Origin of the sequence: Streptomyces sp. NPDC005195, from assembly GCF_040608315.1 — a bacterium.
Taxonomy (GTDB): domain Bacteria; phylum Actinomycetota; class Actinomycetes; order Streptomycetales; family Streptomycetaceae; genus Streptomyces; species Streptomyces kaempferi.
In genome coordinates this window covers 170,528-384,884 of the sequence record NZ_JBEXHZ010000003.1, presented here as the reverse complement: position 1 = coordinate 384,884, position 214,357 = coordinate 170,528, and the positions used below count along the sequence as shown (strand labels likewise).

Here is a 214,357-nt window from a genome sequence, read left to right as displayed (position 1 = left end):
GGTTGATAGGCCGGATCTGGAAGGCGGGTAACCGCTGGAGGTGACCGGTACTAATAGGCCGAGGGCTTGTCCTCAGTTGCTCGCGTCCACTGTGTTGGTTCTGAAACCACGAACAACCGTCGTAGCTATGCCACGGCTCCGGTTGACAGTTTCATAGTGTTTCGGTGGTCATAGCGTGAGGGAAACGCCCGGTTACATTCCGAACCCGGAAGCTAAGCCTTACAGCGCCGATGGTACTGCAGGGGGGACCCTGTGGGAGAGTAGGACGCCGCCGAACAAATTTTATGGAGAACCCCCGTACCGGGAAATCGGTACGGGGGTTTTCTGCGTTTACGGACCCCGTCGCTTCAACGGTGCCGCCGGCACCTCGTCACCCGCACAGACAATCAGCCCTCACCCCCCGATGCCGGGGGGTGAGGGCTGAACGCGTTGTCAGGACTGTCCTGGGCGCCGTTACTTCAGGCGGGACGAAGCCACGATCGAGACGACGTGCGCGGGGACGAGCAGCCACACGATGGCCGTCACACCCACCGTCGCGACACGAGTCGCCGTCAGATCGCCGAGAGCGACGTCGACGACCGCGGTCACGAGCAGCAGCAGGGTGCACTCGATGCCGTTGACGAGGCGGTGAAGGCCGACCGCGGAGGCGAGACCGCGTATCCGGGCGAGGCCGCTGGAGCGCGGGACGACGGACTGGTCGGTCGCCTTCTCCATGCCGCTGTCGGAACGGGCCACATGGACGAGGTCCGAGGACGACTTCAGGAGCAGGACGCCGATCGCCGCCGCGAGGCCGGCCACCAGGTAGGGGTCCAGGCCGAGTTCGGAGGCCCGGATGCCCATGCCGGCCATCACGGCGGCATCGGCAAGATAGGCACCGAGCCGGTCCAGGTAGACACCGAGCGGGCTGTACTGCCGTCGCCAGCGCGCGACTTCACCGTCCACGCAGTCCAGGAGAAGGTACAGCTGCATGAAGACGACGGCGAGCACGGCGCCGCCCAGACCCGGCAGGACCAGCGAGACCCCGGAGAGCACGCCCGCGACCACCATCACGACGGTGATCTGGTTGGGCGAGAAGCGGGTGTTGAGAGCCAGCCGCGTCACCCGGAGGGACACCGAACGCATGTAGAGGCGGCCGGCCCAGTGCTCCGCCCTGCTCTCCAGCTTGCCCGGAGGATGGATGACATGACGGAGTTCTTCGAGTGGGACGTTGGGCATGCGTCGTTCTCCCTGGCAAACCGGCGACAGTAGGCGTCAATTCCGTGGCGTGGCAACGTCGTACACAGACGTCGTACGGCACGTCGTACAGGGAAGAGCATGACGGGGGGCTGGACTGCGGGTGTCGGCAGGGTGGATCTTCCGGACGGAGAAATGCGGGTGAGCCGCCGTGTACCCGGGGCCTAGTGTGGCCCCATGAATCACGAGATCCGTTCCATACGGGCCGACGAGTGGCGTTCGGTGAAGGAGCTGCGGCTCGCCGCGCTGCGGGACCCCGTCGCGCATCTCGCCTTCGTGGAGACGTACGAGGACTCCGTGGCCCGGCCCGACTCGTTCTGGCAGGAGCGGGCGGCGGGGGCGGCCGAAGGCGTCCTGGAGCGGCGGCAGTTCGTGGCCGTCGGACCGGACGGGGTGTGGCGTGGCTCCGTGGTCGTGCTGGTCGAGAGGGCCGGGGAACTGGACATCCTCGGGAACATGAGCGAGCGGGACCAGGGACATCTGGTGGGTGTCTTCGTACGGCCCGAGCACCGGGGAAGCGGTGTGACGGACGCGCTGTTCGAGGCCGCGCTCGCCTGGGCCCGGGGGATCGGCCTGGAGCGCGTGCGGCTGTTCGTGCACGAGAAGAACGGGCGTGCCGAGGCGTTCTACCGCCGGGTCGGGTTCCTGCCGACCGGCGGGAGCGCGGCGTCCGTGGGGGACAAGGGAGCACGGGATCTGGAGTTCGTGATCACACGGGCCTAGCGTGCCGTCCGGCCGGTCTCGTTCGTCAGAGCGGGAGTTCGTACTGCGGCCAGCGGGCCCTGCCCTGTTCCCGGGAGCGGAGCAGGGCCAGTGTCGGGAGGCCCTGGCCCGCTCCGGCGGTCAGCAGGTCCGGGAGCTGGGGGAGCGGGGCGACGGCGGCCACGTCGTCCAGGACGAGCGTAAGTGGTGGGTCGAGGCGACCGGAGGATGACCGTTCGGCCATGCGCCGGCCACGCTCGACCACGCTTGAGGCGAGGGCCGTCAGGAGCGGCATGGCGCCGGGGTTCGTCCTGGGGTCCTCGATGGGTTCACCGACCACATAAAGCGTGCCCCCTTCGTTCACGAAGGAATCCAGCGTGAGGGCGTCACTTCGGTTCGGCGTGCAGGACTCGCGGATGTTGACCGTGAACAGGGAGGACAGAGCGCGGGCCGTCAGCTCCTGCGCTATGTCGCGGCGTTCGGGGTGTGAGGTGAGCGCGGCCTCGAGCTCGCCCGCCGCGCCGGAGGCGGCCTTGGGATGCGTACGCAGGGCCCGTACCGCGTCCTGGACCTGGGAGCCCTGGGCCCAGCGATGGACGTGACGGAAGGCCTTGCCCTCCACGGCGGCGGCGTGCAGATAGCTCCGCAGGAGCGTTTCCGCGACGTCGGCCATGGCGTGGTCGACCTTGGCGGTGGGGCGTACGGGGGCCAGCAGCGCGGCGGCCCTGGCGGCCGCCGTGGCCTTGTCCTCGCAGCCGGCGGCGGGGGACCAGTGGAGACGGGCCGGGGTGTCGCAGCGGTGGGTGGGGTCGTAGAGGAGAACCGGGCCGAGCTTGGCACGGGCGTCCTTGGTCTCCGACCAGGTTCTCGGGTCCGAGGTGACGACCAGGACGGGGCCCTCCGCGTCCCGTACGGCCTGGGCGGCGGTGGGGTGGCGGGCCTCGGCGTGACCGAGGACGACCGCGCCCGCGGCCGGTGTCCCCTCCCAGCCGCCCGCGCGTGCGCCGCCGGCCGCCAGGGGAGCCGGTGCCGACCGCGGCGCCTCCGTGGGGAGTCCGGCCGGTTCGGGTGCGGGCCGGGGGACCGGGACCTCGTGCCGCACGGGCCCCTCGGCGGACTTCGCGACCTCGCCGTACGGCTGGACCGGTTCCTGCGCGGGTTCGGGTACACGAGCCCCGGCCAAAGGCGCGTACGCGCCCGCCTTCCGCCGCGCCCGCACCGCCCGCCACCGCGCCACCGTGCCCATCACGAACACCGTCAGCACGATCAGCACCATCAACTGCCCGATGAACAGACCCCAGAAGAGCCCGTACCCCGACAGCTGGCCGGCGGGGGTGTCCGGCCAGGCGCCCACGACGTCCCGCGGCTGCCCGATCAGATGGCGCAGGGCCAGGGGCGTACGGGCGACGGTGACGGCCGTCGGCCAGGCTCCCCGGGCCAGCCATCCGGCGAGCCCGGTGGCGGACCACACCAGCAGGGTCAGGCCGAGGAGGAAGGCCAGTACGCCCACCAGCAGACCGTCGGGGATGCCCCCCGTACCCTCCCGCTCCCGTTCCCGCTCGTCGCGTCTCATCTCATGCCACCGTGGACTCGGACGTGCCGTCGAGATCGCTGAGGTGCTGCTCCACGAAGGCCGCCGCCCGTTCCTCGGCCTCCAGTTCCGCGGCGCGCAGCGCGTCGTCGGCGAGGTGGTCGGCGGAGGACTCGGTCATGGCGCGGTCGGTGAAGACGAGGGGCCGTTCGGTCTCCGTGATCAGGTGTTTGACGACCTGTACGTTGCCGTTGACGTCCCAGACCGCGATGCCCGGGGTCAGGGTCGGGATGATCTCCACGGCCCACCTGGGCAGGCCGATCACCCGTCCCGTAGCCCGTGCCTCGTCGGCCTTCTGGGCGTAGATCGTGCGGGTGGAGGCCATCTTGAGGATCGCGGCCGCCTCCTTGGCCGCGGCTCCGTCGACCACGTCGCTCAGGTGGTGGACCACCGCCACGAAGGACAGGCCGAGGCGTCGGCCGAACTTCAGCAGGCGCTGGAAGAGCTGGGCGACGAAGGGGCTGTTGATGATGTGCCACGCCTCCTCCACCAGGAAGATGCGCTTCTTGCGGTCGGGCCGGATCCAGGTGTGCTCCAGCCACACACCGACGATCGCCATCAGGATGGGCATGGCGATGGAGTTGCGGTCGATGTGGGAGAGGTCGAAGACGATGAGCGGGGCGTCCAGGTCGATGCCGACCGTCGTGGGGCCGTCGAACATGCCCCTGAGGTCACCGTCGACCAGCCGGTCGAGCACCAGGGCCACGTCCAGACCCCAGGCCCGTACGTCGTCTATGGCGACGTTCATCGCCTCGGCCGACTCCGGTTCGGGATGGCGCAGTTGCTCGACGATGTCCATCAGCACCGGCTGGCGCTCGACGATCGTCTCGTTCACGTAGGCGTGCGCGACCTTCAGCGCGAAGCCGGACCGTTCGTCGAGGCCGTGGCCCATGGCGACCTCGATGATGGTCCGCAGCAGGGCCAGCTGACCGGTGGTGGTGATCGCCGGATCGAGCGGGTTGAGCCGGATCCCCATGTCGAGGGCGGCCGTGGGGTCGAGGCGGATGGGAGTTATTCCCAGCTCCTCGGCGATGAGGTTCCATTCGCCGACCCCGTCCTCGCCCTGTGCGTCGAGCACGACGACCTGCCGGTCGCGGAAGCGCAGCTGGCGCAGGACGTAGGTCTTCTCCAGCGCCGACTTGCCGTTGCCGGACTCGCCGAGGACCAGCCAGTGCGGGGCCGGGAGCTGCTGCCCGTACAGCTGGAAGGGGTCGTAGATGTATCCCTTCCCGGAGTACACCTCGCGTCCGATGATGACGCCGGAGTCGCCGAGGCCGGGCGCGGCGGTGGGCAGGTAGACGGCCTGCGCCTGGCCCGTGGAGGTGCGTACCGGCAGCCGGGTGGTCTCGACCTTGCCGAAGAGGAAGGACGTGAAGGAGTCCGTGGCGGCGGACAGCGGATCCCGCATCAGGGCCTTACCTCCGAATACCGGTGGCGAAGGGGAGCGTGTTGACGAAGGCCCGGTGGTGCTCGCGGTCGCACCACTCCAGCTTCAGATACGACTTGCCGGCCGAGGCGCGGATGGTGCGTTTGTCGCGGGCGAGGGCCTCGGGGGAGCGGGAGGAGACGGTGATGTAGCCGACGAGGTTCACTCCGGCGGCGCCGCTCGCGAGGTCCTCGCCGCGCTGGTCGAGGCGGTTGTGGGAGGCGATGTCGCGGGGGTCGACGGTGCGGTTCATCTTGGCCTGGCGGCTGGCCTCGGCCTCGTCGTTGGTCTTCTCGGTCAGCATGCGCTCGATGGCGATCTCGGTGGGTTCGAGGTCCATGGTGACGGCGACCGTGCGGATGACGTCCGGGGTGTGGACGAGCAGCGGGGCGAGGAAGTTGACGCCGACCGGGGTCATCGGCCACTCCTTCACCCAGGCCGTGGCGTGGCACCAGGGCGCACGGGTGGAGGACTCCCGGGTCTTCGCCTGGAGGTAGGTGGGCTCCATGGCGTCGAGCTCGGCGGGCCAGGCGTTGCGCTTCGTCATGGCCTGGATGTGGTCGATGGCGTGGTCGGGGTCGTACATGGAGTGCACGAGGGAGGCGAGCCGGCCCTGGCCGAGGGGCTGGCGTACGCGGATGTCGGCTTCCTGGAGCCGCGAGCAGATGTCGGTCAGCTCGCGCGCCATGACGACGGCGAGGCCCGCGTCCCGGTCCAGCTTCTTGCCGCCCTGCGGCCGGGCCGCCCGCGCCATGGCCTGGGACTCGGCGGCGAGTTCGCGGGTCCAGTGCATGCAGGCGACGAGATAGGCGCGATGCTGCTCGCTGCTGGTGGACACCATGGACTGGAGCTGGTCGTACGACTGCTGGAGCCAGCCGGGGGACTTCTCGTCCCCGCGTACGGTGACGTCCTTGGCGTGGGCGTCCGGGTCGGCGGGCAGGGTGCGGGCGAGCATCTGGAGACGGGTGACGAAGCCGTCGCCGTTCGCGACGTGCTTGAGGAGGGTGCCGAAGCGGTCGACGAGGGCTTCCTGGTCCTCGCTGTCGCGCAGGCCGACGCCGGGCCCCTCGATCTCGATCGCGGCCGTGACGGTGCGGCGGTCGGCGTGCAGGAGCACGGCGATCTCGTCGGGCCCGAAGGGAGCCGCGAGCCAGGAGATCCGGCCGATGCCGGGCGGCGGTCCGATCTCGATCTCCCGGCCGTCGAGGTGTGTGCCGGCCTCCATGACGTTGCTGCGGTACGCCGTGCCGCGGCGCAGGCTGCGCTTGTAACTGCGGTTGATCTCGAACCACTTGTAGAACGTACGGCGCTTGTACGGGACGTACACCGCGGCGAGGGCGACCAGCGGGAAGCCCATCAGCAGCACGATCCGCAGGGACAGTACGGGGACGAGCAGACCGCACATCATGCCGAGGAACGCGCCCGCGATGATGAGCACGATCTCGCCGGACTCGCGATTGCGGCCGACCATCGCGTTCGGCCGGGCGCGGCCGATCAGATAGGTACGGCGGGGCGTGACCGGATGGGACACGTGGGACTCGGTCGTCAACGCCCTTCACCTCCCGTGCGGTTGGAACTGCTGTTGCGGGTGTTTCCGGTGGGACTCGTGCGTGGCGGAGGCGCGGCGGCCGGGACGGATCCGCCGCCTCCGTTCGGTGTACGGGTGCTGTGCGCCGCCACGCCGCCGGAGGCGGGGTTGGCGGGGCGGGGCGGCTGGTTGCCGCTGTTGCCTCCGCCACCGCCGCCGTTGTTGTCGGCGCGGGTGCTGTGGGTCTTGATGCCCTGGGCGACGAGGGTGGCGGGGGAGCTGATCACGGCCGCGGCCTTGCCTTCGGCGCCCTGCATGATGCGGTTGTTACGGGAGTTCGCGATCTCGTCGCCGAAGCCGGGGACGAAGCGGTAGATCATGGCGCTGGCGAAGATGGCGAGCAGGATGATGGCGAGGCCGGAGACGACGGCGGAGAAGGAGTCCGGACCGTTGTCGGTCGACAGGGCGCCCGCCAGGCCCAGCACTATCACGATGACCGGTTTCACCAGGATGACGGCGATCATGACACCGGCCCAGCGGCGGACGTGGCCCCACAGGTTCTTGTCGACGAGGCCCGCGTACACGACGGTGCCGAGGAGGGCGCCGACGTAGAGGAGCGCGGCGCGGATGACGAGCTCCAGCCACAGGACGCCGGCGGCGAGGATCGAGACCAGGGACACGACGATCAGCATGATCGGGCCGCCGCCGATGTTCTCGCCCTTGGCGAGTGCGCCGGAGAAGGTGCCGAAGAAGGTGTCGGTCTGGTTGCCGGTGGTCTTGGCGAGGACGTCGGTGACGCCGTCGGAGGCCGAGACGACGGTGTAGAGGATCAGCGGGGTGAACGCGGACGCCAGCACCGTGAGCCAGAGGAAGCCGATCGCCTCGGAGAGCGCGGTGCCGAGGGGGACGCCTCGTACCGCCCTCTTCGCCACGGCGAGCAGCCACAGGAGGAGGGTGAGGATCGTCGACGCCGCGAAGACGACGGCGTACTGCTGGAGGAACTTGGGGTTCGTGAAGTCGACGTTCGCCGTGTCGTTGACCGCGGACGAGAGCTTGTCGATGGTCCAGGACGCGGCGTCGGCGCAGCCCTTGGCGAGGGAGGAGAGGGGGTCGAGGGGGGAGGTGAGGCTGGGGGGCGAGTTGCGTGCGCCGCCGGAGCCGTTGCCGTCGCAGTACTTCCTGGCCGGCCCCGCGATCAGCGAGCAGGAATTGTCGGTGGGCTTCGGGGTGGGTGCCGCGTAGGCGTGTGAGGCCAGCAGCACGGCTGTGGTCTGCACGACTGCTACGACGCCGGTGAGCTTGATCGCGCGGTGCGGGCTACCGGGCATACGTGAACCCTCCGAACTCCTCGACCGCTTTGCCGATCTCGTCGGCGCCGGAGACGGCGTTGTCTCCGTTGACGGGGGTCGGGCCGGTCTTCTGGCTGGTTTGCAGGACCTTCCAGTCGCCGTTCCAGGTCAGCTTCATGGTGACGGTGAACCAGCCGCTGGTCACAGGGTTGGTGGAGCTCTCGCCAGTGAGTCCGAAGAGGCTGTTGCACCACACCTCGACCGTGGCCGCGGTGTCGCTGGAGGAGGTGACCTTGGTGCCCACCGGCAGGGTGCGATTGACGAACGTGCTTCCGGTGGGCGCGCTGCCGTCGGTGTCGAGACCGATCTTCTTCAGGAAGTTCGCCGAGTAGTCCGCGTCGAAGCCGGACTGGAGTCGGTCCAGCGTGCTGGGATCGGCGACCGCCTGCACGATGGCATGACGCCTGTCCGTGTTGAACATGCCGTCGGAGCCCAGGGCGACCGCGTAGTTCGCCCCCGCGCTCTGAGCGCCCTGCACGTTGTGGCTGTACCCCGCCGGAATCCCGTTCGTCTTCGAATCGACCGGCCGCTCCCCGGAAGCCGCCGTGGGGGAGGTTCCGGACTTGGCGCCGCCGCTCCCGCCTCTGGTGCCCGAAGAGGGGGAATCGTCTCCTCCGCGGTTCGCGAAGGCGATCGCGGCGATCAGGAGGACCACGACGCCGACCACCGTGACCAGGCTGCGTGAGGACGAGCGTCCGCGGCGGGCTCCGCCGTAGACGTCACCGGGGCGGTCGGGGAGCCGGGTCCGGGTCTGGCCCGTGCCCCCGTATCTCCCGTCGTCGCCGCGGGAGCCGTCCCCGTATCCGGGTTCGTCACCGAGACTCATGCCGCGTACGCCCCCTCAACCTCTGCTGAATCGCGTAGTACGACGGTAGCCGTGCTGGTTTCCGCGCGGACGCGGTGTGGTGACTGGACATCAGGGAAACGCAACCTCAGCCGGTGGGCGCGACGGACAGGTGGATCGGACAGACGCAGGGGAGTGGAGCCGGGCGCCCCGGCCGGGGCTAGACGGCCATGCCGTACACGATGGTGAACAGCGTGCCGAGGGACCCGATGATGAAGACCCCGGTGAGGCCCGCGATGATCAGGCCCTTGCCCTGTTCCGCGCTGAAGGTGTCCCGCAGCGCCGTCGCACCGATGCGCTGCTTGGCCGCTCCCCAGATCGCGATCCCGAGGCAGAGCAGGATGGCGACCGCCATCACGACCTGGATCATCGTCTTGGCTTCGTTGCCCAGGCTGCCGAAGGGACCCCAGTCCGGGGCGATCCCGCCGATGATTGTGGTGATGTCGCCCTTGTCGGCTGCGAAAAGCATGTAAGTCACCGCCCCTAGTGGGTAGTTCTGCACCCCCTGCCACTGCGCGCAGAGGTCGGGCCCATTCTCGCCGACAATGGCGCTGTCGCATGTCGACTTGGCGTCATTGGTTGGCGGGTTTCGTACGAATCCCTTGCCACCGGCGCACGCGGGCCCCATTCGGGAGGCGTGCGCCGGTATGCGAAGAGTCGTATGGTCACTCTGTGTATCACGGCAGGTCACGCCGGGCAATGAAGCCGATGCGGAACCTGTCGTGTGGTTCCGTCGTTAACCCCTTCTACGACGCGTGCGGGACAGTCGCCCTGCTCGCCTCGTAGGTGCACCACGGACGCGTCCCGATTCTGACGGGTGGTCGAGCCGATGTTCTCCGGGTCGCGCGTCTGCCGGATGTGGACGCGCGATCGCTGTCACGCAGGCTATCCCCCGTCACGGTGGGGCGCGGAAACGGGCCGTGGCCGGTCCCCAATCGCCTGTTCCTTCGCGCGGCCGGTCCGACTTGCCTCGCAGGGACGGCCGTTGGGGGTGGTGGGGGTCGTGAGGCTCTGGTGCGAGCGGGACTTGGCGGCAGTCCGTCCGGGGGCCGGGGCGCGGGTCGCCGCGACCGTCACGCGGCGTCCGCTCGGCCGGGCTCACGGGAAACGCGTGGAGTTGCGCGTGTTCGGACGTCGCCGGTGGTGAGATGGCCGCCCAGCGAGCGGATCCCGGGAGCACCCCATGATCGATGTCGGCCGTCAGATCGACGCCGTACGGCGGCAGGTCGGTACCCGTGCCGGCAGGTCCGGCGAGGCCAGGGTGGTGACGGTGCGCCAGATGTACGAGGTGACGCGCGAGGAGGTCTGGGACGCCTGCACCAACGCGCAGCGCATCCCGCGCTGGTTCCTGCCGGTCTCCGGGGAGCTGAGGCTCGGCGGCACCTACCAGTTGGAAGGCAACGCGGGCGGCACGGTCGAGCGCTGTGACCCGCCCCGGGGCTTCGCCGCCACCTGGGAGTTCGGCGGCGAGGTCAGCTGGATCGAGGTCCGGCTGACGGCGGTGGCGAAAGCCGTGACGCGCTTCGAACTGGCGCACATCGCGCAGGTCGACGAGGAACGCTGGGCGAAGTACGGACCCGGCGCGGTCGGTGTCGGCTGGGACCTCGGCCTGATGGGGCTCGCCGCCCATCTGTCGTCCGGGCGGTCCGTGGACCCGAAGGAGAGCGTGGCCTGGCTCGCCTCCGAGGAGGGGCGCCGGTTCGTGACGCTGAGCAGCGAGGGCTGGTACCGCGCGAGCCTCGCCGCCGGAGAACCCGAGACCGCCGCCAGGGGGGCCGCGGGCCGCACGGCCGCGGCGTACGGCGGGGGTGCCGGGGACGAAGGGCCCCGGGCCGGAGATCCTCCGGCGGAGTCCTGACGGGGTTCGGGGGTATCCGAGCCCTGGAGGTCCCCCTCTCGCGGGTGCCCCGGAGCGTCCGGCGTCCGGACGGCGTGGAGCGCGGGAGTGGGTGTCCACAGGCTGTGGATATCCGGCTGCCGCGCGCGGGGGACGTGACTGGAGTAACGTAGCGTGACGTCAATTGATCGGAGTGCGAGAGAGGACGGTCGGCGCGGGTGGGCCGGACGGCGGATTCCGCCGGCGACTCATGGCAACTTCTCAAGGTGGTTTCAGGATTTCTCTCAGATCCGTGAGCCAGAGTATGAACCGATGAAGCGCATCACTCGTCCCCCTGGTGCCAGGCGGAACGCCCTGTTCGTCGCGGTCGCTGTACTGGCCGCGACATCGGCCTCCGTCGCGGCCGCCGATGACGGCCGCGGGCCTCTCGGCGTGACCGCGCGGGCCTCCGGCACCGTGGCGGCCTCGCGCGTCGGCGCGCTGTTCGGGGACAGCGGCGCTCTGGAGGGCGGCCACTTCTGTACGGCGTCCGTCGTGCACAGCAAGGGACGGAACCTGCTCGTGACCGCCGCGCACTGCCTGGACGACGGAAACCTCCGCTTCGTGCCCGGATACCGCGACGGGAAGGCGCCGTACGGCATCTGGGAGATCCGCAGGACGTACGTCGGTGACACCTGGACCGGTGTCCAGGACGAGGACAGCGACGTCGCCTTCGCCACCGTCGCCGACCAGGGCGGCAAGGGCGTCGAGGACGTCGTCGGCGGCAACACGTTCGTCACGGGGCGGGAGACCGGGGCGACCGCCGTGACGGTCACGGGCTACCCCAGCACCCTCGACGCGCCGATCACCTGCACGAACAGGCCCACCGTCCACAGCCGCACCCAGCAGCGCATCGCCTGCCCCGCCTTCGCCGGCGGCACGAGCGGCAGCCCCTGGGTGAACGGGTACGGGGAGGTCGTCGGGGTCATCGGCGGCCACGAGGCGGGCGGGGACACCGACGACGTCTCGTACAGCGTGGTCCTCGGGGACGAGGCCCGGGCCCTGTACCGGTCGACACAGGAGCAGTAGCGGGGGAGTGCCGCGCCTCGCACGCGGCTTCCGGCCATGCCGGAGTGTCCTCTTTGGCGTGATACCGCCTTGCAGGGCAAGGGAGTTGCCCAGAGGGCGCTGTGACCGCCCCGGCACGGCCGCCACATGCGGTTTCTCCCTGTGTGTGATCGTCCCGCGGCGCGGAGGGCGCCTCTACACTGGCGGCGGCGGACTCCTGGGCGGCGAGGGGCGGTTGACGGTGCGTAAGGCATGGGTCGTGGCGGCCGCTGTCGCCGGGGCGGGACTCTCCTTCGTGATGCTGCTCGTCGTCGGGGTCTACGTCGTCGCGGGCAACCTCGCGAACGGGGTCGGGGGAGGCTCGGTCGGGCTCGCCAAGGGCGCGGTACCGGCCGCCTACCAGACACTCGTGCAGAAGTGGGGAAACCTGTGCGGCGCGATCAACCCCGCGCTGCTGGCCGCGCAGCTGTACCAGGAGAGCGGATTCAATCCGAACGCCAGGAGCCCGGCGAAGGCCGAAGGGATAGCGCAGTTCATCCCGGGGACGTGGGCCACGCACGGAGTCGACGGCGACGGGGACGGTGACCGCGACGTATGGGATCCGAATGACGCGATTCCGTCGGCCGCCTCGTACGACTGCCAGCTCGCCGCGGACGTGAAGAACGAACCGGGGAACATCACGGAGAACATGCTCGCCGCCTACAACGCGGGGGCGTACGCCGTCATCAAGTACGGAGGCGTGCCGCCGTATCGGGAGACCCGGAACTATGTGAAGACGATCACGACCCTGGAGAAGAGCTTCGCCCGGCCCGTGAACCGGGTCGATCCGTCACGGCAGGCCGCGGCGGCGATCTACTACGCGCAGAAGAAGCTCGGCACGCCCTACCTGTGGGGCGGCAACGGCACCGCCGACCAGGGCGGACGCTTCGACTGCTCGGGTCTGACCAAGGCCGCGTACGAAAGTGTCGGGGTCGCCCTGCCGCGGGTCGCCAACGACCAGTACAACGCCGGGCCGCACCCCGCGCGCGAGGAACTGCTGCCGGGGGACCTGGTGTTCTTCTCCGACGACCTCACCAACTCGCGGACCATCCGGCACGTGGGCATCTACGTGGGCGGCGGCTACATGATCGACGCGCCGCGGACGGGTGCCGTCATCCGCTTCGACCCGATCGACACCTCCGACTACTTCGGAGCCACGCGCGTGACCGAGGATGGCGCGAAAGCACTGCCGACCACGATCTGAACCCACCCCCTGAGCTGCGGCGATGTATCTCTCTTCGATAACGTCTGCGTGATCGTTCGGTGGAGTGTGGAACGTACTGGAGGGCACTGTGCGTTCCTGATGACGTAGAGCGGACCCAGGACTTCCGGGTCGCGGTTCTCCACATCACGGGGTGGATCGAGCGGCGCGCGAAAGGGTGCGGCCGCGGGAGAGACGACGAAGGGGCCGCAGCACCATGGCTGGACTCGCCGAATCCGGTTCGAACCCCGACGTCGACCTGCTGTACGACATCAACGGCCTCGCCAAGGACGTACCGCACTGGGTCGACCGGGGCATGGGGTTCATGGGCGAGTACGGACTGCTGCTCGCCATGGTCGTGCTGGTGCTGTGGTGCTGGTGGACCGTGCGGCGCGGCGGCGACGAGGGCGCGGCGTCGTCCGTGGCCGGGCTGGTGTGGGCGCCGCTGGCCGCCGGGATCGCGGTGCTGGTGAACGTGCCGATAAGGGGTTTCGTGGAGCGGCCCCGGCCGTTCGTCGACCACCAGGGGCTCGATGTCCTGGTGGCGGGCAAGACCGGCTTCTCCTTCGTCAGCGACCACGCGACGCTCACGATGGCGATGGGCGTCGGCCTGTTCGTCGTGCACCGGAGGTTCGGCCTGGCCGGGATCGGGCTCGCGCTCGTCGAGGGGTTCTGCCGGGTCTACATGGGCGTGCACTACCCGACGGACGTCATCGGCGGATTCGCCCTCGGTACGGCCGTCGCGCTGCTGCTGTCTCCGCTCGCCACGGCCCTGCTGACGCCGGTCATGAAGGCCGTCGAGCGGTCACCGCGGGCCGGCCGGCTCGTCCGGGCGCGGCGCGCGGGTCTCACGGGACAGCAGGCGCGGATTCCCCAGGCCCGGTCGGAGCGGCCGGAAGAGCCCGATCTGGCGGCGTAGCCGCCGCCTCCACTCCCGGCCCGGTTCCATCGCCTCACGCGGGGGACGGCTTCCGCGGCGGACCGCTTCCGCGCGGCTGACGGCCTCTACAGCGCCTGGGGGAACGAGAAGAAGCGGTCCGGGTCGTACTGCTTCTTCAGAGCGGTCAGCCGGGGCGCCGCGTCACCGTAGTACGCCTTGCGCCAGTCGGTGAGGGTCGGGTCCGTGTAGTTCTGGTAGGCGGCGCCGGAGGCGTGGCGGGCCATCGCCGTGTGGGCCGAGGTCAGCCAGGACTGGGCCGTGGCGCCGGAGGTGCCTGCCTGCCAGGAGACGATGTACTGCGCGAGCATCCGGGAGCGGCGGTGCACGAAGGCCGTCGCGGTCGGTGAGACGCGGTTGACCGCGCCGCCCAGCGCGGTGAGCGCGATACTGCCCGCGCCGCCGCGGACCGCCGAGATCTGGTTCAGGAGCGTCTGGATGCCGGCCGCGGATATCGAGCGGTCGAAGAAGTCCGAACGGGCCGCGTAGGTCTCGCGGCCGAGGGCGCCCTGCGGGGATCGGCCCGGCGTCGAACCCGGCAGATGGCACTGGGGGTCGGTGGGGAAGGACGAGCAGCCCGCGTACACCTCCATCGACTCCTCGTACGAGCGCTTCTTGAGCGAGACGCTGCGGGCGGGGGCGCCGACCCGGTCGGCCAGGCGGTCCAGGGCGTTCTGGAGTTCGCCGTAGGTGCCCAGGGAGAAGGCGGCGACGGAGACGGTGGGGGTGTGCCCGGGGGTGCTCTCGAGATGCAGCGACGACCAGATCTCGTCCGGCTGGTCCGGGCCCCACTCCTGCCAGGCCTTCACCACGGCGGCGGCCTTGGCCCACGGCCAGGACAGGTACGCGGAGACGGTCTGCGGGGCGGGGTGGGTCTTGTACCGGAGCTCGGTGACGACACCGAAGTTGCCGTTGCCGGCGCCGCGCAGCGCCCAGAAGAGGTCCTTGTTCTCACTCGCGTTCGCGACGAGCTGCTTGCCGTCCGCGGTGATCAGCGTGGCCTGGGTGAGGCTGTCGCAGGTCAGGCCGTACGCCCGGGAGACGACGCCGTGGCCGCCGCCGAGGGTCAGACCGGAGACGCCGACGGTCGGGCAGGAGCCCGCGGGGATGGTGACGCCCTTCGCGGCGAGGGCGCGGTAGACGTCGATCAGCTTGGAACCGGCACCGACGACGGCCTCGTTCGCGGACGCCCGGATCTTGTTCAGCTTGGAGACGTCGAGGATCAGCCGGCCGTTGCCGGAGGACCAGCCCGCGTAGGAGTGGCCGCCGTTGCGGATCGACAGCGGTATGTGGTGGGCGCGGGCGTAGGCCATGGCCGTACGGATGTCGTCCGCGTGGGCGGCGTACGCGACGGCGGTGGGCTTCAGCGTGTCGAAGCGGGTGTTGTACAGCTGGTGCGCGGTGGGCCAGCTGCGGTCGCCGGGCCGGACCAGGGGTCCGTCCAGGTCCTTGGCGAGCGCGGCCCAGTTCGCGGCGGCGCGGATGCCGGTCGCGGTGCCGGTGTTCGCGGTCGTGCGGATCGGGGCGCTGGTCGTCTCCGCAGCCCCTGACGACGCCTTGGTGGCCGCGCCGCTCTTCCCGTTGCACGCGGTGGTGACCGCCGCCGCGAGAGCGGCCGCGCCGCCTATGAATATTCGCCGTTGCATGTGAGCCTCCCGATCGGTTCCCGTGGGACGAGACGGGTGACCGTTTCCGAGGGTTCCACAACGAACGGGCGCGGAACGCAACCGCTACAGGACCGTGATCCCTTTATGACCGATATCACGGGTGTCCCACCGGAATGCGGCCTCCTGCCAGGGGCGTCGCGTCCCCCCTGCATCCGGCCCTTCCCGGACCCCCGCCCCGGACCCGGACCGCGGCTCCCGGGCTCTCGCTCGCGCGAGGCCGTGCGGGCCGGAGCGGGGTCAGGCGAGCGGGGGCGTCGTATGGGACTCCGCGTCCGTGCGGGCGAGGCTGCGGGCCCGGCGCGCCGGGCCCCTCCAGCCGCAGGAGCAGAGGGCCACGCAGAAGCGGCCCTGCTCGACCGTGAGGGTCCGGTGTTCTCCGGTCAATGGGATGTCGTCCTGCTGCGCCACGCTCGTAACGTTACCCAAGGCAAGCAAACGGAATCGGACCCGCGTGACGAGCGTCCCCACTCGTCGTTAACCGGTACGACAGGAGGCCCGGGACGGACCGGCTGGGGGTCGGCGGACGATGGTGGCGCAGCAGGGCAGGCGGACGGACGCTCGCGTTCTCGCGATCGCGGTGGCGGGGCTCATGTGCGGCGTCGCCGGATGTTCGGCCGGCCGCGCGGGTGCCGAGGACGCGCGCCCCGCCGCCGTGAGCACCCGCTCGGGCGCCGTCTCCGCCGAGGCGCTGCACCGCGCCGCCGCCACCCTGGAGCGCGCCGGCAGCGCGCGGACCCGTACGTCGATGGAGATGGCAACCGGCGGGACCCGCGTCACCATCCGGGGTGAGGGCGTCTACGACTTCAGGAAGCAGTCGGGGCAGCTCACGGTGGAGCTGCCGCAGGACCCGGCCGGCGCCGAGGAGCACCGGCCGATCACGGAGCTCCTCGCGCCGGGAGCCCTGTTCATGAAGAACCGCGGCGCGGGTGTCCCGGCCGACAAGTGGGTGCGCGTCGACACGGCCACGCTCTCCGACGGCAATCTGGTGACCGGCGGTGCCACCGACCCGTTCGCCGCGGCCGAGCTGCTGCGCGGGGCGCGGACGGCGACGTACGTGGGCAGGACGGAGGTGGCGGGGGTCCCGGTGGCGCACTATCGCGGGACCGCCGACCTGGTCCTGGCCGCACGGAGCGCGTCGAAGGGGAACCGGGAGGCGCTGCGGGCGGCGGCGAAAGGGTTCGCCACCGCCGAGGTCCCGTTCGACGTCTATCTCGACGACGAGGGACGGATCCGTGAGCTGCGCAACCGGTTCAGCTTCGTCAACGGCCAGCGCAGGGGTACGGTCGCCGTCGTCTCGACGACCCTGCTGGACGACTTCGGGGTCCCGGCGCCCGTACGGCTTCCCGAGTCCGGGGACATCTTCGCGGGGAAGATCGCGGAGCCGTAGAGGTGCGGCGACCGCGGGGTGAAGGATGTGCGGCATACCGTGCATGCCGGCGGAGTCCGGGTAGGGGGCCGAGCCGGGAGGCGGCGCAGGGGCGCGGAGCGCCTGGGCGGACTCCGGGTGGGAGGCGGGGTTGGGGGCTGGAAATGGCCCTTCCGTGCCATGCGCGGTGTGTAGGCCGCTCCCTACTCTAGGAAGTCGGTGACGGCAGAAAGAGGTGACGCGCGTGGCTCCGGTCGGCGGTACGGCAGTTCAGGACCACGTGGCCCTCGCCGAGATCGAGCTGTGCGGCGACCTGATCATCGCGGCGTCGGCGGCCCATGAGGACCGGCTCAGCCTGGAGAGCATCGACGAGGTGCTGAAAGTGGCCGAAGAGCGTGCGCGGGAGAGCGGCACGGGGGAGTAGGTCCGCCGCCTCGCCCCCGGCTGGTGGGGTCGGGGCGTGCCGCACATCGCGCGTCGGCCGCCGCGGTACCGGGGCGGGCCGGGCGTCGCGAGGCGGACGGGACGTTCGCAGCACGCGCCAGCCGGCTGGCTGAGTGCGCAGCAGTCGGCAGCCAGGTACGCAGCAGGCGACAGCTAGGTACGCAGCAGGCGGCCGATGGCCTTCGTCGCTTCCTCGACCTTCGCGTCGATCTCGTCGCCGCCCTTGAGAGCCGCGTCCGCGACGCAGTGGCGCAGGTGCTCTTCCAGGAGCTGGAGGGCGAAGGACTGCAGGGCCTTGGTGGAGGCGGAGACCTGCGTGAGTATGTCGATGCAGTAGACGTCCTCGTCGACCATCCGCTGGAGACCGCGGATCTGGCCCTCGATCCGGCGCAGGCGCTTGAGGTGCTCGTCCTTCTGCTGGTGATAGCCGTGGACACCGCGGTCGTGGTCGGTCACGACCTCCTGCGCGGTCTCCCGCGTGTCACCGGAGGGCACCGGCGCGCCGGCCTCGGTGGTCGTCATCGCGTCCTCCTGCTGATCCCGCCGGAAAGGTCGGTTACATATACCCCTGGTAGGTATATGGTATCGAACTTCGTTGGGTATAGGGCCCTTGCCCGATGCCGGGACCGGACCCTGTGCTGATCACTGTGCCTCATGGGCGACACTGGGGGACGGCCGGTTAGCCGTGGCCGGATGATGCGCCTAGCATCAGCCTGACCGAAACAAAAGGACCCCGAGGACCTCACGTGCGATTTCGTCTGACCCCCAGGGAGACGAGCTTCTACGACATGTTCTCCGCATCCGCGGACAACATCGTCACGGGCTCGAAACTCCTGATGGAACTGCTCGGGGCCGACGCCTCGGCCCGGGCCGAGATCGCAGAGCGTATGCGGGCAGCGGAGCACGCCGGTGACGATGCGACGCACGCGATCTTCCACCAGTTGAACTCCTCCTTCATCACGCCCTTCGACCGCGAGGACATCTACAACCTGGCCTCGTCCCTCGACGACATCATGGACTTCATGGAGGAGGCCGTCGACCTGGTCGTGCTGTACCAGGTCGAGGAGCTCCCCAAGGGCGTGGAGCAGCAGATCGAGGTGCTGGCGCGGGCGGCCGAGCTGACCGCAGAGGCGATGCCGAACCTGCGGACCATGGACAACCTCACCGAGTACTGGATCGAGGTCAACCGCCTCGAGAACCAGGCCGACCAGATCCACCGCAAGCTGCTCGCCCAGCTCTTCAACGGCAAGTACGACGCCATCGAGGTGCTCAAGCTCAAGCAGATCGTGGATGTGCTGGAGGAAGCGGCCGACGCGTTCGAACACGTGGCGAACACGGTGGAGACCATCGCCGTCAAGGAGTCCTGAGGCTTCGTGGACACCTTTGCGCTGATCGTGACCATCGTGGTCGCGCTCGGATTCACGTACACGAACGGCTTTCACGATTCGGCGAACGCCATCGCCACGTCGGTGTCCACCCGCGCGCTGACCCCCCGGGCCGCGCTCGCCATGGCCGCGGTGATGAACCTCGCGGGCGCGTTCCTCGGCAGCGGGGTCGCGCACACCGTGAGCAGTGGTCTGATCGCGACGCCCCAGGGCTCCAAGGGGATGGGCATCCTCTTCGCCGCGCTCATCGGGGCCATCGTCTGGAACCTGGTCACCTGGTACTTCGGTCTTCCGTCGTCCTCGTCGCACGCGTTGTTCGGCGGTCTGGTGGGGGCGGCGCTCGCGGGCGGTACGACCGTTCTGTGGTCCGGCGTCCTCGACAAGGTCATCATCCCGATGTTCCTGTCGCCGGTCGTCGGCCTGATCGGCGGCTATCTGATGATGTGCGCGATCATGTGGCTGTTCCGCCGGTCCAACCCGCACAAGGCCAAGAGGGGTTTCCGGATAGCCCAGACGGTTTCGGCGGCCGGTATGGCGCTCGGACATGGTCTGCAGGACGCGCAGAAGACGATGGGTATCGTCGTGATGGCGCTCGTCATCGGTGACGTCCAGGGTGCCGATGATCCGATTCCGGTGTGGGTGAAGATCTCCTGCGCCGTGATGCTGTCCCTCGGTACGTACGCGGGTGGGTGGCGGATCATGCGGACGCTGGGGCGGAAGATCATTGAGCTGGATCCGCCGCAGGGGTTCGCCGCGGAGACGACCGGGGCGTCGATCATGTTCGCTACGGCGTTTCTGTTCAAGGCGCCCGTCTCCACGACGCATGTCATCACGTCGGCGATCATGGGAGTAGGGGCGACCAAGCGGGTGAACGCCGTGCGGTGGGGTGTCGCCAAGAACATCGTGCTGGGGTGGTTCATCACCATGCCGGCGGCGGCGTTGGTGGCTGCGGCCAGTTTCTGGGTCGTGGACCTGGCGTTCCTGTAGGGACTCGGGGAGTCCCTCCGGGGGCCTGCGAAGGATTTCTCTCGCCCCCGCCGCCCCTACCCGACGCTTCCCATAACCGGGGCTCCGCCCCAGACCCCGCCATGGGCTACGCTCCCTGGCCCCCCATCGCCCGAAGGGCTCGTCCTCGAACGCCGGACGGGCTGGAGGGCATCGCCTCGGCCGGAGGCCTCAGCGCACGCCCGAGATGATCCGGCCCACATCTCATCTTCCGCGCGAGTCCGCAGCGCAGGTCCCGGCGTTCGCGTGAGTGCGCGGTGCCGGTCCCGTCTCTCAGGTGCGTGATCGTATGCGCAGGCCGTGTCGCGGTCGGGGACGAGCCGTTCAGGCGATCGCCGGGCCCGGAGACGGGAGCGGGCCCGCCCCCGGGAGCCGGGGGCGGGCCCTTCTCGTCCTCACGGTGGCACCGCCATGCAGCACCGCGAGGGGTCTTGTGGGGGTCGGCTCAGCCGAAGCGGCCCGAGATGTAGTCCTCGGTGGCCTGGACCGACGGGTTGGAGAAGATCCGCTCCGTGTCGTCGATCTCGATGAGGCGCCCGGGCTGACCCACCGCGGACAGGTTGAAGAATGCGGTGCGGTCGGAGACCCGCGCGGCCTGCTGCATGTTGTGCGTCACGATGACGATCGTGAAGCGCTCCTTCAGCTCACCGATCAGGTCCTCGATGGCGAGGGTGGAGATCGGGTCCAGGGCCGAGCACGGCTCGTCCATGAGCAGGACCTGCGGCTCCACCGCGATCGCCCGCGCGATGCACAGTCGCTGCTGCTGGCCGCCGGACAGGCCCGAACCGGGCTTGTTCAGGCGGTCCTTGACCTCGTTCCAGAGGTTCGCGCCCTTGAGGGACTTCTCGACGATGTCGCTGAGCTCGGACTTCCGGTAGGAGCCGTTGAGCTTGAGGCCCGCCGCCACGTTGTCGAAGATCGACATGGTGGGGAAGGGGTTCGGGCGCTGGAAGACCATGCCGATCGTGCGGCGCACGGCGACGGGGTCGACACCCTGGCCGTACAGGTCCTCGTCGTCCAGGAGGACCTTGCCGTCGACACGGCCGCCGGGGGTGACCTCGTGCATCCGGTTGAGGGTGCGCAGGAAGGTCGACTTGCCGCAGCCGGAGGGGCCGATGAAGGCCGTCACGGAGCGCGGCTCGACCGTCATCGAGATGTCTTCGATCGCCTTGTGGGCGCTGTAGTAAGCGGTCAGACCGCTTACGTCGATTCGCTTGGCCATGTCAGTCACTGCTTCTTTCGAGAGGTTCGGGTCGCTGATTGGCCGCGTCAGCGGCCCGTCTTCGGGGCCTTCCAGCGGGCGATGCCGCGGGCCGCCAGGTTCAGGATCATGACGAAGGCGATGAGCGCGAGTGCCGCCGCCCAGGCCCTGTCGTAGGCCGCGCCGGAGCCGGCGCTGTTCGCGTACTGCTGGTAGATGTACAGCGGCAGCGAGGCCTGCGGGTCCGAGAACGGGTTGGTGTTGATGAAGTTCGTGCCCCAGACCAGGAGCAGCACCGGGGCGGTCTCGCCCGTGATGCGGGCGACCGCGAGCATCACACCCGTGGTGATACCGCCGATGGACGTCGGCAGGACCACCTTGGTGATGGTGCGCCACTTCGGGACGCCCAGCGCGAGGGACGCCTCGCGCAGCTCGTTCGGTACGAGCTTGAGCATCTCCTCCGTGGAGCGGACCACGACGGGCATCATCAGGATGGACAGGGCGAGCGAGCCGGCGAAGCCGGAGTAGCCCATGTCCAGGATCAGGATCCAGAAGCTGAGGATGAAGAGGCCGGCGACGATCGACGGGATGCCCGTCATGACGTCGACGAAGAAGGTGACGGCCTTGGCGAGCTTGCCGCGCCCGTACTCCACCAGGTAGACGGCGGTGAGTACGCCGATCGGCACGGCGATCAGGGTGGCGATGCCGACCTGCTCCAGGGTGCCGATGATCGCGTGGTAGATACCGCCACCGGTCTCGGTGTCGGCGACCACACCCATGGAGTGGGTCAGGAAGTAGATGTCGAAGACCTTCACGCCACGCTTGGCGGTCTCCCAGATCAGGGAGGCCAGCGGGACGATCGCGACGAGGAAGCAGACCCAGACGAGGCTGGTCGCGACCCGGTCCTTGGCCTGGCGGCGGCCCTCGACGCGGGCCGAGATGCCGTAGGTGCCGAGGAGGAAGAGGATCGCGGCGATCAGGCCCCACTGGACCTTGCTGTCGAGGCCGCCCACCAGTCCGATGACCACGGCGAGGGCGAGCGCGCCCACGGCGATCCCCCACGGGGACCACGAGGGGAGGCTGGCGCCGCGCAGGCCGCTGGGACGCCTGTCGCTGACGGATGCGTGGCTCATGCGTTGGCCCCCGAGTACTCCTTGCGGCGGTTGATGATCATCCGCGCGCCGCCGTTGACCAGCAGGGTGATGACGAACAGGACGAGACCGGAGGCGATCAGCGCGTCCTGGCCGAGCGGGGTGGCCTCGCTGAACTTGCTCGCGATGTTCTGCGCGAAGGTGCCGCCGCCCGGGTCGAGCAGGCTGGCGTTGATCTCGAAGGTCGGCGAGAGGACCGTGGCGACGGCCATCGTCTCGCCGAGCGCGCGGCCGAGGCCCAGCATCGAGGCCGAGATCACACCGGAGCGGCCGAAGGGCAGCACCGACATGCGGATGACCTCCCACCGCGTGGCGCCGAGCGCGAGCGCGGCCTCCTGGATCATCGGCGGAGCCTGGCGGAAGACCTCGCGGCTCACGTTGGTGATGATCGGCAGGATCATGATCGCGAGCAGGACGCCGACGGTGAGCATCGAGCGGGGGGCGCCGCCCTGCCAGTCGAAGATGCCGGTCCAGCCGAAGTAGTGGTCGAGCCAGCCGAACAGGCCGCCCATGTGCGGGACCAGGACGAGGGCGCCCCAGAGGCCGTACACGATGGACGGGACGGCGGCGAGCAGGTCGATCACGAACCCGATGGGGCCGCCGAGCTTGCGCGGCGCGTAGTGCGTGATGAACAGCGCGATGCCGACGGCGACGGGGACCGCGAGGGCCATGGCGATGATCGAGGAGACCACCGTGCCGAAGGCCAGCACCGCGATGCCGAAGCTCGGCGGCAGCAGGTTGGTGTTCCACTCGAACGTCGTGAGGAAGTTCCCGTGGTCCTCGCCGATCGCGTTGGCCGCGCGATACGTGAGGAAGGCCGCGATGGCGGCCATGATCACCAGAAGGAAGATGCCGGACCCACGGGAGAGACCGATGAAGATGCGGTCTCCGAGGGGCGAGGCGCCGCGGTCGGCGATCTTCGTGCCGCGCGCGGAAGTCTGTGGGGTGGGAGGTGGTGCTTCAGTGTTCTGTGTCGTTATGTCCATCAGGATTCTCCGGTCTGCGGAACCGTAAGGGGTGGCGGCTCCAGGCGGCGGTGCACCGGACGGTGCGGCCCGCCTCGGTGAGGCGGGCCGCACACTCAGGTCAGCTCAGGCTCGAGACGGCGGCGCGAACCTTGGTGATGATCTTGGCGGGGATGGGCGCGTACTTGGCGTCGGTCAGAAGCTTCTGACCGTCCTCGCTTGCGATGTAGTTGAGGAAGGCCTTCGTGGCGGGCAGGGTGTCCGCCTTGTTGCCCTTCTCGCAGACGATCTCGTAGGTGACCAGGGTGAGCGGGTAGGCGCCCTCCGTGGTCGGCTTGTAGTTCAGGCCGAGGGCCAGGTCGTTGCCGCTGCCCTTGACCTCGGCGCTGTCGATCGCCTTGGTGGCGTTCTCGACGCTGGCCTTCACCGGGGTGGCGGCGTCCGTCTTGAGGTCGATGGTGCTGATGCCGTCAGCGGCGTAGGAGAGCTCGAAGTAGGAGATCGCGCCGGCGGTCTGCTTGACCTGCTGGGCGAGACCGGCGGAGCCCTGCGCGGACTGGCCGCCCTTGGCCTGCCACGCCTTGCCGCCGGAGTAGTTCCAGTCGGACGGGGCGACGGCCTTCAGGTACTTGGTGAAGTTGTCCGTGGTGCCGGACTCGTCCGAGCGGTGGAACGCCTGGATGTTGGTGCTGGGCAGCTTCGCGGAGGGGTTGAGCTTCGCGATCGCGGTGTCGTTCCACTTCGTGATCTTGCCGTCGAAGATCTTGGCGATGGTGGAAGCGTCGAGGACGAGGCCGTCCACGCCCGGCAGGTTGTAACCGATCGCGATCGGGCCGCCGACCATCGGGAGGTCGATGGCAGGGTTGCCGCCACAGGCCTTCGTGGCCCCGGCGACCTCTTCGGGCTTCAGCGGGGAGTCCGAACCGGCGAACGCGGTCTGGCCCTGCGTGAACGCCGTCACACCGGCACCCGAACCCGTCGGGTTGTAGTTGATCTGGACGCCGGAGCAGGCCTGGGTGAACTGCTTGACCCAGGCGTCGATGGCGTTCTTCTGCGCGGAGGAGCCGGAGGCCTGCAGCTGGCCCTTGGCGTCGTCGCACTTGATGGAGCTGCTGTTGCTGGTGGCAGCCGAGGTCGACTTGTCGCCACTGCCGCTCTTGCTGCCAGTGTCGTCCGAGCCGCACGCCGTGAGGGCCAGGGCGCCGGAGACGGCGACGGCACCGAGCGAGAGGGCGCGAAGCCGGTTCTTGCGCTGAAGCTTCACTGTTCGGGAGTTCCTTCCAGGAGCCGCCGTCGAGTGGCGGCGTGCGATGTCGGTGGTAGGCGGAATCCGTGACCCGGGACTTGCCTGGGACGCGGTCCGCACCGCGTAAGGCCGAAATTAGGCAGAACAGGTGAAGGCGCCAAAGGCCATAAGTGAACGGAGGGTGAACCCCTGCGGTCGGTGCGGTGAGGTCACGGAACGCTTACGTCGAGGACACAGGGTGGTTTCCGACAACTCGGATCTCCCTGGTAACTCTAGGCAACCAGACGCGATCGTTCAGGTTACGGCGCGAGAGGAGTGACGGGGCCGGGTGCGGTGCGGCGCACGCATACGGCGCAGGCATACGGCGCACGGCCGCATCGCCCGCCCAGGCGTGGCGTCCGGGCCGGGTGCGACGGCGTGCGCCGGCCTCACTTTCCGTACTTCTGTCCGTACTTCATGGCCCGGACCCGAGGACCCGGACCCCCGGACCTCTGACCTCACGGCCCGCACCGGCCTACGCCAGATGCAGCGAGTGCAGCAGCGCGTCGACGAGGTCGCGGTCCCTGGGCTGGGTCAGGCGGTGCCGGGCCGCGGGCGGCGGGAGCCACAGGACCCGGTCGACCTCGCTGTTCGGGCGGAAGCAGCCGTCCGCCGCCTCGGCCGCCCAGTAACGGACCTCCTTGGTGCGTCCGCCGACGAGGTATCCGAGCGTGGGCAGGGTGGCGCCCGGCATCGCGGCGTACCCCGTCTCCTCCTCGACCTCCCGCAGTGCTCCGGCCAGGGCGTCCTCGGCGCGCTTGAGCTTGCCCTTCGGATGCGACCAGTCGTCGTACTTCGGACGGTGGACCAGACAGACCTCCAGCTCGCCGTCGACGGGCGAGCGGCGCCACAGGACGCAGCCCGCCGCCCGGATGATGTCGGTGCCGTCGGTCATGGAGCCTCCCTCAGGGGGTGCGTGCGGCTTCCTTCTGCCAGCTCTGCTGGAAGGCGAAGCGTGCCGCCTCCACCTCGTGCCGCTGGTCCGCGTGGAGCACGCCGAGCGCGTACGCGGTCGCCGGCGCGATGCGCGGGGTGCGGGCCGCCGACGCCGCGGCCGCGGCCGCCTCGGCGGCGTCCCGGTGCCGGTCGAGGGCCTGACCCGCGCCGAGCAGCCGTACGTCGGAGGGGACGCCCTCCTGGTAGAGGCACTCGCGCGCGTAGCGGTGCAGCCGCAGCAGCAGCCGGACCTGGTGCCAGGGCGCGTCCTGGGGGTGGGGAGCGGCGTCCGCGGAGAGGCCGTGCACCAGGGCCTCCGCGTTGTACGGATGGCCCGCGGTGAGCAGCGGCAGCGCGGCGACCGCGTCGATGAGCCGGTCGTGTGCGGCGGCCGCCAGCGGGCGCAGGTCGGCCGCGGTGGCCGCCGTGGTGAGCGGTACCTCGCTCGCGAGGACGGCGACGCTGTCCGCGACCGCGTGGAAGCGGGAGGAACCCAGTGCCTGGAGTGCCGCCGAGTGCGCCCGGGTGCGGGCGAGGGTCAGCTGCCGGTCGAGCAGCGCGCCCGCCTTCGCCGCCCCGATGGTCAGGTGGCCCTTGGGGGGAACGGCGGCGCCCCCCGTGGTCTGCGTGGGGAAGCCGGTCGGGCCCGACAGCCGGTTCAGCGCGCCGAGCAGCCGCTCCAGTCGGGCCGCGTAGGCGTGCTCGCGCGCCAGGGTGCCCGACAGCCAGGCGAGTTCGGGGCGCATGCCCTCCGACCAGTCCGTGTCGAGGAGAGGCCGGAAGGTGTGCAGGGTGCCGCTGATACGGCGGGCCGAGCGGCGCAGGGCACGCGCCGCGTCGACCGAGTCCACGGAGCCGCCCGCCGCGGCGCCGGTCTCCCGGTGCTGCCGCAGCGAACGGAGGAACTCCGTGGCCTGGTCCCGCAGATAGTCCGCGAGGACCTCGCCGACGGGCGTACCGCCCGGCACGCGAGGGTCCCGCCGGTCGGGCGGGACCGCCAGCCGGGGTGAGGACCCGGCCGTGGGGTCGGTGGGGTCAAGGTGTTGCTGTGCCACGCCGGCGCCTCCGGGCGTCTATGAGCATCTCCTGGACGTTCCGCAGCGGTTGGCCATCCTGGTCGGTCGCATGCCGGGTCCATTCGCCGTCCGGGCCCAGGTGCCAGGAAGCGGTGGTGTCCGACATCCCGGTCTCGAACAGCCGGCTGAGGGCTGCCCGGTGGGCCGGGTCGGTGATCCTGACCAGGGCCTCGATCCGCCGGTCGAGGTTGCGGTGCATCATGTCGGCGCTGCCGATCCACACCTCGGGCTCGCCGCCGTTGCCGAACGAGAAGACCCGTGAGTGTTCCAGGAAGCGGCCGAGCACGGACCGGACCCGTATGTTTTCGGACAGGCCCGTGACGCCGGGCCGGACCGCGCAGATGCCGCGCACCCACACGTCGACGGGGACTCCGGCCTGGGACGCGCGGTACAGCGCGTCGATGATCGCCTCGTCCACCATCGAGTTGCACTTGATGCGGACGTAGGCGGGGCGTCCCGCGTTGTGGTGCTGGACTTCCTTGTTGATCCGCGCGATCAGGCCGTCGCGCAGCGACTTGGGGGCGACCAGGAGCCGGCGGTAGGTCTCGCGGCGCGAGTAGCCGGACAGCCGGTTGAAGAGGTCGGAGAGGTCCGCGCCGACCTGCGGGTCGGCGGTGAGCAGCCCGAGGTCTTCGTACAGCCGGGCGGTCTTGGGGTGGTAGTTGCCCGTGCCGACGTGGCTGTAGCGGCGCAGGATGTCGCCCTCCTGCCGTACCACCAGCGACAGCTTGCAGTGGGTCTTCAGCCCGACGAGCCCGTACACGACGTGGCAGCCGGACTCCTCCAGCTTCCTGGCCCACTTGATGTTGGCCTGTTCGTCGAAGCGTGCCTTGATCTCGACGAGGACGAGGACCTGCTTGCCGGACTCCGCCGCGTCTATCAGGGCGTCGACGATGGGGGAGTCACCCGACGTCCGGTACAGCGTCTGCTTGATCGCCAGGACGTCCGGGTCGCTCGCCGCCTGCTCCAGGAAGGCCTGTACGGAGGTGGAGAAGGAGTCGTACGGGTGGTGCAGCAGGACGTCGCGCTCGCGCAGGGCGGCGAAGATGTCGGGCGCGGACGCCGACTCGACCTCCGCGAGGTCGCGGTGGGTGCCCGCGATGAACTTCGGGTACTTCAGCTCGGGCCGGTCGAGGGCGCCTATGCCGAACAGGCCGGTGAGGTCCAGCGGGCCCGGCAGCGGGTACACCTCGGCCTCGGAGATCTTCAGTTCCCGTACCAGCAGGTCGAGGACGTACCGGTCGATGGACTCCTCGACCTCCAGGCGCACCGGCGGCCCGAAGCGGCGCCGCATGAGCTCCTTCTCCAGTGCCTGGAGCAGGTTCTCGGTGTCGTCCTCCTCGACCTCGAGGTCCTCGTTGCGCGTGAGGCGGAAGGTGTGGTGCTCCAGCACCTCCATGCCCGGGAAGAGTTCCTCCAGGTGGGCCGCGATCACGTCCTCGATGGGGACGTAGCGGTCGGGGGAGGCCTCCAGGAAGCGGGAGAGCAGCGGCGGGACCTTGACGCGCGCGAAGTGCCGGTGGCCGCTGACCGGGTTCCGCACGACCACGGCCAGGTTCAGGGACAGGCCGGAGATGTACGGGAAGGGGTGCGCGGGGTCGACCGCCAGCGGGGTCAGGACCGGGAATATCTGGTGCCGGAAGAGCGTGAAGAGGCGGGCCTGCTCCTTCTCGGTGAGCTCGCTCCAGCGGACCAGGTGGATGCCGTCCTCCGCGAGCGCGGGGGCGACGTCCTCCTGGTAGCAGGCCGCGTGCCGGGCCATGAGCTCGCGCGAGCGGGCCCAGATCATCTCCAGGACCTCGCGCGGCTGCAGGCCGGAGGCCGACTTGGTGGCGACGCCGGTCGCGATGCGGCGCTTGAGGCCGGCCACCCGGACCATGAAGAACTCGTCCAGGTTGCTGGCGAAGATCGCCAGGAACTTCGCCCGTTCGAGGAGCGGTGTGCTCGGGTCCTCGGCGAGCTCCAGGACGCGTTCGTTGAACGCCAGCCAGCTGCGTTCCCGGTCCAGGAACCGCCCCTGCGGGAGCTGGACGCCGTCCTGCACCGTGTCCTCGTACGCGTCGAGGTCGGCGTCGAGGTCGGGCTCCAGATCGGAGACGTTGGCCGCGACGGTGTGCGGCCGGTGCGCGGCGATGGAACCGACGGACGGCTGCGGGTGCTGGACCTGTGCCTGGGCGCTGGGCTGGTTCATGGACCCATTCTTCCGCGCCGGACGCGAGACCGGCGCGTCGGAGCGGGCGGGGGGCAGCGCGGCGAGACGGATGACGGCTTTCCGGCTCGCGGCTTCGTCCGGCCGGGAGTGCCCCGGGCGGGGCACGGACACGGGTTCGTCCGCCGTCGACGGCTGGGGCTCGTTCTCCGGTGGAGGCGAAGGCTCTGGCACGGCGGGCTTCATTGGCTGAGCGTCGCAAGCTCGTCTGAATCGATGGTTACGGTGACATGACGTGCGGGATATCGGGGAGCGGCCCCCGGACGTCCAGATGTCCGGGAGCCGCGTACGTCCCCACCCCCGTGGAGGGCGTACGGACAGGGCGTACGGGCTGTTTCCGCCCCTGCCCGGCGGGCGGGGGACGGGGTCTACGCGGTGCGGCGGCGCAGCAGGCGGAAGGCGGTGGCCGTGGCCGTGGCGGCGACGGCGAGGACGATGCCGGTTTCCACCAGATGGAGGGGCCAGAAGTGGGAGACCGGATGGTAGACCGCGTAGCGGCCGGTGATCCCGTGCGTGGCGTCGCAGCGGCTGATCCGCTCGGCTGTTCCGGCGCAGTACCCGTAGTCGGGGTTCGCGACCCGGTGGCCGTGGACGAGCACCCCGCTCTCCAGCTGCCAGGCCCGGTGGGGGAGGCCGCCCGCGGTGACGCCCGTCCGGGTGACCTTGGGCCACAGGTCGGCGCGGAAGGTTCCCAGGATCTGGTTGAGCAGCAGCATCACGGCGAGGGTGACGCCGAGGGCGGGCAGCGCGCGTCCCAGCAGCAGGCCGGCGAGCGCGCCGACGGCCAGCGCGCACAGGGCGTACGCGACCGTCGCGGGGCCCAGGGCGACGAAGGTGCTGAAGCCGCTCCAGCCGTCGTCCAGCCGGTCCGGGTTGTTCGACCAGCTCCAGCGGAACAGCGGTACGAGCACCGCGCCGCCGAGTGCGAGGGCCAGCGCGGGCACGGCGAGTTTGGCGGTCAGCCAGCGCACCGGTGTCACCGACTGGGTCCAGGCGAGCTGAGCGGTGCCGGACTCCAGTTCCCGGGCGATCAGGGAGGCGCCCGCCCAGGCGGCCACGGCGCAGAAGGAGAAGCACAGTGCGAGGCCGGTCCAGCGCATGGTGTCGCCGTAGGAGAGGACGGCGGTGAAGTGGCAGTCGCCGTGGTGCGCGCAGCGGGCGAGCTCGGCCCGGTTCCGGCCGGCCTCGATCGCGGCGGCTCGCACCAGGAGCCCGGCGACGACGGCCACGAACGCGCCCCACAGGACCAGGGCCGGGCGGTGCACACGCAGGACGGTCCGCGGGAGTCCGCCGACGGTGTTCACCGGCGGGCCTCCTTCGGGGCGGCGCCGACCTGCCGGGTCAGCAGCAGGAAGGCGGCGAGGACGGCGAGCGCGGTGAGGGCGAGGACGATTCCGGCCGCCACCCACTGGAGGGGCCAGTAGTGGGAGTACGGGTGGGAGTCGCTGTAGAAGCCCACCACGTGCAGGCGCGCGTACAGGTCGCGGCACCGGGCGCTGAGGTCGCTGCCGCAGTACGGGTTGGCGAGGTGCCCCCCGGTGGAGGTGAGGAGGCCCTCGTGGACGGTGAGGCCCAGGCTCGTGGGGCCGTTGTGGTGGAGGTCGGTGACGGTCCTCACCGACGGCCACAGGTGCGGCAGTGCCAGACCGGCGCCGAGGCCGACGGCGGCCGTGCACAGCACCGACAGGGCGAGCGCGGCCAGCGAGCGGCGCAGTGCGAGGCCGGTCAGGGCGCCCGCGGCCAGGCCGAACAGGGCGAGCGCGACGGTGGTCGGACCGTTGGCGTGCAAGGTGAGGACGTCGGTCCAGTTTTTGGCGGTGTCGATCCGGCTCTGGCTCCTGCGCCAGGTCCGCTGGTGCAGCAGGACCAGCACGCTCGTCCCGGCGGTGACGAGTGCGGCCGGGAGGGCCAGCTTGACCGCGAGCCAGCGGGCCGGGGAGACCGACTGGGTCCAGGAGAGCCGCGCGGTGCCGGTCTCCAGTTCACGGCCGAACAGCGACGCGCCCGCCCAGGCGGCGACGAGGAACGGTATGAGGGTCACCGCGATGGTGGCGTACTGGGAGAAGGACTTGTAGGCGAGGAGCGAGTCCTGGTCGTAGGCACAGGCGGACTCCCGGCAGTGGTCGTACTGCCGCCAGGCGGTGGCCGCCGCGTCCATCGCCGGGCCGTACAGCCACAGCAGCAGGCCGGTGAGGACGGCGAACAGGCCGGCCCCGGCGTACAGGGCCGGGCGGTGCAGCCGCAGTACCGTCCGGGCCAGGCCGAGCGAGGCCGACGGGCGGCGGACGGGTGCCGCCGGGGTGCCGGTGGTGGCGTGCGCGGTCATACGGCGGGCTCCTGGGCGCGGGCGGGGGTGAGGATCAGCGCGGGGGCCGCGGGGTTGCGCAGGTGTGCGAGGACCAGCTCCTCCAGCGAGGGCGTGGTGGCTCCGGCGTCGGCGGGGTACGGGCCCTGCGGGCGGATCAGGGCGGTCTGCTGGCGGCCCGTGGTGCGGGACTCGACCACGGTGTGCGGGGCGAGGTCGCGGACCGGGCCGGTGGTCAGGGTGTGCGCGGCCAGCAGGTCGTCCAGGTCGCCCGCCAGCCGTACCCGGCCGTCGCCTATCAGCAGCAGGTAGTCGCAGGAGCCGTCCAGTTCGGCGACGACGTGCGAGGACATCACGACCGTCGTCCCGTACTCGGCGGCCTCGGCCATCAGGGTGCCCATCAGTTCGTGCCGGGCGAGCGGGTCGAGGTCGGCCATCGGCTCGTCCAGGAGCAGGAGTTCGGGCCGTTTGCCGAGGGCGAGGGCGAGGGCCACCCGGGTGCGCTGGCCGCCGGAGAGCGCGCGGATCCTCTTCTTCGGGTCCAGGCCGCCGACCTCGTACGCGATCCGCCCGGCGATCCGGTCGTCCCAGCGGGCGGGGTTGAGCTCCTGGCCCAGGCGGAGCGTCTGGGCCACGGTGAGCTGCGGGTACAGCGGCTTGTCCTGGGCGACGTACGCGACGCGCTCGCGGGCGGCGGCCGGGTGGGTGCCGAGCACGGTGAGGGCGCCCTCGGTGGGGGCGAGCAGGCCGGCCGTGTGGGACAGCAGGGTCGACTTGCCCGCGCCGTTGGGACCGACGACGGCACAGACGCGTCCCGCGGGGAGGCGGAAGGAGCACGCGCGCAGTGCCCAGCTCCCGCGTCGTCCGAAGCGCTTGCCGAGCCCGGCCGCCTCGATGGCGGTGTTGCTCATTCCTGGTCTCCTTTGGCGTGTTCCTGAGTGAAGCGGTCGTCGAGTGCGGAGGCGAAGAGCGCCGCCATGTCGTCCCGGCCGAGCCCCGCCTCGCGAGCCCGTGTCACCCACGCGTCCAGTGCGGCGCGCAGGGGCGAGTCGGCCGGGGTGGTGGTGCCGAGCGAGCGGCGTACGAAGGTGCCGAGTCCGCGCCGGGCCTCCACCAGGCCTTCGCGCTCCAGCTCGCGGTAGGCCTTGAGGACGGTGTTCGGATTGATCGCGGTGGCTTCCACGACCTCGCGGGCGGTGGGGAGCTTGTCGCCGGGTTCGAGCAACCCGAGGCGCAGGGCGTGTTTGGTCTGCTGGACGATCTGGACGTACGTGGCGACACCGCTGCGCCGGTCGATGCGGTACTCCACCACTCGCAACCACCCTTTCACTAATTGAGTAGTGAAAGGGTGGTGCAAGAGGGTGCCGTGAGTCAAGTGCGAAATCCGTCGGCGAGAACGTGAACCGATCGCCGGGGCTCGTCCGATGAGGTGACGTGAGGGAAACGAGAAGCGACGGGGAGCTGCTGCGGGCCATCGCGGCGGACGGGGACCGTCGCGCCTTCGAGGAGCTGTACCGGCGCTACGCGCCATGGCTGACCGCGCGCCTGCGTGGCCGGTGCGCGGACGCCGGGGTGGTCGACGACGTCGTACAGGAGACGTTCCTCGCCGTCTGGCGCGGCACCGCGCGCTACCGGGAGGAGGGCGACGCGGCCGGCTGGCTCTGGCGCGTCGGGTCCCGGCGGCTGATCGACACCCTGCGCGGCGACGGCGCACGCGGCCGGATGCGGCAGGCCCTGGCCCGCCTGCGCCACCGGGACGAGGCGTCCGCCGAGGAACGCGTGCTCGCGGGGGTGGAGCACGGAGACCTCGCGGGCGCCCTGGTCCGGCTCTCGCCCGAACTGCGGGCGGTGCTCCAGGCCACGGTGATCGACGGCCTCACCACCAGGGAGGCGGCCGTCCTGCTCGGCATTCCGCCCGGCACGGTCAAGACGCGGGCCCTGCGGGCGCGCAAGCAGCTGCGGGAGGCGCTGGCATGAGCGGCATCGACAAGGAAACCGGCACCGCCTGGCACGTGCCGGAGGAGGACATCCGGGCCTACGCGCGAGGCGAACTCGCCCCGCCCCGGCTCTGGTCCGCGGACACCCACCTGGCCGCGTGCGCGCGCTGCCGCGAGACGCTCGCCGCGGCGGCCGACCCGGTCGCGCTGGACGCCGGGTGGGAGCGGCTCGACGCCGAACTGGACGCACCCCGGCCGCGCCTGTTCGAGTCGCTGCTGCTGCGCGTCGGCGTCGCCGACCACACCGCGCGCCTGCTGGCGGCCGCACCCGTACTGCGCCGCTCCTGGCTGGGAGCGGTCGCCGCCGTCCTGGTCATGACCGTGGCGGCGGCCAACTCGGCGCAGTCCGCCGCCGCGCCGAACCTGTTCCTGGCCCTCGCGCCGCTGCTCCCGCTCGCCGGGGTCGCGCTGTCGTACGGGCCCGTGCTCGACCCGACGTACGAGATGGCGGTCGTCTCACCGATCCACGGATTCCGGCTGCTGATGATCCGCACGCTCGCGGTGCTGACCGTCGTCCTCGGCCTGAACGGTCTCGCCACCCTCGCCCTGCCCTCGTACGGGCTGCGCGCGCTGGCCTGGCTGCTGCCCGCGCTGGCCCTCACCGGGACCGGGCTCGCGCTGACGCCCCGGCTGGGTCCGGTGCTCGCGCCCGGCCTGGTCGGCACGGGGTGGGTGACGGTGCTCGCGCTGACCGCGTCGGCGGCCGGGCGCCACCACGGGACGCTCGCGCCGTTCACGGCGGCCGGGCAGGGCGTCGCCGCCGTGGTGGCCGTGCTGGCCGCCGGGCTGCTGTACCTGGCGCGCGACGGGTTCGACGCGTCGTCCCCCCGGAAGCCGTTCCGGGGTTTCACCCAAGGAGGCATGGAATGACGGACCGCACACCACCCGCTCAGGCCGAGACGGTCGCACCGGTCGCACCGGTCGCAGGGATCACACCGGTCGCGGCGGTCACCCGGCGGGAGCGGCGGCTGCGCCTCCTGAAGGCCGTGCTGCTGATGGCCCTCTCCCTCGCGACGTTCGTGGCCGAGCTGCTCTACCTGGTCCTGTGCGCCCCGGGCCGCCGCCGCCGGCGGTCCTTCGGAGCGGACATCGGCTGGGACTCCGGAAGCGGCGCCGGCGGGGGCGACGGATGAGGACGCCCGCGGCCGCCTCCCCCGCCCGCCCCTTCCCGGTCCTCTTCGCCCTCTCCGCCTTCGCCTTCATCTCCTTCTGTTCCTTCGTCCTCTTCTTCGACCACTCCCGCAGGAGCGCCGTATGACCCCCACCGTCTCCGCCTCCGGGCTGAGCCTCCGCTACGGCAGGACCCCCGCCCTCGATGACGTGTCGGTGCGGCTCCAGGAAGGGGTCACCGGGCTCATCGGTCCCAACGGTGCCGGAAAGACCACCCTGTTGCGGGTGCTCGCCACCGCCGCGCCCGCCGACGGGGGCGCCTTCACGGTGCTCGGACACGACCCGGCGACGGCGGCCGGACGCCAGAACGTCCGGCGCAGGCTCGGTTATCTGCCGCAGGCTCCGGGATTCCACCCGGACTTCACGGCCTTCGAGTTCGTCGACTACGTGGCGATCCTGAAGGAGCTGTCGGACCGTACGGCCCGGCACGGCGAGGTGCGCCGGGTCCTGGAGGCCGTCGACCTGACCGAGGTACGCGGCAAGCGGATCAAGAAGCTGTCCGGCGGTATGCGCCAGCGGGTCGCGCTGGCCGCGGCCCTCGTCGGCGACCCCGGCTTCCTCGTCCTCGACGAGCCCACCGTCGGCCTCGACCCCGAACAGCGCATTCGCTTCCGGGAGTTGATCGCCCGGGCGGGAGAGGAACGCACCGTTCTCCTCTCCACCCACCAGACCGAGGACGTCGCGATGCTGTGCCAGCGCGTCATCGTGATGGCCCGCGGACGCGTCCTCTTCGAGGGCACCCCCGCCGAACTGGCCGCACGCGCCGCCGGCCATGTGTGGAGCAGCGCCGAGCGCGACCCGGCCGCACGCGCCGGATGGCGTACGGGCACCGGCTCCTTCCGCAACGTCGGTGACCCGCCGCCGGGCGCCGCACTCCTCGAACCGACCCTGGAGGACGGATACCTGCTCACCCTCGACGGCGTGCCCGCGGAGGTGGCTGCGGGATGAGCACCGTACTGGAGACCCCCGCCAAGGCCGTCGAACCGGCCCGGGAGCCGCACCCCTGGGCGGCCGTGGCCGCTCTCGCCCGCTTCGAGGCGCGTGAGCTGCGCCTCCATCTGTCCTTCCTCGGTGTCGCGCTGCTGTACGTCGGCATGATCGTGTGGCAGTGCGCGAGCCGGACGGGCGACTACCCCGTGCTGCAGGACGTCGACCGGACCACCCAGGGCATGCCGGTACTGGTCGGAATCTCGGTCATGCTGTGCGTCAACCGCGCCGTCCTGCGCTCCCACCGCAACGACACGGACCGCCACTTCGCGGTGCAGGTCGTCGAGCCGTGGCGGCGTACCGTCGCCCACGCGCTGTCCGTCGTCCCGGCGGCCCTGTTCGTCGCGGTGTGCGTCACCGTCCAGTTCGCCTGGGAGGCGCTCAAGCCCGGTGCCGTCGGGCACGGTTCACCCGCCGAACTGGCCGTGGGCCCGCTGACGGTCCTGCTGTTCGGCGCGCTCGGTGTCCTCCTCGGCCGCCTGGTCCGTTCCGCCGTCGCCGCGCCGGTCCTCCTCGTCTTCCTGCTCCTCACCCAGGCCCTCGGAGGGGGCACCTCCGGCGGGACCGGCTGGACGGCCTGGCTGTCCCCGGTCGTCACCGAGAGCGGCGACAGGCCGTTCCCCTCCGACCTGCTGGGCCGCCCCGCCGCCTGGCACGCGCTGTACCTCCTCGGGCTCGCCCTGTTCGTGGCCGTTCTCGCCGTGCTGGCCGGCGGCGGACGTACGAGGGCCGTCCAGGGGGCCCTCGCGGCGGCGCTCGCCCTGACGCTGGTGGGGGCGGTCGCGCAGTCCGGCGGCACCCCGGCCGCGACGGTCGCGGCCCGCGAACGGGCCTCGCTCACCCCCGAGAAGGTCCAGACGTGCCTGGAGCACGGCACCTCGACGTACTGCGCCTTCCCCGAGTGGCAGGGCCGCACGGCCGACTGGGCCGCGGTCGTCGACCGGGTCCGGAGCCTCGCGGGCGGCGCCGCGTGGGGAGAGCGGCTGACCGTGCGCCAGCGCATCGACGCCCGTTCCGGGTTGGCGGACAACCCCGCCCTCGCCCCGTCCACCGTGCCCGGCCAGGTGACCGTGGGCACCGCCTGGGGCGGCAACCGGGTCACGGAGTTCGCGGTCGCCGTCGCGTCCGTCCTGGTCGCGGGGGACGAGAAGGCGGGCAGTGCGGTGTGCGACGCCCGCATGGTGACCATCATGTGGCTGGCGCTGGGCGCGGAGTCCGACCCGATGACCCACTTCCGCAACGTCCGCCTCGACGACAGCGTCACGGGCTCCGCCATCGTCCTGGCCCCCGCGGAGCCGCTCTCCATGACCACCGAACAGACGCGGATCGTGCGGGAGTTGCTGAAGATGCCGCGCTACGGCGTCACCGCCAAGGTGAAGGCCCACTGGGCGCAGCTGATCTCCCCGAAGACCTCCACGGCCCGGGTGGCGGAGCTGCTGGGGGTGCCGGCCAGGACGGGGGCGGCGGACACGGACCCGGACGGTGACCTGTGCGGGGCGTGAGCGGACGAACAGTGAGCGGACGAACAGTGAGCCGACGAACGAGGAGTACGTCATGATCCGCGCCCTTCTGCGGCCCGTCTGGCGCACCCTGCCCCTGAGGGCCCTCGCGGCCTGCGGCGGTCTCGGGCTCCTGCTGGCCGGGATCCCGCGACTGCTGTCCGGTCAGCCGGATCCGTGGCTGTGTCTCAACCTGCTGCGGGGAGCCGCGCTCGTCCTCGGTGTGGGCCTGGCGTTCCTGCTGGACGACCCGGCGCGGCACACCACCGCGCCGGTACCGGCCCCCAGGCCGCTGCGCAGCGGCGTGCGGATGGCACTCGTGGCCCCGGCCGCCGCGCTCTGGTGGACGGTCGCGCTGCTCCTCGTACCGGGGCAGGCGCGGCCGCCGGCCGGCGCCCTCACGCTGGAGGCGGCCGCGATCGCCGCGACCGCCCTGGCCGCCGCGTCCGCCGCCGTGCGGTTCACGGACCGGGCAGAGCCGGGGCCGGGCGTCGCGACGGGGCTGCTGGTCGTCGCCATGACGGTGCCGACCCTGCTGCTGCCCGATCGGTGGGCGCTGATCGTGTCCGTGGACGACCCGCACTGGGGCGCCGCCCACGAGCGGTGGGCGGCGATCCTGGCCGTGACGGCCCTGCTCTGCGCGGTGTGCTGCACCGAACCGACACGGACGTGGCGCCCGACAGCACTCGCCCCGCGCTGACGGTCCCCGGCGCGGGTGGGTACGGCCGCTCCCGCCCCGGGTACGCGGGTGCCGTCCAGGTCCGTCAGGACTCGCTGCGGTACATCAGATCCGTCTCGTGGGTGACGAAACCGAGCCGCTCGTACACGGCCACGGCCGCGCTGTTGTCGGCGTCGACGTAGAGCATGGCGGTCGGCAGGGCCTGCGCCGCGAGATGGCGGAGCCCGATCGTGGTGAGGGCCTTGCCCAGCCCGCCGCCCTGGGCGGCGGGGCCGACCCCGAGGACGTAGACCTCGCCGAGGCCCTCCGTGGCGTGGACCTTCGTCCAGTGGAAGCCGACGAGTTCGTCGCCGCGCAGGGCGAGGAAGAACCCGGACGGGTCGAACCACGGCTCGGCCATGCGGTCGTCCAGGTCACGCTGGGTGAGGGCGCCCTGCTCGGGATGGTGGGCGAAGGCCTCGGCGTTCAGGGCGAGCCAGGCGGCGTCGTCCCGGCCCGGCACGAAGGCACGGACGCGCACCCCGTCCGGGAGCTTCGGCTCGGGCAGGTCGAGGTCGGTCAACGGCCGCCGCAGCTGGCGCAGTTCACGGAAGAGGGTGAGCCCGAGGACCTGGGCGAGATGCCGGGCCGCGGAGTGCCCGCCGTGCGCCCACACCCGCAGCCGCTTGCCGGACTCGGCGAGCAGCGCCGAACCCAGCGCCCGTCCGTGGCCGTGTCCGCGGTGCGCCGGGTGCACGACCAGCTCGGCGGCCGGGGCCTCCACCGGATCGGTGTCCTCCAACTGGGCGTATCCGACCAGCACGTCGCCGAGGTTCAGCAGCAGGTGCCGTACGCCCTCGCGCGCGCCGCCCTTCAGCTGGAGCCGCCCCTGCTCGGAGACCGCCTGCTGTCCGTCGGCCAGGGCGGCCTCCGAGAGGAGCCGGAGCACGTCCTCGGCCTGCGCCGGGGAGAGCGCGGTGGAGGTCTCGATGGAGCGGGAGAGCGCGGGGGGTGCGGTGTCGTCGCTGGTCATGGATACGAGGGTACGGCGCGGTCATTTCCGGACAAGGAGTTGGGCGGGGTGGATGTGGATCGTGGCGGGACGGACGGCCTCGCGGGGCGGCACACCCCCGCACGGCGACTCCCCGCGCCGCCCCTCGCGGGCCCCGTGCGGGCGTCTGCCGGTGCGGCGATGGCAACCAGTCCGTAACCCCGAACCCCCTGGTGTGCTACGCGCGTTGATTCTAAAGTGCGTGGCCACAGCCGTCGCACAGTGATCGTGACACTCGTAGCTCTCACCGTTCTCCAGGGGGGAACCCATGCCGCCGACGTTCCGGAACAGACGTACCCATCGCCTCCTCGCGGGCGCCGCGGGCCTGGCCACCGTCGCCGCCCTGGCCGCCGCGATGCCGGCGAGCGCGGGTCAGGACAGGACGAGCGCCCGGCACCACCACGGCAGCGGCCGCTACCAGGACGTACAACTGCTGTCCTTCAACGACCTGCACGGCAACCTGGAGCCGCCGTCGGGTTCCTCCGGACGGGTCACGGAGCTGCAGGCGGACGGGTCGACGAAGTCGATCGACGCGGGCGGTGTCGAGTACCTCGCCACGCATCTGCGCGACGCCCGCAAGGGCAACAAGTACTCGATCACGGCCGCCGCCGGCGACATGGTCGGCGCCTCCCCGCTGCTCTCCGGGCTCTTCCACGACGAGCCGACGATCGACGCGCTGAACAAGCTCGACCTGGACGTGACGAGCGTCGGCAACCACGAGTTCGACGAGGGCGCCAAGGAGCTGGCCCGCCTGCAGAACGGCGGCTGCCACCCCACGGACGGCTGCTACGACAAGAAGGCGAGGTTCCGGGGTGCCGACTTCCCCTACCTCGCCGCGAACGTCACCAGCGAGAAGACCGGCAAGCCGATCCTCAAGCCCTACTGGGTGTGGAAGAAGAACGGCGTCAAGGTCGGCTTCATCGGGGTGACTCTCGAAGGCACCCCGAACATCGTGTCGGCGGAGGGCGTCAAGGGCCTCAAGTTCGGTGACGAGGTCGAGACGATCAACAAGTACGCCAAGGTGCTCCAGCGCCAGGGCGTGAAGTCGATCGTCGCGCTGATCCACGAGGGCGGCGCGCCCGCCTCCACGGCGTACAACTACGACTGCGACAGCCCCGGCGCGGGCGACGGCATCTCCGGCCCGATCGTCGACATCGCGAAGAACGTCACGCCGGCCGTGGACGCGCTGGTCACCGGCCACACCCACCAGGCGTACGCGTGCACGATCCCGGACCCGGCGGGCAACCCCCGGATGGTGACGTCGGCCTCCTCCTTCGGCCGCCTCTACACGGACACCACGCTGACGTACGACCGCTGGACGGGCGACATCGCGCGTACGGCGGTGAAGTCCGCGAACCACGTGGTCACCCGTGACGTCGCGAAGGCCGCCGACCTGACGGGCCTGATCGCGAAGTGGAACACCCTCGCCGCCCCCATCGCCTCGCGCCCCATCGGCTACATCGCGGGCGAGATCGGCAACGCCGGCACGGAGTCCCCGCTCGGTGACATGATCGCCGACGCGCAGCTCGCGTACGCCAAGTCGGTCGACCCGGAGGCCGACATCGCGCTGATGAACCCGGGCGGCATCCGCGCCGGGCTCACCTACACCGCGAGCGGCGGCGAGGGCGACGGCGTGGTGACCTACGGGGAGGCGTACACGGTGCAGCCGTTCGCCAACACCGTCAACCTGGTGAGCCTCACCGGCGCTCAGCTGATCACCGCACTTCAGCAGCAGGTCAGCGGGGCCAACGAGGCCGCGCCGAAGATCCTGCAGATCTCCAAGGGCCTCACCTACACGCTGGACCTCACCAAGGCGGGCGCCGCCCGCGTGGTGGCCGGCTCGGTCAGGCTCGACGGCACGGCGATCGACCCGGCCGCCGGCTACCGCGTCGCGATGAACTCCTTCCTCGCGGGCGGCGGTGACGGCTTCGCCGAACTCGGCAAGGGCACGAACGTCCGGGTCGGCGGCGACGACCTGGCCGCCTTCGAGACCTACCTGACGGCCAACTCCTCCGCCACGGCGCCGTATCCGGTGCCCTCGGCGGACCGTGTCACGGTCGTTCGGTAGCCGCCGACGCCGGGCACCGGCACCGGCGAGGATCGTGAAGTAGATCGCATCCGGACGGTTGCGGTTGCGGTCGGGGGCGGTACGCATGGTCGGATGAGACGATGCGTACCCCCCACCGCATGACAGCGCATCCCTTTCCGGACGACCGCCACCCGAACCCGTACGGCCGCACGTACGGCCCGCCGGACCGCTACCCGAACCCGTACGACGAACTGGGCGCCCTCGGTGACGCGGGCCCGCTGGAGGACTTCCTCCACGAGGACGAGCCGGTGACCGGGACCGACGGCGGGCGGGACGGCCCCCCTGACGGGGAGCCGGACGGGGAGCCGGACGGGGAGCCGGACGAGGCGTGGGCCCCGCCCCACCACCGCCGGGGCGGCCGGCGCCGCCGCAGGCACCTCGCGGGACCGCCGTTCGCGAGGAAGGCGGCCGTCCTCGTCGTGACCCTCGCCGCGTTCCTCACGCTCGCCGACCGCTGGGCGCTGCTGTACGCCGAACACAAGGCCTCGCTGACACTCGAGGACCAGCTGCACCTGACCGCCGCGCCCGAGGTCGAGATCGGGGGCTTCCCCTTCCTGACCCAACTCGCATCCGACCGGCTGGACTCGGTGCGGGTGACCGTGCCGGACGTGGCCGCCGACCGGGTCTCCCTGGCGAAGGTGTCGGCGACCGCGACGCGGGTGCGGCTCGACAGCGACGGACCGGCCGACGTGCACGGCGCCCGCATCGCCGAGCTGCACGGCGGGATACTGCTCTCCTTCGACGACCTGAACCGCGAACTCGGCTCCTCCCAGGTGACGTTCACCGGACACGGCCACGACCGGGTGCGGGCGCGCGGCACCCTGCCGGTCGCCGGACACGACCTGCGGCTCCGGGCCGACGCGCGTATCCGGCGCGACGGGACGCGCGGCATCGCCACCCACATCGGTGGAATGCGCCTGGACATCGGCGACCTGGCGACGTACCGCCCCGGCGCCCGCGCCTCCGAGGGCCTCCACCTCACCCCGCGTTCGGCGGCCCGCCTCGCAGGCCAGACCGCCAGGGCGAGGGCGCTGCTGTCCGTCCCGTCGGTCGTCCGCGGGCTCGGGGTCCCGGACACGGCGGTGCGCGAGGCGCTGCGCGACGACACCGACCTCGCGTCCCTGACGGGGTCGCGGACCTTCGTCCGGCAGGCGATGCGCCTGAACCTCCTCGACGTGGCGGCGGCCCACCCCGAGCTCCTGAAGCGGCTGGGGCTGGACCCGGCTCTGCTCGACGGCCTCTCCCGCCTGACCCGCCCCGTCCTCGTCGACCAGCTCTCGCTCGGCTTCCGGCTGCCGCATCCGGCGGAAGGACGGATCCGGCTGCGGGACGTACGGGTGGAGCGGGACGGGATACGGGTCGACGTGACGGGGACGGGACTGTCGGTCGGGCGTTGACAAAACCCCGCTGAATTCCATCGTCCCGGATATTGCTCCGGTAAGTCCCGGGTGAGGGGCGTCATAAATTCTGTGTGAGCGGCCGGTTGGTTCCTCTGTCGTCCTGAGAACTTCTTTCAGTCGCAATTCATGCAGGTCTCAGCGGAATTGGCGATTTCCGGCTCAGGGGCACCGTAATGTTTTCCATGTCGAAAGCGAACAGCGCGGACGGCAAAGGGAATTCACCCGCACCGAACAAGGAGCAACCCATGAGCTTCCACAAGATCGCCCCGGTCAAGCGCACCCACAAGGCCGCCCCGGCCCCCCGGCACGCCGCCGGGCCCGCGCCGAAGCGCGGTGCGAAGAAGGCCGCCCCGAAGCCGCGCCCGGTGGGCCGTCAGGGCCGCTAGCAGATCGCACGGCACGCCGCGCAGCGCACGAGGCGGGGTCCCCGGAATTCCTTTCCGGTGGCCCCGCCTCGGCCTTGCCGGCTCATTCGAGGACCGGAAAGGGAAACTGAGTCGACATGCGGGAAGTACGGGCCGCTTTCGCACGCTTCTGGCCGCTGACCCGCGGCGACCGCGCATGGCTGGTGCTGATCGTCGGCTGTGTGGTCGTGGCCGCGCTCGCCGAGACGGTCGCGATCCTGCTCTTCGCGCGGCTCACCGACCACGCGCTCGCGTCGGGTTCGCTCGCCGCGTTCTGGGGCCCGGCCGGAGCCTGGCTGGGCGTGGCCGTGATCGGCGCGACCGTCGGCTACCTCGGCAACTCCCTCGCCGTGTGGACGGCCGAGAGATTCGTCCTGCGCCTGCGCGCGGCCGTCTTCCGGCACGTCCAGGGACTGCCCCCCGACTTCTTCCAGAGGCACCGCCGGGGCGACCTCGTCGAACGCCTCACCGGCGATGTCGAGGCCATCGAGCAGATGGTCGTCTCCGGTGTCGTCGGCACGGTCTCCGCCGCCTTCTCGGCCGTCTTCTACGCCGCCGCCGCGCTGTGGCTGCGCTGGGACCTGGCCCTCGTCACCTTCGTCCTCGCCCCGCTCCTCCTCGTCGCCGCCCGCCGCTTCTCCGGCCGGATCAGGCGGGCCGCCGAGGAGGAGCGGACCGCCGACGGCGCGATCACCTCCGTGGTCGAGGAAGCGCTCGGCAACATGGTGCTGACCCAGGCCTACAACCGCCGCCGCGCCGAGGAACGGCGGCTCGACCGCGAGGCGCGCGCCTGGATGCGGGCATCGGTGCGCGGGGCACGGGCGAGCGAGATGTACGAGCAGGTCGTCGAGGTCGTCGAGACCCTGTGCGTGCTCGTGGTGATCGGCCTCGGCGTCTGGGAGATCGCCCAGGGCCGCATGTCGCTGGGCCGCCTGCTCGCCTTCGCCGCGTTCCTCGGGTACCTGTATCCGCCGATCCGCTCCCTGGGCGGGCTCGGCCTCGCCCTCACCGCCGCCACCGCCGGCGCGGAACGCATCCAGGAGGTCCTGGACACCGAGCCCGCCGTCACCGAACCCGCCGAGCCCGTCCCGGCCTGGCCCGTGCGCGGCCGGGTCCACTTCCAGGGCACGTCGTTCCGCTACCCCGGAGCCGCACGCGATTCCCTGCGCGACGTGACCTTCACGGCGGGCCCCGGCGAACTCGTCATCGTCACCGGTCCGAGCGGCGCCGGGAAGTCCACGCTCTCCCGACTCCTCACCCGCTTCTACGACCCCACGGCCGGCGTGATCTGCCTGGACGGCGTCCCGCTGCCCGACATGTCCCTGGAGTTCCTGCGCGAGAACGTCGCGCTGCTGCCCCAGGAGACCCTGATCCTGCGCGGCACGATCCGGGAGAACATCGAGTGCGGCCGGCCCGGAGCGTCCGGGGCGGACATCGAGCGGGCGGCCCGGGACGCCGACGCGCACGACTTCGTCAGCGCGCTGCCCGACGGGTACGACACCCGGATCGCCCCCGGCACGGCCACGCTCTCCGGCGGCCAGCTCCAGCGTGTCGCCATCGCCCGCGCCATGCTGCGCGCCGCGCCCGTCCTGGTCCTCGACGAGCCGACCGCAGGCCTCGACTCGATCGCCGCCCGCCGGGTGGTGCGGCCGCTGCGGCGGCTGATGGCGGGCCGCACCACCCTCATGATCACGCACGATCTGTCGCTGGCGCCCGACGCGGACCGGATCCTGGTCGTGGACGGCGGCCGGCTGCTGGAGGCCGGGACACACGACGAACTGCTGGCCAGGGGCGGCGTGTACGCGCGGCTGGCGACGCCGGAGTCCGGGTCCCTGAGAGCCGTCCCGTGATCCCCGGCCGGTCGGCGCGCGCCGACCGCGCGGTGCCCGCGCCCGGCCCTCCCGGCGGGGAGAGGTAACGATGCGGCATCGTGCGCGGCCACGGGACGAACGGATCGAACGCGGTCCGGGGGCCGGGCGTCACAGGTGCGGTGCGGGTCCCGCCCCGCCCCGCACGACTCCGTTCCGCCGATGTGCGTCCCTGGGGGATCCCATGCGTATGAAGACCACACGCGCCGCCCACCTGTTCCTCGCCCTCGCCCTCCTCACCGTCGGAGCCGGTGCCGTCGCCGGATGCGGTGACACCAGGTCCGGCGGCACCGGCTCCGGCGGTGACACCGGCTCGGAAGCACGCCGGGAGGCCCGTGCCCACCGGGTCGCCGAGGCCTGGGACGGCTCCGGGGCCGTCCGGACGTGGCGTGCCGGCTACTACCCGATGGGGGAGGCGGTGCAGCCGCCCGCGGGCGGCTTCCACGCGGGCGCCGACACCCGCGCCTCCACGACGCAGAACTTCGTCCTGCGCGGCACGCTTCCCGCTGCCGGGCCCGCGAAGGGGGAGGTGCGCTGGGGGAGCGGGGCTCCGCTCGTCCTGCCGCTGACAGGGGCACGCGCGGCGTACGAGTCCGTGGCCCGCGGAGGCAACGACGGTCCGCACCTGACGGTGACCGGGGCGAAGCCGGGCACGATGACCCTCGCCACCAGCCGTGGTCCGGCGAAGGTCCCGGCCTGGCTGTTCACCCTGGAGGGGTACGACACCCCGCTCAAGCGGGCCGCCGTCGCCCCCTCGAAGCTCCCCCCGCCGCCGATCGGGCCGCAGCGAGAGGTCTCCACGAGCGAAGGGGTGCCCCTCGACGGGCTGGTCGAGGTGGCCGGCGACGGCCGGTCGGTCACCGTGGCGGCCGGGCACGGGAGCTGTGACGACGGCCCCGCCGTGCACGTGCTGGAGACCGGGGGCAGTGTGGTGCTGTCCGCCTTCGTCACCGGGGTGCGCAAAGGCCCCTGCGCCGCCGTGATGCTGCGCGGGGAGGTGACGGTACGACTGGCCGGGCGGGTCGGCGACCGCGTTCTCCTGGACGCGTTCACGGGCCGGCCCGTGCCCTACGGTCAGCCGAACGGCGCCTCACCGAGCTGGCGCCGGTGAGACCGTGAGCGGCCGGCTCCCGGCCGTCACGCCTGGTCGAGAGCCGGCCCCGGCGGCGGTGTGGGCGCACCCGGGAGCCGGACGGTCACCACCGTGCCGCCGCCCTCGGCCGGCCGCAGGGACACCTCGCCGCCCGCCTGCTGCACGGTGCGCGCCACTATCGACAGCCCCAGACCCGAGCCGGGGAGCGCGCGGGCGGACGGGGAGCGCCAGAAGCGGTCGAAGACGTGCGGGAGTTCCTCGGCGGGGATGCCGGGGCCGTGGTCGCGGACGGTCAGTTCGCCGGCCTTGAGGGTGACGTCGATGGCCTCGCCCTCGGGGCTGAACTTCACGGCGTTGTCCAGGATGTTGACGACGGCCCGCTCCAGCGCGGTGGGCTCCGCCCGGACGTACCAGGGCTGGAGGTCCGCCGTGATCGTCAGCTCCGGACCGCGCAGCCGTGCGCGGCGCAGCGCCGCCTCGACCGTGTCCTGGAGCGGCACCGTCATGACGGTGTTCGCCTGCTGGCCCGTGTCCGAACGCGAGAGTTCCTGCAGATCGCCGATGAGCGAGGCCAGTTCGGTCATCTGCGCCTTGACGGAGGCGAGGAGTGCCTTGCGGTCGGCCGGAGGGATCGGGCGGCCCGTCTCCTCGCTGCGGGTGAGCAGTTCAATGTTCGTACGCAGGGAGGTCAGGGGCGTACGGAGTTCGTGGCCGGCGTCCGCGATGAGCTGCTGCTGCAGTTCGCGGGAGTTGGCGAGCGCGGACGTCATCGAGTTGAAGGAGCGGGAGAGGCGGGCGATCTCGTCCTCGTTGTCCTCCTCGACCGGGATGCGGATCGAGAGGTCCTCCGTGCGGGCCACGTGTTCCACGGCCTCGGTGAGCTTGTCGACGGGACGCAGGCCCGCCCGGGCGACCGCGAGCCCCGCTGCGCCGGCGCCGACCACACCGATCCCGGAGACCAGCAGCAGGACGAGGGCCAGGTCGTTCAGGGTGGACTGGGTGTTCTTGAGGGGCACGGCCACGACGAAGGCGCGGTCGGTGTACAGCACCCGGGTGTCGGGGAGTTCGCCGGGAACGTTCCTGACGAGGAGCGGCACCGTCAGGACCCGTACGTCGTTGCCCTTGCTGTCGGTCCCGTTCCGTGGCGTGCCCTGGTGGAGCCGTGGCTGCGGGTGCTTGGCCACGGCCTTGTCGGCGTCGGTCACCTGCACCGTGCCCGCCGAGAAGTCGAAGACGCAGACGGTTCCGTCCGAGCCGATCACCTGGGCGTAGTCGTCGAAGCGCTGGATGCCGTTGTCGCTGCGCGGTTTCTGGTGGCAGTCGTTGAGGACGGCCTGGACCAGGACGTACTGCTGGGCCGGCCTCTGGTCCTGGAGGTTCTTGTCGATCTCGTCGTACAGCTTCCCCCGCACGATGAACCAGCAGGTCACCGAGACCGCCGCCACCCCGAAGGCCACCGCCGCCGCCACCAGCAGCGCCAGCCGGGAACGGATCGGCAGGGATCTGAACCGCCTGATCACTCGGCGCCGCCCGAGCGGAGCACGTACCCGACCCCTCGCACCGTGTGCACGAGCCGCGGCTCACCACCCGCCTCGGTCTTGCGGCGCAGGTACATGACGTAGACGTCGAGGGAGTTGGAGGACGGCTCGAAGTCGAAGCCCCAGACGGCCTTCAGGATCTGCTCGCGGGTGAGGACCTGGCGGGGGTGCGCGAGGAACATCTCCAGGAGGGTGAACTCGGTACGGGTCAGCTCCACGGCCCGGCCCGACCGGGTGACCTCGCGCGTCGCGAGGTCCATCCGCAGGTCGCCGAAGGCGAGCGCGTCCTCGTCCTGGGCCGCACCCGTCGTCGTCGCGTACGAACTGCGCCGCAGCAGGGCCCGGACCCGGGCGAACAGCTCGTCCAGTTCGAAGGGCTTGACCAGGTAGTCGTCGGCGCCCGCGTCGAGGCCGGTCACCCGGTCCCCGACCGTGTCGCGGGCCGTCAGCATGAGGATGGGGGTCGTCGTGCCGGCTCCGCGCATCCGGCGGGCGGCCGTCAGGCCGTCCATCCGGGGCATCTGGATGTCCAGGACGACCAGCTCGGGCTGGTAGGCGGTCACCTTCTCCAGCGCGTCCGCGCCGTCGACCGCGACCTCGGTGTCGTAACCCTCGAAGGCGAGGCTGCGCTGGAGTGCTTCGCGCACCGCGGGCTCGTCGTCGACGATCAGGATGCGCTGGGGTTCACGGTCGCCTTCGGCGGGGCTCATGGGCGGGAGTCCTCGGGTGCGGTGGGGTGGAGGGCCTGAAGGCCTTCAGCGTCGCACGTTTCCGGGCGGGGGCGGAAAGCATCAGAGGGGGAAGAACCGTCCGGGTCGGTGAGAAACGGATCGGATAGGGGAGAAACGTCACGTACAGCTGTGAAACGTTCAGCACGACAGTGCGGTGAGCCTGTTCAGCGGGACCTTGCGGCGGTGCGGGCGGGTGGCGGGGGTGCGCAGGCCCATCAGCTGCGGGACGGCGGCCTGCGGGAGCGCCACCTCGGACGACCGTGGCACCGGCAGGTGCAGTTCACGGGCCACGGCGAGGGCCAGGTCGAGCCCGGCGGGGTCGCCGCCCTCGCGGGAGTGCGTGACCGGGGAAATCCGAGAGATCCGCTTCCTGATCATGTCGACCTCCAGGTGTGCTGTCCTGTGCCGCGCTCTCGCCTGTGTGCGCTCGCGTCAGCTGTCGGAGCCGCCGGCCCGCAGGTTCGCGAGGTCGGCCTTGACGGTGTTGACCGGGATGGCGAAGCCGAGGCCCACGCTGCCGGCCGCCGACGAGCTGGACGAGGAGTCCGAAGCCGCCGAGTACATCGCGGAGTTGATGCCGACGATGTTGCCGTTCATGTCGATCAGCGCGCCGCCGGAGTTGCCGGGGTTCAGGGACGCGTCCGTCTGGATCGCCTTGTAGGTGGTGGTCGAGGAGCCGGTGTCGCCGTTGAACTGGCGGCCGCCGAACGAGAACGGCCACTGGTCGCTGCCGCCGCCCTGCTGTTGCTGCCGGCCCTGGCTCTCGTCGGTGGAGACCGTCACGTTCCGGTCGAGGGCCGAGACGATGCCGCTGGTGACGGTGCCGGTCAGGCCCTCGGGGGAGCCGATCGCGACGACGTCGTCGCCGACCTGGACGCCGTCGGAGTTGCCGAGCGTGGCGACCTTCAGACCGGAGGGCGCGCTCTCCACCTTGATGAGCGCGAGGTCCTTCTTGCTGTCTGTGCCGAGGACCTTCGCCGTGTAGGACTTTCCGTTGCTCAGCCGCACCTTGATCGCGGAGGCGCCCGAGACGACGTGGTTGTTGGTGACGATCTCGCCGCCGGACGTGATGATCACGCCCGAACCGGTCGATGAACCCGCGTTCGAGGTCGCGCCGACCTCGACGATGCTGGGGCTGACCGCCTGGGCGACCCCGGCGACGGTGCCCCGCTTGGCCGTGGGCACCACGGTGGTGCTGGTGCTGCTGGACACGGTGTCCTTGCCGGTCAGCTCCTGGATGCCGTACGCCGTGCCACCCCCGATGGCGGCGGCGACTATCGCGACCGCGGCGATCAGGGCCAGCGAGCCCCTCGCGGGCTTCCTCCGCGCGGTCCCGGGCGGCACGGGGGCCGCGGACAGCACCGCGGTCGAGCCGGCCGGCGGGCCGGGGTGTCCCGGGTGGGCACCGCTTCCTCCGCCATGACCTCCGCCGTGACCGCCGGCCGCGCCGCTGCCGCCCTGACCGGAGCCCGGCCACACGGTGGTACCCGGTTCGACCGCGACCGGCGGGGCCGGCGCGTACGCCGGCGGGGCCGGCCACTCGGGGTTCACGGGAGAGGGGGCGGAGGCAGGCTGCTGCTGGAGGTACGGGGACTGGTGGTCGTCGCCCTGGGGATACTCGCCGCTGCGGCGGAAGCTCTCGGTCATGACACGAGACTCCCGCGCTCTCATGAGAGCTCCCTGAGTCCCCGCTGAGAAGCCCGACAGAACCTCGTATGCCCGATATAAAGCGCCCGGACTCGGCTGGGGTCAGGGAAACAAGAGGTTGCGTCGGAGTGATGTCGCAGAGTGCGACGGGCGAACAGTTGAATCTCCGCTGTGTAGTACATGTGTTCTGGGGCGGGTGAGGCCTAGGATCACCGCGCCGGAGGGGGGCTCCGCGGTGGTGCCTGAATCGATGCAGGCGGTTGGTCGGCCATGGCCGGATCACCGCAGGCGTCGGTCGGGCCGGTGCGTCGTACGCCCCTTCTCGGGCCACTCACGTCATGACACACCCGCACCCATTCCAGGAGCCCTGAGTGATACGTGCTCTGCGCGACCGCTGGAGACGCCCCGTCACGGCGTTGCCCACGGCCGCTCTCGCGTTGGCGCTGACCTGCGCCGGCGCTCTCGCGGCGCAGCCCGCCCAGGCGGCGGACGGACCTTCGCTGCCGCACGTCGGCCAGACGCAGCTCGCGAAGCCGACCGTCTCCGACAAGACACTGCGCAACCGGGTCGCCGAGGCCGTCAAGGACCAGGCGGCCCCCGCGACGAGCCCCAAGAAGACGCCGTTCATCATCGGCGGCACACCGACGACCATCTCTTCCGCGCCGTGGATGGTCCAGCTCTCCTACTACGACAGCGCGGCCGGCACCGGCTACTTCTGCGGCGGCACGCTCGTCGCCCCGAACAAGGTCCTGACGGCCGCGCACTGCGTCGCCGGCCTGGACTGGGTCAAGAACGGCGCGGTGGTGGCCGGAGCCACCGGTCTGCTGGACGACACGAACGGCACGGTCGCGGGCGTCTACCGCCAGTGGAACCACCCGCACTACAACAGCGACACCGTGCAGAACGACATCGCGGTGCTCACCCTGGACCGCCCGCTGGAGCAGCAGTGGCAGCGCCTGGTGGCCGCCGGCGACAGCGCCTCCTACAAGGCGGGCAGCTCCGCGACCGTCTACGGATGGGGCCTGACCTCCGGCGCCGAGGGCGCCGACCTGTCGGCCACGCTGCGCAAGGTGACCCTGCCGCTGGTCGCCGACTCCACCTGCAACAGCGCGATGCAGTCGGTCCTCCATGAGGACGACTTCGTCGAGGGCTCGATGTTCTGCGCCGGCACCCCGGCGACCGGCACCGACGAGGGCACCAAGAGCCCCTGCAACGGTGACTCCGGCGGTCCGGTGATCGTCGGCGGCAAGGTCGTCGGCATCGTCTCGTGGGGTGTCGCGGGCTGCACCGCGAAGGGCGCCTACCCGGTCTTCACCAAGGTGTCCTCGTACACCTGGGCCGCGCAGCCGCGCATCGACGACGCGGACCTGACCTTCGACGGCAAGGCCGACCTGCTGGAGCGGACCCCTTCCGGGGGCCTCTTCGAGCAGGAGAGCAGGGGTACCTCGCTCGCCTCCCGCGAGTTCCAGAGCAGCGGCTGGCAGAACGCCAGCTGGGGTCTGCAGGCCGACCTGGACCGGGACTTCTTCCAGGACCTGATCATCCGCGACAAGGGCGACGGCAAGCTGTACCGCAGCTACCTGGACCACAGCTTGAACGAGTTCGAGTGGATGCAGATCACCTCGGTGTGGGGCGGCTACAAGTCGTACGCCATCCCTGGTGACATGACGGGTGACGCCCGCCCCGACCTGGTCGCGGTGGACGCCGACGGCTCGGTCTACCTCTACCCGGGCAAGGGCAACGGCGAGTTCTACGGCCGCGTCAAGGTCGTGGACAAGGCCTGGAAGAACGTCAAGATCTTCGGTCACGGCGACCTGTCCGGCGACGGCCGTGCCGACCTGCTGGTCCGCAACAGCTCCGGTGTCCTGTTCCTCTACCGAGGCACGCAGGTCGAGAAGGCCCCGTGGTCGGCGCGGATCCAGGCCCGTACGGGCTGGAACTTCACCTCGTACGTCTCCAACGGCGACGTCACGGGCGACGGCATCGCCGATGTCATCACCCGCGACTCGGCGGGCAAGCTCTGGCTCTACCCCGGCACCAACAAGGCCTCCAGCAGCCTCTTCGGCTCGCGGGTCGGCCTGGGCTCCGGCTTCAACCAGTACAACCTGCTGTTCTAGCCGGTAGCACGGCAAACGCGTCGGCCCCGCGATCCGCGGGGCCGACGTGCGTTGTGGGGGCGGCGGGCAGCTGCGCGGCCGGCCGGAGCCTGCCTGGCGGCCTCACACGCAACCGCAGGACCGCCGCACCACCAGCCGGGACGGGAACACCTTCAGGCGCTCGCGCCGCGACCCGGCGACCCGCAGCCCGTCGTCCAGCACGAGATCCACCGCCGCGCGGGCCATCGCCGACCGGTCGGAAGCGATCGTCGTCAACGGCGGGTCCGTCAGCGCGGCTTCCTTGACGTCGTCGAAACCGGCCACGGCCAGCTCCCCCGGCACGTCGATGCGCAGCTCGCGGGCGGCGCGCAGCACGCCGATCGCCTGGTCGTCGGTGGAGCAGAAGATGGCGGGGGGCCGGTGGGGCCCGGCGAGCAGCTGCAGGCCGACCTGGTACGCGTCGTAGCGGTTGTACGGCGCCTCGAAGAGACGGCCCTCGGTGGGGATCCCGGCCTCCTGCATGGCGCGTCGCCAGCCCTCGACGTGGTCGGAGACCGGGTCGCCGACGACGGGGGTCTCCGCGATGCCGCCGAGACAGGCCACGTAGTCGTAACCGTGTTCGAGCAGGTGGCGGGTGGCGAGCTGGGCGCCGCCGATGTCGTCGGTGACGACGGCCACGTCGTCGATCGCCTCGGGGCGTTCGTGCAGCAGGACGACGCGGGCGTCCCAGGCGTCGATCTCCGCGGCAGCGTTGTCATTGAGCGCGTGGCTGACGAGGATCAGGCCGGAGACCCGCATGCCGAGGAAGGCGCGCAGGTAGTGGACCTCGCGCTCGGCGATGTAGTCGGAGTTGCCGACCAGGACCATTTTCCCGCGCTCGGCGGCGGCCTGCTCGACCGCGTGCGCCATCTCGCCGAAGAAGGGCTGGCGCGCGTCCGGCACGATCAGGCCTATGAGCTCGGTCCGCCGCGACGCCATGGCCTGGGCGACCCGGTCGGGCCGGTACCCCAGCTCCTTGATCGCGGCGAGAACGCGCTCGCGCGTGGCCGGGGCGACCGGCCTCGGTCCGTTGTTGATGACATAGCTGACGACGGCGGTGGAAGTACCCGCCAGCCGTGCCACATCGTCCCTCGTCACCTTGGCCACGCGCGGAGTCTACGCGGATGGACCCGCCTCTGGGCAGGGCGTACGGAGGCTTACTGGACCTCGGCCCCGGCCTCGACCGCGCGCGCGGTACCGAGGTGCGCCGTCTCGTCCGCATCCGCCGCCTTTGGCTGTGCGGCCTTGGCCTTCGCCTCGTCCGCGGCCCGCTCCACCTTCTCGGGTGTAACGAATCGATAACCGACGTTCCGCACGGTACCGATCAGCGACTCGTGCTCGGGCCCGAGCTTGGCGCGCAGCCGGCGTACGTGGACGTCGACCGTCCGCGTGCCGCCGAAGTAGTCGTAGCCCCAGACCTCCTGGAGCAGCTGTGCGCGGGTGAAGACCCGGCCCGGGTGCTGCGCGAGGTACTTGAGGAGCTCGAACTCCTTGAAGGTCAGGTCGAGGACCCGGCCCTTGAGCTTGGCGCTGTACGTCGCCTCGTCCACGGAGAGGTCGCCGTTGCGGATCTCCATGGGGGAGTCGTCGTTGACGATCTGCTGCCGGCCCATGGCGAGCCGCAGCCGGGCCTCGACCTCGGCCGGACCCGCGGTGTCGAGCAGGACGTCGTCGATGCCCCAGTCGGCGGTGACGGCCGCGAGGCCGCCCTCCGTCACGACGAGGACGAGGGGACAGCCGGGTCCCGTCGAGCGCAGCAGCTGGCACAGGCTGCGCACCTGCGGGAGATCACGCCTGCCGTCGATCAGGATGACGTCGGCACCAGGAGTGTCGACGAGGGCGGGTCCTTCCGCCGGAGCCACTCGCACGTTGTGCAGGAGCAGGCCGAGAGCGGGAAGCACCTCCGTCGACGGCTGAAGGGCATTGGTCAGGAGCAGCAGAGAACTCATCGCGCCCCACCTGCCCGGGTCGTCCTGCGTTCGTGCACGGTTCGCTCGCCCATAACGTCTGGTTCCTCCTCGGTCCCTGTATGGGGGTACCTCCCACGCCCTCAAGGCGGTGGGGGAGTTTGCGGCACTGCTTCCTTGCTTCTTCGGTTGTTCCCCTGCGGCGCGGCTCCCGCGTCCCGGGGAGTCGCCGTGCCTTCGTGGGCTTCGTACACCGGCGGTTTCCCGTTTCGTATACAACGCTTCAGAAAGCACAAAAGGACCCGGGGGCTTCGCTGCCCGAGTCCTCTGCCCAGCAGAATAGCCCACATGAGCTCAGGTCCGGCAGGTCAAGTGACGGGATCTTCCCTTCGTCCACCCCTTGAGACGGCCTCGCGCGCCCCCTTGCGGAGGTTTCTGCGCACCGTCGACGGGGTGACGATCGAGGCGGCGTACGACCCCGCGAGGGGGGCTTCCGACCACGCGGGCGGGAGCCTGGCGATCGTCCTGGCGCACGGTTTCACGGGCGGTCTCGACCGTCCGCACGTGCGCCGGGTGGCCGGTGTCCTCGGCCGGGACGCCGCGGTGGTCACGTTCTCCTTCCGGGGGCACGGCGGTTCCGGCGGCCGTTCCACCGTCGGTGACCGCGAGGTGCACGATCTCGACGCCGCCGTGGAATGGGCCCGCGAGCTGGGGCACGCGCGCGTGGCCACCGTCGGCTTCTCGATGGGCGGGTCGGTGGTGCTCCGGCACGCGGCGATGCACGGGGAAGCCGGCCGGGAGCACGAGGGGCGCACGGAGGCGCGTACGGACGCGGTGGTTTCGGTGAGCGCGCCGGCCCGCTGGTACTACCGGGGGACGGCCCCCATGCGGCGTCTGCACTGGCTGGTCACCCGGCCGGCGGGACGGGCGGTCGGCCGTTACGGACTGCGGACCCGCATCCACTCCCGCGACTGGGACCCGGTGCCGGCCTCGCCGGTCGAGTCGGTCCCGCTCATCGCGCCCACTCCGCTGCTGATCGTCCACGGCGACCAGGACGGTTACTTCCCCCTGGACCACCCACGCATGCTCGCCGAGGCCTCCGGCGGCCACGCCGAACTCTGGGTGGAGCACGGGATGGGCCACGCCGAGCACGCGGCCCGCGACGAGCTGCTGGCCCGCATCGGTGCGTGGGCGGGTTCGGCCGCGGGCTAGCCTGACCGTGTTCACGGGAACCACCGATGCGTGTGTCGGCCGACGCACGCATCGATGGACGCAGGTATCCACTGATGGCACATATTCACTGATGGCACGTACCCACCGATCCGCTGGTCCACTGGATCCGCCGGTCCACCGATTGAGGAACGACATGGCAAAGGGCACGGTGCGTTACTGGGCCGCCGCCAAGGCCGCGGCAGGTGTCGCCGAGGAGCCGTACGACGCGGGCACGCTCGCCGAGGCGCTCGACGGGGCCCGTGAGCGGCACCCCGGCGAACTCGTCCGCGTCCTGCGGCGATGCTCGTTCCTCATCGACGGTGACCCCGTGGGTACCCGCGGACATGAGACGGTACCGCTGGCCGAGGGCGGCACGGTCGAGGTGCTCCCGCCGTTCGCAGGAGGGTGAGCGAGACGATGAGCGACCAGCCGTACGAGCCCCGGTTCGAGCCCCCGCACGAGGGGCACGACCCGTATCAGCAGTCCCAGCAGCCTCAGCAGCAGGCCGACTGGCAGCAGCACACCCAGCAGTGGGAGGGCCAGACCTGGGAGACCCAGGTGCAGCCCACGACGCCCGCCGCCGACCCGGCCCACCTGCCGCCCCGGACCCCCGAGGGCCGGCAGGCGCCGCAGGGCCACCAGAAGGCCCACCAGGGGTACGCGGAGCCGCAGGGCACGGGACATCCGCAGGGCGGCGCGCATGCCCAGGCGTACGGGTACGACGCCGCGGCCCGGCCGCTGCCCCAGGAACCCGCAGCGCGGGGCTGGGACCACGCCCGGCCGCAGCAGCACCCCGAGGCATCCGCGCCCGGGGCGGCGTCCGTCCCCACCGCGGGCGCCGAGGCCGCACCCGGCTACGGTCCCGCGACCGTCACCGGCAACACCCGCGTCACCGACGCCCAGCGCGCCCGCGCCGAGGGCCGCTCGCCCGTCATCGAACCCGGCATCCAGCCGGCCGCGCTCACCGCGGTGCTCGCGCTGCTGCTCTCCGGCACGGCGGCGATCGGGGAGTACGCCCTCGTCGTCCCGCTGGTGCTGCTGCAGGCCGTCACCGCGGCGGGCTGGTTCCGGCTGAACGGGATGTGGCCCGCCCGGCAGGGCATCGCGCTGGCGTTCCTGGGCGCGATGACCGCCGACGTGGTGCTGCTCGCGGCCGGCCGGGAGAACGCGCCCGCCGCGATCCTCGGCACCCTCGGCGTGTGGGTCCTCCTCACGCTCGTCCTGCAACTGCGCAGCCACGCCGACCCGGACACCCGGATGTACGGCCTGATGGCGACCGTCGTCTCGGCGGCGCTGTCGATCATCGCGGCCGGCCACCTCGCGGCCGAGCCGGACGCCGTCACGGTGGGCACCGCCGCGGTCGCGCTGGCGATCCTGGCCCGCGCGCTGCCCCTGCCCACCGCCGCCTCCGTGGTGGTGGCCCTGCTGGTCGCCACCGGCGCGGGATTCGTGGTCGGCGGGATGACGGACCTGGGCGGCCAGGGTGCCGTCCTCGGTCTCGGCGCCGGTGCCTGCGCGCTGATCGGCCACCGGGTCGCCAGTTACGACTACCCGTCGCGTTTCGTGCACTTCACGGCCGGTGTGGCTCTCCCGCTGGCGGCGGCCGCTCCGGCGGTCTATCTGCTGGGCCGGGCGCTGAGTTAGAACGTGCCAGGCGTCGCGGGGCGGGCGGGAGTTTCGCGACCCGCCCCGGAGGGCGTCGTCCGGGTGCCGCCGGCGGCGTCGGCCCGCCGTTCGTCACAGGTGATCGACAACCGCTCCGAAGGGCCCCGGCGCGGGGCCCTTCGGAGTTAGGTTCGCGCTGGACGGCCATTGTCGGCCGCCCGGACCCGGTCTAGGTGGGGGAACCCCGAGCATGCGCGCACTGCGAATATTTCTGGTCGTCACCGTCATCCTCGGCGGGCTGTTCGTGATCGCGGACCGCGTGGCGGTCGGCTTCGCGGAGAACAAGGCGGCGGACCGGATCAGGAGCACGGAGGGCCTCGCCGGCACCCCCGACGTGTCCATCGAGGGCTTCCCCTTCCTCACCCAGGTGGCCGCCGGCGAACTCGACGACGTGAAGATCGGCATCAAGGACTACGAGGCGTCGGCGGAGGGCGCCAAGGGCGCCGCGGGCGGCACCATCCGCATCGACACCCTGAACGCCGAGATGCACGGCGTCAGCTTCAACGGCGACTACAGCTCCGCCACCGCGAACAGCGCCTCCGGGTCGGCGACCGTCTCGTACGCCGAGCTGCTCAAGGCCGCGAAGTCCCAGCCCACAGAGGTCGCCCCCGCGGTCACGGCGCAGGTCGTCGGGCTCTCCGACGGCGGGAACGGCAAGATCAAGGTCGAGATCACGGCCACTGTCCTCGGCAGGAAACTGCCCCGGCCGGTCTCCGTGCTGAGCTCCGTCTCCGTCGTCGGGGGCAACACGGTCAAGGTGCACGCGGACGGGGTGCCCAAGCTGGGAGTGGATCTCGTCGAGGGCCGGATCCGCACGGTCACCGACTTCGACCAGAAGATCGACGGACTGCCCGGCGGCATCAAGCTCGACAAGATCGAGGCGGCCGCGAACGGTGTGGACATCTCGGTGAAGGGTTCGGACGTCAAGCTGGTCGGGTAGGACGGTTGACGGCTCCCGCCGGGGCTGCGGTTCCGGCGGCGGTCGGAGTGCGCGTGTCCGAAAGGCGAGACAGGCCTGTCCGTACGACAGATGCGCGGCGGACGCGATGCCGGACGCGGGGACCCGGTGACCGGGCGGCAGTGGTTCTGATGGTCAACTCATCCCACATCCCGGACGATCCCATCTCATGATGCGACACACCGGTGACATGTCCGGCTGTCCGTCCCTACGATCGGACCCATGAAGCGACAGGCGGACCTCACGAAGCGGCGGGCAGTAGACCTGTGCCGCGTCGCCGCCATGCTCTGTCGCACCTTCTAGCGGGGGCGTTCGCCCATCCGCCCTGCCCTGGCCCTTCTTCGCCAGGGACCCCCGTGCGCGCCGCGCAGCCGAGCCAGGCCTGAGCGCGCACCCTCTCCCTAACGCACCGCCCCGCCGCAACTGCCCCGGAGGAGAACGAGCATGAGCCGCAGCGACGTCCTGGTAGACGCCGACTGGGTCCAGGCCCACCTGGACGACCCGACCGTGGCCATCGTCGAGGTCGACGAGGACACGTCCGCGTACGAGAAGAACCACATCACCAACGCGATCCGGATCGACTGGACCAAGGACCTCCAGGACCCGGTCCGCCGTGACTTCATCGACCAGGAGGGCTTCGAGAAGCTCCTGTCGTCGAAGGGCATCGCCAACGACACGCTGGTCGTCCTCTACGGCGGCAACAACAACTGGTTCGCGTCCTACGCCTACTGGTACTTCAAGCTCTACGGCCACGAGAACGTGAAGCTCCTCGACGGCGGCCGCAAGAAGTGGGAGCTCGACTCCCGCGACCTGGTCGACGAGGTGCCCGAGCGCGCCGCGACCGACTACAAGGCCAAGGCCCAGAACACGGCGATCCGCGCCTTCCGTGACGACGTGATCGCCGCGATCGGCTCGCAGAACCTGGTCGACGTCCGTTCGCCCGACGAGTTCAGCGGCAAGCTGCTCGCGCCCGCGCACCTTCCGCAGGAGCAGTCACAGCGTCCGGGCCACGTCCCGAGCGCCCGCAACATCCCCTGGTCGAAGAACGCCAACGACGACGGCACCTTCAAGTCGGACGACGAGCTCAAGGAGCTCTACGCCGACGAGCAGGTCGACCTCGCCAAGGACACGATCGCGTACTGCCGCATCGGTGAGCGTTCCGCGCTCACCTGGTTCGTGCTGCACGAGCTGCTCGGCGTGGAGAACGTCAAGAACTACGACGGCTCCTGGACCGAGTACGGCTCCCTGGTCGGCGTCCCGATCGAGCTCGGCGCCAACAAGTAACCCCCAAGGCCGGAAGGACGGAATCGAAATATGTGTGGAGCGAAGGCCGGCGGCCCCGACGCCTCGACGATCAAGCCCGGTGAGACCACCATCCAGGGCCAGGTGACCCGCGACGGCGAGCCCGTCACCGGCTACGTGCGTCTGCTGGACTCGACCGGCGAGTTCACCGCGGAGGTCCCCACCTCCGCGACGGGCCAGTTCCGCTTCTACGCGGCCGAGGGCACCTGGACCGTACGCGCCCTGGTGCCCGGCGGCACCGCGGACCGCACGGTCGTCGCCCGGACAGGCGGCCTCGCCGAGGTCGCCATCGCCGTCTGACGGCACCCGCGGGACCTCGAACGGCCGAAGGGCCGCACTCCCGGGCGGAACGCTCGGGAGTGCGGCCCTTCGGCATGCGCGCACGGTCCCGCGCCGGACCGCTTGCGTGGACCTACTCTGGACGTATGTACGCACGACGGCGGCACGTGTACTTCGCCATGATGGGGACGTGCATCGGTCTCTTCGTCCTGGCCTGGGGAGTCGTGCGGATCTGGTCGATTCCCGCGGCGGTGGGGATGTGTGTGGTGGCGATGGTGATTCCGCCGCTCGCCGCGATGGTGGCCAACCGGCGTGGCCCCGAGGACCGCTGGTGGGACGACCCGTCGGGGGATCCCAAGTCCGACGAGTGGTGGGACGAACTGGACGGGAAGAAGCGGCGGCCGTAGCGGCCTGGTCCCGTGTCCCTCTCCCGGCCGGCGGGCGCGGTCTTCAGTAGACGAGCGCCTGCGTGTCGTCGGCCATGGCCTCCTGGACGAACACCTGGGCGCCCGCGATGCGCACGCCCTCCAGCACGTCCTTCTCCGTGATGTCCCGGCGGGCCGCGCACTGCGTGCACAGCGTGATACGGCCCGCCGCGAGGATCGAGTCGATCAGACCGGGCAGCGGAGCCGCGTGCGGAAGCTCGAACTCGGCGGCCCGGCCCGGCAGGGCGAACCACGCGGACTCCCCGGTCAGCCAGAGGGAGACATCGACGCCACTGGCCACGGCCACCGCCGCCACCGTGAACGCCTGTGAGCAGCGCTCCGGGGCGTCGGACCCCGCCGTCACCTTGATCAGGAGCTTCTTCGCCATGGAGGCATCGTAGTCGCCGGAGTCCCAATCGTGATCAAGGCCCTTACAACCCCGTGGGTTGCCCATGGGTCTCCTGTGCGCGCGGATACGGAATCCGCGCTTCGCGTTCTGTGGGGGACGGGTTGGAAGTCGAGGCAGTACCTGAAACACCCGAAGTGCCCGAGGCACCCGGGGAAAGACCTCAAGCGCCGCAGTCGGTCGAGCGGGATCCCGGGCAGACGCCCGAGCACGCACCCGACGCGCTCGATGCACCTGACGTAACCGATGTGACCGACATGGCCGATGCGGCCGACGTGACCGACATGGCCGATGTACCTGACGTGTCGGGCGGGCGTCGGCGGCGTCGTGGGCGTACGGCCCTGCTGATCGCCACGGCCGCGGTGCTGGGGCTCGTCGCCGGTACCTGTGCCGGCTATCTGATCCAGGCGGACCGTGAGCCCACCGGGCTGCCGTCACTCTCGCAGCCCGCGATCGCCCAGGCGCGGGGAGAGGCGCCCGAGCCCCTGTCGGCCGCGCAGGACCGCCAGGTGAAGACCGACGGCGACCTGCGCAAGCTGCTGCTGGCGCGGCCGAAGGGGACTCACGAGGCGGACTACGCGCCGAGCGAGGACGGCTGGCTGAACCTCGCCGGCTACGCCGACCAGCTCAGCGACTCGGACGACCAGTTCGGCAGCCTCATCAGCGACGAGTTCCGCCGTGCTGCCGACACCACGTGGCAGGTGGGCAGCACCTACAACGTCGAGATCAGGCTCGTCCAGTTCCGCCAGGAGGAGGGTCTCGCCGCCGCGGACTGGGCCGGCAACTGGAAGGTGGGCGATCTCCGGGGCCAGTCCGTCCCCGGCACGGGCGACGGCATGGCCTACGTCGTCAAGAAGCCGGAGACCACGCCGGGATATCTGCCGGTGTACCGAGCGGAGGCCCACGCCTCGCGTGGCGACATCGCCATGGAGATCTGGATCTACGACAGCAAGCCGATCCCGAAGGCGACGATCATGGACCTGGCCAAGCGGCAGATGGAGCGGCTGTGAACGAGCAACCGGCGAACCCGTCGGACGCGGGGGCCGTCCCGGCGGCCGAGGCGCCCGAACCGACCGCCACGCCCGAGCCGGTGGTGCCGGAGCCGTCCTCCGTGCCTGAGCCGGTGGTGCCGGAGTCCTCCTCCGAGCCGACCGCGCACCCGGAGCCGGCTCCGTCCAAGAAGCCCGTACGCCGTGGCCGTATCGCCGCTGTCGCCGGTGCCGTCCTGCTCGTCGGGGCTGTCGTCGCGGGCGGTGCCTACACCGTGGTGACCGTCCAGGACGCCGACCGGGACCCCGGCGCGCCCACCTGGACCTTCCCCAAGGCCGCGCACGACGACGCCAGGACGGCGAAGGGGCCCGCGGGGCTCGCCGCCATGCTCGTGCCGTACGGCACCGACGGCTGGAGCCGGGGACCCGACATCGCCGAGTTCGGCGACGAGGCCTCGCTCAGCGGTCCCGAGGCCGCCGCCCTGCGCAAGGAGTCGCTGCGCGAGCTGCCCCGCACCCAGCGGCGGCAGATGGAAAAGCGCATCGACAAGCAGCACACCAAGGGCATCGCGATGCGCAGCTACCTCAGCACCGACAACGCGACGGACTCGACGATCTACGCGGACAGCGCCTTCACCGTGAGCATCGAGCTGGCCCAGATCGAGGACAGATCGGCGGTCCGGAACATGTCGACGTTCCAGAACGAGTTCTTCGACGCCCTCAAGATCTTCCGCGCGGGGCCGAAGATCGAGGGCCACAAGAACGCCAAGTGCTTCCTGCCGCCCAAGGACAAGGAAGAGAAGCTCGACGCGATGATCTGCTCCGCCTATCAGGGCGACGTACTGGTCAGCGCCACCGCGTACGGGGCCAAGCCACTGAACATCAAGGGCGTCGCGATGCTGCTGCGCGAGCAGCTCGACCGCATCGCCGAGCCGGGGGAGGCGGCATGACCGAGCAGACGACGTCCGTCGAGGAGCAGGATCCCTTGCTGCCCGCACCTCGACCGGCGGACAAGCCACTCCCCGAAGTGTCTGTCGAGCCGTCCGTCGATCCGGCGGCCGAAGCACCGGCCGATTCGCCCGCCGAACCGCCGGTCGGCACGCCCGCCGAACCGCCCGCCGGACCGCCGGTGAAGAAGGACCGCCGCGTCCTGCGCGCCGTCCTGCGCTGGACGGCCGCCGCGGTGGTGTTCGCCGCGGTCGGCACCTCGGCCGCGTACGGCGTCACCCGGATGGAGCGGACCGACGTCCCGGGTCTGGCGACGGAGTCGGACGGTCGCTGGGACTACCCGGAGATCACCAGGCCGCCACTGCCCGCGGGCAGCCCACGCCCGTTCGACGACGCGAACAAGGCCGGCACCCACTACGCCGACCTGCGCAGGCTCGTACTGCCCGCTCCGAAGGGCGCGAAGCCCGACGCGGCGCTGCGCGGCGAGGACGGCTGGCTGGCGACGAAGACCTTCCTGGCCGAGTACGCCTCCAAGGACGACCGGGAGACCGTTGGACAGCTGCTGACCGACAACGGGCTGCGGAACATCGCCGCACGCGGCTGGCGTACAGCGGACGGCACGCACACGCGGATCTACCTGCTGCACTTCGGCACCGCGGCCGTCGTGGACGAACTCGGCACCGTCGATCTGACCTCGTACGACAGTCCGAAGTACGCGATGCGCGGCGCCGCGGCGATGTCCAGGGACGAGGAGTACCCCGACCGCGCCGGTATCGACGACGTCGTGCGGACGGCGTACGTCGAGACCAAGCCGTACGGCGCCGAGCAGGTCCGCGAGGCGTACCTCACGGCCGGGGACACCCTCGCCGTGATCGTGCAGTCCCGCAAGGGTGCCGCGAAGGCCGTGCCCTTCCAGCAGACGGTGACCTTGCAGAGCCAGCTGCTGGGCTGAACCGCCAGGGTGCACCTCGCAGAGAGAGCCGGGCCCCGCACGACTAGAGTGGGGTCCGGTTCCTGCACCGCCTGTCACCGCCCACCACCGCGTCACCCGAGGAGCACCCCGTGCTTGAGGCATTCTTCGAAGCCCTGCTGGTTCTGGTCTGCGTCGGCGTTCTTGCCTTCGCCGGGCTGACCGTGAAGAAGCTGTACCAGGGCCAGCGCTGACCCCGCCTCTGACGTCGACGACGAAAAGCTGCTCATGATCGAGATCCCGTCCGACCTGCACAAGGACCTGCTCCCCATCGCCTTCCTGCTCGGCAACTGGGCCGGCGCGGGTGTCCACGACTTCCCCGGCTCCGAGAAGTGCAACTTCGGGCAGGAGGTCACCTTCAGCCACGACGGGCGCGACTTCCTCGAGTACCACTCGCACACCTGGGTGCTCGACGCCGACGGGAACAAGGTCCGGCCGCTGGAGTCCGAGTCCGGTTTCTGGCGCATCGACGCACACCGCAAGGTCGAGGTCGTCATGACCCGCGACGACGGTGTCGTCGAGATCTGGTACGGCGACCTGGCCGCCAAGCAGCCGCAGATCGACCTGGTCACGGACGCCGTGGCACGGACGGCCGCGTCCGGCCCGTACACCGGCGGCAAGCGTCTGTACGGCTATGTGAAGAGCGACCTCATGTGGGTCGGTGAGAAGCAGACCCCCGAGGTCGAGCTGCGCCCCTACATGTCCGCGCACATGAAGAAGGTCGTCACCCCGGAGGACGTCGAGCGCTGGGCCAAGGTCCTCCCGGACGACATGCCGGACGACGGGATCGCGTTCTTCAAGTAGGCCCGTTCGCGGGTCGCGGCGGCGGCCGCGGCTCTCTCGAGCGATCTCAAGGGATGTACAGGGAAAGTTCACGCTTCTCTGATGTGGGGCCGGTAACTCTACGAGGGTGACCGGCCCTACTTTCGTTCCCGAAGTGCCCCTGAACCCGCCCGCACCCGCACCCGTACCCGCGCCCGTCCTCGCACCCGTACCCGCGCCTGCCGCCGTGCCTGCTCCCGCACCGGCTCCCGTACCCGCGGCCGCCCCCGCCCGGGTGCTCGTCGTCGACGACGAGCAGGACGTCCGCGAGCTGCTCACCGAGACCTTCCGGCTGGCGGGCTTCGCCGTCACGGCGGTCGGCACCGGCGTCGCCGCGCTGAACACCGCGTACGCCGAGACCCCCGACCTCGTGGTGCTCGACGTACGGCTCCCGGACTTCGACGGCGCGGACGTCGCCCGCATCCTGCGCGACGCCGGCCGCGAGGTCCCGGTGGTCCTCCTTCCCAAGCCCTTCAGCCTGGAGAACGTCGTGACACGCGTCAGAGAGATCCTGGCCGCCTAGACTGGGCAGCGTGGTAGGCACCGACTGGAAGAGCGATCTGCGGCAGCGCGGTTACCGGCTGACTCCGCAGCGGCAGCTTGTGCTCGAAGCCGTGGACACGCTGGAGCACGCGACCCCGGACGACATCCTGGTCGAAGTGCGCAAAACGGCTTCCGGTGTCAACATCTCGACGGTCTACAGAACGCTGGAGCTGCTCGAGGAGCTGGACCTGGTCAGCCACGCCCACCTCGGGCACGGCGCGCCGACCTACCACCTGGCCGACCGCCACCACCACATCCACCTGGTGTGCCGGGACTGCACGAACGTCATCGAGGCCGACATCTCGGTCGCCGCGGAGTTCACCGCGAAGCTCCGCGACACCTTCGGCTTCGGGACGGACATGAAACACTTCGCGATCTTCGGCCGCTGCGAGGACTGCGCGGCCAAGAAGTAAGGACCGGGCGCGGTGGCCGGCAGGGAGCAGGAAGCACGGCTTCCGGGAAATAAGAAATAAATTCGGCGGCTTCCGGGTCGTAGGCTGTGTGGATATGAAGAGCCCCCTCCTGGCCCTGCCCGGCGCGGTCCCCGCCGAGGGCGTGGACGAAGACGTCGCCGCCCACTACGGCGACCTGTTCCGCGAACAGCGCGCCCTCGCCGACGGCACCGGCTTCGTGGACCTCTCGCACCGCGGCGTCGTCGCCGTCACCGGCGAGGACCGGCTGAGCTGGCTGCACCTGCTGCTCACCCAGCACGTCACGGACCTCCCGGTGGGCCGTGCCACCGAGGCGCTGATCCTCTCCGCGCACGGCCACATCGAACACGCGCTGTACCTCGTGGACGACGGCACCACGACCTGGGCCCACGTGGAGCCCGGCACCCAGGACGCGCTGATCGCGTACCTGGAGTCCATGAAGTTCTTCTACCGCGTCGAAGTCACCGACCGCACGGGTGACTTCGCGGTCGTGTACCTGTCGGCCGGTTCGATCGCCGAGGTCCCCGAGGGCGTCGTCGTCCGCGAGACGCCGTACGGGCGTGATCTCCTCCTGCCGCGCACGGACCTGGAGTCGTACGCGGAGAAGGCCGGTCCGGCGGCCGGGCTGCTCGCGTACGAGGCGCTGCGCGTCGAGCACCACCGCCCGCGGCTCGGCTTCGAGACCGACCACCGCACCATCCCGCACGAACTGGGGTGGATCGGCAGCGCCGTGCATCTGCAGAAGGGCTGCTACCGGGGCCAGGAGACGGTGGCCCGGGTGCAGAACCTGGGCAAGCCCCCGCGCCGGCTGGTCTTCCTGCACCTGGACGGCAGCGAGGTCCACCTTCCGCCGCACGGCGCGGAACTCCGCCTGGCGGGCGACGGTCCCGACGGCCGGAAGATCGGGTTCATCACCACCGCCGTACGGCATCACGAGCTCGGCCCGATCGCGCTGGCGCTGGTGAAGCGGAACGTACCGCTCGATGCGCCGCTGCTCGCGGACACCACGGCCGCGGCGCAGGAGGTCGTCGTAGAGCCGTAACCGGCACCCGTAACCGGCACCCGGCGACTGCCGTCACCCGCCATCGGGCACCCGTCACCCGGCACCCGTCGGCACCCGTCGGCAGTCGTCACATGTCGACGACGACCGTGAACGGGCCGTCGTTGGTCAGGGAGACGCGCATCCGGGCGCCGAAACGGCCCGTCGCCACCGTCGCGCCCAGTGCGCGGAGCTGAGCGACGACCTCGTCGACGAGGGGCTCGGCGACATCGCCGGGGGCCGCCGCGTTCCAGGTGGGGCGGCGGCCCTTGCGCGCGTCGCCGTACAGCGTGAACTGGCTGATCACGAGCAGCGGTGCGTCGATGTCGCTGCACGACCTCTCGTCGGCCAGCATGCGGACCGACCAGAGTTTGCGGGCCAGTTGGGCCGCCTTCTCCTTGGTGTCGTCGTGCGTGACGCCGACGAGCACGCACAGGCCCTCGCCGTCGATCGCCCCGACCGTCTCGCCGTCCACGACGACGCTCGCGCCGTCCACTCTCTGCACCACCGCACGCATGGAGACCATCATGCCGTGCGCGGCGAAGTCCGCTCCGGAGGGTCCCGCGAAGTCCTTCGGCGGTCCCCGCGGCGCCCTTTGGGGTTTCTTTTTTTATCCTTAACCCCCCATCTAGGTCCGATCAGGGGCACTCGGTCACATAGCGGCCACGTGGGGTGGCACGATGCGTGTGTTGCGGTGCAACCGTGGGGTGAACCGCGCCGGTTGAGGGGACGGATGAGGCACATGAGCACACCGAGTACCGGGCAGCCGCCCGGAGTCGTGTCATTGACCCGGACGAATCCACGGACGGGAGGCGGTCGCGCGGGAGCCCACCGCCCTCCCGCGCAGCGCACCGACAGTCCGCTGCCCCCGGACGCGCCGCAGCCCGATCTGATCCTGCTGCGGCTGCCCGAACTGCGGACCCTGCGGCGCGACGCCCAGCGTGACGAGGCCGACCTCAGCTATGTGCGACGGCTGCTCCAGGGCCGTATCGACATCCTGCGGGCGGAGCTCGCGCGGCGCGGGGGCCTGCGGGCGCCCACCGCCGGCCCGGGCGCGGGTAGGGGAGCCCCGGGAGGATCGTCCGGGTCCCCCTCCGCAACCACATCCCCCTCCACATCCGCGTCGTCGGCTTCGGCCGTGGGGCGCGGGGCGGCGGGGGAGCCCTCGGTCGTCGACCGGCTCCCGGAGATCCTGACGGACGCGCCGGCCCGGCACCGGTCCTCGGCCCGCCATGTGACGGTGGGCACACCGCGCGGCGAGGAGTACCGGCAGCTCGCCTCCGACATGCTCTCCGAGGTGGAGCTGTCGGACCTGGAGGCCCGTACGGACGAGGAGCTGGTCGAGGGAATGGGGCGGCTGGTGCGCTACGAGCAGCAGGTCTCCCGGCGCCGCCAGCGGCTGCAGCGGACGGCCGACGATTGCAGCGCCGAGATCGCCCGCAGGTACCGTGATGGGGAAGCACAAGTAGACGACCTGCTCATGTGACGCGGTGGCCCCCGGCGATCCCGGGGGTGTGCGGTGGTCGCTGCGGCCGCACCGGGAACGGCCCGGGGACGCGGTCGCGGCGCTCGGCCGGCGGCATCCGGGACATCCCCGGTGCGGCGTCCCGGTCCGATCACGCGCGGGTCCCGTCCCGGAAGGCCACCGCCGATGTCCGCCGCCCCCGCAGACCCCTCCATACCCCCGTCGTCGCCCTCGACCGCCCCGGCCTCCCCGGTCCCGCGGGTCCACTCGGAGGGCGCGGCCGGTGAGGCCCTCCAAGCGCTCCGCGCCCCACGGCCGGTCCGGAATCCTCCGGGCCTTCCGGTGCTGGCCGAGGTCGTCCGTTCGGGATTCGTCGAGGGGCACCATCGGGGCAGCCTGGTGGTGCTGGCCGCGGACGGGTCGGTCGAATGGGCGCTCGGCGACGTGGACACACCGGTCTTTCCGCGCTCGTCGAACAAGCCGATGCAGGCGGCCGGGGTGCTGCGGGCGGGTCTCGACCTGGCCGGTGAACGGCTGGCCCTAGCCGCCGCCAGCCACTCCGGGGAGACTTTCCACCTCGATCTCGTGCGGAAGATGCTGGACGAGCACGGGCTGAGCGCCGAGCTGTTGCGGTGCCCGCCGGACCTGCCGCTGGACCCGGTGGAGGCGGAGACCTATCTCGCCGCCGGCGGTGTACGCGACCGGGTCACCATGAACTGTTCCGGCAAGCACGCGGCGATGCTCGCCGTGTGCGCGCAGCGGGGCTGGCCGCTGGAGTCCTACCTCGACCCCGGTCACCCCCTTCAGCAGCTCATCCACACCGTGGTCGAGGAGGCGGCGGGGGAGCCGGTGGCGGCGGTCGGTACGGACGGGTGCGGGGCGCCGCTGATGGCTCTCACCCTCACCGGGCTGGCGCGGGCCTTCCGTTCCTTCGTCACCGCCGCGCCGGGTTCCGCGGAGCGGCGGGTGGCCGATGCGATGCGGTCTCATCCCGAGTACGTCGCCGGGACGCGGCGGCCCGACACATGGCTGATGCGGGAGGTGCCAGGGGTGCTGTCCAAGATGGGCGCGGAGGCCGTCCAGGCGGTCGCCCTGCCCGACGGCCGCGCCTTCGCTTTCAAGATCGACGACGGTGGTGGGCGGGCGCTGGGTCCCGTCCTGGCGCGCACACTGGCCCATGTGGGCCTGGACGCGCCGGTCCTGTCGAGGATCGGACGCGCTCCGCTGATGGGCGGGAGCACGGAGGTCGGCGAGATCCGCGCCACGTTCTGACCGACGCGGGTTTCTTCGCCCCGGCGGGGGCGAAAAAACCCGCGACAGCCTCGGTCGTGAACACCTAGCGTGCCCCCATGAGCAGCCGCGATGGAATAGACGTACGACCGATCACCGGGACCGAGATCCCGGACTGGATCCGCGCGCTGCACACGGGATTCCTGCGCTCCCCGGCCGTCTCGGAGCAGGAGGCGGCCGACCGCGGCTCGTCCATGCTCCTGCCCCGCACACTCGGCGCCTTCGACGCCGGCCGATGCGTCGCGACCTTCCGTTCGTTCCCGCAGCGGCTCACCACCGTGGGCGGCGCCCACGTCCCCGCCGAGGCGATCACGAACGTCTCCGTCACCGCCACCCACCGCCGCCGCGGCCTCCTCACCCGGATGATGGACACCGCCCTCACGGCCGCGAAGGAGCGGGGCGACGTGGTCGCCACGCTGATCGCCGCGGAGTACCCGATCTACGGGCGGTACGGCTTCGGACCCGCCACCACCGCCACCCAGTGGACCGTCGACGTCCCCAGGACCGGCCTCGACCGCCGCTGGTCGGGCCCGGCCGACGGCGGCCGCATCGACCTGGTGGACGGCGAGGAGGTGCGGAAGACCGGCCCGGAACTGCACGCCCGCCTCAGCCGCACCCAGCCCGGCGTGGTCAGCCGTGTGGAGCGCTGGTGGCAGGTGAACACCGGCGCGCTGAAGCCGGACGGCACCACATGGACGGAGCCGTTCCACGCCGTGTACCGCTCGGCGGACGGCGAGGCGGAGGGCCTGGTCGCCTACCAGGCGGACGACAACTGGGGCGACGCGAAGCAGCCGCTGAACACGGCGACCGTGAAATGGCTGATCGGAGTGACCCCCGCCGCCGAGCGCGCCCTGTGGCACTACCTCTGCTCCATCGACTGGATCACCCAGGTCAAGACCGGCTGGCGCGCCCCCGACGATCTGTTGCCGGACTTCCTGCCCGATCCGCGCGCCGCCCGGATCACCAGCCAGGCGGACTGGCTGTGGGTGCGGATCCTGGATGTCGTACGGGCGATGGAGGCGCGCACGTACGCGGGCTCGGGGACTCTTGTCCTGGACGTCACCGACGGGGACGGACTGTCCGCCGGGCGCTACCGGCTGGACGTCGGCCCGGACGGGGCGGCGTGCGCTCCGACCGGACAGAGCGCCGATCTCACGCTGGACGTGCGTGAGCTGTCGGCCCTGTGGCTCGGTGAGGCGTCGGCGGTGCGACTGGCCGCGCTCGGGCGGGTGCGGGAAGAACGAGAGGGCGCCGCCTCCGTGGCCGACGCCCTGCTCCGCACGTCCAGGCGACCGTGGTGCCCGGACATCTTCTGAGTCCCGCGTTCTACCGGCCCGACTCCTGCTCCTTCCTGTGGCCGCGGCATCCCGGACCCGGACCCGGTTCCGTGCTTGTGCTCCGTGCTCGGTGCTCGGTGCTCGGTGCTCGGTGCTCGGTGCTCGTGCTCGTGTTCCGGGTTCTGGGCTCCGGGTTCCGGTTCGTCGTGCGTGATCGTTCTTCGTGCGTGATCGTGATCCGTAGCACTGCGGTTGTGGTTGTTTTCCGTCGTGCGGTGGTGCGTCGTGCGGACTGACCGAGGTCCCGGCTCCCCTCCGGAGGGGAACCCGGTCAGCCGGACTGCCGGACGGTGGCGCCCGATCAGCCGGACTGGGAGAGCAGCAGGACGAGGATCACAGCCCCGATGCCGCTGATGGTGGTGTTCTTGGCCTTGAGGCCGACGGTCAGGACGGCGAAGGCGATGAGGCCCATCGGCCCGTACCTCCACTGGATGATCTGTTCGAATCCGATGGCGAGGGCGGCGACGGCGAGGGCGATGAGCGGCATGACGGTCCCTCCTTCGGGACGGCGAGGCGGACCCCGCCGGGACCGTCCACCTGGTCGATCGAACATGTGCTTGGGCGACTCTGGTGGCCAACCCCTGGTGAGGTGTGACCATGTTGATTAAGTTGGCAACCAACTCATTGATAGTTATCTCCGCGTTGGGTCGACTCATAACCACCTATCCTTCAACTGCCCAAAGATGGCGTGAAGTTGTAGTGTTCGGTCGTGGAGCCGGAACACACCGCCGCCCATGGGCGGAACAGGTCCCCACGGCCACAGAGGTCACACCGTGAGGTGGCCGACGAACTGCGGAGCCGGATCAGGTCCGGCAAGCTGCGGCCGGGCCAGCGCATGCCCACACAGGCCAAGCTGGCCGACGAGTTCGGCGTCGAGCGCGGGGCCGTCCGCCGGGCGCTGCGCATCCTGCAGTCGGAGCACCTGCTCGTCAACATGTCCAAGGGGAGCCCGGCCACCGTCGCCGACACCCTGGAACGGGCTCCGACCGGCCCGGAAGCCCCACCGCAGCCCACCACGGTGGCACTGGGCGGCCGGATCACGGCCGCCTTCGGGGCCCGGCACGTGAAGATCGACGCGCTCTGCCTGACCTCGATTTCGCTCACCCTTGCCATGGGCGAGCCCCTCCGGCACATCCACGCGGGCCGTATGAATCCAGCCAGGGTGGACGTGCGCGTCCTGCTTCCCAGCAGCGACATCGACCTGGCCTTCCCGGCCCCGGTGGACGCCTCGGCCTCGGGGCGGCTCCAGCGCAACTGGCTCACCAACCGCAACGCCCAGGGCCAGGTGCTGCGCCACAACCTGCTCGCCCTGCGCGCCACGCACGGCATCGACGTCAACGTCGCCTTCCGCGCGCTGCCCTTCACGCCGCCCGTGAAGCTGTACCTGCTCAACGGGACCGAGGCGCTCTTCGCGTACTACACCCTGGCCAGGCGCGAGGAGGAGGTCGACCACGAGTACCTGGAGATGTACGACGTCCAGGGCACGCAGTCGATGCTCTTCCCGTTCGCGCACGGAGCCGGGCTGAGGGACACCGCGTTCGTGGAACAGTCCCATCGGTGGTTCGACGCGCTGTGGGAGACCATCAGCTCCGAGCTGCTGCTTTCGGGCTGACCGTCTCCCGGCCGGGGTTCACAGGGCGGGGCCGGCCACCAGCAGGGCGAGGACGACCGCCCCGATGGAGCTGCAGGTGGGGCTCTTCGCCTTGACCCCGACGGTGAGCAGCAGCAGGCCGACGACGCCGGTCGTGCCGTACTGCCACTGGACGAACTGGTCGAAGCCGACGACGAAGAGGGCGGAGAGAAGGGCGATGGCGGGCATGAGCGGTTCTCCTGCTTCTACTGTGGCGTGGTGGTTCCTCTGGGGTGTGCGGGGGGTGGGTCCGGGGAGCTGCGGCAGCCGGCTCGGCGGGGGAGGCAAAACTTCCACCAACTTGACCAAGTTGGCTGCCAACTCTGCTTAGGTTGTCCCCACTTGGCCACCAGTCATAAACAACTTTTAAACAACTCCCCGTAGATGGGTGGGAGTTGTAACGTTTGGTCGTGACCCAGGAGAACGTTGCAGTGAACGGCAGCAGAAGGCTTTCGCCGCAGGAGATCGCCGACGTCCTGAGGGAACGGATCCGGGCCGGAGACCTCAAGGCGGGAGACCGCCTGCCCACGCAGGCCGAGCTGGCCGAGGAGTTCGGTGTCGAACGGGGGACCGTCCGGCAGGCCCTGCGCGCCCTTCAGGACGACGGCCTGCTCAGCAACGTCAGCAAGGGGAGCCCGCCCCGGATCGCGGAGCCGGCCCCGGCACAGGACGAGCCCCGGACGACGATGGTCGGCCTGGCGCCCCGCCTGACGCAGGCGTTCTCGGCGCCGCACGTGCGGATCGACGCGGCCTGCCTGACCGCGGAGACCCTCATGGTGGCGCTCGGCGAACCGGTCCGCCTGATCCACGAGGGCCGGCTGCGCCCCGAGTCGATCGACGTCCGCATCCTGCTGCCGTCCCGGGACATCAACCTCGCCTTCCCGGTCTCCGTCGACGGCCGGGTCGACGACGACCCGGTCCACGGGCGCTGGCTGACTCAGCGCAACGCCCAGGGCCACGTCCTCCAGCACAACCTCCGCGCCCTGCGCTCCTCGCACGGTGTCGACGTACGGGTGACGTTCCGGGCTCTGCCCTTCACCCCGCCCGTGAAGCTGTACCTCCTCAACGAGGTCGAGGCCTTGCTCGCGTACTACCTGGTCACCCGGCGCGAGGAGGAGATGGCCGACGTGACGCTGGACATGTACGACGCCCTGGGTTCGGACTCCCTCCTCTTCTCCTTCGAGAAACGGTCCGGTATGCGGGACGCCGCGTTCGTGGAGCAATCCCAGAAGTGGTTCGATGCCCTCTGGGAAACCATCACCACGGACCTGACACTCTCCTAGTGACTTCTGATACGAGGCAGACCGAACTGGTGGCAGCAGAGACCGAGAACCTGCGAGAAGTGATCGAACGCGCTCGCTTCGTACTCTTCGACTTCGACGGGCCGGTCTGCCGCCTCTTCGCGGGACACCGGGCGGAGGACGTGGCGAAGGACCTGGTGGAGTGGCTCGAACACCAGGGCATGCGCGGACTGCTGACGGAGGAGGAGCGGGCCCACCCGGATCCGATGGTCGTCCTGTACGCCGTCCACCGGCGCCACCCGCGCAGCGACCTGGTGGTCGAGCTGGAGGAACGCCTCACCCAGCAGGAGCTTCGCGCGGTGCCCTCCGCCTGGCCGACCCCGTACGCCGATCCGGTGATCCGGACCTGGAGCGCGGTGGGGGCGCGGCTGGCCATCGCGAGCAACAACTCGGCCCGCACGGTCTCCGGCTATCTCGAAAACCGCGGCCTCACCGACTGCTTCGCCCGCAACCTCTACGGCCGCACACAGGACCTGAACCAGCTCAAACCCCACCCGCACTGCCTCAACCGCGCGCTGAACGCGATGGGCGCCGCCCCCGCCGCCGCCCTGATGATCGGCGACGCCCCCTCCGACCACGAGGCCGCGCGCCAGGCCGGTGTCCCCTTCCTCGGCTACGCACGCAACGCGTACAAGGAGAAACTGCTCCGCGACGCGGGCGCCGAGAACGTGGTGGCATCGCTGGAGCCGGTGCTGAGGGTGCTTCGGGGGCAGGACTGACGGGTGCGGGTGCGGACGCGGTTCGGACGAGAGCGAGGGTGCCGAGCCGCGTTCGTCCGGGAGCCTCACGCCTGCATCTGAAGGGTCAGCAGGAAGAAGAGGGCCGCCGACCACCAGACCAGCCGCGCGCTCCCCGCGCGTATGCCCACCACCAGAGAGGTCAGCACGAGCAGACCGGCCAGTCCGAGCCTGGAACGGACCAGCTGCGCCGTGCCGAATTCCAGCACGGCGACGACCAGTTGAAAGAAGACCATGCGTCCCACCCCGTCCACTTCCGCGAATCGATCAACTACCCGTCCAATTGGACTGGTTGGCCTGAGATTGGTTTTCCCGGCCCGGCTGATCCCTTAACCGGCAGTGGGCGGCGACCCCTGCTTGACTGAAACTGGTTTGCTTGTCAGCCGGAAGAGGTACGGTCGCCGTGTGGACGAGGAACAGACCACCGAAGGGGGCGGCAGGGAGTTCTGGCGTGTCCTGGAGGAGCTGCGCGGCCGGCTGGCCAACGGGGTCTACCCCCTGGGCAGCACGCTGCCGCCCCAGCGGGCCCTGGCCGACGAGTTGACGGTCTCCCGGGACACGGTTCAGCGGGCCTTGAGAGCACTCTCGGGCGAGGGCTGGATCGAGTCCCGGCAGGGCAGCGGCTCACGCGTCGTGAAGAGCCCCATACACCTCGGCACACCGCAGCAGGAAGCGCCGCGGGTGCGCGCGACCCTCGGTACCTTCATCGCCCGCGCCTTCGCTCAGCCAGTCGTCCAATTGGACGTGTTCACCCTCACGTCCGAATCCCTGGACGCCCACATCCGGCTGCAGGCCGAGCGCGTCCGCCTGGAAGAGATCAAGCCCGAGCGCCTCGAACTGCGCATGCTGTTGCCCTCCCAGTCACTCGAACTCCCCTACCCCCGTGCGCAGCGCCCCGCGAGCGGCGAAGGGGAGGCGCGGCACGCGGACGCCGGGCAACTGGACCGGTTGAACGGCCGGCTCCAGCAGCGCCTGCACGCCATCACCCGGCGGCACGCGATCTCGTTGCGCTCGGCGCTGCGGGACCTGCAGACGGAGGGCCTTGTGCCGTCCGTGCGGGTGGAGGTCCGGCATGTGCCGCTCACCCCCACGTTCAAGCTGTATCTGCGCCCGGGCGCCGAGGCGCTGTTCGGGCCGTACGAGGTGGTGGAACGCTCGATCCTCATGGACGACGAGACCGAGAGCGAGACGGAGGTCGACGCCATCGACGTGCTGGGCCTGGGATCGACACTCACCCGCCACGTCAACGACGAGGGTGATCCCGACTCCTCCGGGTCGGTGTTCGTGGAGAGCATGCACGCCTGGTTCGACTCCTGCTGGAATCTTCTCGCGCAGCCGTCCTGAGCCGAAGCCGGGTCCACGAGGCCTCCAGCAGCGCGGCACTCCTTGAATGTAGAACTCTTTCTCAAGTGCGCGGCGATTGCGCGGTCACGCTCCCGGGCGGCCACTAGGGTGTCCTCACCCTCGTCGCGGTGCATGAACATCGGCGACAACGCACAGCCATTCAGGAGTGACCGTGGGCGTTCCGCTGATGTCCGGCCCGCCCGGTCTCCTGGCCCTGGAAGAGGCGTGGGACACGGAGTACCACCAGTTCGTCCGCTACGCCAAGGCGTTCGGATCGTTCGGCCGGGGACACCACAATCTGAATTACATGGTGAGGCCGCTCACGGAAGACGACTCCCGGCTGGTGGCGTGCGAAGACGGTGCGCCGGTGACGGTGCGGGAACGTATCCCCTCGGCGCTGCCCGTGGTCATCAGGACCTGGCAGGACGAGGCCGAGATCCTCAACTCGATCTGCGGTGTGCTGCGGCACGTTCCGCGGTGCCTGGTCAAGCACCGTGATCTGACCATTCTCAGCTATGTGGAGGGCATGCCGCTGTCGCGCATCTGCCCGAACGACAATCCGCTGCACTCCGGTCTGGTCCGCGCACTCGCGGATCTCCTCGCGGACATGACGCAGGTGCGCAGACGGCATCTTCCTCCGCTGCCACCGTCCTGGCCCCGCTCCAGCCGTGACAGCAGAGCCTTTCTACGGGCGTTGGCGTTCGCGGCGGAGAAGCAGATCAGACAGCGCAACTGGGACGAATTCGGCGGCCTTTTCGCGATGCTGGGCATTCCCGAGGACGCGATGGTGCGCTTCGCCGAGAAGGTGCCGGCGCAGGTCAGCCGCCCCTTCAGCCTGCTCCACACCGACCTGCACCGGGACAACGTGATCGTCTCCTACGACGGCGCCCCACCCCTGATCTGCGTCGACTGGGAACTGGCGAGTTACGGCGACCCGTTGCACGACCTCGCCACGCACCTGGTGCGGATGCGCTACCCCGACTACCAGTGGCCCGAGGTGATCGAGGCATGGCGTGAGGCGATGGGCCGCCGGCGCCCCGCGGCCGTGCACGGGCTCGACCGCGACCTCAGGAACTACGTCGCCTTCGAGCGTGCCCAGTCCGTCTACCCGGATGTGATCCGGGCCGCCATGTCGCTGGGTGGCTCCGTCAAACAGCAGGAACTGGATGGCGCGACGAGCGCGGTGCACCGGGCTCTGCTGGCGGCCGAGGAACCACTGCGGCTCGCGAGCGTGCCGGACGAGACCGCGATCGAGCGCATTCTCTTCCGCTGGAACGAGTCCCACGAAGACCGGCACGGACATCACTGGTCCCGTGAGCGGATCGTGTGGACGGCCGACGAAAGACTCCCCCTGGACCCCTCTCTCTCCAAGGCGGCCGTGAGCGAGGCCCTGTTCGAGGAGGGGGCCGCGTCCGCGGACCGGGTGTTCAAGGGAACGGCCCATCTCAACACGGCGGTACGGGTGCCGAGCCTGCCCTTTCCCGTGATGGTCCGTCGGAGGGTCGGCGCGGCGAACGCCCGCGAGCGCAGGTTCCTCAACGAGCACGCCGTCCTCGGAGCCATCGAGCGGTCGAACGTCTCCGTGCGTGCCCCGCGGGTGCTGGCCCTGGGCATGAGCGGCCTGCAGGAACCGTTCACCATCCACTCGTACGAGGGGCCTGCGGACGGGTTCAGGCCACCGGATCACCCCGTGGAAGGGTTGCGCCCCTACGAGGCGGACGATCTCGTGGACCAGCTCGGGGCCCTGGCCTCCGTCGACTGCGAAGAGCTGGATCCGGACCTGGAGGGGTCGAATCTCTACCCCGGACTCCGCGCCGAACTGGTGCACATGGTGAACGGACTGACCAAGCCGACCCGGGATCTGATGCGAGAACTCGGGCTCCCCGACGGGTACCGGCTCGGCGAGATCCTCGACCGCCACACACTGGTCCCGCGTCGGCCCGTACTCCTGCACGGTGATCTCAACCCGTGGAACCTGGTGCGCCGCGAGACGGGTGGACTGGTGCTCATCGACTGGGAGATGGCGGTCGTCGGCGACCCGCTGTACGACCTGGTCCGGCACATGCATCTCACGCCCACGCGGTCCGAGATCCGCGAGCGCCTGTTCGCCCGCTGGGAGCGTGTCCTGCCCGAGGACTGCACGAAGGGCTGGCGCGAGGACTGGCGTGTCTACCGCTGGATGGAAGTGGTCCGCTCGGCCTACGTGGACCTCGACCGTCTGGTGACCGGCGACAGCCTGGACGCCCCGAACGTCCGCCGGGCCGTCGGCTCCTACGCGATGACCCTCGCCGACGCCATCGCCGCGCTGGGACTTCCGGGCAGAACGACGAACCCCTACCTCGCCCGCGCGCTGCCGCACGGAGAGAGCGGGAGCCGGCGGCCCGCCGGGGTCTCCGCGGAATCCTGACCGTTGCGCGAACGAGCGGGACATCCGGCACCCGGGCGGCGCCCACCCCGCTCGTACAGGCCGGCCCGGTGGCGGGCCGACGACCTCGTCCCGCTCGACGAGGTCGCCGGACCCGCGGTTCAGGAGGCGGTCGCCGCGTCCAGAATCGGGATCAGCCGGTCCTCCTCATAGGTGAGATGGGCTTCGAGCGCTTCCGTGAGGCGTACCACCTCGGGGAGTACGAGAGCCGGGTCGGCGTGTTTTTCGCCGACGACCCTGCGCAGTTCCCCGGCCAGCACGGCGATCCGCCCGTGCTCGTCGCGCAACCGGTCGAGCAGCGGCGTGTGTTCGGGGTGGCGGTCGGCGAGGGCACGGAAGAGACCGATGTCCTCGCCGGTGTGGTGCTGGTGCAGGCCCTCGCAGAGGACGAGGCAGTTGACGCGGAGCTGGGCACCCAGGTGAGAACCGGAGGTTTCGAACTCCTTCCGGATCAGGGTGAGTTCGCGTCGGAAGACATCGTGGACGGCTTTCAGGGCCTCGCTCACGGAGCCGGCGTTCACGCGCGGCGGACCGTCCTGGGCCCTTTCAGGGCCTCGCTCACGGAGCCGGCGTTCACGCGCGGCGGACCGTCCTGGGCGATCTCCTGGAGGGCGACGACGGGGATCACGCGGTCCGTCTTCGCCTGGTACCGCGCCCAGCCCGGGTCGGCCTCCACCGCCCGGGCGAAGAGACGGTCGCGCTCGGCGCCCTCCAGGACGACGGCCCGCGCCTCGTACGTGAAGACGCCGCTCTCGACGCGCACGCGCGGCTCGGCGACGAGGTTGAGGAACCAGTCCGGGTGCCTGGGCGCTCCCCCGGCCGAGGCGATGACGAGGACCCGGCCGCCGCCGTCGGGATAGTGGCCGAGGGGAGTGGTGTGCGGGGTTCCGGTGCGCACGCCGGTGGTGGTCAGCAGGAGCAGTCGGGCTCCCTCGAAAGGGCCGCCGACCTTCCCGTTACGGGTGCGGAATTCATCGATGATCTGCTGGTTGAAGGCGTTGGGCATACTCTGCTTTCTGCTTTCTGTTGTCTTCGGTCAGTTTTCGGGCAGGGGGAATCGCCGCGGCGCCGTGCGCGTGGGAGAGCGCGCGAAGCCCGCGTTGCGAAAATCAAGGGGTGGGGAGAAAGCGCGATACTCCGTGTCCCGGAGTGCGCGAAGAAAAGGAGTGGGCGGTGCCCTGCACCGCCCCGGCCTCACTCGGAGGCCGGGCAACCCACTCGCTCACGGCACGAGGCCGACCCGGCAGTCATGGCCGCAACGGTACTGGCACAAAGGGCTCTACGGAACAGCCCTCAAGCGCCGTTCCGAAATGTCCCTGCGTCATCAGGATCGAGGTGGCTCGCTCCGCTCACCCTGCGCGGCCCGGTCGGCAGGTCGAAACAGGCCGCCAGGCGAACTGACGGGCGTCAGGGCAATGTGAGGCCGACCACTTTATCGCCTGGTCTCCAGAAGCGCCATCGGGGCTGAGCTGCCTGTCGCAGACATGCCAGCATCTGGCCTAACCTCGCAGGTCGAACCGTTATCGCATGCAGTTCGCACGGAAAGCGTGATGAGGCTGGATGCGGCTCAACGTTTGCATCCTCGAACCAATCGGACAGTTCCCTCGCCTATGCGAGGAGAGAGGACGCAAGATGTTTTCGAAGCTCAAGGTGACGCGCAACTGGCGCCAAGGCGAGGGCACTTCCTCGCGTCACCCCCGCCTGGGTGTCAGGGCGGCGGCGCTGGTCGTGCTCGGCGGCGGGATGGTAGGTCTCTGGTCGGCGCCCATGGCGCAAGCCGCAGGTCATGACTCGCTCAAGACCTTCCGCTCAAGCGTTGCCTTCTCCGCCCCCGAGGACGATGTCGACGGCGGCCACGACTGGGCGGACTTCAAGCACAATGCGGACGTCGACGGTGGTTACGACCGGGCGGACTCCAAGGCCGACGCGGACGGCGACGGTGGTCACGACCGCGCGGAGTTCAAGGACGATGCGGACGGCGACGGTGGTCACGACCGCGCGGAGTTCAAGGACGATGCGGACGGCGGCGCTGCCGAAGACCGGGCGGAGTGGAATGACGAAGCGGACGGCGACGCTGGTTACGACCTGCGGGACTGGGATTTCGACGACGACGGGTTGAAGATTACCGTCATCGTCAATAACAACAACAATAACAACAACAATGGCGGTGGCACCAACAACAACAATAACTGATGTCACGGTCTGGGTGGATGGAAAAGCCATCCACCCAGACCGTTTCCAGGTGGTGGGCTCCGCGGCTTTACGGAGCGACTTCGGCGAGAACTCCGAGATCGCCGGGCGATGTCCGAGGCGAAATGTGCCCCCTGGTTTCCAGCCACTCGGTCGCTTTCGGAAACTGTCGATTACTTCTGGTCGCCGAGGTCGCCGAGGTCGCCGCGGATTCCCGCCGTCGTCCGGGGAATCTCTTGCGGCGCGGAGAACCAGCACGCGGGTGACTTTTCCTTCCCCGTCCACATCGGGTACTCGGGAGACTCCACTCGCGCAACGCGGTCGGCAGCGCGAGCCCCGGCGTCTCCTCGGCTCGCTCCGGTTCCTCCGCCCGCCTACCCGCGTTCCTCCGCCCGCGTACCGGCGCCGTCGGCGAGCGGCTCCGCCAACGCCGCGGCAAAGTCCCGAACGAAGGCCCAGGCTCGCGCCCTGTCGGGTGTCCCACCGCGCAGAGCTTGAGCCACATCGAACTCGTCCACCATGCGGTGGACCGTACAAGCCGGCTTCGCCGGGACTCCGCCAGGCCGTGTGCCAGAACCACTGGGACGCGCCACATCTGCTGGGAACGGACAGCGCGCCTGCGTCCGACCGGGGGCTTTCGGCGTGGCGCAGCGCACTTTTGCAAGCGGGTGCTTGCAATTGTTAGCGGAGGTGCGGCATGGTGGAGCCATGGCATCGCTCAACGTCGGCAATCTCGGTGAGTATCTGCGTGAACAGCGGCGCAACGCGCAGCTGTCACTGCGGCAGCTCGCCGACGCCGCCGGGGTGTCCAATCCGTATCTGAGCCAGATCGAGCGCGGGCTGCGCAAGCCGAGCGCGGAGGTGCTGCAGCAGGTCGCCAAGGCGCTGCGGATCTCCGCCGAGACGCTGTACGTGCGGGCCGGCATCCTCGACGCCGAGCGGGACCGGGACGAGGTGGAGACACGTGCCGTCATCCTCGCCGATCCCACGCTGAACGAGCGGCAGAAGCAGGTACTGCTCCAGATCTACGAGTCCTTCCGCAAGGAGAACGGATTCGAGATCACGCCGGACATGGTCCAGGGCGGGACACAGGGCATGGCCCCAGGCGTGGTCCAGGAGATGGTGCAGGACCCGGCGCAGAACATATCGGACACCCAGCAATCGCCGGACACCGCTGTCCGAGGCCCCCGCACGGCCGACGGAAGCGATGCCGATCCGCAGCAGACCGCCGGTTGACCCGCACCGGCGGCGGCAGTGCCGCCGCTACCGGTGCAGACCGGCAGGTTCGCCGCGGACCACCCCAACCCTCAGCTGAAAGCGACTCCGGGAGGATCATCGCCATGGCCATCACCGACGACATCCGCAAGGCCGCCACGGACCCGACCCCGCTGTACTTCCTGGCCGGCACCGCCGACCTGGCCGTCCAGCAGGCCAGGAAGGTCCCCGGCATCGTGGAGCAGATCCGTGCCGAGGCGCCGGCGCGCATCGAGACCGTGAAGAACATGGACGCGAACACCGTCCAGGAGAAGGCCGCCTCCCGTGCCAAGGAGGCGCAGGAGACGATCCAGACCCGGGTGACGGACTTCATCGGCACCCTCGACACCGACCTCAAGAAGCTCGGTGAGTCGGCCCAGGACCTCGCCCTGCGCGGTGTCGGCGTCGCCGCCGAGTACGCCGTGAAGGCCCGGGAGACGTACGAGAAGGTCGCCGAGCACGGCGAGCAGACCGTGCGGACCTGGCGCGGCGGGGCGGCCGACGGCATCGAGGAACTGGCCGTGGCCGTCGAGCCGGACGCGCAGCCCGTCCAGGTCAGGGAAGAGCCGAAGCCGGCCACGGCCGCCGCCGAACCGGCCGAGGCGAAGAAGACCGCGCCGAAGAAGGCCCCGCTGCGCAAGCCCGTCGCCAAGAAGACGACTCCGCCCGCGAAGTGAGCGGCCGCCGCGAGCCCGCCGACGGACCTGGCGGGTGAACGGCGCAGCGATGCGGGGACGGGCCGGGCACTCTCAGAGTTCCCGGCCCGTTCTCCGGGTACGGTGACCGTAGAGATGATTCGACTCGGGCGGTGGGCATAGTGCTGTTGACGGCATTCGGCGGCTTCATGTCGCTGATCTTCCTGGCCATGCTGGTGCTCGCCGTGGTGGCACTGGGGATGGCCGCGATCGCCCGCGAGGACGCGTACCGCGCGGCGGACAAGCAGAGCAAGATGTTCTGGCTGATCATCCTGGGCATCACGGTGGCCGTGAATCTGCTGGTCCCGATAATCTTCCTGCAGATCGCCGGGCTGGTCGCCACGATCGTCTTCTTCGTGGACGTACGCCCCGCGCTCCGTCAGGTCTCCGGAGGCGGAGGCCGCCGCGGCGGAAGCAGCAGCGACGGCCCCTACGGTCCGTACAACGGCGGTCGTTGACCACCACGCACGCAGCGGCGTTCCGGCGGGCGCGGGCGTACGGCGCTACGGCTTGCGGTCCAGCAGCAGCACCGCCACGTCGTCCGTCAGCTCTCCGCCGTTGAGTTCGCGCACCTCGCTCACGGCGGCCCGCAGCAGCTGCTCGCCCTCCAGCCCCTCGGCGAGCTGGCGGCGGACCATGTTCACCATGCCGTCCTGGCCGAGCCGCTGGTTGCCCTCGCCGATACGGCCCTCGATCAGACCGTCCGTGTAGAGCATCAGACTCCACTCGCCGCCCAGCTCCACCTGCTGGCGCGGCCAGCGGGCGCCGGGCAGCAGGCCGAGCGCCGGGCCGCCGTTCTCGTACGGCAGCAGTTCGGCCGGGCGGCCGGGGCGGGCTATCAGCGGGGACGGGTGACCGGCCAGGCAGAGCCCGGCACGGCGGCCGTCCGGCGCGATGTCCACCGTGCACAGCGTCGCGAAGATCTCGTCGCTCTCGCGTTCGTGCTCCAGGACCTGCTGGAGCGTCGAGAGCAGCTCGTCGCCGCACATCCCCGCGAACGTCAGCGCCCGCCAGGCGATGCGCAGCTCCACGCCGAGCGCCGCCTCGTCGGGTCCGTGCCCGCAGACGTCGCCGATCATGGCGTGCACCGTGCCGTCGGCCGTGCGGACGGTGTCGTAGAAGTCGCCGCCGAGCAGGGCCCGGGAACGACCGGGGCGGTAGCGCGCGGCGAACCGCAGCGAGGAGCCCTCCAGGAGCGGGGTAGGCAGCAGTCCGCGTTCCAGGCGCGCGTTCTCCTGGGCGCGCAGCCTGGACTCGGTGAGCCGTCGCTCGGCCTTGTCGGAACGTTTCCGCTCCACCGCGTACCGGATCGCGCGGCTCAGCAGTCTGCCGTCCAGCTCGTCGCGGAACAGGTAGTCCTGGGCGCCGACGCGTACCGCTTCGGCGCCGCGCTCGGCGTCCCCCGACGCGGTGAGCGCGAGGACGGCGTGCCGGGGCGCGAGCCGCAGTACATGCTTGAGCGTGGCCAGCTCGTCGTCCGACTCGGCCGCCCGGCCCGGCGCCGGCAGCGCGAGGTCGAGCAGGATGCAGTGGACGTCGTCGGTGAGCAGCCGCTCGGCCTCGGTGAGGTTGCGGGCGGTACGGATACGGATCGGCTTGCCGGCCGCGTCGAGCATTTCGGGCACGCTCAGCGAACCGGCCGGGTCGTCCTCGATGACCAGCAGGGTCAGGTTGGTGGTGCTGTCGACCGGGGTCGCGGCGCGGGGCGCCGGCAAGGCTTCGGCCGGGCCGCCAGTCGCGTGTCCGGCGGGGCCGCCGGTTGACTCTCCGGATGGGCCGCCGGGTGAGAACGCGGCTGAAGCCTGACCACTTTCCGCGGCCGGGATCGCTCTCTGCCGCGGTATGGGTACGGGCATCGTCTGTTCCTTCCCTCCCCCCGAGGGCGTGGTGGGGCGAAGGTCCTCGACCCACCGACGGGGACCATAGCGGTAGCGGACGCCGCGGGGGAATGGTGTGCGGCTGGGCTTCCGGCATTCGGCCACCGTCATATGCCGCATCCTGTACCGCACTTGGACAGGATGCCAGGTAGCCGAAGATGACGAACGTCACGTCTCCGGGCGGGGGAGGCGGGCGCCCCCGTGGGGCAGGTCACGTGCGGTGGGTCACGACGGGACGCGCGCCGTGCCGGCTCCGGTCACCGAGCGGTCACGCCCCCCTGTCCCGGGCCCCACGTCCACTGCCCCGGGTCCGCGCCTGACGCCTCACGCGTCGGGCCGTACGACCCCCAGTATCGGCATCGATCCCGCGCCCGCGATGGTCACCGTCCGGCCCGGCCGGGGCGCGTGCACGATGGCGCCGTCCCCGATGTACATCGCGACATGACTGGCGTCGTCGAAGTAGATGATCAGGTCGCCGGGGCGCATGTCCTTGATGTCCACGTGGGTGAGCTGCTTCCACTGCTCCTGCGAGGTGCGCGGAATGCCGTGGCCCGCGGAGATCCAGGCCTGGGAGGTCAGCCCCGAGCAGTCGTACGACTTCGGGCCCTCGGCGCCCCACACGTACGGCTTGCCGATCTGGTCGGTGGCGTACTTCACGGCCTTCTTGCCCTGGTCGGACGCCTTGCCGTTGATCTCCGCGAGGACGCCGGAGCTGAGCCAGGCCGTCTGCGCCTTGTAGGCGGCCTCCTCCTCCAGCTTCGCCAGCCGCTCCTTCTCCTCTTTCTGCAGCTGGGACTCCAGCTTCTCGGCGGCGGCGATCTGCTTCTTGATCTTCTTCTGGGCCTCGGCCTTGGCCTCGCGGTTGGCCTCCAGCTTCTGCCACTGGGCGGAGGCGTCCTTCGCGTACTGCTCCAAGTCCTGCTGCGTGCGCGCCATCTCGGCGAGCAGGCCCTCGGCCGCGTGCTCGCCCTGACGAACCCTGCCCGCGCCGTCCAGGTACTCCTGGGGGTTCCTGCTCAGCCAAAGCTGCGCCTCGGGAGGCAGGCCGCCGCCCCGGTACTGGGCCCGGGCCGCGGCGCCCGCCAGGTCCTTCAGCCGGTCGAGCTTCTCCTGACCCTTGACGATCTCCTGGGCCAGGTCGACGATCTGGGCGGACTGCTGGCGGGTCTTCTCCTCGGCGGCGTTGTACGCGTCCGTGGCGACCGCCGCGTCGTGGTAGAGATCGTCCAGCTTCAGACGGATCGCCTGGAGATCCTTCTTCTTGCGGATCGCCTGTGGATCCTGGACGCCCGCACCCCTCGCGCCCGCCGCACCGCCCGACGGGGTGGGTGTCGGCGTGGATCCCGGTGTCGGGCTCGCGTACGCCACAGCCGGTGCCGACAGCACCGCGCAGGCGCACGCCAAAACCATGGCCGCCGTGGTCAGGCTCCGCTTGCCGGATCCCATTGCTCCGCCCCCAAACTGATTCACCGTCAGTAACTTATGGACGCCCGGGGGATCGTGCCATGTCGGCGCGCAACGCGACAGAGGCGGGCAAGAACTCCCTTCCCTCCGCCCCGCTTCCGCAAGACGATCTCCCGGCCTGTGTGACGAACCACTCGCGGAGTTCGTTCCGCGAGTGGTCCGGGCGTGTGAAGTCCGCGACCGTTCGCCGAAGCGCGCCCGCGCGCCGGGCCGGGGCCACGCCCCTGGCCGTCACACCCCTGGCGCCAAGGCCTGCCAGCTCACCGTGACTTCGCCCTGGCGCCAGCGCGATATCGCGTCGGTCACGGGCCAGTCGGCCGCCAGGTCGCGGACCGTGCGGATCCAGCGCTGCCGCGCGCCGTACGAGGCGTAGGGCGCGGCGGCCGCCCAGGCGTGGTCGAAGTCGCGCAGGAACGCGTGGACGGGTTCGCCCGGGACATTGCGGTGGATCAAGGCCTTCGGCAGGCGCTCGGCGAGGTCGGAGGGGCGGTCAAGAGAGCCCAGCCGGGTGGCGAAAGTGACCGTGCGGGGGCCCTCGGGGCCGAGTGCGACCCAGACGTGCCGGCGGCCGATCTCGTCGCAGGTGCCCTCGACGAGCAAGCCGCCCGAGGAGCCCGGTCCCGCAGGCGCCAGACGCGCGCACAGGCGCTGCCAGACGGCGGCGACCTGCTCCTCGTCGTACTGGCGCAGCACGTTCGCCGCCCGGATGAGGTTCGGTCTGCCCTCGACCGGAACCTCGAAGCCGCCGTGCCGGAAGGTGAGCCCCTCCCGCTCGTACGGCCGCGCCGCCGCGACCCTGGCCGGGTCGATCTCCACACCCGTCACACGGGTGCGCGGGGCGACCGTGCGCAGGCGCGTCAGCAGCTCGACCGCGGTCCAGGGGGATGCCCCGTAGCCGAGGTCGACCGCCACCGGATCGGCGCTTCCGCGCAGTTCGGCGCCGTGGGTGGCCGCGATCCAGCGGTCCATCCGGCGCAGGCGGTTGGGGTTCGTGGTCCCGCGCGTCACCGTTCCCACGGGGCGGGACGCGGCGCGGGCTGTCATGCGTATGAGAGTAGGCGGCCGTACGCGACGCCGTGCCCGCCTGTGGACAACCTCCGCCCCGGTCCCCAGCCCTGTGGACAAAGAACGCGTACGCAGGTTGCTATCGAACGGTTGAGCGACATCTGGCAATGATTCGGCAAAGGGGAAATGGAGCGGCCTGCTCCGGCGTTCCCCAGGATTGGAGGGTGCGGCGCGCCCTCCGACCGGCATGCCCGCAGCGAGGAGGAACGCCACGTGAGCCAGTACGTCAGCAGGCTCGGGCGGCGCTCCCAGGCGACGCCGTCACGGCTCAGGCTTAACCGGAGGCCACGTCGTGTGGCGATGCTGTCCGTGCACACGTCACCGCTGCACCAGCCCGGTACGGGCGACGCGGGCGGCATGAACGTCTACATCGTGGAGCTGGCCCAGCGCCTCGCCGCGATCAACATCGAGGTCGAGATCTTCACGCGGTCCACGACGGCCGCCCTCCCGCCCACCGTCGAGCTGGCCCCGGGAGTCCTCGTCCGGCACGTCGACGCGGGCCCCTACGAAGGCCTCGCCAAGGAGGACCTGCCCGCCCAGCTGTGCGCCTTCACGCACGGCGTGATGCAGGCCTGGGCCGGGCACCGCCCCGGCTACTACGACCTGGTGCACTCCCACTACTGGCTCTCCGGCCACGTCGGGTGGCTCGCCGCCGAGCGCTGGGGCGCGCCCCTGGTGCACGCGATGCACACCATGGCCAAGGTCAAGAACGCCGCGCTCGCCGAGGGCGACACTCCCGAGCCCGCCGCCCGTGTCATCGGCGAGACCCAGATCGTGCGCGCCGCCGACCGCCTCATCGCCAACACCGCGGAGGAAGCCGGCGACCTCGTACGCCACTACGAGGCCGAGTCCGGCAAGGTCGCCGTCGTCCATCCCGGCGTGAACCTCGACCGCTTCCGCCCGGCCGACGGCCGCGCCGCGGCCCGTGCCCGCCTCGGGCTCCCGCAGGACGCCCTGATCCCGCTCTTCGCGGGCCGCATACAGCCTCTGAAGGCCCCCGACGTGCTGCTGCGCGCGGTCGCCGTCCTGCTCGACGAGCGTCCCGAGCTGCGCGGCGACATCGTCGTCCCCGTGGTGGGCGGTCCCAGCGGCAGCGGTCTCGCCAAGCCCGAGGGCCTGCAGAAGCTCGCCGCCCGGCTCGGGATCGCCGACGTCGTGTGCTTCAGGCCGCCCGTCGGCCAGGAGCAGCTCGCGGACTGGTTCCGGGCCGCGTCGGTGCTGGTCATGCCCTCGTACAGCGAGTCCTTCGGACTGGTGGCCATCGAGGCCCAGGCGGCCGGCACGCCGGTGCTGGCGGCCGCGGTCGGCGGGCTGCCCGTCGCCGTGTGCGACCGGGAGACCGGTTTCCTCGTCCCCGGGCACGATCCCGCCGCCTACGCGCGCGTGCTGCGCGATTTCGCCGACGACCGGACGCTCTCGGCCCGGATGGGCGACGCCGCCGCCCGGCACGCGCAGCGCTTCGGCTGGGACACCGCGGCGGCGGCCACGGCGGACGTGTACACGGCGGCGACGCAGACCCACCGCCGCAGGGTGCGCGGCCACCAGGGCTGACACCCCCCGCTGTCGGACGGCTGACGTACGCTCGCCCCATGGCTGACGCAGCGTCGATCGTCGAGCAGGTCCTCACCGAGGCCGAGCTGGAGTGGGAGAGTCCCGCGACGGGCTCGTACGTCGTGAAACTGCCCGGCACCCGCAAGCTCTCGACGACCGTGTCACTGATCGTCGGCAAGCACTCCCTGTCGCTGAACGCCTTCGTGGTCCGCCATCCCGACGAGAACGAGGAAGGCGTCCACCGCTGGCTCCTGGAGCGCAATCTCAAGCTCTACGGCGTGAGTTACGCGGTCGACCCCCTGGGGGACGTGTACCTGGTCGGCAAGCTGCCGCTGGCCGCGGTCACGCCGGACGAGATCGACCGCCTGCTCGGGTCGGTCCTGGAAGCCGCCGACGGGTCTTTCAACACCCTCCTTGAGCTCGGTTTCGCCTCCGCGATCCGCAAGGAGTACGCCTGGAGGGTCTCCCGCGGGGAATCGACCCGCAATCTGGACGCGTTCACACATCTGACTCAGCGCCCGACCGACTGACTCGTGGTCCAGTCCAACTAACCCTTGCACGCCCTCTTCCGGCCGGGCGTTCGCAATGACATGCTCACCGCCGACGCAGATCTGAACGTCATTCACATCCATGGATGTGTGGGAAGGCGGGCGGGCATGAGCGAGAAGCACGTGGGCATCAGCAGGCGGGGCCTGCTCGGCAGCGCCGTGGCCGTGGCGGGCGCCGCGGTGACCGGCGGACCGGCGGCGGCCGCGTCCGGCCGGGCCCCTGCGTCCGCCGGGCCACCGGGCACGGACGCCGGGGCGATCGGCGCGACAGCCGCGCCGACGGGCACGGAAGCCGCGCGGCACGGGGTGCACGGCCAGGTGCCCGCACTCTGGCGGGAGTTCACCCGCTCCCCCTTCACCCACCCGCAGATCCCGTACGTCGGCCGGGCCGGTTTCCGGGCCGGGGCCACGCGCTTCCCCCGCCGCCCCGTCGTGGCCGACGTACGCGACTTCGGCGCCGTGGCGGACGACGGCGTGACGGACTGCGCCCCCGCGATCAACCGTGCCATCGCTGCTGCCGGCAGGGCCGGCGGTGGCACGGTTCTCATCCCGCCCGGCACCTTCCGTGTCGACGACCTGATCCGCGTGGGCCACTCGAACGTCGTCCTGCGCGGCGCCGGCAGCGACCGTACGAAGCTGTACGCGACCAGGAGCCTCACCGAGCTGATCGGCGTCTACGGCTCCCGCTACGGCGGCGACAAGTCCTCCTGGTCCTGGGCGGGCGGCCTCATCTGGCTCGCTCCCACGGCCCGCCTGGACTCCCTCGTCGCCGCCGTCCGGGCGAAGGCCTGGCCGTTCGAGGGCTGGACCGGCAACCGTCGCGACGAGTGGGAGACGCTGACGACGGTGGCACCCGCCACCCGGGGGTCATGGACGGTGACGGTCACCGACCCGCGCCGGCTGAAGGCGGGCCGGCTCGTCCTGCTCCGCCTCGCCGACGACGCCGGCCACACCCTGCTGGAGCACATGGCGGGCGGCGGCCCCGGCCCGGAGGCGTACTACTGGGACGACAAGACCAAGCTGACCAGCTACGTCCCCTACGAGTGGCCCGTGCGCGTCAGCCGTGTGCGGGGCACGAAGGTCACCCTGGAACGTCCGCTCCCGCTCGACATACGCCCCGAGTGGGACCCGCGCCTGACCACCCTCGTGGAGCCACTGACGGGCTCGGGCGTCGAAGGCCTCACCCTGGAGGCCGTCGAGACCCCGCAGCCCCCGCACCTCCTGGACAAGGGCTACAACGGGGTCGTGTTCCAGTGCGCGTACGACTGCTGGGCGGACGACGTCGTCGTACGCCATGTGGACAACGGCTTCGGACTCGTGGCCGCCTCCGCCTGCACCCTGCGCCGCACCCGCGTGGCCGGCCGCGGCTCGCACCACCCGTACTTCTGCCGCGAGGGCTCGCACGACAACCTCGTCGAGGACTTCACCATCGAGCAGCGCACGGTCCCGGCCCCGGCGAACACCCAGCTCCACGGCATCAACGTGGAGGGACTCTCCTCCCACAACGTCTGGTCGCGCGGCGACATGCGGATGGGCACCTTCGACTCCCACCGAGGGATGCCCTTCGCCAACGTCCGCACCGACATCACCGTCGACAACAACGGCCGCCACGGCGGCGACGCCTCCGCCGGGCCCCTCTTCGGCGCCCGATTCACCCACTGGAACATCCGCGACACCAACAACCGCGCCGGCCTCGTCAAGATCGACGGCCTCGCGCCCTACAGCGCCACGGTCGGCGTCAACACCTGCACGGAGTTCGACCAGATCGACGTACCCGACTTCACCGGCGACCTGCGCTCCCGCCTGGAGCTGTACGGGACGACGGACGTCGTACGGCCACGGAACCTGTACGAGGCACAGCGCGACCTCTGAGCCGCGCGGTCCCCGCCGGACCCGTGCCCGTCGTACCGGTCCTACTCGTCGTACCGGTGCTGCCCGTCATGCCCCCCTGTCCGTCGGACCCGTCGTGCCGCTCGGGTGGGGTTCATCGGGTCTGTGGGGCCGGCGTCGCCCCGCCGCGGTAGCGCCCCGGGGCGACTCCGACCAGCCGCTTGAACTGGCGGGTGAGGTGGGACTGGTCGTAGAAACCGGTCGTGGTGGCCACCTCGGCCGGTCTGCCGCCGTCCAGGAGCAGCCCGCGGGCGCGGTCGACGCGCCGCGACATCAGGTACTGGTGCGGCGCGATCCCGAAGGCACCGCTGAACGCCCGTACGAGATGGGCGGGATGGGCGTGCAGGAGCCGGGCGGCCTCGTCGAGGGAGACCCCGTCTACGAGCCGTGCGTCCAGCAGCTCGCGCAGCCGGTCCGCGAGCGTCGGGTCAGGACGCGCCTCCTCGACGGGACGCGGCCGCAGATGGCCGCGCAACCGCTCGGCCACCAGCGTCAGTCTGCTCTCGGCCTCCAGTTCGTCACCGGGGTGCGCGAGAGCGGTGTGCAGCTGCCCGACGCGCCGGCGCAGCAGAGGGTCGCGCAGATCGGGACCGTCCACCGCGGGGCCGATGAGACTCGCGTCGAGCCGGCTCAGGTCGAGATAGAGGACGCGTTTGCGGAATCCGTCCTCGGTGACCGGCGAACCGTTGTGGGGGACGTGCGGCGGCAGCAGCGAGACCGTGTCGTGCGGGGTGCCGTGCTCGTGCCGGTCGAGGTCGTAGCGCACGGCACCGTCGTCGACGATCAGCAGCGTCCACGCCTCGTGGACGTGCATCGGGTACGCGTACTCGGTGTAGTGGGCGTGGAAGACCTCCACGACGCCCGGGATCCGCGGGCGCCACGCGGAGATCTCCCGCTGGGCCGCCATGCAAACAACGTACAAGACGGCGTCGTACGGCGGTCGACAGTCTCGAGGCATGAGCACACCGGACAACGAGCCCACCCGTTTCGACACCAAGATCGCCGTACTGCTGAGGGACGACCTCGAGCCCTGGCAGCGGCTCAACGTGACCGCCTTCCTGGTCAGCGGCCTCGGGGCGACCGTCCCCGAGGTGGTCGGCGAGCCCTATGCCGACGCGGACGGCGTCCCGTACCTGCCCATGTTCCGCCAGCCGGTCATGATCTTCGAGGGCGGCAAGGAGACACTGACCGCGGCGCACGGCCGCGCGCTGGTCCGGGCGCTCCCGAGGGCGGTCTTCACGTCCGACCTGTTCACCACGGGCAACGACCGGGACAACCGGGCCGCCGTACGGGCCGTGCCGACCGCGGCACTGGATCTGGTCGGGCTGGCGGTGTACGGGCCGCGGAACGGGGTGGACAAGGTGTTCAAGGGGGCACGGATGCATCCCTGAGGCCGGGCGGCCGACCGGGCGGGGGCGCCCCCGGGGTGCGGGGGGCGCGGGGCGTGCGGGGTGTGGTGTCTCCGCCCGGCCGGTGCGCGCCGGGTCACCCGTGCCGGCCCGGGACCTCGCCGCCGCCGAGGGACCTGTCGTCGCCGAGGGACCTGTCGCGGCCGCCGATCCCGCCCGCGTTGGCGGTCGCGCCGGGGTCACGACTCCGCCGTGGTCCGTTCGGCCGCTCCTCCCGCCTTCACCGCGGGAGCCTTCCTCACCCCGGGGATCTGCACCGCGGGTTCCTCCGCCGGGAGACGGCTCATCAGCATCCCGTACCCGAGCGCCGCGGCCGTGCCCACCGCCGCGCACAGCCCCCACAGCCACTCCGCGCCGAGCCGGTCGATGACGACGCCGGACATCAGGGGCGCGATGAGCGCGGCGAGCGACCAGGAGAGGGTGTACATGCCCTGGTACCTGCCGCGGCCGTGGGTGGGGGAGAGCAGGACGACCAGCCCCGTCTGCGTCGGCGCGTTGACGATCTCGGCCAGGGTCCACACGCACACCGTGAGCGCGAAGACGCCGACCGAGCCGGCAAAGGCGGTGAGCCCGAAGCCGTACCCGGCGATGAGCGACGAGATCACCAGCAGCCGCCGTGGATCCCGGTGCTGGATGAAACGGGTGACCGGGATCTGCAGGGCGACGATGAGGAAACCGTTCACGGCGATCGCCAGGCCGTAGTCGGCCGGGGTGAACCCGGCCTCGCCCATCGCGACCGGCAGCCCCACGGACCCTTGCTGGAAGACGACGGCGACCAGGAAGGACAGCCCGACCACGCTCATGAAGCGCCGGTCGCGCAGCACGGTCCCGAGACCGGCCTCGTCGGCGGCCTCCTTGGCCGTCCGGACCGGCCGTGACTCCGGCAGCTTCGCGAACACGACCAGCGCGCAGGCCAGCGTCATACCGGCCTCGATGAGGAAGCCCGCGAGGTAGCTGACCTCGGCGATGAACCCGGCGGCCATCGACGAGACCGCGAAGCCGAGGTTGATCGCCCAGTAGTTCAGGGAGAACGCCCGTACCCGGTCCTCGGGACGCACGATGTCGGCCATCATCGCCTGCACCGCGGGCCGGGAGGCGTTGCTGGCCATGCCGACGAGGAAGGCGACGGCGGCGATGCTCACCGGGTCGTGCATGAAGCCGAGCAGCGCGACGGAGGCAGCCGTCGACGACTGCGCGATGAGCAGGGTGGGCCGCCGTCCGAGCCGGTCGGTCATCACCCCCGCGCCGAGCGAGGAGACGACCCCGCCGAGGCCGTGCAGGGACGCCACCAGGCCCGCGTACGAGGCGGAGTAGCCGCGGTCGAGCGTCAGGTACAGCGCCATGAAGGTGGCCACGAAGGCCCCCAGCCGGTTGACCAGGGTGCTGATCCACAGCCACCAGAACTCACGGGGGAGCCCTGAGACGGTCTCTCGGACGGCACGTCTCATCACGACTAGTGGCATGGCGGACCCCAGGTCAGGAAGGCGCGTAAGCGGCTCGGGCGGTAGGCACAACTTACGAGAGTGCGGTCCGGGTGGGCCACTCGATTAACAGATGCCGTCAACCGGCGGGCGTTTGCCTGAGCGTCCCTGTCCGTCTGTCGACCGGGGGAGCGGCGCGTCCGCGCGTTCCATTACGCTCGACCGCATGGCCGACGCACCGTACAAGCTGATCCTCCTCCGCCACGGCGAGAGCGAATGGAACGCGAAGAACCTGTTCACCGGTTGGGTGGACGTCAACCTCAACGAGAAGGGCGAGAAGGAGGCAGTCCGCGGCGGTGAGCTGCTCAAGGACGCCGGCCTGCTGCCCGACGTGGTCCACACCTCGCTCCAGAAGCGGGCCATCCGCACCGCCCAGCTCGCGCTGGAGGCCGCGGACCGCCACTGGATCCCGGTCCACCGCTCCTGGCGCCTGAACGAGCGGCACTACGGCGCGCTCCAGGGCAAGGACAAGGCCCAGACCCTTGCCGAGTTCGGCGAGGAGCAGTTCATGCTGTGGCGCCGTTCCTACGACACCCCGCCGCCGCCGCTCGCCCGCGACGCCGAATACTCCCAGTTCGACGACCCGCGCTACGCGACGCTCCCGCCGGAGGTGCGCCCGCAGACGGAGTGCCTCAAGGACGTCGTCGTGCGCATGCTGCCGTACTGGTTCGACGGCATCGTCCCCGACCTGCTGACCGGCCGCACGGTCCTGGTCGCGGCCCACGGCAACTCGCTGCGCGCCCTCGTCAAGCACCTCGACGGCATCTCCGACGCCGACATCGCGGGCCTGAACATCCCCACCGGCATCCCCCTCACCTACGAGCTGGACGCCGACTTCAAGCCTCTCAACCCCGGCGGCACCTACCTCGACGCGGATGCGGCCGCGGCGGCGATCGAGGCGGTCAAGAACCAGGGCAAGAAGAAGTAGAGAACGCGATCAAGCCCCTGACCTGCGCACACGGTGCAGATCAGGGGCTGCCGTTTGCCCTGGGCTCATCGTGGGCCCTCAGCGCGGGGGAGCGTCCGGCCGGAGAGCCTTCCCGAGAGCCTTCCGCGCGCGGTCCCGACTGCTTGGCATGAGGTGGGCGTACACCTTCAGCGTGAGCCCTGGATCGGAGTGTCCCAGGTACTCACTGACGGCCTTGATGCTCTCTCCGGCGTCCAACAGGACCGATGCGTAGAAGTGCCTCAGCGCGTGCATGCCGTGCTCCCGAGCGGCGGCATGCTCACGGCTCTTCGCCTTGGGGATGACACCGATTTTGGCGAGGGCGGGCTTCCAGTGGTCCTCATTCAGCGATGTGCGCCAGACGTGCCCACCTAGGGGACCGGTGAAGAGCAGTCGTTTGGTCACGGGCGAACCGTTGGCGCGCATCCACGGCAACGTGATCTCAACCGGCGGGAAAAGCTTCATGTGCGCCTTGAGTGCGTCCGCCACGGGATCGGGGAGCGGCACGTCACGCAACTTGCCGCCCTTGGGCGGGGCGAACACCGGCTGACTCAGGCTCAGCTTGAGCTGTTGGACGACGTGAAGCGTGCCGTTGTCGAAGTCCAGCTCTTCGACGGACAGTCCGAGGATTTCCCCCTGACGCAGGCCGCAACCGGCGCCCACGTCGACCATGGGCCGGAACCGTTCGACCAGGGCGCCGCGCATGGCGAAGACCCGATCCGGCAGCCACGGGACGACACGGCGCGCGCCCATTTCCGGGAGCGTCACCGTACGCGAGTCCCACGGGAGGGGGTCCGCTGTCCTGAGGAGTGTCTACGGCCTTCACCTCGAACCCAGGCCCGCCGCGCGAGCGGAGCGAGCTGCCAAGGGACGTGCGGCCGGGTTCCGTTCCTCACTGCTTTGGCTGTAGCTCCTCTGGAGGGAAGCCCTGACCTTTGGCCGGAGTGGTTACCGCGTGTCCGTTCTTGGCTTGTCGCCGTCGTGGAGGTCGCTGCCGTGCCCTTGCTCTAGCTGGTGGCGGTCGGCCGGCGGCCTCAACGCATCTGGGGGCTCCCGGGTCGAGCCCATTGGTTTATGGTTTCCGTTCATGGTCACCCCACAGTCGACAGATCCCTCCGTCTTCTACGCAGCACTCCGCGAACAGTTCGAGGCCTTCCTCCATGAGCATCGATCCGCTCTCAACGACAGCTTGAATGGGTTGACCGAAGAACAGGCGCGTCGGTCATTGGTCACGTCCAAGACCACGTTGCTGGGCCTTGTCAAGCACGCCACGTTTGCCGAGAAGGTCTGGTTCGACGAGGCGATCACATGCCGATCTCGCACCGAGATCGGCATTCCCGACTCGCCGGACGAGTCGTTCGACCTCGACGACGGCGACACCATCGCCTCCGTCCAGCGCGCCTACCAGCAGGCTTGCACGGCGTCCCGTCAGGCCGTCGCAGAGCTGTCGCTGGACGAGCTCGTACGGGGGAACCGCCGGGGTCCGCTGCCGCTGCGTTGGGTTTACCTCCATATGCTGCGCGAACTGGCCGAGCACTGCGGGCACGCGGACATCCTCCGGGAGCAGATCCTCGACAGCACGACGCGCCGCGGCTAGCTGGTGCAGTCCGGCCGAGTACACGCGGCCAGGGCACGTCGAGCTGGCAGTGGTGGACGAGATCGCGACCTGGCTGGCGCAAGGGTAGGCAGTCAAAGGTCAGGGCAGGTCAAGGCTTCCCTCCAGAGGAGCTACGCCCAACTGCTTCCTACCCCACCGAACTGGCACCCCCGCTTGTCGCTTGTCGTGAGGAGGCAGGGCCACACCGCTGGGGGTCGAAAGAGGCTCTGAACAGCGAGCCGACAAGCGACAAGCCTCCCGACGCGATGCGGTCCGGCCGGCGCACCTTTCGGAAGCGCTGAACGGCACGACTCCGGGGTCCGTCCAGATGGCACGCTAACCGCTAACGTGCTGGCCACCAGCGGTTTTGGTCGCTAGCGGGGTCGCTAATGTTAGCGGTCCCTGCCGCTAGCGCCAGAGCCCCTTCGAAGCCCGGAGCCGGGCCGTCTGTGGGCCGTCGGCCGGTTGACCGGTCCGTACTCAGTGCTCGAGAAAGTCCGGCTCCGGATGTTCTCTCGTCTCTGCCTGGGCTCCCGCATCGCGGAGCGCCGAGACGGCTGCCTCCGCGTCCTCCTCGGGCACGCCGGTGAGAACCATGGCGGGAACCCGTGTCACCAGAACCTTGCTGTGCCAGAGGCTCAGCCCCGTCAGCCGACGCACGACCTGGACGACGTCCATCACGCGGAGACCGGCGTCGCTGAGCACCACGTCATGAGGCACGTCGTCGCACACCAGCAAGAAGTACTCGTTCGCCAAGGCTCTCCCCGCCCCTCGCCCCTCTCCCATTCGGAGCGTAGGAGCCCTCAGCCGTCATGTCGCATCGTTTTGGGCGAGCCGAAGACAGCGGCCACGGCTTTGCGGGTCCGCTCCTGGCCGGACGGCATCACGCGAAGCGTCGGACCGGGGTCCGAGTGGCCGAGGTACTCGGCCGGGGCCTTGATGTTCCCCCCCGCGTCCAGGAGCAGCGCCACGTAGAAGTGCCGCAGGGCGTGCATCCGTCGACGGTCGGAGGTCGGACGAGCGACCCGCACGCGGGTTGCGGGGGGAGATGTCCGTCATCCACGGCCGCGCTCAACGGGGCGCGTACGCACCGTACGGGAGTGCCAGCCCGTAGGGATGGGAGACGGGGGTGAGTGGTGAGTAGGCGTGGGTGGGACCATCCTGTATGGCGCTGATGAAGTACATGACAAACAGCAAGGATGATCGATGGTGGATGCAAGGTCTCGGGCTCACGGCCGGAGCGGTCTGGGCCGGCGTCCGCGCGTTGGGTAACGGACGGCCGCCACTACTGCGGGTGGGCTTCGGCGTAGCGGCGATCTGCTTCCTGGCCGCAATTGCGGGACTCATCATCGACCGAATTCGGGCAACCAGGCGAGATCGCAGAGGTTCCGCGGATGACACTGCCGCGGGCGAGCCGCGAGAGCCTTGATCGATGCGGTTTCGAGGAAACCGCGGGGCGTGCCCCTTCCGTGCCGGAACGGACGGGGACTCACGGGGAATCGAGGTGCGCCAGGCCTACCTCCCCACGCTGCCCAAGACAGGGATTCCCAGGTCAGACCTGTGATCCCTCAACCTCGCTCCTCAAAGCGGTGGCTTCCTGGCAACCAGCGGCAGCGGCCGGCCGTCAGCCGCACCGCCTGAATGGTCAGGACTCATCCCGTTGCCCTACTCACAGGTGAAGCCAACAGCGTCAAGGCCATAGTCGCGCTCGCGATTCCCCCAGCAATGGGGAAGGGCGAGCAGATGGCAGACGCAGAGTGCACAGCATGCAGGTTCATCCGGGGCGAGGGGCCGATACCAGGGGGAACACTCCTGAGGACAGCAAATGCGGCTGCCGGCAGTGAACCCAGTCGCTCCGTCATCCAACGCAGTCGACGCCGACAACGCCGCCGGCATCGCCCCGGCACACCGGATCGAGCGGGGTTGCGGGGGTTATCGACGCTGCTTCTCGGCATTCGCTGGGCCGATGCGGACTTCCGCGGAGGCAGGCAGCGCCACCGCCCCAGTTCCCGCAAGGACCTGTGCAGAAGGCCACTTGGACAGGGAATCCGCAACTTCGACAGGGCTCGCAGAGGCAGCTAGCTTCAGCTGGTCTTCGGTGGTCGCCCGCGGTCGTCCGTGGTCGCACAGGGGTTCCTTCAGGCTGGGCCGGCCGCGACGGGTGAGTCGGTTACGCCCCACGAACCCTCGCCCCCATGCGTAAGCCACCGAACTGGGTCCACGCCAGGCAGTCCCGACCAGGGAGAGACGCATGCCCCATCTTGCTCTGTACACATTCGGCGTCCTGAAGTCACCTCTCGCCGATCCCGCCCCTCTCACGCGCGAGTTCTACGACATTGGTGAGGCCGTCCACCGGAAGATCAGTCAGCACCCCGGATACCTCGCGCGTGCTGAAGCGGCAGACGGAGACCGGGGCGCGCTCTTCGAGGCGGACTGGGGTGCATGGGGAGAGTTCGCCGCACCGACTTGGTACGGCAAGGGCCATACGCCGGAAACCACCGCCCTGGCCGCGACCCTCTCGCTCTGGACCGACCTGCGCCCCGCCTTCGACGCCGTCTACACCGGTCGGCACCGTGAGGCGCTGAACAGGCGTTACGACTGGTTCGAGAGGACAGGGCACCCAAATTACGTGTTCTGGTGGGTCTCCGACGGTGTGATACCCACCTGGCAGGACGGGGTTTCCAGGCTGGAGCACCTCCACGACCACGGCTCCGCGCCGCACGCCTTCACCTTCCACGACTCGTTCGCCCCGGACGGAACTCCCACCCGGATCGACGGCATCGGGTCGAAGGGCGACCAGGTTCGCTGACAAGGAAGCCTGAACGACCGGATTCGCTGTCAAACGCCTCGATCGAATGACGGCGAACACCAGTGAGCACCATCGCCGCCGTCAGTTGGCCGCTGCGGCCGGAACCCAAACGGTCGCTCCGGCCGCATGGTTCGGTTCCTTCTTCTCAGCGCAGTTGCTCGGCCAGTCCGACGATGATGCCCTCCGGGCCGCGGAGGTAGCAGAGCAGGTGGCTGTCCTCGAACCGGGCGATCTCGCCGACGAGTTCGGCGCCGTGAGGGCGCAGGCGGGCAACGGTGTCCTCGATGTCGTCGACGGCGAACATGACGCGGTGCGTGCCCAGGATGTTGTGCGGCCGGTTGCGCGGTCCGGCGCTGATCACCGCGGGGCTGCGGTACTTCGCCAGCTCGAGCCGGCTGTGACCGTCCGGGGTCCGTACCATCGCGATGTCACAGCGGACGCCGTCGAGTCCGGTGCACTGGTCGGCGAAGAGGCCCTCGACCTCAGCCCTGCCCTCCAGCTCCATACCCAGTTCCACGAAGAACGCGATGGCGGCGTCCATGTCCTCGACGACGATGCCGACGTTGTCCATCCGCTGAATCGCCATGCTGGATTCTCCCTCTTTCCTCGTGCGGCCGGTGGTGGCCCCTGATGTCCCTGGGACGGAGCCGGTGGCGCGTTCTCGACATCCCCAGACCGCCGAACTCCGAAAAATCTGGATCGCGCCCCAGCACCGCCGCAGCGGACTCGCGAGTCAGGCGCCACCACCGAGGGTGAGGGCGGCGCGGGCGGCCGCTCCCATGAAGACGATCAGCCGCAGCGTGCCGTCCCGCTTTTCAAGGCGGGGACAGCTTGCGTACCTCGAAGAGTGTGGCGCCATCCCGGCGGCAATCGAGACGTTCGGACGTGCGCGGGTCCAGTACGAGGCGTACCGAGCGACCCGAGGCGACGACGCCCCGCCATGGCCTGTCTTCCGGATCAGGCGGTGGGACGGCGGCGGGCGCGGAGTCGTTGGACGCCCTTCACGGCGTAGACGGCGGACATGAGCGCGTAGCCGAGGAAGGCGGCCGGGGTAGGTGGCGGGTTGGGGCAGAGGACAGGTGCGCCTGCTTTCTGCCCGGCCGATCTTGGGCTGTGGGAAGGTACTTCTCATGACGTGCATCCGAAGGGGCCGTGCCTCGTAGAGCAGCAGCATCACTTCGACCGCGGGAACGCGGCCGGGGAGGACCGTGGATCCGGTATCGCGATGTCCCAGGTCTGTCGGGAGCGGCGAATGCCGCCGTCCGCGTGGTTGAGCGGGAGCGGTTGTCTTCGGGCATCGTGTCAGTGGCGCTGAGCGTGTGGTCCGTGCGTGTTCACGGCACCAAGCGCCGGTGGAGGCCGTGGGAGGGCGAGTTCACCTGCCCGTGCTGCGGCGAGGGCTGGGCCCGGGACAAGCTGCAGGAGGCTCTGTCCATGCTGCCGCCGAGAGCGGCCACCGAACTCCAAGGGCAAATCGAGCGCTTGGACGCGGTGCTGCTCAGGCGAACGCACCACGACCCGATGGCGGACCCGGAGTCGGCGTGGTGGCATCGCAGATGCTGACCGGCCGGAACGGTACCTGGGTATCAGTCCGCGGACCGGCGCAGAGGTCGAGCTCGTGCGTCGGCTGGGCTCCGCGCTCCATGCCGCACGCTTACAGCCCCCGAACGGCTCCGACGAGGAGTACCTGCGAGCGGCAGCGTGGCCGGAGGGGGTGGCGGCGGCCGGCCGTCTCGCGGAAGCCGTGGTCTCGAACGCCCTGAGTTCAAAACGCCCTGAGCGGACTCGTCGCACTGAGAAGTCGGCGTGGTGTGTTGTGCCCGAGCCTCCGTTGCGCGTGCCGTCCGGCGCACCCGCCGAGCGCGTCCTGCGGGCCCGCAAGGAGGCTCCCGAGAACGAGCCCTTCCTGGCTGCCGAGATCGATGAGTAGGTGCCGCACTCGTGGCCCGGTCGTCCGCCGTAGAGAGGAAAGTGCGGGGGCCGGGCCGAGGCGTGCGGCTCGCCTGAGCGTCAACCCTGCTGTCGTCTGATAGGGAATGTTCCACTTGGTCCGCTCTGTCCCCGGACAGAGCGGCCGGCCGGGTGGCATCTCTGTGTTCGAACCCCGCGCCACGACGGCACCTGACGCGACAGTAGAGGGAGACCATGAGCTGGACACGCACACGTCGGGCGGCAGCGTCGGCGGCTCTCGCCGGAGCGATCGCCCTCGTCTCAACGGTGCTGCAGCCGGCCCATGCCGGAACGCGGACCGGGCCCGCGCGGTCGTTCGCGACCGTGGCGGAGAAACGGTCCGGCACGCCCGTGCCGCGCCCCCCTCGCCTCCCGCGGGACTTCCGTGGCAAGGGCAAGTACATTGTCCGGGACCTGGGCATCACCGTCCCGTTCACCTGGGAGGGGAGAAACGGCGACAGCCAGATGATCGCGGGCGGTCCGCAGTATCCGATCTGGTTCACCAACCTGATCCACCACGGCAGCCTCTACACCCTGACCTACAAGTGGCCCGGCCTGACCGAACATCCGTGCTCGCAGATCCCGGGCTTCGACCTCGACCGGTTGAACGAGGCGTTCCGAGGCGCACGCTTCGTCGGGCGGGAGATCCTCCAGCGGAACCCGAACCGGTACGTGAACCACTGGCGGGTCGGTGTCGTCCTGCCGAAGCTGCCGCCGGGGAATTTCCTTCGGTTCCCCCTCGCGCTGGGCGACATCTACGTCGATCAGAAGGACCGGGGCACGTTCTGGCAGGTGCTGCAGTTCGGCATCCAGAATCTCTACGACCCCGAGCTGGACGAGTGGCTCGTGATGGACACCTTCGCGCACAGGCCCGGTACGGTCACGCTTCCCCCGCGCTGCTCACCACCGCCGTTGGGTAGGTAGGCCCACGGGACGACGCGGCCGGGCCGGTGCGACGTACCCGTACCGGGGTGGGCCGATCGTCGGGCCACCGCGGACAGGGCAGGCGAGGCAACCGTCCCGCGGAGGCAACCGTCCCGCGGAGGCGGACGTCTCGGAAGGCGGACGTGCGCGCGGGAACCGGGCCGTGGGCTGAGCACCGACCGCACGCGGGCCGGTGAGGGGGAACGGGTGGAAGACGAGCGAGACCGCCCTGACGCGGCGGATCTCGGCGTGGCCGGATGCGGATGGCTGCTGATCGTGGCCGTCATCGCCGCGCCGGGACTCCTGCTGAACGACGGTCCCCTGACGGCGTACTTGGCCGTACCGGGCGGTGTGGCGGGGTTCCTCTGGGCGCGCGACAGGCTCTACCGCTGAGGGAGTTGCCGCGAGAGGTCCGGCAGCGCGGCGCTTCGGGGGGAGCGGCGCGGCCCTCCGGGCGGGGCAGCGTGACCGCCGCCTCGGCGTCCTGCCGGGGCACGTTGGGCGGCGGTCGGGGTCAGTGGCCGCCGGTGGGCCGGTCGCAGGCGGAGTGGTCGGGGTAACCGCCGAAGGCGTCCGCCTGGGTGGAGTCGCGGTTCATCGTGCCCTCCACGCACAGCGGGAAGGTGTCGATGAGGAAGCCGACCCCCGTGGGGCCGTTCTGGTACGACCGCACCTTCGAGGCCGGGTAGCCGAGGCCGGTGAGCGCGTCGCGGGCGCTGTCCGGCGCGAAGTCGCCCCGCTCACGCAGAGGTTCGAGTGCGCCCTCGACCCGTGCGACGGCCGCGAGCCCCTCGCACCGCTCCCGGCCGTGCAGCGGGAAGGGCACCATGAAGCCGTGGTTCTCGGCGTAGTGGTCGGTGGGCGGCGTGGCCGGCCCCGAGGTGCCCGGCGTCCGTGTCGGCGTCGGCGTGGGGCTCTCACCGGGGCACGGGAAGTCCACCGGCGCGCTCGGCGTCGCCGCCGCCCCTGAGGGCCCCTCCGCACCGGCCTCGTCCCCGGGCCGATGCGTTCCGCACCCCACGGCCAGCACGGCCAGCAGGGCCGGTACCACCATCGGCACCATCCCGAGCCGGACCCCCGGCGTCCTGATCACCGTCATGCCCCCGATCCTCCCCCGTGCCGCGGCGTGCGTCATGAGTACGCCTACTCACCCGAGCCCCTCAGGTGTCGGGTGGTGACCGCGCGGGGGGCGGTATACGTTCGAAGAAGGGGCGGCGTCACGCTGTCGTGCCTGGTCGCGGCGCCGGTCTCGGCCCCGCAACCCACGCCGTGAGGTGCCCCCATGAAGATCCAGGACTCGATCGCCCTCGTCACCGGAGCGAACCGCGGACTCGGCGAACAGTTCGCACGGGAACTGGTCGCCGCCGGAGCGGCCAAGGTCTACGCCGGAGCCCGCGACCCCGGGAAGGTCACGGTGCCCGGGGTGGTGCCGGTCGCCGTGGACATCACCGACCCGGAATCCGTGCGTGCGGTGGCCGACCTGGCGCAGGACGTGACGCTGCTCGTCAACAACGCCGGTTCGACGACCCGGGCCGACGTGCTCACTGCCGGTCTGGACTCGTTCCGCACCGAGTTCGAGACACACGTTCTCGGCACCCTCGCCATGTGCAGGGCCTTCGCCCCCGCCCTCGGACGCAACGGGGGCGGCGCGATCGTCAACGTGCTGTCCGTGCTGTCCTGGCTGTCGGTCACGGCCAGCGCCGGCTACGCCGCGGCCAAGTCCGCCGAGTGGTCGGTGACGAACTCCTTGCGGCTGGCTCTCGCGGAACAGGGCACGCAGGTCACCGCCCTGCACGTCAGTTACATGGCGACGGACATGGCCGCGGGCGTGGCGGGTCCGAAGGCCGATCCCGTCGCGGTGGCCCGTGCGGCGCTCGACGGTGTCGAGGCCGGACTCCACGAGGTGCTCGCCGACGACGCCAGCAGACAGGCCCAGGCCGCGCTGGCCGAGGGGCCGGGGGCGTTGTACCCCCAGCTGTCCGGGCGGCCGGGGCTGATCTGAGCACACGGAAAACCGTGCGGGCGGCCGGGGTTGGTCCGAGCACACGCGGGCGGCCGAGGTTGTTCCGGGCGCGCTGGGACAGGTCGTACGGGCGGTGGGGGTCCGGGCATGACGGGCGCGCCCGTCATGGCCGCTGGTCCTCCTACTGGTCGTCCACGGTGATGTGGAAGGTGAGCCGTCGCTCCGTCACGGCCGCCGGGACGGAGTGCGTGCCCGCCGGGACGGTGCGCACGAAGCCCCGGGCCGAGCGGTAGTCCCCCGTACCGCCGGTGATGGCGATGTCGACCGTGGCGGCGGCGGGCAGGTGCAGCAAGGCCTGCGAGGTGATCTGTCCCTGAGGCAGGACGAAGGTGCCGAGACACTGGAGTTCGCCCGGCTCGGTCTGGATGTACGTGCAGACGACACTGTGGTCGCCGATCTTCCTGCCGTCGCGGTAGAGATCCTCGGCGATGATGATCTCGTCTCCCGGACCGAGCCCCTTCCGGCCCGCGTCGAGGGTCTCGGAACGGGTCTGCCTGGCGACCAGCTGGATGATCTCCGTGTGCTGGTGAACGCTTCGGCCGATGTCGGAGGTGGACGGGGTGGCCGACCAGGCGGCCGGCGCCGTGGGGGCGGTGATGAGGAGGACGGCGGCCAGAGCCGCGGCCGCGCTCGGACCGCGTGGACGAATCTTGCGCATGGAACGTCTCCCACTTGCTGCGGAGATGTGCCTTTCGCGGCTTATTTTACCGTTGGGTACGGTCCGGTGCTCGGCGCGTTCTCACTGCTCACGCCCTCCGTACGCGCTCACGCCCTCCCTACGCGCTCGCGCGGTCCGTACATGTGTGCGAGGTCTGTACATGGAGGAAGGGCCCCGCCGTGGTGACGGGGCCCCTCTGGATCCGCGTGCCCTCGCGGGCCGGGGTGTCCGGTCAGCCGCACTGGCAGGGGTTGCCGGACTGGCAGCCGCACCCGCAGCCGGAGCCGCAGCCGCAGGCGCCGAACAGGGGGAGGCTCTTGACGTCGGCGGGCTGTTCGGTGTCCCGGTCCAGGGTCGGGTCGGGCGTGGCGGGGGATTCGGCCATGGGGTTCTCCCTCAATGAGGCCTCAGTGAGGCATCGAGGCATGGGTGCCTACGCCTATTCCATGCCCGCTCCGCTGGGCGCATCAACGGCGCACTGAGGCTCGCGAGCGCCCCCGGAGCCCGGGAACAGGCCTCTTCCGCCCGGACGCGGTCCCCACCGGCCCGGTTTCAGCCTCCCCGCCCCCGGTCTCAGACGCCTTCCGCCCCCGTGACGGGGTGGATGTCGGCCTGGAGCTCGTCCGCGTGCTCGCCCGTCACCAGGTACACCACGCGCTTGGCCACCGACACCGCGTGGTCGGCGAAGCGCTCGTAGTAGCGGCCGAGCAGGGTCACGTCGACGGCCGTCTCGATGCCGTGCTTCCAGCGGTCGTCGAGAAGGTGCTGGAAGAGGGTGCGGTGGAGGAGGTCCATGTCGTCGTCGTCCTGCTCCAGCTGGAGCGCGAGGTCGACGTCCTTGGTGATGACGACCTCGGCCGCCTTGGCCATCAGGCGCTGGGCGAGCTGGCCCATCTCCAGGATCGTGGCGTGCAGGTCGTGCGGGACCCCGCGCTCGGGGAAGCGCAGCCGGGCCAGCTTCGCGACGTGCTGGGCCAGGTCGCCGGCGCGCTCCAGGTCCGCCGACATCCGCAGGGACGTGACCACGATGCGCAGGTCCGTCGCCACCGGCTGCTGGCGGGCCAGCAGGGCTATCGCGCGGGCCTCCAGCTCGTGCTGGAGATCGTCGACCTTCTGGTCGGCCGCGATCACGCTCTCCGCGAGCTTCAGGTCGGCGTCGAGGATGGCCGTCGTGGCGCGTCCGATCGCCGACCCGACGAGGCGGGCCATCTCGACCAGGCCTTCGCCGATCGAGTCAAGTTCCTCGTGGTACGCGTCACGCATTTGGTTGTCCCTCTCTGAATGTCACCTTTGGGGGCCTGGGGGCCGGGCCCCCGTAGGCATCTACTGACCGCCGGACGGGCCCCGTGAACCCCACGCTCCCACGTTCCGGCTCGGACGCGTCCGTTTCCGGCATCCCAAATGAACCACCACTGGCTCCTGGGTGAACTCTGGGCGACGAGTGTTCGAGGTCGCACTCGGATGGCTGTGGGCTGGCGTGTCGACATGCCTAACCTGGAGGCATGGACGTGAACGCGGCGGTCGCCGCAGCGGCAGCGATCGCCGGAGTGCTTACCGGTGTGATCGCCATGCTGGCGTTCCGCTGGAGCGAGCGCGACCAGAAACGCCCCACCCGCACCTCGCTTCACACGGACCCGGTGCTTCCGCCAGGTGTCGACACGGTCCTCTCCGTGCTCCGCTCCTCCGCTGTCGTACTCGACGAGGCCGATGCCGTCGTCAAGGCGAGCTCCGCCGCGTACGCCCTCGGGCTGGTCCGCGGCGGCAAGCTCGCCGTCGAACCCATGCTGCAGATGGCGCGTGACACCCGCCGGGACGGCGAGATACGCCAGGTCGAACTCGATCTGCCGAGAAGGGGAACGGGACGCGGTGAGGCCTTGGCCGTCTCCGCGCGCGTCGCGCCGCTCGGCTCCCGGCTCGTCCTGCTGCTGGTCGAGGACCTCACCGAGGCGCGGCGCATCGAGGCCGTACGGCGTGACTTCGTCGCCAACGTGAGCCATGAGCTGAAGACACCCGTCGGCGCGCTCTCCCTGCTCTCCGAGGCCGTGATGGACGCCTCGGACGATCCGGAGGCCGTGGAGCGCTTCGCCGGTCGCATGCAGATCGAGGCCACCCGGCTCACCAACCTCGTGCAGGAGCTCATCGACCTGTCGAGGGTGCAGAACGACGACCCGCTGGAGGACGCCGAGCCCGTGCGGGTCGGCGAACTCGTCGCCGAGGCCGTCGACCGGTGCCGCCACCAGGCCGGCACCAAGCAGATCACCATGGCCGCCGGCGGCACCGCGGAGCTGAGCATCTGGGGAAACCGCGGCCAGCTGGCCGCGGCCCTCGGCAACCTCGTCGAGAACGCCGTCAACTACTCGCCCGCCCGTACCCGGGTGGGCATAGCCGCGCGCCGGGTGACCGCGCCCGGCGGAGACCTCATCGAGATCGCCGTGACCGATCAGGGCATCGGCATCTCCGAGAAGGACCGGGAGCGCGTTTTCGAGCGCTTCTACCGCGTCGACCCGGCCCGTTCCCGCCAGACCGGCGGTACGGGCCTGGGTCTCGCGATCGTCAAGCACGTGGCCGCCTCGCACGGCGGGGAGGTCACGGTGTGGAGCTCCGAGGGTCAGGGCTCCACGTTCACCCTGCGGCTGCCGGAGGCGGGTGCGGCCCGCGACCGCGTGACCGATCACCACATGCCCGGACTCGACGAAGACGACGAGACCGAGCAGCCCGACGGGACGACCACCGTCTCATCCCCGTATGAACCGCTTCCTGCCCCGGAGGTCCTTCCGTGACCCGAGTGCTCGTCGTCGAGGACGAGGAGTCCTTCTCCGACGCCCTGTCGTACATGCTCCGCAAGGAGGGCTTCGAGGTCGCCATCGCGACCACCGGGCCCGACGGACTCGACGAGTTCGAGCGCAACGGCGCCGACCTCGTCCTCCTCGACCTGATGCTGCCGGGGCTGCCCGGCACGGAGGTGTGCCGTCAGCTGCGCGGCCGCTCCAACGTCCCGGTGATCATGGTCACCGCCAAGGACAGCGAGATCGACAAGGTTGTCGGGCTGGAAATAGGAGCCGATGACTACGTCACCAAGCCCTTCTCGTCCCGCGAGCTGGTCGCCCGTATCCGGGCCGTCCTGCGCCGCCGGGGCGAGCCCGAGGAGGTCACTCCGGCCGCGCTGGAGGCCGGTCCGGTCCGGATGGACGTCGACCGCCACGTGGTCACCGTCTCCGGCTCCAAGGTCGACCTCCCGCTGAAGGAGTTCGACCTGCTGGAGATGCTGCTGCGCAACGCGGGCCGCGTGCTGACCCGTATGCAGCTCATCGACCGGGTGTGGGGCGCCGACTACGTGGGCGACACCAAGACCCTCGACGTCCACGTCAAGCGCCTGCGCGCGAAGATCGAGCCGGATCCGGGTGCGCCGCGCTACCTGGTGACGGTGCGAGGACTCGGCTACAAGTTCGAGCCGTAAACCGGCCCTCCGAAGCACGGGCGCCCGGAACTCCGGCGCCCGGAGACGGGATGCGCGTGCCCTCCGTGGGCGGCATCCCACCGGCCACCGCGCGTGTGGCGGCACGACGACGCCGAAGGGCGGTACCCCGGCGGGGGTACCGCCCTTCGGCGTCGTACGAGCCTTGTACGGCGACCCTCCCGGTGCGGCCGGGAGGCGCGCCGGTCACTGGCCGGAAGCGGACTCCGTGGCCGTCGCGCCGGACGACGCCGAGTCGGACGGCGCGCCCGAGACGGAGTCGGACGGCGACGTGGACGCGTCCGGCGAGGCGGACGTGGAGCCGGTGGCCGTCGCGCCGGGCGCCGCCGGGATGTCGCTCGGCCCCCACTTGGTGAAGTAGCTCGAGGCCGGGACGACGAAGGCGCGCAGGTTCACGTCTCCGGTCCTGCTGAAGGTGAAGGTGATCTTCTGCGCGTTGCCGTCCTTGACGCCCGTCCCGGGGGAGGACAGGGCCGCGGAGGCATTGCCCTTGCCGCCGAGGATGACGGAACCGCCGGCCGGGATGGTCAGCTTGCCCTTGCCCGTGGCGGGCGTGAGCTGGGCGGTGCCGTCACCGGCGACGCTGACCGAGTCCAGGGTCTGCGCGGTGCGGCCGTTGTTGAACAGGGTCGCGGAGATCACCGCAGGACCCGAGGACGTGGTGTCGGGCTGGGTGATGACGAGGGCGTTCTGGATCTTGATGTCGCCGACGCTGGTCGCCGCGTTGTCCGGCTTGACCTCCAGCGTCTGTGCGTCGTTGCCGGCAGCGCACGCGGCGAGCGAGGCGATCGAGAACGCAATGGCGGCGGCGGCGAGGGCGCCGCGTCGAAGGCTGCTGCTCACGGCGGCGGCAACTCCTTGAACGTGGGCGAAGCAGGGCGACTCCTGTGCAAAGCCGCCCTAAGGGTCTGTCAGCGGCCTTAGGTTACCGAGCCGTTCCCGTGCCATCGCACCCGACCCGCCCCTTCGCCCCCTCGAGCCCCGTCGCGCCGTCCCCGCGCGCCGGTCCGTACGGCGTGACGGGCCGCCGCGACGGCTCCTTTGGACACAGCTCGTCTGCCATTCACATAAGTAGCCATGAGATCCGCTTGGGGTTTTCCGGCAGGGAATCCGTGGCGGACCAGGAAATTGATCATCGACAGTTCGGTGAAGGGCGTGATCAATTCCGGATTCGTCTCGTACCGGACTCCGGCAACCGAACGGAGTAGCGGAAGTCGAGCTCCTGGAGCAGGACAAAACGGGATGTTCGGACCCTGGTCAGGGTCTACAGGTGTGTGTACCGTACGCGTTTCGCCTGCCCTGGACAGCCGCTCCCACCTGCGAATACCCTCTTCCGCTCGCCCCTCGCAGCACGTTCCTGTCGCGGTTGTCAAGCCCCGAGATATGCCCTGACCTGCGAAAACGCCATTCAGAAGACGCAGTTTCCGTGTTACCCTGGATAGCCACGGAAGGGGTACCTGTCACATGACGTTCAAGGTTGGCGACACCGTGGTCTATCCCCATCACGGGGCCGCGCTGATCGAGGCCATCGAAACTCGCCAGATCAAAGGCGTGGACAAGACCTACTTGGTGCTGAAGGTCGCCCAGGGCGACCTGACGGTACGTGTGCCAGCGGACAATGCGGAGTTCGTCGGCGTGCGTGATGTGGTCGGTCAGGACGGGCTGGACCGGGTCTTCGAGGTGCTGCGCGCGCCGTACGCCGAGGAGCCCACGAACTGGTCGCGTCGTTACAAGGCAAATCTGGAGAAGCTCGCCTCCGGCGATGTCATCAAGGTCGCGGAAGTCGTGCGTGACCTGTGGCGTCGTGAGCGCGAGCGCGGACTCTCCGCCGGTGAGAAGCGGATGCTTGCCAAGGCCCGGCAGATTCTGGTGAGCGAACTCGCCCTCGCGGAGAACACGAACGAGGACAAGGCCGAGGCTCTGCTCGACGAGGTTCTCGCGTCCTGACGCATCAGCGCCTAGACGGTGGTCGTTCGGACGGTGGATTGGTTCATCTGTCGTTCGGACGGTAGTCGTTCTGACGTAAAGCACAAGGCCGCGCAACTGTGCAATGAAATGCCGCGGTGCCCGATGACGCAATGGGAATTGCTGTCGCCGGGCGCTGCGGCATGTTCGTACCCGCATCTCCTCGGAAACCCGGGTCTCCCCGAAGTCTCCGCCCCGAATCCTCATGCCCCGGCACGTGACAATGCGCCGGGATACCTGATGTGCCGGGCCCGGGGCGGCCGACTCGACCGGATGTCACGGAAGGGTCCGGTCAGGACGACGCGCCGGGCGCTCCCCCACGCTCCGCGAGCGGGAGGCACGCCAGGGCCATACCCACGCAGGCCGAGTACACAAACCTGACAGGAACCGATGTCTGACGATTCGCGCCCTTCGCCGTCCGGGAACCCCGTCGCGGCCGTGATTCCGGCCGCCGGCCGGGGCGTGCGCCTCGGTCCGGGCGCCCCCAAGGCGCTTCGGGCGCTGAACGGCACGCCCATGCTCATCCACGCGGTGCGGGCCATGGCCGCCTCCCGTGCCGTCTCGCTGGTCGTCGTCGTGGCGCCGCCCGACGGGACGGCCGAGGTCAAGACCCTGCTCGACGCGCACGCGCTGCCCGAGCGCACCGACTTCCTGGTGGTCGCCGGCGGGGACAGCCGACAGGAGTCCGTGAAGTACGGGCTCGACGCGCTGCCGCCCGGGATCGACATCGTCCTCGTGCACGACGCGGCCCGGCCGCTGGTGCCGGTGGACACGGTGGACGCGGTCATCGAGGCGGTACGGGACGGCGCGCCGGCCGTCGTGCCGGCGCTGCCGCTCGCGGACACCGTCAAGCAGGTCGAGCCGGCGAGCGTGCCGGGGACACCGGAGCCCGTCGTCGGCACACCCGAGCGGGCTCGGCTGCGGGCCGTGCAGACCCCGCAGGGCTTCGACCGCGCCACCCTCGTACGGGCCCACGACACCGTCACCGACGACGTGACCGACGACGCGAGCATGGTCGAGCGGCTCGGGGAGCGGGTCGTGGTGGTGCCGGGGCACGAGGAGGCGTTCAAGGTGACGCGTCCCCTGGACCTCGTCCTCGCGGAGGCGGTCCTCGCGCGCAGGAGGGCGAACGATGGGTTCTGAGGTCTCCGGGACGGCGGACGCCGGGACGCCGTCCGCCACGGGTGCGCCCCTGCTGCCGCAGGTCGGTGTCGGTACCGACATCCACGCCTTCGAGGACGGCCGGGAGCTGTGGTGTGCCGGGCTGTTGTGGGAGGGGGAGGGGACCGGGCTGGCCGGGCACTCCGACGCGGACGTCGTCGCGCACGCCGCCTGCAACGCCCTCTTCTCCGCGGCCGGGCTCGGTGACCTCGGCGCGCACTTCGGGACCGGGCGGCCCGAGTGGTCCGGCGCGTCCGGGGTGACCCTGCTGACCGAGGCCGCGCGGATCGTGCGGGCGGCCGGTTTCGTCATCGGCAATGTCGCCGTCCAGGTCGTCGGACCCCGGCCGAAGATCGGGAAGCGGCGGGACGAGGCGCAGAAGGTCCTGTCCGAGGCGGTGGGGGCGCCGGTGTCGGTGTCCGGGGCCACCACGGACGGGCTGGGGTTCCCGGGCCGGGACGAGGGTTTGCTGGCGGTGGCGACCGCGTTGGTGGCACGCGCGGTCTGAGGGCGCGTACCCCGGTCAGGGGGCCGCCGCCCCACGGGCCCCCGCTTCGGCCTCGAGGGCCCTGTCCGCAAACGCCGGACGGGGAGCGGGCCGGGACCGATGAGGGGCCCGGGACGCGGGAGCCGCCGGTGAGGGTCGTATGTCACGAATACGTGCCCCTTGCGCGGGAAGGGGCGCGGGGCACTACCCCGTGGCCACTACCCTGGAGGCGTGACCATTCGCCTGCACGACACCAGCGCCCGGCAGATTCGTGACTTCTCCCCGCTCAAGCCGGGTTGTGTCTCGATCTACCTCTGCGGCGCCACCGTGCAGGCCGCCCCGCACATCGGGCACATCCGCTCGGGCCTCAACTTCGACATCATGCGCCGCTGGTTCGAGTATCGCGGTTACGACGTCACGTTCATCCGGAACGTGACCGACATCGACGACAAGATCATCACCAAGTCGGCCGAGCAGGACCGCCCTTGGTGGGAGATCGGGTACGAGAACGAGCGCGCCTTCAACGACGGCTACGACGTGCTGGGATGCCTCCCGCCGAGCTACGAGCCGCGGGCGACCGGCCACGTGACCGAGATGGTCGAGATGATGCGCGGGCTCATCGAGCGCGGTCACGCGTACGAGTCCGACGGCAACGTCTACTTCGACGTGCGGTCCTTCCCGGGCTATCTGCAGCTGTCCAACCAGGAGCTGGACAACCTCCAGCAGCCGTCCGGCGTCGGCGAGACCGGCAAGCGGGACCCGCGCGACTTCGCCATGTGGAAGGCCGCCAAGCCCGGTGAGCCCACCTGGGAGACCCCGTGGGGGCGCGGCCGGCCCGGCTGGCACCTGGAGTGCAGCGCCATGGCGCACAAGTACCTGGGCAGCGCGTTCGACATCCACGGCGGCGGGCTGGACCTGATCTTCCCGCACCACGAGAACGAGATCGCGCAGGCCAAGGCCTTCGGGGACGAGTTCGCCAAGTACTGGGTGCACAACGCCTGGGTCACCATGAGCGGCGAGAAGATGTCCAAGTCCCTGGGCAACTCCGTGCTGGTGAGCGAGATGGTCAAGCAGTGGCGCCCCGTCGTGCTGCGCTACTACCTCGGCACCCCGCACTACCGCTCGATGATCGAGTACAGCGAAGAGGCCCTGCGCGAGGCCGAGTCGGCGTTCGCGCGGATCGAGGGCTTCGTCCAGCGGGTGACGGAGCTGGCGGGCGGAGTCGTCGAGCCCGTCGCCGAGGTGCCGCCCGCGTTCGCGGAGGCCATGGACGACGATCTGGGCGTGCCGCAGGCGCTCGCCGTCGTGCACACCACCGTGCGGCAGGGCAACTCCGCCCTGGCCGCCGACGACAAGGAAGCCGCCGTGGCACGGCTCGCCGAGGTCCGGGCCATGCTCGGCGTCCTCGGCCTCGACCCGCTCGATCCGGCGTGGGCCGGCGAGGGCGACCGCGGCGAGGACCTGCACGGAGTCGTCGACACCCTCGTACGCCTGGTGCTCCAGCAGCGCGAGGCGGCGCGCGGCCGGAAGGACTGGGCCACCGCGGACGCCATCCGCGACCAGCTCAACCAGTCGGGTCTCGTCATCGAGGACGGGCCGCAGGGACCCCGGTGGACACTCGGCCCGCGCTGAGTGTTCCTTGATCGAGTGTGCCGCCCGGCTCTCCGGGCGGCACACTGCATAGACGAACGTGCACGCGAAGCGTCTGCACACCTCACACAGAACAGGTAGGTCATGGCCGCTAACAACCGCCGCATGTCCGGCAAGAAGGGCGCGCAGGTCGGCAGTGGCGGCCAGCGACGCCGGGGCCTGGAGGGCAAGGGCCCGACCCCGCCCGCCGAGGCGCGCAAGGGACACAAGAAGAACCGCATCGCCAACGTCAAGGCGAAGCAGACCGCCCGCCGTCCCGCGCCGCGCGGGCGTGGCGGCAAGGGCACGTCCGAGATGGTCGTCGGGCGCAACCCCGTGGTCGAGGCGCTGCGCGAGGGCGTGCCGGCGACGATGCTGTACGTGCAGCAGTTCATCGACAACGACGAGCGGGTGCGGGAGGCCCTCCAGCTCGCGGGCGAGCGCGGTGGCATCCACCTCATGGAGGCTCCGCGTCCGGAGCTGGACCGCATGACCAACGGGCTCAACCACCAGGGTCTCGTCCTGCAGGTCCCGCCCTACGAGTACGCGCACCCGGAGGACCTCGCCGCCGCCGCGTACGACGAGGGCCAGGACCCGCTGATCGTCGCGCTCGACGGGGTGACCGACCCGAGGAACCTGGGCGCCGTGGTCCGCTCCACCTCCGCCTTCGGCGGTCACGGTGTCGTCGTGCCCGAGCGGCGCGCGGCCGGGATGACCGCTGGTGCCTGGAAGTCCTCGGCCGGTGCCGCCGCCCGTACGCCCGTCGCGCGCGCTGCCAACCTGACGCGGGCCCTGGAGTCGTACAAGAAGGCCGGGCTCGTCGTCGTCGGGCTCGCCGCGGACGGCGAGGTCGAGGTCGGTGACCTGGAAGCCCTCGGCGGCCCCGTCGTCATCGTCGTCGGCAGCGAGGGCAAGGGGCTGTCCCGGCTCGTCGGGGAGACCTGCGACTTCCGGGTGCGGATTCCGATGCCGGGCGGCGCGGAGTCGCTGAACGCCGGTGTCGCGGCGGGCGTCGTGCTGTACGAGGCGGCACGGCGACGCGCCTGACCAGACGTGCGCGCGGCCACCTCCGTGGGGTGACCGGGTCGGTCCGGACGGCCTTGACGCGGTCCGGACAGATCAGCGGGGTCAAAGCAGTGTCCTAAACACACGTCACTCGGTTAGATGAGTGTGGACACCAGAACACCCCGCACACCCACGGGGGACCGCTCGTCGGGATTCGACGACACTCCCGCGCTGAGCATGGTGAAGGTGCCGAGCGATCCGGCGCAGGTCATCGTCAATCATGCGAGCTTCCGCGTGCAGCTGGGCGCTGCGTCGCGGCCCCAATCCTCGCGCCTCGCACGGCACTTGAGCGCCGGTGGCGCCCCCGCGCGGATGCCCGCCGGCGGTACGGCGGGCAGAGCGGGCGCGGCCGGCCAGGGCGCCGCCGGTACCCGTCGCCGGGCGCCCCTCGTCTGGAGCGGGAAGTCCGCGCCCGACGACACCGGCGCGCACCGACTGCTGCAGGCCGTGCGGAGCACGAGTGTCGGTCATGGCGGGGCGGCCCCGGTGGGCGACGCCGGCGCGACGCAGGTCATCCCGCGCTACGACGAACGCCACGGCTACGAGGGCGACGTGACCGTCGAGACGGTCGAGACGCCGCTCGTCGGCAGCCAGCGCACCGGCTCGTCCGGCCTCGACTCCGGCCGGACCGGAGGCCCCTCCCTCGCCGGCGAGGGCCGACTGCTGCCGAACATGCGCAGCGTCGACAGCGCGTACGACGAACCGCGCTACGGCGGCGGGGAGTTCGCGGACGGCGAGGGTGACGACGCCTACGCCTACTCCTACGGCTACGAGGACGAGGCGGCCGAACTGCCGGTCCGACGGCAGTCCACGGACTCGCTGCGGCAGGGGTACTACCCGGGCCGCAGGATGAACCTCGGCGTGGTGCTGCTTCCGCTCCGCGTCTTCCTCGGGTTCATCTCCATGTACGCCGGCATGGGCAAGCTGTGCGATCCCGTCTACTTCGACGGCGGCAAGCGCGGCTCCATGGTGAAGTGGCTGAACACGCTGCACCCCTGGGAAGTCGCCGAGCCGCTGCGGCAGTTCGCGCTCCAGCACCCGGTCGGCTCCGGACTCGTCATCGCCTTCCTCCAGGTCATCGTGGGCGTGCTCACGGTGCTCGGCCTGTGGCAGCGGGTCGCCGCGGTGGTCGGCGCGATGCTGTCGGCCGCGCTCATCTTGACCGTCAGCTGGAAGACCGTCCCCGCGTACGACGCGCCGGACATCATCTACCTCGCCGCCTGGTCCCCGTTGATCATCGCGGGTGCCCCCGTCTACTCGGTGGACGGACGGCTGGCGGGCGAGGCCTGGCGCACTCTCGGGCCGCGCGCCGAGATCTGGGACCTGCGCGCGCGGGTGCTGCGCCGCGGCGCGGTGGTCTCGGCCGTCGTCATCGGGCTCACGCTGCTGGTCGGCTCGCTGCTGGGCGGCGCGGTCCGTGACGCCGACCGGGTGGTCGTGCCGGGACCGGGCGAGGCTCCGCGCAACGAACTGCCGGGCTCTCCGCTTCCCCAGGAGCCCGGCACGCCCCAACGGAAGACCAGCACCCCGTCGGCCTCCGCGAAGGTGCCCACCCACGACGGTTCCTCGTCGCCGTCGGGCGCGGCCGTGACGCCGGGCGCGACCCACGAGACGGGCGGCACGGTCAGCAGCGGACCCAGCCAGACGCAGGGCGGCGGTCAGGCGCCCCCGCAGCACTCCGCGCCGGTGCACCAGGCCCCCAGTACGAGCGCGGGTCCGACGTCCACCGGTGGCAGCGGCGGTGGCACCGCGAGCGGTGGCTCCACGGGCGCCGGTACGGGCGGTACGTCCGGTGGTTCGAGCTCCGGCGGCGGGACGACCGGCGGCTCGGACAAACTGGTCGGCGGCCTGCTCGGCTAGTGCCGCGGCGGTACGACGACGGGGCCCCGCACTTCCGAGGTGCGGGGCCCCGTCGTCATGTGTGCCGTGAGGCCGCTCAGCGCCCGAGTGCGGCGAGTTCCTTGGCGGCCTCCGTGAGGTCCTTCGCCGTGTCGATCGCGCGCCAGTAGGCGCCCTGCGGGAGGGAGAAGCCGGCGAGACGGCGTTCACGGGCCAGGTGCGGGAACGTGGTGCGCTCGTGGTCGCCGCGCTCGGGGAGCAGACCGGCGAACTCGGCGGAGAAGACGTAGACGCCCGCGTTGATCTCGTAGGTGGTCGGCGGTGACTCGATGAAGTCCGTCACACGGCCGAAGTCGTCCGTCTCGACGGCGCCCCACGGGATGCGGGGGCGGGCGAGGGCGAGGGTGGCGACGGCGTCACGCTCGGTGTGGAAGTCCGCCATGTCGCGCAGCGAGAAACGGGTCCAGATGTCGCCGTTGGTCGCGTACCAGGGCTGTTCCGGGTGGGGGAGGTGCGCGGCGGCGTACTTGAGACCGCCGCCCCGGCCCAGGGGTTCCTTCTCCACGACGGTTATGACGTTGACCGGAAGGCGCGCCGAGTCCAGCCAGTCCTGGAGGACCTCGGCGAGGTGGCCGCAGGAGACGACGACGTCGGTCACGCCCTCTTCGGCGAGCCAGGTCAGCTGATGGCCGATGATCGGGGTCCCGGTGCCGGGGATCTCGACCATCGGCTTGGGCCGGTCGTCGGTGTAGGGACGCAGTCGGGAGCCCTGACCACCGGCCAGGACAACGGCTTGAACGGGGCGCGACGCGGCGTTCGGATCGGTCATGCCCGAACTGTACGTGGCGCCCCGCTGGTGGTTTCTGTCGGCAACCGTTCCCTTAAGCAGCTGTTACCTGGCGGGCGGGAAGGGGCCGTTCCGGCCTCGGACGAGGCCCCGCGGGTTCAGAGGTGCGTGGCCGCGACCCCCGATGCGAAGGATGTGTCGCAGACGGGGCGCGCGAACGCCTGGGCGCGTGTCGGGCCGTACGCGCGGACCGCGGCGCGGCCGAGGGCGCGGGCGATGGAGACGCAGTGCTTCGCGAGCGACGGGCGGCCGTTCACCGCCTCCTGGAGGTGGGTGAGGGCGGTGCCCGGGTCCTTCTCCTGGAGTTCGAGCAGGAGCCGGTCGCGCAGGACGTCCTGCGGGGCGCGGGAGACGGCACGCGAGGAGACGTCCGAGGAGGAGGCGGTGAGCACCGACTCCGAGGAGTTCCCCGACCAGTTGACTCGGGTGACCGCGAGGGTCCCGGAGAGCACCAGGACGACAGGCAGAACGAGGGCGAGGGTGCGGCCGATCCGGCGGGCGGGGCCACGGCCACGCCGGGTCCGTTGGTTAGTGGTGGAGTGCTTCACGCGAGTGAGGGTAGCGCGGGGTGATGATTTGGCGACATTTAGTCACCGGTTCGGGGGACGGGGAAGTGATGGTTTCCAGGTGGCGCGTTGACGTACACGTATCGAAATGACCGTCTTGCCGGGGTATTTGTCGACAACGACGAGGGCCCCGCAGCCTGCTGCGGGGCCCTCGTCGTCAACTTGGGTGAATTCACCCGCTCCGGGGGTGTCGGAGCCGTGCGGGTTGCCTCAGTCGGAGAGGCGCTCGCCCGTGGAGGTCGAGAACACGTGGGTCTCGCCCGGACGCGGCACGACGTGCAGCGTGGCGCCCTTGTCCGGAACGGCGCGGCCGTTGACGCGGACGACCAGGTCGGTGACGACGTCGTCGACCTTGGCGCTGCCGTAGACGTAACCGTCGGCGCCGAGCTCCTCGACGACGTTCACCGAGACGGCGAGGCCGGCCGGGGCGTCCTCGGTGTCCTTCGACAGCGACTTGGCGGCTTCGCCGTTGTGCTCGACGATGTCGAAGTGCTCGGGGCGGACACCGACCGTGACCGTGCGGTCGCCCTTGTCCGCGGCGGCCTTCAGGGCCTCACGGTTGACCGGCACGACGGAGTTGCCGAACTTCACGCCGCCGTCGGTGATCGGGACCTCGACGAGGTTCATGGCCGGGGAGCCGATGAACCCGGCGACGAAGAGGTTCGCGGGGCGGTCGTACATGTTGCGCGGCGAGTCGACCTGCTGGAGCAGACCGTCCTTGAGCACGGCGACCCGGTCGCCCATGGTCATGGCCTCGACCTGGTCGTGGGTGACGTACACCGTGGTGATGCCGAGGCGGCGCTGGAGCGAGGCGATCTGCGTACGGGTGGAGACGCGGAGCTTGGCGTCGAGGTTCGACAGCGGCTCGTCCATGAGGAAGACCTGGGGCTCGCGCACGATGGCACGGCCCATCGCGACACGCTGGCGCTGACCGCCGGAGAGGGCCTTCGGCTTGCGGCCGAGGTACTCGGTGAGGTCGAGGATCTTCGCCGCGTCCTCGACCTTCTGGCGGATCTCGGCCTTGTTGACGCCGGCGATCTTGAGCGCGAAACCCATGTTGTCGGCGACGGTCATGTGCGGGTACAGCGCGTAGTTCTGGAACACCATGGCGATGTCCCGGTCCTTGGGCGGCAGGTGCGTGACGTCGCGGTCACCGATGTGGATGGAGCCGGCGTTGACGTCCTCGAGGCCCGCGAGCATGCGCAGGGAGGTGGACTTTCCGCAGCCGGAGGGACCGACGAGGACGAGGAACTCGCCGTCCGCGACGTCGAGCTCGAGCTGGTCGACGGCGGGCTTGTCGCCACCCGGGTAGATGCGGGTCGCCTTGTTGAACGAGACAGTGGCCATGGTGAGGGGCCCCCTTCACCGGCAGGAACGTGCCGGACGATCCGTTGTAAAGGTGGTGTCCACCGCGAAACTCCGCGGTGGGTGTAGTCCACAGGAGTGAACTGGTTTCTGGACGGTACCCGCGGTTCACGTGGTCTGTCAGTACCCGCAGCCCTGTGAACTTCGCGATAATTTTCGACAGGGGCCCGCTGTGACGTGGGTACACTGCACGGGCACGCACGCGGCAGGCACGTCGCACGCGCGCGTGCAGGCCTCCTTAGCTCAGCTGGTCAGAGCGCCGCTCTTGTAAAGCGAAGGTCGTCGGTTCGAATCCGACAGGGGGCTCCGCCGCTCACCAGCGCCCACGCCCCCGCGATCTTGGACCGTGGGGGCGTTGACGGCAGTCTTTGACGGAAGTCCCGCTTACCGGCGCCGTGTGGGCAGCCGGCCCATGGGGGGTGCGAGCGGACCTGCGGGAGTCCGGCGCACTCTGACGACGTCCCGGGCAGTGCACGGGCACGCGGGTCTCGGCTCCGGATCGCCGTCGGCGGTCCAGGGCGGCGACCCGCCGTCCGTGGCCCCACCCGCCGGCACGGTCCTCACCGAGTAGGCACTGCTCCCCGGTCGGAGGGCAAGCCGCCCGTGGCCACGAGCCCCGGCCTGGCGGACAGCACACCTGCCGCTCTCAGGCCGCCGGCGGACAGGCGGTCGGCCATGCCGGTCCATCCGATCGCGGCCGCTTGGCCGGCGCCGCGAACTGCCGGGACCAGGGCGAGACGGTGCGGCGACTCCTCCCGTACGAGGTGTGCCACCACCGCCGCGGCGGCGGTGCCGTCGGGTCCGGCTTCCGTCCTGGCGTGGCGAGAGGAGCCGTCCGGCGGACAGTCCCGCGGGCAGCTCGCGCAAGGCTTCGGAAACGTCCGGAGAAGTCGTGGCGCGGAAGCTATTGCCCGGGTGTGACAGCGAGTTGACGATCCCGGCCCCGGGAAGGGACATCCGGCGCCGATGCCCGTGCTTTTCGCTGCCATGCCCTGTGGTGCGGCCTTACCCTGTTGGGCACCATCAGGGAGCCGCGCCAGCTGTGTGGAGGTATACGGGGTGAAAGGGCGCAGTCCGGATCGGGTCCGCAACGAGCTCATCGTCTCCATCGTGGACGCACTGCAGAACTCGGCCACGGTGAGCCAGGCCGGCAGCCGTGAGGTCTGGCGGGAGATGCTGGCCGGAGAGCTGGCCTCGGCCGTGGAACCCTTCGGCGGGGACCGGCTGCGGCCCTGGCTGCTGCAGGTGGTGAAGGCGTGCACCGATGTCGGTGACGGCCTGGCCTGTCTGGTGCGGTCGCTGGAGTACGTGGAGCAGCAGTCGGCGACGGTCGTGGAGCTGTGGCCGCTCGTGGACGAGTGGGAGGCCGTCGACTTCTTCAACAACGCGGATCTCGGCCATCTGCGGCCCGTCCTGCTGTCGATGGGGTCCTCGGACCTGGCCGTCATGGCACGCCGTTCCAGCCGGTCCCGGGTGCAGGAGCTGCCCGCGTGGTGCCGGACGGGATGGCAGGTCTTCCTGCGGCTGGCGGGTGAGAACTCCCCGGCCGGTGAACTCCCGCCCAGCATGGCCTTCCTCGCGCTGTCGGCCGACCGGCTGGTGGAGGACGGCCAGACGGAGGGCGCCGAGGTGCTGCGCCGCTTCAACCGCGGCCAGGCCGCGGCTCTGGGCGTGGAGAGTGTGCTGGCGGAGCGGCAGCAGGCGGACTTCCCGCATCCCCCGCCGTCCCTCGTCCCCGCCTATCTCATGATCCAGTTCGAGCCCGACCGGATCGAGGCGGACCACTACTACCTGTCGTACTGGCGGCAGTCCGACTCCGAGGGCTGGCACCCCGTGCGCGGCGAGACCGCCCATCTGGGCCGGGAGGAGCTCCCGGGCGCGGTGGAGCGGCTGATCGAGGAGGCCGAGGAGAAGTGGGCCGATCTGCGGCAGCCGGTGATCCTCGAGTTCATACTGCCGTGGGAGCTGCTCAACGAGCCGGTGGAGTGGTGGTCGAAGGAGTCCGGCTCCGGGTCCCCGACCCCGCTGGTCCTGGACTATCCGGTGGTGGTGCGCAGCATCGAGCGGTTGCAGCGCGCCGCCTGGCACCGGCCCTGGCACCACAAGTGGCGGCAGCTGCGCGAGCGCCCGGCGGACAGCCATCCGTACTGGAGCAGTCCGGAACGGGACGGGGCGTACTTCTTCCACCTGGAGCGCGAGCTGAAGGAGGACCAGCACGCGGTGTGCCTGGTGCTCAGCCGGCCGCCGGGCGACGAGTCGGGCACCGGCCGCCGTGAGGTCCTGGCGGGGCTGCGGGCCGGGGTGCCCGCGATGATCTGGCACCGCAGCGACTGCGCGGACCCCAAGTTCAAGGACGCCATCGGCGAGATCCTGCAGGACCGGGGGCTGGGCAGTCTGGCGGAACGGGTCGGGGAGTGGCGCAGGGAGGCGCTGGCCCTCGGCCCCGCGGCCTGGGACGGGCACGTCGGTCGCCATCTGGCCATTCTGCTCGACGATCCCGAGCGCAAGCCGAGCCCGCCCGGACCGGTGTAGGACGTCATGCCCCCACCGCCCGCAAGGGGCCTCCGGCCGGCACGCGGAGGCGGGTACCCCGTGGTCTTGCACGGACCATCGCCGGGTGCCACGCTGGTGCCGAGACAGACTCACCGGCTGTCCACAGGGGGCGGGTTCCGCCGAACGGGTGGGTGCCGCCCGGTCTTTGAGTTTTCATCAGTCCTGCCGCCCCCTGTGGCCTGCCGTCTTGCACCGCACGCAGACCACTGCCAGGCTTGGCACGTGGATGTCACGCATGCCCGCGGACTGCGGGACTCCTCCTCGGTGCTCCCTCCGTCGTCGGGCATGACCGGACGCTCTGAGGGCGCTTATGCAGCGTGACGACGGCCCACGACCACCATCGGCGAGGGCTTCTGGCGACGTGTCACCGTGCGCGGTGGCGCATGCTCTGCGGGGCCTGGAGCGGGCCGGGTCCGCGGACCGTCCGTCCGTCCTGCTCGTCGTCGACGACTATGTGAGCATGCGGATCTGGGACGAGACGGTCGACCGCCTGGCGGAGGAGCTCGCCGCCCAGGAGCCGTCCGGCCCGGTCACGCGCTTACGGCTGCTGGGCTCCGACGACACCGAGCCGGGCCGGATCCGGCTTGAGCACCTTCCCCCGCCCGTGGGTGAACACCGGGTGGTGCTGGTCCTGACCGACGGTCTGGCGGCGGGCTGGCGGTCCGACGCGGTGCTGCCGCTGCTGAGGGAACTCGGCCGTTCCGAACCCCTCGCGGTGCTCCACCTGCTGCCGCAACGGCTCTGGTTCCGCACCGGCCTCGACGTGCACCGCATGCGACTGAAGTCCGTTCGTCCCTGGGCGCCGAACGACTCCCTGCGATGGGAACTGCGCACCTCCCCGCTCGAACCCGTGGACGACGATCCGGCGGCGCGCTCCGGCGTGGTGCCGGTGCCCGTCCTGGAGCGGACCGACCACTCGCTCTCCGACTGGGCCGACCTGGTGGCGGACCGGGCCGGGGACTGGGTGGAGATGTCGGGCGTCCGGGCCCGGGACTGGAAGCGGCGGCCGGACGCCGCCCGCGCCGTCCCGTGGGTCGACGACGTTCCCGATCCCGCCAGCGCGGTGCCGCCGTGGGAGCGCGTCTCGGAGTTCCGGGCCGCCGCGTCGCCCACCGCGTTCGCCCTGGCCACCCGTCTGGCGGCGGCTCCTCTGACGCTGTCCGTGATGAGCGCCCTGACCGCCTCGGTGCCCGGCGCGGGACCGGCCCACCTCACCGAGCTGCTGATGAGCGGCCTGGTGCGGCCGGCGGGCGCGGAGACCGAGCGTGCGGCCGAGATGGTCTTCGCGTTCGGTCCGAACATCCGCCAGGAGTTACTGGCGTTGGCCCGCCGCCGGGACACCGTCCGGGTGCTGCACGACGTACGGGTGCTGATGGCGGCCGCCCCGGAGGAATCCGAGCCGGTCCTGCCCGGCCCGGACGAACCCGTCGAGGCGACCGGTGTGCCGCCCGTGACCGCACGCAACGTGGCGTTCCTGCGCGTCGAACTGACCGCGCTGCGCGCCCTGTCCGGACGATTCCTGCCCCGGGCCGAGCGTCTCGCGCGGGCTCTGCGCGCGTACGACCGGCAGAACACCGTCGACCTGGGCAAGGACGCGGGCACCCGCGAACGGCCCCGGCCCCGGCCCCCCGCCGGCCGGGACGCCGCGGACGCCCCGAGGGGGCCCGAGACAACTTCAGAAGGAGCCACGACCATGGCCACCACGCAGCAGCCCACGGTGGAGAACGCGCGTTCGGCGCAGCCGCGCATCTGGGGGAACATCCCTCCGCGCAATCCCAACTTCACCGGCCGTGTGGACCTTCTTGAACAGTTGAGCGAGCGCCTGCGGCGGGAGGGCACGACCACCGTGCTGCCCGAGGCGATCCACGGCATGGGCGGGGTCGGCAAGACCCAGCTGGCGATCGAGTACGCCTACCGCCACCAGTCGGAGTACGACATCGTCTGGTGGATCCCCGCCGAGCGCCCCGGCCAGATCGGCCAGGCCCTGGTGGAACTCGCCCAGCGGCTCGGTCTGGGCACCAGCGCCGAGGCCAACATCGCCGGGCCCGCGGTGCGCGAGGCGCTGCGCGAGGGCCGGCCGTACTCCCGCTGGCTGCTGATCTTCGACAACGCCGACAGCCCGGAACGCGTCCGGGACTACTTCCCCACGGGCGGCAGCGGCACCATCCTCGTCACCTCCCGCAACCGCCGCTGGAGCGTGGTGGGCCCCTCGCTCGAGGTGGACGTGTTCACCCGAGAGGAGAGCAAGCAGCTGCTGCGCCGTACCAGCGCCTACGGCGAGGAACTCACGGACGCCGACGCGAACCTCCTCGCCGACGCGCTCGGCGACCTGCCGCTCGCCCTGGAGCAGGCCGCGGCCTGGCGTGCGGAGACCGGGATGCCGGTGTCGGAGTACCTGCGGTTGTTCGAGCACAAGCGCAACGAGCTGCTGGAGGTCTCCCCGCCGCCGGACTACCAGCTTCCGGTCGCGGCTGCGTGGAACGTCTCCCTCGACCACCTGGAGACCCGCAGCCTCACCGCCCTGCGGCTGCTCCAGCTCTGTTCCTTCTTCGCGCCGGACCCCATCTCCCGCTCCATCTTCTCCGGCCTCGGCGGCAGCAGCATCGACACCGAACTCGACCGCGCCCTCAACGACCCCATGCGGCTCGCGCGTGCCATACGGGAGATCAACCGCTATTCGCTCGCCCGTATCGACCACCGCACGAACTCGATCGAGATGCACCGCCTGGTCCAGGCGGTGCTGATCAACCGTATGACGCCCGAGGAGCAGAACCGCATGCGCAACGGCGCCCACACGTTGTTGGCCGCCGCCGACCCCAAGGGGCCCAACCAGGCGGCCAACTGGCCGCGCTACGCCGAGTTGTACGGCCATGTCATCGCGTCGGGCGCCATCGAGTCCGATCAGCCGTGGGTGCGCGAGCTCGTCATGAACGTCGCCAAGTATCTCTGGTACTGGGGCGACCACAAGGTCGCCCGCGAGTTCTCCGAGCAGGCCTGGCAGGTCTGGCAGCGGCTGTTCGGCGCGGAGGACCAGCAGACCCGGCTGATGGGCTGGTGGCTGGGGTTCGTCTACCTGAAGGTGGGCAGCCACGACGAAGCCGCCCGGCTGGTGGCCCAGCTCAAGGACGTCTACGGCCGCACCGCGCCGCCGGACCGGGAGGACACCCGCGAGGACGCGCTGGAGACGATCAACCTGGAAGCCGCGGTACGCCGGGTGGAGGGCGACTTCGCCGCCGGGGCGGAACTGGACGAGATGGCCTACGACCGGGCCCGGCGGGCCTTCGGCGAGGACGACCCCACCACGCTGGCCAGGGCCCACAACCTCGGGGTGAGCCTGCGGCTGGTCGGTGACTTCCATCGCGCGCTGGAACTCGACCACCACACGCACGCGATGAAGATGCGGCTCTACGGCCGGGACCACACGCAGTCGCTGATGACCGAGGCGAGCATCTCCATCGACGTACGGGAGACCGGCGACTACGTCGGCGCCCGGTCCCTGCAACAGGCGGTCGTCGACGGCTACCAGGCCGTCCTCGGGCCCGGCAATCCGGCGACCCTGCAGACTGTCCGGCAGCTGAGCGAGGCCTGCCGCAAGGAGGGCGACCACGCCACCGCGCTGGAGCTGGCGCGCGAGACGTTCAACCAGTTCACCCGGCGCTACGGCGACACCCACCCGGACGCCCTGATGGCCGCGCTCGCCCTGTCGGTGGCGCTGCGGCACAACGGCGAGCTGGAAGCGGCCCGGGACCGCGGCGAGAAGGCGTGCGACCGGTTCCGCAAGATCTTCCGGCCCGACCATCCGCACGTCCTGGCCGCCGACATCGACCTCGCGGTGACGCTGCGGCTGCTGGGCCGCGTGGAGGAGGCCAGGGAACGGGACGAGGCGGCGCTGCGGTCACTGACCGAACGCCTGGGTGAGGGGCATCCCACGGCGCTGGCCTGCGCCATCAACCTGGCGAGCGACCTGATCGCGCTGGGGCGGACCGACGAGGCGCGGGAACTGGACGAGAAGACGCTGGAGCTGTGCCGGACCCGGCTGGGCCAGGACCACCCCACCACGCTGGTGTGCGCGGCGAACGTCGCTCTCGACCTCATCGCTGTCGGCTCGGTGTCCGAGGGCGAGGAACTGCGCGCGGACACCTTGGAGCGCATGAAGCGCGTCCTGGACGAACCCCGCCTGCGTGCCTCCCAGCTCACCCCCCACCCCGCCAGTGAGCAGACCCGGGCGGGCGAACGCGCCAACTGCGACATCGACCCGATGCCTTTGTGACGCGGTACGGCACCGGTTCGGGGGCCTGAGCCCCCGCGGTCAGGCCGGTCCGGGCAGGGCCGAGCCGAGCCAGGCGGCGAGCCGTACCGGGTCCGGGGGCGAGTCCGTGGCGCGCGACAGGGCCAGCTGGACCGCCCGCACCCGTTCGGGACGGCGGCACAGCAGCCGGGCCGCCGCCGGGTCCGTGCCCGCCCCTGCCAGGGCCCGTCCCAGGCCGGCCCAGGCTCCGACCCGGCCGGGCTCGACGCCCAGGTGCGCCACGTACGCGTGCCGGGCGGCCGTCGCGTCACCCGCGGCGAGCAGGGCGTCGCCGGAGAGGGCCCCGGTGACCCGGGCCGCGGTCTTCTCGGACTCCTCGGGGGACTGCCGGTCGTCGTCCATGTCGCCGAGGCGGTGGCGGACCAGCATCGCCAGGCTGTCCAGCCAGCGGGCGGAAGGGTCCGGTACGACGTCGGGCTCGGCCGCCAGAGCGGCGGGCGGTCCGTCCGCCCCGTCCAGCCAGGCCCGTACGGCCTCGTCCACCGCCGCCGCGGGGGGCCGCAGATGGTGAGCCCGCCAGCGGGCCGCGTGGTCGGCCGCGCACATCAGGGCCAGGGCGAGCGGCTCCTCGGGGACCGGCTCGTCCAGCCAGTGCGCGCAGCGGTCGCGCAGTGTGGCCGACAGCTCGGCTCCCAGCCGTGTGAGGTGCCGATGGCGGTGCACCTGTTCCAGTGCCGCCGCCACATGCGTCCGCCACAGGGCGAACTCGAAGTGCGCCATGGCGTCCCGGCCGCCCGCGGCCTGTCGGCGGGTGGCCCAGAAGTGGGTGATCCCCATGAACGCGTAGATGCCCTGGAGCAGTCCGGGCAGTGGCCTCGGATCGTCGCGCCAGGGCGCGTACCACAGCTCCGTACCGCCGTCGGCGTCGCGGCTCAGGAGCGGCGTCAGGTGCAGCAGCCCGCCCAGTTTGGTGTGCTGGAACTCGTGCACCAGCGTCACGGCCAGCTGGACGGCGTCGTCCGGTTCCGAGACCTGGATGCCGCCGAAGGCATCCCCTGATGTCACACTGCGCGGCCGAAACCTTTCCCTCGCGGGGGTGGGACTGAGCGAGAACACGCCCCGCCGCATGGCTTCGGCGGTCCCGGGCTGCTCCCGCAGCAGTACCGCCCAGGCGCGCGTCAGCATCTCCCGCCACTGTGTCGCGGCCTCCTCGGAGAGCGGACGCGGCTCGGTCGGCCGTGGATACGTCCGGTACGGGTCCACGTCGTCCAGGGCCACTTCGAGCCGTGACCCGGCCGGTCCCACCGCGAGCCGGCGCACCGCGTGCCAGCCCGGTCCCGGCGAGCCGGGCGGGGGCACGGCGACCGTCGCCCCGGGAGCTTCCACCACGGCGCGTCCGGTCTCGCTCCGCACCGTGGCCGTCGTCCACGGGCCGGTCGCGGGCACCACCGCGCAGCCGAGCGTCGGCAGCGGCACCTTGCCCCGCCGCACCGGCACCTCGATGGTGAAGTCCAGACCCGCGCGCAGCGCCGCCGCGGCGGCGAGGGCGGAGGCGTGTCCGAGCTCCACCCACAGCGGCGGCTCCTCGGCCGCCGCCGCCCCGCGCAGCCGGCGCAGCGCCCCGGCCAGCCACATGCCCGTCTGCGGGTACATCAGCACGTCGTCGACGACGGAGGGGGCGCGAACCTGCGCCCGGCTGAGGAGGTCCCAGGCGGGACCGAGGTCGGTGGCGTCGTCGAGAGTCCGCAACAGCAGCAGACGGCGGCTTCGTTCGGCGCGGAGGAGAAGATCCAGGGTGACTGGTCCCCCCTCGCCGCGGGACAGCTCGGCGAGGCTGTCGGGCGGCAGGACATGATGAGGCAGGGACGGCTCAGGACTCATGGGCGGCCCCGGCGGCGTCAGTCAAGACGCCCGGGGCCGAAGCCGCTGACGCTGGAGAGTGGTTGGTCGATGCCCCGCAGCAGCTCCTCCAGGGATGTGGCGAAAACCCGACCGTCCATGGAGCGCAACGTTTCAAGGGACACCCCCGCGAGATCGACAAGATTGGACTCGACGGCGGCCACAGACGGCTCCATGACGGCCAAACCCCTTCCCCCCGGCTACAGATGTGGATGCGGGCTGCTCACATCCTCCTGATAATGGCCCGCCGCACCGGGGATGAAACCCCGCGTCCGCGCGGCCCCGCCATATCAGGTCAGCGGCTCCCATCGGCCCGGCGGTGGCGCCGGGCCAACTCCACCGCCTCCTGGTCCATTCGGGCCACACCGACGGAGTCACCCTCCAACAACCGTATCGCTTCGAGCAGTTGGTCGAGGGTCCCCGGATAGCGCAGGCAGGTGCCGAGGATCCCGAACAGGTCCGGCCGCAGAGCCGGTGACCGGGGGCTCATCGCCGAGACCACCGGGTCGATGCTGTCCAGGAGCAGGGTCAGGGTGATGGGGCCGCGCACCGTGGGCAGACCGGTCAACGCGCCGACCAGACCGCTGAGTTCGCCGAGGGGGAGCCGGTCGGGGAGATGGGTCAGGGCGAACGGGCCCGGCGAGGCGGTCTCCGGGGAGGAGAGCCGGACCAGGTCGGGCGCCGAACGGGGCAGCCCGGCGCGCTCGTGCAGCACGGCCAGTTCGGCGCCGGTCAGCAGCTCGTACCAGCGGTCCACGCGTACGGCGGCCAGCCGGCCCAGGCCGTCGGTGCGGTGGTGGGCGCTGACCAGGCCGACGAGTGTGCCGTCGTGCCAGACGGCCGCGCCCGACATGCCCTCCCAGGGGGAGCGGTCCGGTTCGGTGTCCGACTCCGGCGGGGTGACGGCCAGTTCGAGGGTGCCCTCACGGCGGTTGGACAGTACCGAGGTCATTCCCGTGGCGTGGCAGGAGTCGCGGTACTGGGACGCCGAGCCGTCGTCGAGCAGTCGCATCCGGTCCTCGCGCAGCTTGAAGCGCGGAAAGCCCATCGCGCTGCACGGCAGGACGACGTCCGCGTCGGGCACCGCGCCGTAGGCGGGCGGTTCGGTCACGGCCGCGTCCACGCCCCGCGGCACGGACCCGGTGATCTCCAGGAGCGCCACGTCCGCCTTGTCGGAGGCCAGGAGCACCCGCGCGGGCGCCGTCCACTCCGCGGCGCGGTCGGCCTCGAACCGTACGCCCGCGGTTGCCCCCTCGGCGTCGCGGACCACGTGCGCGGCGGTGAGCACGCAGCGGAGCCCGACCCGGTACCCGGAACCGCGCCGCCCGGGACCCCGGCCCGCCGCCGGACGCACCATCACCTCCGCCACCCGGACCGGGTCAAGTCCGCGGCGCGGTTCCGGCCCCGGCACGGCTCAGCGCTCCCGGCCGGCCTCGGCGCCGCCCACCCACGGCGCCCGTCCGCCGCCGCTGTGGGTGCGCGGATCGAGCGTCAGTTTCACCCGGTGCGTGACGCCCTCGGCCACGCGTCCGTCCGCGCCCGCCTCCACCACCCAGAAGCGGATCTTCCCGCCCGCCGTCGCCGACCGCTCCACGACCACGGCCGCCTCCAGTTCCACCGGACCCACCTCGAAATACAGATCCTCCCCCTCCGCCGCCGTCCGGGCCGCGGTCAGTTCCCTGCGCAACTCCTCGATCAGTTCAGCGAGTTCAATCACACCCGGTCCCTACCCGTACCGCCCACGCGCCACTCGGTCCGGGGCCGTCACCCGATCCGGGGCGATTGCGCGATGTGGCTCTGTGTGACCCCTCCGATGCACTAGGGTCACTCGAGCAGCCTCAAATCACTGGAAAAGCCATATTTCAGTGATACATAGGGCATTGATCGCAGATCTTGCACCACACCTTGCACCACACCTTGACCGCACACCTTCACCGTCACAGGGGCACCGCCATGGAGAAGTCCGGAGTCGAGTCCGAGCTGATCGACCTCAGCGACGTTCCATGGGACGCGTGGCCCCGTCTCGACCTGCCGGCCGCGTCGGCCTCCATGCGCCGCCTGCTCAGCCGCGTCGACGACCCCGCCGGCAGCCTCGGCGGCTACAGCCCGCAGCGCGAGGCCTAGCGCCCACTGTCGTTCGGATCACGCGCGGCGGGACGCCGGAGAGGCACGTGCGGATCGGCGCCCCTTGTCCGGCGCCCCCGGTCCGGCGCCCTCCGGTCCCGACGACACCCCCCAGCCGCCGGAGCGACCGCCCGAAAGCGTCGCCGTACCCTCCCCAGCAGCGACGAACAGGCTCTCCCATGCACCAGACGGCCCGACCCCACGTCCTCTCACCGCGGGCGTTCGACGAACTGCTGGGCGGCGGGGGCGGCCCCGCGACGGTGGACACGCTGCGCAGGACCGAGAGGAGCTGGCGGCTCCTCGTCGTACGGGCCCTGCTGGACTCGGCGACGACGGCCCCGCCCGGCCCGCTGCCTCCCCTCGAGGAGGGCTGGCGGCTGCTGTCCCGCGCCTGGGCCGCGTCCGAGGAGGCGCGGGAGGCGGTGGAAGGGCTGCTGGGGTATCCGGCGGTCGGCGTCTGGGCGTCGCACACCCTGCGCCGGCTGCGCGGGACCGCCACGGACGACGCGCCCCTGTGGGCGGACACCGGTCACCTCCACGCCATCGCGGCGGCCGGGGCCGTCCGCGCCGGTCTGGAGTTCCGCGCCGAGATCCCGGTCCGGCACGGATGGGCGGTGCTGCCCGCGCTCGGGGCGATGCGGGTACCCGGATCGGCGGACTGGGACGTGGCCGAGGTCTCCGCCTCCGCCGGACGCGTGCGGATCGCCGGGCGCCCGCTGGAGGGACCGGACTGGCGCGCCCTGACGGAGCTGCGCGCGGCCGGCTGCACCCTGCTCCTGGACGACACCGACCCCTACCGCGACCTGCGGAGACCGAGCCGGGTCGAACCGGTCGCCACGGCCGACGAGTGGCAGGCACTGTTCGCCCCGGCCTGGGACATCCTCCGGCGCACCGACACCGAGGGCGCCCGGGCGCTGGCCGGCGGCCTGGTGTCGGTGGTGCCCCGCCCGCGCGCCGAGCGGTTCCGGCCGCACAGCGCGTCGTCGGGCGAGGCCTTCGGCGGCGCCCTGGCCTCGGCGCCGGACGACGCCGAACAGTTCGCCGCGACGCTGGTGCACGAGTTCCAGCACAACAAACTCAGCGCGTTCATGCACCTGTTCACCCTGTACGACGACCGGGACGACCGACTGCACTACGCCCCCTGGCGCGACGATCCGCGACCGCTGGGCGGCCTGCTCCAGGGCGTGTACGCCTTCTTCGGGGTCACCGCGTTCTGGCGGCGGCGCGTCCATGTGCTCGGGCAGTTCGAGTTCGCGCTGTGGCGCTGTCAGACGGCGCACGCGCTGCGCGCGATCGGCTCCGCGGACGGGCTCAACGAGCTGGGGCGGCGGCTGGTGGCCGAACTGACGCGGCGCGTCGAACCCTGGCTGGACGAACCGGTCGACGTGCGGGCCAGGGCCGCGGCGGCCCTCGCGGTCGCGGACCACCGGGCGAGCTGGCGCGCCCACCATGTGCGGCCGTCGGCGGAGACGGTCCGCGCGCACGCGGCGGCCTGGTCCCGCGGTGAACCGCTGCCCACGGCGCCGCCGGACGCGCCGCCCGTCCCCGGCGGCCCGCACGGCAGCCCGCCGCTGCGCGGGTTCGACACACGGGCCGTGCTGCTGCGGTGGCTGCTGGCCGACCCGGCGGGCTTCGCGGCACTGCGCGACGACCCCGGCGCCGTCGTCGCGGGCGCGCTCGACGAGGACGTCGCCCTGGTCGAGGGCCGTACGACGGAGGCCCTGCACGCGTTCCACGAGCGGGCGGTCCGCGGCGGCGACCCCGACGCCTGGGTGGGACTCGGTCTGGCGGCGCGGGCCGGCGCGGACCGGGCCGGTGAGGGTCTGCTGGCCCGCCCGGAACTCGCGATGGCCCTGCACACCGCGCTGGACGGGCGGGCCGGCCCGCTGGAACTGGGCCGCGCCCTCGCACCCGCGTGTCCGTGAGCCGCGGGGGCGGTCCGTGCCGGGCACTCCCGGCGCCGGCCGCGCCCAGGTCCCCGTGACCCGAATGGCGGACACGCGGACCACGTGATCTCCCGCAACCGGCGGGCGACCTCCAGCCGAACGGGTTCCAGCGGGCGGCCGTCCTCGATCTCCCACAGAGTGTTCTGTAGAACACGGCCGAGGGTCCGGGCGCGGGCCCGCGCGCGCTCCAGACCCATGACGTCGGTCATCGCGTCGAAGCGCCGGCGGATCTCGCCGGGCTCGAAGCGGTTGCGGAGCGCGGGACAGAGTTCGGATCCGGGGTCGCCCGCGAGCGGCTTGGGTTCGATGGCGACCCAGGGAGCGCGCCCCGCGACGCGGTCGCCGCCGTGATCGGTGTCGGTGTCGTAGGCGTCGTCGTGGACGTCGTCTTGGTGGAGGCCGCGCAGGACATTGTCGTAGGGGAGGTCCCAGTGGAGGAGACGGTCGCGCGGCTCGGTCACCACCCCGCGCACCGCCGCGGCGCGGTCCTCGACGAGCCGCCGGTCGGACGGGTCCGGAATCCGCCGGAGGGCCCCCGGTACCCGCTCCAGCATGTCCGCCGCGACGTCCCCGAGCCGGCGCACGCCCTCCGGTGCCGCCACGGCCGTCAGCCGGGTGAGCGGCCGCGCGATGACGAGGGCGGCCTCGCGTGGGTCGGAAAGGTGCGTCAACGTACGGGTGTGGTCGAGCCGTTCGAGCAGCAGGGTGCGGGTGGCCCCGACCCTGCGCGCGGGGGAGTGGCCGCCCATGCGCGTTGACCGGATCCTGCGTTCCGTGGGGAGCTACCTGCGCAGCGCCCCCGGCACCTACATATGGCTGGGCGTCCTCTTCGTCACCACCGTGGCCCTGCACCACATGTCGCCGGACTTCGAGGAGGACTTCCTGCGGCAGCGGTCCACCAACATCCACGAGCTGTCGAACGACCCGCTGCGGGTGCTGATCTCCAGCGCGATGTGGATCGACGGCGGCTACTGGTTCCCGTACGCCTTTCTCTTCACCGTGTTCCACGCGCAGGCGGAGCGCTGGCTCGGCACCCTGCGCTGGCTGTTCGTGTGCGTCGCCTCGCACGTGCTGGCGACGCTGGCCAGCGAGGGGGCGCTGCTGGAGGCGGTACGGCGCGGGATCGCACCGGAGTCCGCCGTGAACACTCTCGACATCGGGGTGAGTTACTCGCTGGCGGGAGTGATCGCCGTCCTCACGTACCGGATCCCGGCGCCCTGGCGGTATCCGTATCTGGCGGCGGTCCTGGTCTTCTACGGGCTGCCGGTCCTCGGCACCCCCACCCTCACCCAATGCGGACATTTCCTCTCCATGGTGATCGGTCTGGGCTGCTATCCGCTGGTCAGAGGCCGCGGAAAAGCACGGAATCCGAAGGAGACACTGGCCGCTCCCAGGGGTTAACGTCCCGGCCATGAGCAGCAGCGGCACGGGAAGCGGCACGGTCAACGGCGGCATCTCCTTCTGGTACGCGGACGACGGGCTCCCCGTTCCGCGCGAGCCCCTGCCGGGCGACGCGACCGCCGACGTGGTGATCGTCGGGGGCGGCTATACGGGTCTGTGGACCGCGTACTACCTGAAGAAGGCGGCGCCCTCGCTGCGCGTCACCGTCCTGGAGCAGAGGTTCTGCGGATACGGCGCGTCGGGGCGCAACGGCGGCTGGCTCTACAACGGCGTCGCGGGCCGCGACCGGTACGCGAGGCTGCACGGCCACGAGGCGGCGGTCCGTCTGCAGAGGGCGATGAACGACACCGTCGACGAGGTCGTCCGGGTCACCGCCGAGGAGGGCATCGACGCGGACGTCCACCGGGGCGGCGTCCTGGAGGTGGCGTACACGCCCGCGCAGCTGGCCCGGCTGAAGGCCTTCCACGAGCACGAGCTGTCGTACGGGGAGCGGGACCGCGAGCTGTACGGCGCGCGCGAGACCGCCGAGCGGGTCCGGGTCGCGGACGCGGTCGGCTCGGCCTGGACGCCGCACGGGGCGCGCCTGCACCCGGTGAAGCTGGTGAAGGGTCTGGCCGCCGCCGCCGAGGCGCTCGGGGTGACGATCCACGAGCGGACGCCGGTGACGGAGATCCGCCCCGGGCACGCGGTGACGTCGCACGGAACGGTCCGCGCCCCCTACGTCCTGCGCTGCACGGAGGGCTTCACCGCCTCGCTGAAGGGTCAGCGGCGCACCTGGCTGCCCATGAACTCGTCGATGATCGCGACGCAGCGGCTGACGCCCGAGCAGTGGGCGCGGATCGGCTGGGAGGGCCGCGAGACGCTCGGCGACATGGCGCACGCGTACATGTACGCGCAGCGCACCGCCGACGACCGCATCGCGCTCGGCGGCCGGGGTGTCCCGTACCGCTTCGGTTCGCGCACCGACCACGACGGCGGCACACGGCAGGCGACCGTCGACGCCCTGTACGGGATCCTGGTCCGCTTCTTCCCGTCGCTGGCCGGCATCCGGGTGGAGCACGCCTGGTCGGGCGTCCTCGGCGTGCCGCGCGACTGGTGTGCCACGGTCACCCTGGACCGCGCGACCGGCCTCGGCTGGGCCGGCGGATATGTCGGCTCGGGTGTCGCCACCACCAACCTCGCCGCCCGCACCCTGCGCGACCTCGTCCGGCTGGACTCGGGTCAGGCGGGCCCGACCGGGCTGACCGGCCTGCCCTGGGTCGGCCACAAGGTCCGCAAGTGGGAGCCGGAGCCCTTCCGCTGGATCGGCGTGCACGGCATGTACGCGACCTACCGCACCGCGGACCGCCGCGAACTGACCACGCGCGGCGCGGATTCGTCCCGGCTGGCACGGCTGGCCGACCGGGTGGCCGGACGGCACTGACGGGGGTGGCACCGGCGGGGCGGCACCGAGGGACGGGCCGAGGGGCGGCGCCGGCGGGGCGGTCCCCCGCGCGGCGGGTGTGTGACACTGCGCCCATGATTCGCGCCGCCACCCCCGCCGACATCCCCGTCATCCACGCGATGGTCCGTGAACTGGCCGAGTACGAGAAGGTGCCGGACGAGGCGCGGGCGACCCCGTCGCAGCTGCGGGAGGCGTTGTTCGGCGAGCACCCGGCGGCGTTCGCGCACGTCGCGGAGGAGGCCGGGGAGGTGGTCGGGTTCGCGCTGTGGTTCCTCAACTTCTCGACCTGGCGCGGGGTGCACGGCATCTACCTGGAGGACCTCTATGTGCGTCCGCAGGCGCGTGGCGGCGGCCACGGCAAGGCGCTGCTCACCGAACTGGCACGGATCTGCGGGGCGCGCGGGTACGAGCGGCTGGAGTGGTCGGTGCTGGACTGGAACCGGCCGTCCATCGAGTTCTACGAGGCACTCGGCGCGCGTCCGCAGGACGAGTGGACGGTGTACCGGCTGACCGACGGGGCGCTGCGGGAGCTGGGTTCACGGGACTGACTCGGGGACGGGGGCCGTCCCGAGCGCGTGTTTGGGGGCCTTCGCGGTGACCAGCAGGCCGGCGATCAGACCGGCCAGGAGCATGATGCCGCAGGCCCACCAGACGGCGATCGTGTAGCCGTGCACGATGCCCTCGCGGACGACCAGTGCCCTGCGGGCGGGGCCGGTGAGGTGGGCGGCGATGTAGGTGGCGCCGCTGGTGGTGGCGACGGTGTTCAGCAGGGCCGTGCCGATCGAACCGCCGACCTGCTGTGAGGTGTTGACGGTCGCGGAGGTCACCCCCGAGTCCCGCGGGGCGACGCCGGCGGTGGCGGTGGCGAAGATCGGCATGAAGATCAGGCCCATGCCGAGCCCCATCAGGAGCATGCCGGGCAGCAGCAGACCCGTGTAGTCGGGGTGCACGGTCAGCCGGGTGAAGACCAGCATTCCGGACGTGGCGAGGAGCGTGCCGGGGACCATCAGCACGCGCGGTGCGACGTGTTGCAGCAGCCGCGCGGAGATCTGCGTCGAGCCGACGACGATGGCGGCCGTCAGAGGCAGGAAGGCCAGGCCCGTCCGCACCGGTGAGTAGCCGAGGACGACCTGCAGGTAGTAGGTCAGGAACAGGAACATGCCGAACAGGCCGATGACGGCGAGTGCCATGGTCAGGAAGCAGCCGGCGCGGTTGCGGTCCCGGACGACGTGCAGGGGCAGCAGTGGGCTCGGGGCCCGCTTCTGCCACCACACGAAGGCCGCGATCAGGGCGACGCCGGCCGCGAGCAGGGCGAGGACCAGCGGGTCCGTCCAGCCGCGCGGCTCCGCCTCGCTGAAGCCGTAGACGATGGCGACGAGGCCGCCGCAGCCGAGTACCGCACCCGGGACGTCGAGGCGACCGCCCCGGTAGCCGGGGCGGTCGCGCAGCAGGGTGGTCGCGCCGACGACCGCGACGACGGCGACGGGGACGTTGACGTACAGACACCAGCGCCAGTTCAGGTACTCGGTCAGCAGCCCGCCGGCGAGCAGTCCGATCGCCGAGCCGCTGCCGGCCAGGGCGCCGTAGATGCCGAAGGCCTTTCCGCGTTCCCTCGGGTCGCTGAAGGTGGTGGTCAGCAGGCTGAGCGCGGACGGGGCGAGGAGGGCGGCGAAGGCTCCCTGCAGGGCGCGGGCGCCGTAGAGCATGGGGGAGCTGGTGGCACCGCCGCCCAGCGCGGAGGCGGCCGCGAAGCCGATGAGCCCGATGACGAAGGTGCGTTTGCGGCCGACCAGGTCGGCGATCCGGCCGCCGAGCAGGAGCAGGCCGCCGAAGGCCAGGGTGTACGCGGTGATGACCCACTGACGGTTGCCGTCGGACATGCCCAGGTCACGCTGTGCGGAGGGGAGCGCGATGTTCACGATGGTCGCGTCCAGGACGACCATCAACTGGGCCAGAGCGATGATCACCAGACCCCACCAGCGGTGAGGATCGGCGCCTGCGGGTTCACCTGTTCGGGTGACACTCACCTGCCCAGAAGACCATGGATCGGTGGGTGACGCACCTTTCGGCGAGGCCCTCCCGCTCACGGTTCCAGGACCACCTTGCCGAGGGTGGCGCGGGTCTCCAGAGCGCGGTGGGCGGCGGCCGCCGAGGCGAGCGGGAAGCGGGTCAGGGCCGGGGCGAGACGGCCGGCGGCCGCTTCGGCGAGGGCACGCAGTTCCAGGGTGCGCAGGGGGTCGGGGCCGCCCGCCCGGCGCGTCATCGCGGTGCCGAGCACCTGCTCGGTCACGCCGGGCACGATCAGGGGTCCGCCGTCCCGGATGCCCTCGGCGGACCAGCCGAAGACGAGATGCCTGCCGCCGGGGCCGAGCAGGTCCACGGCGGCGCGGGCGGTGGCGCCCCCGACGCCGTCGAGGACGAGGGTCGCCGTGCGGGGGCCGAGGTACCCGCGGACCCGCGCCGGCCAGGTGCCGTCCTGGTGGTCCACGGCGAGGTCGGCGCCGTTCTCCCGGACCAGGGCCACCTTTCGCGGACCGCCCGCGATACCGATGACGGTGGCGCCCGCGCGCCGGGCGTACTGCACGAGAAGGGTGCCGATGCCGCCCGCGGCCGCCGGGATCACGGCCACGGTGTCCGGGCCCCACTCGGCGAACTGCACGATCCCCATCGCCGTACGGCCCGTTCCGATCATGGCGACGGCCTGGGCGAAGTCGAGGTTCTCCGGTATCTCGTGCAGGCGGCCGGCGTCGGTCACGGCCAGTTCGGCGTATCCGCCGGGCGCGAGGCCGAGGTGCGCCACGACCCGTCTGCCGAGCCAGCGGCCGGGGGTGCCCTCGCCGAGCGACTCGACCGTGCCGGCGACCTCGCGGCCGGGGACGGTGGGAAGCGTGGCGGGGGCGGGCGCGGGGCCCCGGGCGCCTTCGCGCAGGGCGGTGTCCAGGAGGTGGACACCGGCCGCGGCCACGGCGACACGGACCTGGCCGGGGCCCGGTTCGGGGTCCTCGGTGCTCTCATAGGTGAGGTTCTCGGCCGGGCCGAAGGTGTGCAGGCGGACGGCGTGCATCGGAAGGGCTCCTCGGGGTGCGGGCGGTGAGGAGCCCAGCTTTCGACCTCAAGCGTGCTTGAGGTCAAGGCGTTCCCGGATGCCGAAGGCCAGGGCGACGGTCTCGAGCGCGCTGTTGAAGGAGACCTCCGAGAGGATGCCGGGGGCGGCCACCTGGTCCCCCGCCAGGTAGACGCCGTCGCCGCGGTCGAGCGCCGGGCGGTCGCGCCAGGTGGTGCCCGGCGGGTCGACCGCGCCCGTACGCCCGAGCGCCACCGCGTCCCGCCGCCAGGTCACGCGCTCGCGCCAGCCCTCGAAGGCGAGGTCGAGAAGGTGTTCGGCGCGGGCGGCGCCGTCGCCGCGGGACTCGTGGGGAGCGATCGGGAACTGTCCCTGGACGAGTTGCTCCCCGTCCGGGGCGAGGGTGCGGTCCCGCGCCGTGGGACGGTCGAGCCGGCCGGGCGCGTCAAGGTCGGAGAGGGCGTAGGGGTCGCCGCGCCGGGTGCGCAGGGCCAGGTCCACGAGGGCGGTCCGGCCGCCGGTCCAGGTGAGGGAGTCGTCCCCCAGGAGACGGCGGGCGGAGTCGAGGGAGGTGGCGACGACGACCGGACCGTGGCGGTCGGGGAGCGTGTCGACGCGGGCGAGGGTCTCCACGCGGACGCCGAGGTTCCAGGCGCGGGCGGCCATGCGGTCGACGACGGTCGCCCAGCCGCCGCGCGGATGGCGCGCCTCCGCGGGCAGCCGGGCCGCCCTGCGCAGCCGGTCCTGCACGAAGGCCGCGGAGAGCGCGCCCGGATCGTGGTGGAACAGGGTGACGGCCGCGTAGTGCGCGGCGGCGCGGGCGCCCTCCTCGCCCGTCCGCGCGCTCGCCCAGCTCAGGAAGTCGGCGTCCACGGGCGCCTGCCGGGCATCCCGGCGCAGCAGTCCGATCAGGGCGAGGGGCGGGGTGCGGCGCAGGACACCCCGGTGGTGCAGGCGCAGCCGCGCGCTCTCCCGGGCCGGTACCGGGGCGAGGGGTCCGGTGAGGCCGCGCTGTGTGAGCCAGGTCCAGTGCGGGCCGCCGCCGTGCAGCGTGTGCGGGCCGTTGTTCGTCCGGTACGGGCCGTCCGCGGTGCGGGCCCGGCCGCCGAGCGTGTGGTGGGCCTCGTACAGCGTGACCCTGGCGCCTGCCTCGGCGGCGGTGATGGCGGCGGTGAGCCCGGCGAGGCCGCCGCCGATGACGGTCAGGTGGTGCATGGTTGGCCTCTCCCTGCGGTCGGGGTCGTCTTGTCGAGTACGACTGTTCGCGGGGCCGGAATGTGACATCGGGGGACAGGACCGCAGGTCGGAGGCGTTGTCAGTGGGGGAGTGCAGGATGGGGGCATGGTGCGGAAAGCGGCGGGCGGTACGGGCAGGGCGGGCGGGGTGGTGAAGGGGGCGCGGCGGCCGGAGCTGCGGCTGCCGCCGCTGGAGCCCCATGAAGGCTCCGCGCTGGAGCCGGACGGGGACTATGACGGGCTGGAGTTCCGGGAGGCGGACTTCGCCGGGCAGGACGGCGGCGGCGCGCGTTTCATGGACTGCGCCCTGACGGGGTGCGCGCTGGACGAGACACGGCTGCACCACGCGCGCGTGCTGGACTCGGTCCTGACGGGCATACGGGGTGTGGGCACCGACCTGGCCGAGTCGACGTTGCGCGACGTCGAGCTGGTCGACGCCCGTCTGGGCGGAGTGCAGTTGCACGGTTCCGTGCTGGAGCGCGTACTGATCCGCGGCGGCAAGATCGACTACCTGAACCTGCGCAGGGCGCGCCTCAAGGACGTCGTCTTCGAGGGCTGTGTGCTGGTGGAGCCGGACTTCGGAGGCGCCCGGCTGGAGCGCGTGGAATTCGTGGACTGTGTCGTCAAGGGCGCCGACCTCACCGCGGCGACCCTGGTCGACGTGGATCTGCGCCGTGCCGCGGAGCTGGACATCGCGCGGGGCGTGGACCGTCTGGCGGGCGCGGTGATCAGCCCCGCCCAGCTGTTCGACCTGGCACCGGTGCTGGCGGCGGCGCTGGGCGTGCGGGTGCACGGCGACGCGGCTGAGGTGTGAGGGCCGGGGCGAGCTGGAAGGTGGGCTGAAGGGGAGAGGGGAGAGGGGAGAGGGGAGCGGCGGGGAAGACCGGGGGGTGAGTCCGGGAGGAGACGAGACCGGGCGGGCCGCGGGGTGATCAGCCGACGCGGGGGAAGCGGGCCTGGAGGGTCCACAGGGCCGGGTTCTCGGCGAGGTCGTCGTGCAGGTCGGTGAGGTCCGCGATCAGGTCGTGCAGGAAGTCGCGGGCCTCCCGGCGCAGCGCGGAGTGCGAGAAGGTCAGCGGCTCCTCGTCACGGTGCATCCAGTCGGCCTCGATGTCGACCCAGCCGAAGCGGCGTTCGAAGAGCATGCGGTCCGTCGACTCGGTGAAGTCGAGCTCGGCGTGCTGGGGGCGGGAGGCCCGGCTGCCCCGCGGGTCCCGGTCCAGCTGCTCCACGATGTCGCACAGCGCCCACGCGAAGTCGAGCACCGGCACCCACCCCCAGGCTGTCGACACCTCCCGGTCCGCCTTCGTGTCGGCGAGGTACACGTCGCCGCAGAACAGGTCGTGCCGCAGGGCGTGGACGTCCGCGCGGCGGTAGTCGGTCTGCGGGGGGTCGGGGAACCGGTTGGAGAGGGCGTAGCCGATGTCGAGCACGTACGTGATGGTGTCATGGCCTCGTAGGATCGCGGACGTGCCCCGATCTTCCGTGATCGTCCCCTGTGCCCTGGCTCTCACCCTCACCTGCGCGCTCACCGCGTGCGGCGGCGGGGACGGGGACGGTGCGGCGGGCACCCCGGGGCTGCACGACCCCTACTTCCCGAAGATGGGCAACGGCGGCTACGACGTCACGCACTACGCCCTGGCGCTCTCCTACGACCCCGGGAGCAAGCGGCTGCGGGGCACCGCCCGGATCACCGCGCGGGCGACCCGGAGCCTCGACGCCTTCAACCTCGACCTGAAGGGCCTGGACGTCGCCGGAGTCTCCGTCGGCGACCGGGACGCCCGCTGGAGCCGGGCGGGCCAGGAGCTGACGGTGCGTCCGCGCACCGGCCTCGGCAAGGGCGAGACGTTCCGCACCACGGTCCGCTACGCGGGCACCCCGGAGACGCTCACGGACCCGGACGGCTCCGAGGAGGGCTGGCTGCCCACGGCCCACGGCGCGCTCGCCCTCGGCGAACCCGTCGGCTCGATGACCTGGTTCCCCGGCAACCACCACCCCTCCGACAAGGCGTCGTACGACATCACGATCACCGTCCCCAAGGGCCTGAGCGCGGTCTCCAACGGGGAGTTGAGGAGTGAGACGACGGCCGCCGACGGCCGCAGGACCTTCGCCTGGCACACCGCCGAGCCGATGGCGAGCTACGTCGCGACCGTCGCCGTCGGGGCGTACGACATCACCCGCAGTGAGACGAAGAGCGGTCTGCCCGTGTACGTCGCCGTCGACCCGACACAGACCGCCGCGAGCGCGAAGGTGCTGGCCCGCATTCCGGAGATCATGGACTGGGAGGCGTACAACTTCGGCCCGTACCCGTTCTCCTCGACCGGCGCGATCGTCGACCGCCCCGGCGTCGCCGGTTACGCGCTCGAAACCCAGAACCGCCCCGTCTTCCCGGGCGCCCCCGACATCGAGACGCTGGTCCACGAGCTGGCCCACGAATGGTACGGAGACTCCGTCACCCCCGCGTCCTGGCAGGACATGTGGCTCAACGAGAGCTTCGCCACGTACGCGGAGTGGCTCTGGCAGGAGGACCACGACGGCGACACGGCCGACGAGATCTTCGCCGCCCTCTACCGGGGCGACTACTACGACGACGCCGCCGAGAACAAGGCGATCTGGGACTTCGCGCCCGCCAAGCCCTCCGGCGCGGCCCACATCTCCGACAGTCCCGTCTACGACCGCGGCGCCATGGTCCTCCACAAGATCCGCAGGACCGTCGGCGACGACACCTTCTACGACATCATCCAGGGCTGGGCCGCCACCCACCGCCACGGCAACGCGACGACCGCCGACTTCACCGCGTACGTCGAGAAGAAGGCACCGGGCAAGGACGTCGGCCGCATCTGGAAGGACTGGCTGTACGGCGAGGGCAGACCGGCCACGGCCTAGACCGGGCCGGTTCTTCCCGCCGGCGGGGGCACCCGGTGCTCCGGACCGGCACGGGGTCCGCCGTGTGCGGGCCGATGCGTGCGGGCGGGCGCCGGGGGCAGGCTGGGGGACATGACGACGACGCTCGGTGCCTTCGTTCTCGGTACTCCCGATCCGCCGGCGTTGGCCGACTTCTACCGGGCCCTGCTGGGCTGGCGGGAAGTCGACCGAGAGCCGGGGTGGGTCCGCCTGCGGGCTCCCGGACAGGAGCGTCCCGGCCTCAGCTTCCAGCTGGAGACCGGCCACACGCCCCCGGTGTGGCCGCAGCGCGCGGGCACCCAGCAGATGCAGGCCCACCTGGACCTCCAGGTCGACGACCTGGAGGCGGAGACCGAGCGGGCCCGTGCCCTGGGCGCGACGCTGGAGGAGCACCAGCCCCAGAAGGACGTACGGGTCCTCCGCGATCCTCACGGTCACCCGTTCTGCCTCTTTCTCCCGGGCGCCTGAACTCCTAGGGAGTGTCCGTCCGGCCGGGGGCGTCCAGGGCCTTGCGCAGTACCGCGCACGGACGGCCCAGCCGGCGGTCCTCGCGGTGGTCGATCACCTCGTACCCGAGGGCGGTCCAGAAGGCCAGGCCCTTGGGGTTGTTGTCGAGGACGGCAAGGCGCACGCCGGTGCGGCCGGTGGCCCGGAACCGCTCCTCGACACCCGCCGCCAGTGCCCTGCCGTATCCCTTGCCGTGCTCTCGGGCGTCCACGAGGAGCAGGCCGATCCACGGGTCCGGATCCGCCGGGTCGGGATGGTGCGCCAGCGTGATGGCGAACCCGGCGAGCCGCCCGGCGCCACGGGCGAGCAGCAACTCCACGCCGGGGTGGGCCGCCTCCTCGGCGAGCGCCTCGGCGACCTGTTCCGGGCTGATGTCGTCCGGGTCGGGGAAGTCGCCGCTCAACGCGTTGAATTCGCGGTTGGAGACGTGCAGGGCGGTGAGTTCGGTCAGGAGCGGCCCCGGGATGTCGTGGTCCGGGGCGAGGGGCAGGGATTCGAGGATCACGCGGTGCAGGCTAGTCGTCGGGATCGTCCGGGGACGGCTCCGCCGTCCCCGGACCCCGCCGGTGGCCTGCCGCCCACTTCGTCTTCTTCCACACCAAGCAGTCCCCGGGCCGGGTGCGGATGCCGGGGGCCCTGTTCGTCATACGCGAAGAGCCCCTGGCCCGGGTTCCCGGGTCAGGGGCTCTGTCGACTCGCGCGTACGGATCAGACGCTGACGCCGAAGTCCTGGGCGATGCCCGTCAGGCCCGAGGCGTAGCCCTGGCCGACCGCGCGGAACTTCCACTCCGCGCCGTTGCGGTAGAGCTCGCCGAAGACCATCGCCGTCTCCGTCGCCGCGTCCTCGGACAGGTCGTAGCGGGCGATCTCCGTGCCGCCGGCCTGGTTGACGATGCGGATGTAGGCGTTGCGGACCTGGCCGAAGTTCTGCGAGCGGCTCTCCGCGTCGTAGATGGAGACCGGGAAGACGATCTTGTCGATGTCGGCGGGAAGGCCCGCCAGGTTGACGTTGATCGCCTCGTCGTCGCCCGCGCCCTCGCCGGTGCGGTTGTCACCGGTGTGGACGATGGTCTGGTCCGGGGTCTGCTTGTTGTTGAAGAAGACGAAGTGGGCGTCCGAGTAGACCTTGCCCTGCTGGTTGACCGCGATGGCCGAGGCGTCGAGGTCGAAGTCGGTGCCCGTGGTGCTGCGGACGTCCCAGCCGAGGCCCACGGTGACGGCGGTCAGGCCCGGAGCCTCCTTGGTGAGCGAGACGTTGCCACCCTTGGACAGGCTTACAGCCATTGTTGGGAGTCCTTTCCCTCGTTGCGTACGTGCGGTGTGCCCGTACGGTTGGGCTTCGTACGGGCACGAAGCTACAGCTACCCCTAAGAACGCCAAGAGGGGTGCCGAAGGTTCCGGGTGTCTTTACTCTCTTTACCTTTGCGCCGGACGGACCCCCGCGCGAAAAGCGGGTGACGTGGACCGGACATCCGGGGGACCATGAACCCCATGTCCGGTCCCTATGTCATCCGCGGCTCCGTCTCCCTCCCCGAGGCCGAGCTCATGTGGCGTTTCTCGCGGTCCAGCGGGCCGGGCGGTCAGCACGTCAACACCACCGACTCGCAGGTCGAGCTGCGGTTCGACCTCGCGAAGACCGAGGCGCTGCCCCCGGTCTGGAAGGAGCGGGCGCTCGCCAAGCTCGCCGGGCGGCTCGTCGACGGCGTGATCAGCGTGCGCTCCTCCGAGCACCGTTCGCAGTGGCGCAACCGGGAGACCGCGGCCGTACGGCTCGCCGCCCTCCTCGCCGAGGCGACGGTGCCGCCCAAGCCGCGCCGGGCCACCCGTATCCCCAGGGGACTCAACGAGCGACGGCTGCGCGAGAAGAAGCAGCGCTCGGACACCAAGCGCGGGCGTTCCGGGCGCGACTGGGGCTGAGGGCTGTCCCGTTCCGGCCACCGGGCTCCGGGGGCCGCTCCGACGGCGCCGCGCGAAACGCCCGGCGCCGTACGCGGATTGAGCGGCGGGCCGAGTCGGCCACTCGTGGCTACGCTCGGGGAATGGACGGAAATGAGGACAGAGCGCATCTGGAGTGGTGGGCCAACCGATCGAGCTGCCTGGCACGGATCCCCGTCCGGCTGGCCGCCGGGCCCGGCTCCCGGGCGTGGGACGCCGTCGTCTCGCCGCCGCTGGACAGGGGCGCGCGGGAGGACATGCAGTTCCTGATCGAGGCCAGCCCGTACTTCACCCTTCGCTTCGGCGACGATTCCGTGACGGAGGTCGAAGTGGAGCGGGCGGGAGACCCCGGCCGGCTGCGGCTGAGCGCCGTGCCGGAGGCCTGACGTCACCTGTACGGCCCGCTGTCCGCCGATCCGTTCGTCCGCCGGCGGGCGAAGGGCCACGGGCCGGGCGCGGGGACGTGACGGACGGTCGACGGCGAATTCCTGAAGGAGAACCGCGGGAATGCCGGCCGCGGTCACGTCGGGGAACGCGGGCGAGAACGCGGGACACGGGCGACACGGGAACGCGGACGGATATGCGGTCGGGACCACGGACGGATACGCGGTCGGATATGCGGTCGGGAACACGCCCCGGAACGCGAAAGCGAAGCAATACGGCGGTGGCGCGGCGAACGCCTTGGAGAACGCGAACGAATTCGGTTCCGCCCGGTCCGCCTTCGGTGACGGCCTCGCGCGGGTCGTGGCGGCCGACGGGACGCCCCGTCGGTGTCCTCGCCCACCGAGTCGGACGTGAGAATCGGACCACCGAGCCGGAACCCGGGCCCCGAGCCGGATACCCGAGCCCCGGCCGGCGGGGCGGGCGCCGGCTGCCGGGGTGTCAGCCCAGCTGCCGGTAGCGCCCCTTGAAGTGCACCAGCGGCCCCCCGTCCGCGCTGGGCACCGACGCCGTCAGCACCCGCCCGACGACGAGTGTGTGGTCACCGGCGGTGACCCGCTGCTCGGTGCGGCACTCCAGGGTCGCCAGGGCGCCGCCCACCAGGGGCGCCCCGGCCGCCTCGCCGCGGACGTACGGGATGTCCTCGAAGAGCAGACGGTCACTGATGCGGCCCTTCATGGCGAAGCGGCCGGCGATGTGGCGCTGGCTCTCGGAGAGCACGGAGACACCCCAGAGGGGCTGCTCGTCGAGGAGGTCGTCCATACGGGAGCCCTCGCGCAGGCTGACGAGGACCAGCGGGGGGTCCAGGGAGACGGACACGAACGCCGTCGCCGTCATGCCGACGTCCTCGCCGCCCGGTCCTTCCGGGTCGAGCGCGGCCTCGTGCGCGGTCACCAGGACCACGCCGGCGGCCAGCCGGGACATGGCGGCGCGGAACTCGTCGTTGCTCACCCCCTCAGGATGCACGGAGGGGGTGGCAGGGACGGCAGGGGGAGTGTTCAGCACGCCGAAACGCTAGTCTCCGACCCGGGGCGTCCACATCGGACCTCGGTCCGAGCCGGGTCCTAGGTCCCAGGACGGACACAACCGCTCACAGTGTCTGCACGGCATCTAAATATGTGTTCAGTTAACACACGGGGAAAATGCAGAAACACCACTCAATTGTTCATCTTACGCTGTGACTTGAGTCACAGGAGCCATATTTTGTTGACCCTGTGTACCGAGTGAGCAGCGCGCTGTGATTCAGTGGCGGGGAAGCCAGGCAGGAAGCTACCAACCAGTACGAGCAAGAGAACTCAGGTACAGAGAACCGGTACAGAGAACCAGGTACGCCGAAGACAACCCTGGAGTTGCTGCGAGGTCTCGAGGGGAGGGCGAATGGAAACCGAGTCGGAGCCCTACGTCCGTCTTGCGACCCTGCGGCAGCTGCATCAGGTGATGGCGGACATGAACACCGCGCGGAGCCTGGCGGACACGCTGCAGACCGTCGCCGACGGCGTGGTCACGGGCCTCGGCTACGAGCTGGCGTGTGTCAACCTCGTACGCCCCGACGGCGACCTCGTGGTCGCCGCGCTCGCGGGCAACTCCGCCGCCGAAGCCCTGATCACCGGCCGGGTCGGCTCCCGCGACTCCTGGGACCGCCGGCTGACCATGGGCGAGGCCTGGGGCGACCTGCGTTTCATACCGCACACCGAGGGCTGGGTCCTCGACGACGACGACGTACCGCAGTGGTACACCGACGGCCCCGCGCCCCGCTTCGAGGACGAGTGGCACCCCTCCGACCGCCTCTTCGCGCCGATGTACACCCCCGGCGTCGGCGGCAACACGGGCGAGCTGATCGGCGTCCTGTCCGTCGACCGGCCGCGCAACGGACGACAGCCCGGCGCCTGGGGCCGCGAGGCCCTCCAGATGTACGCCTTCCAGGGCGCCATCGCGATCAGCAACGCGCGTCTGCGGGCCAACATGCAGCGCGCCCTGGTCCGCCTCGAGCGCGAACAGCAGGCCCTGCGCGCCAGCGAGGAGAGCTTCCGCCAGGCCTTCGAGTACGCGCCCTCCGGCATGGCCATCGCCGAGATGGGCGGCGACCAGCACGGCCGCATCCTGCGCACCAACGACGCCCTGTGCCGCCTGCTCGGCCGCCCCGCCTCCGCGATGCGCCGCTACTCCTTCTCCGACCTCGTGCACCCCGAGGACATCGGCACCCTGCTGCGCACCTCCGCCGAGGGCGGCCGCGCGGAACTCAGGCTCGGGCGCCGCGACGGCACCTACGTCTGGGTCTCGCTGCGCAACTCCGTCGTCGCGGACGCCGCCGACGGCCCGCGCTTCCTGCTCACGCACGTCGAGGACATAGAGGAGCGCAAGCGCCGCGAGCTGCAGCTCGCCCACCGCGCCTCGCACGACTCGCTCACCGGCCTGCCGAACTCGGCGGAGCTGCGCTCCCGCCTCGGCTCCCGGCTGTGCCCGCGCCCGCAGGCCCTCCAGCCCGGCGCGGTCGAGTCGCTGGACGCCGCCTACGGGCACGGGCCGTACGCGGAGCAGGCGGCCGAGCACGGCGCCTTCGACGGGCACGCCGCGGCGCACGGCTTCGACTTCGGGCCGGGCGCGGCGGCCTACGACGCCTTCGACCATCATGTGCACACCATCGCGCCCGAGGGCGAGACGGACGACGGTGCCAAGGGGCTCGCGGTGCTCTTCTGCGACCTCGACGGCTTCAAGTCGATCAACGACCGGTTCGGGCACAACGCGGGCGACGCCGTGCTCATCGAGGTCGCCCGGCGCCTGACCCACGGTGTCCGCGACGGCGACACGGTCGCCCGGCTCGGCGGTGACGAGTTCGTGGTCCTCGCCGACGGTCTCGGCCGGGCGGACGCGGCCGACCTCGCCGTACGGCTCCGGAACGCGATCATCCCGCCGATCCGGGTCGACGGCCGGGCGGTCCGGGTGGGCGCCAGTTTCGGCATCGGATGGGCCCACTGCGGCATGACGGCGGACGAGGTCTTGAAATCCGCTGACGAACGGATGTACGTGGAGAAACGGTCTCGTCCCAAACAGCATCGGCGCGCCGGATAAGTCACAGGTCAGGGGGTTGATGCGGTGAAGGCCACCCGTTTGGCCCCCTGGGAGCGGGTAGGCTCGGCCTTCACGTGCTTCATATCGTGGACCGCATCTGTACCGCACCTGTTGAGGAGTACCTAGGGATGACGCCCGGCAACAACGGCGCGAGCACGCCCGAGGACGACGACCCGTTCGGCTACCTGTACGCCGACGGTCAGGCCAACGGCGCCACCCCGCCCAGCGGAGGTGGCGGTTACGGCTACCCGGGCTCGGTCAACCGGGTGCGGGCGGTCGGCGAGCGCCAGTACGGCCAGCAGCAGGCCGGCTACGGCCAGCAGCAGGCCGCCGCCCCCACCGCGCCGTACGGCCAGGTCCCGCAGCAGGGGTCCTACGGTCAGCCCGGCCAGCAGCAGCCCGGCCACGGCCGGCCGAACACGCACTATGCGGCGCCCGAGACGGCCCCCGGTGGCGCGCCCGCCTCCCGGCAGTCGTCCGGCGGCGGTGGCGGCCGTGGTCGCGGCCCGAACACCAAGGGCCTGCTGATCGGCGCGATCGCCGTGGTCGCGGCCGTCGTCATCGGCATCGGCGTCGCGATGATGGGCGGCGACTCGAACGGCGGCAAGGGCGGCGACGCGGCGGGCTCGTCCCCGCAGGCCTCGCAGAGCGCGGAGCCGAGCAAGTCGGCCGGCGAGCAGCCGGCGGAGGCCGGCAAGCTGCCCGCCATCGACGCCAAGGCGCTGCGCCTGGAAGGCGGCGCCACCACGGCGTCCGACGTCGAGGGGGCGAAGTCGGACGGCGGTGTCTACGTCGCGGGCTTCAACCAGGCCGGCGCCTCCGTCACCTGGACCGTCAGCGGTATCCCCAAGTCCGGCAAGTACAGCGTGTACGTCGGTTACAGCGTCCCCGGCAAGGACGGCACCGCCACCCTCACGGTCAACGGCACGGCTTCCAAGACGCCTGTCGGCCTGAAGAACTGGGCGGGCGGCCCCGCGGGCGACTACAAGAAGGGCTGGACGAAGACCTACAACTGGATCCAGCTCGACAAGGGCACGAACGCCATCAAGGTCTCGTGCGAGCAGGGCAACCAGTGCGACGCCCTCATCGACCAGATGTGGCTGGTCGACGGCTGGGTCAAGTCCGGCGGCTGAGTTCCGGCAGCGTCCGGCTTCGGCCGGGCGTGGCCGGTCTTTTCTCAGGCCGCGCTGGTCTCCCCGGTCAGCGACACCCGTTCCACCAGTTCCTCGTACACGTCGCGGTCGAACTCGCCCGCCACCGGGGCCAGTACGGTCGCCGTGGACAGGGCGACGGCCCGTGCCAGGCGTTCCGGCCAGGGCAGATGTTCCACCAGGCCCGACAGCAGGCCCGCGACCGCCGAGTCGCCCGCGCCCGTCGGATTGCCGTGCACGCGGTGGGGCGGCGCGGCCCGCCAGAGGCCCTCCGGCGTGTGCGCGAGCAGCCCCTGGGCGCCCAGTGAGGCCACCACGGCGTGCGCGCCACGCCTGCGGGCGTCGCGGGTGGCCTGCAACGGCTCGTGGGAGCCGGTGAGTTCGGCCAGTTCGTCGGCGTTCGGCTTGACGATGTCGGGGCGGGCGGCGACACCTCGGCGCAGCGGTTCGCCGCTGGTGTCGAGGAGGACCGGGACGGCTGCCGCGCGGGCCGAACGGACCAGCCCCGCGTACGCGCCCACCGGCACCCCCGGCGGCAGGCTGCCGCACAGGGCCACCGCCGAGGCGGAGCGCAGCAGATGCTCGTACGTCTCCTGGAAGGCCGCCCACTCCGCCGGGGATATCTCCGGACCGGGCTCGTTGAGCTGAGTGGTGTCACCCGTCGCCGTGTCGACCACCGCTATCGTGCGGCGCGTCGGGCCGGACACCGGGACCAACGCGTCCACCAGGCCGGGGCTGCCGGTGAGTTGCTCCTGGAGAGAGCGACCGGTGGCGCCGCCCGTGAAGCCCGTGACCGTCACCCGGTGACCGAGGGCGGCGAGCACCCGGGCCACGTTCAGGCCCTTGCCGCCGGGGCGTTCGGTCACCTCGGTCACCCGGTGCGAGGTGTGCGGCCGCAGGGACCGTACACGGTAGGTGATGTCGACGGCGGTGTTCAGTGTGACCGTGAGGATCACCTGGGCCGACCTCCCCCTATGCGCTTGCCGACAGTTCCGGAGGCACGATCATGCCAAACGCGACGGCGGTCGGCCCAGTCCCCCGGGCCGACCGCCGCACGGCAACAAACGGATGAATCAGCCCAGTTGGGGATCGACCACCCATTCGCCCTTGCGCATGACGCCCTTGAGCGCGAACTCCGCGTCGAGAACCACCAGGTCGGCGTCCTTGCCCGCCTCCAGCGAGCCCACCCGGTCGTACGCGCCCAGCAGCTTGGCCGGGTTGGCGGACAGGGCCGAGACGACGTCCTCGACCGACAGCCGGTCGACCGTGACCGCCCGCTGGAAGGCGCGGTCCAGGGTGAGCGTGGAGCCCGCGATGGAGCCGCCCTCCACCAGCCGCGCGACGCCCTCGCTGACCTCGACCTCCAGCGGACCGAGCAGATAGCGGCCGTCGCCGAAGCCCGCCGCGTCCATGGCGTCCGTGATGAACGCCACCCGGCCCGCGCCCGCGTGATGGAACGCCAGTTGGAGGGCGGCCGGGTGGAGATGGGTACCGTCGTTGATCAGCTCGACGGTGATCCGCTCGTCCTCCAGGAGGGCCGTGATCGGTCCCGGCGTGCGGTGGCCGAGCGGGGGCATCGCGTTGAACAGGTGCGTGGCCACGGTCGCGCCCGCGTCGATGGCCTCCACCGTCTGCTCGTACGTCGCGTCCGTGTGCCCGATCGCCGCGATCACCCCGTGCTCCGCCAGCAGACGCACCGAGTCGAGGCCGCCCGGCAGTTCGGTGGCGAGGGTGACCATCGCGGCCCGGCCGCGCGCGGCGTCGATCAGCTTGCGGACCTCGGCCGGGTCCGGGTCGCGCAGCAGTTCCTCGGAGTGGGCGCCCTTGCGGCACGGCGAGATGAACGGGCCCTCGAAGTGGATGCCCGCGATGTCGCCCTGCTCGGCCAGCTCGGAGAGCAGCCCGGCGCGCTGCGCCAGGCCGTCCATGTCACCGGTCACGGTCGAGGCGACGACCGTGGTGGTGCCGTGCAGCCGGTGCGTGCGCACGCCTCGCAGGACCTCCTCGACGGTGCCGGAGGTGAAGGAGGCGCCGCCGCCGCCGTGGTTGTGCAGGTCGACGAAGCCGGGCACGAGCCAGTGGCCGGACAGATCGATGGTCGGGGTGCCGTCGGCCGTGCTCCCGGCGATGCGCGTGCCGTCGACGATCACGCGTCCGCCGTCCACGACTCCGGTGGGCAGGACCACCCTGGCACCGGAGAGAACCTTGCTAGGGGCCATCAGGTGGTTACCTCCGAGCGGTCGGTGAGGGGAGTTTCGAGCAGGTCCCAGGCCAGCAGGCCCGCGCCCAGGCAGCCCGCCGTGTCCCCGAGGGCCGCCGGGACGAGCGACGGCAGCTTCTGGAAGGTGACGCGTCGCTCCACGGCGGCCCGCAGGGGTGTGAACAGGGTGTCCCCGGCCTCGGCGAGACCGCCGCCGATGATCAGGGTGCGGGGGTCCAGCAGGGTCAGCGCGGTGACGAGTCCGTCGGCGAGCGCGTCGACGGCGTCCTGCCAGACCCGTACGGCCCGCGGGTCCCCGGACTCCACGGCCTTCGCGCAGTCGGCCGCGTCGGCGTCGGGAGCTCCGGAGGCCTCGGCCCAGGCCTGGCTGACGGCCGCCGCGGACGCGTACCGCTCCAGACAGCCGTGCTGTCCGCACGGGCACGCGGCGCCTGCGGGGCGTACGACGATGTGGCCGATCTCGCCGGCGAAGCCGTGCGCGCCCGCCTCCACCGCGCCGTTGATGCCGATGGCGCCCGCGATGCCGGTGCCGAGAGGGACGAACAGGAAGCGGTCGGCGCCCTGACCCGCGCCGATCCGGCCCTCCGCGAGGCCGCCGGTGCGCACGTCGTGCCCGAGGGCCACGGGTACCCCGCCCAGCCGCTCGCCGACCAGCCGGCGCATCGGCACGTCGCGCCAGCCGAGATTGGCCGAGTAGACGGCGGTGCCGTTGTCGGCGTCGACGATGCCGGGGACGGCGACCCCGGCGGCCGCCGCGGGTGCGCCGAAGCGCCGCTCGCCGTGGGCGCGCAGCTCCGCCGCGAAGTCGAGGATCGCGCCGACCACGGCGTCCGGGCCGCGTTCCCGGCCGGTGGCGCGGCGGGCCTGGTGGAGCAGCTCGCCCGCGGGCCCGACGAGGGCGGCCTTCATCCCGGTGCCGCCCACATCGAGGGCGATGACATGTCTCACGGGGACAGTCTCGCCCCTTACCCCAGGAGAGGTCTAGTCCACTCACGTGGTGTAGACCTTGTATCCGCATTCCGAGACGGATGCAATGGACGCAGAAGCAAAGACGGCAAGACGGCGCAGGGGTGGGAGACGACAGCGTGCAGCGACGTAGGACTGGACTGGTCGCGGTGATGTCCGCACTGGGTATGACGGCGACCCTCGGGGGCTGCGGCAGCTCGGACGGGTCCGCGGACGTGACCCTCGAACTCGTGGCGGCCGACTACGGCGACTCCGAGGCCAACAGCTCCCAGAAGTACTGGGACACCCTGGTCAAGGGATACGAGACCGCGCATCCGGGTGTGCGTGTCGAGGTCAGCGTGTACCCCTGGACCGATGTCGACCGCAAGGTCGGCGAACGGGTGGCGGCGGGCCGGGCGCCCGACATGGCGCAGATCGGCGCGTACGCGGACTACGCCGCCAAGGGCCGGCTCTACAGCGTCGATCAGGTGCTTTCCATCCCGGTCCAGGCCGACTTCGTCTCCCAGCTCACCGAGGCGGGCCAGATGAACCGGGTGCAGTACGGCATGCCGTTCGCGGCCTCCACGCGGCTGCTGTTCTTCAACGAGAAGCTCTTCGCCGACGCCGGTCTCACGCCGCCGCAGAGCTGGAGCGAGCTCGCGGCCGACGCCCGCGTGCTCAAGTCGCGGGGCGTGAAGTTCCCCTACGCCCTGCCGCTGGGCCCGGAGGAGGCGCAGGCGGAGACCATGCAGTGGCTGCTGAGCGGCGGCGACAGCTACACCGACGACGTCGGCACGTACCACCTCGACTCGACGGAGAACGTCGGCACGCTCACCTGGCTCAAGAACGAACTGGTCGGTAAGGGGCTCACCGGACCCGTCGCACCTGCCAAGCTCAACCGCGCCGACGCTTTCGCGGCGTTCGCCCGGGGCGAGGTCGGGATGCTCAACGGGCACCCCACGCTGATGAAGGCGGCGGCCGACAAGGGTGTGAAGTTCGGCATGGTGCCGATGCCGGGCGTCGACGGCACGGCCAAGGCGACGATGGGCGTCGCCGACTGGATGATGGCGTTCAAGCACAACGGCCACCGGGAGCAGATCGGCTCCTTCCTGGACTACGTCTACAGCGAGAAGAACGTGCTGGCCTTCTCCCACGAGTACGACCTGCTGCCGGTGACGACGTCCGCGTCCCAGGCGATGAGCGCCGACGTGAAGGACAAGGAGCTCGTCCCGTTCCTCGACGAGCTGCCCACCTCGCAGCTCTACCCGGTCGGCAAGATGTCCTGGGCGTCCGTCAGCGCCGACATCAAGCGGGACATCGGCAAGGCGGTCGCTCCCGACGGCAGCCCGTCCGGGGTCCTCGGCGCGTTGCAGCGCACGGCGACCATCAGGGACAGCAGGCGCTGACAGACCGGACGGACCGGTGGACCGGTGCACCCGGGCGGGTGTCGGTGGTGGGGGTTACGGTGCTGTCCATGACGTCCATGGAGGAGCTCGGGGCGCGGGAGCGGGCGGTTCTCGCCATGGAGCGGCGGGGGTTCGCCGGGCCGGGTGCGAAGGAGCGGGCGATAAGGGAGCAGCTCGGGTTGGCGCCGGTGCGGTATTACCAGCTTCTCAACGCCCTGCTCGACGATCCGCGGGCGCTGGCGCATGATCCGGTCACGGTGAACCGGCTCCGCCGGATCCGGGCGGGCCGCCGCGACGACCGCTGAACCGGGGGTTTGTTCGGGGTCGCGCCGATAGGGTCGGCGCATGGGCAGTCATGCGGAATCCCCGGAACACCCCGAGACCACGGACACCGTCCCGACACCGGCGACCGCCGCGGGCAGGGACGGGCTGCAAGCCATCCTCACGCACCCCGCCCGCACCGTGATCGCACTCGACTTCGACGGAACCCTCGCCCCCATCGTCCCCGACCCCGAGCAGGCCCGCGCCCACCCCGCCGCGGTCCCCGCCCTCGCGGCCCTCGCCCCGAAGGTGGCCTCGGTCGCCGTCGTCACCGGCCGCCCCGCCGGCGTCGCGGTGCGCCACGGCGGCTTCGCGGGTGTCCCCGGCCTCGACCACCTCGTCGTCCTCGGCCACTACGGGGCCGAACGCTGGGACGCCCGCACGGGCACCGTCAGCGCCCCCGCCCCCCACCCCGGCGTGGCGGCCGTCCGCGCCGAGCTGCCGGGAGTCCTCGACCGGATCGGCGTCTGGCAGGGCACCTGGATCGAGGAGAAGGGCCGCGCGGTCGCCGTCCACACCCGCCGCGCCACGGACCCGCAGGCCGCCTTCGAGTCCCTGCGCGAACCCCTCGCCGACCTCGCCACCCGGCACGGCCTGATCGTCGAACCCGGCCGGATGGTCCTGGAACTGCGCCCGCCGGGCATGGACAAGGGCGTCGCCCTCCTGGAGTACGTCCGCGAGGTGGGCGCCGAAGCCGTCCTCTACGCGGGCGACGACCTCGGTGACCTCCCCGCCTTCGCCGCCGTCGACAAACTCCGCTCGGACGGCGTCCCGGGCCTGCTGGTGTGCAGCGGCAGCTCGGAGGTCGCGGAACTCGCCGAACGCGCCGACCTGGTGGTGGACGGCCCCGCCGGGGTCGTGCGCCTGCTGAGGTCCCTGGCCGACCGACTGGACCGGTAGCCCCGGCCGTCGCGGCGGCCGTGACGCGACGGCCTCACTCCTCCAGCGCGCGCAACTGCTCCAGGAACCACTGCGCCGGAGGCAGGGCCGTCGCCGCCGCGGCGAGCCGCTTCGTACGCTCGGCCCGCTCACCGGCCGGCAGCGACAGGGCCTCGTGCAGCGCCCGCGCGGTGCCGACCACGTCGTACGGGTTCACCGCGACCGCGTCCTCGCCCAGCTCCTCGTACGCCCCGGCCTCCCGGGACAGCACCAGCACGCACCCCTCGTCGGAGACGACGGGCATCTCCTTGGCGACGAGGTTCATACCGTCCCGGATGGGGTTGACGAGAGCGACGTCGGCGAGCCGGTAGGCGGCCAGCGAGCGGGCGAAGTCGTCCTTGACGTGGAGCACGACCGGCGTCCAACCCGGTTTCCCGTACTGGGAGTTGATCTCGTCCGCCAGGGTCTGCACGGCGGCCGTGTAGTCCCGGTAGACCGCCAGGTCCTGCCGGGAGGGGTAGGCGAAGGCCACGTGGACCACCCGCTCGCGCCACTCCGGGCGGTCCTCCAGGAGCTGCCGGTACGCCAGCAGGCCCCGCACGATGTTCTTCGACAGCTCGGTGCGGTCGACCCGCACGATCGCCCTGCGGGCGCGGCCGTCGGGGCCCTCTCCGATCTGCTCGCGCAGCGCGGCCATCCGCTCGGCGACGTCCCCCTCGTGGGAGCGCCCGCGCAGGAAGTCCGCGTCCGCGCCGAGCCCGTGCACGCCGACCCGGGTGTCGCCGAGCCCGCCGACGAGCGCCTCGCAGCAGGCGGTGAACGCGTTCGCCCAGCGGTGCGTCAGGAAGCCCAGCCGGTCCGCGCCGAGCATGCCGCGCAGGACCTGCCCGGCGATGTCGTCGGGCAGCATGCGGAAGTAGTCGACCGGCGCCCACGGGGTGTGGGAGAAGTGGCCGATACGCAGGTCGGGGCGGAGTTCGCGGAGCATGCCCGGGACCAGGGTCAGGTGGTAGTCCTGCACGATCACCACGGCGCCCTCGGCCGCCTCGTCCGCCAGGGCTCGCGCGAACGCGCGGTTGTAGTCCTCGTACGACGACCACTGGCGCCGGAACTCCTGGTCGAAGACCGGCTCCAGCGGTGTCTGGTACAGCATGTGGTGGACGAACCACAGCACCGAGTTCGCGATGCCGTTGTACGCGTCCGCGTGCACCGCGGCGTCGATGTCCAGCATCCGCACGCCGTCCTCGCCGACCCCGCGCCGGACCGCCTCGCGGTCACCCTCGCCGAGCGCCGAACACACCCAGAGGGCCCCCGCGTCCGGACCGATCGCGGAGAGGCCCGAGACCAGCCCGCCCCCGCCGCGCCGGGCCTGGAGCGAGCCGTCCTCGCGCACCTCGTAGGAGACCGGGCCGCGGTTGGACGCGACGAGGATCCGGTGGGCGCCGTGCGGTGAAGCCGATGAAGCCGTTGAAGCCATGCCTCGAAACCTAGCCCGGCACCGAAACGCTCAAACGTTCCCGTCGGCCGTATGCGACGAAGGACACGGACCGCGGGCCGGTGGGGCCGGTGGCACCGTCCACCACCCCCTCACCAGGGGCGCGGTTCACGCGGCCCTGCGTGTGACGTACTCGGAGATTTCGGCCATCGGGGGGCGTTCCTCCGTGTCCACCGGGTAGGTACGCGGCTCGAAACCGTCCTCGCCCCGCTCGAACTGGGTGAGGGACGGCCGGATGAGGTGACCGCGGGCCAGCCGGAGCTGCGCCGTGCGGTAGATCGCGGCGGACATCCGGCCCAGCGCCTGCCCGTCCTGGTGGCGGTGCTTGCGCTCGCCCACGTCGACCTGGGCGAGCGCGTCGAGGCCCACCAGGTGCAGGGCGTCGACGAGCATGCCCAGTTCGACGCCGTAGCCGACGGGGAAGGGGAGCTGTTCGAGCAGCGAGCGGCGGGCCGCGTACTCGCCGCCGAGCGGCTGGACGAACCCTGCCAGCTGAGGCCAGTGCATGTTCAGCAGCGGACGGGCCATGAGTTCGGTGACGCGGCCGCCCTGGCCCGCGGCGCCGGCCAGCGGGCGGTCGTACATCCCCTTGACGAGGTCCACGCCCGGCTCGGTGAGCAGCGGGCCCACGATCCCGGAGACGAAGTCCGACGAGAACTCCCTCAGGTCCGCGTCGATGAAACAGACGATGTCCCCGCTCGTCACGAGGAGCGACCGCCACAGGACCTCGCCCTTGCCGGGCACGGCCGGGATACGGGGCAGGATCTCGTCCCGGTGCACGACGCGCGCGCCCGCCGCGGCCGCCACCTGCGAGGTGCGGTCGGCCGAACCCGAGTCGACGACGACGATCTCGTCGACGAGGGGCACCTGGCGCATCAGGTCCTCGCGGATGACGGCGACGATCTCGCCGACCGTCTCCTCCTCGTTCAGCGCGGGCAGCACGACGCTCACCGTGGAGCCCGAGGCGCGTTTGGCGGACATGATTCTGTGGAGCGGGCGATCGGCCACGGACCAGGAGCGGGTGCTCAGCCAGCGCTCTACTTCCTTCAGCACAGTCTGCGGCTCCTCACTGTCTGATCACCCGATGTCTCACGGCGTGATCCATCTCGCGGTTCGGACGACTATCTCAACTGTCCTGGCCTTCGGTTACAGTCTTGAACAACGCGGATGACCATCGCATGTCGTAGATCATCCCGGATCGCAGACCAACAACCGAATACCGCTCATCCAGAGGGGCAGAGGGATACGGCCCGATGAAGCCCCGGCAACCCTCCAGCCGGTCTCGTACCGATCATCGCTGATCGCGTCGCGGGGCTCCCGGCTCGGGAAGGTGCCACATCCGTCTCACGGCGAAGTGCGTCGTGAGGAAGATGAGGAGAAAGGGCCTCGCCTCCATGGCTGCGCAGACTGTTGCAAGCACTCCGGACGCCGCGACCTCCGCGAACCCGTCCCCTTCCGCCCCTTCTGCCGTTTCCGCCGGCTCCGTCGATCTGGGACCCGCCGCGGCGCTCTCCTGCCGCGAGTGCGGCCACCGCGTGCCGCTCGGCCCGGTCTTCGCCTGCGAGGAGTGTTTCGGACCGCTCGAGATCGCCTACGACTTCTCGGCCTACGACACCGAGGAGCTCCGGGCGCGCATCGAGGCGGGCCCCGCGAACATCTGGCGTTACGCGCCGCTGCTCCCCGTCCCGGCCGACGTCGCCGACAAGCCGAACATCAACCCGGGCTGGACCAGGCTCGTCAAGGCCGACAACCTCGCCCGCGAGCTGGGCGTCGACCCGGGCAGGCTCTTCGTCAAGGACGACTCGGGCAACCCGACGCACTCCTTCAAGGACCGCGTCGTCGCCCAGGCCATCGAGGCCGCCCGCGCCTTCGGCTTCACCACCCTCTCCTGTTCCTCGACCGGCAACCTCGCCGGCGCGGTGGGTGCCGCCGCCGCCCGCGCCGGCTTCCGCTCCTGCGTGTTCATCCCGCACGACCTGGAGCAGGGCAAGGTCGTCATGGCCGCGGTCTACGGCGGCGAGCTCATCGGCATCGAGGGCAACTACGACGACGTGAACCGCTTCTGCTCCGAGCTGATCGGCGACCCGGCCGGCGAGGGCTGGGGCTTCGTCAACGTCAACCTGCGGCCGTACTACGCGGAGGGGTCCAAGACTCTCGCGTACGAGATCTGTGAGCAGCTCGGCTGGCAGCTGCCCGACCAGCTCGTCGTGCCGATCGCCTCCGGTTCCCAGCTGACCAAGATCGACAAGGGGCTGCAGGAGCTGATCAAGCTCGGCCTCGTCGAGGACAAGCCCTACAAGATCTTCGGCGCGCAGGCCGAGGGCTGTTCACCGGTGTCCGTCGCCTACAAGGCCGGCCATGACGTCGTGCGGCCCCAGAAGCCGGACACCATCGCCAAGTCGCTCGCCATCGGCAACCCCGCCGACGGCCCGTACGTGCTGGACATCGCGCGGCGGACGGGCGGGGCCGTGGAGGACGTGAACGACGAGCAGGTCGTCGACGCGATCAAGCTGCTGGCGCGTACCGAGGGCATCTTCGCCGAGACGGCCGGCGGTGTGACGGTGGGTGTGGCCAGGAAGCTGATCGAGAACGGGCTGCTCGACCCGACGCTCACGACGGTCGTGCTGAACACCGGTGACGGCCTCAAGACGCTGGACGCGGTGGCCGGCACCGGGCTGACCGCGACCATCCGTCCCAGCCTGGACTCCTTCCGCGAGGCCGGCCTCGCGTAGCCGCCCGGCCGGGGAGGCCGTTCCCCGGCCGCGGGCCCGCGGGGGCCGTCCGCGCGGTTCCGCGCGCCCCCGCCGGGGCGCTTCCAGCCGTACGCCACCATCCGACCGGGAGGTCACCGCATGAGCGTCAACGTCCGTATCCCCACCATCCTGCGCACCTACACCGGCGGCCGGTCCGAGGTGACCGCCGAGGGAGGGACCCTCGGTGAGGTGATCTCCGACCTGGAGAAGAACCACACGGGCATCGCCGCGCGCGTGCTGGACGACGAGGGCAAGCTGCGCCGGTTCGTCAACGTGTACGTCAACGACGACGACGTCCGCTTCGAGCAGGGCCTGGAGACGGCCACGCCGGACGGCGTGGGCGTGTCGATCATCCCGGCCGTCGCCGGAGGCTGACGGGCGATTACCCACGGTGAGATCATTACCGTGGGTAATTCCAATCACCGAGAGTTCATCGAATTGCCCCCTCCGTGAGAGAAGCGGAGGGGGCAATTCTGTATGGTTGAGCGGGGTACAGTTGGGGAACCCGCCGCCTTATCCATGCCGGGTGCATATGAGTGCACGTCCCGCCTGCGATAAGAAATGGCCAAAGTGCACGGCGCTTTTGAGCCTTATGCGGCCTTTATGGGGCCCGAGTTGCCCTAAATCTTCGCGAATTCTCCCTGTATTCCTGATCGGGCGTGCCCAGAATTCTCGTCCGATTGACCTGTTGCAGACGGCAGTTGGGCAGATACATTCAGCCGCGGTCGACGCGTTCCGGCGCACACCCCCAATCCGTTGGGGGGTGGAGGTCTGACCCGGGCCCGCGAAGTGCGGTCCTGTGCAAGGGCCAGTAATAGGGGAGTTAGGCATGGCTCAGGGCACCGTCAAGTGGTTCAACGCGGAGAAGGGGTACGGCTTCATCGCGGTCGACGGTGGTGCGGATGTTTTCGTCCACTACAGCGCGATTCAGATGGACGGCTACCGCACCCTGGAAGAGGGTCAGCGAGTCGATTTCGAGATCTCGCAGGGCCAGAAGGGGCCGCAGGCGGACATGGTCCGGCTCGCGACCGGCTGAAGCACGCGCCGACTGACTGTTCGACGTGACGAAGGGCTCGTATCCCTCTGGGGTGCGAGCCCTTCGGTATGTCCGTAGGTCCGCGGACCGTCCGGATGACCGGCCGTGGACCGTCCGGGGAACCGGCCGCCAACCGTCCGGGGAACCGGCCGCGAACCTGCGAAGACTCTGTCCGGGACTCCTCCCCGGGCCCCCGCGCGACCTCGCGGGGGCGGTCGCGGACCCCCTTCGGAGGGTGGTCGTGCCGCCCCTGTTCACCTGGGGATCCTCCCGAGTCGCTTGCACTCGGCAGGGGCGAGTGCTAATCATTGCGTTAGCACTCTGAAGGTGAGAGTGATAACGAAGGACCGGGTCGGTGAGGCCCGCAGGCCAGGTGGTGCAAGGAACCACGAGGCAGGCAGGCCGTCCGTCGCGGGCGCCAGCGCGGTCCGGAGCAATCCACCCCAGTCCGGGAGGACCACTTCACATGGCCAAGATCATCGCGTTCGACGAGGAGGCACGGCGCGGTCTCGAGCGCGGGATGAACCAGCTCGCCGACGCCGTCAAGGTCACCCTCGGCCCCAAGGGCCGCAACGTCGTCCTCGAGAAGAAGTGGGGCGCCCCCACGATCACCAACGATGGTGTTTCCATCGCCAAGGAGATCGAGCTCGAGGACCCGTACGAGAAGATCGGCGCCGAGCTGGTCAAGGAAGTCGCCAAGAAGACGGACGACGTCGCCGGCGACGGTACGACCACGGCGACCGTGCTGGCCCAGGCGCTCGTGCGCGAGGGTCTGCGCAACGTCGCCGCCGGCGCCAACCCGATGGCCCTCAAGCGCGGTATCGAGAAGGCCGTCGAGGCCGTCTCCGGTGCCCTGCTCGAGCAGGCCAAGGATGTCGAGACCAAGGAGCAGATCGCTTCCACGGCCTCCATCTCCGCCGCCGACACCCAGATCGGCGAGCTCATCGCCGAGGCGATGGACAAGGTCGGCAAGGAAGGCGTCATCACCGTCGAGGAGTCCCAGACCTTCGGTCTGGAGCTGGAGCTCACCGAGGGTATGCGCTTCGACAAGGGCTACATCTCGGCGTACTTCGCCACCGACATGGAGCGGATGGAGGCGTCGCTCGACGACCCCTACATCCTCATCGCCAACTCCAAGATCGGCAACGTCAAGGACCTGCTCCCGCTCCTGGAGAAGGTCATGCAGTCGGGCAAGCCGCTGCTGATCATCGCCGAGGATGTCGAGGGCGAGGCCCTGTCGACCCTGGTCGTCAACAAGATCCGTGGCACCTTCAAGTCCGTCGCCGTCAAGGCCCCGGGCTTCGGTGACCGCCGCAAGGCCATGCTCGGCGACATCGCCATCCTCACGGGCGGCGAGGTCATCTCCGAGGAGGTCGGTCTCAAGCTGGAGAACGCCGGGATCGACCTGCTCGGTCGCGCCCGCAAGGTCGTCATCACCAAGGACGAGACCACGATCGTCGACGGCTCCGGCTCCGCCGACCAGGTCGCCGGTCGCGTGAACCAGATCCGTGCCGAGATCGAGAACTCGGACTCGGACTACGACCGCGAGAAGCTCCAGGAGCGCCTGGCGAAGCTGGCCGGCGGCGTGGCCGTCATCAAGGCCGGTGCCGCCACCGAGGTCGAGCTCAAGGAGCGCAAGCACCGCATCGAGGACGCCGTTCGCAACGCGAAGGCGGCCGTCGAGGAGGGCATCGTCGCCGGTGGTGGCGTGGCCCTGCTCCAGGCTTCCTCGGTCTTCGAGAAGCTCGAACTGACGGGTGACGAGGCGACCGGCGCCAACGCCGTGAAGCTCGCCCTGGAGGCTCCGCTCAAGCAGATCGCCGTCAACGGTGGTCTCGAGGGTGGCGTCATCGTCGAGAAGGTGCGCAACCTGCCCGTCGGTCACGGCCTGAACGCCGCGACCGGTGAGTACGTCGACATGATCGCCGAAGGCATCATCGACCCGGCGAAGGTCACGCGCTCTGCTCTGCAGAACGCCGCCTCCATCGCCGCGCTGTTCCTGACCACCGAGGCCGTCATCGCCGACAAGCCGGAGAGGGCCTCCGCGGCCGCTCCGGGCGGCATGCCGGGCGGTGACATGGACTTCTGATCCGCCTCCGGCTGATCACTGTCCTGACGTTCCGAGGGCGGTACCCCTTCTGTGGGGGGTACCGCCCTCGGGCGTGTCCGGGGTCACACAAAGGCGCGGAGGGCGCCGGAATGCCGCGCCGGACCCGGCGGTTGAGGAAACGAGTGGTTGATGCGCATGCACATACCGTGTGGAATGCACCGTCAGCCGTCCGCCCGATGACCGACCGCCCTCCCCGAGGAGTCCCGTACGTGACTGCCAACGCCGCCTCCCGTGCCGCCGAGATCCTGTCCCGCCCCGTCGTCCTGAACGGCCTGACCGTCCCGAACCGGATCGTGATGGCACCGATGACCCGGCAGTTCTCGCCGGGCGGCGTTCCGGGCGAGGACGTCGTCGGGTACTACGCCCGCCGTGCCGCCGCGGGCGTCGGCCTCATCGTCACCGAGGGCACCTACGTCGGCCACGAGTCGGCCGGAGGGAGCGACCGTGTCCCGCGCTTCCACGGCGAGGAGCAGCTCGCGGGCTGGACGAAGGTCGCGGACGCGGTGCACGCGGCGGGCGGCACGATCGTGCCCCAGCTGTGGCACATCGGCATGGTGCGTGAGGCGGGCCAGGCGCCGTTCGCCGACGCCCCGGCGGTCGGCCCGTCCGGTCTGACCGCCGAGGACGCCGAGGTCACCGGCAAGGCCATGACCCAGCAGGACCTGGACGACGTCATCGAGGCGTTCGCGAAGGCCGCGGCCGACGCCGAGCGCATCGGCTTCGACGGCGTCGAGCTGCACGGCGCCCACGGCTACCTGCTCGACCAGTTCCTGTGGTCGGGCACCAACCGCCGCACCGACGCGTACGGCGGCGACCCCGTGGCCCGGGCCAGGTTCTCGGCGGAGATCGCGGCCGCGGTCCGCTCCGCGGTGTCGCCGGACTTCCCGGTCATCTTCCGCTACTCGCAGTGGAAGCAGCAGGCGTACGACGCCCGGCTCGCCGAGACCCCGGAGGAGCTGGAGGCGATCCTGGCCCCGCTGGCCGAGGCCGGCGTGGATGTCTTCCACGCCTCCACCCGCCGCTACTGGCTCCCCGAGTTCGACGGCTCCGACCTCAACCTCGCGGGCTGGACGAAGAAGCTGACGGGCAAGCCGGTCATCAGCGTCGGCTCGGTCGGCCTGGACGGCGAGTTCCTGAAGGCCTTCCAGGGCGAGGGTTCCTCCGTCCGGGGCATCGACGACCTCCTCGACCGTCTGGAGCGCGACGAGTTCGACCTCGTCGCCGTCGGCCGCGCGCTGCTCCAGGACCCCGAGTGGGCGGAGAAGGTCCTCGCCGGCCGCTTCGACGAGCTGAAGGCGTACGACCCGGCGGCGCTGCGGACGCTCAGCTGACCCCACCCGCGAGGTCGGGCCCGGACGCGCCACTGCCGACGTGCCGTTGCTGAGGTGAGAGACGGGTCACGGGTGGCGCCCCTCGTACGGGGGGTGCCACCCGCGGCGTGTACCGGAGTGCGCGGTACGGCGCGCGGTGTTACGGGAGGCGCTCGATGATCCAGGAGCCGAGGTCCTCGGAGCGCATGCCGTAGTAGAGGGGGAGTCCGTCGAGGCTGTCGGCCAGGATGCCGAAGCCTTCGAGGGTGCCGCCCGGGGCGCCGTCGATGTCGGGCAGGCCCGAGGTGCTCCCGTCTGTGCGAGTCCCCGCGGGTAACCCACACGTGGGCGGCGGACGGTCACCGCCGGGGGCAAACCCTTTTGACCAGCAAGTTTCAGGACGCCGCGGGCCGTGCACTACGTCGCGAAGAGAGGCGGCCACAGGTGTGCGACGGGCCGTCGAAGACTCCTACAGGTTCCCCATCGGTTCGATGTCGACCTTGACCGGGGTGCCCCAGATGCGCAGCACCTCGTAGTCCGTGAACTCGTGGACCAGGCGGTAGGCCATGCCGGGCCGGGGGGTGTGGCGCTCCGCGGCGAGATAGCGCTCGGCCTCCTGGCGGTCGCGGCGCGGGGTGCCGCACAGCGCCCAGGCCTGCCCCGTCCACACTTCCGGGAGCCAGCGCTGCTGGGGCCGGGGGCGGTCGGCGCGCACGCCGTACCGGGACATCGTGCGCTCGGGGGACCCGTCGGGGCCGGTGGGGCGTGCGGGCCCGTAGGCGTCGTTGACCTCGGTACGGCGGGCGGTGCGACGGCGGGTCTCGCAGAGCAGACAGAGGTCCGGGGCGCCCTCGTCCACCGGGCCGTTCGGGTGCTCGGCGCAGCGGGTCGTGGGCACCGCCGTGGTGACCGTCTCCTCGAGCAGGTCCAGGGCCCGCTTGAGGTCGGCCTTGACCTCGTGCAGCTTCGCGTCGGGTGTGTCGGCGTTCAGCGCGTCGCCGTGCTCGCCGAGGACGCGCAGGGCCCGGCCGAGGGCGGTCAGCTGTGCGTGGTTCATGCGTCCACCCTGCCACGCCCCACCGACAACCCGGTGGGGCCGGCCCGTCAGGTGCCGCTCAGCGGGGTGCCGCCGCGAGTGCCGCGCGCAAGTGGCCGTCGCTCTCCTCCAGCAGCCGGGCGGCGGTGGGCCCGTCCACCCCGCCGAGGAGCGCGAGGATGGCGTTCTTCACCTCGCCGTCGGTGGCCGTGAGGGCCTGTTCGATCTCCTCGTCCGAGGCGCCGGTCGCCAGCGCGACGATGCGCCGGGAGCGGGCGCGGAGCTTCTCGTTCGAGGAGCGGACGTCGACCATCAGGTTCCCGTACGTCTTGCCGAGCCTGATCATCGTGATCGTCGAGAACATGTTGAGGACGAGTTTCTGGGCCGTGCCCGCCTTCAGACGGGTGGAGCCGGTCAGCAGCTCCGGGCCGACGACGATCTCGATACCGTGCTCGGCGGCGGCCGCGAGGGCACTGTGCGCGTTGCAGGACAGGCCGATCGTCAACGCGCCGCGGGCGCGAGCGTGTTCCACGGCGCCGACGGCGTACGGGGTGCGTCCGGAGGCGGAGATGCCGACCACCGTGTCGTCGGGGGTCAGGGAGAGCGTCTCCAGGTCGGCCGCCGCCAGCTCCCTGGAGTCCTCGGCGCCCTCGACCGAGGTGACCATGGCGCCCGGACCGCCCGCGATCAGGCCCACGACCTCGGACGGGTCGGTGTTGAAGGTGGGCGGGCACTCGGAGGCGTCCAGGATTCCGAGGCGGCCCGCGGTGCCCGCGCCCGCGTAGATCAGCCGTCCGCCGCGGGACATCCGCTCCGCGATGTCGTCGATCGCGGCGGCGATGAGGGGGAGCCGCTCCGCGACGGCCGCCGGCACGGTCGCGTCCTCGGCGTTCATGAGCTTCGCGATCTCCAGCGTCGGCAGCCGGTCGATCTCGGAGAGTTCGGGGCGGAACGCCTCGGTGGTCAGCGTCTCCAGCTCGGCACGCAGGTCGCGGTAGTTGGAGGAGGCGTCGGCGGTGGAGGTCATGTGGAGCGGCTCTTTCCGGTGCGGGGTGACAAGGGTGTGCCCTTCGGGGCGCTGGGGTGTGACGGGTGTGACGGGTGCGGCTCGGTCGCGTGGGGGGCCGGGCGGGATGTGCGGGCCTGGCGGGACGGTCCGGGGTTCTCGTACGGCCGCCGGCCTCTTCCGGCCCGCGCGGCGGGGCGCTACCGCGCGCGCCTCCTGGGGGTGTGCCGGTGGGCCAGCGCCTCGTAGGACGCGGCCAGCGCGGGCGCCGCCGTCTCGTACGTCCGCTGCGCGACCCCCACGAACAGACAGTCGACCACCAGCAGCTGGCTGGTGCGCGAGGACATCGCCGCCGGGCGCAGTTCGCTCTCGCGGGCCGTGGAGGTGGTGAGGATGTGGTCCGCGTACTGCGTCACGGGCCCGTCCGGGCGGCCGGTGATCGCGATCGTGGTCGCCCCGCGCTCGAAGGCGACCCGGAGCGGCTCGATGACGTCGCCGGTCGAGCCGGAGTGGGTGATCGCGATGGCCACGTCCTTGGCGCGCAGCTGCACCGCGTTGGTGACGGCGAGGTGCGGGTCGCTGTGCGGGTGGGCTATCAGCCCGATGCGCAGGAGCTTCTGGGCGAGGTCCTGGGCGACGAGACCGGACGCGCCGACCCCGTAGACGTCGACGCGGCGGGCGGCGGCGAGCGCGGTGACGGCCGCGCCGAGCTGGACCGTGTCGAGCCCGGCCGCGGTGTCGGCGAGGGTCTGCTGCTCGTCGTGGGCGAGCTTGGCGACGACGTCGGCGATCGGGTCGTCGACCGCTATGTCGGCGGTGACCGCGGGGGCGCGGCCCGACTGCTGCTGGGCGGCGAGGCCCGCGAGCGCGAGGCGCAGGTCGCGGTAGCCGGGGTAGCCCAGGAGGCGGGAGGTGCGTACGACCGTCGCCTCGCTGGTGCCGGTGAGCTCGGCGAGGCCGGTGACCGTGAGGGACGCGCAGCCGGCCGGGTCCGCGGCGACGGCCTCGGCGACCCGCTGCATGGAACGGGTCATCGACGGAGCCAGCGTCCGCACCTTGGCCGCGAGGGCGGCCGGGGCGGGCGGAGCCTCACCGGCGAAAATTTCCTTCACTTCTCGAGTCACCTCTGAAAGATATTTTCTGCTGGGGTATCCGGTCAAGAGTGCGCACAATGGGTGCATGCCACCCCACAGTGATCCCATCAGCCCCTTGGAGCAGGCGTTGCACGCGGCTCGTGCCCTCGTCCTGGCCGACCTGGTCGCCGGGGAGGTGGCCGAGGCGGACGTGGTCTCGCTCGTCGAGGACTCGGTGGTGCAGCGCCGCTGGTGGGTCGAGCAGTGGCCGGAGGGTCTCGGGTATGTCGCCGGACTGGTCGCCCAGGACGTCCAGGACGCGCTCCTGGAGCGGTACGGGCGGTGGCCGCTGTGCCCGGTCTGCGGCTCCGGGGACCCGCACGCGCTCGACGTGGAGCCCGAGTTGGGGCCCGACCCGCACTGGGTGTGCCACAAGGCCGGGGTGAAGGTCGCGTCGGTGGGCACCCTCGGATCGGCCACCGGCGACATCGCCTCCTCGTGACCGTCTACATAGACCTGCCCACCTGGCCGGGCCACGGCCGCCTGTGGTCCCACCTGATCAGCGACCTGTCGTACGACGAACTGCACCGGTTCGCGGCCGGCCTCGGCGTCCCGTCGCGCGCCTTCGACCGCGACCACTACGACCTCCCGGCACACCGCTACGCGGACGCCGTGCGCGCCGGGGCGGTGGAGGTCGGCAGCCGCGAGGTGGTGCGGCTGCTGCACGGCGCGGGGCTGCGCCGGCGCAAGCAGGCCGGTGGGTGAGGACCGGGTCCAGGGTGTGCCACCGGCCGGTGAGCGGGGCCGGCCCCGGTGCCCCGGAAGAGCGACGGGCCGCCCGCGGCGGGCGCGGTGGACGGTGTGGGGCGGGCGGGCCGCGCCCATGGGCGCGGGTCAGTCCTCGCGGGCGTAGACCCGCAGGGCCGGGTCCGGGCCGGCCAGCTCGTACGCGTACTGACCGGCGTCCTCGCTCACCCGGGTGAAACCGGCGCGTGCGACGACCCGTTGGGAGGCGGCGTTGTCCCGGTCTATGACCGCGAAGAGGATCCTGGCGTCGTCGCGGGCGAGGTACCGGGCGGCGAGGGCGCCGAGCGCCTCGGTCGCGTAGCCGTGGCCGCGGGCGTTCTCCGCGAGGTCGTAGCCGACCTCGGCGCGGCCCTCCTCGTCGGGTGCGCCGTGGAAGCCCAGGGCGCCGACGGCCAGGCCGTCCGTGGTCCGTACGAGCACGAACATGCCCCACTCCGGGCGGTGCGCGCCCGCCTCGTAGGCCTTCACGACCATCCCGGCGGCGTCCCGGGTGCCCTCGAAGGGGCCGCCCTCGATCCACCGGAAACCGCCCGTGCCGCCCGCGAGCAGATCGGCGGCGGCCGCGGGCGTGACGCCCCGCAGGGTGAGCCGCCCGGCCTCGATCACCAGGTTGTTGCTCCAGCGCCACTCGGTGAGCGGGGCCCGGTCCGGCAGTTCGCCGCGGCCCGTCGCCCACAGCAGGGTGGGCCAGGGAGCGTGGCCGGGCCGCACGTGCGGGAAGATCCGGGCGAGGACGTCCGCGCACAGCTCGGCCGGGGGCTCGTAGGCGACGCCAAGACCCCGCGCGATGTCGTGGGTGTGCACCAGCACCTCGGTGACGCCCATCGCGGCGAAGCCCTCGGGACCCGCGCTGCGGAACGGGTACGGGTGGAAGGCGCGCAGCTCGCGCGGTGCCGTACGGACGGCGGCGGCCAGCAGGGCGCCGGTCGCCTCGATCACGTCGACGACCCCCGCCGCGTCGGTGCCGTCGTCCATGACGATCTCGAAGGGGAGGTAGGCCCCGGTCGCGCGGCCCGCCAACTGGCCCGCGTACGCGATGAGGTCGGACGCGATGTGCTCGGCCGTCCGCCGGCAGCTCCACTCCAAAGTGCCCGCCCGGACCCCCTCCCAGTCCCGTCCGGTCACCGTCCGCAGCAGTGCCACGGCCCCGTCGACGGCTTCCCGCACCCGATCCCCACCCATGTCTCGCATGCCGGTGAGGATAGGTGCGCTCATGCCTGTGTGCGTACTGGATTGGTCGCGTTCCTGGCCGCCACCACACGGGACGGCCCGCCCCGCCGGTGCAGCCGCAGCGAGACCGCCGCCACGGCCATCCCGGCCACCGTCATCACGGCGCCCGCCCAGGCCGTCGCGGCGTACCCGAGGCCCGCGTCGATGACCGCGCCGCCGACCCAGGGGCCCCCGGCGTTACCGAGGTTGAAGGCGGCCGTGACGGTGGCGCCGGCCAGGGTGGGAGCGGCACCGGCGAGGTTGAACAGGCGGGCGTTGAGCGCCGGAGCGGTGCAGAAGCAGGACACGCCGAGCAGGAAGGAGAGGGCGACGGCCGCGGTCGCGTACCGCCCGAGCAGGGCGAGCGCGACGAGCACGGAGGTGGAGGCGGCGATACCCGTGAGGAGCACCCCGAACAGGTGCGCGTCGGCCATACGGCCGCCGACCGTCGTACCGATGAACGCGCCGACCCCGAACAGCGCCAGGACGCCGGGCACCCAGCCGTCGTCGAGCCCGGCGACGTCGGTGAGCAGCGGCGAGAGATAACTGAACGCGCAGAAGACACCGCCCGCGGAGAGCACCACGACGGCGACGGCGAGCCACACCTGCGGATCGCGGTAGATGATCGCCTCCCGCCGCAGCCGCGGCTTCTCGGCCGGCGGCGGGATGCGCGGGATCAGGGTGACGACGCCGGCCAGGGCGATCGCCGAGGCGGCGCCGACGGCCCAGAACGCGGAACGCCAGCCCAGGTGCTCCCCGAGGAACGCGCCGGCCGGGACGCCCAGGACGTTGGCGATGGAGAGCCCGCCGATCATCACCGAGAGGGCGCGGGCCCGGGCGGTCCGCGGGACCATCGCGATCGCCACCGCCGCGCCCACCGCCCAGAAGCCCGCACAGGCCAGCGCGCTCACCACGCGGGAGGCGAAGAGCACGGTGTACGTCGGAGCGAGCGCTCCCGCGATCTGCCCGAGGCCGAAGACGGCGATGAGCGCGACGAGGGTGGTGCGGCGCGGCAGCCGCAGGGTGGCCACGGCGAGCAGCGGCGCCCCGACGACCATCCCGACGGCGAACGCCGATATCAGCAGGCCCGCCCGCGGGATGGTGACGCCCATGTCGTCGGCTATCGGCGGCAGCAGCCCCGAGAGCATGAACTCGCTGGTCCCGAGGGCGAAGACGGAGAGGGCGAGGATGTGGACGGCGAGCGGCATACGGGTGCGCGCGCCGGTCATGCGTCGGCCCCGGGCGCGGTCGGGGCCAGCCGGCCCAGCTCGTCCCCGACGTTGTGCCGGGCCCGCTCCTCCCACTCCCGCTGCCCGTACGGCGTCCGGAACAGCCGTGGCAGGTCCAGGAGTTCGCGCAGCACCGCCGCCCGGCCCGCGCGGAAGGCCTCGTCCGGGACGAAGGCGTACTCCTCGCGGACGGCGGCGGCGTAGGCGGCGTAGGCGTCCGGCGGCGAGGCCAGGACGGCGAGGTCGGCGTCGCAGAGGACCGCGCCGTCGCGGTCGTCGGGGGCGGGGTCGTGGGTGACGGTGAGGCGGACGAGGCGGGCGACCTCCCCCGTGCGCGACGCGTCGCAGCCCAGTTCGGCGAGGGCGCGTTCGGCGAGGCGGGCGGAGCGTTCCTCGTTCTCGGAGCGGTCGGGATGGTAGACGGCGTCGTGGAACCAGGCGGCCAGGCGCACCAGGTCCGCGTCGTCCGCGTACGTCTCCAGCAGATCGACGTGGTCGAGGACCGCCGTCAGGTGGGCGACGGAGTGGTACCGGCGCTGCGGCTCCCGCCAGCGGGCGAGGAGGTTGTCCGCGTACGGGGCCGGGTCGGGTCCGCCGGGCGGGCGGGCCCCCTCCAGGGCATGGGTCCAGCGGGCGCGCAGCGCGTCGAGGTCGGGCATGCGCGCATTCTCCCGCGCCGGAGCGGCGGACCACAGGGTGCGGGCGTGAACGCGCTCGGGGGATCTTCTCGCGGCGGTGGCGGTTCCCGGCGTACCCTTGGGATTGGACTAGACCTGTAGTAGCCGTCGAGGGAAGAGGTCCTATGAGTGAGCGCAGGCGTGCAGTCCTGGAGGTGATCGCCCTCGGCGTGGAGGACGCGGTCGCCGCCCAGGACGGAGGCGCGGACCGGCTGGAGCTGGTCACCGACATGGCCGCCGACGGGCTCACCCCGACGGTGGAGACCTTCGCCGGGATCCGTGCCGGCGTGGACATCTCGCTGCGCGTGATGCTCAGACTGGCCGACGGCTTCGCGGCCGGGAACGTCGACGCGCTCGTCCGCGCGGCGCACGAGATGCGGACCGCGGGGGCCGACGAGTTCGTCCTCGGCTTCCTCGACGAGCACGGCGGACCCGACCTGTCCGCCGTGGAGCGGATCGTCGGCGCGCTGGACGGCTGCCCGTGGACCTTCCACCGCGCCATCGACCGCGCCGCCGACCGCGACGCGCTGCGCAAGCAGCTCGCCGAACTGCCGGGCCTGGACGCCTATCTGACGGCGGGTTCGCCGGACGGGGTGGACGACGGGTTCCCCACCCTCCTCGCCGAGACCGCCCGGAGCGGCGAGCCCGGCTACGAGCCGCGCGTGATGGTCGGCGGCGGGCTGCGCCTCGGCCATGTGCCCCGGCTGCTCGCCGCGGGAGTCGATGCCTTCCACATCGGTGGCGCGGCGCGGCCCGGCGGCTGGGCCGGGCCGGTGTCGGCGGACGCGGTACGGCAGTGGCGGGCGGCGCTGGACGCGTAGGGGCGGGAACGGCTCCCCGGGCGCTCGCCCCGCCGTTGCGGAGCCTCGCCGTTCCCGGGGTTCCTCCCTCCCGGGTCCCGCCGTTCCCGCGTTCCGGTTCCCGAGTCCCTCCCGGACTAGCCCAGTTGGGGCGGCAGCGGCGCCGCGTGGGTCACGATCAGCCCCGAGACCGCGCGGGTCAGCGCCACGTACAGACGGCGCAGCCCGGTCCGCTCGTCCGGTTCGCCGCCGACCACGGCCCGCGGCTCGTCCAGGACCACGTAGTCGTACTCCAGGCCCTTGGCCAGGGAGGCGGGGACGAGCGTCAGCCGGGTGTCCGGGGTCGTCTCCTCGCCCGGACCGAGATACGTCAGACCGGCGGCGGCCAGCGCCTCGGCGAGCACCGGCACGCGGGCGTCGGCGGCGATGAGCCCGACCGAGCCCTCCTGTCGCAGCAACTCCCGGCAGGCCTCGACCACTTCGGGATCGGTCGTGGTGGCCCGCAGCTCGAAGAAGCCCGGGTTCTCGCGGACCGACGCCACCGGGGTCAGCCCCGGCGCGATGTGCGGCAGCAGCCGGGAGGCGTAGGTGATGACGTCGGTGGGGACGCGGAAGCCCGCCGTCAGCTCCTCGACGACGGCCTCCTCCTTGCCGAGGTGGGCGAGCGCCTCGCCCCAGCTCCGGGTCGCCCAGGGAGTGGTGCCCTGCGCGAGGTCGCCCAGCACGGTCGCCGACCCCGTCGTGCAGCGGCGGCCCACGGCGCGGTACTGCATCGGGGAGAGGTCCTGCGCCTCGTCGAGCACCACGTGTCCGAGGGAGTGCGTGCGCTGGACGAGGTCGGTCGCCTCGTCGATCAGCACCGTGTCCGCGGGGGACCACTTGGCGGTCTTCACGGAGCGGGCCGGCTTCGCCCAGAGGATCTCCTTCCGCTCGTCCTCGTCGAGGATCCCCTCGGCGTGCACGGCGAGGAAGTCCGCGTCGGTGAGCAACCGCAGGACCAGCCGGGCCGGGTCGACGGGCGGCCAGATCGCCTTGACCGCCGCCTTCACCGCGCTGTCGCGGGCGACGGCGTCCTGCACCCGGTCGTCCGGTGCCTCTCCGGCCCGCTCCATCTGCACCAGCACGGCGTGCGCGATCCGTTGCGGGAGGGCCTCGCGGGCGGCGCCGTACCGGATGTCGCGGTCCAGCAACTCCCCCACGATCTGCTCCAGTTCGTACGCCGGTACCCGCCAGCGCCGGGAGCCGCGCACCACGACGACCGGCTCGCCCGGCGGGGTCACGTGCGCGCGGACCGCGCGCCGCAGCACCTCGGCCATCCGGGCGTCGCCCTTGATGACGGCGGCGGTGGAGGTGTCGGCCCCGCGCACCTCCACATGGGCGACGAGGTCGTCGACCGTGGCCTGCTTGACCTCCAGCTCGCCCAGGGCGGGCAGCACCTGCTCGATGTAGTGCAGGAACGACTTGTTCGGCCCGATGACGAGGGTGCCGGTGCGGGCCAGCCGCTCCCGGTGGGCGTAGAGGAGATAGGCGACGCGGTGCAGGCCGACGGCGGTCTTCCCGGTGCCGGGCCCTCCCTGGACGCACACGCTTCCGCTCAGCCCGCTGCGGACGATCTCGTCCTGTTCGGGCTGGATGGTCGCCACGATGTCGCGCATCGGGCCGACGCGCGGCCGCTCGATCTCCTGCTGGAGCAGCTTGCTGGTGGCCGCGGTCTCGGAGGGGTCGGAGAGGTGCTCGTCCTCGTACGCCGTGAGGTCGCCGCCGGTGTACCCGAAGCGGCGGCGCAGCCCGACGTCCATCGGGGCCTTCTTCGACGCCCGGTAGAAGGGCTGTGACACCGGGGCACGCCAGTCGATGACCATCGGGTCGCCCTCGGCGTCGTGCACATGCCGCCGCCCGATGTAGAAACGCTCGCCCTCCGCGCCTTCCGCCTTGTCGGCGCCGGGCGCGTGGAGATAGTCGAGGCGGCCGAAGAACAGCGGGGTGTGGCTGAGATCGGCGAGGGCCTTGATCCGCTCGTCCATCTGGCGCTGGAGCACCGCGGCGTTGACCCAGTTCGCGGTGACGTCGCGGATGTCGAGGTTCTCCACGTCCTCGCGCATCGCGCGCAGCGCCGCACGGGACTCTCCGAGGTGGGTCCGCTCGCGCAGCAGGGGGTCGTCGGGGGCGTCCGGGCCGTGGCCGGTGGGGTCGGCGTGGGGGTCGGCGGGCGGGGTGGACACGGGGCTGCCTCCGGAGACCTGCGGCGTGACTGGATCCTGGATGTTCCTGGGGCCGGCCGGTTTCCGTCCGGGCGGCGGCACTCCGTCGAGGGAGGAGGGCAAGAGCGGAGATTCTAGGTCAGGGGGTGGGCACGGGCCAACCGGATTTCGTGGTGCCGGGGTGGCGCGGGTTCCACCGGGGCGGGGGCGCGGGGCCACGGGTGTCAGGGTCGCGGACCCCGGATCCCTAGGGGTCGCCGTCCGTCGTGAGGCGGACACGCGGAGGCTCGCGGGTGTACGAGGGAGCGCCGAGGTTCGGTCCATGGACCGACGCCATAAGGGGCGGAGGCTCGCATGATGGATGTATGAGCGCAGCCACTTTCACCCCAGGTCCAGCCCAGCACGGTCCCGCCGCCCGCGGCGCGACCGCCTTCTCCGTCGGCCACCACCGCCACCTCCTCGGCGACGCCCTGCGCGCCGTCAAGGTCTTCGCGGGCGCGGCCCTCGACGTGGTCATCCTCGGTGAGTACGGCGAGGAGGCGGGCGTACGGCACCACTAGCCTCCGGCGGTCACCAGGGTCGTGCGTGCCGTCCGTCGCGGTGCGCTCCGCGCGGTGGCTGAATGTGAGGTGCCTTTCACCTACCGTGCCCATCATGCGCCCTGCACTTGTCCCGCACCCGTCTCGCGGACGTCCCCCCGTGCCGTCCTCCGCGGCCTCCCCCCGGACCCTCGCCAGGGGCGCTGCGCCCCCTGGACCCCCGCCCTCGCCCGAAGGGCTCGTCCTCAAACGCCGGACGGGCTGGATATGCGGGCCAGTGCCAGGAGGTTCCGGTCGGGCCGGCATTCTCAGCCCGTCCGGCGCTTGAGGACGAGGCCGTTCAGGCCGAAGCGGGGGTCTGGGGGCGGCAGCCCCCAGCAGCACGCGGCGCGACGCCCGCTCCCCACCGCACGCCGCCACCCCAGCCCGTCCGGCGCTTGGGGACAAGGCCGTTCAGGCCGATTCCCGGGTCCCCGCCGGAGGCACGCCGCTCAGCTGTCGGCCAGCAGCTCGTCCGCGTCCAGGATCCGGTAGGCGTACCCCTGCTCCGCCAGGAACCGCTGCCGGTGGGCGGCGAAGTCCTGGTCGATGGTGTCGCGGGCGACGACCGAGTAGAAGTGGGCCTTGTGGCCGTCGGCCTTCGGGCGCAGTACCCGTCCCAGCCGCTGGGCCTCCTCCTGGCGCGAGCCGAAGGTGCCCGACACCTGGATGGCGACGGTCGCCTCGGGCAGGTCGATGGAGAAGTTGGCGACCTTCGACACCACGAGCACGCTGATCTCGCCCTCACGGAACGCGTCGAACAGCTTCTCGCGCTGCGCGTTGCTCGTCTCGCCCTTGATGACCGGCGCGTCCAGATGCTCTCCCAGCTCGTCGAGCTGGTCGATGTACTGGCCGATCACCAGGATCTGCTGCCCGGCGAACTTCCGTACCAGGGCCTCCGTCACCTTGCGCTTGGTCGCGGTCGTCGCGCAGAAGCGGTACTTCTCCTCGGCCTCCGCGGTCGCGTACGCGAGCCGCTCGGAGTCGGTCAGATTGACCCGCACCTCCACGCAGTCCGCGGGCGCGATGTACCCCTGCGCCTCGATCTCCTTCCACGGCGCGTCGAACCGCTTGGGTCCGATGAGCGAGAAGACGTCCGACTCGCGCCCGTCCTCACGGACCAGGGTGGCGGTGAGCCCCAGCCGGCGGCGCGCCTGAAGATCGGCGGTGAACTTGAAGACCGGCGCGGGCAGCAGGTGCACCTCGTCGTAGACGATCAGGCCCCAGTCGCGGGAGTCGAAGAGTTCGAGATGCGGATAGACACCCTTCCGCCTCGTCGTCAGCACCTGGTAGGTCGCGATGGTGACCGGCCGGATCTCCTTGCGCGTCCCGCTGTACTCGCCGATCTCGTCCTCGGTCAGCGAGGTCCGCTTCACCAGCTCGTGCTTCCACTGCCGGGCGGAGACGGTGTTGGTGACCAGGATGAGGGTGGTCGCCTTGGCCTGCGCCATGGCCCCGGCGCCGACGAGCGTCTTGCCGGCGCCGCAGGGCAGCACCACGACCCCGGACCCGCCGTGCCAGAAGTTCTCCACGGCCTGGTTCTGGTAGGGCCGCAGCGCCCACCCGTCCTCGGCCAGCTCGATGGGATGCGCCTCGCCGTCCACGTACCCGGCGAGGTCCTCGGCCGGCCAGCCCAGCTTCAGCAGCGTCTGCTTGATCTGCCCGCGCTCGGAGGGGTGCACGGCCACGGTGTCGGGGTCGATCCGGGCGCCGACCAGCGGCGCGATCCGCTTCGACCGCAGCACTTCTTCGAGAACGGGCCGGTCGGTGCTGGTCAGGACCAGTCCGTGCGTCGGGTGCTTGCTCAGCGTGAGCCGGCCGTAGCGGTCCATCGTCTCGGCGATGTCGACGAGCAGTGCGTGCGGCACCGGGTAGCGGCTGAACTCGACGAGGGCGTCGACGACCTGTTCGGCGTCGTGACCCGCGGCCCGCGCGTTCCACAGCCCGAGCGGCGTCACCCGGTAGGTGTGGATGTGCTCGGGCGCCCGCTCGAGCTCCGCGAACGGCGCGATGACCCGGCGACAGGCGTCGGCCTGCTCGTGGTCGACCTCCAGGAGCAGAGTCTTGTCGGACTGGACGATGAGGGGACCGTTCACGTACGTACCTATCCCTTCCGCACGGCCAAACCTCAAGTGTGCCTTACGAACGGGTGATCACCGCTGGTCGTCCGCCAGTTCCGCGACCCCCGTGACGCGGTGCAGCGGATAGGTGCGGACCTCGTCGGCCGTGTGGTCGTACGCCGTCACGAAGCCGCCCTCGACGCGGATCGGGGCGATCACGCGCTGGCTGGCGGCGCCCTCGGCGTTGACGTACCCGATCCACACGGCCTCGCCGGTCATGACGGCGGCCTGCATGGTGGCGAGCGTCTCGGCGGAGCTGGTGCGGGGCAGCGCACCGGTGCCCGGCAGATCGGCCTGGGGCGCCTTGCGCGGGGTCGTGGAGGCCAGGTCACCCGCGCGGATGGCGCGGACCGCGGCGCCCAGGAGGGTGGCGTCGGGCACCGGCGGGCCGTCCGGGACGGGCGCGGGAGCGGAGCGCGGCGGGGTGCGGTGGGCGTGTGCGCGGGTGATCAGCACGTCCCCCTCGGCGGACTCGGCGGCCGGCGCGAACCCCATGGAACGCAGACCCTCCAGGAGGGCGGCCGGGTCGGCCTGCGCGGCGAGCACGGTGGGCGCGAGGCGTCTGAGCCGCAGCCCCTGGGAGCGCTTGTCGGCGAGGATCTCGTTCAGCAGGGCGTCGTCGTCGCAGCGGACGTACGCCGACGCCGCGCCGATCCGCAGATGGCCGTGCCTGCGGGCCACGTCGTCGATCAGATAGCTGAGCGGCTGCGGGACCGGGGTGCGGGAGTGCGCCGCGAGGAAGGCGTGCAGGTCGGAGGCCGAACGGCCGGCGTCCAGAGCCCGTCGCACCGACCCCGGGGTGAAGCGGTAGACCGTCGCCCCGCCCTTCGACTCGACGTCCGCGAGCACACCGAGGGTGTCGGCCAGGGGGCGCTGCAGGGGGCCGGGCGCGACGGCGGTCAGGTCGGCCTGGAGGAGGACGTGGTCCAGGGGCTCGGGGAGCAGGGGTCCGAGGATCCGGGCGGCCTGTTCGGCGGCGGCGGCCTGTTCGGCCGGGGTCCGCGGGAGGGGGGCGGCCGGTTCGGCGGCGGCGCGGTGGTGTCTGTGCACGGGAAGCCTGGCCCCTGCCCCGGCGCCTCTTCCGGCACTCGCGCCCACGGAGCCGGACCCGGACGCGGTGTCGTGGGCCGGCGCCGGCGGCAACCCCAGCAGGGCCCGCCCCTGGGCCGACAGCGCGCCCCGGCCGGTGACCCCCAGCAGCTCCGCCTCGGACAGGGTCCAGCGGGCCAGCCGGCCGCGCAGGTCGTCGCCGGCGGTGGTCCGGGGGCCGCGCGGGGGACGCTCCCAGTGGAGCCGGGCGATGACGGAGTCCGGGACGGCGGCGGAGCCCTCCGGGAGACCGGCGAGGAGCGCGAGGACACGGTGGCGGACCTCGGGAGCCGCGGAACGGTCCAGACCCGGCCCCAGCGCCGACAACGTACGGTCCTTCGCGTCCCGCCCGCCGACCAGGCCCGCCGTGCGGGTCGCGGCCAGCCACGCCGAGGCCAGCAGGGCCCAGCGTTCACCGGCGGGCAGCTCCGTCCACTGGTCGTAGCCGGGCGTCGCCGCGTACCGTTCGTCGGCCTCGCCGTCCGAGGCCAGCAGGCCCGCCGCGTAGGACAGCTCGACCCAGAACGCGGCCACCGGTTCCACCACGTCGAGGGCGGCCGCCGTCCGCTTCAGGTCCCGCACGCTCAGACCGCCGGCGCGCATCACGGACGGCCCGCCCTCGTGCCAGTCCTTGAGCAGTTCCTCGACGGTGGCGAGCGCGGTGTAGGCCTGGCCGGCCGCGGTCGTGTCCACCATCTGCGGACGGTGCGTCCGGGCCGGTTCGAGGGCCGGTGCCACCGGGTCCGTCTCCCGGTGCGCGCGGCCAGCCCGCAGACCGAGGGCCACCTCGCGGGGCAGGACGACCGTGCCGGGTGCCGTCGGCAGCAGCAGCGCGCGGTCGATCAACCAGCGCAGATGGCGCGCCGGATCGGCGGTCACCTGGCCGTACGGCGGCCCCCACACCAGCCGGGACAGCACCTCCAGCGACTCCGCGGGCGCCGTGTCGAGCAGCGCCGGCATCCGCTTCCGGTCGGTGAACAGGGCGGTCAGCGAGGCCACCGCGGAGACGGGGTCGTGGGTGGTCGGCAGACCGCAGGCGGCCACGATCTCCTGGATACGGCCCGGGGACATGCCCGCCGTGGCCTCGGCGACCGTCGGGCCGAGGCCGGTGGGGGAGGGGTGCTGGGCGGCCGGGGCGAGCAGCTCGCGCGCCGTGCGCACGAGCCGGAGGCGGTCGTCGGTGCCCCAGACGAGGGCCTGTTCGCGCAGGGTGGCGAGCGCGTGCGGGAACGCCGCCGTGACCGCCGGGTCGCGGTCGTCGCCCGCCATCAGGCCCATCAGTTCGTCGTACGTCGCCGGGTCCGACGCCACCGCCAGGGCCTCCGCCGTCTGCAGGGCGAACCGGTCCAGACGCTCCAGGGCCCGGACGACCGAGGCGCGGGTGGCGGCGCGGGTGGCGAGCTGCGTCAGGTCGGTGGGGACGGGGGTGATGAGATCCGGGCGGATGCGGAGGAGGGCCGACAGGGAGGTGTCGTCCCTCGTGCGGAGGGCTTCCGCCAGTGAGCGCGGGGGGGTGCCCGCCGGGGCGGGGTCCGGGTCGCGCTGCTCCTCTGTCCTCATCCGCTCAACGGTAGTGGTTCCTCGCCCTCTCCGCTCCTACCGGACCCACCCCGTACCAGGGGGCTCCGCCTCCTGGACCCCCGATCGCCCGAAGGGCTCGTCCCCGAACGCCGGACGGACTGAAATGCCTGACCTGCCCGACCCCAGCGGCGAGGACCTGACGCTCGCGGTCCGGTGCGGGTGGGCAGCTCCGGTCGGTCCGGCGTTCGGGGCAGGGCTGTTCGGGCCGGAGCGGGGGGTTTGGGGGTGGTGGTTCCGAGTGGCGGGGAGCCCGGCGCAGGTGAGCACCATCAGCCCGTCCGGCGTTTGAGGACAAGGCCCTTGAGGCCGGAGCGGGGGTCCGGGGGCGGCAGCCCCCGGGAGCGGGGCCCGACACGGTACCGTCGGTGGCCACGGGGTATTCAACGCACGCGCCCCGGAGGGGACTTCGTGGGGATTGAGAGCGACCAGCTCGTATTCGACTATCTGAGCCGCGTCGGCGACCTGGCCCAGCAGCGCCAGCTGCCCTCGGCCACCCGTATGCGACTCGTCTCGGAGCTGCGCAACGAGATCGACCGCCGCCGGTCGAAGGCTCCCGTCGACAACCCGGCCGCCGTCCGCCGCATCCTCTCCCGCCTGGGCACACCGGACGAGATCGTCACGTCGGCCCGTCAGGGCGCGTCCGGGCCGGGCGCGGACACCCGGGCCGCCGTGCCCACCCAGCGCGCCGGTGAGCCGGAGGCCCGCCCCAAGGGTCTGCGCCGGGTCGTCCCGAGGCCGCGGCGCACCTCCGACGAGGACGGTCCCGAGGACGCCACCGGCGACCACCTCCCGTTCCACCACGCCGGCTCCTACGAACCGGGCGACGCCTCCGCCCCGGCGGACTGGTGGCAGGTGGAGGGCGACCCGGTCGAACTCGGGGACGGCGTGCCGGGTTTCGTCGGCGGTGTGGAGATCCCCGGACTGCTCGGACCACCGCTCAGGCCCCGGAAGGCCGGTCCCGGCACCGATGCCGATCCCGTCGTCGAAGGGGACGCCGGTTCCGGTGAAGAGGCGGACCCCGCGCCGGAACCGGCCACATCGTGGCGCCGGTGGCGAGCACGGGCGAAACCGGTGCGGGCGGCGAGCGGGCCCAGGACCGGGAAGGCCGTCCCCGTCACCGAGGACGAAGGCCGCACGCCCCGGGTGCGGTTCCCCCGCCCGCGTACGTGGAGCAACCCCCTGCTCCTGCTCGCCGCCGTCCTCCTCGTCGCGGGTGCCGCCCTCGGCAACTGGTTCGCGCTCGGGCTCGGCTGGCTCATCGCCTACGCATCCCGCCGTCTGAGCCCGCGCGAGTCGAAGTGGGCCGTCCTCGGCATGCCGGGCCTGGTGGCCGTGGCCGGCGTCGTCTGGCTGTGGGGCCGTACGGACGGCCGCTGGGGCGAGCCGATCGCCGAGGGCCACATGAACGAGGCGCTCGCGGACACCTGGCCGTGGGTGGTGCGCGGCGCGGCGGTCGCCTCGGCCCTGTACCTGGTGTGGCGCTCCCAGCGTCGCCGCTGAGGGGCCCCGGACCCCGGCCCGGACCGCCTCGTGCCCAGGCCGGACCGCCCCGTGCCCGGACCGGACCGGCCTGGGCACAATGGTTCATATGCATATCGCACCGATGCCCTCGCGCGGGCTGACCGTCGGCTTCGACCTCGACATGACCCTGATCGACTCCCGCCCCGGCATCCACGCCTGCTACCAGGCGCTCTCGGCACGCACGGACACGTACATCGACTGCGACCTCGTCGTCACCCGGCTCGGGCCGCCGCTGGAGGAGGAGCTCGTCAACTGGTTCCCGGCGGAGCGGGTCCCGGCCGTCGCCGACCTCTACCGCGAGCTGTATCCCGCCCACGCCATCACCGGCACGCTCGCCATGCCGGGTGCCCACGAGGCCGTCGAGGCGGTGCGGGCGGCGGGCGGCCGTGCCGTCGTCGTCACGGCGAAGTGGGAGCCCAACGCCAAGCTGCACCTCACGCACCTGGGGATCGGCGCGGACGCGGTCGTCGGCAACCTGTGGGCCGAGCGGAAGGCGGAGGCCCTGCGCGAGCACGGCGCGAGCGTGTACGTCGGTGACCACACCGGCGACGTCCGCGGCGCGCGCACCGCGGACGCGTACTCCGTCGCCGTGGCCACCGGGCCGTGCGACGCGGCGGAACTGCGCGCGGCGGGCGCGGACGTCGTCCTCACCGACCTGACGCGGTTCCCGGCGTGGCTGGGTGCCTACCGCGAGGCCGCACCCGCCTGAACCGCGCGGGCCCGGCGGCGGCCGGCCGCGACCGACCGGAACACCCCGGCTCCGGCGATCAGAAAACCGACGCCCATGAGCATGCTCAAGCCGAACATGTAGGTCGGAAAAGGTTTGGTGTCGAGAAGCAGTGGGGCCACGGTGACGAGTGTGGCCACGGCACCGGCAAAGAACACGAGAGCACCGGCGCGGATCAGCCGGTCACCCGGTTCCGCGGAATTCGTTTGGGTTTTGTCACGCACCGGACCAGGGTAGTTCCCAGCGCGAAGGAACAGTCAGGCGACGTCTTGTCAGTGGCCCCCGGACCATTAGCCTTGGTACCGGCGGGTCGGACGGCCCGCTGCAGTGCTGTCCGGAGCGGTTTCCCCATGGTTGCCCGAAGTTGCCGGAGCAACTTCCGACGTAAGTGCCCGAGCAGTTTTCAGAGCGGTTCCCGACGAGTACGAGGACGAGGACAGACGTGCCTACCGGCCAGGTCAAGTGGTTCAACAGTGAGAAGGGCTTCGGCTTTCTCTCCCGTGACGACGGCGGAGACGTCTTCGTCCATTCCTCGGTCCTGCCCGCCGGAGTCGATGCTCTCAAGCCGGGCCAGCGTGTGGAGTTCGGCGTCGTCGCCGGTCAGCGCGGCGACCAGGCGCTCTCGGTGACCATACTGGACCCGACCCCCTCCGTCGCCGCCGCCCAGCGCCGCAAGCCGGACGAACTGGCCTCCATCGTGCAGGACCTCACGACCCTCCTCGAGAACATCACACCGACGCTGGAGAAGGGCCGTTACCCCGAGAAGACCTCCGGGAAGAAGATCGCGGGTCTGCTGCGGGCGGTCGCCGACCAACTCGACGTATAGCCCCGGCGACGGGCGGCTCCCGGCGACGGGCAGCTCCCGGCGGCGGCAACGCCGGGCTACGGGAACCGCAGCGCGTCCGGGCCGAGGGGCGGCACCAGTCCCTCGGCCGCGGCGCGCGTGAGCAGGCCGCGGATCGCCGCGTAGCCGTCCTCGCCGAGGTCGGCGGTGAACTCGTTGACGTACAGGCCGATGTGCTGGTCGGCGACGGCGGGGTCCATCTCCTGGGCGTGCGCGAGGACGTACGGGCGGGAGGCCTCGGGGTCGTCCCAGGCGGCACGGACCGAGGCGCGGGTCGCGGCGGCGAGCTCGGTCAGGCGCTCCCGGCCCAGCGAGCGTCTGGCGATGATCGCCCCGAGCGGGATGGGCAGCCCGGTCGTCAGCTCCCAGTGCTCTCCCAGGTCGGCGAGCTTGTGCAGCCCGTAGTTCTGGTAGGTGAAACGGGCTTCGTGGATGACGAGTCCGGCGTCCACCTTCCCGTCCCGTACGGCGGGCATGATCTCGTGGAACGGCATCACGACGATCTCGCCCACACCGCCCGGTACCGTGTCCGCCGCCCACAGACGGAAGAGCAGGTACGCCGTCGACGTCTCGCTCGGCACGGCGACCGTACGGCCCGTCAGGTCGGCCCCCGCCTCCCGGGTCAGCACCAGCGGGCCGCAGCCCCGGCCCAGCGCGCCGCCGCAGGGCAGCAGCGCGTACTCGTCGAGGACGTACGGCAGCACGGCGTACGACACCTTCAGTACGTCGAACTCGCCGCGCTCGGCCATGCCGTTGGTGATGTCGATGTCCGCGAACGTCACGTCGAGGGCGGGCGCGCCGGGGACGCGGCCGTGGGCCCAGGCGTCGAAGACGAAGGTGTCGTTCGGGCAGGGCGAGTACGCGATCCGCAGGGATTCGGGCAGTTTCTCAGGGCTCATGTGGGTTCCAACTCTCCAGGACGGGCGTGAGCTTCCCGAAACCCTCGGTGAGGGCCGCGAGAGCCTCGCCGATGCGCCAGGCGGCGCGGTCGCGCGGGCCGACGGCGTTCGACACCGCGCGCAGCTCCAGTACGGGCACGCCGTGGGCGGCGGCGGCCTCGGCCACGCCGAAGCCCTCCATGGCCTCGGCGAGGGCGCGGGGGTGCCGGGCGCGTAGCGTGGCGGTGCGTTCGGCGGTGCCGGTCATGGTGGACACGGTCAGTACGGTCCCGGCGCGTGCGCCGGTGACCGCCACGAGCTCCCGTACGAGTGCTTCGGGCGGACGGTGAGTGACGGTGCCGAAGCCGAGTTCCGTCACCGGGAGGAATCCGTCAGGGGTCTCGGCGCCCAGGTCCGCGGCGGTGATCTCGTCGGCGACGACGAGGGACCCGACGGGCGCGCCGGGCTGGAAACCGCCGCCGATCCCGGTGGAGACGACCAGGTCGTAGGGGGCGCCTTCGAGGGCGCCCGCGGTGAGCGCGGCGGCGACGGAGGCGGCGGCGAGGGCGGGGCCGACACCCGCGGCCAGCAGATCGAGGGCCGGCCCGGCGGCGGGAGCGGCGCCGGGCGGCGGGACGGCGGCGGCGAGGGGCAGCCGGTGCAGGGTCACCCCGGGGAGCCGCACCTCATGGTGCGGGCCCGTGAACGCCCCGGCCACCGCGTCCCGTTCGACCGGAACCGCGGTGGCCACCAGCACCTTCGGCCCTGCGGCAGCGATCAGGCGTCCTTCTTGAGCTTGAACGACCACAGTCCGGTCACCGTCTTGTCGCCCTCCTTGATGGAGACGAGCGTGGAGTCGCCGCTGGCTCCGTACTGGGCGTTGAAGAACACGCTTCCCGGAATCGTCCGGTACGTCTTCTTGCTGGCGTCGGTGAGCGGCTGACCGTTCATCAGGATCGTCCAGCCGTTGTCCGCGATCTTCGGGTCCACGCCGAGCCGCACGGTGTCGTCGGGGTCGACCTTGATGGACTTGATGTCCTTGGACTTGAGGCACTTGGCCAGGTCCGCGCTGCTCACCGCCTTGCCGTCGTTGTAGCAGTCGGTCTCGGAGCTCACCGAGCTCTTGCCGACCGTGATCGTGGCCAGCGGCGTCGGCTTGTCACAGGCGGACAGGACGAGAAGTCCGGCACAAACCGCGCCGAGAGCGGCAACGGCGCGACGGTGATGTCCATGGGCGGCTCTGCCGCGGGGCAGGGAGGTCATGGCCGAAGGTTATCGGGCAGGTGCACCGCTCTCCCCACGTGGGGTACGGCGTGCCGCAGTCATGCCACGCGTGGCCGCGCCGTGCCTCCGTGCCGGGCCGCGCCGATCAGCCCCCGGACGGTGGCGAGCCATCCGACGGCGACGATCGCGGCCGCCACGGCGAGGCCCAGCGTGCCGTTGAGGGGCAGCACGATGCCGATCGCGCCGCCGAACACCCAGGCCACCTGCAACAGCGTCTCGGAGCGGGCGAAGGCGGAGGTCCGTACGAGTTCCGGCACGTCCCGCTGGATCAGCGCGTCGAGAGACAGCTTGGCGAGCGCCTGCGAGAACCCGGCGACCGCCGTGAGGAAGGCCACCAGGACGGCCCCGAAGAAGAAGGCGGCGGTGATCGCGGCACCCAGCACGCACGCCACGACGGTCACGATGATGATCTCGGGGGCGCGGGATTTCAGCCAGGCCCCGACCGCGGTGCCGAGCGCGTTGCCCGCGCCGGCCGACACGCCCACGATCCCGAGCGAGACGGCCGCGCTCTCGCCGGCGAGCGGGTGCTCGCGCAGCAGGAAGGCGAGGAAGAAGATCAGGAAGCCGGAGAGGCAGCGCAGGGCGGCGTTGGCGCCGAGGGCGTGGGTGACCCCCGTACCGACGGTGCGCAGTCCGGGCCGTGGCGTCCTCCCCCGTCGCGGCAGACGTACATGCGCCTCGTCCGCGGCCAGCAGCGCCCGGTCCTCGCCCTTGGCCGAGTCGACCTTCGGCGGCAGGGTGAACGACAGGAACGTCCCCGCGACGAAGATCGCGAAGGCGCCGTAGAGCGGATAGCGCGGACCGAGGGCCTGCAGTCCCGCTCCGACGGGCGCGGCGAGGCCGGTGGCGAGCAGTCCGCCGAGGGTGACCCGCGAATTGGCCTTCACCAGGGAGAACCCGGGCGGGAGCAGCCGGGGCACGACGGCGCTGCGCACCACTCCGTACGCCTTGGACGCGACGAGCACCCCCAGTGCGGCGGGATACAGCTCCAGGCTGCCGCTGGCGACCGCGCCCGACAGCAGCAGCGCCAGCATCGCGCGGGCGAGCATCGCGCCGGCCATCGCGGCCCGGCGGCCGTGCGGCAGGCGGTCCAGGAGCGGGCCGATCACCGGGGCGAGGAGGGTGAAGGGCGCCATGGTGATGGCGAGGTAGAGGGCGACGCGGCCGCGGGCCTCGTCGGTGGGTACGGAGAAGAAGACGGTGGAGGCGAGGGCGATGGTGATCATGACGTCGCCGGCGCCGTTGACCGCGTGCAGCTCGATCAGTTTGCCGAGGCCCGACTCACCCGCCCCGTGCGCGTGCGTCGCCTTGCGGATTCCGCGGGCCGTGCCGGTGAACGGGAAGTGCAGGGCACGGCCGACCGCGCGGACGGACCCGCTCATCCGGCCCGACCCGCCCCTTCGGATGCTCCCCTTGGTGCCACCGATTCCGGCGGTTCCCTGGGACGACCTCGCGGCTGCCACTCCGCAATAGTGCCCCGAGAATGGCGTGGGTAGTGCGGTTACCGCGCGTATAGGGGCCGAGTGGGGCCGGTGCGGGCGCGTGCCGGGCCGCCGCCAAGGGGCCGTGCGCGTTTTTCGGCCGACCGGGAGCGACGCGGCGGAGCCCCTTCCGGTCCGGCCGAGAAGGGGCGGACGGTGGGAAAACGCCGCCTCGCGACCGCGAAGAACACCGGCTCGGAGTGCGGAAGCGCCCCGCCGGTGTGGGCCCAGGGCTCAGGAGAAGGTAGCGTGCGTAACGCGCCTGCGGTGGTTGTTCTCGGCCGCGCGCCTCTCGGCCATCCCGCAGAATGGATGGCGTAGGTGCGCCCGAGCGCGATCGGGCGCGGACGTCGACGCGGCCCAATGGTCCGCTCCGTCCGCACCGCCGCCGAGGAAGGGCGCACCCGTGAGACGGCGTAGGAGAGAAGCGATACCTGTGAGCGCAGCGACCACGCGAAGCCGCACCCCCGACCGTCTGTGCGCCGAGGCCGTCGACCTCGCGCGCACCGCCGCCGAGGAGGCAGCCGCCCCCGGCGTCGTCGGTGAACATGTGGGGGTGGTCTCCGAGGGGGACCGTGTCGTCACGCACTACTTCGAGTGCAAGGATTTCGGCTACCGGGGCTGGCGCTGGGCGGTGACGGTCGCCCGTGCCTCCCGGGCGAAGCTCGTCACCCTGGACGAGACGGTGCTGCTGCCCGGCGAGGACGCCCTTCTCGCGCCCGAGTGGGTGCCGTGGAGTGAGCGGCTGCGGCCCGGTGACATGGGCCCCGGTGACCTGCTGCCCACGGACGCCGAGGACCTGCGGCTCGAACCCGGTTTCTCCGGTGAGGACGAGCCCGCGCCGAACTCCGCCGTCTCGCAGGACATGGCCGAGCTGGTGGAGGCGGAGGACGCGGAGGTGACGGCGGGCACTCCCGCGCACCTTCCGTTCGCGCCGCGCCGCGGTTCGATCGCGGCGGTGGCGGAGGAGCTCGGACTGCGCCGGGCACGGGTCCTCTCCCGGTACGGGCTGCATGTCGCGGCCGACCGGTGGGAGGAGTCGTACGGGCCCAGGACGGCGATGGCGCAGGCGGCGCCCGCGTCGTGTGTCAGCTGCGGCTTCCTGAATCCGATCGGGGGCTCGCTCGGACAGGCGTTCGGTGTCTGTGCGAATGAGTTCTCACCGGCGGACGGGCGGGTCGTGGCCCTCTCGTACGGGTGCGGGGGGCACTCCGAGGCCGCGGTCATGCCGGCGCCGCCGCGGCCGGCGCCGCCGGTGATCGACGAGACCCGGGTCGATCCCTTCCCGCTCCGGCCCTCGCCGGATTCCGGTTCGGTCTCGATCACCCCGGACGAGCCGTCGTCCGAACTGGGCCACTCGTAACCGGGTGTCCCGTCGCCGGGGGCTGCCGCCCCCGGGGCCCCGCACCGGCCTGAACGGCCTCGTCCTCGAACGCCGGACGGGCTGAGAACCACCGCCCCGAGCCGTCCCGCGAGGCCCCCAGGGAGGCGCCCCGAAGGGGGCGCGGGGAACTGCGCGCCCAGCCCCCACCGCTCCCGCACGGAAAGCGCATGCCCGGCCCCGACAGGGCACCGCGGGCCCGCTCACGAGGCACGTTCCGCCGGACGCCCCCGCAGGAGGGCGCCCGGAAGGGGGCGCGGGGAACTGCGCGCCCAGCCCCCACCGCCCCGCACCGAAAGCACCCGCCCGCCCCCGCACCCCTCATTCCTGGTGACGCCCCGCAGGGACCCGCACGGTACCTTCGTGCCGCGACCGAGCCCAGCGCTCGCGGTCGCGCGAAGCGAGAGGGAGAGTGAACCGTGAGCAAGTTCGTGCAACCGGCACCCGAGGGCGCGGACCCGTTCGGCACGGCCCGGCTGCGCCGCGGCGTGCTGGACGCCTGGGCCACCAGCCCGGCCCGGTTCCGCGAGGACGCCAACGCCGAGGAGGACCTGGTCCTCGGCGGATACCGTGACCGCCTCCTCATCGAACTCGCCCAGAACGCCGCCGACGCGGCGGCACGGGCCCACGTCCCCGGCCGCCTCCGGCTCACCCTCCGCGACGGGGTCCTCGTCGCCGCCAACACCGGCGCCCCCCTCGACGCGGCCGGCGTCGAGTCGCTGTCCACCCTCCGCGCCTCCGCCAAGCGCGACGCGCACGACACCGCCGTCGGCCGCTTCGGCGTCGGCTTCGCCGCGGTCGTCGCGGTCACCGACGAGCCCGCCGTGGTCGGCCGGCACGGCGGCATCCGCTGGTCCCTCGCCGAGGCCCGCGAACTGGCGGCGGACACCACCCGCCACAGCCCGGGTCTGGGCGACGAGATCCGCCGCCGCGACGGCCATGTGCCACTGCTGCGGCTGCCGTTCGCGGCCGAGGGCACCGCCCCGGACCCGTACGACACCGCCGTCATCCTCCCGCTGCGGGACACCGCCGCCGAGGATCTCGCCGAGCGCCTGCTGCGAGGGCTCGACGACGCGCTCCTGCTCGCCCTGCCCGGCCTGGAGGAAGTGGTCGTCGAGATCGGCGACGGCGCCACGGGCGGCGAGGTACGCACCTTGCGCCGCAAGGCCGAGGAGCACGGCGTCACCCTGGAGGACTCCCGGGACGGCGCCACCCGCTGGCGCACCGTCTCCCACCACGGGCCCCTGGACCCGGCCCTGCTGGCCGACCGCCCGGTCGAGGAGCGGCTGCGCCCGCACTGGTCGGTGACCTGGGCCGTCCCGGTCGACACCGACGGCACCCCGGGCCGCCCCCGCACCAGCCCGGTCGTGCACGCGCCGACCCCCAGCGACGAGCCTCTCGGCGTTCCCGCCCTGCTCATCGCCTCCCTGCCGCTGGACACCAGCCGGCGGCACGCCGCCCCCGGCCCCCTCACCGACTTCCTGGTGGAGCGCGCGGCGGACGCGTACGCGGAACTGCTTGCCGCCTGGAGCCCGGTGGACGCCGGGATCATCGACCTGGTGCCGGGCCCGCTCGGCAAGGGCGAGCTGGACGGCGTCCTGCGCCGGGCGATCCTCGACCGGTTGCCGCGCACCGCCTTCCTGCCGCCGGCCGCCCCGCCGCCGGAGAACGAGGGCCCGGACCCCGCCGCCGACTGGCCCGAGAGCAGCGTCGCGGAACACCCGGCCGCTCTGCGGCCCCGTGACGCCGAGGTCGTCGAGGGCGCCGGCGCCGAGACCGTCCGGGTACTCGCCGAGGTGCTGCCCAGCCTGCTGCCCGCCGGCCTGGAGCGCCGGGCGGAGCTCCGGACGCTGGGCGTCGCCCGCGTACCGCTCGCCGAGGCCGTGGACCGGCTGGCCGGGCTGGAGAAGGACCCGGGCTGGTGGTGGCGGCTGTACGAGAGCCTGGCCGGGGTGGACCCGGACCGGCTGTCCGGGCTGCCCGTGCCGCTCGCCGACGGCCGGACGGCGGTGGGGCCCCGCCAGATCCTGCTGCCCGGCTCCGACGACCTGCGGGCCGCCGCCCCCGAGACCCTCGCCCGCCTCGGCCTCAAGGTCGCCCACCCGGACGCGGCACACCCGCTGCTGGAGAAACTGGGCGCCCTCCCGGCCACTCCCCGCGCGGTCCTCACCACCCCGCAGGTACGCGCGGCCGTCGCCGCCTCGCTCGACGACGAGGGCGCGAGCTGGGACCAGGAGGCGCCGGACGCCGAGGAGGTGGCGGAACTGGTCCTCGCCCTGGTCCGCGACGCCGCGCTCGAACCCGGCGACGAGCCCTGGCTCGGCGCCCTCGCGCTGCCGGACGAGGAGGGCGAACTCGCCCCCGCCGGTGAACTGGTGCTGCCCGGCAGCCCGTTCGCCCAGGTCATGCGTGAGGACGAACTCGCCTTCGTCGATTCGGAGTTGGCCGATCGATGGGGTGAGCAGCCGCTCGCCGCCTGTGGTGTGCTGGCCAACTTCACCCTGGTGCGCGCCACCGACATCGTCCTCGACCCGGACGAACTGGAGCCCCGTGACTCCGACTTCGCCGAACCCGACGACGCGGGACTGCTGGACGCCGTCGACGTGTGGTGCGAGGACGTCCTCGACGGGCTGCCCGACACCCCCGTACCGCCCGTCGCCACCGAGATCGTCGCCGTACGGGACCTGGACCTGGTGGACGACGAGCGGTGGCCGCAGGCGCTCACGCTGCTGTCCCGGCCGCCGCTGCGCGACGCGCTGACCCAGCCGGTGCGCGTCCTGCTCCCGGACGGCACCCACGAGATCGTCCGGCCGTACTCCGCCTGGTGGCTGCGCGGCCATCCCGTCCTGGACGGGCGTCACCCGGCCGGGCTGCTCGCCGCGGGCGGCGACCCGCTCCTGCGCGGGCTGTACGACGAGGCCGACGCGACCGGCTTCGACGACGAGCAGGTGCTGCGGGCGCTGGGAGTCCGCACGTCCGTCGCCGCTCTGCTGGACGAGCCCGGGGGCGCCGCCGAGCTCCTCGAACGGCTCGCCGACCCCGACCGCGAGGTCTCCGGCGCCCAACTGCACGCCCTGTACGGCGCGCTGGCCGATCTGGACCCCGAGCGTGTGACCCTGCCGGACGAATTGCGGGCCGTACTGGACGGACGGGTGACCGTCGTGGACGCCGCCGACGCCGTGGTCGTCGACTCGCCCGACCTGCTGCCCTTCACCGCCGGCATGCCGCTGCTCCCCGTCCGGCCGTCCCGCGCCGCCGAGCTCGCCGAACTGTTCCAGGTACGGCGCCTCAGCGAGTCGGTGACCGGCGAGGTGACCTCCCAGGGCGCCGAACACGACGTACCGGAGTCCGTACGGATCCTGCTGGGCCCCTCGGCCCCCTCCTCGTACGTCGAACACGAGGAGCTCGTCGTCGACGGCACCGAACTGGACTGGCGCCGCACCCGGGACGGGGTGCTGCACGCGTCCACCCTGGAGGGCGTGGCGGCGGGCCTCGCCTGGGCGGCCGGACAGTGGCCGCGCCGCTTCGAGGTCGCGGCCCTGCTGGAGGACCCGTCCCGCACGGAGGAACTGGCCCGGGACCGCTGGTTCGACTGAGGCGGGTGGCCGGGTACGGACGGTGCGCGGCGACCGTCCGTACCCGCACGGCGGGGCAGCGCGATGTGACCTTGGTCATGTACGCGCAAAATCCTCACCCGTCGTACAACCATTCACCCCCGTCACGGATCTGCTCACCCGAGTCAAGAGACTCCACATCACTTGGGCCCCGAGTGACGACGAGCCGTGCGGACGACCGGCGTCGGGGCCCCTTTCCCATTTGGGGACTGCATGCGCATTCGAGTCACCGTGGCCGCCGCTACCGGCGCCCTGGCCCTCTCCGCTTTCGCCGTCCCGGCCGCTCACGCCGCCGCGGCGCCCAATGTCACCTTCTCCGACATGAAGGTGAACAAGGCCAAGGCGATCGTCGTCGGCACCGCGAAGACCGGCGTCACGGTCACCTACACCCTCACGCACCCCGCCAATGTCAGCATCGCCCCCGACAAGCTCGGCACCGGCCCGATCCTCTACCGCGGCTCCTCGCTGACCCCGCAGGCCGCGGCCTTCGGCAGTGACGAACCGGGCACCTGCAAGGCCGCTTCGACGACCGTGGCCAACTGCACGGCGACCATGTACTTCCATCCCGCGGCCGACTACGACATCGCGGACGCCGACGCCGGATCCTGGAACGTGGGCGGTGTCACGGTCACGTCCGGCGGCGTCGTCAAGTGGCAGGGCGGCCTCGGCACCACCAAGCTCCAGCGTGCCTCCAAGCTGACGGTCAACGCGTCGCCGGAGCCGGTGAAGAAGGGCAAGACCATCACGGTCACGGGCGCTCTGACGCGCGCGAGCTGGAACTCGGGCAAGTACGTGGGCTACACCGGTCAGTCGGTGAAGCTGCAGTTCAAGAAGAAGGGTGCCAGCGCCTACACCACGGTCAAGACGGTCAAGACGACCAGTGGTGGTGTGCTGAAGACGACGGTCAAGGCGTCCGTCGACGGCACCTTCCGCTACTCCTTCGCGGGTACGACGACCACCCCGGCCATCAGCGCCACCGGTGACTACGTCGACGTGCGGTAAATCGGCTCGCCGTGCTCCACCACTCGGTCCCCGCGCCCCCGCCAGGGGTGCGGGGACCGAGTGGGTTCACGCGGGTATACGCCGGTCCACCCCTCTCCACAGGACCTCCAGGACGGCCGCCGCCATCACCGAGATGCCCACCGCGATCCACGGCATCTCCACGCCCACCAGCTTCAGGGCGAAGAAGTGCTGGAGCCAGGGCACGATCAGGACGACGACGAACGCCAGGCCCATCGAGGCCACCAGGGCGACACGCCACCAGGTGTACGGACGGGCGATGATCGCCAGCACCCACATGGAGATCAGGAACAGCGTCAGCGTCGCGGCGCTGGTCTCCGCGCTCAACTGGTCCGGCCCGGTGTAGTGGTGACGGGCCACCAGATAGGTCACGAAGGTGGCGACCCCGGCGACGACACCGCCGGGGACCGAGTAACGCATGACCCGCCGCACGAAGTGCGGTCTCGCCCGCTCCGTGTTGGGGGCGAGCGCGAGGAAGAACGCCGGGATGCCGATCGTCAGGGTGGACAGCAGGGTCAGATGCCGGGGCAGGAAGGGGTATTCGACCCGCCAGCACACCACCAGCACCGCCAGCAGCACCGAATAGACGGTCTTCACCAGGAACAGGGTCGCGACCCGGGTGATGTTGCCGATGACCCGGCGGCCCTCCGCCACCACCGAGGGCAGCGTCGAGAAGCTGTTGTTGAGGAGCACGATCTGGGCGACCGCCCGGGTCGCCTCCGAACCCGACCCCATGGAGACGCCGATGTCGGCGTCCTTGAGGGCCAGGACGTCGTTCACACCGTCGCCCGTCATCGCCACCGTGTGGCCGCGCGACTGCAGCGCGCCCACCATGTCGCGCTTCTGCCGCGGGGTGACCCGGCCGAACACCGTGCCCTTGTCCAGTGACTTCGCCATCTCCTCCCGTTCGTCGGGAAGCCGGCGCGCGTCCACGACCTCACCGCTCAGACCGAGCTTCCCGGCCACCGCGCCGACCGAGACCGCGTTGTCGCCGGAGAGGACCTTCGCCCTGACGTCCTGCTCGGCGAAGTAGCGCAGGATGTCCGCCGCGTCCGGGCGCAGCCGCTGCTCCAGTACGACCAGCGCGGTCGGCCGGGCGCCCTTCTTCACGTCGGGATCGTCGAGGTCCCCGGTGGCCCGGGCGAGGAGCAGGACCCGCAGCCCCTCCTCGTTCAGCCGATCGGTCTCGGCGAGCGCCGGGTCGCCGGCGGGCAGCAGCACGTCGGGGGCGCCGAGCAGCCACGTACCGGACTCGCCGTTGCCCTCGTTGAAGGTCGCCCCGCTGTACTTGCGGGCCGAGGAGAAGGGCAGCGACTCGACGCAGCGCCAGTCCTCGCTGTCCGGGTAGGCGTCGATGATCGCCTGGAGGGAGGGGTTCGGCCGTGGGTCGGACTCGCCGAGCGCCCCGAGGACCTTGCGTACGTACGACTCGTCGGCACCCGGCAGCGGCCGCAGCTCGGTGACGTCCATGCCGCCCTCGGTGAGGGTGCCGGTCTTGTCGAGGCAGACGGTGTCGATGCGGGCGAGGCCCTCGATGGCCGGAAGTTCCTGCACGAGGCACTGTTTCCGGCCAAGCCGGATGACGCCGATCGCGAAGGCGACGGAGGTGAGGAGGACGAGGCCCTCGGGGACCATCGGCACGATCCCGCCGACCGTCCGCGCGACGGAGTCCTTGAAGCCGTGCTGTTTCACCACGAGCTGGCTGATGACCAGACCGATCGCGGTCGGGACCATCATCCAGGTCACGTACTTGAGGATCGTGGAGATACCGCTGCGCAGCTCGGAGTGGACGAGCGTGAACCGCGACGCCTCCTCGGCGAGCTGGGCCGCGTACGCCTCCCGGCCCACCTTCGTCGCGGTGAACGCGCCGCCGCCCGCGACCACGAAGCTGCCCGACATCACCTCGTCCCCCCGGCGTTTGACCACCGGGTCGGCCTCACCCGTGAGCAGTGACTCGTCGATCTCCAGGCCGTCGGCCTCCACGCAGGCGCCGTCGACGACGATCTTGTCCCCGGGGCCGATCTCGATCACGTCCCCGAGCACGATCCGCGAGGTGCTGACCTCGGTGGCGACCCCGTCCCTGCGCACCGTCGGCTTCGCCTCGCCGATCACCGCGAGCGAGTCCAGCGTCTTCTTGGCCCGCCACTCCTGGATGATGCCGATCCCGGTGTTGGCGATGATCACGTACCCGAACAGGCTGTCCTGGAACGGAGCCACGGACAGCATGATCAGCCAGAGCACCCCGATGATCGCGTTGAACCGGGTGAAGACGTTCGCGCGGACGATCTCGCCCAGCGAGCGGCTGCTGCGCACCGGGACGTCGTTCACCTCGCCGCGCGCCACTCGTTCGGCGACCTCGGCGGCGGACAGCCCCTTGGCCCGACCGGGGGCGGGGAGGGGCACGGGGTGCACCGGGTCCAGTTCCGCGCCCGCGTCGATGTGCGTCATGCGTTCGACGGTACGTGCGGAAAGGGTGCTTCACCTGCCGAGTGCCCCGAAGATCCGACCAGGGGAGGACGGAGGGCGGCGGGTTGTGATGCCGTGGGTGGAGGTTGGAGCTTGGAGGCGGGAGGTGGCGGGGCGGCCGGGGGAGCCGGTTACTCCGCGGTGGTGGACGACGGCGCGGTGCCTGCCGCCGCGGCCCGTTTGATCGCGGCGTCGCGCCTGCGGACGTACCAGACGCCGATGAGTCCGAGGCCCGCGCCGGCCAGACACGTCCACACCCACCAGGTGTGCCCGTGGTCGTCGTACCAGCCGTAGAACGGCAGCTGCACCAGGAAGAGGACGAACCAGAGGATCGTGCCGCCGGTGATGGTGGCGACGACGGGCCCCTCCAGGGGCTCCGGCGCCTCGTGCTTGGGGGTCCACTTCGCCATGGGCACAGCTTACGAGGCCGCGGACCGGCTGACGCTCGCACCCGTGTTCCCGCCGCACGCCGGCGGTCTACGCGCGGAGATAGCCATTTGTGTTTCATATGTTCATACTGAAACGGTCCGAGTCTGGCCAGTTGTATTCGTAGGAAACACCAACAGGGACCGGGGAAATCCTGTGGGCGATCGGCTGCCGACCGGACTCGATCATGTTCCCCGTCCCCCCGCACGCTTGAGGACCCGCATGTCCACCTCGGCCGCCACCAAGGCCCCCGCCCCGCAGGAGCCGGAGTCCCGGTCCGCGCGGAGCGCCCTCGACCGCTACTTCAAGATCTCCGAACGGGGCTCGAGCATCCCGCGCGAGATCCGCGGCGGTCTCGCCACCTTCTTCGCGATGGCCTACATCATCGTGCTGAACCCGATCATCCTGGGCAGCGCGAAGGACATGTACGGGCACCACCTGGACAACGGCCAGCTGGTCACCGCGACCGCCCTGACCGCGGCCTTCACGACGCTGCTCATGGGCGTCATCGGCAACGTGCCGATCGCGCTGGCGGCCGGCCTCGGCGTGAACACCGTCGTCGCGCTCCAGCTCGCCCCGCGGATGTCCTGGCCGGACGCCATGGGCATGGTCGTGCTGGCCGGCTTCATCGTGATGCTGCTGGTCGCCACCGGGCTGCGCGAGCGCGTCATGAACGCCGTGCCGCTGGGGCTGCGCAAGGGCATCTCGATCGGTATCGGCCTGTTCATCATGCTGATCGGCCTCGTCGACTCGGGCTTCGTCTCCCGCATCCCGGACGTCGCCCAGACCACCGTGCCGCTCCAGCTCGGCTCCGACGGTCATCTCAACGGCTGGCCCGTGCTGGTCTTCGTCCTCGGCACGCTGCTCACCCTCGCGCTGATCGTGCGCAAGGTGCCGGGCGCGATCCTCATCTCGATCGTCACCATGACGGTCCTCGCGGTGATCGTCAACGCCGTCGCGAAGATCCCGTCGTGGGGTCTGACCACACCGAAGTGGCCGGGCAACCCGGTCGCCCCCCCGGACTTCGGGCTGGTCGGCAAGGTCAGCCTCTTCGGTGGGTTCGGCAAGGTCGGCGTGCTCACCGGCATCCTCTTCGTGTTCACCGTGCTGCTGTCGTGCTTCTTCGACGCGATGGGCACGATCATGGGCGTCAGCGACGAGGCCAAGCTGACCGACGCGCAGGGCAACATGCCCGGCATCAACAAGGTGCTCTTCGTCGACGGCATCGCCGTCGCCGCGGGCGGCGCCAGCTCCTCCTCCGCCACCACCTGCTTCGTGGAGTCCACGGCGGGCGTCGGCGAGGGCGCGCGCACCGGCTTCGCCAACGTCGTCACCGGCGGGCTGTTCGCCGTGGCGCTCTTCCTGACCCCCGTCGCCACGATGGTCCCGTCCCAGGCCGCCACCCCCGCGCTGCTCGCGGTCGGCTTCCTGATCCTGTCCGGCTCGGTCCGCGAGATCGACTGGTCCGACCACACGATCGCGATCCCGGCCTTCGTGACGATGGTGATGATGCCGTTCACCTACTCGATCACGAACGGCATCGGCATGGGCTTCATCACCTTCGTGGTGCTGCGCCTGGCGGCCGGCCGGGGTCGCGAGATCCCGGCCGCGATGTACGTGGTGTCGGCGGTGTTCGCCTTCTACTACCTGATGCCGGCCCTCGGCCTCACCTGACGGGTGGGGTCACGCGTCCCCGTCCTTCGGGGACTCCCGGGGCCCCGGGGGCTACTCCCTGGGCTCACGTGACCCCGTAGAACTTCTCCGTCTCGTCGACGGCGGTCTGGAACCGCTCGTCGAAGTCATCGCGAATGAGCGTCCGGACGACATAGTCCTGGACGCTCATTCCGCGTTTGGCGGCATGGTCCCGGAGCCGGTCGAGCAGCTCCCCGTCTATCCGCAGGCTGAGCACACTGGTCCCCATGGAGTCGAGGGTCGCCGGACTTCGGCGCGGAGTGGGCCACTTTCCGCAGCGAAGTCACTCGTATGAGTGACGCGACGATTCAGTGGTCCGTGTCACGGGCACCCCGATGCTCTTTAGCGAGAGTAATGAGTTAAGCTAAATACATGCCTGACCTCACCCATGGCGACGACGCTGCCGCCGTGAACGCCCTGCGCTCCGCAGTGATGCGGCTGTCGCGTCGACTCAAGCACCAGAGAGTCGACGAGTCGCTGAGCCCCACCGAGATGTCGGTGCTCGGCACCCTGGCCCGCTGTGGCTCCGCCACGCCGGGTGAACTCGCCCGCAAGGAGCATGTGCAGCCGCCCTCGATGACCCGCATCGTCGCGTTGCTCGAAGCCAAGGGCCTGGTCAGGCTGGAGCCTCACTCCGAGGACCGGCGACAGAAGGTCGTCACGCAGACCGACAAGGCCGAGGCGATGCTCGAGGAGAGCCGCCGCAGGCGGAACGCGTGGCTGGCCGGCCTGGTCGAGGCCCTGGACGAGGACGAGTGGGCGAAGCTCCGCGAGGCCGCTCCCGTCCTGGAGAAGCTCGCGCAGATCTGATGCCCCGCCCGGCGTGCCGGCCGACGTCCGGCCGGCACGCCCTCACCCCGGACACCGCCGTCCGTGCCCCAAGGAGGCGAGCCCTTTTGAGTTCGGGACCCGGAGCAGACTCCGCCCCCGCACCAGCCACCCACGACTCCCCGCCGGCCCCTGACGGTGCCACCCGCCCGTCCCGCGCACGCGGCTCCGGCACACCCGGTTCCCCGGCCCCCTCGGCCGTGGCGCCCTCCGCGTCGCCTGCGCCGGCCACCGCGCGCTCGGCGCCCCGGTCGCCCGCGGCGCCCTCGACACCCCCGTCGCCCTCGGCGGCTTCGCCGTCCTCGATGTTCAGCTCCCTGAGGATCCGGAACTACCGGCTGTTCTTCCTCGGGCAGGTCGTCTCCAACACCGGCACCTGGATGCAGCGCATCGCCCAGGACTGGCTGGTGCTGAGCCTCACCGGCTCCTCCGCCGCGGTCGGTATCACCACCGCGCTGCAGTTCCTGCCGATGCTGCTCTTCGGGCTGTACGGCGGCGTCCTGGTCGACCGCCTCCCCAAACGCCCCACCCTGCTGGCCACCCAGGCGGCCATGGGCGTCACCGGGCTCGCGCTCGCCTTCCTGACCCTCTCCGGCCACGTCCAGGTCTGGCACGTCTACCTGGCGGCCTTCGCCGTCGGCCTCGCCACGGTCGTCGACAACCCGGCCCGCCAGTCCTTCGTCTCCGAGATGGTCGGCCCCGGCCAGCTGCAGAACGCGGTCAGCCTCAACTCCGCCAACTTCCAGTCCGCCCGCCTCGTCGGCCCCGCCGTAGCGGGCCTGCTGATCACCGGTGTGGGCACCGGCTGGGCGTTCCTGTTCAACGGACTGTCCTTCGTGGCCCCCATCGCCGGTCTGCTGCTGATGCGCGCCCGCGACCTGCACATGGTCGAGCGGGCGCCCCGCGGCAAGGGCCAGCTCCGGGAGGGCCTCCGCTATGTCGCCGGCCGCCCCGACCTGGTCTGGCCGATCGTGCTCGTCGGCTTCATCGGCACCTTCGGCTTCAACTTCCCGGTCTGGCTCTCCGCCTACGCGGACGACGTCTTCGACGCGGGCGCCGGCGCGTACAGCCTCTTCAACACGCTGATGGCGGTCGGCTCGGTGGCCGGCGCGCTGCTCGCCGCCCGTCGCGGCACGGCCCGGCTGCGGGTGCTGATCGCGGCGGCCCTGGCCTTCGGCCTGCTGGAGGCGGTGGCGGCCGTGGTGCCGTCGCTGTGGCTGTTCTCGCTGCTCATGGTCCCGATCGGGGTCTTCGGGCTGACGGTCAACGTCACGGCGAACACCACGGTCCAGATGGCCACCGACCCCGTCATGCGCGGCCGTGTCATGGCGCTGTTCATGATGGTCTTCGTGGGTGGTACGCCGCTGGGGGCGCCGCTGGTCGGCTGGGTCACCGACGCCTACGGTCCGCGCGTCGGCTTCGCTCTCGGCGGTCTGGTCTCGGCCGCCGCCGCGACGGCCGTCGGCCTGGTCCTGGCCCGTGTGGGCGGGCTGCGCCTGTCGGTCGGCTGGCACGGTGGCCATCCGCGGGCGCGTCTCGTCCCCAAGGAACGGCCGGCGACCGCGGCCTGAGCGGGAACCAGGGCCGCCGGCCCTGGGAGAGTGGCGTCATGAGACTCTTCGCGGCCGTGCTGCCACCCGAGGAAGCGGTACGTGAACTCGGCGCGGCGGTGGACGGGTTGCACCGGCTGCCGGGCGCGGACGACCTGAGGTGGACGGGCCGCCCGGGGTGGCACTTCACGCTCGCCTTCTACGGCGAGGTCGAGGAGGAGCTCACCGGCCCCCTCGCGGACCGGCTGGCCCGGGCCGCCCGGCGTACGCCCCCCGTCCCGCTCGCCCTCCGGGGCGGCGGGCACTTCGGCGGCCGGGCCCTGTGGGCCGGGGTGTCGGGAGACGTCACGACCCTGCGCCTGCTCGCCGACCGCGCGGAGGCGGCGGCGCGCAGGGCGGGCGTCCCGATGGGGGAGCATCGCCGCTACCGCCCGCATCTGACGGTGGCCCGCAGCAGACAGGCCGCGGACTTCGCGGCGTACGTCACCGTCCTGGACGACTTCGCCGGGCGCCCCTGGACGGCGGGCGAGCTGTGTCTCGTACGCAGCAATCTGCCGAGGTCGGGGGTCCCGGGGGAGCAGCCGCGCTACGAGACGGTGGCGCGGTGGGCGCTGGCAGGGGCGGGCGGATGAAGAGGGCCGGGGACCGCCGGTTAACCTCAATGGCGTGAATCCCAAGACCCGAAACCAAATCATGGCCGGTGTGCTCGTGCTGATGTTCGTCGTGGTGGCGCTGGCGGCGGCGGTCAAGTAGGCGGCCCGCCCGCGCTCGGCGCTCCGCCGCGCAGGCTCGGCAAGGGCCGTGGAGCCGCCGGGGGAGCCGCGGACAGCAACCGCGGACAGCCCGGCCCCGCCGGGTGGCGCGGGAACCGCGGGCCCTGCCCGAGTGGGACCGGTCCTGTGGCTCCCGCGCCCTTGACGACGCCCCGCGCGGGCGTACTACCAGGCGAAGGCCTCCGGCGAGGGTCCCGGGCCCGGGAAGATCTCGTCCAGCGCGGACAGCAGCTCCTGCGACAGCTCCAGCTCGACGGCGCGCAGGGCGGAGTCGAGCTGCTGCGCGGTGCGCGGGCCGACGATGGGTCCGGTGACGCCGGGCCGGGTCAGCAGCCAGGCCAGTGCCGCCTCGCCGGGTTCGATCCCGTGCTTGTCGAGCAGGTCCTCGTACGACTGGATCTGCGCGCGGATGGCGGTGTTGGCCAGGGACTCGGCGGCCCGGCCGCCCGCCCTGCGTCCGCCCTCCGCCTCCTTCCGGATGACCCCGCCGAGCAGTCCGCCGTGCAGCGGCGACCAGGGGATGACCCCGAGCCCGTACTCCTGCGCGGCCGGGATGACCTCCATCTCGGCGCGTCGCTCGGCCAGGTTGTAGAGGCACTGCTCGCTGACGAGGCCGATGGTGCCGCCGCGGCGGGCGGCGATCTCGTTGGCCTGGGCGATCTTGTAGCCGGGGAAGTTGCTGGAGCCGACGTAGAGGATCTTGCCCTGCTGGACCAGGACGTCGATCGCCTGCCAGATCTCCTCGAAGGGGGTCCGGCGGTCGACGTGGTGGAACTGGTAGACGTCGATGTAGTCGGTCCTGAGCCGCTTGAGGCTGGCGTCGACGGCCCGCCGGATGTTGACCGCGGAGAGCTTGTCGTGGTTGGGCCAGGCGTCGCCTTCGGCGGCCATGTTGCCGTACACCTTGGTGGCGAGCACGACCTTGTCGCGCCGCTCGCCGCCCCGCGCGAACCAGTTCCCGATGATCTCTTCCGTACGGCCCTTGTTCTCGCCCCAGCCGTACACGTTCGCGGTGTCGAAGTAGTTGATCCCTGAGGCCAGCGCCGCGTCCATGATCGCGTGACTGTCGGCCTCGTCGGTCTGCGGACCGAAGTTCATGGTGCCGAGGACGAGCCGGCTGACCTTGAGTCCCGTGCGTCCGAGCTGCGTGTACTTCATGACTCCCCACCCAACGGCGTGGAGTGCGCTCTAGGCAAGAGTGGAACGCCGGGACAGCCCCTAGTCCCGGGGGAAGTCGTCCGTCCTGACGGTGAGACCGAGGAGCGTGTTCGTCATGTCGATCTCTCCGCCGAAGGCGACGGTCGTCTCGGTGACGTAGTCGCCGTCCTTGGGCTGGGTGTACAGATGACACTTGCCCTGGTAGGGGTCGGCGACGAGATAGACGGGCACCTCGGCGTTCGCGTACGCGGTCTTCTTGGGGCCGTAGTCGTTGGCCGCCGTCCCCTTGGAGATGACCTCGGCGACGAACTCGACGTCCTGGCAGTTCCACAGCCCCTTGGAGTCCTTGGCGGCGTCCTCGCCCACCAGTGTCACGTCGGTGGCGAACCCGTTGAGATGGCCCGGATAGTCGATGCGCACGTCGGACTTCACGCGCCGGCGCGGGTACTTGGTCCGCAACTGCTCGTAAATGTCCGCGATGATCTCCCAGTGGGTGTCCCGCTGCGGTGCCATGAAGACGGTCCCCTCGACGATCTCGACCTTGTATCCCTCGGGGGTGGTCCGCTCCATCGACTCGAACAGGGTGTCCAGAGTCAGTTCGCGGTTGTCGTCGGCCATCTCGATCCTGTCTTCGAGGACGGTCATCGTGGCACTCCTCCCCGGCCGCGACCCGGTCGAGCGCAGCCACGCGGTTCAACGATACGTACGACGATCCGGGTGCGCGGGATTTCGGTCAGTCGCTGTCGGCCGCGTACGGCTCGCCCAGGTCCCACACCTGGTACATCGCCTCCGCGAAGGCCTCCGTGATCCGGTGCTCGCCGCTCTCGTTCGGGTGGGTGCCGTCGTAGGTGTCGAGGAGGATGTCGTACCCGGAGGGCGGGGAGACGAGCAGCAGGGAGGAGCGGGGCTCGTCGAGGTCGGCGACCGCCTTCGCGAGGAGGTCGTTGAAGGAGGCCACCGCGGCGGCGAAGGGCTCGTCGGACTGCGCGCGGACGTTCGGTATCACCGGCAGGACGGCCACCCTGATCCGCGGGTTCGCCGCGCGGGCCTCGGCGACGAAGGCGCGGACGTTCTCGGCCGTCTGCTCCGCGTTCGTGTAGAAGCCCAGGTCGATCAGGCCGAGGGAGACCAGGAGCACGTCGGCGCGGTGTGCGCGGACCGCGTCCCGGATCAGCGGGACCATGTGGATCCAGCCCTCGCCCCAGCCGGCGAGATGGGCCTGCGGGAAGTCCGGCTCCGCGTACTCGTACGAGTCGGGGGACTCGGTCGCCTTGTCGTACAGCGTCTCGCGCGGGCCGACGATCCGGAACGGTCCCCCGTACGTCGCGCGCAGGTGCTGCCACATCCGGTAACGCCACGTGTGTTCCCCCGCGCTCCCGATCGTCTGGGAGTCGCCGACGGGCATGAACCTGAGCATCCGCTCATCATGGACGATCGGTACGGAGGGCATGACCGCCGGGGGTGTGAGGCTGGACACGCCTCGCGGACGCGATGCGGGGCCGGCCGGCGGCGGAGATCGAACTGAAAGTCCGTTCGAGATGGCAGGCTTGGGCCATGCGCCGATCGCCCTCGTACCTTGCCGGAGCCGCCGCCCGATCGGCCGCCGGAGCCGCCCTCGTCGTCGCGCTGTCGGCGCCGGCCGTCGCCGACAGCGGGGACGGCGGATTCACGATCAAGGACCCCCGGATCACCGAGTCCAGCGGACTCGCCGCCTCGCACCTGCACCCCGGTATCTACTGGACGCACAACGACAGCGACGACGGCCCGTACCTCTACGCCGTCGACAGCAGGACCGGCGAGACCGTCGCCACCGTCACGATGAGCGGGGTCGGCGCCCCCCGCGACGTCGAGGCCATCTCCCTGGGCCCGGACGGCGATCTCTACGTCGGTGACATCGGCGACAACCTCGGCGGCACCTGGAACCACGTCTGGATCTACAAGCTGCCCGAGCCGAAGGTGCTCAAGGACCAGACGGTCCGGGCCACCCAGTACGTCGTGAAGTACGCGGACGGGCCCCGCAACGCGGAGGCGCTGATGGTGCATCCGAAGACCGGGCGGGTCTACATCGCCGACAAGAACGAGGACGGCGGCCACCTGTACGAGGGCCCCGCGCAGCTCTCCTCCTCCGGGACGAACGTGTTCCGCAGTGTCGCCACCATCGATCTCTGGGTCACCGACGGCGCCTTCTCGCCGAACGGTGAACAGCTCGCGCTGCGCGGGTACTTCGGCGGGATCGTGTACACCTGGAACGACGGGAGGCCCAAGCGGCAGGGGCGGCTGAACGTCCCTCTGCAGGGACAGGGCGAGTCCGTCACGTACACGCCCGACGGGTCCGAGCTGATGTACGGGAGCGAGGGCAAGGACAGCCCGGTGCAGCCCGGTTCGGTTCCCGGGGGCGGCTCCGACTCCAAGTCCCCTTCGAAGAGCGGTGGTTCCTCGTCGTCGGCGGGCGGTGACGGAGGCGGTGGGCTGGGCTCCGGCGCCAAGGGGGCGCTGGCGGTGGGTGCTGTGCTGGTGGTGGTCCTCGGAGTGAGGCGGCTGCGGCGCAAGTCCTAGGGAGCCGGGAGTCGTGCGGGCTCGTGGTCCGGGGGAGCGCCGGCGGTGACGCGCGCGGCGACGGGAGACGAACACGAGGAAGGGGCGCCCGGCGAGTGCCGGGCGCCCCTTCCCTGTACGGCTGAGGTCAGAGCTTCTCGATGACGTGGTCGACGCACTTCGTCAGCGCCTCGACGTCCGCCGGGTCGATCGCCGGGAACATCGCGACGCGCAGCTGGTTGCGGCCGAGCTTGCGGTAGGGCTCGGTGTCGACGATGCCGTTGGCGCGCAGCACCTTGGCGACGGCGGCGGCGTCGATCTCGTCGTCGAAGTCGATCGTGCCGATGACCTGCGAGCGCTTGGCCGCGTCGGTGACGAACGGGGTGGCGTACTTGGAGTCCTCGGCCCAGGTGTACAGCCGGGTCGAGGAGTCCTTGGTGCGGGCCGTGGACCAGGCCAGGCCGCCCTGGCCGTTGATCCATTCGAGCTGCTCGTTGAGCAGGAAGAGGGTGGCGAGCGCCGGGGTGTTGTACGTCTGGTTCTTGCGGGAGTTGTCGATCGCCGTGGGGAGCGAGAAGAACTCCGGCACATGGCGGCCCGACGCGTGGACGCGCTCGGCGCGCTCGATGGCGGCGGGGGAGAAGACGCCGATCCACAGGCCGCCGTCGGAGGCGAAGGACTTCTGCGGGGCGAAGTAGTAGACGTCCGTCTCGGCGATGTCGACCGGCAGGCCGCCCGCGCCGGAGGTGGCGTCCACGAGGACGAGGGAGCCCTCGTCGGCGCCCGCGACCCGGCGGACGGGGGCGGCGACACCGGTGGAGGTCTCGTTGTGGGTGAAGGCGTACACGTCGACGCCGGCCTCGGCCGAGGGCTCGGGGTGGGTGCCCGGGTCGGACGCGATCACGGTGGGTTCGGCGAGCCACGGGGCGAGCTTCGCGGCCTTGGCGAACTTGGAGCTGAACTCACCGAAGGTGAGGTGCTGCGACTTGTTCTCGATCAGGCCGTGGGTCGCCACGTCCCAGAACGCGGTGGAGCCGCCGTTGCCGAGGACCACCTCGTACCCGTCGGGCAGCGAGAACAGTTCGCGTACACCCTCCCGGACCCTCCCGACGAGGTTCTTGACGGGCGCCTGGCGGTGGGACGTACCGAGCAGCGAACTGCCGGTCGCCGCCAGCGCGTCCAGTGCCTCCGTCCGCACCTTGGAGGGACCGGCGCCGAAGCGTCCGTCGGCGGGCTTGATGTCAGCGGGAATCTGGATGTCAGCCACGAGCCGGAGGGTATCTCCTCGGTGAAACCGGACGGAAGCGTGTCCGTTCGATGAGACGACCCGGCCGGCCCGTGGCCGCGGGGGTGCGCGACTGTCCGCCGCGCACCCCCGTGGACGGCTACGGGGCGAGCCGGACCGGCAGTTCGAACAGGTCGTTCTGGGTCACCACGGGCTTGTTGCGCAACTCCGCCACGGGGACCGCCAGATCGAGGGCGGGGAAGCGCTCGTACAGCGCCGGCAGCGCCACGCCCGCCTCCAGCCGGGACAGGGCGGCGCCCGGGCAGACGTGCGGTCCGTGGCCGAAGGAGATGTGGCGGTTGGCGGTGGTGCGGGTGACGTCGAAGTCCCCGGCCGTCGGGCCGTGGGCGTTCTCGTCCCGCCCGATCGCGCCGTACGACACGATCAGCGCGTCACCCGCGGGGATGACCTTGTCGCCGACCGGCACGTCCTCCGTCGCGAAGCGGATCAGGACGTGCGAGGTGGGGGTGGAGTGGCGCAGCGTCTCCTCCACCACCGCCGACCAGTCCGCCTCACCGGAAAGGACGAGCGCGCGCTGCTCCGGATGGGCGGACAGGTTGACCACCGCGTTGACGATGAGGGAGATCGTCGTCTCGTGCCCCGCCGCCACCATCAGCTGGAGGGTGGAGACGATCTCCTCGTCGGTGAGGTGGTCGCCGTCCTCGGCGGCGACGATCAGGGCGCTGGTCAGGTCGTCGCCGGGCTCGGCGCGTTTGGCCGCGACCGTGTCCGCCATGATCCCGGCCAGCTCGGTGAGCGTGGCGAGGACCTCGGCCGGCGGGGTCTGCGTCGAGAAGAACTTCTCGAACAGCTCCTTGAGACGGGGCAGCCGGGACTCCTCGATGCCCATGAGGTCGGCGACGACGTACATGGGCAGCGGATAGGCGAAGCCGGCCTTCAGGTCGACGACACCGGCGTCCGCGGAGAGCTGGTCGAGCAGCCCCTGCGTCATCTTGGTGATCCGCTCCCGCATCTGCTCCACCCGGCGGGGCGTCAGCGCCTGCGCCACCAGCGTGCGCATCCTGCGGTGGTCCGCGCCGTCGACCGTCAGCATGGAACGGCCGGGGTTGGCGAGGCCGATCAGCGGCCAGTCGGGGGCTATCTCGCCGCGCTGCCAGGCGCCCCACACGTTGATGTCCTTCACCAGCCGGGGGTCCGTGAGCAGGGCGCGGGCCTCCGCGTGGCGCGTGACCGCCCAGACGGGTACGCCGCCGGGCAGTTCCACCGCGGCCAGCGGACCGGCTTCGCGCAGCCGGGCGCTCTCGCCGTCGAGGTCGGACACGAACGGGTCGAGAGCGATACGTGCGGTCATGCGGGGATGCCTCCAAGAGCCGGGGTGGGGTTGCCGCGTCGTCGCGGGGGCCGTGGCAACGGCGCATGCCGCCGAGGCCCCCGCGGACCCCGGCCGGACACGCGGGCCGGCCGGGCGCGGTGGAGTCTCACAGTGCGGGTACGGGGGTGAAGCGCACCGGGAGTTCGGTGAGGCCGCGCAGCCAGGGTGAGGGCCGGCGGGTGAGGGTTTCGGCGGGTACCGCCAGGTCGATGTCGGGCAGCCGGTCCAGTACGACCTCGATGCCGGTGCGCGCGATGACCTCGGCGACCTCCTGGGCCGGGAACGGGCAGCGGTGCTCGCCGTGTCCGAAGGAGAAGTGGGCGTTGTTGCCGCCGGTGAGGGCGGAGCCGTCGGTGCGGACCTGCGGGTCGGAGTTGGCGCCCTGGAGACCGAGCAGCAGCAGGTCGCCGGCGCGGACGCGATGGCCGCCGAGCTGGGTGTCGCGGGAGGCCCAGCGCCCGGCGACGTTCTGGGTGGGGGTGTCCTCCCAGAGGACCTCGTTCATGGCCTCGGCGACGCTGTTGCGGCCGCCGAAGAGGGAGGCGGCGAAGCGGTCGTCCGTGAGCATCAGGCGCAGCGAGTTGCCGATCCAGTCCGCGGTGGGCTGGTGGCCCGCGGCCATCATCACCATCAGGTCCTGGATGATCTCCTCGTCGGTGAAGCCGGAGGCGTCGGCGAGCATCCGGGAGACGACGTCGTTCGCCGGGTCGGCCTTGCGGTCGGCCAGCAGCCGCGCCATGGAGCCGGCGAGGTGCTGCTGTCCTGCGAGTGCCCCCGCCCGGCCGTTGATCATGTCGTTGAGGGCGGTGACCAGGCCGGGGCCCTGTTCCTCGGAGAAGCCGTAGAGCGTCGCGAGGACCCGTACGGGCAGCAGCGCCGCGTAGTCCCCGACGAGGTCGATCTCGCCCTTGGCGCAGGCCGCGTCGATGAGTCCGTCGGCGAACCGCTCGGCGTGGGAGCGCAGTTCGAAGGGGTCGACGGCCTCCAGCGCCTCGCTGATCATCGCGGCGCGCTCGCGGTGGCGTTCGCCGACCGTGTAGAGGATGGAGGGCTGCTTGCGGCCGATCATCGGCAGCAGCGGCCAGTCGTCGGGGATGCGGTCCCACTGGTTCCACAGGTCGGAGTCCCGGCTGAACAGCACGGGATCGCCGGTGACCTGGTGCAGCTCGCGGTAGCCGAGCACCAGCCACGCCGGGATGTCGCCGTCCAGCACGACGGACGCCACCGAACCGTGGTCGCGCCGCATCTCCCGGTACAGCTCGGCCGGTTCGGTCTGGAACCGGGGCCCGCTGAGGGGCACGGGGGCGGAGGTCACAGGGCCAACTCCGGGGACTTGGTGACTTCTTCGGGGGCCGGGGTGGCCGGTGTGGCCGGGGCGGTGGCCTCGGCCGCGGCGGCGTACACGGTCTTCAGGTGTTCGACCAGGGTGATCAGCACCCGCTTGCTGGACTCCCGGGAGCGGGCGTCGCAGTCGATGAGCGGGACGTGCGGGTCGAGGTCGAGGGCCTCGCGGATCTCGGCGGGGGTGTGTCCGGGGCCGCCGAAGTCGTTGCAGGCGACGATGAACGGCGTGCCGTGGTGCTCCAGGCGGTCGATCGCGTACCAGGAGTCGTCGATGCGGCGGGTGTCGACGAGGACGACCGCGCCGAGGGTGCCGGAGAAGAGGCGGTCCCACAGGAACCAGAAGCGTTCCTGGCCGGGCGCGCCGAACAGGTACAGCACGTTGTGGGCGTCGAGCGTGATGCGGCCGAAGTCGAAGGCGACGGTGGTCGCGGACTTGCCGCGGACCTCGCTGATGTCGTCGATCGCCTCACCGGCCCGGGTCATCGTCTCCTCGGTGTTGAGGGGACGTATCTCGCTCACGGAGCGGACCAGGGTCGTCTTGCCGACGCCGAAACCGCCGACGACCACGATCTTCAGACCGTTGTCGGCGGTGGCGCCCAGCGGGGTCCTCGCGTCAGAGGTTGCGTAGTCCAACGAGCACCTGCTCCAGGATGTCGGGATCGGGTAGTGCTGCCTTCTGCGGGTGGCGGGCGCTGACCCGGCCCGCGGCGAGCAGGTCGGAGAGCAGGACCCGGGTGATGGACACCGGCAGCTTCAGCACGGCGGCGATCTCCACGACCGCCGTCGGCCGCTCGCACAGCCGCAGGATCGCGGCGTGCTCCGACTGCATGCCCAAGGCCGGGTCGCACTCGGCGACCACGAGCGTCACGAGGTCGAACGGGGTGTCCGGCCCGGAACGGCTGCGTCCCCCGGTGAGGGTGTACAGCCGGTCGGGCGCGTCGTCCCTGCCCGGACGGCTCATGACGACCGGGGCTGCGCGCTCAGGTGTTCGCCGAGCTGCTCCACCAGCTCGCTCATGTTGTGCCCGACCAGGCCGGCGTCCGCGTCCTCGGCGGTGACCACGGCGAGATGGGCACCGTCACCGGCCTCCACGATGAACAGGACCCCGCCGTAGAACTCGGTCATCGCCGAGCGCACACCGCCGCTGCCGTCGCCGAACTCCACGGACGCGCCGTGGGACAGCGACTGGATGCCCGCGGCGATCGCGGCGAGCTGGTCCGCCCGGTCGACGGTGAGCTCCGGGGTGCGGCACAGCTTCAGGCCGTCGCGGGAGAGCACGAGGGCGTGCCGGGCGCCCGGGGTGCGCTCGAGGAGACCCTCGATGAGCCAGGAGAGCTTCTCGTCGGCGGTGGTGGTGCCGGTCATGAAGTGGTGTCGCCTTCCGGGTGTGGGGGGTGGGTGTCCCGTACGGCTGCTTCGTCGCGTACGGCGTTCTCGGGGGTGTACGCCGGGGCGCGTACGGAGTCCTCGGGCACGGTCCCCTGGACCGCGGCCTGGTCCGGTGCCGTGCCGCGGACGGCCTGGCGGAAGCTGCTGAACCGGGCGGCGGTGACCTTGGAGTCGGTGGCGCGGGGTTCGGGGTCGGGAGCCTGGCCGGCGAGGCGGGCGCGGCTGCGCTCGGCGTGCGCGAGGGTGCGGCCGCGGCGGCGCTTGGGCAGGCTGTCGGCGGCGGGCCCGGCGTCCTCGTGCCGGGGGGAGTCGTGGGTGGGGACCGGGTCCGGGTCGAGGTCCGCGGTGGCCCGTGCGGCGGCGTACGACACCGAGGTCGCCTGCTCGGCCGCGGGGTGGTCCCCGGCCGCGACGGTGCGGTCCTCGGCGGATACGGGGGCGGGGGCCGGTGTCTCGGCGGGCGCGGCCTGGGGAGCCGCGGGCGCGGGCGCGGACGGCAGGGACAGCAGGTCCTGGGGGATGAGCACCAGGACGCCGGTGCCGCCGCGCGCCGAGGGCCGGAAGGAGACCTTCAGACCGTGCTTGCGGGCGAGCCGGCCGACCACCGCGAGGCCGAGCCGGGTGCCGGTGAGGCCGCCCAGTTCGGCGCCGTCGCCGGAGACGGCGCGCTCGGCGCGGCGCAGCTGGACGTCGCCCATGACGAGGCCGCTGTCCTCGACGGAGACGATGACACCGGCCGGGACCTCCTCGACGTACACATGGACCTCGGCGGTCGGCGGCGAGAAGTTCGCCGCGTTGTCGAGGAGTTCGGCGAGCGCGTGCATCACGCCCTCGGCGGCGTGTCCGGCGACGGCGGCGTCGCTGGAGGAGTGCAGGCGCACCCGCTGGTAGCCGCCGATGCGCCCCATGGCGCCGCGCAGGATCGACTCCATGACGATGGGCCGTGCCCAGCGGCGGCCGGAGCGGGCGCCCGCGAGGACGGCGACGGAGTCGGCGAGGCGGCCGGCCTGCGCGGTGCGGTGGTCGAGGTGCAGGAGATCGGCGAGGACCTCCTCGTCGGAGTGCTTCTCCTCCATGGCGCGGAGGTCGGCGAGCATGGCCGTGGAGAGGGCCTGCATGCGGCCGGCCGCGTTGGCGGTGGCCGAGATCGCGGCGGCGCGCTCGCTCGTGGCCTGCCGGACCTGCTGGGTGAGGCGCGCCCCGTCCGCGGCGAGTTCGGCGGACCGCCGCTGTTCCTCGGCGGTCTCGGCGCCGAGCCGCTGCCGTTCGGCCTCGAAGTCGGCGGTGAGGCGGGCGCGTTCGCGGGCCTCGGCGTCGGCCGTCCGGGTCCGGTCGCGGGCGGACTCCTCCGCGAGCCGGGTGCGTTCCTGGTGGAACTCCTCGGCCTGGCGGGCCCGTTCCTGGAGGAGCCGGCCGGCGTCCTGGCTCACGGTGTCGAGGCGGCGGCGCGCCAGTTGCGCGGTCCGTACGGCGCGGGTGGCGACCGCGACGGCCGCACAGAGCAGCACGGCGGCCGTTCCGGTGACCCAGGCGACAGGCACCCGGGCGGAGTTCGGCGCGGTCGCCACCGCGCCGACCACCGCGAGCGCCGCCAGGGCGGCGGTGAGCAGGGGTGCGGTCGCTGTGGCGCGGAGGGTGGGTCGTTCGCCGGAGGGGCTGGGCGCGGTCATGAATCCTGTCCTCGGTCCGTGTCCTCGGTCGTTTCCTGGGCGAGAGGCGACACCTGATACTCAATTCGCCGTCACTATATGAGAGTTCGTGATCGCATTGGGAAGGTTCTGGATCCGGCCCCGTCATCGGACCGCGATTCGGACGCCCCGGATACCGCCCGGGGCCACCGTCCGGGGCCATCCTGGAGGCATGACGGATCTTGGCGATCGGGAACCGGCGGAATTTCGGGAACTGCGGGCCGCACTGCGGGAACGGCTCGCCGCGGAGGTGCGCGGCGAGGTCTCCTTCGACGCCACCGCACGCGCGCTGACCAGCATGGACGCTTCCAACTACCGGCGCGTCCCGCTCGGTGTGGTGGCCCCGCGCGACAGCGACGACGTGGCGGCCGCGCTGTCCGTGTGCCGCGCGTTCGCGGTGCCGGTCGTCGCGCGCGGCGGCGGCACCTCGATCGCGGGCCAGGCGACCGGCACCGGCGTCGTCCTCGACTTCACCCGGCACATGAACCGGATCGTCGCGCTGGACCCCGAAACCCGCACCGCCGTCGTACAGCCCGGCGTCGTCCTGGACCGCCTCCAGGAAGCCGCCGCCCCGCACGGTCTGCGCTTCGGCCCCGACCCCTCCACCCACGGCCGCTGCACCCTCGGCGGAATGATCGGGAACAACGCGTGCGGGTCGCACTCGGTGGCGTGGGGTACGACCGCGGACAGCGTGCGCGAGCTGTCGGTGCTCACCGGCCGGGCGGAGGCCCGCGGGCTCGGCCGGGACTGGCGGGGCGCCCCGCCCGGTCTCCGCGCCCTGGTGGAGGGCGAGTTGGCCCGCCTGCGCACCGGCTTCCCGGACCTGCCCCGCCGTATCTCCGGCTACGCGCTGGACGCCCTGCTCCCCGAGAGGGGCGCGGACGTCGCCCGCTCCTTCTGCGGCTCCGAGGGCACGCTGGGCATCCTGACCGAAGCGGTCGTGGGCCTGGTCGAGGCACCGCGGGCGACGGCGCTGGCCGTGCTCGGGTACGCGGACGAGGGCGCGGCGGCGGAGGCGGCCGCCGGGCTGCTGCCGCTCGGGCCGCTCACGGTGGAGGGGATGGCCGCGGACCTCGTACCGCCGGGCGCGGGGCTGCCGCGGGGCGGGGCCTGGCTGTTCGTCGAGACGGGCGGCGCCGACGCGGGAGAGGCCCGCGCGCGGGCCGAGGCGGTCCTGCGCGCCGCCGACGTCCTCGACGCCGCCGTGGTCACCGACCCGGCCGGGCAGCGTGCCCTGTGGCGGCTGCGCGAGGACGCGAGCGGCACGGCGACCCGGATGCCGGGCGACGGGGGAGAGGCGTGGCCCGGCTGGGAGGACTGCGCGGTGCCGCCGGCCCGGCTCGGCGCGTATCTGCGCGACTTCCGGGGCCTGTTGAGGGCCCACGGGCTGCGCGGGACGCCGTACGGGCACTTCGGGGACGGCTGCATCCACGTCCGCATCGACTTCGACCTGCTGACGAGCGCGGGGATCGGCCGCTTCCGCGGCTTCTCGCGGGAACTGGCGGAACTGGTGGTCGCGCACGGCGGCTCGCTCTCCGGCGAGCACGGCGACGGCCAGGCACGGGCCGAACTGCTGCCCCTCATGTACGGTCCCGAACTGGTCGGCCTCTTCGAGCGGGCCAAGGATCTCTGGGACCCGGACGGCCTGCTCAACCCCGGAATGCTGGTGCGCCCGCACCGGCTGGACGAGAACCTGCGGTTCGCGGTGCTGCCGCGCGAACCGGTGGACGTGACGTTCGGATATCCGGCGGACGGCGGGGACTTCTCCGCCGCGGTGCGCCGTTGCGTGGGGGTCGCCAAGTGCCGTACGACGACGCCCTCCGACACGGGTGTCATGTGCCCGTCGTTCCGGGTGACGGGCGAGGAGGAGCACTCCACCCGGGGACGCGCGCGGCTGCTGCACGAGATGCTGGCGGGCGAGGTGGTCACCGGCGGCTGGCGGTCGACGGAGGTCCGTGACGCGCTGGACCTGTGTCTGTCCTGCAAGGGGTGCCGCTCCGACTGCCCGGTCGGCGTCGACATGGCCACGTACAAGGCGGAGTTCCTGCACCACCACTACGCGGGCCGGCGCCGTCCCGCCGCGCACTACGCCCTGGGACGGCTGCCCGAGTGGCTCGCGCTGGTCGCCCGGACCAGGACCGCCGGGCTGCTCAACACGCTGTCCTCGCTGCGGGCGCCGGCCGCGGTGGCCAAGCGGCTGGCCGGGATCGCACCCGAGCGGCAGATCCCGCGGCTGGCGCCCGAGACGTTCAGCCGGTGGTGGCAGCGTCGGTTCAAGGAGCGGGTGCGGCGGATGATGCGTGAGGGGGTGCACGGGACCGCCGGGAACGGCGTCGAGGGGTACGGAGCCGACGGGAACGGTGCCGTCGCCCCGGCGGAGGTGGCCTTCCTGTGGCCGGACACCTTCACGGAGCACCTCTCGCCGTCGGTGGGCCGGGCGGCCGTACGGGTGCTGGAGGCGGCGGGCGTGGACGTGATGCTGACGCCGACGGTGGCGATGAGAAAGCTGGGGAGTCCAGGGAGGAGCGGCAGGAGCCGGATGGGCGGCAGGAAGAGGGCGACGGGGGCACCCGGGACGACGGGGACGACCGCCGGAGTGCCGGGCGCGGGCCGCACGCCGGACGGACCGGCCCCGTGGGCGGTCGGCCGCGCGGGCCGCGTCTGCTGCGGTCTGACGTACGTCTCCACCGGCCAGCTCGACCTCGCCCGCGCGGTGATGCGCCGCACACTCGACCTGATGGGTGCCTTCCTGGATCCGGACGTCCACCCGCGGCCCCCTTCCGTCGTCGTCCTGGAACCGAGCTGTGCCGCCGCGCTGCGCACGGACCTCCCGGAGCTCCTCCACGACGACCCGCGCGCGGCGCGCCTGGCCTCGGCGGTGCTGACGTTCGCCGAGGCGCTGGAACGGCTGGCGCCGGACTGGTCGCCCCCGTCGCTGGACCGGCCCGTCGTCGGTCAGACCCACTGCCACCAGCACGCCGTCCTCGGCGACGCGGCCGACCGCCGGCTGCGCGCGGCGGCGGGCCTGACCGGCTCCCTCGCGGGCGGCTGCTGCGGCCTCGCGGGCGACTTCGGCTTCGGGAAGGGCCACTACGACGTGTCGGTGGCGTGCGCGGCGGAACAGCTCCTTCCGGCGGTGGCGGCGGCCGGCGACGACGCGGTGCTCCTCGCGGACGGCTACTCCTGCCGCACGCAACTGGAGCAGCTGACGGGCCGCGGCGGAAGGCACCTGGCGGAGGTGCTGGCGGAGGCACTCGACGACTCCGACCGACGGGCGGCCCACGGGCCTGGGCACGAGAATGGCGACATGTGCTGACTACCGTGCCGTTCCCAGCCATCCCCCTCACCGAGGAGTGCCGCGCATGAGGCTCCGCCTGCAGGTCATCACCCGTGAAGAGCATCTGGCGTTCGTCGCGACACGGGCCTCGGTCAGCCATATGCAGGTGCCGTCCTGGGGTGAGGTGAAGCCGGACTGGCGGGCGGAGAGCCTCGGGTGGTTCGACGGGGAGGGCCGGCTCGTCGGGGCCGGTCTCGTGCTGCTGCGGCCGCTGCCGAAGGTGCGCCGGTACCTCGCCTACCTCCCGGAGGGGCCGGTCGTCGACTGGTACGCGGCCGATCTCGTGGAGCGCTGGCTCGACCCGATGCTCGCCCATCTGAAGGGGCGGGGCGCGTTCTCGGTGAAGATGGGGCCGCCCGTCGTCGTACGCCGGTGGAGCGCCGACGCCGTCAAGGCGGCGATCGCCGACCCGGCCGCGCGCCGGCTCGGGGACGCCGAGGCGACGACGTACGAACCGGCCGCCGCCGGTGTCGCGGAGCGGCTGCGGAACCGCGGGTGGCGGCCGGCCGAGGCGGGCGCCGAGGACGGGTTCGCGGCCGGGCAGCCGCGCTACGTCTTCCAGGTCCCCTTCGGCGGCAGGTCCCTGGAGGAGATCCGGGGTGGCCTCAACCAGCAGTGGCGGCGCAACATCAAGAAGGCCGAGAAGGCCGGCGTGAAGGTCGTGCGCGGCGGTTACGACGACCTGCCCGCGTTCTACGAGCTCTACGCGGAGACCGCCGGGCGCGACCGCTTCATCCCCCGGCCGCTGCCCTACTTCCAGCGCATGTGGACCGCCCTGACCGCCGAGGACCCGGACCGTATGCGGCTCTACCTCGCGCACCACGACGGCGAGATCCTCGCCGCGGCCACGATGCTGACGGTCGGCACCCACGTCTGGTACTCCTACGGCGCCTCCACCAGCCGCAGGCGCGAGGTCCAGCCCAACAACGCCATCCAGTGGCGCATGATGACCGACGCCCACGAACGGGGCGCCGCCGTCTACGACTTCCGCGGCATCACCGACGCCCTGGAGGAGTCCGACCACCTGCTCGGCCTGCTCCGCTTCAAGGCCGGCGCGGGCGGCGAGGCCGTCGAGTACCTCGGCGAGTGGGACTTCCCCCTCAACCGCGTCCTCCACCGGGCCCTCGACCTGTACATGGCCCGCCGCTGAGCCCCCGGGGTCCACGGGGGCCGGCACCGCCGCTGTGAGGAACGAGACAGGGTCGTACAGGGTTCACGCGCCTGACCGAGTCCATTACTCTGGACCGGAAAGTGCAGCGTGCTGCACGCGTCCCGAGTCGAGCCCCTGGAAGGCACCGTGAACACCCCCAGCGCCGTCCCGCCCTCCCCGGCGTCCGCGACCCCGGTCGCCCCGGTGATGGCACCCCTGCCCGGTACGGGCGACGGTTCCCCGGTCCGGCGCGGCGGCCTCGGGCCTGTCGGCCTGGTCCTCGCCGGAGGCGTCTCCGTGCAGTTCGGCGGCGCGCTGGCGGTGACCCTGATGCCGCGCACCGGGGCGCTCGGAGTGGTGACCCTGCGGCTGCTGGTGGCCGCGATCGTGCTGATGGTGATCTGCCGGCCGAAGGTGCGCGGACACTCCCGGGCCGACTGGGTCACGGTCCTCCTCTTCGGGCTGACCATGGCCGCGATGAACGGCCTCTTCTACCAGTCGGTCGCCCGCATCCCGCTGGGCCCCGCCGTCACCCTGGAGGTGCTGGGCCCGCTGGTGCTCTCGGTGGTCGCCTCCCGCCGCGCCCTGAACCTGCTCTGGGCGGGCCTCGCCCTCGGCGGGGTCTTCCTGCTCGGCGGCGGAGGCTTCGCCGGCCTGGACGGAGCCGGTGTCGCCTTCGCGCTGTCCGCCGGCGCGATGTGGGCGGCGTACATCGTCTTCAGCGCCCGTACGGGCCGGCGCTTCCCGCAGGCCGACGGGCTGGCGCTCGCCATGGTGGTCGCGGCGGTGGCGTTCCTGCCGCTGGGGGTCGCCGAGGCCGGGACCCGGCTGCTCGACCCGGCGACCGTGGCGCTCGGGGCCGCGGTGGCCGTCCTGTCCTCCGTCCTCCCCTACACCCTCGAACTCCTCGCGCTGCGCCGCCTTCCCGCCTCCACCTTCGCCATCCTGATGAGCCTGGAACCGGCCGTCGCCGCGACCGCCGGCTTCCTCGTCCTGCATCAGGCGCTCTCCGTCACCGAGGCCCTCGCGATCACCCTCGTCATCGCGGCGAGCATGGGCGCGGTGCGGACGCAGGTGGGCCGGGGAAGGGCCAAGCCGGCGTAGGCGCGTCCGCGGGGGGACCGGGAACGGCCTGGGCGTGGCCGTCGGCCGCTGTCCCCGGGGGCTGCCGCCCCCGCACCCCCGCTTCGGCCTGGACGGCCTCGTCCTCGAGCGCCGGACGGGCTGATGGTGTGTGCCCGCGCTGAGAGGGCGGGGGCCGTGCCCGAACCATGTGGCGCGGGCCGGCATCTCCAGCCCGTCCGGCGTTCGAGGACGAGGCCTTCGGGCGACAGGCGGGGGTCCAGGGGGCGCAGCGCCCCTGACGACGGGACTGGAGGGAACCGCACCTTCCCACCTCCCCCCAGATGTCCGGCCCCGAATTAATGCAAGCACGCTTGCTTGTTTCTCCGCCCGCTGCCATGCTCCGGAACGCACCGCGCAGGACCCCGCACACCGTCGTGCCCCGAGGGAGCGTCATCATGTCCGACCCGTCGTCCGTGATCGACGATCTGCATCGGGAGAGCGAGGAACTCGACCTGCTGGTAGGTGGGTTGGACGAGGAGGGCTGGCGGCTCGCCACCCCGGCCCCGGGCTGGACAGTCGCCCACCAGATCGCTCACCTGGCCTGGACGGACCGCTCCTCGCTGCTCGCCGTGA

General features: G+C 71.5%; 199 protein-coding genes, 1 tRNA gene, 1 rRNA gene, 4 pseudogenes and 1 riboswitch (1 of these 206 only partly in view). Of the genes and pseudogenes, 110 read left to right on the top strand and 95 right to left on the bottom strand.

The genetic code is table 11. The features are described 5' to 3' along the window. Nucleotides 1-160 precede the first annotated feature (160 nt). A 5S ribosomal RNA gene (rrf, locus tag ABZV34_RS06240) occupies nt 161-277 on the top strand. A 176-nt stretch (nt 278-453) separates the two neighbouring features. Here the strand turns inward: rrf and ABZV34_RS06235 are convergent. Beyond that, nucleotides 454-1,215, bottom strand: a complete 762-nt coding sequence (locus ABZV34_RS06235) for a CDP-alcohol phosphatidyltransferase family protein (RefSeq protein WP_356271776.1) — start codon at nt 1,213-1,215, stop codon at nt 454-456. Nucleotides 1,216-1,410: 195 nt separating this feature from the next. Here ABZV34_RS06235 and ABZV34_RS06230 point away from each other — a divergent pair, with 195 nt between their 5' ends. Further along, nucleotides 1,411-1,956: a GNAT family N-acetyltransferase gene (locus tag ABZV34_RS06230; protein ID WP_356271774.1), complete on the top strand. Its 546-nt coding sequence runs from the start codon at nt 1,411-1,413 to the stop codon at nt 1,954-1,956. A 25-nt stretch (nt 1,957-1,981) separates the two neighbouring features. Here ABZV34_RS06230 and ABZV34_RS06225 read toward each other — a convergent pair whose 3' ends face one another. The 6 genes from ABZV34_RS06225 to ABZV34_RS06200 form a co-directional block, all read right to left on the bottom strand. After that, nucleotides 1,982-3,508 (bottom strand): type IV secretory system conjugative DNA transfer family protein, encoded by a 1,527-nt coding sequence (locus ABZV34_RS06225; protein WP_356271772.1) that lies wholly within the window; start codon nt 3,506-3,508, stop codon nt 1,982-1,984. A gap of 1 nt (nt 3,509) precedes the next feature. Beyond that, nucleotides 3,510-4,934 carry an ATP-binding protein gene (locus tag ABZV34_RS06220; protein ID WP_356271770.1) on the bottom strand — a complete coding sequence of 475 codons (1,425 nt, stop codon included), beginning with the start codon at nt 4,932-4,934 and terminating at the stop codon, nt 3,510-3,512. Nucleotides 4,935-4,941: 7 nt separating this feature from the next. Continuing rightward, nucleotides 4,942-6,501 carry an SCO6880 family protein gene (locus ABZV34_RS06215; RefSeq protein WP_356271769.1) on the bottom strand — a complete coding sequence of 520 codons (1,560 nt, stop codon included), beginning with the start codon at nt 6,499-6,501 and terminating at the stop codon, nt 4,942-4,944. Further along, complete coding sequence (locus ABZV34_RS06210) at nt 6,498-7,808, bottom strand: hypothetical protein (protein ID WP_356271767.1); 1,311 nt, start codon at nt 7,806-7,808, stop codon at nt 6,498-6,500. Before ABZV34_RS06210 ends, ABZV34_RS06215 begins: the two co-directional genes overlap by 4 nt. Further along, on the bottom strand, nt 7,798-8,655 hold the full coding sequence (locus ABZV34_RS06205) for a hypothetical protein (RefSeq protein ID WP_356271765.1): 858 nt from the start codon (nt 8,653-8,655) through the stop codon (nt 7,798-7,800). Before ABZV34_RS06205 ends, ABZV34_RS06210 begins: the two co-directional genes overlap by 11 nt. 178 nt (nt 8,656-8,833) lie before the next feature. Continuing rightward, the gene (locus tag ABZV34_RS06200; protein ID WP_054232206.1) at nt 8,834-9,142 is read right to left on the bottom strand and encodes a hypothetical protein; all 309 of its coding nucleotides are present in this window, start codon (nt 9,140-9,142) and stop codon (nt 8,834-8,836) included. A gap of 714 nt (nt 9,143-9,856) precedes the next feature. Here ABZV34_RS06200 and ABZV34_RS06195 point away from each other — a divergent pair. The 4 genes from ABZV34_RS06195 to ABZV34_RS06180 all read left to right on the top strand — a co-directional run bounded on the left by ABZV34_RS06195 (nt 9,857) and on the right by ABZV34_RS06180 (nt 13,716). After that, nucleotides 9,857-10,531 (top strand): SRPBCC family protein, encoded by a 675-nt coding sequence (locus tag ABZV34_RS06195; RefSeq protein ID WP_356271763.1) that lies wholly within the window; start codon nt 9,857-9,859, stop codon nt 10,529-10,531. A gap of 291 nt (nt 10,532-10,822) precedes the next feature. Further along, nucleotides 10,823-11,578: a trypsin-like peptidase domain-containing protein gene (locus ABZV34_RS06190; RefSeq protein ID WP_356271761.1), complete on the top strand. Its 756-nt coding sequence runs from the start codon at nt 10,823-10,825 to the stop codon at nt 11,576-11,578. A gap of 214 nt (nt 11,579-11,792) precedes the next feature. After that, nucleotides 11,793-12,800 (top strand): bifunctional lytic transglycosylase/C40 family peptidase, encoded by a 1,008-nt coding sequence (locus tag ABZV34_RS06185; RefSeq protein WP_356271759.1) that lies wholly within the window; start codon nt 11,793-11,795, stop codon nt 12,798-12,800. Between the two features lie 214 nt (nt 12,801-13,014). After that, the gene (locus tag ABZV34_RS06180; RefSeq protein ID WP_356271757.1) at nt 13,015-13,716 is read left to right on the top strand and encodes a phosphatase PAP2 family protein; all 702 of its coding nucleotides are present in this window, start codon (nt 13,015-13,017) and stop codon (nt 13,714-13,716) included. Between the two features lie 86 nt (nt 13,717-13,802). On the opposite strand, the gene ABZV34_RS06175 is transcribed toward ABZV34_RS06180, so the two are convergent. After that, on the bottom strand, nt 13,803-15,380 hold the full coding sequence (locus tag ABZV34_RS06175; protein WP_356271755.1) for an FAD-binding oxidoreductase: 1,578 nt from the start codon (nt 15,378-15,380) through the stop codon (nt 13,803-13,805). 258 nt (nt 15,381-15,638) lie between these two features. Next, the gene (locus ABZV34_RS06170; RefSeq protein WP_356271753.1) at nt 15,639-15,809 is read right to left on the bottom strand and encodes a hypothetical protein; all 171 of its coding nucleotides are present in this window, start codon (nt 15,807-15,809) and stop codon (nt 15,639-15,641) included. Nucleotides 15,810-15,927: 118 nt separating this feature from the next. Between ABZV34_RS06170 and ABZV34_RS06165 the strand changes: the two genes are divergently transcribed. Next, complete coding sequence (locus ABZV34_RS06165) at nt 15,928-16,788, top strand: hypothetical protein (RefSeq protein WP_356271751.1); 861 nt, start codon at nt 15,928-15,930, stop codon at nt 16,786-16,788. A 214-nt stretch (nt 16,789-17,002) separates the two neighbouring features. After that, nucleotides 17,003-17,191, top strand: a complete 189-nt coding sequence (locus tag ABZV34_RS06160) for a hypothetical protein (RefSeq protein ID WP_356271749.1) — start codon at nt 17,003-17,005, stop codon at nt 17,189-17,191. Between the two features lie 173 nt (nt 17,192-17,364). On the opposite strand, the gene ABZV34_RS06155 is transcribed toward ABZV34_RS06160, so the two are convergent. Beyond that, nucleotides 17,365-17,733: a metal-sensitive transcriptional regulator gene (locus ABZV34_RS06155; protein WP_356271747.1), complete on the bottom strand. Its 369-nt coding sequence runs from the start codon at nt 17,731-17,733 to the stop codon at nt 17,365-17,367. Nucleotides 17,734-17,957: 224 nt separating this feature from the next. Between ABZV34_RS06155 and ABZV34_RS06150 the strand changes: the two genes are divergently transcribed. Together ABZV34_RS06150 and ABZV34_RS06145 are read left to right on the top strand one after the other, a co-directional pair. Next, nucleotides 17,958-18,578: a DUF47 family protein gene (locus ABZV34_RS06150; RefSeq protein WP_148009124.1), complete on the top strand. Its 621-nt coding sequence runs from the start codon at nt 17,958-17,960 to the stop codon at nt 18,576-18,578. 6 nt (nt 18,579-18,584) lie between these two features. Then, a complete protein-coding gene (locus ABZV34_RS06145) occupies nt 18,585-19,583 on the top strand; it encodes an inorganic phosphate transporter (RefSeq protein ID WP_356271745.1) in 999 nt (332 codons plus the stop codon). A 463-nt stretch (nt 19,584-20,046) separates the two neighbouring features. On the opposite strand, the gene pstB is transcribed toward ABZV34_RS06145, so the two are convergent. From pstB to ABZV34_RS06090, 11 genes are all read right to left on the bottom strand, one after another. Continuing rightward, on the bottom strand, nt 20,047-20,823 hold the full coding sequence (pstB, locus tag ABZV34_RS06140; RefSeq protein ID WP_168528836.1) for a phosphate ABC transporter ATP-binding protein PstB: 777 nt from the start codon (nt 20,821-20,823) through the stop codon (nt 20,047-20,049). Between the two features lie 47 nt (nt 20,824-20,870). After that, on the bottom strand, nt 20,871-21,935 hold the full coding sequence (gene pstA / locus ABZV34_RS06135; protein ID WP_356271743.1) for a phosphate ABC transporter permease PstA: 1,065 nt from the start codon (nt 21,933-21,935) through the stop codon (nt 20,871-20,873). Further along, the gene (pstC, locus tag ABZV34_RS06130; protein ID WP_356271741.1) at nt 21,932-22,939 is read right to left on the bottom strand and encodes a phosphate ABC transporter permease subunit PstC; all 1,008 of its coding nucleotides are present in this window, start codon (nt 22,937-22,939) and stop codon (nt 21,932-21,934) included. Before pstC ends, pstA begins: the two co-directional genes overlap by 4 nt. A gap of 100 nt (nt 22,940-23,039) precedes the next feature. After that, nucleotides 23,040-24,182 (bottom strand): phosphate ABC transporter substrate-binding protein PstS, encoded by a 1,143-nt coding sequence (gene pstS / locus ABZV34_RS06125; RefSeq protein ID WP_356271739.1) that lies wholly within the window; start codon nt 24,180-24,182, stop codon nt 23,040-23,042. 496 nt (nt 24,183-24,678) lie between these two features. After that, nucleotides 24,679-25,098 (bottom strand): NUDIX hydrolase, encoded by a 420-nt coding sequence (locus ABZV34_RS06120; protein WP_356271737.1) that lies wholly within the window; start codon nt 25,096-25,098, stop codon nt 24,679-24,681. 10 nt (nt 25,099-25,108) lie between these two features. Further along, entirely contained in the window at nt 25,109-26,194 is a 1,086-nt protein-coding gene (locus ABZV34_RS06115; protein ID WP_356271736.1) for a CHAD domain-containing protein, read from the bottom strand. Further along, entirely contained in the window at nt 26,175-28,406 is a 2,232-nt protein-coding gene (locus ABZV34_RS06110) for an RNA degradosome polyphosphate kinase (protein ID WP_356271734.1), read from the bottom strand. Before ABZV34_RS06110 ends, ABZV34_RS06115 begins: the two co-directional genes overlap by 20 nt. A gap of 386 nt (nt 28,407-28,792) precedes the next feature. Next, nucleotides 28,793-29,728, bottom strand: a complete 936-nt coding sequence (locus tag ABZV34_RS06105) for an ABC transporter permease (RefSeq protein ID WP_356271732.1) — start codon at nt 29,726-29,728, stop codon at nt 28,793-28,795. Further along, nucleotides 29,725-30,750 (bottom strand): ABC transporter permease, encoded by a 1,026-nt coding sequence (locus ABZV34_RS06100; protein WP_356271730.1) that lies wholly within the window; start codon nt 30,748-30,750, stop codon nt 29,725-29,727. The genes ABZV34_RS06105 and ABZV34_RS06100 overlap by 4 nt, the downstream gene beginning before the upstream one ends. Further along, on the bottom strand, nt 30,747-31,640 hold the full coding sequence (locus ABZV34_RS06095; RefSeq protein ID WP_356271728.1) for an ABC transporter ATP-binding protein: 894 nt from the start codon (nt 31,638-31,640) through the stop codon (nt 30,747-30,749). Before ABZV34_RS06095 ends, ABZV34_RS06100 begins: the two co-directional genes overlap by 4 nt. After that, nucleotides 31,637-32,041: a GntR family transcriptional regulator gene (locus ABZV34_RS06090; protein WP_356271727.1), complete on the bottom strand. Its 405-nt coding sequence runs from the start codon at nt 32,039-32,041 to the stop codon at nt 31,637-31,639. Before ABZV34_RS06090 ends, ABZV34_RS06095 begins: the two co-directional genes overlap by 4 nt. 122 nt (nt 32,042-32,163) lie before the next feature. On the opposite strand from ABZV34_RS06090, the gene ABZV34_RS06085 reads away from it, so the two are divergent. From ABZV34_RS06085 to ABZV34_RS06055, 7 genes are read left to right on the top strand one after another with little or no spacing between them, the layout of a single operon-like run. Beyond that, nucleotides 32,164-32,706 (top strand): RNA polymerase sigma factor, encoded by a 543-nt coding sequence (locus tag ABZV34_RS06085; protein ID WP_329288737.1) that lies wholly within the window; start codon nt 32,164-32,166, stop codon nt 32,704-32,706. Next, nucleotides 32,703-33,596: a zf-HC2 domain-containing protein gene (locus tag ABZV34_RS06080; protein ID WP_356271725.1), complete on the top strand. Its 894-nt coding sequence runs from the start codon at nt 32,703-32,705 to the stop codon at nt 33,594-33,596. The genes ABZV34_RS06085 and ABZV34_RS06080 overlap by 4 nt, the downstream gene beginning before the upstream one ends. After that, the gene (locus ABZV34_RS06075; RefSeq protein ID WP_356271723.1) at nt 33,593-33,859 is read left to right on the top strand and encodes a hypothetical protein; all 267 of its coding nucleotides are present in this window, start codon (nt 33,593-33,595) and stop codon (nt 33,857-33,859) included. Before ABZV34_RS06080 ends, ABZV34_RS06075 begins: the two co-directional genes overlap by 4 nt. Then, the gene (locus tag ABZV34_RS06070; RefSeq protein ID WP_356271721.1) at nt 33,856-33,984 is read left to right on the top strand and encodes a hypothetical protein; all 129 of its coding nucleotides are present in this window, start codon (nt 33,856-33,858) and stop codon (nt 33,982-33,984) included. The genes ABZV34_RS06075 and ABZV34_RS06070 overlap by 4 nt, the downstream gene beginning before the upstream one ends. After that, entirely contained in the window at nt 33,981-34,844 is an 864-nt protein-coding gene (locus ABZV34_RS06065) for an ABC transporter ATP-binding protein (RefSeq protein WP_356271719.1), read from the top strand. The genes ABZV34_RS06070 and ABZV34_RS06065 overlap by 4 nt, the downstream gene beginning before the upstream one ends. Continuing rightward, nucleotides 34,841-36,385 (top strand): ABC transporter permease, encoded by a 1,545-nt coding sequence (locus ABZV34_RS06060; RefSeq protein ID WP_356271717.1) that lies wholly within the window; start codon nt 34,841-34,843, stop codon nt 36,383-36,385. Before ABZV34_RS06065 ends, ABZV34_RS06060 begins: the two co-directional genes overlap by 4 nt. 52 nt (nt 36,386-36,437) lie before the next feature. Then, nucleotides 36,438-37,082 (top strand): ABC transporter, encoded by a 645-nt coding sequence (locus ABZV34_RS06055; protein ID WP_356271716.1) that lies wholly within the window; start codon nt 36,438-36,440, stop codon nt 37,080-37,082. Between the two features lie 64 nt (nt 37,083-37,146). Here the strand turns inward: ABZV34_RS06055 and mshD are convergent, their stop codons facing one another. After that, entirely contained in the window at nt 37,147-38,073 is a 927-nt protein-coding gene (gene mshD, locus ABZV34_RS06050) for a mycothiol synthase (protein WP_356271714.1), read from the bottom strand. 286 nt (nt 38,074-38,359) lie between these two features. Between mshD and ABZV34_RS06045 the strand changes: the two genes are divergently transcribed. The 5 genes from ABZV34_RS06045 (at nt 38,360) to ABZV34_RS06025 (ending at nt 44,963) form a co-directional block, all read left to right on the top strand. Continuing rightward, on the top strand, nt 38,360-40,159 hold the full coding sequence (locus tag ABZV34_RS06045) for a bifunctional metallophosphatase/5'-nucleotidase (protein ID WP_356271712.1): 1,800 nt from the start codon (nt 38,360-38,362) through the stop codon (nt 40,157-40,159). A gap of 119 nt (nt 40,160-40,278) precedes the next feature. Beyond that, nucleotides 40,279-41,577, top strand: a complete 1,299-nt coding sequence (locus ABZV34_RS06040) for a DUF2993 domain-containing protein (RefSeq protein ID WP_356271710.1) — start codon at nt 40,279-40,281, stop codon at nt 41,575-41,577. Between the two features lie 248 nt (nt 41,578-41,825). Next, nucleotides 41,826-41,966, top strand: a complete 141-nt coding sequence (locus ABZV34_RS06035; RefSeq protein ID WP_356271708.1) for a hypothetical protein — start codon at nt 41,826-41,828, stop codon at nt 41,964-41,966. Nucleotides 41,967-42,082: 116 nt separating this feature from the next. Then, nucleotides 42,083-43,834, top strand: a complete 1,752-nt coding sequence (locus tag ABZV34_RS06030) for an ABC transporter ATP-binding protein (RefSeq protein WP_356271706.1) — start codon at nt 42,083-42,085, stop codon at nt 43,832-43,834. A gap of 208 nt (nt 43,835-44,042) precedes the next feature. Continuing rightward, nucleotides 44,043-44,963, top strand: coding sequence for a hypothetical protein (locus tag ABZV34_RS06025; RefSeq protein ID WP_356271704.1), 921 nt, complete (start codon nt 44,043-44,045; stop codon nt 44,961-44,963). 26 nt (nt 44,964-44,989) lie between these two features. Here the strand turns inward: ABZV34_RS06025 and ABZV34_RS06020 are convergent, their stop codons facing one another. The 4 genes from ABZV34_RS06020 to ABZV34_RS06005 form a co-directional block, all read right to left on the bottom strand. Then, on the bottom strand, nt 44,990-46,465 hold the full coding sequence (locus tag ABZV34_RS06020) for a HAMP domain-containing sensor histidine kinase (RefSeq protein WP_356271703.1): 1,476 nt from the start codon (nt 46,463-46,465) through the stop codon (nt 44,990-44,992). Next, nucleotides 46,462-47,193: a response regulator transcription factor gene (locus ABZV34_RS06015; protein WP_356271701.1), complete on the bottom strand. Its 732-nt coding sequence runs from the start codon at nt 47,191-47,193 to the stop codon at nt 46,462-46,464. Before ABZV34_RS06015 ends, ABZV34_RS06020 begins: the two co-directional genes overlap by 4 nt. Nucleotides 47,194-47,352: 159 nt before the next feature. Continuing rightward, complete coding sequence (locus tag ABZV34_RS06010; RefSeq protein ID WP_356271699.1) at nt 47,353-47,592, bottom strand: hypothetical protein; 240 nt, start codon at nt 47,590-47,592, stop codon at nt 47,353-47,355. 54 nt (nt 47,593-47,646) lie between these two features. After that, nucleotides 47,647-48,861 carry a trypsin-like peptidase domain-containing protein gene (locus ABZV34_RS06005; protein WP_356271697.1) on the bottom strand — a complete coding sequence of 405 codons (1,215 nt, stop codon included), beginning with the start codon at nt 48,859-48,861 and terminating at the stop codon, nt 47,647-47,649. Between the two features lie 371 nt (nt 48,862-49,232). Here ABZV34_RS06005 and ABZV34_RS06000 point away from each other — a divergent pair, with 371 nt between their 5' ends. After that, nucleotides 49,233-50,978, top strand: coding sequence for a trypsin-like serine protease (locus tag ABZV34_RS06000; RefSeq protein WP_356271695.1), 1,746 nt, complete (start codon nt 49,233-49,235; stop codon nt 50,976-50,978). Nucleotides 50,979-51,080: 102 nt separating this feature from the next. On the opposite strand, the gene ABZV34_RS05995 is transcribed toward ABZV34_RS06000, so the two are convergent. Both ABZV34_RS05995 and ABZV34_RS05990 read right to left on the bottom strand, forming a co-directional pair. Then, a complete protein-coding gene (locus ABZV34_RS05995) occupies nt 51,081-52,103 on the bottom strand; it encodes a LacI family DNA-binding transcriptional regulator (RefSeq protein WP_168528812.1) in 1,023 nt (340 codons plus the stop codon). A 50-nt stretch (nt 52,104-52,153) separates the two neighbouring features. Then, nucleotides 52,154-52,945 (bottom strand): response regulator transcription factor, encoded by a 792-nt coding sequence (locus tag ABZV34_RS05990; protein ID WP_356271694.1) that lies wholly within the window; start codon nt 52,943-52,945, stop codon nt 52,154-52,156. A gap of 306 nt (nt 52,946-53,251) precedes the next feature. On the opposite strand from ABZV34_RS05990, the gene ABZV34_RS05985 reads away from it, so the two are divergent. From ABZV34_RS05985 to ABZV34_RS05950, 8 genes are all read left to right on the top strand, one after another. Then, nucleotides 53,252-54,115, top strand: coding sequence for an alpha/beta fold hydrolase (locus tag ABZV34_RS05985; protein ID WP_356271692.1), 864 nt, complete (start codon nt 53,252-53,254; stop codon nt 54,113-54,115). Nucleotides 54,116-54,269: 154 nt separating this feature from the next. After that, complete coding sequence (locus ABZV34_RS05980; RefSeq protein WP_168528809.1) at nt 54,270-54,524, top strand: MoaD/ThiS family protein; 255 nt, start codon at nt 54,270-54,272, stop codon at nt 54,522-54,524. An 8-nt stretch (nt 54,525-54,532) separates the two neighbouring features. Beyond that, complete coding sequence (locus ABZV34_RS05975) at nt 54,533-55,759, top strand: hypothetical protein (RefSeq protein ID WP_356271690.1); 1,227 nt, start codon at nt 54,533-54,535, stop codon at nt 55,757-55,759. A 211-nt stretch (nt 55,760-55,970) separates the two neighbouring features. Then, a complete protein-coding gene (locus ABZV34_RS05970; protein ID WP_356271688.1) occupies nt 55,971-56,720 on the top strand; it encodes a DUF2993 domain-containing protein in 750 nt (249 codons plus the stop codon). Between the two features lie 240 nt (nt 56,721-56,960). Then, entirely contained in the window at nt 56,961-57,041 is an 81-nt protein-coding gene (locus ABZV34_RS05965; protein WP_350310325.1) for a putative leader peptide, read from the top strand. Between the two features lie 141 nt (nt 57,042-57,182). After that, a complete protein-coding gene (locus ABZV34_RS05960; RefSeq protein ID WP_356271686.1) occupies nt 57,183-58,022 on the top strand; it encodes a sulfurtransferase in 840 nt (279 codons plus the stop codon). 30 nt (nt 58,023-58,052) lie between these two features. After that, nucleotides 58,053-58,340: a DUF1416 domain-containing protein gene (locus tag ABZV34_RS05955; RefSeq protein WP_018527919.1), complete on the top strand. Its 288-nt coding sequence runs from the start codon at nt 58,053-58,055 to the stop codon at nt 58,338-58,340. A 125-nt stretch (nt 58,341-58,465) separates the two neighbouring features. Next, a complete protein-coding gene (locus ABZV34_RS05950) occupies nt 58,466-58,726 on the top strand; it encodes a DUF3099 domain-containing protein (RefSeq protein ID WP_153289844.1) in 261 nt (86 codons plus the stop codon). A gap of 43 nt (nt 58,727-58,769) precedes the next feature. Here ABZV34_RS05950 and ABZV34_RS05945 read toward each other — a convergent pair whose 3' ends face one another. Then, nucleotides 58,770-59,132, bottom strand: coding sequence for a DsrE family protein (locus ABZV34_RS05945; protein ID WP_356271684.1), 363 nt, complete (start codon nt 59,130-59,132; stop codon nt 58,770-58,772). Nucleotides 59,133-59,407: 275 nt separating this feature from the next. Here ABZV34_RS05945 and ABZV34_RS05940 point away from each other — a divergent pair, with 275 nt between their 5' ends. The 7 genes from ABZV34_RS05940 (at nt 59,408) to ABZV34_RS05910 (ending at nt 64,895) form a co-directional block, all read left to right on the top strand. Beyond that, nucleotides 59,408-60,160 carry a hypothetical protein gene (locus ABZV34_RS05940; RefSeq protein ID WP_356271682.1) on the top strand — a complete coding sequence of 251 codons (753 nt, stop codon included), beginning with the start codon at nt 59,408-59,410 and terminating at the stop codon, nt 60,158-60,160. Then, nucleotides 60,157-61,089: a hypothetical protein gene (locus ABZV34_RS05935; protein ID WP_356271680.1), complete on the top strand. Its 933-nt coding sequence runs from the start codon at nt 60,157-60,159 to the stop codon at nt 61,087-61,089. Before ABZV34_RS05940 ends, ABZV34_RS05935 begins: the two co-directional genes overlap by 4 nt. After that, nucleotides 61,086-62,039 (top strand): hypothetical protein, encoded by a 954-nt coding sequence (locus ABZV34_RS05930; RefSeq protein ID WP_356271678.1) that lies wholly within the window; start codon nt 61,086-61,088, stop codon nt 62,037-62,039. Before ABZV34_RS05935 ends, ABZV34_RS05930 begins: the two co-directional genes overlap by 4 nt. Nucleotides 62,040-62,285: 246 nt before the next feature. Further along, entirely contained in the window at nt 62,286-62,861 is a 576-nt protein-coding gene (locus ABZV34_RS05925) for an FABP family protein (protein ID WP_356271676.1), read from the top strand. 133 nt (nt 62,862-62,994) lie between these two features. Then, entirely contained in the window at nt 62,995-63,402 is a 408-nt protein-coding gene (locus tag ABZV34_RS05920) for a response regulator (protein ID WP_356271674.1), read from the top strand. A gap of 10 nt (nt 63,403-63,412) precedes the next feature. After that, a complete protein-coding gene (locus tag ABZV34_RS05915; protein ID WP_356271673.1) occupies nt 63,413-63,835 on the top strand; it encodes a transcriptional repressor in 423 nt (140 codons plus the stop codon). A 94-nt stretch (nt 63,836-63,929) separates the two neighbouring features. After that, the gene (locus tag ABZV34_RS05910) at nt 63,930-64,895 is read left to right on the top strand and encodes a folate-binding protein (protein WP_356271671.1); all 966 of its coding nucleotides are present in this window, start codon (nt 63,930-63,932) and stop codon (nt 64,893-64,895) included. An 88-nt stretch (nt 64,896-64,983) separates the two neighbouring features. On the opposite strand, the gene dtd is transcribed toward ABZV34_RS05910, so the two are convergent. Next, nucleotides 64,984-65,409 (bottom strand): D-aminoacyl-tRNA deacylase, encoded by a 426-nt coding sequence (dtd, locus tag ABZV34_RS05905; protein WP_356271669.1) that lies wholly within the window; start codon nt 65,407-65,409, stop codon nt 64,984-64,986. Nucleotides 65,410-65,634: 225 nt separating this feature from the next. Here dtd and ABZV34_RS05900 point away from each other — a divergent pair, with 225 nt between their 5' ends. From ABZV34_RS05900 to ABZV34_RS05890, 3 genes are all read left to right on the top strand, one after another. After that, nucleotides 65,635-66,378, top strand: a complete 744-nt coding sequence (locus ABZV34_RS05900; protein WP_356271667.1) for an AmfC protein — start codon at nt 65,635-65,637, stop codon at nt 66,376-66,378. A 321-nt stretch (nt 66,379-66,699) separates the two neighbouring features. After that, nucleotides 66,700-67,629 (top strand): asparaginase, encoded by a 930-nt coding sequence (locus ABZV34_RS05895; RefSeq protein ID WP_356271665.1) that lies wholly within the window; start codon nt 66,700-66,702, stop codon nt 67,627-67,629. A gap of 77 nt (nt 67,630-67,706) precedes the next feature. After that, nucleotides 67,707-68,963: a GNAT family N-acetyltransferase gene (locus ABZV34_RS05890; protein ID WP_356271663.1), complete on the top strand. Its 1,257-nt coding sequence runs from the start codon at nt 67,707-67,709 to the stop codon at nt 68,961-68,963. 322 nt (nt 68,964-69,285) lie between these two features. On the opposite strand, the gene ABZV34_RS05885 is transcribed toward ABZV34_RS05890, so the two are convergent. Continuing rightward, nucleotides 69,286-69,471, bottom strand: coding sequence for a hypothetical protein (locus ABZV34_RS05885; RefSeq protein WP_168528796.1), 186 nt, complete (start codon nt 69,469-69,471; stop codon nt 69,286-69,288). Between the two features lie 291 nt (nt 69,472-69,762). On the opposite strand from ABZV34_RS05885, the gene ABZV34_RS05880 reads away from it, so the two are divergent. After that, nucleotides 69,763-70,596 (top strand): GntR family transcriptional regulator, encoded by an 834-nt coding sequence (locus ABZV34_RS05880; protein ID WP_356271661.1) that lies wholly within the window; start codon nt 69,763-69,765, stop codon nt 70,594-70,596. 18 nt (nt 70,597-70,614) lie between these two features. Here the strand turns inward: ABZV34_RS05880 and ABZV34_RS05875 are convergent, their stop codons facing one another. Then, nucleotides 70,615-70,803 (bottom strand): hypothetical protein, encoded by a 189-nt coding sequence (locus ABZV34_RS05875; RefSeq protein WP_168528794.1) that lies wholly within the window; start codon nt 70,801-70,803, stop codon nt 70,615-70,617. A 215-nt stretch (nt 70,804-71,018) separates the two neighbouring features. Here ABZV34_RS05875 and ABZV34_RS05870 point away from each other — a divergent pair, with 215 nt between their 5' ends. After that, nucleotides 71,019-71,897, top strand: coding sequence for a winged helix-turn-helix domain-containing protein (locus ABZV34_RS05870; RefSeq protein WP_356271659.1), 879 nt, complete (start codon nt 71,019-71,021; stop codon nt 71,895-71,897). Next, a complete protein-coding gene (locus ABZV34_RS05865) occupies nt 71,897-72,634 on the top strand; it encodes an HAD family hydrolase (protein ID WP_356271657.1) in 738 nt (245 codons plus the stop codon). Before ABZV34_RS05870 ends, ABZV34_RS05865 begins: the two co-directional genes overlap by 1 nt. A gap of 65 nt (nt 72,635-72,699) precedes the next feature. On the opposite strand, the gene ABZV34_RS05860 is transcribed toward ABZV34_RS05865, so the two are convergent. Next, nucleotides 72,700-72,888: a hypothetical protein gene (locus ABZV34_RS05860; RefSeq protein WP_356271655.1), complete on the bottom strand. Its 189-nt coding sequence runs from the start codon at nt 72,886-72,888 to the stop codon at nt 72,700-72,702. A gap of 169 nt (nt 72,889-73,057) precedes the next feature. Here ABZV34_RS05860 and ABZV34_RS05855 point away from each other — a divergent pair, with 169 nt between their 5' ends. Then, a complete protein-coding gene (locus ABZV34_RS05855; RefSeq protein ID WP_356271654.1) occupies nt 73,058-73,996 on the top strand; it encodes a winged helix-turn-helix domain-containing protein in 939 nt (312 codons plus the stop codon). 307 nt (nt 73,997-74,303) lie between these two features. Further along, complete coding sequence (locus tag ABZV34_RS05850; RefSeq protein WP_356271806.1) at nt 74,304-76,403, top strand: aminoglycoside phosphotransferase family protein; 2,100 nt, start codon at nt 74,304-74,306, stop codon at nt 76,401-76,403. 119 nt (nt 76,404-76,522) lie between these two features. Here ABZV34_RS05850 and ABZV34_RS05845 read toward each other — a convergent pair. Then, nucleotides 76,523-77,427: pseudogene (locus ABZV34_RS05845) on the bottom strand (nitroreductase/quinone reductase family protein). Between the two features lie 626 nt (nt 77,428-78,053). On the opposite strand from ABZV34_RS05845, the gene ABZV34_RS05840 reads away from it, so the two are divergent. The 4 genes from ABZV34_RS05840 (at nt 78,054) to ABZV34_RS05825 (ending at nt 81,018) form a co-directional block, all read left to right on the top strand. Further along, a complete protein-coding gene (locus ABZV34_RS05840; RefSeq protein WP_356271652.1) occupies nt 78,054-78,614 on the top strand; it encodes a hypothetical protein in 561 nt (186 codons plus the stop codon). 705 nt (nt 78,615-79,319) lie between these two features. Then, nucleotides 79,320-79,847 (top strand): helix-turn-helix transcriptional regulator, encoded by a 528-nt coding sequence (locus tag ABZV34_RS05835; RefSeq protein WP_356271650.1) that lies wholly within the window; start codon nt 79,320-79,322, stop codon nt 79,845-79,847. A 104-nt stretch (nt 79,848-79,951) separates the two neighbouring features. Continuing rightward, nucleotides 79,952-80,542, top strand: coding sequence for a hypothetical protein (locus ABZV34_RS05830; protein ID WP_356271648.1), 591 nt, complete (start codon nt 79,952-79,954; stop codon nt 80,540-80,542). 140 nt (nt 80,543-80,682) lie between these two features. Then, complete coding sequence (locus ABZV34_RS05825; RefSeq protein WP_356271804.1) at nt 80,683-81,018, top strand: DUF2516 family protein; 336 nt, start codon at nt 80,683-80,685, stop codon at nt 81,016-81,018. 45 nt (nt 81,019-81,063) lie between these two features. Here ABZV34_RS05825 and ABZV34_RS05820 read toward each other — a convergent pair whose 3' ends face one another. From ABZV34_RS05820 to ABZV34_RS05810, 3 genes are all read right to left on the bottom strand, one after another. After that, nucleotides 81,064-82,416: a SpoIIE family protein phosphatase gene (locus ABZV34_RS05820; protein WP_356271646.1), complete on the bottom strand. Its 1,353-nt coding sequence runs from the start codon at nt 82,414-82,416 to the stop codon at nt 81,064-81,066. A gap of 345 nt (nt 82,417-82,761) precedes the next feature. Further along, nucleotides 82,762-83,883 (bottom strand): NlpC/P60 family protein, encoded by a 1,122-nt coding sequence (locus ABZV34_RS05815; protein WP_356271644.1) that lies wholly within the window; start codon nt 83,881-83,883, stop codon nt 82,762-82,764. Between the two features lie 249 nt (nt 83,884-84,132). Continuing rightward, the gene (locus ABZV34_RS05810) at nt 84,133-84,945 is read right to left on the bottom strand and encodes a class I SAM-dependent methyltransferase (RefSeq protein WP_356271642.1); all 813 of its coding nucleotides are present in this window, start codon (nt 84,943-84,945) and stop codon (nt 84,133-84,135) included. 234 nt (nt 84,946-85,179) lie between these two features. Here ABZV34_RS05810 and mshA point away from each other — a divergent pair, with 234 nt between their 5' ends. From mshA to ABZV34_RS05795, 3 genes are all read left to right on the top strand, one after another. Beyond that, nucleotides 85,180-86,517: a D-inositol-3-phosphate glycosyltransferase gene (gene mshA / locus ABZV34_RS05805; RefSeq protein WP_356271640.1), complete on the top strand. Its 1,338-nt coding sequence runs from the start codon at nt 85,180-85,182 to the stop codon at nt 86,515-86,517. 38 nt (nt 86,518-86,555) lie between these two features. Next, nucleotides 86,556-87,047: a YbjN domain-containing protein gene (locus ABZV34_RS05800; RefSeq protein WP_356271638.1), complete on the top strand. Its 492-nt coding sequence runs from the start codon at nt 86,556-86,558 to the stop codon at nt 87,045-87,047. Between the two features lie 126 nt (nt 87,048-87,173). After that, a complete protein-coding gene (locus ABZV34_RS05795) occupies nt 87,174-88,937 on the top strand; it encodes a glycosyl hydrolase family 28-related protein (RefSeq protein ID WP_356271636.1) in 1,764 nt (587 codons plus the stop codon). A 112-nt stretch (nt 88,938-89,049) separates the two neighbouring features. Here ABZV34_RS05795 and ABZV34_RS05790 read toward each other — a convergent pair whose 3' ends face one another. After that, nucleotides 89,050-89,862 carry an AraC family transcriptional regulator gene (locus ABZV34_RS05790; RefSeq protein WP_356271634.1) on the bottom strand — a complete coding sequence of 271 codons (813 nt, stop codon included), beginning with the start codon at nt 89,860-89,862 and terminating at the stop codon, nt 89,050-89,052. A gap of 49 nt (nt 89,863-89,911) precedes the next feature. Between ABZV34_RS05790 and ABZV34_RS05785 the strand changes: the two genes are divergently transcribed. After that, a complete protein-coding gene (locus ABZV34_RS05785; RefSeq protein ID WP_356271632.1) occupies nt 89,912-90,346 on the top strand; it encodes a DUF2000 domain-containing protein in 435 nt (144 codons plus the stop codon). Nucleotides 90,347-90,543: 197 nt separating this feature from the next. Here the strand turns inward: ABZV34_RS05785 and ABZV34_RS05780 are convergent, their stop codons facing one another. Continuing rightward, nucleotides 90,544-91,827, bottom strand: coding sequence for an MFS transporter (locus ABZV34_RS05780; protein WP_356271630.1), 1,284 nt, complete (start codon nt 91,825-91,827; stop codon nt 90,544-90,546). Between the two features lie 184 nt (nt 91,828-92,011). Between ABZV34_RS05780 and ABZV34_RS05775 the strand changes: the two genes are divergently transcribed. After that, a complete protein-coding gene (locus ABZV34_RS05775) occupies nt 92,012-92,773 on the top strand; it encodes a phosphoglyceromutase (RefSeq protein ID WP_356271628.1) in 762 nt (253 codons plus the stop codon). Nucleotides 92,774-92,851: 78 nt separating this feature from the next. Here ABZV34_RS05775 and ABZV34_RS05770 read toward each other — a convergent pair. Continuing rightward, nucleotides 92,852-93,568 (bottom strand): annotated as a pseudogene (locus tag ABZV34_RS05770) (site-specific integrase); the annotation flags it as partial. A 310-nt stretch (nt 93,569-93,878) separates the two neighbouring features. On the opposite strand from ABZV34_RS05770, the gene ABZV34_RS05765 reads away from it, so the two are divergent. After that, nucleotides 93,879-94,388, top strand: a complete 510-nt coding sequence (locus ABZV34_RS05765; protein ID WP_356271626.1) for a DinB family protein — start codon at nt 93,879-93,881, stop codon at nt 94,386-94,388. 480 nt (nt 94,389-94,868) lie between these two features. Here the strand turns inward: ABZV34_RS05765 and ABZV34_RS05760 are convergent, their stop codons facing one another. Both ABZV34_RS05760 and ABZV34_RS05755 read right to left on the bottom strand, forming a co-directional pair. Further along, on the bottom strand, nt 94,869-95,144 hold the full coding sequence (locus tag ABZV34_RS05760; protein WP_356271624.1) for a ribosomal protein L7/L12: 276 nt from the start codon (nt 95,142-95,144) through the stop codon (nt 94,869-94,871). 47 nt (nt 95,145-95,191) lie between these two features. Next, nucleotides 95,192-95,383: pseudogene (locus ABZV34_RS05755) on the bottom strand (site-specific integrase); the annotation flags it as partial. A 1,256-nt stretch (nt 95,384-96,639) separates the two neighbouring features. On the opposite strand from ABZV34_RS05755, the gene ABZV34_RS05750 reads away from it, so the two are divergent. After that, the gene (locus ABZV34_RS05750; protein ID WP_356271622.1) at nt 96,640-97,197 is read left to right on the top strand and encodes a DUF3291 domain-containing protein; all 558 of its coding nucleotides are present in this window, start codon (nt 96,640-96,642) and stop codon (nt 97,195-97,197) included. A 145-nt stretch (nt 97,198-97,342) separates the two neighbouring features. Here the strand turns inward: ABZV34_RS05750 and ABZV34_RS05745 are convergent, their stop codons facing one another. Further along, the gene (locus ABZV34_RS05745; protein ID WP_159492101.1) at nt 97,343-97,783 is read right to left on the bottom strand and encodes a VOC family protein; all 441 of its coding nucleotides are present in this window, start codon (nt 97,781-97,783) and stop codon (nt 97,343-97,345) included. 1,559 nt (nt 97,784-99,342) lie between these two features. Between ABZV34_RS05745 and ABZV34_RS05740 the strand changes: the two genes are divergently transcribed. Both ABZV34_RS05740 and ABZV34_RS05735 read left to right on the top strand, forming a co-directional pair. After that, complete coding sequence (locus ABZV34_RS05740) at nt 99,343-100,071, top strand: hypothetical protein (protein ID WP_356271620.1); 729 nt, start codon at nt 99,343-99,345, stop codon at nt 100,069-100,071. A 207-nt stretch (nt 100,072-100,278) separates the two neighbouring features. Beyond that, nucleotides 100,279-100,464: a hypothetical protein gene (locus ABZV34_RS05735; RefSeq protein ID WP_356271618.1), complete on the top strand. Its 186-nt coding sequence runs from the start codon at nt 100,279-100,281 to the stop codon at nt 100,462-100,464. Nucleotides 100,465-100,585: 121 nt separating this feature from the next. On the opposite strand, the gene ABZV34_RS05730 is transcribed toward ABZV34_RS05735, so the two are convergent. Beyond that, entirely contained in the window at nt 100,586-101,170 is a 585-nt protein-coding gene (locus ABZV34_RS05730; protein ID WP_356271616.1) for a hypothetical protein, read from the bottom strand. Between the two features lie 183 nt (nt 101,171-101,353). Between ABZV34_RS05730 and ABZV34_RS05725 the strand changes: the two genes are divergently transcribed. Then, on the top strand, nt 101,354-102,073 hold the full coding sequence (locus ABZV34_RS05725; RefSeq protein ID WP_356271614.1) for an SDR family oxidoreductase: 720 nt from the start codon (nt 101,354-101,356) through the stop codon (nt 102,071-102,073). A 142-nt stretch (nt 102,074-102,215) separates the two neighbouring features. Here the strand turns inward: ABZV34_RS05725 and ABZV34_RS05720 are convergent, their stop codons facing one another. The 3 genes from ABZV34_RS05720 to phoU form a co-directional block, all read right to left on the bottom strand. Further along, nucleotides 102,216-102,752, bottom strand: coding sequence for a hypothetical protein (locus ABZV34_RS05720; protein WP_356271612.1), 537 nt, complete (start codon nt 102,750-102,752; stop codon nt 102,216-102,218). Nucleotides 102,753-102,984: 232 nt separating this feature from the next. Beyond that, on the bottom strand, nt 102,985-103,137 hold the full coding sequence (locus tag ABZV34_RS05715; RefSeq protein WP_187285597.1) for a hypothetical protein: 153 nt from the start codon (nt 103,135-103,137) through the stop codon (nt 102,985-102,987). A 188-nt stretch (nt 103,138-103,325) separates the two neighbouring features. Beyond that, the gene (phoU, locus tag ABZV34_RS05710; RefSeq protein WP_168528759.1) at nt 103,326-104,015 is read right to left on the bottom strand and encodes a phosphate signaling complex protein PhoU; all 690 of its coding nucleotides are present in this window, start codon (nt 104,013-104,015) and stop codon (nt 103,326-103,328) included. 239 nt (nt 104,016-104,254) lie between these two features. On the opposite strand from phoU, the gene ABZV34_RS05705 reads away from it, so the two are divergent. After that, a complete protein-coding gene (locus tag ABZV34_RS05705; RefSeq protein ID WP_153289890.1) occupies nt 104,255-105,532 on the top strand; it encodes an ATP-binding protein in 1,278 nt (425 codons plus the stop codon). Further along, a complete protein-coding gene (locus tag ABZV34_RS05700; protein ID WP_009340348.1) occupies nt 105,529-106,209 on the top strand; it encodes a response regulator transcription factor in 681 nt (226 codons plus the stop codon). The genes ABZV34_RS05705 and ABZV34_RS05700 overlap by 4 nt, the downstream gene beginning before the upstream one ends. 204 nt (nt 106,210-106,413) lie before the next feature. Here ABZV34_RS05700 and ABZV34_RS05695 read toward each other — a convergent pair whose 3' ends face one another. Then, nucleotides 106,414-107,070, bottom strand: coding sequence for a DUF461 domain-containing protein (locus ABZV34_RS05695; RefSeq protein WP_356271610.1), 657 nt, complete (start codon nt 107,068-107,070; stop codon nt 106,414-106,416). A gap of 621 nt (nt 107,071-107,691) precedes the next feature. Here ABZV34_RS05695 and ABZV34_RS05690 point away from each other — a divergent pair. From ABZV34_RS05690 to ABZV34_RS05665, 6 genes are all read left to right on the top strand, one after another. Beyond that, nucleotides 107,692-108,174, top strand: a complete 483-nt coding sequence (locus ABZV34_RS05690) for a CarD family transcriptional regulator (protein ID WP_003953493.1) — start codon at nt 107,692-107,694, stop codon at nt 108,172-108,174. 408 nt (nt 108,175-108,582) lie between these two features. Further along, the gene (gene ispD, locus ABZV34_RS05685; protein ID WP_329288630.1) at nt 108,583-109,335 is read left to right on the top strand and encodes a 2-C-methyl-D-erythritol 4-phosphate cytidylyltransferase; all 753 of its coding nucleotides are present in this window, start codon (nt 108,583-108,585) and stop codon (nt 109,333-109,335) included. Continuing rightward, nucleotides 109,325-109,861 (top strand): 2-C-methyl-D-erythritol 2,4-cyclodiphosphate synthase, encoded by a 537-nt coding sequence (gene ispF / locus ABZV34_RS05680; RefSeq protein WP_356271608.1) that lies wholly within the window; start codon nt 109,325-109,327, stop codon nt 109,859-109,861. Before ispD ends, ispF begins: the two co-directional genes overlap by 11 nt. Before the next feature lie 210 nt (nt 109,862-110,071). After that, nucleotides 110,072-111,472, top strand: coding sequence for a cysteine--tRNA ligase (cysS, locus tag ABZV34_RS05675; protein WP_356271606.1), 1,401 nt, complete (start codon nt 110,072-110,074; stop codon nt 111,470-111,472). 102 nt (nt 111,473-111,574) lie between these two features. Then, nucleotides 111,575-112,516, top strand: a complete 942-nt coding sequence (rlmB, locus tag ABZV34_RS05670; protein WP_356271604.1) for a 23S rRNA (guanosine(2251)-2'-O)-methyltransferase RlmB — start codon at nt 111,575-111,577, stop codon at nt 112,514-112,516. A 123-nt stretch (nt 112,517-112,639) separates the two neighbouring features. Beyond that, the gene (locus ABZV34_RS05665) at nt 112,640-114,394 is read left to right on the top strand and encodes a DoxX family membrane protein (RefSeq protein ID WP_356271802.1); all 1,755 of its coding nucleotides are present in this window, start codon (nt 112,640-112,642) and stop codon (nt 114,392-114,394) included. 76 nt (nt 114,395-114,470) lie between these two features. On the opposite strand, the gene ABZV34_RS05660 is transcribed toward ABZV34_RS05665, so the two are convergent. The 3 genes from ABZV34_RS05660 to ugpC form a co-directional block, all read right to left on the bottom strand. Continuing rightward, entirely contained in the window at nt 114,471-115,202 is a 732-nt protein-coding gene (locus ABZV34_RS05660) for a nucleotidyltransferase family protein (protein ID WP_356271602.1), read from the bottom strand. Between the two features lie 116 nt (nt 115,203-115,318). Continuing rightward, nucleotides 115,319-115,768: a hypothetical protein gene (locus ABZV34_RS05655; RefSeq protein WP_266699987.1), complete on the bottom strand. Its 450-nt coding sequence runs from the start codon at nt 115,766-115,768 to the stop codon at nt 115,319-115,321. A gap of 228 nt (nt 115,769-115,996) precedes the next feature. Then, a complete protein-coding gene (ugpC, locus tag ABZV34_RS05650; RefSeq protein WP_356271600.1) occupies nt 115,997-117,133 on the bottom strand; it encodes a sn-glycerol-3-phosphate ABC transporter ATP-binding protein UgpC in 1,137 nt (378 codons plus the stop codon). Nucleotides 117,134-117,383: 250 nt separating this feature from the next. Here ugpC and ABZV34_RS05645 point away from each other — a divergent pair. The 3 genes from ABZV34_RS05645 to fxsT all read left to right on the top strand — a co-directional run bounded on the left by ABZV34_RS05645 (nt 117,384) and on the right by fxsT (nt 123,974). Then, nucleotides 117,384-117,457, top strand: a tRNA-Thr gene (locus tag ABZV34_RS05645). Nucleotides 117,458-118,261: 804 nt separating this feature from the next. Next, on the top strand, nt 118,262-119,683 hold the full coding sequence (locus tag ABZV34_RS05640) for a hypothetical protein (protein WP_356271598.1): 1,422 nt from the start codon (nt 118,262-118,264) through the stop codon (nt 119,681-119,683). A gap of 397 nt (nt 119,684-120,080) precedes the next feature. Next, the gene (gene fxsT, locus ABZV34_RS05635) at nt 120,081-123,974 is read left to right on the top strand and encodes an FxSxx-COOH system tetratricopeptide repeat protein (RefSeq protein ID WP_356271596.1); all 3,894 of its coding nucleotides are present in this window, start codon (nt 120,081-120,083) and stop codon (nt 123,972-123,974) included. 39 nt (nt 123,975-124,013) lie between these two features. On the opposite strand, the gene ABZV34_RS05630 is transcribed toward fxsT, so the two are convergent. From ABZV34_RS05630 to ABZV34_RS05615, 4 genes are all read right to left on the bottom strand, one after another. After that, nucleotides 124,014-125,834 carry an HEXXH motif domain-containing protein gene (locus tag ABZV34_RS05630; RefSeq protein ID WP_356271594.1) on the bottom strand — a complete coding sequence of 607 codons (1,821 nt, stop codon included), beginning with the start codon at nt 125,832-125,834 and terminating at the stop codon, nt 124,014-124,016. A 17-nt stretch (nt 125,835-125,851) separates the two neighbouring features. After that, nucleotides 125,852-126,016 (bottom strand): hypothetical protein, encoded by a 165-nt coding sequence (locus tag ABZV34_RS05625; RefSeq protein ID WP_356271592.1) that lies wholly within the window; start codon nt 126,014-126,016, stop codon nt 125,852-125,854. Between the two features lie 131 nt (nt 126,017-126,147). Next, nucleotides 126,148-127,209, bottom strand: a complete 1,062-nt coding sequence (locus tag ABZV34_RS05620; RefSeq protein WP_356271800.1) for a trypsin-like peptidase domain-containing protein — start codon at nt 127,207-127,209, stop codon at nt 126,148-126,150. Between the two features lie 57 nt (nt 127,210-127,266). Then, nucleotides 127,267-127,569, bottom strand: coding sequence for a trypco2 family protein (locus ABZV34_RS05615; RefSeq protein ID WP_356271590.1), 303 nt, complete (start codon nt 127,567-127,569; stop codon nt 127,267-127,269). 236 nt (nt 127,570-127,805) lie between these two features. On the opposite strand from ABZV34_RS05615, the gene ABZV34_RS05610 reads away from it, so the two are divergent. Together ABZV34_RS05610 and ABZV34_RS05605 are read left to right on the top strand one after the other, a co-directional pair. After that, entirely contained in the window at nt 127,806-127,976 is a 171-nt protein-coding gene (locus ABZV34_RS05610) for a hypothetical protein (RefSeq protein ID WP_356271589.1), read from the top strand. Between the two features lie 179 nt (nt 127,977-128,155). Next, nucleotides 128,156-129,901, top strand: a complete 1,746-nt coding sequence (locus ABZV34_RS05605) for an HEXXH motif domain-containing protein (RefSeq protein ID WP_356271587.1) — start codon at nt 128,156-128,158, stop codon at nt 129,899-129,901. 92 nt (nt 129,902-129,993) lie between these two features. On the opposite strand, the pseudogene ABZV34_RS05600 reads toward ABZV34_RS05605, so the two are convergent. Continuing rightward, a pseudogene (locus ABZV34_RS05600) lies at nt 129,994-130,635 on the bottom strand (aminoglycoside phosphotransferase family protein); the annotation flags it as partial. A gap of 34 nt (nt 130,636-130,669) precedes the next feature. Between ABZV34_RS05600 and ABZV34_RS05595 the strand changes: the two are divergent. The 3 genes from ABZV34_RS05595 (at nt 130,670) to ABZV34_RS05585 (ending at nt 133,315) form a co-directional block, all read left to right on the top strand. Then, nucleotides 130,670-131,323 (top strand): rhomboid-like protein, encoded by a 654-nt coding sequence (locus ABZV34_RS05595; protein WP_356271585.1) that lies wholly within the window; start codon nt 130,670-130,672, stop codon nt 131,321-131,323. A gap of 10 nt (nt 131,324-131,333) precedes the next feature. After that, on the top strand, nt 131,334-132,746 hold the full coding sequence (locus tag ABZV34_RS05590) for an FAD-dependent oxidoreductase (protein ID WP_356271583.1): 1,413 nt from the start codon (nt 131,334-131,336) through the stop codon (nt 132,744-132,746). A gap of 95 nt (nt 132,747-132,841) precedes the next feature. Further along, nucleotides 132,842-133,315 (top strand): GNAT family N-acetyltransferase, encoded by a 474-nt coding sequence (locus ABZV34_RS05585; RefSeq protein ID WP_356271581.1) that lies wholly within the window; start codon nt 132,842-132,844, stop codon nt 133,313-133,315. Here the strand turns inward: ABZV34_RS05585 and ABZV34_RS05580 are convergent. The 3 genes from ABZV34_RS05580 to ABZV34_RS05570 are packed head-to-tail and all read right to left on the bottom strand — an operon-like array spanning nt 133,304 to nt 137,046. Then, nucleotides 133,304-134,794 carry an MFS transporter gene (locus ABZV34_RS05580; protein ID WP_356271579.1) on the bottom strand — a complete coding sequence of 497 codons (1,491 nt, stop codon included), beginning with the start codon at nt 134,792-134,794 and terminating at the stop codon, nt 133,304-133,306. The two genes, ABZV34_RS05585 and ABZV34_RS05580, sit on opposite strands and share 12 nt — an antisense overlap. Before the next feature lie 56 nt (nt 134,795-134,850). Continuing rightward, the gene (locus ABZV34_RS05575) at nt 134,851-135,831 is read right to left on the bottom strand and encodes a zinc-binding dehydrogenase (protein ID WP_356271577.1); all 981 of its coding nucleotides are present in this window, start codon (nt 135,829-135,831) and stop codon (nt 134,851-134,853) included. A 48-nt stretch (nt 135,832-135,879) separates the two neighbouring features. Next, on the bottom strand, nt 135,880-137,046 hold the full coding sequence (locus ABZV34_RS05570) for an NAD(P)-binding protein (protein ID WP_356271575.1): 1,167 nt from the start codon (nt 137,044-137,046) through the stop codon (nt 135,880-135,882). A gap of 126 nt (nt 137,047-137,172) precedes the next feature. Here ABZV34_RS05570 and ABZV34_RS05565 point away from each other — a divergent pair, with 126 nt between their 5' ends. After that, nucleotides 137,173-137,880: a pentapeptide repeat-containing protein gene (locus ABZV34_RS05565; RefSeq protein ID WP_356271573.1), complete on the top strand. Its 708-nt coding sequence runs from the start codon at nt 137,173-137,175 to the stop codon at nt 137,878-137,880. Nucleotides 137,881-137,998: 118 nt separating this feature from the next. On the opposite strand, the gene ABZV34_RS05560 is transcribed toward ABZV34_RS05565, so the two are convergent. Beyond that, entirely contained in the window at nt 137,999-138,499 is a 501-nt protein-coding gene (locus ABZV34_RS05560) for a hypothetical protein (protein WP_356271572.1), read from the bottom strand. A gap of 37 nt (nt 138,500-138,536) precedes the next feature. Here ABZV34_RS05560 and ABZV34_RS05555 point away from each other — a divergent pair, with 37 nt between their 5' ends. Beyond that, entirely contained in the window at nt 138,537-139,952 is a 1,416-nt protein-coding gene (locus ABZV34_RS05555) for a M1 family metallopeptidase (protein WP_356271570.1), read from the top strand. 111 nt (nt 139,953-140,063) lie between these two features. Then, on the top strand, nt 140,064-140,438 hold the full coding sequence (locus tag ABZV34_RS05550; RefSeq protein WP_356271568.1) for a VOC family protein: 375 nt from the start codon (nt 140,064-140,066) through the stop codon (nt 140,436-140,438). 4 nt (nt 140,439-140,442) lie between these two features. Here ABZV34_RS05550 and ABZV34_RS05545 read toward each other — a convergent pair whose 3' ends face one another. Both ABZV34_RS05545 and ABZV34_RS05540 read right to left on the bottom strand, forming a co-directional pair. Beyond that, nucleotides 140,443-140,982: a GNAT family N-acetyltransferase gene (locus tag ABZV34_RS05545; protein WP_356271566.1), complete on the bottom strand. Its 540-nt coding sequence runs from the start codon at nt 140,980-140,982 to the stop codon at nt 140,443-140,445. 203 nt (nt 140,983-141,185) lie between these two features. Further along, complete coding sequence (locus tag ABZV34_RS05540) at nt 141,186-141,761, bottom strand: TerD family protein (RefSeq protein WP_356271564.1); 576 nt, start codon at nt 141,759-141,761, stop codon at nt 141,186-141,188. Nucleotides 141,762-141,959: 198 nt separating this feature from the next. Here ABZV34_RS05540 and arfB point away from each other — a divergent pair, with 198 nt between their 5' ends. Then, nucleotides 141,960-142,394, top strand: coding sequence for an alternative ribosome rescue aminoacyl-tRNA hydrolase ArfB (gene arfB / locus ABZV34_RS05535; RefSeq protein ID WP_356271562.1), 435 nt, complete (start codon nt 141,960-141,962; stop codon nt 142,392-142,394). 122 nt (nt 142,395-142,516) lie between these two features. After that, on the top strand, nt 142,517-142,798 hold the full coding sequence (locus ABZV34_RS05530; RefSeq protein WP_168528731.1) for a hypothetical protein: 282 nt from the start codon (nt 142,517-142,519) through the stop codon (nt 142,796-142,798). A gap of 496 nt (nt 142,799-143,294) precedes the next feature. Here ABZV34_RS05530 and ABZV34_RS05525 read toward each other — a convergent pair whose 3' ends face one another. Next, nucleotides 143,295-143,858 (bottom strand): flavin reductase family protein, encoded by a 564-nt coding sequence (locus ABZV34_RS05525; protein WP_356271560.1) that lies wholly within the window; start codon nt 143,856-143,858, stop codon nt 143,295-143,297. A 372-nt stretch (nt 143,859-144,230) separates the two neighbouring features. On the opposite strand from ABZV34_RS05525, the gene cdgB reads away from it, so the two are divergent. Both cdgB and ABZV34_RS05515 read left to right on the top strand, forming a co-directional pair. Further along, nucleotides 144,231-145,922, top strand: a complete 1,692-nt coding sequence (gene cdgB / locus ABZV34_RS05520) for a diguanylate cyclase CdgB (RefSeq protein WP_356271558.1) — start codon at nt 144,231-144,233, stop codon at nt 145,920-145,922. A gap of 128 nt (nt 145,923-146,050) precedes the next feature. Then, complete coding sequence (locus ABZV34_RS05515; protein WP_356271556.1) at nt 146,051-147,055, top strand: carbohydrate-binding protein; 1,005 nt, start codon at nt 146,051-146,053, stop codon at nt 147,053-147,055. Nucleotides 147,056-147,099: 44 nt separating this feature from the next. Here ABZV34_RS05515 and ABZV34_RS05510 read toward each other — a convergent pair whose 3' ends face one another. From ABZV34_RS05510 to ABZV34_RS05500, 3 genes are all read right to left on the bottom strand, one after another. Next, a complete protein-coding gene (locus ABZV34_RS05510; RefSeq protein ID WP_356271554.1) occupies nt 147,100-148,029 on the bottom strand; it encodes a 1-phosphofructokinase family hexose kinase in 930 nt (309 codons plus the stop codon). A 117-nt stretch (nt 148,030-148,146) separates the two neighbouring features. Then, nucleotides 148,147-149,292, bottom strand: coding sequence for an N-acetylglucosamine-6-phosphate deacetylase (gene nagA / locus ABZV34_RS05505; RefSeq protein ID WP_356271552.1), 1,146 nt, complete (start codon nt 149,290-149,292; stop codon nt 148,147-148,149). Then, entirely contained in the window at nt 149,292-150,242 is a 951-nt protein-coding gene (locus ABZV34_RS05500) for an ROK family protein (RefSeq protein WP_356271550.1), read from the bottom strand. Before ABZV34_RS05500 ends, nagA begins: the two co-directional genes overlap by 1 nt. Before the next feature lie 137 nt (nt 150,243-150,379). On the opposite strand from ABZV34_RS05500, the gene ABZV34_RS05495 reads away from it, so the two are divergent. From ABZV34_RS05495 to otsB, 3 genes are all read left to right on the top strand, one after another. Beyond that, nucleotides 150,380-151,645, top strand: coding sequence for an extracellular solute-binding protein (locus tag ABZV34_RS05495; protein ID WP_356271548.1), 1,266 nt, complete (start codon nt 150,380-150,382; stop codon nt 151,643-151,645). A gap of 77 nt (nt 151,646-151,722) precedes the next feature. Continuing rightward, nucleotides 151,723-151,950 carry a DUF3263 domain-containing protein gene (locus ABZV34_RS05490; protein ID WP_168533769.1) on the top strand — a complete coding sequence of 76 codons (228 nt, stop codon included), beginning with the start codon at nt 151,723-151,725 and terminating at the stop codon, nt 151,948-151,950. A gap of 40 nt (nt 151,951-151,990) precedes the next feature. Continuing rightward, a complete protein-coding gene (otsB, locus tag ABZV34_RS05485) occupies nt 151,991-152,866 on the top strand; it encodes a trehalose-phosphatase (RefSeq protein ID WP_356271546.1) in 876 nt (291 codons plus the stop codon). A gap of 34 nt (nt 152,867-152,900) precedes the next feature. Here the strand turns inward: otsB and ABZV34_RS05480 are convergent, their stop codons facing one another. Both ABZV34_RS05480 and ABZV34_RS05475 read right to left on the bottom strand, forming a co-directional pair. Then, entirely contained in the window at nt 152,901-154,322 is a 1,422-nt protein-coding gene (locus ABZV34_RS05480; protein ID WP_356271544.1) for a trehalose-6-phosphate synthase, read from the bottom strand. Nucleotides 154,323-154,448: 126 nt separating this feature from the next. Next, on the bottom strand, nt 154,449-155,393 hold the full coding sequence (locus ABZV34_RS05475; RefSeq protein WP_356271542.1) for a glucosyl-3-phosphoglycerate synthase: 945 nt from the start codon (nt 155,391-155,393) through the stop codon (nt 154,449-154,451). Nucleotides 155,394-155,560: 167 nt separating this feature from the next. After that, nucleotides 155,561-155,717, top strand: a riboswitch (SAM riboswitch). Between the two features lie 17 nt (nt 155,718-155,734). Between ABZV34_RS05475 and thrC the strand changes: the two genes are divergently transcribed. The 5 genes from thrC (at nt 155,735) to ABZV34_RS05450 (ending at nt 161,570) form a co-directional block, all read left to right on the top strand. Continuing rightward, on the top strand, nt 155,735-157,072 hold the full coding sequence (gene thrC, locus ABZV34_RS05470; protein WP_356271540.1) for a threonine synthase: 1,338 nt from the start codon (nt 155,735-155,737) through the stop codon (nt 157,070-157,072). Nucleotides 157,073-157,192: 120 nt separating this feature from the next. After that, nucleotides 157,193-157,468: a MoaD/ThiS family protein gene (locus ABZV34_RS05465; protein ID WP_356271538.1), complete on the top strand. Its 276-nt coding sequence runs from the start codon at nt 157,193-157,195 to the stop codon at nt 157,466-157,468. 454 nt (nt 157,469-157,922) lie between these two features. Continuing rightward, nucleotides 157,923-158,129 (top strand): cold-shock protein, encoded by a 207-nt coding sequence (locus ABZV34_RS05460; protein ID WP_007493268.1) that lies wholly within the window; start codon nt 157,923-157,925, stop codon nt 158,127-158,129. 466 nt (nt 158,130-158,595) lie between these two features. Next, a complete protein-coding gene (gene groL, locus ABZV34_RS05455; RefSeq protein ID WP_356271536.1) occupies nt 158,596-160,218 on the top strand; it encodes a chaperonin GroEL in 1,623 nt (540 codons plus the stop codon). Between the two features lie 197 nt (nt 160,219-160,415). Beyond that, nucleotides 160,416-161,570 carry an NADH:flavin oxidoreductase gene (locus tag ABZV34_RS05450; protein ID WP_356271534.1) on the top strand — a complete coding sequence of 385 codons (1,155 nt, stop codon included), beginning with the start codon at nt 160,416-160,418 and terminating at the stop codon, nt 161,568-161,570. A gap of 448 nt (nt 161,571-162,018) precedes the next feature. On the opposite strand, the gene ABZV34_RS05445 is transcribed toward ABZV34_RS05450, so the two are convergent. The 3 genes from ABZV34_RS05445 to ABZV34_RS05435 form a co-directional block, all read right to left on the bottom strand. Continuing rightward, nucleotides 162,019-162,606, bottom strand: coding sequence for a hypothetical protein (locus ABZV34_RS05445; protein WP_356271532.1), 588 nt, complete (start codon nt 162,604-162,606; stop codon nt 162,019-162,021). Nucleotides 162,607-162,664: 58 nt separating this feature from the next. After that, complete coding sequence (murQ, locus tag ABZV34_RS05440) at nt 162,665-163,612, bottom strand: N-acetylmuramic acid 6-phosphate etherase (protein ID WP_356271530.1); 948 nt, start codon at nt 163,610-163,612, stop codon at nt 162,665-162,667. A gap of 179 nt (nt 163,613-163,791) precedes the next feature. After that, on the bottom strand, nt 163,792-164,715 hold the full coding sequence (locus tag ABZV34_RS05435; RefSeq protein WP_356271528.1) for a MurR/RpiR family transcriptional regulator: 924 nt from the start codon (nt 164,713-164,715) through the stop codon (nt 163,792-163,794). Nucleotides 164,716-164,770: 55 nt separating this feature from the next. Here ABZV34_RS05435 and ABZV34_RS05430 point away from each other — a divergent pair, with 55 nt between their 5' ends. Both ABZV34_RS05430 and ABZV34_RS05425 read left to right on the top strand, forming a co-directional pair. Next, a complete protein-coding gene (locus ABZV34_RS05430) occupies nt 164,771-165,166 on the top strand; it encodes a hypothetical protein (RefSeq protein WP_356271526.1) in 396 nt (131 codons plus the stop codon). Continuing rightward, on the top strand, nt 165,163-165,429 hold the full coding sequence (locus ABZV34_RS05425; protein WP_356271524.1) for a DUF4031 domain-containing protein: 267 nt from the start codon (nt 165,163-165,165) through the stop codon (nt 165,427-165,429). The genes ABZV34_RS05430 and ABZV34_RS05425 overlap by 4 nt, the downstream gene beginning before the upstream one ends. Before the next feature lie 129 nt (nt 165,430-165,558). On the opposite strand, the gene ABZV34_RS05420 is transcribed toward ABZV34_RS05425, so the two are convergent. Genes ABZV34_RS05420 through ABZV34_RS05410 form a run of 3 tightly spaced genes read right to left on the bottom strand, consistent with a single transcriptional unit; the run spans nt 165,559 to nt 168,568 of the window. Continuing rightward, the gene (locus ABZV34_RS05420) at nt 165,559-166,638 is read right to left on the bottom strand and encodes a GNAT family N-acetyltransferase (RefSeq protein ID WP_356271798.1); all 1,080 of its coding nucleotides are present in this window, start codon (nt 166,636-166,638) and stop codon (nt 165,559-165,561) included. Nucleotides 166,639-166,682: 44 nt separating this feature from the next. Beyond that, nucleotides 166,683-167,888, bottom strand: a complete 1,206-nt coding sequence (locus ABZV34_RS05415; protein WP_356271797.1) for a Cmx/CmrA family chloramphenicol efflux MFS transporter — start codon at nt 167,886-167,888, stop codon at nt 166,683-166,685. 17 nt (nt 167,889-167,905) lie between these two features. Continuing rightward, the gene (locus ABZV34_RS05410) at nt 167,906-168,568 is read right to left on the bottom strand and encodes a hypothetical protein (protein WP_356271523.1); all 663 of its coding nucleotides are present in this window, start codon (nt 168,566-168,568) and stop codon (nt 167,906-167,908) included. Nucleotides 168,569-168,711: 143 nt separating this feature from the next. On the opposite strand from ABZV34_RS05410, the gene ABZV34_RS05405 reads away from it, so the two are divergent. Further along, entirely contained in the window at nt 168,712-169,407 is a 696-nt protein-coding gene (locus tag ABZV34_RS05405; RefSeq protein ID WP_356271521.1) for a copper homeostasis protein CutC, read from the top strand. Nucleotides 169,408-169,523: 116 nt separating this feature from the next. Here the strand turns inward: ABZV34_RS05405 and ABZV34_RS05400 are convergent, their stop codons facing one another. Next, complete coding sequence (locus tag ABZV34_RS05400; RefSeq protein ID WP_356271795.1) at nt 169,524-171,488, bottom strand: ATP-binding domain-containing protein; 1,965 nt, start codon at nt 171,486-171,488, stop codon at nt 169,524-169,526. 464 nt (nt 171,489-171,952) lie between these two features. Here ABZV34_RS05400 and ABZV34_RS05395 point away from each other — a divergent pair, with 464 nt between their 5' ends. Further along, nucleotides 171,953-172,147, top strand: coding sequence for a hypothetical protein (locus ABZV34_RS05395; protein WP_356271519.1), 195 nt, complete (start codon nt 171,953-171,955; stop codon nt 172,145-172,147). A gap of 470 nt (nt 172,148-172,617) precedes the next feature. Here the strand turns inward: ABZV34_RS05395 and ABZV34_RS05390 are convergent, their stop codons facing one another. Beyond that, nucleotides 172,618-174,261, bottom strand: a complete 1,644-nt coding sequence (locus tag ABZV34_RS05390; protein ID WP_356271517.1) for a DNA repair helicase XPB — start codon at nt 174,259-174,261, stop codon at nt 172,618-172,620. A gap of 57 nt (nt 174,262-174,318) precedes the next feature. Then, the gene (locus ABZV34_RS05385; protein WP_356271515.1) at nt 174,319-176,934 is read right to left on the bottom strand and encodes a helicase C-terminal domain-containing protein; all 2,616 of its coding nucleotides are present in this window, start codon (nt 176,932-176,934) and stop codon (nt 174,319-174,321) included. A 429-nt stretch (nt 176,935-177,363) separates the two neighbouring features. Here ABZV34_RS05385 and ABZV34_RS05380 point away from each other — a divergent pair, with 429 nt between their 5' ends. Both ABZV34_RS05380 and ABZV34_RS05375 read left to right on the top strand, forming a co-directional pair. Beyond that, entirely contained in the window at nt 177,364-178,455 is a 1,092-nt protein-coding gene (locus ABZV34_RS05380; protein ID WP_356271513.1) for a hypothetical protein, read from the top strand. 103 nt (nt 178,456-178,558) lie between these two features. Then, on the top strand, nt 178,559-179,185 hold the full coding sequence (locus ABZV34_RS05375) for a haloacid dehalogenase-like hydrolase (RefSeq protein WP_356271793.1): 627 nt from the start codon (nt 178,559-178,561) through the stop codon (nt 179,183-179,185). Here ABZV34_RS05375 and ABZV34_RS05370 read toward each other — a convergent pair. Then, nucleotides 179,161-179,427, bottom strand: a complete 267-nt coding sequence (locus ABZV34_RS05370; RefSeq protein ID WP_356271511.1) for a hypothetical protein — start codon at nt 179,425-179,427, stop codon at nt 179,161-179,163. The two genes, ABZV34_RS05375 and ABZV34_RS05370, sit on opposite strands and share 25 nt — an antisense overlap. A 218-nt stretch (nt 179,428-179,645) precedes the next feature. Here ABZV34_RS05370 and ABZV34_RS05365 point away from each other — a divergent pair, with 218 nt between their 5' ends. After that, nucleotides 179,646-180,029: a cold-shock protein gene (locus ABZV34_RS05365; RefSeq protein WP_356271509.1), complete on the top strand. Its 384-nt coding sequence runs from the start codon at nt 179,646-179,648 to the stop codon at nt 180,027-180,029. A gap of 56 nt (nt 180,030-180,085) precedes the next feature. Here the strand turns inward: ABZV34_RS05365 and ABZV34_RS05360 are convergent, their stop codons facing one another. From ABZV34_RS05360 to ABZV34_RS05345, 4 genes are read right to left on the bottom strand one after another with little or no spacing between them, the layout of a single operon-like run. Further along, nucleotides 180,086-180,946: a 1,4-dihydroxy-6-naphthoate synthase gene (locus ABZV34_RS05360; protein WP_356271507.1), complete on the bottom strand. Its 861-nt coding sequence runs from the start codon at nt 180,944-180,946 to the stop codon at nt 180,086-180,088. Then, nucleotides 180,936-181,676, bottom strand: coding sequence for a futalosine hydrolase (locus ABZV34_RS05355; RefSeq protein WP_356271505.1), 741 nt, complete (start codon nt 181,674-181,676; stop codon nt 180,936-180,938). Before ABZV34_RS05355 ends, ABZV34_RS05360 begins: the two co-directional genes overlap by 11 nt. A 26-nt stretch (nt 181,677-181,702) precedes the next feature. Further along, nucleotides 181,703-182,188, bottom strand: a complete 486-nt coding sequence (locus ABZV34_RS05350; protein ID WP_356271503.1) for a DUF2771 domain-containing protein — start codon at nt 182,186-182,188, stop codon at nt 181,703-181,705. Between the two features lie 59 nt (nt 182,189-182,247). Then, nucleotides 182,248-183,672 (bottom strand): MFS transporter, encoded by a 1,425-nt coding sequence (locus ABZV34_RS05345; RefSeq protein WP_356271501.1) that lies wholly within the window; start codon nt 183,670-183,672, stop codon nt 182,248-182,250. 454 nt (nt 183,673-184,126) lie between these two features. Between ABZV34_RS05345 and ABZV34_RS05340 the strand changes: the two genes are divergently transcribed. From ABZV34_RS05340 to ABZV34_RS05330, 3 genes are all read left to right on the top strand, one after another. Next, nucleotides 184,127-185,053, top strand: coding sequence for a DUF3027 domain-containing protein (locus ABZV34_RS05340; RefSeq protein ID WP_356271499.1), 927 nt, complete (start codon nt 184,127-184,129; stop codon nt 185,051-185,053). Nucleotides 185,054-185,490: 437 nt separating this feature from the next. Beyond that, nucleotides 185,491-188,667 carry a molecular chaperone Hsp90 gene (locus tag ABZV34_RS05335; RefSeq protein WP_356271497.1) on the top strand — a complete coding sequence of 1,059 codons (3,177 nt, stop codon included), beginning with the start codon at nt 185,491-185,493 and terminating at the stop codon, nt 188,665-188,667. A gap of 231 nt (nt 188,668-188,898) precedes the next feature. Continuing rightward, nucleotides 188,899-189,687 carry a hypothetical protein gene (locus ABZV34_RS05330; protein ID WP_356271495.1) on the top strand — a complete coding sequence of 263 codons (789 nt, stop codon included), beginning with the start codon at nt 188,899-188,901 and terminating at the stop codon, nt 189,685-189,687. Nucleotides 189,688-189,753: 66 nt separating this feature from the next. On the opposite strand, the gene ABZV34_RS05325 is transcribed toward ABZV34_RS05330, so the two are convergent. Together ABZV34_RS05325 and ABZV34_RS05320 are read right to left on the bottom strand one after the other, a co-directional pair. Further along, a complete protein-coding gene (locus tag ABZV34_RS05325) occupies nt 189,754-192,153 on the bottom strand; it encodes a cation-translocating P-type ATPase (protein ID WP_356271493.1) in 2,400 nt (799 codons plus the stop codon). Nucleotides 192,154-192,302: 149 nt separating this feature from the next. Beyond that, nucleotides 192,303-192,581: a DUF2530 domain-containing protein gene (locus ABZV34_RS05320; protein ID WP_356271491.1), complete on the bottom strand. Its 279-nt coding sequence runs from the start codon at nt 192,579-192,581 to the stop codon at nt 192,303-192,305. Between the two features lie 238 nt (nt 192,582-192,819). On the opposite strand from ABZV34_RS05320, the gene ABZV34_RS05315 reads away from it, so the two are divergent. After that, complete coding sequence (locus ABZV34_RS05315; RefSeq protein WP_356271489.1) at nt 192,820-194,271, top strand: NCS2 family permease; 1,452 nt, start codon at nt 192,820-192,822, stop codon at nt 194,269-194,271. 64 nt (nt 194,272-194,335) lie between these two features. Here ABZV34_RS05315 and ABZV34_RS05310 read toward each other — a convergent pair whose 3' ends face one another. Further along, nucleotides 194,336-194,518: a ribbon-helix-helix protein, CopG family gene (locus tag ABZV34_RS05310; RefSeq protein WP_148008990.1), complete on the bottom strand. Its 183-nt coding sequence runs from the start codon at nt 194,516-194,518 to the stop codon at nt 194,336-194,338. Between the two features lie 143 nt (nt 194,519-194,661). On the opposite strand from ABZV34_RS05310, the gene ABZV34_RS05305 reads away from it, so the two are divergent. The 3 genes from ABZV34_RS05305 to thpR all read left to right on the top strand — a co-directional run bounded on the left by ABZV34_RS05305 (nt 194,662) and on the right by thpR (nt 197,299). Then, on the top strand, nt 194,662-195,099 hold the full coding sequence (locus ABZV34_RS05305) for a MarR family transcriptional regulator (protein WP_168528694.1): 438 nt from the start codon (nt 194,662-194,664) through the stop codon (nt 195,097-195,099). A gap of 323 nt (nt 195,100-195,422) precedes the next feature. Beyond that, nucleotides 195,423-196,688 (top strand): MFS transporter, encoded by a 1,266-nt coding sequence (locus ABZV34_RS05300; protein ID WP_356271487.1) that lies wholly within the window; start codon nt 195,423-195,425, stop codon nt 196,686-196,688. A 38-nt stretch (nt 196,689-196,726) separates the two neighbouring features. Next, complete coding sequence (thpR, locus tag ABZV34_RS05295) at nt 196,727-197,299, top strand: RNA 2',3'-cyclic phosphodiesterase (protein ID WP_356271486.1); 573 nt, start codon at nt 196,727-196,729, stop codon at nt 197,297-197,299. 306 nt (nt 197,300-197,605) lie between these two features. Here thpR and ABZV34_RS05290 read toward each other — a convergent pair whose 3' ends face one another. From ABZV34_RS05290 to ABZV34_RS05280, 3 genes are all read right to left on the bottom strand, one after another. Next, the gene (locus tag ABZV34_RS05290; RefSeq protein WP_356271484.1) at nt 197,606-198,598 is read right to left on the bottom strand and encodes an aldo/keto reductase; all 993 of its coding nucleotides are present in this window, start codon (nt 198,596-198,598) and stop codon (nt 197,606-197,608) included. Between the two features lie 60 nt (nt 198,599-198,658). After that, complete coding sequence (locus ABZV34_RS05285; protein WP_356271482.1) at nt 198,659-199,243, bottom strand: Uma2 family endonuclease; 585 nt, start codon at nt 199,241-199,243, stop codon at nt 198,659-198,661. An 88-nt stretch (nt 199,244-199,331) separates the two neighbouring features. Beyond that, nucleotides 199,332-200,015: an SGNH/GDSL hydrolase family protein gene (locus ABZV34_RS05280; RefSeq protein ID WP_356271480.1), complete on the bottom strand. Its 684-nt coding sequence runs from the start codon at nt 200,013-200,015 to the stop codon at nt 199,332-199,334. A 137-nt stretch (nt 200,016-200,152) separates the two neighbouring features. Between ABZV34_RS05280 and ABZV34_RS05275 the strand changes: the two genes are divergently transcribed. Further along, entirely contained in the window at nt 200,153-201,154 is a 1,002-nt protein-coding gene (locus ABZV34_RS05275) for a WD40 repeat domain-containing protein (protein ID WP_356271479.1), read from the top strand. A 127-nt stretch (nt 201,155-201,281) separates the two neighbouring features. On the opposite strand, the gene serC is transcribed toward ABZV34_RS05275, so the two are convergent. The 7 genes from serC to ABZV34_RS05240 all read right to left on the bottom strand — a co-directional run bounded on the left by serC (nt 201,282) and on the right by ABZV34_RS05240 (nt 208,154). Beyond that, complete coding sequence (serC, locus tag ABZV34_RS05270; RefSeq protein WP_356271477.1) at nt 201,282-202,400, bottom strand: phosphoserine transaminase; 1,119 nt, start codon at nt 202,398-202,400, stop codon at nt 201,282-201,284. Between the two features lie 118 nt (nt 202,401-202,518). Continuing rightward, nucleotides 202,519-203,730, bottom strand: a complete 1,212-nt coding sequence (locus tag ABZV34_RS05265; protein WP_356271476.1) for a cytochrome P450 — start codon at nt 203,728-203,730, stop codon at nt 202,519-202,521. Between the two features lie 127 nt (nt 203,731-203,857). Beyond that, on the bottom strand, nt 203,858-205,066 hold the full coding sequence (locus tag ABZV34_RS05260; RefSeq protein WP_356271474.1) for a cytochrome P450: 1,209 nt from the start codon (nt 205,064-205,066) through the stop codon (nt 203,858-203,860). After that, the gene (locus ABZV34_RS05255; protein WP_356271472.1) at nt 205,063-205,728 is read right to left on the bottom strand and encodes an ATP/GTP-binding protein; all 666 of its coding nucleotides are present in this window, start codon (nt 205,726-205,728) and stop codon (nt 205,063-205,065) included. The genes ABZV34_RS05260 and ABZV34_RS05255 overlap by 4 nt, the downstream gene beginning before the upstream one ends. Next, a complete protein-coding gene (locus ABZV34_RS05250) occupies nt 205,709-206,056 on the bottom strand; it encodes a DUF742 domain-containing protein (RefSeq protein WP_356271470.1) in 348 nt (115 codons plus the stop codon). The genes ABZV34_RS05255 and ABZV34_RS05250 overlap by 20 nt, the downstream gene beginning before the upstream one ends. After that, a complete protein-coding gene (locus ABZV34_RS05245) occupies nt 206,053-206,460 on the bottom strand; it encodes a roadblock/LC7 domain-containing protein (RefSeq protein WP_356271469.1) in 408 nt (135 codons plus the stop codon). The genes ABZV34_RS05250 and ABZV34_RS05245 overlap by 4 nt, the downstream gene beginning before the upstream one ends. Continuing rightward, nucleotides 206,457-208,154, bottom strand: coding sequence for an ATP-binding protein (locus tag ABZV34_RS05240; protein ID WP_356271467.1), 1,698 nt, complete (start codon nt 208,152-208,154; stop codon nt 206,457-206,459). Before ABZV34_RS05240 ends, ABZV34_RS05245 begins: the two co-directional genes overlap by 4 nt. A 316-nt stretch (nt 208,155-208,470) precedes the next feature. On the opposite strand from ABZV34_RS05240, the gene ABZV34_RS05235 reads away from it, so the two are divergent. The 4 genes from ABZV34_RS05235 to ABZV34_RS05220 form a co-directional block, all read left to right on the top strand. Beyond that, the gene (locus ABZV34_RS05235; protein WP_356271791.1) at nt 208,471-211,488 is read left to right on the top strand and encodes an FAD-binding and (Fe-S)-binding domain-containing protein; all 3,018 of its coding nucleotides are present in this window, start codon (nt 208,471-208,473) and stop codon (nt 211,486-211,488) included. 46 nt (nt 211,489-211,534) lie between these two features. After that, nucleotides 211,535-212,659 carry a peptidoglycan bridge formation glycyltransferase FemA/FemB family protein gene (locus ABZV34_RS05230; RefSeq protein WP_356271465.1) on the top strand — a complete coding sequence of 375 codons (1,125 nt, stop codon included), beginning with the start codon at nt 211,535-211,537 and terminating at the stop codon, nt 212,657-212,659. Nucleotides 212,660-212,806: 147 nt separating this feature from the next. Continuing rightward, nucleotides 212,807-213,763 (top strand): EamA family transporter, encoded by a 957-nt coding sequence (locus ABZV34_RS05225; protein ID WP_356271463.1) that lies wholly within the window; start codon nt 212,807-212,809, stop codon nt 213,761-213,763. A gap of 416 nt (nt 213,764-214,179) precedes the next feature. Further along, nucleotides 214,180-214,357 carry the 5' portion of a TIGR03084 family metal-binding protein gene (locus ABZV34_RS05220; protein WP_356271461.1) on the top strand. It continues 632 nt past the right edge of the window, so 178 of the gene's 810 nt are visible here — the first part of the coding sequence; it begins with the start codon at nt 214,180-214,182; the stop codon falls past the right edge of the window.

Coding starts and splice junctions, on each gene's coding strand:
- ABZV34_RS06235 (WP_356271776.1), bottom strand. CDS start 1,215: ATGCCCAACGTCCCACTCGAAGAACTCCGTCATGTCATCCATCCTCCG.
- ABZV34_RS06230 (WP_356271774.1), top strand. CDS start 1,411: ATGAATCACGAGATCCGTTCCATACGGGCCGACGAGTGGCGTTCGGTG.
- ABZV34_RS06225 (WP_356271772.1), bottom strand. CDS start 3,508: ATGAGACGCGACGAGCGGGAACGGGAGCGGGAGGGTACGGGGGGCATC.
- ABZV34_RS06220 (WP_356271770.1), bottom strand. CDS start 4,934: ATGCGGGATCCGCTGTCCGCCGCCACGGACTCCTTCACGTCCTTCCTC.
- ABZV34_RS06210 (WP_356271767.1), bottom strand. CDS start 7,808: ATGCCCGGTAGCCCGCACCGCGCGATCAAGCTCACCGGCGTCGTAGCA.
- ABZV34_RS06205 (WP_356271765.1), bottom strand. CDS start 8,655: ATGAGTCTCGGTGACGAACCCGGATACGGGGACGGCTCCCGCGGCGAC.
- ABZV34_RS06200 (WP_054232206.1), bottom strand. CDS start 9,142: ATGCTTTTCGCAGCCGACAAGGGCGACATCACCACAATCATCGGCGGG.
- ABZV34_RS06195 (WP_356271763.1), top strand. CDS start 9,857: ATGATCGATGTCGGCCGTCAGATCGACGCCGTACGGCGGCAGGTCGGT.
- ABZV34_RS06190 (WP_356271761.1), top strand. CDS start 10,823: ATGAAGCGCATCACTCGTCCCCCTGGTGCCAGGCGGAACGCCCTGTTC.
- ABZV34_RS06180 (WP_356271757.1), top strand. CDS start 13,015: ATGGCTGGACTCGCCGAATCCGGTTCGAACCCCGACGTCGACCTGCTG.
- ABZV34_RS06175 (WP_356271755.1), bottom strand. CDS start 15,380: ATGCAACGGCGAATATTCATAGGCGGCGCGGCCGCTCTCGCGGCGGCG.
- ABZV34_RS06165 (WP_356271751.1), top strand. CDS start 15,928: ATGGTGGCGCAGCAGGGCAGGCGGACGGACGCTCGCGTTCTCGCGATC.
- ABZV34_RS06155 (WP_356271747.1), bottom strand. CDS start 17,733: ATGACGACCACCGAGGCCGGCGCGCCGGTGCCCTCCGGTGACACGCGG.
- pstB (WP_168528836.1), bottom strand. CDS start 20,823: ATGGCCAAGCGAATCGACGTAAGCGGTCTGACCGCTTACTACAGCGCC.
- pstA (WP_356271743.1), bottom strand. CDS start 21,935: ATGAGCCACGCATCCGTCAGCGACAGGCGTCCCAGCGGCCTGCGCGGC.
- pstC (WP_356271741.1), bottom strand. CDS start 22,939: ATGGACATAACGACACAGAACACTGAAGCACCACCTCCCACCCCACAG.
- ABZV34_RS06120 (WP_356271737.1), bottom strand. CDS start 25,098: ATGACCGACGGCACCGACATCATCCGGGCGGCGGGCTGCGTCCTGTGG.
- ABZV34_RS06110 (WP_356271734.1), bottom strand. CDS start 28,406: ATGAACCAGCCCAGCGCCCAGGCACAGGTCCAGCACCCGCAGCCGTCC.
- ABZV34_RS06100 (WP_356271730.1), bottom strand. CDS start 30,750: ATGACCGCGCACGCCACCACCGGCACCCCGGCGGCACCCGTCCGCCGC.
- ABZV34_RS06095 (WP_356271728.1), bottom strand. CDS start 31,640: ATGAGCAACACCGCCATCGAGGCGGCCGGGCTCGGCAAGCGCTTCGGA.
- ABZV34_RS06080 (WP_356271725.1), top strand. CDS start 32,703: ATGAGCGGCATCGACAAGGAAACCGGCACCGCCTGGCACGTGCCGGAG.
- ABZV34_RS06075 (WP_356271723.1), top strand. CDS start 33,593: ATGACGGACCGCACACCACCCGCTCAGGCCGAGACGGTCGCACCGGTC.
- ABZV34_RS06070 (WP_356271721.1), top strand. CDS start 33,856: ATGAGGACGCCCGCGGCCGCCTCCCCCGCCCGCCCCTTCCCGGTCCTC.
- ABZV34_RS06065 (WP_356271719.1), top strand. CDS start 33,981: ATGACCCCCACCGTCTCCGCCTCCGGGCTGAGCCTCCGCTACGGCAGG.
- ABZV34_RS06060 (WP_356271717.1), top strand. CDS start 34,841: ATGAGCACCGTACTGGAGACCCCCGCCAAGGCCGTCGAACCGGCCCGG.
- ABZV34_RS06055 (WP_356271716.1), top strand. CDS start 36,438: ATGATCCGCGCCCTTCTGCGGCCCGTCTGGCGCACCCTGCCCCTGAGG.
- mshD (WP_356271714.1), bottom strand. CDS start 38,073: ATGACCAGCGACGACACCGCACCCCCCGCGCTCTCCCGCTCCATCGAG.
- ABZV34_RS06045 (WP_356271712.1), top strand. CDS start 38,360: ATGCCGCCGACGTTCCGGAACAGACGTACCCATCGCCTCCTCGCGGGC.
- ABZV34_RS06040 (WP_356271710.1), top strand. CDS start 40,279: ATGACAGCGCATCCCTTTCCGGACGACCGCCACCCGAACCCGTACGGC.
- ABZV34_RS06035 (WP_356271708.1), top strand. CDS start 41,826: ATGAGCTTCCACAAGATCGCCCCGGTCAAGCGCACCCACAAGGCCGCC.
- ABZV34_RS06030 (WP_356271706.1), top strand. CDS start 42,083: ATGCGGGAAGTACGGGCCGCTTTCGCACGCTTCTGGCCGCTGACCCGC.
- ABZV34_RS06025 (WP_356271704.1), top strand. CDS start 44,043: ATGAAGACCACACGCGCCGCCCACCTGTTCCTCGCCCTCGCCCTCCTC.
- ABZV34_RS06015 (WP_356271701.1), bottom strand. CDS start 47,193: ATGAGCCCCGCCGAAGGCGACCGTGAACCCCAGCGCATCCTGATCGTC.
- ABZV34_RS06010 (WP_356271699.1), bottom strand. CDS start 47,592: ATGATCAGGAAGCGGATCTCTCGGATTTCCCCGGTCACGCACTCCCGC.
- ABZV34_RS06005 (WP_356271697.1), bottom strand. CDS start 48,861: ATGACCGAGAGCTTCCGCCGCAGCGGCGAGTATCCCCAGGGCGACGAC.
- ABZV34_RS05990 (WP_356271694.1), bottom strand. CDS start 52,945: ATGAGTTCTCTGCTGCTCCTGACCAATGCCCTTCAGCCGTCGACGGAG.
- ABZV34_RS05985 (WP_356271692.1), top strand. CDS start 53,252: ATGAGCTCAGGTCCGGCAGGTCAAGTGACGGGATCTTCCCTTCGTCCA.
- ABZV34_RS05980 (WP_168528809.1), top strand. CDS start 54,270: ATGGCAAAGGGCACGGTGCGTTACTGGGCCGCCGCCAAGGCCGCGGCA.
- ABZV34_RS05975 (WP_356271690.1), top strand. CDS start 54,533: ATGAGCGACCAGCCGTACGAGCCCCGGTTCGAGCCCCCGCACGAGGGG.
- ABZV34_RS05970 (WP_356271688.1), top strand. CDS start 55,971: ATGCGCGCACTGCGAATATTTCTGGTCGTCACCGTCATCCTCGGCGGG.
- ABZV34_RS05965 (WP_350310325.1), top strand. CDS start 56,961: ATGAAGCGACAGGCGGACCTCACGAAGCGGCGGGCAGTAGACCTGTGC.
- ABZV34_RS05960 (WP_356271686.1), top strand. CDS start 57,183: ATGAGCCGCAGCGACGTCCTGGTAGACGCCGACTGGGTCCAGGCCCAC.
- ABZV34_RS05955 (WP_018527919.1), top strand. CDS start 58,053: ATGTGTGGAGCGAAGGCCGGCGGCCCCGACGCCTCGACGATCAAGCCC.
- ABZV34_RS05950 (WP_153289844.1), top strand. CDS start 58,466: ATGTACGCACGACGGCGGCACGTGTACTTCGCCATGATGGGGACGTGC.
- ABZV34_RS05945 (WP_356271684.1), bottom strand. CDS start 59,132: ATGGCGAAGAAGCTCCTGATCAAGGTGACGGCGGGGTCCGACGCCCCG.
- ABZV34_RS05940 (WP_356271682.1), top strand. CDS start 59,408: ATGGCCGATGCGGCCGACGTGACCGACATGGCCGATGTACCTGACGTG.
- ABZV34_RS05930 (WP_356271678.1), top strand. CDS start 61,086: ATGACCGAGCAGACGACGTCCGTCGAGGAGCAGGATCCCTTGCTGCCC.
- ABZV34_RS05925 (WP_356271676.1), top strand. CDS start 62,286: ATGATCGAGATCCCGTCCGACCTGCACAAGGACCTGCTCCCCATCGCC.
- ABZV34_RS05910 (WP_356271671.1), top strand. CDS start 63,930: ATGAAGAGCCCCCTCCTGGCCCTGCCCGGCGCGGTCCCCGCCGAGGGC.
- dtd (WP_356271669.1), bottom strand. CDS start 65,409: ATGCGTGCGGTGGTGCAGAGAGTGGACGGCGCGAGCGTCGTCGTGGAC.
- ABZV34_RS05900 (WP_356271667.1), top strand. CDS start 65,635: ATGAGCACACCGAGTACCGGGCAGCCGCCCGGAGTCGTGTCATTGACC.
- ABZV34_RS05890 (WP_356271663.1), top strand. CDS start 67,707: ATGAGCAGCCGCGATGGAATAGACGTACGACCGATCACCGGGACCGAG.
- ABZV34_RS05885 (WP_168528796.1), bottom strand. CDS start 69,471: ATGCCGCTCATCGCCCTCGCCGTCGCCGCCCTCGCCATCGGATTCGAA.
- ABZV34_RS05875 (WP_168528794.1), bottom strand. CDS start 70,803: ATGCCCGCCATCGCCCTTCTCTCCGCCCTCTTCGTCGTCGGCTTCGAC.
- ABZV34_RS05860 (WP_356271655.1), bottom strand. CDS start 72,888: ATGGTCTTCTTTCAACTGGTCGTCGCCGTGCTGGAATTCGGCACGGCG.
- ABZV34_RS05850 (WP_356271806.1), top strand. CDS start 74,304: ATGGTGAGGCCGCTCACGGAAGACGACTCCCGGCTGGTGGCGTGCGAA.
- ABZV34_RS05840 (WP_356271652.1), top strand. CDS start 78,054: ATGTTTTCGAAGCTCAAGGTGACGCGCAACTGGCGCCAAGGCGAGGGC.
- ABZV34_RS05835 (WP_356271650.1), top strand. CDS start 79,320: ATGGCATCGCTCAACGTCGGCAATCTCGGTGAGTATCTGCGTGAACAG.
- ABZV34_RS05830 (WP_356271648.1), top strand. CDS start 79,952: ATGGCCATCACCGACGACATCCGCAAGGCCGCCACGGACCCGACCCCG.
- ABZV34_RS05820 (WP_356271646.1), bottom strand. CDS start 82,416: ATGCCCGTACCCATACCGCGGCAGAGAGCGATCCCGGCCGCGGAAAGT.
- ABZV34_RS05815 (WP_356271644.1), bottom strand. CDS start 83,883: ATGGGATCCGGCAAGCGGAGCCTGACCACGGCGGCCATGGTTTTGGCG.
- ABZV34_RS05810 (WP_356271642.1), bottom strand. CDS start 84,945: ATGACAGCCCGCGCCGCGTCCCGCCCCGTGGGAACGGTGACGCGCGGG.
- ABZV34_RS05800 (WP_356271638.1), top strand. CDS start 86,556: ATGGCTGACGCAGCGTCGATCGTCGAGCAGGTCCTCACCGAGGCCGAG.
- ABZV34_RS05795 (WP_356271636.1), top strand. CDS start 87,174: ATGAGCGAGAAGCACGTGGGCATCAGCAGGCGGGGCCTGCTCGGCAGC.
- ABZV34_RS05790 (WP_356271634.1), bottom strand. CDS start 89,862: ATGGCGGCCCAGCGGGAGATCTCCGCGTGGCGCCCGCGGATCCCGGGC.
- ABZV34_RS05785 (WP_356271632.1), top strand. CDS start 89,912: ATGAGCACACCGGACAACGAGCCCACCCGTTTCGACACCAAGATCGCC.
- ABZV34_RS05780 (WP_356271630.1), bottom strand. CDS start 91,827: ATGCCACTAGTCGTGATGAGACGTGCCGTCCGAGAGACCGTCTCAGGG.
- ABZV34_RS05775 (WP_356271628.1), top strand. CDS start 92,012: ATGGCCGACGCACCGTACAAGCTGATCCTCCTCCGCCACGGCGAGAGC.
- ABZV34_RS05765 (WP_356271626.1), top strand. CDS start 93,879: ATGGTCACCCCACAGTCGACAGATCCCTCCGTCTTCTACGCAGCACTC.
- ABZV34_RS05750 (WP_356271622.1), top strand. CDS start 96,640: ATGCCCCATCTTGCTCTGTACACATTCGGCGTCCTGAAGTCACCTCTC.
- ABZV34_RS05745 (WP_159492101.1), bottom strand. CDS start 97,783: ATGGCGATTCAGCGGATGGACAACGTCGGCATCGTCGTCGAGGACATG.
- ABZV34_RS05740 (WP_356271620.1), top strand. CDS start 99,343: ATGAGCTGGACACGCACACGTCGGGCGGCAGCGTCGGCGGCTCTCGCC.
- ABZV34_RS05730 (WP_356271616.1), bottom strand. CDS start 101,170: ATGACGGTGATCAGGACGCCGGGGGTCCGGCTCGGGATGGTGCCGATG.
- ABZV34_RS05725 (WP_356271614.1), top strand. CDS start 101,354: ATGAAGATCCAGGACTCGATCGCCCTCGTCACCGGAGCGAACCGCGGA.
- ABZV34_RS05720 (WP_356271612.1), bottom strand. CDS start 102,752: ATGCGCAAGATTCGTCCACGCGGTCCGAGCGCGGCCGCGGCTCTGGCC.
- ABZV34_RS05715 (WP_187285597.1), bottom strand. CDS start 103,137: ATGGCCGAATCCCCCGCCACGCCCGACCCGACCCTGGACCGGGACACC.
- phoU (WP_168528759.1), bottom strand. CDS start 104,015: ATGCGTGACGCGTACCACGAGGAACTTGACTCGATCGGCGAAGGCCTG.
- ABZV34_RS05705 (WP_153289890.1), top strand. CDS start 104,255: ATGGACGTGAACGCGGCGGTCGCCGCAGCGGCAGCGATCGCCGGAGTG.
- ABZV34_RS05690 (WP_003953493.1), top strand. CDS start 107,692: ATGACGTTCAAGGTTGGCGACACCGTGGTCTATCCCCATCACGGGGCC.
- ispD (WP_329288630.1), top strand. CDS start 108,583: ATGTCTGACGATTCGCGCCCTTCGCCGTCCGGGAACCCCGTCGCGGCC.
- ispF (WP_356271608.1), top strand. CDS start 109,325: ATGGGTTCTGAGGTCTCCGGGACGGCGGACGCCGGGACGCCGTCCGCC.
- rlmB (WP_356271604.1), top strand. CDS start 111,575: ATGGCCGCTAACAACCGCCGCATGTCCGGCAAGAAGGGCGCGCAGGTC.
- ABZV34_RS05660 (WP_356271602.1), bottom strand. CDS start 115,202: ATGACCGATCCGAACGCCGCGTCGCGCCCCGTTCAAGCCGTTGTCCTG.
- ugpC (WP_356271600.1), bottom strand. CDS start 117,133: ATGGCCACTGTCTCGTTCAACAAGGCGACCCGCATCTACCCGGGTGGC.
- ABZV34_RS05630 (WP_356271594.1), bottom strand. CDS start 125,834: ATGAGTCCTGAGCCGTCCCTGCCTCATCATGTCCTGCCGCCCGACAGC.
- ABZV34_RS05620 (WP_356271800.1), bottom strand. CDS start 127,209: ATGGTGCGTCCGGCGGCGGGCCGGGGTCCCGGGCGGCGCGGTTCCGGG.
- ABZV34_RS05610 (WP_356271589.1), top strand. CDS start 127,806: ATGGAGAAGTCCGGAGTCGAGTCCGAGCTGATCGACCTCAGCGACGTT.
- ABZV34_RS05605 (WP_356271587.1), top strand. CDS start 128,156: ATGCACCAGACGGCCCGACCCCACGTCCTCTCACCGCGGGCGTTCGAC.
- ABZV34_RS05595 (WP_356271585.1), top strand. CDS start 130,670: ATGCGCGTTGACCGGATCCTGCGTTCCGTGGGGAGCTACCTGCGCAGC.
- ABZV34_RS05590 (WP_356271583.1), top strand. CDS start 131,334: ATGAGCAGCAGCGGCACGGGAAGCGGCACGGTCAACGGCGGCATCTCC.
- ABZV34_RS05585 (WP_356271581.1), top strand. CDS start 132,842: ATGATTCGCGCCGCCACCCCCGCCGACATCCCCGTCATCCACGCGATG.
- ABZV34_RS05575 (WP_356271577.1), bottom strand. CDS start 135,831: ATGCACGCCGTCCGCCTGCACACCTTCGGCCCGGCCGAGAACCTCACC.
- ABZV34_RS05570 (WP_356271575.1), bottom strand. CDS start 137,046: ATGCACCACCTGACCGTCATCGGCGGCGGCCTCGCCGGGCTCACCGCC.
- ABZV34_RS05565 (WP_356271573.1), top strand. CDS start 137,173: ATGGTGCGGAAAGCGGCGGGCGGTACGGGCAGGGCGGGCGGGGTGGTG.
- ABZV34_RS05550 (WP_356271568.1), top strand. CDS start 140,064: ATGACGACGACGCTCGGTGCCTTCGTTCTCGGTACTCCCGATCCGCCG.
- ABZV34_RS05540 (WP_356271564.1), bottom strand. CDS start 141,761: ATGGCTGTAAGCCTGTCCAAGGGTGGCAACGTCTCGCTCACCAAGGAG.
- arfB (WP_356271562.1), top strand. CDS start 141,960: ATGAACCCCATGTCCGGTCCCTATGTCATCCGCGGCTCCGTCTCCCTC.
- ABZV34_RS05530 (WP_168528731.1), top strand. CDS start 142,517: ATGGACGGAAATGAGGACAGAGCGCATCTGGAGTGGTGGGCCAACCGA.
- cdgB (WP_356271558.1), top strand. CDS start 144,231: ATGGAAACCGAGTCGGAGCCCTACGTCCGTCTTGCGACCCTGCGGCAG.
- ABZV34_RS05515 (WP_356271556.1), top strand. CDS start 146,051: ATGACGCCCGGCAACAACGGCGCGAGCACGCCCGAGGACGACGACCCG.
- nagA (WP_356271552.1), bottom strand. CDS start 149,292: ATGGCCCCTAGCAAGGTTCTCTCCGGTGCCAGGGTGGTCCTGCCCACC.
- ABZV34_RS05490 (WP_168533769.1), top strand. CDS start 151,723: ATGGAGGAGCTCGGGGCGCGGGAGCGGGCGGTTCTCGCCATGGAGCGG.
- otsB (WP_356271546.1), top strand. CDS start 151,991: ATGGGCAGTCATGCGGAATCCCCGGAACACCCCGAGACCACGGACACC.
- ABZV34_RS05480 (WP_356271544.1), bottom strand. CDS start 154,322: ATGGCTTCAACGGCTTCATCGGCTTCACCGCACGGCGCCCACCGGATC.
- thrC (WP_356271540.1), top strand. CDS start 155,735: ATGGCTGCGCAGACTGTTGCAAGCACTCCGGACGCCGCGACCTCCGCG.
- ABZV34_RS05465 (WP_356271538.1), top strand. CDS start 157,193: ATGAGCGTCAACGTCCGTATCCCCACCATCCTGCGCACCTACACCGGC.
- ABZV34_RS05460 (WP_007493268.1), top strand. CDS start 157,923: ATGGCTCAGGGCACCGTCAAGTGGTTCAACGCGGAGAAGGGGTACGGC.
- groL (WP_356271536.1), top strand. CDS start 158,596: ATGGCCAAGATCATCGCGTTCGACGAGGAGGCACGGCGCGGTCTCGAG.
- ABZV34_RS05450 (WP_356271534.1), top strand. CDS start 160,416: ATGACCGACCGCCCTCCCCGAGGAGTCCCGTACGTGACTGCCAACGCC.
- ABZV34_RS05445 (WP_356271532.1), bottom strand. CDS start 162,606: ATGAACCACGCACAGCTGACCGCCCTCGGCCGGGCCCTGCGCGTCCTC.
- murQ (WP_356271530.1), bottom strand. CDS start 163,612: ATGACCTCCACCGCCGACGCCTCCTCCAACTACCGCGACCTGCGTGCC.
- ABZV34_RS05430 (WP_356271526.1), top strand. CDS start 164,771: ATGCCACCCCACAGTGATCCCATCAGCCCCTTGGAGCAGGCGTTGCAC.
- ABZV34_RS05415 (WP_356271797.1), bottom strand. CDS start 167,888: ATGCCGCTCGCCGTCCACATCCTCGCCCTCTCCGTCTTCGCCCTCGGG.
- ABZV34_RS05410 (WP_356271523.1), bottom strand. CDS start 168,568: ATGCCCGACCTCGACGCGCTGCGCGCCCGCTGGACCCATGCCCTGGAG.
- ABZV34_RS05405 (WP_356271521.1), top strand. CDS start 168,712: ATGAGTGAGCGCAGGCGTGCAGTCCTGGAGGTGATCGCCCTCGGCGTG.
- ABZV34_RS05400 (WP_356271795.1), bottom strand. CDS start 171,488: ATGCGCGAGGACGTGGAGAACCTCGACATCCGCGACGTCACCGCGAAC.
- ABZV34_RS05395 (WP_356271519.1), top strand. CDS start 171,953: ATGAGCGCAGCCACTTTCACCCCAGGTCCAGCCCAGCACGGTCCCGCC.
- ABZV34_RS05385 (WP_356271515.1), bottom strand. CDS start 176,934: ATGAGGACAGAGGAGCAGCGCGACCCGGACCCCGCCCCGGCGGGCACC.
- ABZV34_RS05375 (WP_356271793.1), top strand. CDS start 178,559: ATGCCCTCGCGCGGGCTGACCGTCGGCTTCGACCTCGACATGACCCTG.
- ABZV34_RS05360 (WP_356271507.1), bottom strand. CDS start 180,946: ATGAGCCCTGAGAAACTGCCCGAATCCCTGCGGATCGCGTACTCGCCC.
- ABZV34_RS05350 (WP_356271503.1), bottom strand. CDS start 182,188: ATGACCTCCCTGCCCCGCGGCAGAGCCGCCCATGGACATCACCGTCGC.
- ABZV34_RS05330 (WP_356271495.1), top strand. CDS start 188,899: ATGCGCATTCGAGTCACCGTGGCCGCCGCTACCGGCGCCCTGGCCCTC.
- ABZV34_RS05325 (WP_356271493.1), bottom strand. CDS start 192,153: ATGACGCACATCGACGCGGGCGCGGAACTGGACCCGGTGCACCCCGTG.
- ABZV34_RS05320 (WP_356271491.1), bottom strand. CDS start 192,581: ATGGCGAAGTGGACCCCCAAGCACGAGGCGCCGGAGCCCCTGGAGGGG.
- ABZV34_RS05315 (WP_356271489.1), top strand. CDS start 192,820: ATGTCCACCTCGGCCGCCACCAAGGCCCCCGCCCCGCAGGAGCCGGAG.
- ABZV34_RS05310 (WP_148008990.1), bottom strand. CDS start 194,518: ATGGGGACCAGTGTGCTCAGCCTGCGGATAGACGGGGAGCTGCTCGAC.
- ABZV34_RS05305 (WP_168528694.1), top strand. CDS start 194,662: ATGCCTGACCTCACCCATGGCGACGACGCTGCCGCCGTGAACGCCCTG.
- ABZV34_RS05300 (WP_356271487.1), top strand. CDS start 195,423: ATGTTCAGCTCCCTGAGGATCCGGAACTACCGGCTGTTCTTCCTCGGG.
- thpR (WP_356271486.1), top strand. CDS start 196,727: ATGAGACTCTTCGCGGCCGTGCTGCCACCCGAGGAAGCGGTACGTGAA.
- ABZV34_RS05290 (WP_356271484.1), bottom strand. CDS start 198,598: ATGAAGTACACGCAGCTCGGACGCACGGGACTCAAGGTCAGCCGGCTC.
- ABZV34_RS05285 (WP_356271482.1), bottom strand. CDS start 199,243: ATGACCGTCCTCGAAGACAGGATCGAGATGGCCGACGACAACCGCGAA.
- ABZV34_RS05280 (WP_356271480.1), bottom strand. CDS start 200,015: ATGCTCAGGTTCATGCCCGTCGGCGACTCCCAGACGATCGGGAGCGCG.
- ABZV34_RS05275 (WP_356271479.1), top strand. CDS start 200,153: ATGCGCCGATCGCCCTCGTACCTTGCCGGAGCCGCCGCCCGATCGGCC.
- ABZV34_RS05265 (WP_356271476.1), bottom strand. CDS start 203,730: ATGACCGCACGTATCGCTCTCGACCCGTTCGTGTCCGACCTCGACGGC.
- ABZV34_RS05250 (WP_356271470.1), bottom strand. CDS start 206,056: ATGAGCCGTCCGGGCAGGGACGACGCGCCCGACCGGCTGTACACCCTC.
- ABZV34_RS05245 (WP_356271469.1), bottom strand. CDS start 206,460: ATGACCGGCACCACCACCGCCGACGAGAAGCTCTCCTGGCTCATCGAG.
- ABZV34_RS05240 (WP_356271467.1), bottom strand. CDS start 208,154: ATGACCGCGCCCAGCCCCTCCGGCGAACGACCCACCCTCCGCGCCACA.
- ABZV34_RS05235 (WP_356271791.1), top strand. CDS start 208,471: ATGGACGCTTCCAACTACCGGCGCGTCCCGCTCGGTGTGGTGGCCCCG.
- ABZV34_RS05230 (WP_356271465.1), top strand. CDS start 211,535: ATGAGGCTCCGCCTGCAGGTCATCACCCGTGAAGAGCATCTGGCGTTC.